196 protein-coding genes, 1 other RNA gene, 3 pseudogenes and 1 other annotated feature (1 of these 201 cut by a window edge) are annotated in these 195,243 nt (G+C 41.6%); of the genes and pseudogenes, 67 read left to right on the top strand and 133 right to left on the bottom strand.

From position 1 onward, the window contains the following. The 11 genes from BMZ78_RS05660 to BMZ78_RS05615 form a co-directional block, all read right to left on the bottom strand. On the bottom strand, positions 1-1,028 hold a 1,028-nt coding region (locus BMZ78_RS05660; RefSeq protein ID WP_093228683.1), incomplete at its 3' end, for a 4-hydroxyphenylacetate 3-hydroxylase family protein. Positions 1,029-1,194: 166 nt separating this feature from the next. Further along, entirely contained in the window at positions 1,195-1,368 is a 174-nt protein-coding gene (locus BMZ78_RS18710; protein ID WP_175482314.1) for a hypothetical protein, read from the bottom strand. An 11-nt stretch (positions 1,369-1,379) separates the two neighbouring features. Next, complete coding sequence (gene queG / locus BMZ78_RS05655; RefSeq protein ID WP_093228681.1) at positions 1,380-2,498, bottom strand: tRNA epoxyqueuosine(34) reductase QueG; 1,119 nt, start codon at positions 2,496-2,498, stop codon at positions 1,380-1,382. A 14-nt stretch (positions 2,499-2,512) separates the two neighbouring features. Beyond that, positions 2,513-3,577 carry an alcohol dehydrogenase gene (locus tag BMZ78_RS05650; RefSeq protein ID WP_093228678.1) on the bottom strand — a complete coding sequence of 355 codons (1,065 nt, stop codon included), beginning with the start codon at positions 3,575-3,577 and terminating at the stop codon, positions 2,513-2,515. Next, a complete protein-coding gene (locus tag BMZ78_RS05645; RefSeq protein WP_217644993.1) occupies positions 3,577-4,122 on the bottom strand; it encodes a luciferase domain-containing protein in 546 nt (181 codons plus the stop codon). The genes BMZ78_RS05650 and BMZ78_RS05645 overlap by 1 nt, the downstream gene beginning before the upstream one ends. Next, on the bottom strand, positions 4,106-5,110 hold the full coding sequence (locus BMZ78_RS05640) for a 2Fe-2S iron-sulfur cluster binding domain-containing protein (protein ID WP_093228713.1): 1,005 nt from the start codon (positions 5,108-5,110) through the stop codon (positions 4,106-4,108). Before BMZ78_RS05640 ends, BMZ78_RS05645 begins: the two co-directional genes overlap by 17 nt. A 2-nt stretch (positions 5,111-5,112) precedes the next feature. Beyond that, a complete protein-coding gene (locus tag BMZ78_RS05635; protein ID WP_093228676.1) occupies positions 5,113-6,123 on the bottom strand; it encodes an aromatic/alkene monooxygenase hydroxylase subunit beta in 1,011 nt (336 codons plus the stop codon). A gap of 3 nt (positions 6,124-6,126) precedes the next feature. Further along, the gene (locus BMZ78_RS05630; RefSeq protein ID WP_093228674.1) at positions 6,127-6,426 is read right to left on the bottom strand and encodes an MmoB/DmpM family protein; all 300 of its coding nucleotides are present in this window, start codon (positions 6,424-6,426) and stop codon (positions 6,127-6,129) included. Between the two features lie 19 nt (positions 6,427-6,445). Next, positions 6,446-6,814, bottom strand: coding sequence for a monooxygenase system ferredoxin subunit (locus BMZ78_RS05625; protein WP_093228671.1), 369 nt, complete (start codon positions 6,812-6,814; stop codon positions 6,446-6,448). After that, the gene (locus tag BMZ78_RS05620) at positions 6,807-7,055 is read right to left on the bottom strand and encodes a toluene-4-monooxygenase system B family protein (protein ID WP_093228669.1); all 249 of its coding nucleotides are present in this window, start codon (positions 7,053-7,055) and stop codon (positions 6,807-6,809) included. Before BMZ78_RS05620 ends, BMZ78_RS05625 begins: the two co-directional genes overlap by 8 nt. Positions 7,056-7,131: 76 nt before the next feature. Beyond that, on the bottom strand, positions 7,132-8,637 hold the full coding sequence (locus tag BMZ78_RS05615) for an aromatic/alkene/methane monooxygenase hydroxylase/oxygenase subunit alpha (RefSeq protein WP_093228667.1): 1,506 nt from the start codon (positions 8,635-8,637) through the stop codon (positions 7,132-7,134). 1,148 nt (positions 8,638-9,785) lie between these two features. Between BMZ78_RS05615 and BMZ78_RS05610 the strand changes: the two genes are divergently transcribed. The 5 genes from BMZ78_RS05610 (at position 9,786) to BMZ78_RS05590 (ending at position 13,383) form a co-directional block, all read left to right on the top strand. Next, entirely contained in the window at positions 9,786-10,454 is a 669-nt protein-coding gene (locus tag BMZ78_RS05610) for a type 1 glutamine amidotransferase domain-containing protein (RefSeq protein ID WP_093228664.1), read from the top strand. A 100-nt stretch (positions 10,455-10,554) separates the two neighbouring features. Further along, positions 10,555-11,121 carry a thioredoxin family protein gene (locus BMZ78_RS05605; protein WP_093228663.1) on the top strand — a complete coding sequence of 189 codons (567 nt, stop codon included), beginning with the start codon at positions 10,555-10,557 and terminating at the stop codon, positions 11,119-11,121. Between the two features lie 315 nt (positions 11,122-11,436). Further along, positions 11,437-11,907, top strand: a complete 471-nt coding sequence (locus BMZ78_RS05600) for a DinB family protein (RefSeq protein ID WP_093228661.1) — start codon at positions 11,437-11,439, stop codon at positions 11,905-11,907. A gap of 111 nt (positions 11,908-12,018) precedes the next feature. Next, positions 12,019-12,837 carry an alpha/beta fold hydrolase gene (locus BMZ78_RS05595; protein WP_281244539.1) on the top strand — a complete coding sequence of 273 codons (819 nt, stop codon included), beginning with the start codon at positions 12,019-12,021 and terminating at the stop codon, positions 12,835-12,837. A gap of 96 nt (positions 12,838-12,933) precedes the next feature. Beyond that, entirely contained in the window at positions 12,934-13,383 is a 450-nt protein-coding gene (locus BMZ78_RS05590; RefSeq protein WP_281244538.1) for a GlcG/HbpS family heme-binding protein, read from the top strand. A 227-nt stretch (positions 13,384-13,610) separates the two neighbouring features. On the opposite strand, the gene BMZ78_RS05585 is transcribed toward BMZ78_RS05590, so the two are convergent. Continuing rightward, complete coding sequence (locus BMZ78_RS05585) at positions 13,611-14,552, bottom strand: helix-turn-helix transcriptional regulator (protein ID WP_093228659.1); 942 nt, start codon at positions 14,550-14,552, stop codon at positions 13,611-13,613. 141 nt (positions 14,553-14,693) lie between these two features. Here BMZ78_RS05585 and modA point away from each other — a divergent pair, with 141 nt between their 5' ends. From modA to BMZ78_RS05570, 3 genes are read left to right on the top strand one after another with little or no spacing between them, the layout of a single operon-like run. Then, positions 14,694-15,476, top strand: coding sequence for a molybdate ABC transporter substrate-binding protein (modA, locus tag BMZ78_RS05580; RefSeq protein ID WP_093228658.1), 783 nt, complete (start codon positions 14,694-14,696; stop codon positions 15,474-15,476). 31 nt (positions 15,477-15,507) lie between these two features. Next, positions 15,508-16,200, top strand: a complete 693-nt coding sequence (gene modB / locus BMZ78_RS05575) for a molybdate ABC transporter permease subunit (RefSeq protein ID WP_093228655.1) — start codon at positions 15,508-15,510, stop codon at positions 16,198-16,200. 16 nt (positions 16,201-16,216) lie between these two features. Then, a complete protein-coding gene (locus tag BMZ78_RS05570; protein WP_093228654.1) occupies positions 16,217-16,945 on the top strand; it encodes an ABC transporter ATP-binding protein in 729 nt (242 codons plus the stop codon). Here BMZ78_RS05570 and BMZ78_RS05565 read toward each other — a convergent pair. Further along, positions 16,869-17,363 carry a Rossmann-fold NAD(P)-binding domain-containing protein gene (locus BMZ78_RS05565; protein ID WP_139203270.1) on the bottom strand — a complete coding sequence of 165 codons (495 nt, stop codon included), beginning with the start codon at positions 17,361-17,363 and terminating at the stop codon, positions 16,869-16,871. The genes BMZ78_RS05570 and BMZ78_RS05565 overlap by 77 nt on opposite strands. Positions 17,364-17,565: 202 nt before the next feature. On the opposite strand from BMZ78_RS05565, the gene BMZ78_RS05560 reads away from it, so the two are divergent. The 3 genes from BMZ78_RS05560 (at position 17,566) to BMZ78_RS05550 (ending at position 19,638) form a co-directional block, all read left to right on the top strand. Next, a complete protein-coding gene (locus tag BMZ78_RS05560; RefSeq protein WP_093228651.1) occupies positions 17,566-17,865 on the top strand; it encodes a hypothetical protein in 300 nt (99 codons plus the stop codon). A gap of 134 nt (positions 17,866-17,999) precedes the next feature. Next, complete coding sequence (locus BMZ78_RS05555; RefSeq protein ID WP_093228649.1) at positions 18,000-18,698, top strand: GntR family transcriptional regulator; 699 nt, start codon at positions 18,000-18,002, stop codon at positions 18,696-18,698. A gap of 178 nt (positions 18,699-18,876) precedes the next feature. Further along, complete coding sequence (locus tag BMZ78_RS05550; protein ID WP_175482312.1) at positions 18,877-19,638, top strand: sporulation protein; 762 nt, start codon at positions 18,877-18,879, stop codon at positions 19,636-19,638. Positions 19,639-19,677: 39 nt separating this feature from the next. Here the strand turns inward: BMZ78_RS05550 and BMZ78_RS05545 are convergent, their stop codons facing one another. Beyond that, positions 19,678-19,959: a hypothetical protein gene (locus BMZ78_RS05545; protein ID WP_093228646.1), complete on the bottom strand. Its 282-nt coding sequence runs from the start codon at positions 19,957-19,959 to the stop codon at positions 19,678-19,680. Between the two features lie 336 nt (positions 19,960-20,295). Between BMZ78_RS05545 and BMZ78_RS05540 the strand changes: the two genes are divergently transcribed. Next, complete coding sequence (locus BMZ78_RS05540) at positions 20,296-21,228, top strand: undecaprenyl-diphosphate phosphatase (protein WP_093228645.1); 933 nt, start codon at positions 20,296-20,298, stop codon at positions 21,226-21,228. A 404-nt stretch (positions 21,229-21,632) separates the two neighbouring features. Here BMZ78_RS05540 and BMZ78_RS05535 read toward each other — a convergent pair whose 3' ends face one another. The 18 genes from BMZ78_RS05535 to BMZ78_RS05450 form a co-directional block, all read right to left on the bottom strand. Beyond that, the gene (locus BMZ78_RS05535; RefSeq protein ID WP_093228643.1) at positions 21,633-21,890 is read right to left on the bottom strand and encodes a hypothetical protein; all 258 of its coding nucleotides are present in this window, start codon (positions 21,888-21,890) and stop codon (positions 21,633-21,635) included. Positions 21,891-22,040: 150 nt separating this feature from the next. Next, a complete protein-coding gene (locus tag BMZ78_RS05530; protein WP_093228641.1) occupies positions 22,041-23,834 on the bottom strand; it encodes a peptidoglycan D,D-transpeptidase FtsI family protein in 1,794 nt (597 codons plus the stop codon). A gap of 330 nt (positions 23,835-24,164) precedes the next feature. Further along, positions 24,165-25,208, bottom strand: a complete 1,044-nt coding sequence (mltG, locus tag BMZ78_RS05525; protein WP_093228640.1) for an endolytic transglycosylase MltG — start codon at positions 25,206-25,208, stop codon at positions 24,165-24,167. 443 nt (positions 25,209-25,651) lie between these two features. Beyond that, on the bottom strand, positions 25,652-26,716 hold the full coding sequence (mltG, locus tag BMZ78_RS05520; protein ID WP_093228638.1) for an endolytic transglycosylase MltG: 1,065 nt from the start codon (positions 26,714-26,716) through the stop codon (positions 25,652-25,654). Positions 26,717-26,992: 276 nt separating this feature from the next. Beyond that, a complete protein-coding gene (locus BMZ78_RS05515) occupies positions 26,993-27,286 on the bottom strand; it encodes a DUF1292 domain-containing protein (protein ID WP_175482311.1) in 294 nt (97 codons plus the stop codon). A gap of 13 nt (positions 27,287-27,299) precedes the next feature. Beyond that, complete coding sequence (locus tag BMZ78_RS05510; RefSeq protein ID WP_175482310.1) at positions 27,300-27,602, bottom strand: DUF1292 domain-containing protein; 303 nt, start codon at positions 27,600-27,602, stop codon at positions 27,300-27,302. Beyond that, positions 27,595-28,011, bottom strand: coding sequence for a Holliday junction resolvase RuvX (ruvX, locus tag BMZ78_RS05505; RefSeq protein WP_093228708.1), 417 nt, complete (start codon positions 28,009-28,011; stop codon positions 27,595-27,597). Before ruvX ends, BMZ78_RS05510 begins: the two co-directional genes overlap by 8 nt. A 23-nt stretch (positions 28,012-28,034) precedes the next feature. Further along, entirely contained in the window at positions 28,035-28,292 is a 258-nt protein-coding gene (locus tag BMZ78_RS05500; RefSeq protein ID WP_093228631.1) for an IreB family regulatory phosphoprotein, read from the bottom strand. Positions 28,293-28,549: 257 nt separating this feature from the next. After that, positions 28,550-31,177, bottom strand: a complete 2,628-nt coding sequence (gene alaS / locus BMZ78_RS05495) for an alanine--tRNA ligase (protein WP_093228630.1) — start codon at positions 31,175-31,177, stop codon at positions 28,550-28,552. 394 nt (positions 31,178-31,571) lie between these two features. Beyond that, entirely contained in the window at positions 31,572-32,645 is a 1,074-nt protein-coding gene (locus BMZ78_RS05490; RefSeq protein WP_093228629.1) for an AI-2E family transporter, read from the bottom strand. 114 nt (positions 32,646-32,759) lie between these two features. Continuing rightward, positions 32,760-32,963: a hypothetical protein gene (locus BMZ78_RS05485; protein WP_093228627.1), complete on the bottom strand. Its 204-nt coding sequence runs from the start codon at positions 32,961-32,963 to the stop codon at positions 32,760-32,762. Between the two features lie 12 nt (positions 32,964-32,975). Further along, a complete protein-coding gene (locus BMZ78_RS05480; RefSeq protein ID WP_093228626.1) occupies positions 32,976-33,176 on the bottom strand; it encodes a hypothetical protein in 201 nt (66 codons plus the stop codon). A gap of 14 nt (positions 33,177-33,190) precedes the next feature. After that, positions 33,191-33,694 (bottom strand): PRC-barrel domain-containing protein, encoded by a 504-nt coding sequence (locus BMZ78_RS05475; protein ID WP_093228624.1) that lies wholly within the window; start codon positions 33,692-33,694, stop codon positions 33,191-33,193. A gap of 97 nt (positions 33,695-33,791) precedes the next feature. Further along, complete coding sequence (gene recD2, locus BMZ78_RS05470) at positions 33,792-36,047, bottom strand: SF1B family DNA helicase RecD2 (RefSeq protein WP_093228623.1); 2,256 nt, start codon at positions 36,045-36,047, stop codon at positions 33,792-33,794. Between the two features lie 169 nt (positions 36,048-36,216). Then, positions 36,217-36,702, bottom strand: a complete 486-nt coding sequence (locus BMZ78_RS05465; protein ID WP_093228621.1) for a hypothetical protein — start codon at positions 36,700-36,702, stop codon at positions 36,217-36,219. 36 nt (positions 36,703-36,738) lie between these two features. Beyond that, positions 36,739-37,881, bottom strand: a complete 1,143-nt coding sequence (locus BMZ78_RS05460; protein ID WP_093228620.1) for a cysteine desulfurase family protein — start codon at positions 37,879-37,881, stop codon at positions 36,739-36,741. 24 nt (positions 37,882-37,905) lie between these two features. Continuing rightward, positions 37,906-38,325 (bottom strand): cysteine metabolism transcriptional regulator CymR, encoded by a 420-nt coding sequence (cymR, locus tag BMZ78_RS05455; protein ID WP_093228619.1) that lies wholly within the window; start codon positions 38,323-38,325, stop codon positions 37,906-37,908. Continuing rightward, positions 38,267-38,986 carry a YczE/YyaS/YitT family protein gene (locus BMZ78_RS05450; RefSeq protein ID WP_093228617.1) on the bottom strand — a complete coding sequence of 240 codons (720 nt, stop codon included), beginning with the start codon at positions 38,984-38,986 and terminating at the stop codon, positions 38,267-38,269. Before BMZ78_RS05450 ends, cymR begins: the two co-directional genes overlap by 59 nt. 169 nt (positions 38,987-39,155) lie before the next feature. Here BMZ78_RS05450 and BMZ78_RS05445 point away from each other — a divergent pair, with 169 nt between their 5' ends. Then, positions 39,156-40,484 carry an AAA family ATPase gene (locus tag BMZ78_RS05445; RefSeq protein ID WP_093228615.1) on the top strand — a complete coding sequence of 443 codons (1,329 nt, stop codon included), beginning with the start codon at positions 39,156-39,158 and terminating at the stop codon, positions 40,482-40,484. Positions 40,485-40,556: 72 nt separating this feature from the next. On the opposite strand, the gene lepB is transcribed toward BMZ78_RS05445, so the two are convergent. The 5 genes from lepB to hisS form a co-directional block, all read right to left on the bottom strand. After that, complete coding sequence (gene lepB / locus BMZ78_RS05440; protein ID WP_093228613.1) at positions 40,557-41,105, bottom strand: signal peptidase I; 549 nt, start codon at positions 41,103-41,105, stop codon at positions 40,557-40,559. A gap of 207 nt (positions 41,106-41,312) precedes the next feature. After that, complete coding sequence (locus BMZ78_RS05435; protein WP_175482309.1) at positions 41,313-41,876, bottom strand: 5' nucleotidase, NT5C type; 564 nt, start codon at positions 41,874-41,876, stop codon at positions 41,313-41,315. A gap of 174 nt (positions 41,877-42,050) precedes the next feature. Beyond that, positions 42,051-42,236: non-coding RNA, 6S RNA (gene ssrS / locus BMZ78_RS05430), on the bottom strand. Between the two features lie 67 nt (positions 42,237-42,303). Next, entirely contained in the window at positions 42,304-44,073 is a 1,770-nt protein-coding gene (gene aspS / locus BMZ78_RS05425; protein WP_093228608.1) for an aspartate--tRNA ligase, read from the bottom strand. Positions 44,074-44,102: 29 nt separating this feature from the next. Then, complete coding sequence (hisS, locus tag BMZ78_RS05420; protein ID WP_093228706.1) at positions 44,103-45,371, bottom strand: histidine--tRNA ligase; 1,269 nt, start codon at positions 45,369-45,371, stop codon at positions 44,103-44,105. Positions 45,372-45,439: 68 nt separating this feature from the next. After that, positions 45,440-45,683: a binding site (T-box leader), on the bottom strand. 256 nt (positions 45,684-45,939) lie between these two features. Between hisS and BMZ78_RS05415 the strand changes: the two genes are divergently transcribed. From BMZ78_RS05415 to BMZ78_RS19555, 4 genes and pseudogenes are all read left to right on the top strand, one after another. Beyond that, positions 45,940-46,320 (top strand): DUF423 domain-containing protein, encoded by a 381-nt coding sequence (locus BMZ78_RS05415; RefSeq protein WP_093228605.1) that lies wholly within the window; start codon positions 45,940-45,942, stop codon positions 46,318-46,320. A gap of 491 nt (positions 46,321-46,811) precedes the next feature. Continuing rightward, on the top strand, positions 46,812-48,404 hold the full coding sequence (locus tag BMZ78_RS05410; RefSeq protein WP_093228603.1) for a PhoX family protein: 1,593 nt from the start codon (positions 46,812-46,814) through the stop codon (positions 48,402-48,404). A 71-nt stretch (positions 48,405-48,475) separates the two neighbouring features. Then, a pseudogene (locus BMZ78_RS18990) lies at positions 48,476-48,958 on the top strand (thermonuclease family protein); the annotation flags it as partial. A gap of 14 nt (positions 48,959-48,972) precedes the next feature. Beyond that, positions 48,973-49,209, top strand: a complete 237-nt coding sequence (locus BMZ78_RS19555) for an excalibur calcium-binding domain-containing protein (RefSeq protein WP_093228705.1) — start codon at positions 48,973-48,975, stop codon at positions 49,207-49,209. Positions 49,210-49,234: 25 nt separating this feature from the next. Here the strand turns inward: BMZ78_RS19555 and BMZ78_RS18705 are convergent, their stop codons facing one another. The 8 genes from BMZ78_RS18705 to BMZ78_RS05370 all read right to left on the bottom strand — a co-directional run bounded on the left by BMZ78_RS18705 (position 49,235) and on the right by BMZ78_RS05370 (position 62,548). Next, the gene (locus tag BMZ78_RS18705; protein ID WP_175482308.1) at positions 49,235-49,393 is read right to left on the bottom strand and encodes a hypothetical protein; all 159 of its coding nucleotides are present in this window, start codon (positions 49,391-49,393) and stop codon (positions 49,235-49,237) included. 127 nt (positions 49,394-49,520) lie between these two features. Next, positions 49,521-51,524: a transketolase gene (tkt, locus tag BMZ78_RS05400; RefSeq protein ID WP_093228601.1), complete on the bottom strand. Its 2,004-nt coding sequence runs from the start codon at positions 51,522-51,524 to the stop codon at positions 49,521-49,523. Between the two features lie 129 nt (positions 51,525-51,653). Beyond that, a complete protein-coding gene (gene dtd / locus BMZ78_RS05395; protein WP_093228598.1) occupies positions 51,654-52,094 on the bottom strand; it encodes a D-aminoacyl-tRNA deacylase in 441 nt (146 codons plus the stop codon). A 14-nt stretch (positions 52,095-52,108) separates the two neighbouring features. Further along, the gene (locus BMZ78_RS05390; RefSeq protein ID WP_093228596.1) at positions 52,109-54,259 is read right to left on the bottom strand and encodes a RelA/SpoT family protein; all 2,151 of its coding nucleotides are present in this window, start codon (positions 54,257-54,259) and stop codon (positions 52,109-52,111) included. Positions 54,260-54,392: 133 nt separating this feature from the next. After that, positions 54,393-55,205 carry an alpha/beta fold hydrolase gene (locus BMZ78_RS05385; protein WP_175482307.1) on the bottom strand — a complete coding sequence of 271 codons (813 nt, stop codon included), beginning with the start codon at positions 55,203-55,205 and terminating at the stop codon, positions 54,393-54,395. Between the two features lie 83 nt (positions 55,206-55,288). Continuing rightward, positions 55,289-55,690 (bottom strand): hypothetical protein, encoded by a 402-nt coding sequence (locus BMZ78_RS05380; protein ID WP_093228593.1) that lies wholly within the window; start codon positions 55,688-55,690, stop codon positions 55,289-55,291. Between the two features lie 178 nt (positions 55,691-55,868). Next, positions 55,869-59,396, bottom strand: coding sequence for a UvrD-helicase domain-containing protein (locus BMZ78_RS05375; RefSeq protein WP_093228592.1), 3,528 nt, complete (start codon positions 59,394-59,396; stop codon positions 55,869-55,871). Then, the gene (locus BMZ78_RS05370) at positions 59,393-62,548 is read right to left on the bottom strand and encodes a PD-(D/E)XK nuclease family protein (protein WP_093228590.1); all 3,156 of its coding nucleotides are present in this window, start codon (positions 62,546-62,548) and stop codon (positions 59,393-59,395) included. Before BMZ78_RS05370 ends, BMZ78_RS05375 begins: the two co-directional genes overlap by 4 nt. A 90-nt stretch (positions 62,549-62,638) precedes the next feature. Between BMZ78_RS05370 and BMZ78_RS18700 the strand changes: the two genes are divergently transcribed. After that, the gene (locus tag BMZ78_RS18700) at positions 62,639-62,794 is read left to right on the top strand and encodes a hypothetical protein (protein ID WP_175482306.1); all 156 of its coding nucleotides are present in this window, start codon (positions 62,639-62,641) and stop codon (positions 62,792-62,794) included. Between the two features lie 461 nt (positions 62,795-63,255). Further along, a complete protein-coding gene (locus BMZ78_RS05365) occupies positions 63,256-63,630 on the top strand; it encodes a group I truncated hemoglobin (protein ID WP_093228589.1) in 375 nt (124 codons plus the stop codon). A 35-nt stretch (positions 63,631-63,665) separates the two neighbouring features. Here the strand turns inward: BMZ78_RS05365 and BMZ78_RS05360 are convergent, their stop codons facing one another. From BMZ78_RS05360 to BMZ78_RS05340, 5 genes are all read right to left on the bottom strand, one after another. Next, positions 63,666-66,353 carry an AAA family ATPase gene (locus BMZ78_RS05360; RefSeq protein ID WP_093228587.1) on the bottom strand — a complete coding sequence of 896 codons (2,688 nt, stop codon included), beginning with the start codon at positions 66,351-66,353 and terminating at the stop codon, positions 63,666-63,668. Then, positions 66,350-67,492, bottom strand: a complete 1,143-nt coding sequence (locus BMZ78_RS05355; RefSeq protein ID WP_093228586.1) for a metallophosphoesterase family protein — start codon at positions 67,490-67,492, stop codon at positions 66,350-66,352. The genes BMZ78_RS05360 and BMZ78_RS05355 overlap by 4 nt, the downstream gene beginning before the upstream one ends. 171 nt (positions 67,493-67,663) lie before the next feature. Further along, a complete protein-coding gene (gene fabF / locus BMZ78_RS05350) occupies positions 67,664-68,905 on the bottom strand; it encodes a beta-ketoacyl-ACP synthase II (protein WP_093228584.1) in 1,242 nt (413 codons plus the stop codon). A 161-nt stretch (positions 68,906-69,066) separates the two neighbouring features. Beyond that, positions 69,067-69,549 carry a transcription elongation factor GreA gene (gene greA / locus BMZ78_RS05345; RefSeq protein ID WP_093228582.1) on the bottom strand — a complete coding sequence of 161 codons (483 nt, stop codon included), beginning with the start codon at positions 69,547-69,549 and terminating at the stop codon, positions 69,067-69,069. A gap of 323 nt (positions 69,550-69,872) precedes the next feature. Beyond that, positions 69,873-70,847 carry a 2-hydroxyacid dehydrogenase gene (locus BMZ78_RS05340; protein ID WP_093228581.1) on the bottom strand — a complete coding sequence of 325 codons (975 nt, stop codon included), beginning with the start codon at positions 70,845-70,847 and terminating at the stop codon, positions 69,873-69,875. A 530-nt stretch (positions 70,848-71,377) separates the two neighbouring features. Here BMZ78_RS05340 and BMZ78_RS05330 point away from each other — a divergent pair. Together BMZ78_RS05330 and BMZ78_RS05325 are read left to right on the top strand one after the other, a co-directional pair. Then, positions 71,378-72,229, top strand: a complete 852-nt coding sequence (locus BMZ78_RS05330; protein WP_341849622.1) for a sulfurtransferase — start codon at positions 71,378-71,380, stop codon at positions 72,227-72,229. Continuing rightward, entirely contained in the window at positions 72,230-73,837 is a 1,608-nt protein-coding gene (locus BMZ78_RS05325) for an amidase family protein (RefSeq protein WP_093228576.1), read from the top strand. A gap of 350 nt (positions 73,838-74,187) precedes the next feature. Here the strand turns inward: BMZ78_RS05325 and BMZ78_RS05320 are convergent, their stop codons facing one another. Then, positions 74,188-75,051: a LysR family transcriptional regulator gene (locus tag BMZ78_RS05320; RefSeq protein WP_093228575.1), complete on the bottom strand. Its 864-nt coding sequence runs from the start codon at positions 75,049-75,051 to the stop codon at positions 74,188-74,190. 167 nt (positions 75,052-75,218) lie between these two features. Here BMZ78_RS05320 and BMZ78_RS05315 point away from each other — a divergent pair, with 167 nt between their 5' ends. Continuing rightward, positions 75,219-76,388, top strand: coding sequence for a 2-methylaconitate cis-trans isomerase PrpF family protein (locus BMZ78_RS05315; protein WP_093228573.1), 1,170 nt, complete (start codon positions 75,219-75,221; stop codon positions 76,386-76,388). Between the two features lie 157 nt (positions 76,389-76,545). Beyond that, positions 76,546-77,859, top strand: a complete 1,314-nt coding sequence (locus BMZ78_RS05310; protein ID WP_093228571.1) for a CitMHS family transporter — start codon at positions 76,546-76,548, stop codon at positions 77,857-77,859. An 833-nt stretch (positions 77,860-78,692) separates the two neighbouring features. Here the strand turns inward: BMZ78_RS05310 and BMZ78_RS05305 are convergent. Continuing rightward, positions 78,693-80,063, bottom strand: a complete 1,371-nt coding sequence (locus BMZ78_RS05305; RefSeq protein WP_093228569.1) for an aldehyde dehydrogenase — start codon at positions 80,061-80,063, stop codon at positions 78,693-78,695. A gap of 506 nt (positions 80,064-80,569) precedes the next feature. Continuing rightward, positions 80,570-81,487, bottom strand: a complete 918-nt coding sequence (locus BMZ78_RS05300) for an AraC family transcriptional regulator (protein ID WP_093228568.1) — start codon at positions 81,485-81,487, stop codon at positions 80,570-80,572. Positions 81,488-81,703: 216 nt separating this feature from the next. On the opposite strand from BMZ78_RS05300, the gene BMZ78_RS05295 reads away from it, so the two are divergent. From BMZ78_RS05295 to BMZ78_RS05285, 3 genes are all read left to right on the top strand, one after another. Next, complete coding sequence (locus BMZ78_RS05295) at positions 81,704-82,870, top strand: MFS transporter (RefSeq protein ID WP_093228566.1); 1,167 nt, start codon at positions 81,704-81,706, stop codon at positions 82,868-82,870. 86 nt (positions 82,871-82,956) lie between these two features. Then, positions 82,957-84,015, top strand: coding sequence for an NAD(P)-dependent alcohol dehydrogenase (locus BMZ78_RS05290; RefSeq protein ID WP_093228565.1), 1,059 nt, complete (start codon positions 82,957-82,959; stop codon positions 84,013-84,015). Between the two features lie 121 nt (positions 84,016-84,136). After that, the gene (locus BMZ78_RS05285) at positions 84,137-84,988 is read left to right on the top strand and encodes an aldo/keto reductase (RefSeq protein ID WP_093228564.1); all 852 of its coding nucleotides are present in this window, start codon (positions 84,137-84,139) and stop codon (positions 84,986-84,988) included. Positions 84,989-85,634: 646 nt separating this feature from the next. On the opposite strand, the gene BMZ78_RS05280 is transcribed toward BMZ78_RS05285, so the two are convergent. The 3 genes from BMZ78_RS05280 to asd form a co-directional block, all read right to left on the bottom strand. Further along, positions 85,635-86,864 (bottom strand): MFS transporter, encoded by a 1,230-nt coding sequence (locus BMZ78_RS05280; protein ID WP_093228562.1) that lies wholly within the window; start codon positions 86,862-86,864, stop codon positions 85,635-85,637. 184 nt (positions 86,865-87,048) lie between these two features. Next, a complete protein-coding gene (locus tag BMZ78_RS05275) occupies positions 87,049-87,639 on the bottom strand; it encodes a rhomboid family intramembrane serine protease (RefSeq protein WP_093228561.1) in 591 nt (196 codons plus the stop codon). Positions 87,640-87,642: 3 nt separating this feature from the next. Beyond that, positions 87,643-88,500, bottom strand: coding sequence for an archaetidylserine decarboxylase (gene asd, locus BMZ78_RS05270; protein WP_093228559.1), 858 nt, complete (start codon positions 88,498-88,500; stop codon positions 87,643-87,645). Positions 88,501-88,578: 78 nt separating this feature from the next. On the opposite strand from asd, the gene BMZ78_RS05265 reads away from it, so the two are divergent. After that, positions 88,579-88,866, top strand: a complete 288-nt coding sequence (locus tag BMZ78_RS05265) for a gamma-type small acid-soluble spore protein (protein WP_093228558.1) — start codon at positions 88,579-88,581, stop codon at positions 88,864-88,866. Positions 88,867-88,911: 45 nt separating this feature from the next. Here the strand turns inward: BMZ78_RS05265 and BMZ78_RS05260 are convergent, their stop codons facing one another. Continuing rightward, positions 88,912-89,529, bottom strand: coding sequence for a DUF502 domain-containing protein (locus BMZ78_RS05260; protein WP_093228556.1), 618 nt, complete (start codon positions 89,527-89,529; stop codon positions 88,912-88,914). A gap of 224 nt (positions 89,530-89,753) precedes the next feature. On the opposite strand from BMZ78_RS05260, the gene BMZ78_RS05255 reads away from it, so the two are divergent. Continuing rightward, entirely contained in the window at positions 89,754-91,031 is a 1,278-nt protein-coding gene (locus BMZ78_RS05255) for a S8 family peptidase (protein WP_093228555.1), read from the top strand. Here the strand turns inward: BMZ78_RS05255 and BMZ78_RS05250 are convergent. From BMZ78_RS05250 to BMZ78_RS05235, 4 genes are all read right to left on the bottom strand, one after another. Continuing rightward, the gene (locus BMZ78_RS05250; protein WP_175482305.1) at positions 91,023-92,117 is read right to left on the bottom strand and encodes a S8 family peptidase; all 1,095 of its coding nucleotides are present in this window, start codon (positions 92,115-92,117) and stop codon (positions 91,023-91,025) included. The two genes, BMZ78_RS05255 and BMZ78_RS05250, sit on opposite strands and share 9 nt — an antisense overlap. Positions 92,118-92,492: 375 nt before the next feature. Further along, positions 92,493-93,020 (bottom strand): hypothetical protein, encoded by a 528-nt coding sequence (locus BMZ78_RS05245; RefSeq protein ID WP_093228552.1) that lies wholly within the window; start codon positions 93,018-93,020, stop codon positions 92,493-92,495. 140 nt (positions 93,021-93,160) lie between these two features. After that, on the bottom strand, positions 93,161-94,720 hold the full coding sequence (locus BMZ78_RS05240; protein ID WP_093228550.1) for an acetate--CoA ligase: 1,560 nt from the start codon (positions 94,718-94,720) through the stop codon (positions 93,161-93,163). Positions 94,721-95,093: 373 nt separating this feature from the next. Beyond that, on the bottom strand, positions 95,094-95,315 hold the full coding sequence (locus BMZ78_RS05235) for an alpha/beta-type small acid-soluble spore protein (RefSeq protein ID WP_093228549.1): 222 nt from the start codon (positions 95,313-95,315) through the stop codon (positions 95,094-95,096). 158 nt (positions 95,316-95,473) lie between these two features. Between BMZ78_RS05235 and BMZ78_RS05230 the strand changes: the two genes are divergently transcribed. From BMZ78_RS05230 to cotJC, 3 genes and pseudogenes are all read left to right on the top strand, one after another. Further along, positions 95,474-95,731 (top strand): spore coat associated protein CotJA, encoded by a 258-nt coding sequence (locus BMZ78_RS05230; RefSeq protein ID WP_245739743.1) that lies wholly within the window; start codon positions 95,474-95,476, stop codon positions 95,729-95,731. Beyond that, positions 95,724-95,987 carry a spore coat protein CotJB gene (locus tag BMZ78_RS05225; RefSeq protein ID WP_093228547.1) on the top strand — a complete coding sequence of 88 codons (264 nt, stop codon included), beginning with the start codon at positions 95,724-95,726 and terminating at the stop codon, positions 95,985-95,987. The genes BMZ78_RS05230 and BMZ78_RS05225 overlap by 8 nt, the downstream gene beginning before the upstream one ends. Before the next feature lie 19 nt (positions 95,988-96,006). Continuing rightward, positions 96,007-96,243, top strand: a pseudogene (gene cotJC, locus BMZ78_RS05220) (spore coat protein CotJC); the annotation flags it as partial. Positions 96,244-96,504: 261 nt separating this feature from the next. Here the strand turns inward: cotJC and BMZ78_RS05215 are convergent. The 4 genes from BMZ78_RS05215 to BMZ78_RS05200 all read right to left on the bottom strand — a co-directional run bounded on the left by BMZ78_RS05215 (position 96,505) and on the right by BMZ78_RS05200 (position 102,516). Continuing rightward, positions 96,505-98,640 carry a DEAD/DEAH box helicase gene (locus tag BMZ78_RS05215; RefSeq protein ID WP_093228546.1) on the bottom strand — a complete coding sequence of 712 codons (2,136 nt, stop codon included), beginning with the start codon at positions 98,638-98,640 and terminating at the stop codon, positions 96,505-96,507. 3 nt (positions 98,641-98,643) lie between these two features. Beyond that, a complete protein-coding gene (locus tag BMZ78_RS05210) occupies positions 98,644-99,969 on the bottom strand; it encodes an ATP-binding protein (RefSeq protein ID WP_093228544.1) in 1,326 nt (441 codons plus the stop codon). 18 nt (positions 99,970-99,987) lie between these two features. Beyond that, a complete protein-coding gene (locus tag BMZ78_RS05205; RefSeq protein ID WP_139203266.1) occupies positions 99,988-101,844 on the bottom strand; it encodes a TerB N-terminal domain-containing protein in 1,857 nt (618 codons plus the stop codon). Positions 101,845-102,306: 462 nt separating this feature from the next. Continuing rightward, positions 102,307-102,516 (bottom strand): hypothetical protein, encoded by a 210-nt coding sequence (locus BMZ78_RS05200; RefSeq protein ID WP_093228541.1) that lies wholly within the window; start codon positions 102,514-102,516, stop codon positions 102,307-102,309. A gap of 22 nt (positions 102,517-102,538) precedes the next feature. Here BMZ78_RS05200 and BMZ78_RS05195 point away from each other — a divergent pair, with 22 nt between their 5' ends. Continuing rightward, positions 102,539-104,149 (top strand): recombinase family protein, encoded by a 1,611-nt coding sequence (locus BMZ78_RS05195; RefSeq protein ID WP_425263914.1) that lies wholly within the window; start codon positions 102,539-102,541, stop codon positions 104,147-104,149. Between the two features lie 30 nt (positions 104,150-104,179). Beyond that, positions 104,180-104,533: pseudogene (locus BMZ78_RS05190) on the top strand (manganese catalase family protein); the annotation flags it as partial. Positions 104,534-105,099: 566 nt separating this feature from the next. Here the strand turns inward: BMZ78_RS05190 and BMZ78_RS05185 are convergent. Genes BMZ78_RS05185 through BMZ78_RS05175 form a run of 3 tightly spaced genes read right to left on the bottom strand, consistent with a single transcriptional unit; the run spans position 105,100 to position 108,603 of the window. Continuing rightward, on the bottom strand, positions 105,100-106,521 hold the full coding sequence (locus BMZ78_RS05185) for a DUF4309 domain-containing protein (protein ID WP_093228538.1): 1,422 nt from the start codon (positions 106,519-106,521) through the stop codon (positions 105,100-105,102). 36 nt (positions 106,522-106,557) lie between these two features. Continuing rightward, on the bottom strand, positions 106,558-107,130 hold the full coding sequence (locus BMZ78_RS05180) for a DUF4309 domain-containing protein (protein ID WP_175482304.1): 573 nt from the start codon (positions 107,128-107,130) through the stop codon (positions 106,558-106,560). A 42-nt stretch (positions 107,131-107,172) separates the two neighbouring features. Next, positions 107,173-108,603: a DUF4309 domain-containing protein gene (locus BMZ78_RS05175; protein WP_093228534.1), complete on the bottom strand. Its 1,431-nt coding sequence runs from the start codon at positions 108,601-108,603 to the stop codon at positions 107,173-107,175. Positions 108,604-108,822: 219 nt separating this feature from the next. Here BMZ78_RS05175 and BMZ78_RS05170 point away from each other — a divergent pair, with 219 nt between their 5' ends. The 3 genes from BMZ78_RS05170 to BMZ78_RS05160 are packed head-to-tail and all read left to right on the top strand — an operon-like array spanning position 108,823 to position 110,448. Next, the gene (locus tag BMZ78_RS05170; RefSeq protein WP_093228532.1) at positions 108,823-109,254 is read left to right on the top strand and encodes a TetR family transcriptional regulator C-terminal domain-containing protein; all 432 of its coding nucleotides are present in this window, start codon (positions 108,823-108,825) and stop codon (positions 109,252-109,254) included. Positions 109,255-109,260: 6 nt separating this feature from the next. Further along, positions 109,261-110,019 (top strand): MFS transporter, encoded by a 759-nt coding sequence (locus BMZ78_RS05165; RefSeq protein WP_139203264.1) that lies wholly within the window; start codon positions 109,261-109,263, stop codon positions 110,017-110,019. Positions 110,020-110,025: 6 nt separating this feature from the next. Continuing rightward, positions 110,026-110,448, top strand: coding sequence for an MFS transporter (locus tag BMZ78_RS05160; protein ID WP_093228528.1), 423 nt, complete (start codon positions 110,026-110,028; stop codon positions 110,446-110,448). 170 nt (positions 110,449-110,618) lie between these two features. Here BMZ78_RS05160 and BMZ78_RS18695 read toward each other — a convergent pair whose 3' ends face one another. Next, on the bottom strand, positions 110,619-110,780 hold the full coding sequence (locus tag BMZ78_RS18695; RefSeq protein WP_175482301.1) for a hypothetical protein: 162 nt from the start codon (positions 110,778-110,780) through the stop codon (positions 110,619-110,621). 301 nt (positions 110,781-111,081) lie between these two features. On the opposite strand from BMZ78_RS18695, the gene BMZ78_RS18690 reads away from it, so the two are divergent. Next, positions 111,082-111,237, top strand: coding sequence for a hypothetical protein (locus tag BMZ78_RS18690; RefSeq protein WP_175482300.1), 156 nt, complete (start codon positions 111,082-111,084; stop codon positions 111,235-111,237). Between the two features lie 7 nt (positions 111,238-111,244). Continuing rightward, positions 111,245-111,475 carry a hypothetical protein gene (locus BMZ78_RS05150; protein WP_139203263.1) on the top strand — a complete coding sequence of 77 codons (231 nt, stop codon included), beginning with the start codon at positions 111,245-111,247 and terminating at the stop codon, positions 111,473-111,475. A 58-nt stretch (positions 111,476-111,533) separates the two neighbouring features. Here the strand turns inward: BMZ78_RS05150 and BMZ78_RS05145 are convergent, their stop codons facing one another. Further along, positions 111,534-111,983: a hypothetical protein gene (locus tag BMZ78_RS05145; protein WP_093228522.1), complete on the bottom strand. Its 450-nt coding sequence runs from the start codon at positions 111,981-111,983 to the stop codon at positions 111,534-111,536. Between the two features lie 457 nt (positions 111,984-112,440). On the opposite strand from BMZ78_RS05145, the gene BMZ78_RS05140 reads away from it, so the two are divergent. After that, positions 112,441-113,274 (top strand): hypothetical protein, encoded by an 834-nt coding sequence (locus BMZ78_RS05140; RefSeq protein WP_093228520.1) that lies wholly within the window; start codon positions 112,441-112,443, stop codon positions 113,272-113,274. Positions 113,275-113,309: 35 nt separating this feature from the next. Here the strand turns inward: BMZ78_RS05140 and BMZ78_RS05135 are convergent, their stop codons facing one another. From BMZ78_RS05135 to BMZ78_RS05105, 6 genes are all read right to left on the bottom strand, one after another. Continuing rightward, positions 113,310-113,582: a hypothetical protein gene (locus BMZ78_RS05135; protein ID WP_093228518.1), complete on the bottom strand. Its 273-nt coding sequence runs from the start codon at positions 113,580-113,582 to the stop codon at positions 113,310-113,312. A 19-nt stretch (positions 113,583-113,601) separates the two neighbouring features. Then, positions 113,602-114,402 (bottom strand): septum site-determining protein MinD, encoded by an 801-nt coding sequence (minD, locus tag BMZ78_RS05130; RefSeq protein ID WP_093228516.1) that lies wholly within the window; start codon positions 114,400-114,402, stop codon positions 113,602-113,604. 209 nt (positions 114,403-114,611) lie between these two features. Next, on the bottom strand, positions 114,612-115,082 hold the full coding sequence (locus BMZ78_RS05125) for a hypothetical protein (RefSeq protein WP_093228514.1): 471 nt from the start codon (positions 115,080-115,082) through the stop codon (positions 114,612-114,614). Between the two features lie 182 nt (positions 115,083-115,264). After that, a complete protein-coding gene (locus BMZ78_RS05120; RefSeq protein WP_093228512.1) occupies positions 115,265-116,485 on the bottom strand; it encodes an MFS transporter in 1,221 nt (406 codons plus the stop codon). 167 nt (positions 116,486-116,652) lie between these two features. Then, positions 116,653-116,952, bottom strand: a complete 300-nt coding sequence (locus tag BMZ78_RS05115; RefSeq protein ID WP_245739742.1) for a YlbG family protein — start codon at positions 116,950-116,952, stop codon at positions 116,653-116,655. 621 nt (positions 116,953-117,573) lie between these two features. Further along, entirely contained in the window at positions 117,574-117,984 is a 411-nt protein-coding gene (locus tag BMZ78_RS05105; protein WP_245739741.1) for a YlbF/YmcA family competence regulator, read from the bottom strand. Between the two features lie 84 nt (positions 117,985-118,068). On the opposite strand from BMZ78_RS05105, the gene BMZ78_RS05100 reads away from it, so the two are divergent. Both BMZ78_RS05100 and BMZ78_RS05090 read left to right on the top strand, forming a co-directional pair. After that, the gene (locus tag BMZ78_RS05100) at positions 118,069-118,590 is read left to right on the top strand and encodes a protease complex subunit PrcB family protein (RefSeq protein WP_175482299.1); all 522 of its coding nucleotides are present in this window, start codon (positions 118,069-118,071) and stop codon (positions 118,588-118,590) included. A gap of 585 nt (positions 118,591-119,175) precedes the next feature. Beyond that, positions 119,176-120,483, top strand: a complete 1,308-nt coding sequence (locus BMZ78_RS05090; RefSeq protein ID WP_093228695.1) for a hemolysin family protein — start codon at positions 119,176-119,178, stop codon at positions 120,481-120,483. A gap of 57 nt (positions 120,484-120,540) precedes the next feature. Here BMZ78_RS05090 and BMZ78_RS05085 read toward each other — a convergent pair whose 3' ends face one another. From BMZ78_RS05085 to BMZ78_RS05070, 4 genes are all read right to left on the bottom strand, one after another. Continuing rightward, complete coding sequence (locus BMZ78_RS05085) at positions 120,541-121,641, bottom strand: S8 family peptidase (protein ID WP_093228506.1); 1,101 nt, start codon at positions 121,639-121,641, stop codon at positions 120,541-120,543. Positions 121,642-121,719: 78 nt separating this feature from the next. Further along, a complete protein-coding gene (locus BMZ78_RS05080; protein WP_093228504.1) occupies positions 121,720-121,905 on the bottom strand; it encodes a type II toxin-antitoxin system antitoxin in 186 nt (61 codons plus the stop codon). Then, positions 121,902-122,747, bottom strand: coding sequence for an SPFH domain-containing protein (locus BMZ78_RS05075; RefSeq protein WP_217644994.1), 846 nt, complete (start codon positions 122,745-122,747; stop codon positions 121,902-121,904). The genes BMZ78_RS05080 and BMZ78_RS05075 overlap by 4 nt, the downstream gene beginning before the upstream one ends. Before the next feature lie 341 nt (positions 122,748-123,088). Then, a complete protein-coding gene (locus BMZ78_RS05070) occupies positions 123,089-123,409 on the bottom strand; it encodes a cupin domain-containing protein (RefSeq protein ID WP_093228502.1) in 321 nt (106 codons plus the stop codon). Between the two features lie 117 nt (positions 123,410-123,526). On the opposite strand from BMZ78_RS05070, the gene BMZ78_RS05065 reads away from it, so the two are divergent. Then, positions 123,527-124,393, top strand: coding sequence for a fructosamine kinase family protein (locus BMZ78_RS05065; protein WP_093228500.1), 867 nt, complete (start codon positions 123,527-123,529; stop codon positions 124,391-124,393). A gap of 42 nt (positions 124,394-124,435) precedes the next feature. Here BMZ78_RS05065 and BMZ78_RS05060 read toward each other — a convergent pair whose 3' ends face one another. Together BMZ78_RS05060 and BMZ78_RS05055 are read right to left on the bottom strand one after the other, a co-directional pair. Further along, a complete protein-coding gene (locus BMZ78_RS05060; RefSeq protein ID WP_093228499.1) occupies positions 124,436-124,882 on the bottom strand; it encodes a CBS domain-containing protein in 447 nt (148 codons plus the stop codon). 89 nt (positions 124,883-124,971) lie between these two features. Next, the gene (locus tag BMZ78_RS05055; RefSeq protein ID WP_093228498.1) at positions 124,972-126,144 is read right to left on the bottom strand and encodes a M20 metallopeptidase family protein; all 1,173 of its coding nucleotides are present in this window, start codon (positions 126,142-126,144) and stop codon (positions 124,972-124,974) included. Between the two features lie 130 nt (positions 126,145-126,274). Between BMZ78_RS05055 and BMZ78_RS05050 the strand changes: the two genes are divergently transcribed. Beyond that, positions 126,275-126,619 carry a YugN family protein gene (locus BMZ78_RS05050; RefSeq protein ID WP_093228496.1) on the top strand — a complete coding sequence of 115 codons (345 nt, stop codon included), beginning with the start codon at positions 126,275-126,277 and terminating at the stop codon, positions 126,617-126,619. 47 nt (positions 126,620-126,666) lie between these two features. Here BMZ78_RS05050 and BMZ78_RS05045 read toward each other — a convergent pair whose 3' ends face one another. The 3 genes from BMZ78_RS05045 to BMZ78_RS05035 form a co-directional block, all read right to left on the bottom strand. Beyond that, entirely contained in the window at positions 126,667-127,056 is a 390-nt protein-coding gene (locus BMZ78_RS05045) for an Asp23/Gls24 family envelope stress response protein (RefSeq protein WP_093228495.1), read from the bottom strand. Positions 127,057-127,350: 294 nt separating this feature from the next. After that, complete coding sequence (locus BMZ78_RS05040) at positions 127,351-127,617, bottom strand: hypothetical protein (RefSeq protein WP_093228493.1); 267 nt, start codon at positions 127,615-127,617, stop codon at positions 127,351-127,353. Between the two features lie 108 nt (positions 127,618-127,725). After that, complete coding sequence (locus BMZ78_RS05035; protein WP_093228492.1) at positions 127,726-128,559, bottom strand: NYN domain-containing protein; 834 nt, start codon at positions 128,557-128,559, stop codon at positions 127,726-127,728. Positions 128,560-128,794: 235 nt separating this feature from the next. Between BMZ78_RS05035 and cax the strand changes: the two genes are divergently transcribed. Beyond that, on the top strand, positions 128,795-129,865 hold the full coding sequence (cax, locus tag BMZ78_RS05030; RefSeq protein ID WP_093228490.1) for a calcium/proton exchanger: 1,071 nt from the start codon (positions 128,795-128,797) through the stop codon (positions 129,863-129,865). A gap of 161 nt (positions 129,866-130,026) precedes the next feature. Here the strand turns inward: cax and BMZ78_RS05025 are convergent, their stop codons facing one another. Continuing rightward, the gene (locus BMZ78_RS05025) at positions 130,027-130,725 is read right to left on the bottom strand and encodes a transglycosylase domain-containing protein (protein WP_093228489.1); all 699 of its coding nucleotides are present in this window, start codon (positions 130,723-130,725) and stop codon (positions 130,027-130,029) included. Between the two features lie 283 nt (positions 130,726-131,008). Next, complete coding sequence (locus tag BMZ78_RS05020; RefSeq protein WP_093228487.1) at positions 131,009-132,106, bottom strand: citrate synthase/methylcitrate synthase; 1,098 nt, start codon at positions 132,104-132,106, stop codon at positions 131,009-131,011. 126 nt (positions 132,107-132,232) lie between these two features. On the opposite strand from BMZ78_RS05020, the gene BMZ78_RS05015 reads away from it, so the two are divergent. The 3 genes from BMZ78_RS05015 to BMZ78_RS05005 all read left to right on the top strand — a co-directional run bounded on the left by BMZ78_RS05015 (position 132,233) and on the right by BMZ78_RS05005 (position 134,029). Continuing rightward, on the top strand, positions 132,233-133,135 hold the full coding sequence (locus tag BMZ78_RS05015) for a LysR family transcriptional regulator (protein WP_093228486.1): 903 nt from the start codon (positions 132,233-132,235) through the stop codon (positions 133,133-133,135). A 190-nt stretch (positions 133,136-133,325) separates the two neighbouring features. Continuing rightward, a complete protein-coding gene (locus BMZ78_RS05010; protein WP_093228484.1) occupies positions 133,326-133,547 on the top strand; it encodes a GNAT family protein in 222 nt (73 codons plus the stop codon). A 245-nt stretch (positions 133,548-133,792) separates the two neighbouring features. Continuing rightward, positions 133,793-134,029 carry a hypothetical protein gene (locus tag BMZ78_RS05005; RefSeq protein WP_093228483.1) on the top strand — a complete coding sequence of 79 codons (237 nt, stop codon included), beginning with the start codon at positions 133,793-133,795 and terminating at the stop codon, positions 134,027-134,029. A 328-nt stretch (positions 134,030-134,357) separates the two neighbouring features. On the opposite strand, the gene BMZ78_RS05000 is transcribed toward BMZ78_RS05005, so the two are convergent. After that, positions 134,358-134,666, bottom strand: a complete 309-nt coding sequence (locus BMZ78_RS05000) for an Fpa/YlaN family protein (protein WP_093228481.1) — start codon at positions 134,664-134,666, stop codon at positions 134,358-134,360. 300 nt (positions 134,667-134,966) lie between these two features. Here BMZ78_RS05000 and BMZ78_RS04995 point away from each other — a divergent pair, with 300 nt between their 5' ends. Continuing rightward, positions 134,967-135,341, top strand: coding sequence for a hypothetical protein (locus BMZ78_RS04995; protein WP_093228480.1), 375 nt, complete (start codon positions 134,967-134,969; stop codon positions 135,339-135,341). 103 nt (positions 135,342-135,444) lie between these two features. Here the strand turns inward: BMZ78_RS04995 and BMZ78_RS04990 are convergent, their stop codons facing one another. Further along, on the bottom strand, positions 135,445-136,824 hold the full coding sequence (locus BMZ78_RS04990) for a helix-turn-helix domain-containing protein (protein ID WP_093228478.1): 1,380 nt from the start codon (positions 136,822-136,824) through the stop codon (positions 135,445-135,447). 264 nt (positions 136,825-137,088) lie between these two features. On the opposite strand from BMZ78_RS04990, the gene BMZ78_RS04985 reads away from it, so the two are divergent. Further along, a complete protein-coding gene (locus BMZ78_RS04985; protein WP_093228477.1) occupies positions 137,089-137,361 on the top strand; it encodes a hypothetical protein in 273 nt (90 codons plus the stop codon). 210 nt (positions 137,362-137,571) lie between these two features. On the opposite strand, the gene BMZ78_RS04980 is transcribed toward BMZ78_RS04985, so the two are convergent. The 3 genes from BMZ78_RS04980 to BMZ78_RS04970 are packed head-to-tail and all read right to left on the bottom strand — an operon-like array spanning position 137,572 to position 140,255. Further along, the gene (locus tag BMZ78_RS04980; protein ID WP_093228475.1) at positions 137,572-138,054 is read right to left on the bottom strand and encodes a PaaI family thioesterase; all 483 of its coding nucleotides are present in this window, start codon (positions 138,052-138,054) and stop codon (positions 137,572-137,574) included. A 13-nt stretch (positions 138,055-138,067) separates the two neighbouring features. Further along, positions 138,068-139,123 carry a M42 family metallopeptidase gene (locus tag BMZ78_RS04975; protein ID WP_093228474.1) on the bottom strand — a complete coding sequence of 352 codons (1,056 nt, stop codon included), beginning with the start codon at positions 139,121-139,123 and terminating at the stop codon, positions 138,068-138,070. Between the two features lie 13 nt (positions 139,124-139,136). Further along, the gene (locus BMZ78_RS04970; protein WP_093228472.1) at positions 139,137-140,255 is read right to left on the bottom strand and encodes an aminopeptidase; all 1,119 of its coding nucleotides are present in this window, start codon (positions 140,253-140,255) and stop codon (positions 139,137-139,139) included. 215 nt (positions 140,256-140,470) lie between these two features. Here BMZ78_RS04970 and BMZ78_RS04965 point away from each other — a divergent pair, with 215 nt between their 5' ends. Continuing rightward, positions 140,471-140,854, top strand: coding sequence for a VOC family protein (locus BMZ78_RS04965; protein WP_093228471.1), 384 nt, complete (start codon positions 140,471-140,473; stop codon positions 140,852-140,854). Positions 140,855-140,929: 75 nt separating this feature from the next. On the opposite strand, the gene tyrS is transcribed toward BMZ78_RS04965, so the two are convergent. Next, positions 140,930-142,198: a tyrosine--tRNA ligase gene (gene tyrS, locus BMZ78_RS04960; RefSeq protein ID WP_093228469.1), complete on the bottom strand. Its 1,269-nt coding sequence runs from the start codon at positions 142,196-142,198 to the stop codon at positions 140,930-140,932. A 144-nt stretch (positions 142,199-142,342) separates the two neighbouring features. Further along, positions 142,343-143,239 carry a Mur ligase domain-containing protein gene (locus BMZ78_RS04955; protein WP_093228468.1) on the bottom strand — a complete coding sequence of 299 codons (897 nt, stop codon included), beginning with the start codon at positions 143,237-143,239 and terminating at the stop codon, positions 142,343-142,345. A 144-nt stretch (positions 143,240-143,383) separates the two neighbouring features. Between BMZ78_RS04955 and argS the strand changes: the two genes are divergently transcribed. Further along, a complete protein-coding gene (gene argS, locus BMZ78_RS19335; RefSeq protein ID WP_139203271.1) occupies positions 143,384-143,515 on the top strand; it encodes an arginine--tRNA ligase domain-containing protein in 132 nt (43 codons plus the stop codon). A gap of 94 nt (positions 143,516-143,609) precedes the next feature. Here the strand turns inward: argS and BMZ78_RS04950 are convergent, their stop codons facing one another. From BMZ78_RS04950 to BMZ78_RS04940, 3 genes are all read right to left on the bottom strand, one after another. Beyond that, positions 143,610-143,843 carry a hypothetical protein gene (locus tag BMZ78_RS04950; RefSeq protein ID WP_093228467.1) on the bottom strand — a complete coding sequence of 78 codons (234 nt, stop codon included), beginning with the start codon at positions 143,841-143,843 and terminating at the stop codon, positions 143,610-143,612. A 249-nt stretch (positions 143,844-144,092) separates the two neighbouring features. Then, positions 144,093-144,533 carry an NUDIX hydrolase gene (locus BMZ78_RS04945; protein WP_093228465.1) on the bottom strand — a complete coding sequence of 147 codons (441 nt, stop codon included), beginning with the start codon at positions 144,531-144,533 and terminating at the stop codon, positions 144,093-144,095. A gap of 12 nt (positions 144,534-144,545) precedes the next feature. Continuing rightward, a complete protein-coding gene (locus BMZ78_RS04940; protein ID WP_093228464.1) occupies positions 144,546-145,037 on the bottom strand; it encodes a PaaI family thioesterase in 492 nt (163 codons plus the stop codon). A gap of 248 nt (positions 145,038-145,285) precedes the next feature. Between BMZ78_RS04940 and BMZ78_RS04935 the strand changes: the two genes are divergently transcribed. Beyond that, positions 145,286-146,218: a diacylglycerol/lipid kinase family protein gene (locus tag BMZ78_RS04935; protein ID WP_093228462.1), complete on the top strand. Its 933-nt coding sequence runs from the start codon at positions 145,286-145,288 to the stop codon at positions 146,216-146,218. Positions 146,219-146,405: 187 nt separating this feature from the next. On the opposite strand, the gene BMZ78_RS04930 is transcribed toward BMZ78_RS04935, so the two are convergent. The 3 genes from BMZ78_RS04930 to BMZ78_RS04920 form a co-directional block, all read right to left on the bottom strand. Next, the gene (locus BMZ78_RS04930) at positions 146,406-147,080 is read right to left on the bottom strand and encodes a phosphatase PAP2 family protein (RefSeq protein WP_093228461.1); all 675 of its coding nucleotides are present in this window, start codon (positions 147,078-147,080) and stop codon (positions 146,406-146,408) included. A gap of 7 nt (positions 147,081-147,087) precedes the next feature. Continuing rightward, positions 147,088-147,696 (bottom strand): histidine phosphatase family protein, encoded by a 609-nt coding sequence (locus BMZ78_RS04925; protein ID WP_093228459.1) that lies wholly within the window; start codon positions 147,694-147,696, stop codon positions 147,088-147,090. A 77-nt stretch (positions 147,697-147,773) separates the two neighbouring features. Beyond that, positions 147,774-149,663, bottom strand: coding sequence for a sigma-54-dependent Fis family transcriptional regulator (locus BMZ78_RS04920; RefSeq protein ID WP_093228458.1), 1,890 nt, complete (start codon positions 149,661-149,663; stop codon positions 147,774-147,776). 325 nt (positions 149,664-149,988) lie between these two features. Between BMZ78_RS04920 and exaC the strand changes: the two genes are divergently transcribed. The 7 genes from exaC (at position 149,989) to BMZ78_RS04885 (ending at position 161,023) form a co-directional block, all read left to right on the top strand. After that, a complete protein-coding gene (gene exaC / locus BMZ78_RS04915) occupies positions 149,989-151,521 on the top strand; it encodes an acetaldehyde dehydrogenase ExaC (RefSeq protein WP_093228456.1) in 1,533 nt (510 codons plus the stop codon). Between the two features lie 21 nt (positions 151,522-151,542). Then, complete coding sequence (locus BMZ78_RS04910; protein ID WP_245739739.1) at positions 151,543-151,932, top strand: DUF779 domain-containing protein; 390 nt, start codon at positions 151,543-151,545, stop codon at positions 151,930-151,932. Positions 151,933-152,143: 211 nt separating this feature from the next. Next, complete coding sequence (trmB, locus tag BMZ78_RS04905; protein WP_093228455.1) at positions 152,144-152,827, top strand: tRNA (guanosine(46)-N7)-methyltransferase TrmB; 684 nt, start codon at positions 152,144-152,146, stop codon at positions 152,825-152,827. Positions 152,828-153,038: 211 nt separating this feature from the next. Then, the gene (rpsD, locus tag BMZ78_RS04900; protein ID WP_093228454.1) at positions 153,039-153,638 is read left to right on the top strand and encodes a 30S ribosomal protein S4; all 600 of its coding nucleotides are present in this window, start codon (positions 153,039-153,041) and stop codon (positions 153,636-153,638) included. A gap of 230 nt (positions 153,639-153,868) precedes the next feature. Then, positions 153,869-156,118: a transglycosylase domain-containing protein gene (locus tag BMZ78_RS04895; RefSeq protein WP_245739745.1), complete on the top strand. Its 2,250-nt coding sequence runs from the start codon at positions 153,869-153,871 to the stop codon at positions 156,116-156,118. 117 nt (positions 156,119-156,235) lie between these two features. Further along, the gene (locus tag BMZ78_RS04890) at positions 156,236-158,629 is read left to right on the top strand and encodes a transglycosylase domain-containing protein (RefSeq protein ID WP_093228450.1); all 2,394 of its coding nucleotides are present in this window, start codon (positions 156,236-156,238) and stop codon (positions 158,627-158,629) included. 207 nt (positions 158,630-158,836) lie between these two features. Then, a complete protein-coding gene (locus tag BMZ78_RS04885) occupies positions 158,837-161,023 on the top strand; it encodes a transglycosylase domain-containing protein (RefSeq protein WP_093228449.1) in 2,187 nt (728 codons plus the stop codon). Between the two features lie 60 nt (positions 161,024-161,083). On the opposite strand, the gene acsA is transcribed toward BMZ78_RS04885, so the two are convergent. The 9 genes from acsA to ytxJ form a co-directional block, all read right to left on the bottom strand. Further along, the gene (gene acsA / locus BMZ78_RS04880; protein WP_093228447.1) at positions 161,084-162,802 is read right to left on the bottom strand and encodes an acetate--CoA ligase; all 1,719 of its coding nucleotides are present in this window, start codon (positions 162,800-162,802) and stop codon (positions 161,084-161,086) included. A gap of 159 nt (positions 162,803-162,961) precedes the next feature. Beyond that, a complete protein-coding gene (locus tag BMZ78_RS04875; RefSeq protein WP_093228446.1) occupies positions 162,962-163,117 on the bottom strand; it encodes a DUF1540 domain-containing protein in 156 nt (51 codons plus the stop codon). Positions 163,118-163,198: 81 nt separating this feature from the next. Further along, entirely contained in the window at positions 163,199-163,903 is a 705-nt protein-coding gene (locus BMZ78_RS04870) for a 5'-methylthioadenosine/adenosylhomocysteine nucleosidase (protein WP_245739738.1), read from the bottom strand. 19 nt (positions 163,904-163,922) lie between these two features. Next, on the bottom strand, positions 163,923-164,963 hold the full coding sequence (ccpA, locus tag BMZ78_RS04865; protein ID WP_093228443.1) for a catabolite control protein A: 1,041 nt from the start codon (positions 164,961-164,963) through the stop codon (positions 163,923-163,925). A gap of 144 nt (positions 164,964-165,107) precedes the next feature. After that, a complete protein-coding gene (locus BMZ78_RS04860) occupies positions 165,108-166,697 on the bottom strand; it encodes a hypothetical protein (protein WP_093228442.1) in 1,590 nt (529 codons plus the stop codon). Positions 166,698-166,992: 295 nt separating this feature from the next. Beyond that, the gene (locus tag BMZ78_RS04855; RefSeq protein ID WP_093228440.1) at positions 166,993-168,075 is read right to left on the bottom strand and encodes a bifunctional 3-deoxy-7-phosphoheptulonate synthase/chorismate mutase; all 1,083 of its coding nucleotides are present in this window, start codon (positions 168,073-168,075) and stop codon (positions 166,993-166,995) included. 72 nt (positions 168,076-168,147) lie between these two features. Then, positions 168,148-168,801 carry an anti-sigma factor family protein gene (locus BMZ78_RS04850; RefSeq protein WP_093228439.1) on the bottom strand — a complete coding sequence of 218 codons (654 nt, stop codon included), beginning with the start codon at positions 168,799-168,801 and terminating at the stop codon, positions 168,148-168,150. A gap of 32 nt (positions 168,802-168,833) precedes the next feature. Beyond that, the gene (locus BMZ78_RS04845) at positions 168,834-169,379 is read right to left on the bottom strand and encodes an RNA polymerase sigma factor (protein ID WP_093228437.1); all 546 of its coding nucleotides are present in this window, start codon (positions 169,377-169,379) and stop codon (positions 168,834-168,836) included. 220 nt (positions 169,380-169,599) lie between these two features. Then, the gene (gene ytxJ / locus BMZ78_RS04840) at positions 169,600-169,956 is read right to left on the bottom strand and encodes a bacillithiol system redox-active protein YtxJ (protein ID WP_245739737.1); all 357 of its coding nucleotides are present in this window, start codon (positions 169,954-169,956) and stop codon (positions 169,600-169,602) included. 106 nt (positions 169,957-170,062) lie between these two features. On the opposite strand from ytxJ, the gene BMZ78_RS04835 reads away from it, so the two are divergent. Together BMZ78_RS04835 and BMZ78_RS04830 are read left to right on the top strand one after the other, a co-directional pair. Next, complete coding sequence (locus BMZ78_RS04835; protein ID WP_093228435.1) at positions 170,063-171,121, top strand: hypothetical protein; 1,059 nt, start codon at positions 170,063-170,065, stop codon at positions 171,119-171,121. 327 nt (positions 171,122-171,448) lie between these two features. Further along, on the top strand, positions 171,449-172,507 hold the full coding sequence (locus BMZ78_RS04830; RefSeq protein WP_425263916.1) for an isocitrate/isopropylmalate family dehydrogenase: 1,059 nt from the start codon (positions 171,449-171,451) through the stop codon (positions 172,505-172,507). Between the two features lie 185 nt (positions 172,508-172,692). Here BMZ78_RS04830 and BMZ78_RS04825 read toward each other — a convergent pair whose 3' ends face one another. The 7 genes from BMZ78_RS04825 to BMZ78_RS04795 all read right to left on the bottom strand — a co-directional run bounded on the left by BMZ78_RS04825 (position 172,693) and on the right by BMZ78_RS04795 (position 178,006). Further along, entirely contained in the window at positions 172,693-173,391 is a 699-nt protein-coding gene (locus BMZ78_RS04825) for a hypothetical protein (protein ID WP_093228432.1), read from the bottom strand. 47 nt (positions 173,392-173,438) lie between these two features. Beyond that, entirely contained in the window at positions 173,439-174,887 is a 1,449-nt protein-coding gene (locus BMZ78_RS04820; protein WP_093228431.1) for a sensor histidine kinase, read from the bottom strand. Further along, the gene (locus BMZ78_RS04815) at positions 174,859-175,539 is read right to left on the bottom strand and encodes a response regulator transcription factor (RefSeq protein WP_093228429.1); all 681 of its coding nucleotides are present in this window, start codon (positions 175,537-175,539) and stop codon (positions 174,859-174,861) included. Before BMZ78_RS04815 ends, BMZ78_RS04820 begins: the two co-directional genes overlap by 29 nt. Before the next feature lie 141 nt (positions 175,540-175,680). Beyond that, positions 175,681-177,111 (bottom strand): FMN-binding glutamate synthase family protein, encoded by a 1,431-nt coding sequence (locus BMZ78_RS04810; RefSeq protein ID WP_093228428.1) that lies wholly within the window; start codon positions 177,109-177,111, stop codon positions 175,681-175,683. Between the two features lie 28 nt (positions 177,112-177,139). After that, complete coding sequence (locus BMZ78_RS04805; protein ID WP_093228426.1) at positions 177,140-177,421, bottom strand: spore coat protein; 282 nt, start codon at positions 177,419-177,421, stop codon at positions 177,140-177,142. Between the two features lie 14 nt (positions 177,422-177,435). After that, positions 177,436-177,651, bottom strand: coding sequence for a hypothetical protein (locus BMZ78_RS04800; protein ID WP_093228424.1), 216 nt, complete (start codon positions 177,649-177,651; stop codon positions 177,436-177,438). 76 nt (positions 177,652-177,727) lie between these two features. Further along, positions 177,728-178,006 (bottom strand): hypothetical protein, encoded by a 279-nt coding sequence (locus tag BMZ78_RS04795; protein WP_093228423.1) that lies wholly within the window; start codon positions 178,004-178,006, stop codon positions 177,728-177,730. Between the two features lie 377 nt (positions 178,007-178,383). Between BMZ78_RS04795 and BMZ78_RS18985 the strand changes: the two genes are divergently transcribed. Further along, complete coding sequence (locus BMZ78_RS18985; protein WP_217644990.1) at positions 178,384-178,512, top strand: sporulation protein YjcZ; 129 nt, start codon at positions 178,384-178,386, stop codon at positions 178,510-178,512. Between the two features lie 28 nt (positions 178,513-178,540). Beyond that, positions 178,541-178,663 carry a sporulation protein YjcZ gene (locus BMZ78_RS18980; RefSeq protein WP_217644989.1) on the top strand — a complete coding sequence of 41 codons (123 nt, stop codon included), beginning with the start codon at positions 178,541-178,543 and terminating at the stop codon, positions 178,661-178,663. Positions 178,664-179,028: 365 nt separating this feature from the next. Here BMZ78_RS18980 and BMZ78_RS04790 read toward each other — a convergent pair whose 3' ends face one another. The 8 genes from BMZ78_RS04790 to BMZ78_RS04755 form a co-directional block, all read right to left on the bottom strand. Continuing rightward, positions 179,029-179,424: a hypothetical protein gene (locus BMZ78_RS04790; protein WP_093228421.1), complete on the bottom strand. Its 396-nt coding sequence runs from the start codon at positions 179,422-179,424 to the stop codon at positions 179,029-179,031. Between the two features lie 39 nt (positions 179,425-179,463). Continuing rightward, on the bottom strand, positions 179,464-180,030 hold the full coding sequence (locus tag BMZ78_RS19330) for a hypothetical protein (RefSeq protein ID WP_093228420.1): 567 nt from the start codon (positions 180,028-180,030) through the stop codon (positions 179,464-179,466). A 221-nt stretch (positions 180,031-180,251) separates the two neighbouring features. After that, complete coding sequence (locus BMZ78_RS04780) at positions 180,252-180,623, bottom strand: DUF309 domain-containing protein (protein ID WP_093228419.1); 372 nt, start codon at positions 180,621-180,623, stop codon at positions 180,252-180,254. A 218-nt stretch (positions 180,624-180,841) separates the two neighbouring features. Then, a complete protein-coding gene (locus tag BMZ78_RS04775; RefSeq protein WP_093228417.1) occupies positions 180,842-181,564 on the bottom strand; it encodes a tetratricopeptide repeat protein in 723 nt (240 codons plus the stop codon). Positions 181,565-181,782: 218 nt separating this feature from the next. After that, positions 181,783-183,387, bottom strand: coding sequence for a peptide ABC transporter substrate-binding protein (locus BMZ78_RS04770; protein WP_093228416.1), 1,605 nt, complete (start codon positions 183,385-183,387; stop codon positions 181,783-181,785). Positions 183,388-183,539: 152 nt separating this feature from the next. Further along, a complete protein-coding gene (locus BMZ78_RS04765) occupies positions 183,540-183,728 on the bottom strand; it encodes a hypothetical protein (RefSeq protein WP_093228414.1) in 189 nt (62 codons plus the stop codon). Positions 183,729-183,807: 79 nt separating this feature from the next. Further along, positions 183,808-184,230 carry a CoA-binding protein gene (locus BMZ78_RS04760; protein WP_093228412.1) on the bottom strand — a complete coding sequence of 141 codons (423 nt, stop codon included), beginning with the start codon at positions 184,228-184,230 and terminating at the stop codon, positions 183,808-183,810. Beyond that, positions 184,230-184,934, bottom strand: a complete 705-nt coding sequence (locus BMZ78_RS04755; protein WP_093228411.1) for a hypothetical protein — start codon at positions 184,932-184,934, stop codon at positions 184,230-184,232. Before BMZ78_RS04755 ends, BMZ78_RS04760 begins: the two co-directional genes overlap by 1 nt. Positions 184,935-185,120: 186 nt before the next feature. On the opposite strand from BMZ78_RS04755, the gene BMZ78_RS04750 reads away from it, so the two are divergent. Beyond that, positions 185,121-185,522 carry a DUF3054 domain-containing protein gene (locus BMZ78_RS04750; protein ID WP_175482297.1) on the top strand — a complete coding sequence of 134 codons (402 nt, stop codon included), beginning with the start codon at positions 185,121-185,123 and terminating at the stop codon, positions 185,520-185,522. On the opposite strand, the gene cbiB is transcribed toward BMZ78_RS04750, so the two are convergent. The 6 genes from cbiB to cobD form a co-directional block, all read right to left on the bottom strand. Then, positions 185,488-186,471 carry an adenosylcobinamide-phosphate synthase CbiB gene (cbiB, locus tag BMZ78_RS04745; protein ID WP_093228408.1) on the bottom strand — a complete coding sequence of 328 codons (984 nt, stop codon included), beginning with the start codon at positions 186,469-186,471 and terminating at the stop codon, positions 185,488-185,490. The genes BMZ78_RS04750 and cbiB overlap by 35 nt on opposite strands. 30 nt (positions 186,472-186,501) lie before the next feature. Further along, entirely contained in the window at positions 186,502-188,292 is a 1,791-nt protein-coding gene (locus tag BMZ78_RS04740) for a S9 family peptidase (protein WP_093228406.1), read from the bottom strand. A 78-nt stretch (positions 188,293-188,370) separates the two neighbouring features. Then, a complete protein-coding gene (locus tag BMZ78_RS04735) occupies positions 188,371-188,979 on the bottom strand; it encodes a histidine phosphatase family protein (protein WP_093228405.1) in 609 nt (202 codons plus the stop codon). Continuing rightward, positions 188,951-189,718 carry an adenosylcobinamide-GDP ribazoletransferase gene (gene cobS, locus BMZ78_RS04730; RefSeq protein ID WP_175482296.1) on the bottom strand — a complete coding sequence of 256 codons (768 nt, stop codon included), beginning with the start codon at positions 189,716-189,718 and terminating at the stop codon, positions 188,951-188,953. The genes BMZ78_RS04735 and cobS overlap by 29 nt, the downstream gene beginning before the upstream one ends. After that, entirely contained in the window at positions 189,715-190,260 is a 546-nt protein-coding gene (cobU, locus tag BMZ78_RS04725; protein ID WP_175482295.1) for a bifunctional adenosylcobinamide kinase/adenosylcobinamide-phosphate guanylyltransferase, read from the bottom strand. The genes cobS and cobU overlap by 4 nt, the downstream gene beginning before the upstream one ends. A gap of 10 nt (positions 190,261-190,270) precedes the next feature. After that, positions 190,271-191,389 carry a threonine-phosphate decarboxylase CobD gene (gene cobD, locus BMZ78_RS04720; protein ID WP_175482294.1) on the bottom strand — a complete coding sequence of 373 codons (1,119 nt, stop codon included), beginning with the start codon at positions 191,387-191,389 and terminating at the stop codon, positions 190,271-190,273. Positions 191,390-191,567: 178 nt separating this feature from the next. Here cobD and BMZ78_RS04715 point away from each other — a divergent pair, with 178 nt between their 5' ends. From BMZ78_RS04715 to BMZ78_RS04705, 3 genes are read left to right on the top strand one after another with little or no spacing between them, the layout of a single operon-like run. Then, positions 191,568-191,939 (top strand): PadR family transcriptional regulator, encoded by a 372-nt coding sequence (locus BMZ78_RS04715; RefSeq protein WP_093228400.1) that lies wholly within the window; start codon positions 191,568-191,570, stop codon positions 191,937-191,939. Then, positions 191,908-192,192, top strand: coding sequence for an HAAS signaling domain-containing protein (locus BMZ78_RS04710; protein ID WP_093228399.1), 285 nt, complete (start codon positions 191,908-191,910; stop codon positions 192,190-192,192). Before BMZ78_RS04715 ends, BMZ78_RS04710 begins: the two co-directional genes overlap by 32 nt. 47 nt (positions 192,193-192,239) lie before the next feature. Next, the gene (locus tag BMZ78_RS04705) at positions 192,240-192,485 is read left to right on the top strand and encodes a hypothetical protein (protein WP_139203262.1); all 246 of its coding nucleotides are present in this window, start codon (positions 192,240-192,242) and stop codon (positions 192,483-192,485) included. Positions 192,486-192,691: 206 nt separating this feature from the next. Here the strand turns inward: BMZ78_RS04705 and csx2 are convergent, their stop codons facing one another. From csx2 to BMZ78_RS04690, 3 genes are all read right to left on the bottom strand, one after another. After that, a complete protein-coding gene (gene csx2, locus BMZ78_RS04700; RefSeq protein WP_175482293.1) occupies positions 192,692-194,026 on the bottom strand; it encodes a TIGR02221 family CRISPR-associated protein in 1,335 nt (444 codons plus the stop codon). Between the two features lie 41 nt (positions 194,027-194,067). Beyond that, positions 194,068-194,457: a CRISPR-associated protein Csx20 gene (gene csx20 / locus BMZ78_RS04695; RefSeq protein WP_093228394.1), complete on the bottom strand. Its 390-nt coding sequence runs from the start codon at positions 194,455-194,457 to the stop codon at positions 194,068-194,070. A gap of 243 nt (positions 194,458-194,700) precedes the next feature. Further along, on the bottom strand, positions 194,701-195,243 hold the 3' portion of the coding sequence (locus BMZ78_RS04690; protein ID WP_093228393.1) for a lysoplasmalogenase. 90 nt of this gene lie beyond the right edge of the window; only the last 543 of its 633 coding nucleotides appear in the window; its start codon lies off the right edge, out of view; it ends in the stop codon at positions 194,701-194,703.

Raw genomic sequence — 195,243 nt, 5'->3', positions numbered from 1 at the left:
CAGGCGATCACTTCACCGACATTGGCCTGTACCCCGCGGAACTGGTCGGTACCTGACGCCCGGATGGCTTTCAGCAACAGACCGATGATAAAGTCAAGCTTCACCGCCAGGCGGGTCATGCCGTGGAAGGTAAACCGGTTCAGGAAACCGCTGATCGGGAAGAAACCGTTGGCCTTGTCCAGATCGCGATAGATCAGGACGTTTTCCCAGGGAATCAGCGCTTTATCGAAGACCAGGACCGTATCATTTTCGTCAAAGCGGCTGCTCAAGGGATAATCAAAGGGGCTGCCCATCACCGATGCGTTGTACTCATAGGACGGCCGGCAGATCAGCTTCACTCCCGGCGTATCCATCGGTGCAATAAAGACCAGGGCAAACTCCTCTTTCTGCACCGGGGAAGGACCGTAATGGGCGACGAAGTTGTAGTGGCAGCAGGCCGACCCGGTGGCTACCATCTTGGCTCCGCTCACGATGATTCCGGCATCGGTCTCCTTTTCCACATGAACGAAGACGTCGGATACTTCGTGCACCGGCCTGTTCCGGTCCACTGGCGGATTGACGATGGCGTGGTTGAAAAACCAGACCTTCTCCTGAGCTTCCTTGTACCAGCGGCGGGCATTTTCATCAAATGGAGCGTAGTACTCCGGATTGCCCCCCAGGGTCCCCAGAAAGGAGGCCTTGTAATCTGGCGAGCGCCCCATCTGTCCGTAAGTGAGGCGGGCCCAGGTAGCGATGGCATCACGGGCCTCCAGCAGCTCCTGGGCACTTTTGCTGGCACGGAAAAATTTGTGGGTGTAGCTGCCGGAACCGGTATCCGTCTCCGTCGTCAGCAAATCCCTGTATTTGGGATCGTGCAGTGAGTCATACAGGCGAGCGATGGAGCGGGCCGAATTGCGAAAAGCCGGATGGTCGACGGGATTCTTCACTTTCTCCCCGTACAGCCAGAGCTCGCGGCCGTCCTTAATACTCTCCAAAAATTCCTCTCCCGTGAGCGGTCTGTTTACACTCTTTTCCTTTTTTGCTGACATGTTTTTCCCTCCCTGAATAAAGTGAATTGGCGTTGAGATCTGCTTCCTTCTTAGAAGCACTCACCTCCTTTTGGTGTACAATAATACCAATTTTGTGTCTGGAACAGTTGCAGGGTGAAGTAGATCCGTACTGCCAATTGCAACTTAAAGCTACCGCTATCCTCTCTCAGATGACGCCGGATAGCTCCTCGATCTTGGCGAGATGATTTCGGAGCCCGGCGATAGATTGAAAAGGAACACTGTAGCCTTTTCTAACATGTCCAAGGTGCACACCGCCAAAAGCGCTCACTACAGATACAGGGAGGAGCAATATATTGGCCGGATGTACGTATATCGTCATTGGCACCTTTCCTACCCTAATTCCAGGGCCCGCCGAGCTTCATCGCGAACCAAAAGCTCGGGGTCTGATAGCAACCGTTCTGCATCCTTCCTCCCACCCAGGCGAACACAGGCCCACGCGGCAGTCGCCCGGACCAGTGGACTCGGATCCTCACACCCCAGCCGGACAAGGGGCAGATAACCGGAATCCCGGGTGTTGGCCAGCACAACCAGAGCGTTGCGGGCCATACGGGGACGGCCAACGCGTTCAAACGCGCTTTGGGCATACTTTTGGGCAAAAGCGTGATTTGACAGGACAAGAAAATCGGTTAAATCCGGATGAGCAAGGTCTGGATCCGGCTCATACCCTTCCCAAAAACGACTGGCTTCCGGCGACCACGGGCATACGGACTGACACTCATCACAACCAAACAACCAATCGCCCAAGCTCTCTCGAAACTTGAAAGGGATGAGATCCAAGTGCTGGGTCGTCCAATAGGAAATGCATCGATTGGCATCCAGGGTGCCATCGCCGATCAGGGCACCTGTAGGGCAACTCTCGACACAAAGTTTGCAGCGGCCGCACCGGAACGGATGCTCCGATGCATCCGCTAACTCAAAGCTTGTTAGCAGGACAGCCAACGTCATATACGAACCCAAATGCTGATTAATGAGCATCCCGTTCCGGCCGATCCAGCCCAGACCCGCCAACACACCGTAACTCCTGAATGATAACGGCCCCTGCTCCACATAATCACGGCAGCGCCCTCCCAAGCGGTGACAGATTTCCTTCAACTCGTCCAGATGCGGCTGCACCCGCCGCTGAATGTAATCCTGTTCCCGCACCCAGAAAATGCGGCCCACGCGGCCGATACGAACACCACCGGGGGGTGGTCCCGGATCCGGAAACCCGTGAGGAGCCGCCAGGACAAGGGCGCTGCGGGCCCAAGCCAGACGCGAACTCGGATTAAGGCGCACCTCGATGTTTCTCGCCAGTTGGCCCATGCCAGCCTGCCGCATGTCCTCAACCCAGTTGCGGTACCGACTCACGACGAATGAGGGCAAATCTGTCGGTGCCCACGCCACCACAAATCCCCGCTCCTCTGCGGCTTGTTGTAAAGCAACAGCAGCTGGCTCTGTAGGACCAAACACGTGAAACCCCCCCTTTACGGTCGGATCAACACCTTCAATGCATCGTCCAATTTGTCAGCAAACACCTGATACGCCTGACTCACCTGTTCGAGTGAAAAGCGATGGGTAAACAACGGCCGCGGGTCAATGACGCCTTCCAGCAACAAACGATGCGCCTCATACATGTACGGCTGCACGTTGGCAAAACCATTCATGTGCATGGTTATGTCACGGAGAAAGACGTCAGAAAGATTCAAGTTGAACTGGTCCGTGGTGAATACACCGATGGCTGCGACCGTGCCCCCCGGCCGAACCAGGTCAAGGGAAAGCTGCAAACTGTCCGGTGTGCCCACAATCTCAATGACCTTGTCGACACCCCGCCCTTCCGTAACCTGACGGACACGCTCGAGCGCCTCGGGATCACTCGGATCAAGAACTTCAACCCCAAACCGTTCCTTCACATACTCTCTCCGATAGGATACCGGATCAAGGGCAAACACTCGACCCGGGCCGCGGTGAAGGGCCAACTCCAGCGACATGATTCCCGTGGGACCCAAACCGACAATAGCCAACGATTCTCCCAACTGAACATCAGCCAAGTTGTTAGCAATAAGAGCCGAAGGCAAATTGCACGAAAGCGTGAGTACCTGCTCGTCATCCAGTGTCCCGTCCACCTTCATAGCGTGGGCATCAGCGTATGGGATCACGAGATATTCGGCCTGTGTGCCATTCAGGTCACCAAATGCCGTGCCAAAGCCGTAAACCGCTTTATTCGTGATGGTACAATGGGCTGTTTGGCCAACCCGACACATGAAACACTCACCGCAGGATGCCGAATAGGCCATGGTCACCCGGTCGCCTGGCTTAAAGTTGCCCACTGCCTTGCCTACCTCAACCACTTCTCCGGACAGCTCATGGCCAAGACCCGACTTTCCTCTTTCCATGATGGCATCCAGCGTCCCGCGGTATATATGCAGGTCGGACCCGCAAATGGACGTTGCGCGCACCTTCACGAGCATCTCATGCCCAGCCTGAATGCGCGGGCTCTCCACGTCATCAATCCGCACATCACGCGGACCATAATATACAGCAGCCTTCACTATTGGGTTCCTCCTTTCTCGTCCAGCTCCACAAGCCAGCCTCTCGCATAACAGTAACCCGCCTGCACAATGCGCCACACCACCTCAAGTTCTCTCTCATCGCGCGGCGCGTAGACGATCATATTTTGTGGGGGCAAAACCCCCGCCATATAACGCACCAACGGGTGAATACATGCCCATCCCTTTCTTAGAACCTGCTCGCCCCACTCAGGCATAAGTGACAAATGGACGCTACCATCCGTACGGATCAACGCAAATTCCTGGCCGCGGATAAACGCTTCCGGTTGCCCTTCCGAAAGCGCTTCCTCCAACACCAGCGCCGTGGCCGGAACCGAGAGCTCCGTTGGTTGCAGCACAACGCCGGGCAAACGAGTCGCCATGCGCAGGAGCTCTTCCCGCAGGTTCGTCGGGGAAACGTCTTCCTGTTGCAGGCACGGATACCGCACGTCGATGTGTGGAGCCGGTCCCGTGCGCTGCAGAAGGTTTTCAAGCATGGGCGGCAGGTCTTTTGAGATCCGCATCCGTTTTTTATCCAAAGCTGTCATAATGCACCTGGGTGATCGACACCCCTCGCCCCTCCTCCTCCAGCAACTTCAGCACCGACTGTACCATCACAGGCGGTCCAGCCATATAAAACTCGTATTCATCCCACGGTTCAGCGAGACGTCCCAGCAAGGCATCCGTAACAAACCCCACCTCGCCGGACCACCCGGCACCGCCTTCATTGACAACGGGAATCACCTGCGCCTGCGGAAACGAACCCGTTAGCTGCTGCAACTCCTCCAGGCACACCAGATCTTCGGGCGTCCGTGCGCCATAAAAGATCGTCAGGCTCTTTCCCGTCCGGCCGCCGTTAGACGCCCACTCCCGTGTCATGGCGAGGATGGGTGCGATCCCCGTTCCACCGGCGATAAACACCAGCGGTCGCGATGTCTCACGGAGATAGGCAGTTCCGTAGGGCAACTCCAATGTCAGCTCCGTACCGGGAGACAGAGAAAACAATTTTTGGCTGCCTGATCCGTTGGGATACCGGCGAGCAATAAAGTCCACCTCCCGGGTTCCCGGCAGATTGGCCATGGAGTAAGCTCGTCGCAGTCCATCGCCAAGATTGAGGATGGCGTACTGCCCCGGCCGATAATCAGCAGGCCGGTCAAGTTGAAGGCGAAAACGCGCAACCTCAGGAGCAAGTTCTTCCACTTCTGCGATCACAGCCCGATAATCGGCCGTAGCCAGATTTTCCGGCGGTTCCTCCAGAAGCGTGCATCCCTTTAGCACCACGTCACTTTCCGGCACGCTCTGACACAAAATGATGCGCCGGCGTCGCTGGTCCCGTTCCGACAGAGCCGGGGCTTCTGGCAACATGCACTTCACATTGCCTTCCACCAGCGTGGCTTTGCACATGCCGCAACTTCCCCATCCGCACTCAAACGGAAGCCAGATGCCCGCTCTTCGGGCAGCGCCAAGGATGGTTTCGCCTTCTTCCACCGTAAAGCTGCGCCCTGAAGGTTCAATGGTAACAACATGCACTCCCATCGTCACTCGAGGCCAACCTCCACCAAGAAAGCCTTATGGGTGTCGCAGACTGCCTCGACCACCTTCCCTGATTGCATCGGCTGCGGCGCCTTTGCAAACAGGGGTGCCAGACCTTCTACAGCCCGGTAAGCAAGGGGCGTCCACTTTTCAACCCAATCCTTCAGCAGCGTCCGATGCTCAGGCTGCCGTTCGACCGCATATTTGACCAGGGCTGTCGTCCAGCGCTGACTGCGCTGGCTATCCAGGCCAAAGTCATCGTGCATCAGCGCCAGCAGAGTATCCCCATTCGAGCGGGCCAGCTCAGCAATTTGGCGAATGAACAAGGCATCGTATACAGGTTTTACAACCAGATTGAGTGCAGCAAAGGACTCGCCCCAGTCATAGGCGATCAACAACTTCTCCAGCAGCTCCCGCAATGGCTGCCAGTGGGAATCGTCTTCCCAGATCGCCCGTGTCCGCTGGGAGTCAGCCAGATGCTCACCATGGTCTAGCGACAAGACCTTGGCCAAGTACGCGGAACGCTGTACGCGCCGCATCTCATCAGACCCTTGGAAATAAGCTGCGTTGGTGATATAGGAAGCCGGCGCCATCTGGGCCATGTACAGGGCAACCATCTGCAAAATATGGCCCGAAAAACGGCTCGGGATGTACAGCTGCTCCAGCAAATCCACCCATGGCTTGGAGAGTTTGGCGTAGTGATCTTGCCGTTCGAATTCGTCGATCAGGTTATCCAAATAAACTTCCCGTTCTTTTTGCAGCTGGATATAATCCCGATACGTCACGCTGTCCGGATCACGGAATTGTTCCCAATCGTCCACCTGAAACGGAGACCCTTCCCGGTACTTTTTGTACCATTGGTTGAGCGGGGTATTCGGATCCAGCTCAAAAGGAGCAGGGTCACGACGAAAATGGTAATGCAGCTTGTGGCTAATCACCTCATACTCACTCGGGATCCGACGTCCTTCCCACAAACTCCACGCCTTCGCACGGCGTCGTTGGGGTACTTGAGCCATAGCTTAATCCTCCCTCTCCAAGAAGAAAATAATCTCGTCGTCACCGACATAACGCATACGACCTGCAAACGAAACCAGCTCGGGCTCAATCTGAGACAGAGTGATGGAACGTCCCAACACTTCCTCGAGAGTACGACGGGTAATCCGACACCGCCAAGGTGTATGGATACGGACATACCCACCCCGGTCATCAATGATGACTTCTGTACCCGGGTTATCCTCCTCAATCACGGCGATGAGCGCATCAGCCATATCCGGATCCCGAACGATGGGACCCACCAGTTTTACCTCTTCCTTGTCCATGCCAGCAGCCCTCCTTGTATTACTTTGCCGTGCAGCGGTTGTAGCGCCGACCTTCTCCATCAAGGAAGCCGACGTACACCTGCTCGCCTTCAACCTTTACTTCATAGCGATAGAGACGGCAGTTCTTCGGATTGACTCCGTTTCCCGTGGCGGCTTCAAACTGCCAGCGGTGAGCAGTGCACGTAAGCGTCCCGTCTTTCAACTCTCCATCGGCCAGCGAAATCTCCTGGTGCGGGCACATCCCCTGATACGCTACGATCTGCCCGCCGGGCAGGTGGATCAACAGGACCTCTTCACCCTCTACTTCGACGTCCAGCATTTCACCTTCCCACAGATCATCCAGAGTTAAAACGGGAAACCAACGGATTTTCTCCTTGACTTCACTCATCGTAGAACACCTCGACAAAATCCATCAGTCCAATCCCAACTTCTCCGACAGTCACATGGTCCGGTTGCACCTGCCCCTTATACATCACCTTCAGCGGAGCCTCTCGCGGTGCCACCCGCACGCCCACGGTGTGAGCAGCCACCTTTTCCGCCACTTGCGCCATGGTATCCGTGTCATCGATCGGGACCACCAACACTACAAAGTCTTCACGGTGAGCAGCCGTGATCGGCAACATTGCCATAATCATCCTCTCCTTTCCCACAATCTCCGTACCGGGCACCCATCCGGGCGCCCCGACGGAGTCTTTGACGATTTCATCAGACAGCAGTCGCTTTGCCACCCTCAGCTTTCTTAAAAGCCCAGGCGTAATTTTCGGCATCCTCGCCCCAGACGTCCGGCGTCAGACCCATGTATGCGTAAGCGCCCTCAACGGTCGGCGGCTGGATGTGCCCGGCAAGGAACCGATCGACAATGTTCAGATGACCAGCGTAGCGCTCAGGGTTGATTTCGAAGACCCACTTGCAGGGCTCCGAGCAGAATTGATAGCGCCGGCCATTGTACTCGGAAACATACGGTGCGATGTGCCGTTGTTTCGGTTCAGAAGGAGTACAAACGGGAATATGGCACATGTTGCATACCATGGGAAGGGTTTGCGGCAATGTTTTCTCGATACGGCCCTGCCGGATATTTTCCGTAATCACATCCCAGTACCGACCAAAATTGTCGTTCCAGCCCGGGTACTTGGCTTCCAGCCACTCCCGCTCTTCCGGCGAGACACCTGCATCAGGATTCCACCAGACCGTGTGCCGCCAGAACCAGACGCCCAAGTGGTCCGCATGATGGAGCCAATTGAGCTCATCCAGGAAGATGTCCCAGTACCAAGGTTTTTCCAGGCCGAAGTCCCGGAACTGATCGATAAACTGCTTGATGATCCATTCCTCCATAAACTCCTTAAACGACATGGAGCGATGCTCCAATGGTGTGTAGTAGTCCATGGAGAACCCAGTCAACAGGGCAAAGAGTTTCCACGAACGCCAGAACATGACGTCAATGAGCCGTTGGGCTTCTTCTTTTTTGCCTTGGCTCAGCAAAATCCGGAGAGTGGGTTCCCCTTGTTGGGCATGGCGCGATTCGTCCGTCTGAATGCTGGAGATAAGCGAGCCGAACTCCACATCGCCCACGTGCATGGCGTCTGCAGCCATCCCGAGGAACTGGAGGTTTGTGAAACCGGTTTCAAAAGTAAACGTAAGCTGGATGGCGGTACCCACGGCATCGTTGGCGGTAAACATGTCGTCAAACAGGCTTCGGGCGGCGATGGCCCCCCATTCATTGGTGTGGAACGCTTTATGTCCCCAGTCGAACTGCGGATGCTTACGCAACAAGCCGTAGGGGAAGTAAAGCTGAAGCTGTCCGTGCCGCGTTTCATCCAAGGTACCAAAGGTGGCCATGTTCCGCCAAGAAGCTGCCCGGCCAAAACGGGCCATCCGCGCCTCGGCAATGGAAGCCAGATACTCACCATACGCAATGGCGCCGTAGTGGGCAGTGATGGCCGACTTCCACCCAGGGTCCACCTGGTCAAAGAGCTTGGAACGAGCAATGGCTGACTTGACAGAGTAAGTTGATGCGTCTTTGTCAGACTGGTTATACACGTATTCCCGATAAGTCACCTTATACGGCTCGTCCCATTCCCACCACGCTTCCGCCGGCACTCCGTAGGATTTCGACTGTTCCTCAGGGAAAGCTTCCTCTTCGGAAACGTAACGGAGTTTCCAGTTCATGTCTCGCGTGAGATCGTAATACGCACTCCGATCTAGCTTTGGCATGAGATTCTCCTCCTTCATAATAAGTATGAATGTCTTGGATCTTATACGTGAATACACGATCAGAGAACTACATGTATCACCCCCTATTAGACATAAGCACGGGATGGTCCAGTTCAAGGCGTGAATCTCCGATAGCCGGGGAGAGATACATCTGTTCGTTGTCAGACCCCAACTTGTCCACAGTGCCAACACCGGTCCGCCGACACCAAGATCCAGGGGGGCTCCATGGAAACGGTGCACTCCCATCTGTCTTCAACCAATAAAACGTTTTAATCAGATATGTTTTTGTATTTCGATTTTATAAAAAAATTCTTATGTATGGAATGTAACATCTTTTCTAAAAAAAATGTACCGCAAAAAAATATACAATATTTCATTCAATACTCTTCTTTTTTGCGGTATTCATGAAAAATACTGGATACTCGCACAAACCATGACAGTTATATCAACGCATCCACCTCTTGCAAGAAGGGTTAAGACGGATTGCCACCAAAAGGCGTATCAAACACTCTCTGGAAAACGCAAATAAAAACATCTCCAAAACTCGGGTGTTTCCAGGACATTCCTGTCCCCTCTGAAGAATTCATGGTATCCAGGCTCGCCAAATGTCCTTTTATTTGCTCTTCACGGTCACGAAAGCTGTCCCACCATACCGCATACTTTTTGTTTCAAAATCTTCAACCTGTATAGATAGAAATGAACATCAAACTTCACATGTAATTTGATCCCTGCTTTATCATCTTGACAGGAAGACCAGGACAGTCCGTTTTAAACCAACCGTAATCGTGCTGGAATCAATCGTTCTGGCAGGTCCTTTTTTCCGTTTGACAGTGACTATAGTTCTTGTAGAATGTAGAATCTTTAAAATAATGTTACTATTTTTCGCAGGACACACCTCGCTATGGTTTTTGTTGGCGCTTTAACTTTTTTATTCAGGATTTGAGAGATATTTATGTTAATTTTCGCTAATCAGCAGCTGTGATATTCCTTAATATTATTAAAAAATATTTCATTTCTGAATAATAATTGTTGGAAAATAAATTTAATTATTGTTGACAAATAAATTTAATTATCATATTGTTATTGTTAGACCGCAAGTTTTCTTAATATTAAAAAGTATCAATTAAACGTCCGAGGAGGTTTTAATGATGGCAAAAGTACTTATGGTAATCTCCAATGGTGTTCAGGTGAAGAACTATCGGACAGGGTATTGGTCTGAGGAATTCCGTGTTCCGTTGAAGGCTTTGGAAGATGCTGGCCATGAGGTAACAATTGCTTCTCCAAAGGGCGGTGATGGAGTGGTTGATGAACTTAGTCTAAGTGAACAGTGGGATCCAAACGGTGAATCCAGAGCCTTTGAAAAGCTTGGCCGTAACAAGGGGACGCTTAGACTTGGGGATCTGTCTGGCAAGGATTATGATGCTGTCGTCTTTGTTGGTGGACACGGTCCAATGTTCGACGTAGCCTATGACCCGGCAGCACATCGAATTATTAATGAAATCTATGACAAAGGTGGCATTATAGCAGCTGAGTGTCATGCTCCCGCCGTTCTTGCTCAAACAGTTCGCCCGAATGGTGAACCCATTCTTGCCGGAAAGAAAGTAACCGGTTTTCCGGATGAGTGGGAACCTGCTGATGTAGTTCCACATCTTCCTTATAGCCTTGAACAGGAGCTCCGCAAGGTGGGGGAATACATCTCCGCACTAGATCAGCCGAAGTTTGCTGTGTGGGCGGATAAACAGATTATCACCAGCCGGGATCCGGCATCATCTGAGTTGATGGCAGAAGAACTCGTCAAAGCTTTGGGCAAACTGTAAGCGTTTCAAAAACATGATTCTGGTCCTGGTTTGCGGGGTATGCTGCAGCCTGATAGAAGAGCAATCGTTGGTTTTCACCGAGACATAAGGAGGTCTCTCCATGCAGCTGAACGATTGGTTTCACAAAGGAATGACTTATGAACAGTATGTGGACAGCATGAGCGTCAACCGGGAAAGGATGCTAAGTATCTATAAAAAAGTCCGGCTTTCCGATGAAGAGAAAACCTTCTTTGCCAAAGCACAGGACCAAAACTGGCGGGTGATCGTTCTCACGGCAGATTGGTGCGGAGACGCCATGCTGTGTGTACCGATCCTGAAACGCATTGCCGAAGTGGCCCATTTCGATTTGCGCATGCTGATCCGCGATGAAAACCTGGAACTGATGGATCAGTATTTGACCAATGGCAAATCGCGCTCCATACCGATCTTTATCTTCATCGATCCACAAGGAGAGCAAAAAGCGGTCTGGGGTCCCCGTTCCCCCGAAGTGCAACAGATCATTGATGAGATGCGTAGCAGGTTGCCTGACAAAGAAGATCCGCAATTTGAAGAAAAGCAGCTTCAGATGTATCGTGAATTTCAAGAAAAGATTTCCTCTGACCCTTCCATCTGGCAGACCGTGATTGACAGCATTCGTGAACGCCTGGCACAACCATTCGCAAACTGAAAAATGAAAATGCAAAATGGCAAAGAATGAAGTGGGTTTTACCGGCTTGGGAATGTGTATCCACTTCCTGGCAAGCCGATCTCAAAAAAGTCCAGATGAGTTCCTGCTTTGGACAACACGATAGCAAAATTGCACACACAAAAACATCGAATCTACACATTTCAAGCGCATGATCAAAGGGATCATGCTGTCTCTTTAAAGGAAACGTGAGCGAACAATCTACAATACTACAGATCCACAAACGTAATAAATAAAATATTTTATATATTTATAAAATATCAAAAAGAATGTTTATTGTTGAAGGAGGTTTTATTGATGTCAAATGTACTTACTCCAACTCAACAAGTGTTAAAACGTTGGCGGATGCACCGCAATGCACTTATCCAATTGGCAGCGAAATTGCCCGAGTCCGGGGCTTCATGGCGCCCTTGGTCAGGTGGAATGAGCACATTGGAACTGCTACATCACATTGCATGGACTCCTGATTTTTTCTTTGCTGCGATTGAGGGACGGGATGATCTAAATATCCCACCTGTTCCCGCAACGATTGAAGAGGCCCGCCAACTCCTAGACGAGTTGACGAAGGAGCATGAGGCCAAAATTTCCGCGTATACTGACAGTGATTTGCAGAAAGAGGTTACGATAAAAGCATTTAATATTACAGAGCCAGTCGTTGAAGTTTTGCACCGACTAATCGGACATGAAGCACACCATAAGGGGCAGCTCATTACTTACGCCCGTATGCTGGAAATTGAACCACCATTCTATGTTGACCTCAGCGTTTAAAAATGTGGAAGGGGCCAGTGATATCACTGGCTCTTTCCCAAGTATTTGTATCATTTTTGCGTGAATCTTGACTCTATGTCAAGTCCAGTTACAAACGTTAGGGTGATCAGATTGGTAGAACAAGGAAAATACATGGAAGCCGGGGGCATCAATACTCACTTTCATGAGGACGGAGAAGGGGATCCGCTTCTGTTGATTCACGGGTCGGGTCCGGGAGTGTCTGCATGGGCAAACTGGCGCCTGGTTTTTCCCATTTTATCGAAACATTTTCATTTGTTCGCCCCCGATGTTGTCGGCTTTGGATATACCGAACGACCGGAAGGAATCCGCTACTCGGTTGACATTTGGGTAGATCATATGATTGCGTTTATCGAAGCATTGGAACTGCAAAATCTATCGATTATCGGCAACTCAATGGGTGGTGCTTTAGCGCTGCATATTGCACATCGCAGGCCTGACTTAGTAGGCAAACTTGTTTTGATGGGCAGCGTGGGCGTAAGCTTCCCGATAACGGAAGAATTGGATGCGGTATGGGGTTATACGCCAAGCTTTGATAACATGAAACGCTTAATCCGCACCTTCTCCCATGATCAATCAATGGCTGATAACGATGACTTGGTCGAACTGCGTTATCAGGCAAGTATCCAGGAAGGATTCCAAGAATCATTTTCTACGATGTTTCCCTCTCCACGCCAACGTCATGTTGATGCTCTTGCATTAAAGGAAGAAGAGTTAAAGGGTATCGATAAACCCACCTTGTTAATCCACGGTCGAGAGGATCGCGTGATCCCGTTGGAGCAAACCAGTTGGAAGCTGGCACACTTGCTCCCGAATGCTGAATTACATGTGTTTTCACAATGCGGCCACTGGACACAGATTGAAAAGACAAAACCGTTTTGTGACCTGGTGCTTCAGTTTTTAAATCGATAAATTGTTTGACAGCATTGAATGAACGAAAAGATGGAAAGATCCATGTCCGAACATTCCGAAATGTGCAAGAGCGCAATTGAAAGGGGGTTTGCGCAAGTGTTTTATGAGAAGCCAGTTGTTTCGCAGGAAACTGTATTGAAAATGCTGGAAGCGGCATTGCAAAAAGCGTCGGAATTAGAAATAAACGTGAATGTGGCCATTATGGATGACGGTGGGAATCTCAAGGCATTTGTTCGTATGGACGATGCCCCATTGTTGAGTTCGGAAATTGCCCAAAATAAAGCTTACACAGCAGTGGCTTTCGGAATCCCTACTGCCGATTGGTATCCCATGATCCAAAAGCAACCCTCTCTTTTACACGGGATCGTCCATACAGACCGTCTTGTTATTTTTGGCGGAGGGCTGCCGATGTATATCGGAAAACATTTGGTAGGAGGAATTGGTGTATCCGGTGGGACTGCTGAACAGGATGTTATCATTGCGGAAGCTGCACTCACCGTCTTTGAAGAAGACGTAAAACAACATAAGTCGAACGAAAGAAGATAGGATGTCTGTTCGTACTGGGCATTCGCTTTCAGCCAATTTGTATGCTTCTGGATAACTCCTAATGAAAAAATTTATGTTCAAAACAAATCTTTTTATGTTAATCTGCTGATCATGGAAGTCCGGTTAGTGATGTTATGTCAAATTCAAGGGAATTTCATCTAAATAAAAAACATCCCCATCCGTGTTTCCCATTCCGATTGGGGATGTTTTTTATTGTATAAATTCGATTATTTGCTTTCGAAAAGAACTGTTCCAGTCAGTGATGTATTATATCCACCAATCGCTTGCAGTTCATCTTTAAACGTATCCGATTGCAACACTTGTAACAAAGTATCCACGTGCTCTGGTGGCTTGGCATCTTTTAAGATGACCAAATCATATCTTTCTTTCATCAGTGGGATAAAATCAACACCCACGATCAGAGCTGCTTTTTCAATCCCAACTCCAACATCAGCTTCTCCTTTGGCTACAGAACCCGCTACAGCGAGATGACTGCTTTCCTCCTGGCCATATCCGTTGATCATCTGTGGTAAAATCCCGTGTAAACGTAACTGCTCATCCACAAATACTCTTGCTCCGGACCCTTTCTCCCGATTCACCATCCGAACATGAGGCTGAAGCAGATCAGGCCACTCATGAATTCCCTTGGGATTTCCCTTGGCAACATAAAACCCGATCCACCGAGACAACAGGTTAACAACGATAAAGCGATAGCCCACCAAAATCCGTCGAATGTAAGGAAGATTGTACTCCCCTGTCTCTCCATCAAACAGATGCGTACTTACTACATCACATTCCCCGCGATACATGGCAATCAGTCCATTTAAACTGCCAACATAAGAACGAAGCGGACGCAGCGATTGATTTTGTTTTTCGAGATGTCTGGTCAGTATATCCAAACTCACATCCTGTCCACTAATCACGAGTGTCTGCACTGAGGCAGAAACAGGCACTTGATTACCAGAAGGCGGCAAAATAGACGAATGGATCAGTCTGGCTCCCTTCGCTCTTTCTTTATAAGCCTCTAAGTCAGCGGCATCAATCCTCATTTGTCTCCCAACACGATAAGCAGGTAATTCCCCTTTTTTAATCAAGTCATACACCGTCAGTTTGGATACTTTTAATATTTGGGCAATCTCTTCTGTGGTATAAGAAATCGGTTTTGACATGTTGCCCACCAACCATTCTTACATATTTTTGCATTTTAATACTAGTCAAAGGTTTTATATAAATCAATGATATTTTTTAGTATAATTAGATATAAATAATTATAACTAGTTATATCTAATTATATTGATGGAGGTATTCCTATGCTCAAAAAAGTAAGCTTGATAGGAATGTCTTGCTTGATTCTATTGTTATTGTTTGGATGTTCTGCTTCCTCTTCATCTTCTGAAAACGCTTCACAGGTTGAATTAAGAATTACAGCTGCTGCCAGTCTAACAGATGCTTTAAACGAATTGAAAGCATCTTTTGAAAAGGAACATCCAAACATCAAACTGTCTTTTCAGTTTGGCAGTTCTGGAAAGTTAGCCAGACAAATCGAACAAGGGGCACCTAGCGATCTGTTTTTATCTGCTAGCAAAAAAGATATGGATGATCTCCAAAGTAAAAAACTTGTTGTTGAACACTCGCGAGTCGATTTCGCCCAAAATGAGCTCGTCCTGATTACTCCCAAAGATAAATCCTTTTCAATCTCTTCCTTTGAACAAATTCGTCCTGATCAGATTCAACATTTTGCCATCGGCGAACCTGAAAGTGTTCCGGCAGGTCGTTATACCAAAGAAGCTCTACAAAAATTGAAATTATGGGATAAATTGGAAAAGAAATTCGTGATGGGTTCGGATGTACGTCAAGTCTTGGCTTTTGTAGAGTCTGGCAATGCTGAAATGGGAATTGTATATGCGAGTGATGCTCAAACCGCCAAAAATGTAAAAGTATTGGCCACTGCCAAACCAGAGTGGCATAAACCCATCGTTTACCCAGGCGCAATCATTGCCCATTCTGCCCATCAAAAAGAAGCACAAACCTTTCTCTCTTATTTAAATAGTGAAGCAGGAAAACAAGTGTTGAAAAAATATGGCTTCAAATAAATGAACCATCAAGAAGGGGACGAAAAAAGGCATGGAACAATTGGACTATTCCCCCTTATTTCTTTCACTCAAAGTAGCAGGCATCTCCACGATCTTTGTTTTCTTCACAGGTGTTCTCTTTGCACGCCTACTTGCACGCAAAGTATTTCTGGGAAGAAGTATTCTGGAGTCCCTTTTTACTTTGCCACTTGTGTTACCACCAACGGTGATTGGTTTTGGTTTATTGATTCTTTTTGGGAAAAATGGATTTTTGGGAAAATGTTTGCTTGAATGGTTTGATATACAGGTCGTATTTTCCTGGATTGGTGCTGTGATTGCTTCGATTGTCGTTTCTTTCCCCTTAATGTATCAAAGTGCCTTGGCTGCTTTCGAAAGTATCGATCATCGATTGGAAGATGTGGCACGCACGATGGGGGCTTCTGAATGGAGAGTCTTTTGGACGATCACACTCCCCCTGGGATGGCCGGGACTTCTGGCCGGGATCGTTCTTTCATTCGCTCGGGCATTGGGAGAATTTGGAGCTACTTTAATGATTGCCGGAAATATTCCAGGTAAAACAGAAACTCTCCCCATTGCCATTTATTTTGCTGTTGAATCAGGCCACATGGAAAAGGCTTCATTCTGGGTCATGATTATCGTGGCTCTCGGTTTTAGCATGATTATGTGGTTAAACTGGTGGAACAAAAAAAGCTTTCGTTATCAGGTACCGAAGAATCATCAATAGAAAAGGAAAGATCAGCATGCTGACTGTACAGATTCAAAAGCAACTGGCTCATTTTCAGCTGGACATTTCTTTTCAATTGAAGCAACAAATTCTCGTTCTCTTTGGTCCATCAGGCTCAGGAAAAACCACCATTTTAAACTGTATTGCCGGACTGGTCACTCCAGATTCAGGATCCATTGTATTGAATGATCGTGTCTTTTTTGCACAGGGGCAAAAACCGCTCCCACCTCAAAAACGAAATGTGGGCTACCTTTTTCAAGACTATGCGCTTTTCCCACATATGACCGTTGAAAAAAATATTCGCTATGGTCTAAAAATCAAGAACCAAAAAGATGCGGACACATTCTTGCGACCTTTATTACAAATCCTGGGCATTGAACATTTGCGATCCAAATATCCCCATCAAATCTCTGGTGGAGAAAAACAGCGAGTCGCGCTGGCACGCGCTCTCGCTACTGAACCTTCGATCTTATTGCTTGATGAGCCATTATCTGCGCTTGATCAAAAGACCCGGATCCAATGTCAGGATGAGCTTTTGCGGCTACATCAGATGTGGCGAATTCCATTTATCATCGTAACCCATGATTTAAATGAAGCCAAAAAACTGGGCGACATCATTATTTATCTAGAGCAGGGAAAAATCATCAAAAAAGAAGAAAAAGAACGGATTAACGAGGTCGCTTCGACCAGGGAGAGACAACTCCTACTATCGACCGTGTCTGCTGACTCTCAATGGCCTGGATAACTCCATGACTAATTTCTTGATTGGTTAACCAACGGGCATGATCATTTCTCAGCACAAAACCCAGAATCACTTCCTGATATTTGATATTCGGATATTGCTGAAATCGGATAAGACGGTCTGATTCTGGTTGAGATGGATCTAATACACTGCTTCCCAACACATGAATGTAACGACACGGTTTCTCCTTATTCCCTGCGAGTTCCGCGACAAGATAAGGTGCTTCTGGAGCAGTTCGATGAATCCATACCACCGCCAAATCAATCGAGCCATATTGACTGACTGATTTGGAAAGCACTTTTTTTAATCGCACTGTATCATGATAATCGATGGCAATCGGATAAATAGACCCGCCAAGATCTCTGGCGCCTCTAACCAGAGATTGTAGACGCTCTGGCCTTTTTCCGATTACACTGACCATCCATCCCTGCTCCGCCAGATACAAAAACCTTTCTCAACATCCCTGTTCCGCCTACAACTAACGCATGTGGTCGCATAAGTTTCCTTCCTATCATGATGTTGTTTGTGTTATTTCTTTTCCCTAATCCATACATGTATGATCATTCCTGCATCAGACCAATACTAAAATCAGTAACTGCCTAATACAAGCGGGAGGAAATCACATGCGTTTATCCTTGGAAGAAATGAATATCTTGTCTGAGCGCTTAGAAAAAGAAGAAGCTCGACTTCATCAGTTATTTCAGAATCCAACTTATCAAGGTGAAGCACGAGCAGGCCTTCAGATCATCAGCGAGTTACAAAAGAAGTTTCGTGATTTGCAAGCAGAGTTAACCCCTGAGGAAAAACAGATGCTCAGCCGATTGTTAAAGGAAGAAGTTAGCCATATTCATGGCCATAGTATGGGAATTTATGAATCGATTCTGTCCAAAGTCAATGGAACCCCTTCACTTGGTGATGGATAAAAGTTCATATATCGGGATCTTCACTGCTGGCACCTTTATGGTCAGCAGTTTTTTTTCGAAATAATGGGTTCGATCACATCGCAATATATTGCATTTGTTATAATGGAAAAGAAGTTAGATAGGAGGAATAGCTTATGCCCATTCCAAATGACTTGCCGAAATTACATCGAATTTCCGCCAAGAACCAGGTTTTAACTCTATTGCAAAATTGGATTACGGATGGTACTTTGCAACCGGGCGAAAAAATTGTAGATACAGAATTAGCCAAAATTATTGGTGTTAGTCGTACTCCCATTCGCGAAGCTTTGCAAATTCTGGAAACACAAGGCTTTGTCGAAATGAAGCCTGGAAAAGAAACCAGAGTGACTCCACTAAAACCAGAAGATGCATATAACATTTATTTACCTTTGACTTCTCTCGAAGTACTGGCAGCAGAGTTGGCCACTCATCTGATTACCGATGAGAAAATTGAAAAACTCGAATCATTAAATGAAGAGTTCAGCCAAATTATCCACTCGAATGATGCGCGTTCCATTTTAGAAATTGATCGGGCATTTCACCAGTTGATTATCGATACAGCCAATAACCCTTATATCAGCTCTTTTACTCATACGTTGCACTTGCATGTGAAACGCTATGAAATGTTGTATTTTGAGCACTCGAAAGAGTTACTTTCCCATTCGATCAAAGATCATGAAGAAATCATCCAGGCTTTTAAGGAGAAAAACCCACAAAGAGCCAAAACATACATGGAGAAAAATTGGGCTCGGGCATTACAAGGAGTAACCAATAATTTACAAAAATTGTCATTTTCGTTAAAAAAGAACAACTAGATATTCAGGAATGGCAATCCACGGCATTTATTTTGGAACTAATCCGGGCCATCTTTAAAGCTTCTATTCCTCCTTTTCATAGATTTAACAAAAAATGAATCAAAATTTTTTCTTCATGTTTTTCTGTCTATGATATGATAAATTTGCGGTTATAAGCTATAGCAAGGAGGAATACGGAGTGTTTGAAACACTGTTAGCTTCGCTTGGTGTAGGTTCTGCAAAAATTGATCTCATTTTGGACAAACCTTATGTAACTGCAGGCGAAAAGGTAACGGGAAAGATCATCGTTAAAGGCGGAAGCACAGAGCAAACCATTGAAGGCTTATCTGTCAATTTTAAAATGGAATCTCATCAAGCAGCAAATTTGAACAAAATTACAGAAAAAATTGCTGCTATTTCGATCAGCGAAGAACCATTTACCGTTCAGCCTGATGAAATCAAAACATTCCCATTTCATTTTACTTGCCCAAATCATATCCCTTTCTCATCGATTAGTACCAAATACTTTTTTGACAGTGACTTGGAAATCTTACGTGGCATCGATTCACATGACCGCGATTATATAAAAGTATTGCCAACCGGCATGACTAAACTTTTCTTGGACGGGCTTGATCTTCTGGGATTCAAGCCAAAGTGGGAAGCCTTGACACCAGAACAAGGGCGCTGGGGTCAAATTATTCACTTCCAGCCTACGACTCATTTTGCTGGCAAATTTAATCAAGTAGCTTTTTACCTCCAGCCAGGCACCTCAGACCAAGAACTCGAATTTTACTATGATTTTATTATGAAAGTAACAGAAGATCATGGAGCGTTATTTGAATTGTTCCACCTCAATGAGAAAGAGGGAAAATATACCTTTACTGCCGATGAAATCAGCTCTCCAGAACAAGCCAAAATAAAAATCGAAGCACTGATCAAAAGCAGTTTACTCCATACATAATCAACAAAAACAGGGCAGAATCTTTCTGCCCATTTTTTATTAGAATTCACCTAAATCCTCAATCTCCCCTACATCGAGCAATTGCTTTTGTAAAAAAGATCTTAAGTCAAAATCCCAGTGCTGACTAATAAATTGCACCGCTTTATCCAATTCACGAATAATTTCCCGCCCTCCTCGAAAATAAATAATCCATCCAGGATTCTTTCCAACAAAAATCCGTTCCACTTCCAAAGGTTCTGTCGGATCTTTCGTCGAAAAAACGATGATCTGTCCTACACGCATCTGCATCAACTTTTGAATAATATCTTGCTCTTTCCCCATATAAAATGCTCCTTTGTTTAATACATGCCGTACAACTTATTTCCTTCTTATTGTATGTGTTTGTTCAATAAAACTCAACTTTTCCATATTTGGCTATAACAAAATAGCCTAAAATTTTTTGAGGCTGTAACAAACCAAGATGGATTTCAATAGAATCCGCGAAAGATAAAAAAGATCATTCTGAATTCCTATGGAACATTTATAATGGACACAAAAATTTTCCTGACGTCAATGTTCATAAAAATACTACTTTCGTTTTAAAGATCAAATGATACAATTAGTTCGTATAAAGGGGAAGCGGAAAAATATATGTAACGAATGGAGTGAGACTGATCCATGCAACTATGGGAAATTTTTGTGGCAGTTGTTTTAGGGATTGTTGAAGGTTTAACTGAATTTGCTCCTGTCTCCTCCACAGGGCATATGATTTTGGTTAAGAACATCTTTCTTAACTATCATGAACCAAAAGGAGAAGTCTTCCTTGTTGTGATCCAACTTGGATCGATGCTGGCGGTAACCGTTGTCTACTGGAGGCGTCTCCTGAGCCTGATTGGTATTGAAGTGGGTGAAAAAAATAGAGAGGAGCAAAGTCAAATTCAAGCTCACATGCACGCCCAGGCTGTCCCTAATCAAGATCTGATATTCCAACAGTCCCATACCACATTAAGTAGAAGAGAAAAACACAAAAAAAACAAGCTCTCGATCATCCACATTTTAATCGGAATGGCTCCAGCTGTGATTGTTGGATTACTTTTCTATGATGAAATCAAGAAATTCATGGGTACAACCAAATTTGTCATTTTAGCCATTGTCGCTGGTGGCATTCTGATGATTCTGGCTGAAAAATTCAAACCCGCTCCAAAAGCAAACTCATTAGATGAAGTAACTTACAAGCAAGCATTCATGGTAGGGCTTTTCCAGTGTTTGGCACTATGGTCAGGCTTCTCACGCTCAGGCTCCATGATTTCCGGAGGATTGATCGCTGGAATCAGTCACCGCACCGCAGCTGATTTTGCTTTCATTTTAGGTCTGCCAATGATGGTTGCAGCCAGTGGCAAAGACCTCTTGGAAAGCTGGCACATCCTTCATGCCAGTGACCTGCCTTTCTTTATTACTGGTTTTGTGACCGCTTTTATAGTCTCCATTATCTCGATCAAATTTTTCTTGGCGCTATTAAAGCGAATCAACTTGACTCCATTTGCTATCTATCGTTTCATCTTGGCAGGTGTTATTCTTCTGATCGCTTGGGCTTTTAATATTCCACTATAATTCACAACAAGAAAGGCTATTGACTTTTTGCATTAGTCAATAGCCTTTCTTGTGACTTCCCTGCTCGGGATCATCGACATCGTTTTTTTCAAAATTTTTACATATCATGAACCCCAAGATCATTGAGTCAATGTCAGATCATCCTGAACAAGAACTCGACACGAAAAACATAGACAAATGTCCATGTCGTCATGTTGTAACTCGATCAATACCGCATCCAGATAAAGATCATGCAAAATACCATTCATCAACAGACAACTGATCGTTCCTCTTACATGGACATTTTTGCCAATTGCATGAATGTTTTTTAATCTCTTTTTTGAAACTTAATCACTGGATCTGCGTTTTTCTATATAGATCTAGTCTTTTGAGCTGATTCAGCCTCCTCGATCAGGAGGCTCAGTTTAGCGAGAAAAAGGATACTGATTTGGCATGGATGTTGGTGGAATTTGGTTCTGTTTCAATTCTTGCTGCAAGTTCTCCAGCTCAAATTCAGCTTCCATACCAAATTCCTCAAAAATACGTTTACAGAGTTGGAGTTCGTATTCAACATCCACCATGTCATCTCGATTCTCGGACTTCATTAGTAGATTTGAATAATGAACCAATGCATCTTCAATCAAGTCCAGTTCAACCTTCGATAAATTCACCGTAATCTTCATCTTGTTTACTCCTTTAACTCTTACTTTCTTATTAATATCATAATCGCTGATTCAAAACAACTCAACCTTATTCAATTTGGTTTTTTACATCCATTTTCAAAAACCTTTTATTGAAAAATTTACATATAATGTTAATGAACAGCAAGTTTTTTATTTGTTTCTGTCGTTATTATTTTGTGATTCCAGTAGAAATATTTCATCCATCACCTTTTGAAAAATCTTTTTTGCCCTGGCATCATCTGAACTCTTGACTGAACGAATCATAACAGCAACGGAATACTTTGGATGGGAAAATGGTCCAAATCCGACCATCCATTTATGATACAGATTATTCTCGACTCCTACCTGTGCCGTACCCGTTTTACCAGCCACAGGCCATTTTGTCTTCATTAGTGCAGTAGCTGTTCCATCTTTGACAACCATGCGCATCATTTTCTGCATTTCCCTAATGGTACTGGCTTTGAGAAGCTGGCTATATGGCAAGTATTTGTTGGGAAATGAAACAAGCACTTGCCCATTTTGATCTCTCAGTTCAGTGACAATCCGTGGGCTTAGCGTTTTTCCCCGATGAAAAAGAGCCGTAATCAGATTTGCTGCTTGCAGAGGAGTTATTTTTACATCTCTTTGGCCAATTCCTGCCTGTACTACTGCACCTGCATCTTTTTTTAATTCCTCACTGGCAAATATGACCCCTGTTTGTTCTTGCGGTAACTGCCGAAATGATCCCTCTTTAAACAATTTTCCCGACCAGATAATCTCTTGCCCCAATCCAAGTCGGCGGGCATAAGCCTCTATTTTTTCTCCTCCCAATTTTTCTGCCACCTGTCCAAAAACGATATTACATGATTTTGCATACGCTTCAGCAAAAGTAATTTTGCCATGTCCCTGCTCTCGCTCATCCTTCAATTTATATTTCTCCAAATGCCCCTGGCAATGGAATACCGTATCAGGTCGAACGATTTCTTCTTCTAATGCTGCAATCGCTATGACTGTTTTGAAAATCGATCCAGGGGTCGCTTCCATGATGGCTCTGTTATCCCAAGGATTTTTATCCTGAACATTATTTTTCCCAGATGGACGACTACTCATTGCCAATACTTTTCCCGTTTGGATCTCTTGCACAACCACAGCTCCCTCGTCCACTTGCTCCTCAGCCAAAATCTGATCAATTTTAGCCTGGAGTTCTTTATCAAGTGTTGTCACAACGACATAAGGAGGATCTGTGCTCTTTTTTTCTTTTAATCGAACTTGCGCACCAATGAGTGCTTTTCCCCTTCCATCCGTTGTATAACGAAGCACTCTTTCTGCTTCACTATGCAAAAATGGTTCAAATGCTGCTTCCAAACCAGTAATGCCAATCCGGGACTCTAAAGTATATTTTCCACTTTGCATCTCTTCTTGATAACGTTTGGATGTTATTTGAGGGCTCTGACCAATACGTCCAATCACCTGCTGTGCAACCTTGTTTTCTGCCATCCGTTGGTCGGACTCAATAACAAAAATTCCTGGTATTCGTAACTCTTCAATCGCTGCTTTTTGAATTGAATTCAGTACCAACTCCTTTCGGTCAGGAGTAGTCAAAATAGTCGGTTTTGTCAAGCGGGTTAGTTCCCTCTGCAACAGCATAGGCGGATATTGAATGAATTTGGCCAGTTTCGTAAATTGATCCTCTTTTAACTTCATTTGTTGCTCAGACTGAGGAAAAACCAATAGGTGTAAATTCACTTCACCAACAAAATGTTGTCCCTTTCGATCCACGATGGCTCCACGGCCGCTGTCAATCAATATTTCTTTTTGATGAATTTCGTTAGCCTTTTGGATTAAATCCAGCTCCGTGGAGGAAAAAGCTCGGGTCGAAACCACTTGAATCATAAAAAGTCGTACAATAATTACGCTTAACCCAATAATAAGACTGGCTGTGATCCATTGTCCACGTCTACACATCCCCTATCACCCCACTTTAACTTCCAGCATAGACAGGAAGGTGCAGGGTTATACTAGAAATTGAGTCAAAAGTTTTTTCCGTTTCATCAATAATCAAACATTGTCAGTTGTAAGGTGGTTCAGCTTGTTGAAAGAGGTTCCTTTATGTGCCTGGTTTGCAAAATATAAAACAAAGGGATGGATTCCTTAAAGAGTGACTGTGACGGTACAGAAGTCGTCACAGAGAAAGGAACCCATCCCGAAGCACTGGAGAAACATATCCATATTTTCAAGGTAGCCTCAACCTATCAACCTTTGTCAGTTTTTATGTATGTAGTCAAACAATTCGTGTTACGAACTGCTTGCTCTTTTCTTTTGGTTTTGATTGCTCATCTGAATATAACGTCGGTGCTCAGCAAACGTAGATGAAAAGAAATGAAAACCACTGCCATCGCCTTTCACAACATAATAATAATATTGATGAACTTCCGGATTAACGGCTGCTTCCAAAGCTCTTTCACCAGGGCTAGCGATCGGCCCAGGAGGCAATCCTGTCTGAATATACGTATCATAATACCTGGCCAGCCCCTTTCTGAACTGACTCTCCATCTTTTGAGCAAAATTGCGACTGGCATCCAATTGTAATTTTTTGAAGTTGGGGTCATTCGGTTTATTCAGCCGATTGTAAATAACACCTGAGATCTTCTTGAATTCCTCTTTTCTTTTTGCTTCTCTTTCAACCAATGATGCAATGGTTACAACCTGCTCCAGAGTCAAAGGTTGACCATGTATACTTTTGCCTTTGATGCTTCCTTCATACTTTTTAATCTTCATATCAAATTGTTTTAACATCTCATCGACGATTTTCTCGGGTTTCTCTTTGGGATGGAAGAAATAAGTCGTAGGAAATAAATAACCTTCTAACCGAAAGTAACGCCTGGAGTCGTCCGAAATTTGTTTTTCAAATGCATATTTCGGCTGACGATTTTCCAAAGCCTTTAAAAACCCTTCACTATCTAAGCCTTTTTCTTTTAATTTGTTGGCAATATCCATGACATTACTTCCTTCGGCTATCGTAACCTTCACTCCTTCATCTTTTCCTTCAACCAGCTTTTTCAACACGTCATCCAAGGTTTCATTTGGCTTGATGCTATAGTCCCCAGCCTTTATGGAAATACCTTTTAACTTGATATAGTAGGCAAAAAACCAATCTTTGTTAATAATTTTATTTTGAACAAGAATTTCTCCCACTTTTTTCACTGAACTCTTTTCAGGAATGGTAATATAGATTTCTTCACTTCTATTTGGTGAATCAAGGGAATAGTCTATATAAAGATAGCCGATCGCAATCCAGGCTATCACCAGGATGATCGTATACGGAATTCGCCAGTTCATAGATGCCTCCTTTGCTTTTTTATCTCCTTCATATAACAAGGTTTTCTTTGTTAGAAAAATATAAACAGACAAATTTATATTAGCATACCTCACCTTTGCATTTAAAAGACAATTTTATATACATTTTAACCAATAATGCATTTTTCAAAATGAACACCATCAATCAATGGATAAAAAAACCTAACACTATTTTTTAGATGTAAGCTAAGCTTGTTGACAAGGTTTTCAACAGCACCTCAACACCTGCAGAAGGATGAAAAATATAAAGCGAAGGGATGGGTTCCTTAGGGAATGACTGTGAATATACAGAAGTCATCACGGAGGAAGGTACCCATCCCAAATCACAGGAGACACATATCCATATTTTGAGAATAACCTCAGCTTAAACACTATCCTTCCAGTGTTAAGCTGAGGCTTGTTGCCAAAGTTTCCGTTTCAAATCGTTAACTATTACTGAGTTGTTTTGCATTTTTTTTGCTTATCTCAATATATTTATTATGCTCTGCTAACGTTTTCGAAAAGTAATGCATATTGCTCCCATCATATCGAGCCGTATAATAATAGTAATCATTTTTCTCCGGATTAATCGCAGCCTCAACGGCATGCTCTCCCGGATTACCAATGGGGCCAGGTGGCAATCCTTTATTCAAATACGTATTATATGGGCTAAGTAACCGCTTGTTCATATCTGTGACCCTTGTGTATTTTCCGCCTTCCATCATGTTCGCAAATACACTGCATGCATCAAAGCCTATTTTCGGGAATAATTGCGGAGCATTTAGACGATTGTAAACAACTCCTGCAATTCTCTTAAACTCACTTTCTACTCTTCCTTCATTTTGAATAATGGATGCAATGATCAATACATCATCAATTGTCATCGACTTATTCTTAATTAAACTCTTTCCTTTCATCTGACTTTCATATTTTTTTATCATCTTGTCGGATTGTGCCAAAATCTCATCCAAAATAACATTCGGGTCTTCACCTTTCTTAAAATAATAAGTACTAGGAAAGAGATAACCCTCTAAACGATAATAGCGTTGTGGATTATTTGGTATCTGCTTTTCAAAGTCATACTTGGGTTGCCGATTCTTTAACGCCTTTAAAAATCCGTTTCCATCAAATCCTTTTCTTGTCAATTCGCTTGAAATCTCTAAGACATTGGCTCCTTCCTTGATTGTAACTTTAATCCCTTCCTGTTTACCTTCAGCGAATTTTCTTAACATATCATCAAGATTTTCATTTGGCTCTATTTTATAGATCCCTGCCTGTAGCTTGGTCTTCCCTGTCAACCTTACATATAAGCGAAAAAACCAATCCTGATTGATTAGTTTGTGTTTTTTCAATAGCTGAGCAATTTCTTGTACCGAAGATTTCGGCTCAATTTTCAGATAGATCGTGTCACTTCTTCGAGGAGAATCCAAAGAATAATCTACATACAGATATCCAAGTGCTACCCATGCAATCACTAATAAGATTGAATAGATTACGCGCCAATTTTTCATTAAATACTCCTTTCCCTGCAACTGCTAAACCTTTTTCTATGTTAACACAACTTCTTTAAAAAAATAATGTACTTCGATCTTTGTTAATAAAATAGTGACAAATAAAACTAATGGATAGAAAATTTTATCATTTTACCTTTATATGTATATATATAAATGTAAAATATTTCTTTCGATATGCACAAAAAAAACGAGGAATTCTCTTCGATTTACATAAAAAATCGATAAAGAGCTTCCTCGTTATATTCCATGATCCTGAAAGAAGTCCTTCTTTTTCTAACTCATACTTCCCTCATTCCGATCGTAGAGTAAATTATCGACTGCCTCTGCTACATTTTCCCATTCCGTCTCATCTTCAATTTCAACCGGTTGTTGCTGATCAATCCGAAATAGATAAGCATCATCGGGATGATCCTCTCTCTTTTGCAAGACCGCATAATGCTGACCATCCACTTCTACTTCATGTAAAATTTGGTATTCATTCTGCCCATGCAAAAAAGGATTTCCCTGTCCAATTTGATCACGCAAGATATAAACTTCTCTGGCTTGACTCTCAGCTCGTGGTTTCATTTCCATCACCGAATTAAACGAGATCTTCTTCCACAAGGGTATTCAATGTTTCCTCAACGAGATCCCATTCCTCATCGCTCTCGATTTCTTCTAAAGTGATCTCATCCCCATCTTCATAGTAACGGTAAGCGAAAACATCTTGTTCTCCTTCTTCATTTTCAGCATCCTCGTGAGTTAGAAGCACATACTTTTTGCCTGTTTCCTCAAGATCAAAGTAACCCAATACCTGAAACTTTTCTTTCTCTCCATCCTCTGTGTCCAAAACGATGTATTCTACCAATTCTTTGTCTTGTTTTTGTCCATTGATTTCAGACATGCATACGACCTCCCTGAGCATCAAGATATCCCTGTAAAATCCAAGACGCCGCCATTTGATCAATGACTTTTTTTCGCTTTTTCCGACTGACATCCGCTTCAATCAGGGTACGTTCGACAGCGGCAGTTGATAGACGTTCATCCCACAAATGAACGGGTAAATGGTAACGATTTTGCAAAACCTCAGCCATTTGTTTACAAGCTTCACCACGTGGCCCAATACTTCCATCCATATTCCGCGGAAGCCCGATCACAATGGCTTTAATTTGGTATTGATGAACTAATTCATCCAGTTGGTCAAGCCAACTGGATGAATCATCCCGATGAATGACTGCTATTCCTTGTGCTGTCCAGCCTAATTCATCACTTACGGCAACACCTACCCGTCTTTCGCCCAAATCCAGGCCCATCACTCTTTTACTGGTGGTCAAGCTCAATCTTCTGAGTTCCTTTCTAGATAGAATTTCACTAATTCCTCAATTAATTCATCTCGCTCCAGTTTTCGAATCAGTGTTCTCGCATTATTATGACGTGGAATATAGGCTGGATCTCCCGAAATCAAATATCCGACAATCTGGTTAATCGGGTTGTACCCCTTTTCTTTCAACGCTCCATACACATGAATCAATACTTCACGCGGGCTTGACTCCTTCTCACCATGAAAATTGAACTGCATGGTTTTATCATCCATGGATTACTCATCTCCTCTCCTCATGGACGACAATTTTATGGTGAAATCGAAAAAAACAAATGACATGGGATAAGGTTGTTTGCTTTGTACGGGAATCCAAAAAGAAAATATAACTGGATGGATAAATGCAAGATTTGGTGATAAATTGGCTCAATGACCCCTCCATCAAGAATATGATTACTGCTAAACCAGCACTTGAGAAAGGGACCATTGAGCACGTTTGAAATAATTAACCTCTTGTTTTTGAGATCCCTACACTATTTCGCTTGTTTTTGAACCCATTCTTCTACTAATTGCAACGCTTGTGGCAAGCGGTCTGGCTGTTTTCCACCCGCTTGAGCCAAATCAGGGCGTCCACCGCCTCCGCCTCCACATTGTGTGGCAACTTCTTTAATTAATTTACCCGCATGGAATCCTTCTGCAACATATTTTGGCGAAACAGCTGCAACTAAATGCACTTTTTCTTCTGCTACTGCCCCGAGTACGATAATTCCTTCTTTTATTTTTTGTCGCAGATCATCCAATACCTTTCGTAAGCTATTCATATCACTTGCTTCTACTTGAGCAACCAATACAGGTACCCCAGCTACTTCTTTGACTTGATTTTGTAATTGAGAGGCAGCGGCCTGACTCATTTTTGCCTTGAGCGATTCATTTTCCCGCGCCAACTCCTTACATCTATTTTGCAACTGTTCAATCCGGTCTAATAAATCATGTGGCGAAGATTTGAGTAAATGAGCTACCTGGTTTAGGATTCCAACCTGTTCCTCCAAATATTCAAAAGCACGTTTTCCTGTTACTGCTTCAATTCGTCGGGTTCCCGAACCAATTCCTGATTCACTTACAATCTTGAAAAGCCCGATTTCGCCAGTATTTCTTACATGGGTGCCACCACAAAGCTCCAGACTATAATCTCCCACACGAACAACGCGTACCACTGAACCGTACTTTTCTCCAAACAAGGCCATGGCTCCCATTGCTTTGGCTTCTTCTAACGGTTTGATCATGGTCTCTACCTGGATATTTTTCCAGATCTGTTCATTGACCCGTCTTTCTACTTCAGATATTTCTTCTTGGCTCATGGCATGGATATGCGTAAAGTCAAAACGCAAACGATCAGGTGCAACCAGCGAACCAGCCTGATTTACATGTAATCCCAATACTTCTTTTAAAGCCTTGTGCAATAAATGTGTCGCTGTATGATTTTTTACAATTTGTGAACGCAAGTGCGAATCAATTGTAGCTGTTACTTTCTCTCCTTGACGAATAACTCCTTTTTCAACTACAACATGATGTACATGTTCTCCACGTGGGCCTTTTTGTACATCCTCTACGCGCAATTCTGCCTCACTTGTACGAATCCATCCTTTATCTGCTACCTGTCCACCACTCTCAGCATAAAATGGTGTCTCTTTTAAGATGACCAATCCTTTTTTACCTGCTCCCAATAAATCAACCAATTGATCTTCATAAATAATGGCACTGATTTCCGTCACGCTTTCCCATTCATGATAACCAATAAACTTCGACTCTACTTCCAGATCAGCCAAAGCTCCGCCTTGCACCTTCATGCTATCCACTTCTTGTCTGGCTGCCCGAGCACGTTCGCGCTGCAACTCCATTTCCTTTTCAAATCCGGCATGATCTACCTTAAAACCACGTTCACCTGCCACATCTTCGGTTAAATCGATGGGGAAACCATAGGTATCATACAATTTAAATGCTTCCTCACCGGTAATGGTATTCCGACCTGCTTTCTTGGCCTCGTCCATCATTTCTTCCAAAATTCGCAAGCCATCAGCCAATGTTTCCAGGAAACGCTCTTCTTCTCCACGAATCACTTTTTCAATAAAGTCCTTTTTCTCTGCAGGTTCTGGATAGTGATCCACCATAATTTCAGCTACTACGCCTGTCAATTCATAAAGGAATGGCTCATTCATTCCCAATTTTTGTCCATAGCGAACGGCTCTCCGTAACAACCGGCGCAACACATACCCACGGCCATCATTGGAAGGAAGAACTCCATCTCCGATGGCAAAAACCAATGTACGAATATGATCGGCAATTACTTTTAGAGCAATATCCGTTTCACGATCTTCACCATACTTAACTCCTATTCGAGCACATGTTGCCTGAATAATGGGTTGGAACAAGTCCGTGTCATAGTTAGTGGGAACATCTTGCATCACCGAAGCCATCCGTTCCAATCCCATACCTGTATCTATATTTTTATTTGGCAGTGGGGTATAGGTGCCATCTGGATTATGGTTAAACTGGGAAAACACCAGATTCCAAATTTCAAGGAAACGTTCATTTTCTCCACCTGGATAACATTCTGGATCATCCAGGCTTCCAAATGCTTCTCCCCGATCAAAGAAAATCTCACTATTGGGTCCACTTGGCCCTTCGCCGATATCCCAAAAGTTATCTTCCAGCTTGACAATACGTTCCTCAGGAAGCCCGATTTTTTCACGCCAAATTTGGTAGGCTTCATCATCTTTGGGATGGATGGTTACATGCAGACGGTTTGGATCTAACCCCAGCCATTTCGGGCTCGTTAAAAATTCCCATGCCCAAGTGATGGCATCTTCTTTAAAATAGTCACCGATTGAGAAGTTTCCCAGCATTTCGAAGAAAGTATGATGTCTGGCTGTGTAACCAACATTTTCAATGTCATTGGTACGAATCGCTTTTTGGGCATTCACAATCCGTGGATTTTCTGGAGTCAATCGTCCATCAAAATACTTTTTTAATGTGGCAACTCCACTATTAATCCATAAAAGACTGGGATCATCGACAGGAACAAGTGAAGCACTTGGTTCGATTTTATGTCCTTTTTCCGCAAAAAACTCGAGGTATTTTCGACGAATCTCAGCTGCTTTCATATATATCCTCCTTTAATGATCGAATACAATGAATTCAAGTAGAAACTCCCCCAAATAAAAAAACCTTCATCACCCCTTTAAATACAGGGACGAGAAGGCTTTCCCGCGGTACCACCCTTATTATCATACGAATCGCATCGTATGATCACTTCATTTCGATAACGACGAAAAATCGCCGGCAGGGATTAGCTGCACTCCGGAACTGGCCGCATCACATTCTTACCGAGAAAACCTTCCAGCCTAAGGGTTTTCCTCTCTGACGGCGATCTGTGACACTCAGGTTCCATCACCATGTTTTCGATATACGATTTCGACTTTGACCATATTTATATGTACAATATTATACACTTTTTTTGGAAAAAACCATAGGCCAACACGAAAATTTTTAAGACTGCTAAATCCGGTGTTGAATATAGTAAGACACAATGTGCTCAAATATCACTTTCCCCACTGCAAAAATCGGAACAGCCAATATTAACCCAACAGCTCCACCCATTTCTCCTCCTACCAGTAAAGCCAGAATAATAAATAAAGGATGCATATGCAAGGTACGTCCTACAATCTGTGGAGATAATATATTTCCCTCCAAGACTTGTACAATTAAATTGACCACAATCACACCCATAACCATCTCTTTTTCCTCTGAAATCGCTACTAAAACAGCAGGAATGGCACCAATGAACGGACCCAGATAAGGGATAATGTTAAACACACTGACTACCAAGGCCAATATTAAAGCATAAGGCAGTCCAATGATCAAATAACCAATATACGCAAGCAAACCGACAGCCAGGCAAACAATGAATTGCCCTCGCACATAACTTCCCAATGCCTGATCCATATCTTTTAGTAGCCGGACGATCTGCCGCCGCTTATCTCTAGGTAAAATCGCAATCAATGATCGCTCTAAATCCCGTGCATCTTTCATCATATAAAAAGCAAGAAAAGGGATAATCAAAGCCAGGAAAAATTGATTGATGGTATTCCCCACTCCACTCATCATATTGCCAATACCATCACTGATACTCTGTTCAATCCGCTTTAACGCTCTTTCCACTCCCATTTGAATACTTTGTGGCAACATGTCTTTACCATGATGGTTGTATTCATCTACCAGGCTCTCAATTCGCCTGTTCCATTCAGGTAAATGTTCAGCTAATTCATTGAGCTGCTTTTCAATCATCGGAAATAAATTCATGACCAATATAACAAAAGAAGAAACAAATAAGGTATAAATAATTAGCACAGCGAGCGAACGCGGAACCATTCGCTGACTGAGTACATTGACAATCGGATTTAGAAGATAAGAAATGATCATCGCAATTAAAAAAGGACCAATTACTGCCTTTATAAAGTATCCAATTGCTTTAAATAGTGATCCCATATGCGATAACAAAAAAAGAATCGCCAAAAAGATGAGAATCAGTAAAGAAATCGTTAACAAACGCGATTCTGTCCATTTCTTCATGGGGTCACCTCCAAGTAAAACACCGCTTCTTACTGCTTATCCATAAGATACGGAAAATCCCAGTTTTTTATGACCACAAAAAACCTCCGGAGATATTCTCCAGAGGTTCTTGCATTATACCAAGCGCAGGCGTCGCATGATCTTTTTTCTCCAAAGATTCGTCAATGCTCTTCCAAAAACAATATCCAATTTCATGCGTTTGATCCATGACCAACTGCGTCTGAACAAGGGTTTCATTCTACGCGTCTTTATGAAGGGGAAAACAAGTGCAACTACACTCAACAAAATAAGGATAACAGATGAAATTCTGCGATTCATGCTTCCCCTCCTTTAAGCTAAATATTCTTGAGATGAATCATCCAAAAACAAATCATTTAGCGAAGTGAGGCTGCCATCTTCTTCGACCTGAAAAACTGAACAGATTCGATCATTTTCCGTTGTCATTTCAATAAAACAATGCCAACAATAATGCTGATTGGTTCCTACTCTTCCCAAGTCGTGAGAATGGCAGTTGGGACAGCGAAGCAACATCGTTCTTCCACCCTTTATTTCTTATCTTTTAACTGAATCTGGTCAACTGGGGCAATTAACACATCTTCACCCCAGACAAGTGGTGAGTTGGACTTTAACATTTTTCGTCCATCTTTCAGATCATTCATCCAGCCATCAGAAAGCTCGTACCCTACCAGCGTTCCCACTTCTTCCATAAAATAGACATTTTCTAACCGCCCAATTTCACATCCATTGGACAAAATAACGGGTAAACCTCTTAATTTCTTTTGCCCGGATAACACCCCTGTCCAACTTTTGGTGGAAGAATCCAATGGTTGCAAGGCATCTTCGCTGTGAACCAAAACGGCATCTTTCCCGATCGAATAAACTTCTTTGATGGGTAACCACCGTCTTTTTCTTAACCAACCGCCATTCTCAATCAATAATCCGCACAGTTTTTGTGTCTCATCAAAGAGAAGATCCGTCACTGTCCCCATTTTTTTCCCTGTTTTTAGATGAATCACAGAAAGACCCATCACTTCTTGAGAGTTAAGCAAAAGGAATCAGCCTCCTTTCGCTACTCTTAGTATGGATTGCGTTCAAGGAGGCATACAGGGAACTGTTTTCCATTCTGTTTACAGCAATTGATTTCTTTCACCACTCTTCTTCAATCAGGCTCTTTAACCGACTATTGCGATCCTCACCGCGTTGTCGCTTGATTCCTTGAGTAAATGCCTCTTTTTCACCACACAATATGAGGTATGACTTGCTTCGCGTAATCCCAGTGTAGATTAGATTCCGTTCTAACATCCGCCGATACGCTTGGAGAATGGGAAAGATCACAATCGGGAATTCGGATCCCTGGGCTTTATGAACAGAACACGCATAAGCCAAAGTGATTTGATTTAGCTGAGTTCGCTTATAGGGCACCTCCAATTGTTGATCATATAAGACCCATAATACAGGCTGATCGGGCCCAGCTTGCTCATCAATGGCAGAGATGATCCCCATATCCCCGTTATATACAGGGTGTTCTGGATGATTCACCAATTGTAATACTTTATCCCCAAGCCGAAACAGGGAATCTCCCCATTTGATCTCCTTTTTCTGTGGATCCGGTGGATTGATGGCTTGCTGTATTTCCTGATTAATCCGGTCTACACCGACAGGTCCCTTATAAATAGGAGCTAACACTTGTACATCAAACAAAGTATAACCGCGTCGAATCGCACTCATGTATGTTTGCAATATCACATGGAGTGCCTGATCTCGCCGACAGGGAAAAAAACGTCGATCCGGATATTTTTCCAATAAATCATCAGGAGCTTCCCCATTTTTTACTGCATGAGCCAGACGAATAATGGAAGAACCCTCTGCCTGGCGAAAAATCTCAGTAAGCTCTACTCGTGGAATTTCTTTGACTTGTAACAAATGATACAATACTTTCCCTGGACCGACTGATGGAAGCTGATCCTGATCTCCCACCAAAATGACTTGCATCCCTTTCGGAATGGCACGAAATAATTGATTGGCCAGCCAAATATCCAGCATGGAGACCTCGTCCACAATCAATAATGAGCCGCTGATCGGATTCATCGCATCATGTTCAAAAAAATCACCTTTCCAGCCCAGTAAACGGTGAATCGTCATGGCTGGTAACCCAGTCGCCTCAGACATTCGTTTCGCCGCCCGTCCGGTTGGTGCCACCAATCGAATGGGAAACGGCCGATCTGTCCCTTCATAGTCTTGTGGATCGATCGAGCACTCGAACAGGCGAGCATACATTTGACAAATTCCTTTGATAACAGTGGTTTTTCCTGTCCCTGGTCCACCTGTCAATATCATGAGAGGAGATGAAAGAGCCGTGATCATGGCTTCACGCTGTCGATCCGCATAACTTACATTCCATTCCTCTTCGATTTCACCAATTACCCGATACAGTTCTGCCATAGGGAAAGTATGTTCTAATTCTTGGGACAACAAATCCTTCACACGATGAGCCATTCCGACTTCTGCATAAAACAGGGAGGGTAAATAATAACGATCTTCTTCAGCATAAATCCGCTCATCCTGAACCAGCTGGCCAAGAGTCTCTTGCTGAATCTTATCAGAAAAAATCCCTTCCCCTAACAGTTCATCCACTCTTGCCATCAATTGATCTTTTGTTAAAAATACATGCCCTTCTGACTGTGAAGCTTCTTTTAGCACATACAAAATAGCTGCACGCAATCGCTCGGGTGCATCTTCTGCCATCCCTTGTTGCTGCGCCAGTTCATCAGCACGCCGAAAGCCAATACCCTCCACATCATCAATGAGCCGATACGGATTCTCTTTAATCATCGAAATGGTATGATGTTTATACAATTGTACAATTTTTAAAGCCATGGCAGGCCCCAATCCTAACTGATAAAGAAAAACCATCGCTTGTTCCAAAGCATGATGCTCATTTAAACTATCCGCTATTTCTTGTGCACGATTCTTTGAAATCCCTTTGATTTCTGTTAATACATCCGGATTGGCTGCGATTTTGTCCAATGCCTCCATACCTAAATGATCCACAATTCGCTTGGCGATCTTTTTTCCGATGCCAGGAAATAAATCACTGGACAAATATTTTACAATCGCTTCCTCGGTTTGCGGCATCTCCTTTTTGATGCGCTGTATATGAAACTGTAAACCAAACCGGGGATGTTTCCGCAATTCACCGTAACAGGTATATATTTCTTCTTCCAAATGAGGACGCAAGAGATGACCTACCACGATCATTTCTTCATCATCCAGAGATAAAGATGTTTCATGGACTTTCAGTAAATAGACACCATAGCCATTTTCTTCATTGTAGAAAATTTCCTGAATAAAAGAACCCTTGATATAACTTTCAGAAAATAGTTCCAGTTGTTCTTGGGTCATTTACTTACACATCCTCTTAAAAAATGACCTCAAAGAAGAGGTCATTTCCAGGTTGTTGACAATGTACTTTTTATTTCAAATTCATGCTTTTTCATCAGCTGGGGCTCTCCCAGCCCCTGAAGTACATCTGTCAACAGTCTCAAAATGACCTCACGAAAGAGGTCGTTTGCTATCTATTTATTTCCTCTTTTGCTCGCATTTTTTTCATTTCAACTGCACATTCTGTTGAACAAAATCCCTGTAGTGCCTGACCCGAATGCTCAATCGCTTCTGGGTCATATTCATATTCACAATACAAGCATTTTTTGGTTTGACGTACTTGTGCCAGTCCTTCTTCCAATTGTTTCATCTTCTCTGGATCCAATTGAAGAAAGTCAGCAATAAATTGCTTGATTTCCTCAAGGCTGTGAAAATACTCAGGGTCTTTTGTCGCATATTCATTCGGATTCCACCAGACCCAGCGTCCGTCTGATAAATGACAGATATAATAATCATCCACAACCAGTTCAGATACCTCTTCCAACTGTTCATAAGTACGAAATCCTATTTCTACTGCCAAGTTGTCCAATAGCGCTTCATCTATCTCTTCGAGCATCGACTTCCAGTTAATGCTATCTACCTCTTTTTCCCAGTCTTCCATTTTATTGAGATTCAATGTATCTCTTCCTTTCTCTTTATAAACTTGCTCTCCCTAGGAAGTCGTCAGTCTACGGATGATTTTCGCTGTTTTCTCGGCTGCCTGTTCCATTTCCAACTCGGTATTCCCTTTGCCAAAGCTAAAACGAACAGCCGAACGGGTTCTTTCCTCAGGTAACCGCATGGCCTTTAACACATGCGATACGGTTAATGTACCTGAAGTACATGCAGAACTGCTAGAACAAGCAATTCCTTCCAAATCAAAATTAATGAGCAGTGTTTCTGTTTCCATCCCCGGAAAGCTGATATTGCAAATATGCGGCAACGTTAGATCCGGGTGACCATTTACTACAAACGATACACCTTGAGCTGTCAGTTCATCCAAAAAGCGCTTTCGCAGATGCCACATATGCTCACGATGCTGTGTTCGTTCTGCTTTGGCAATTTCTGCTGCTTTTCCAAAACCAACGATCCCAGGGACGTTTTCTGTACCAGGTCTGCGCCGCTTTTCTTGGGCTCCTCCAAAGACTCTTGGTAACAGGTGAACGTTTTTGGAAAAATATAATGCTCCTACACCTTTGGGGCCATTAATTTTATGTGCTGACACTGTCATTAAATCGACAGGTAACTGCTCTACATTGATCTCTTCCATACCAAAAGCCTGTACAGCATCGGTATGAAACAGCACACCTTTTGATCGAGCGATTTCTCCGATCTCCTGAATCGGTTGAATCGTGCCCACTTCATTATTTCCATACATAATCGAAATGAGCGAAGTTTGCGGAGTAATCGCCTGTTGCAAGTCAGCCAAACGAATCATTCCTTGTGAGTCTACAGGTAAATAGGTAACTTGAAACCCTTCTCTTTCCAGATATTTACATGCATCCAAAACTGCATGATGCTCAATCTGCGATGTAATCACATGGTTTTTACCTTGTTCCTTATACCAGGCAGCTACTCCGATAATCGCCAGATTATCCGCTTCTGTACCCCCGCTGGTAAACACAATTCGACTCGGATCCGCTTGCAAGGCATCTGCTACTTGCATTCGTGCACGATCTATCGCCTGACGAACTTCTCGACCAAATCGATGAATACTCGAAGGATTTCCAAAGAAGTCCGTCAAGTACGGGAGCATGACTTCCCGAACTCTGGGATCAAGCGGTGTGGTTGCTGCATGATCGAGATAAATAGCCATATTATTCACCCTGCTTGGTTCATCTTAGATATAAAACATGTAGTGTTCATTTTGCCCATCATTATCAAAGTGAATCAAAGAGGCCAATGTCGTTGTATCCAGCTCTCTGGCAATCGCATCACGGATTCGTTTCCAGAGATCCCTTTGTCCTGGATGATCATCAGCTCCAGCCTCCACGAGGCTGATCGGTCCTTCCAAAACGCGAATAATATCTCCTGCTGTTATTTCTTCTGGAGGTTTGGCCAGTTTATATCCACCATATGCACCTCGTACACTGCGAACCAATCCCGCGTTTCTAAGAGGAGCGATCAGTTGTTCCAGGTAATGTTCAGATAATCCATGACGGTCAGCCACACTTTTTAACGGAATCGGTCCTTTTCCATAGTTAACAGCCAAATCCATCATGATGGTCAGACCGTAACGCCCTTTTGTAGATATTTTCAAAATAAACACCTCGTTTCAGACAAAATTGCAACCATCCTTTACACCATCCTATCGCAAGCTGCATAAGTGGTCCAAGAAAAAAGCAAAAAAAGAGTGTACCAACAGAGACAGGCCCACCCAAAAACCATCCCACAATCGCAACCATAACTTCCATTATAGTACGAACCAGTCGAATCGACCAACCCAGTCGACGTGATAACTCCAAAGTCAAGCCATCTCGCGGTCCAGCTCCTATTTCAGGTACAATATACAACCCTGCACCCAAGGTGGAAATAAAAATTCCAATAAGTAATAATAAGCTTTTACCCCACCAGCTATGCATATGCGGTATAACATTTAAATAGAGAATGAAATCAACAAAAAAACCGACACAAATCATATTGAGTAAAGTACCCATTTGCGGTAATCTACGAGTCATAAGTGAAGTAATCCCGACAATACAAAAGCCAACGGCGATCACCCAAAAACCAATGGACAATGAAGTCTTATAAGAGAGTCCAATGTGTAATACATCCCAGGGTGAGACACCAAGTTCTGCCTGAATCGTACAAACGATTCCCAAAGCCATTAACCACAGCCCTAAAAAGAAAAAGGAATAACGACAAAATCTTTCATAAAAATATAGAAAATATTTTCCACCTTGTTTATGTTTGACATTCATAAAGTGAAACCTCTTTATATTTTTTAACATCTTTTAACAATGAAAGGGGCATTCGGTTAAACGATTGTTAATAATTATTTCGAGCTTAAAATAAATGATTTTAAACTGTCACTTATTCTGCCATAAGCCATTAAAAACTGCAAGAAACGAAAAAAGGGGGAAAAATCCGATGGATTTGTTTTCATATGCCAGCGAACAAGAAAAAAATAAAAGAGCACCGCTTGCTGCACGCATGCGCCCACGAACACTGGACGAAGTCGTTGGACAATCCCATATTATCGGACCTGGAAAGTTGCTACGTCGAGCTATTGAAGCAGATCAACTTACTTCCCTTATTTTTTATGGGCCTCCTGGAACGGGAAAAACGACGTTAGCCCAGGTCATTGCCAATACCACTCAAGCTCATTTTGCCCAATTAAATGCCGTAACTGCAGGAGTGGCAGAACTTCGCCAAATTATCCAAAAAGCAAAAGATCGAATGCAAATGTATGGTGAACGCACTGTGCTATTCATTGATGAGATCCATCGCTTTAATCGCGCACAACAAGATGCCCTGTTACCCGATGTAGAAGATGGAACCATTATTTTAATTGGTGCGACTACAGAAAATCCTTCATTTGAGGTGAATGCTGCCCTACTCTCTCGCTCTTTACTTTTTACATTAAAACCGTTGAATGAAGAAGAAATGAAAACCATTTTACTACGTGCACTTACAGACACAGAACGTGGTTTGGGAGAATATAAGGTGAAAGTGGAGGAAGACGCTTTAAAGCACTGGATTCAAATCGCTAGTGGTGATATTCGTCAGGCTTTGAACGCTCTAGAATTGGCGGTTCTTACTACTCCACCCAATCAGGAGGGAATCCGTTACATCACAGTCGAAGTGGCTGAAGAATCCATCCAGAAAAAACGAATTCGTTATGATAAAAGCGGAGATAACCATTATGATACCATTTCCGCTTTTATCAAAAGTATGCGCGGCTCTGATCCTGATGCTGCCCTTTATTATTTGGCCAAGATGCTAAAAGCGGGCGAAGATCCCCGCTTTATTGCCAGACGTATCTTTATCCACGCTGCCGAGGATGTAGGAATGGCCGATCCTCGCGCTTTGCTCATTGCTTCTGCAGCTGCTCATGCTGTAGAAATGGTAGGGATGCCTGAAGCACAGATTCCTTTGGCTGAAGCTGCTATCTATATTGCCACCGCTCCCAAAAGCAATGCCGTTTATCGTGGTATCAAAGAGGCAATGGAAGCCGTCAACAATGAACAGCATGGTGAAGTGCCCATTCATCTCAAGGATTCTCATTTTTCTGGTGCCAAACAACAAGGAAGAGGAAAGGGATATCTTTATCCACACGACTACCCACGTGGATTTGTGAAACAACAATATTTACCCAACGAACACCTTGGTAAAACCTTTTATCATCCCACATCCATCGGATATGAAGGCAAATTGCAAGAGTTTATCCGCTGGGTTAAACAGGAAGAAAAAAATTAACCGACTCATTCCCAATAACCAAAAATCCGCCTTGATCTCCGTGATACACGGCAGATTTCTGGCGGATTTCATTTAAAATATCATTTTCCCCAAGACATGATCAATGGGAACTGGACCGATTTCACGACTGTCCCGACTATTGTTTCGATTGTCTCCCATGACAAAAATATGGCCTTCAGGCACCACTATTTTTTCATCAGAAGTATAGTTCATTTCTTCTTTAATATAAGGTTCGTCTAAAGGCTGACCATTTCGATACACTTTATTATTTTTAAATTCCAACACATCACCAGGTTTTCCGATCACACGTTTGACCCAAATGATATGGTCTTCACCTTCTGAAAACAGGTGAAAGAAAAAGTTATCACGCAGGTCATCCTTAAATGTCCGTGGTCGGTCTACTCGGCTATCAATAATCACAATATCTCCATACTCCGGTTCATACTTAAAGGTATGTGGTAATTTGGAAATGTAAATACGATGGTTGGGTTTCAATGTAGGCTCCATCGAGCTACCCACTACTTCAGTTGGTTGAAAAACAAAAATACTGATCAACAAAGCCACAATCACACCTGTGGCAATCGACACTAGCCAACTGAAGGTATTTTTCACCCAATTCATTCATCAACCATCCTCACTATCATCGGCTTTCCTATATATTTTTTGATTTGACTAACTTAACAGATTAACACTAACATACCATGTCCATGAAACTGGGTCAAATATCCCATACATGTTTTGCTTACCCCGTATATCCTATGAATACACAAAATAAAGCATCCCGATTATAAGCCCCAAAAAACCGGAATGGTCTCCCTTGCGGTTTTTTCAGCTTTTTTCATTAATGATATCATAGACTTCTCGCCAATCTTTAATTCTTCTCAGTGGATGCGGATAATCCCGATTATAAACAGCATCCACAATAACAGTAGGGACATGTTGCTCAACCAACTTATCCAAGTGAAATGGAGCATCTTCAAAAAAGAGGTCAATGCCGATCCGTTTTGCTACTTTTGCCTTGTTTTGTGCATCCATGATCAAGTGCGAATCACGATAGGGAAAGTGATGCTTTTTCAACCATTCTCTTGTCACTTTAGCAATATTTTTCAAGCCCGGCCGAGCTGTAATAAAATAAATTTCATGTCCACGTTTTTCAAGCTCGTTCAATACCTCAGCAGCATGGGGTAATGGTACTCCCAATGAATAAATTTCTTCCTCCAGTTTTCGCCACAAACGTCTTCCTTCCTGTTTGGTCAGTCCATATGCTTGATCCAAATAAAAATCCGTTACATCTTCTACACGTACCGATTGATTTAATTCTTTATTATACACTTCTACAGCTGCCCGGTGTGTATCTTTAATGGTACCATCAATATCTACGCCAATTTTCATTGTCCCCGCCCCTAACTCATGTACTTTCGGATATGGACAAATCTCCATTATTTGGGTTAAAAGTTCCTTCTTCGTCTTTATCTCGGACAAATATTATGCAACCAAAACATTTAATTTTTCACAGATACTATCTTTATTTTTCCCCAAATCCCAAAAATTTATGTAAAAAAAAACAAGAGTCCCGTTATGCCGTGACTCCCAAAGTTTTGAACCTGCTCTCTCGCAGGTGGGTGCTCTGCACTTGCCTTCACGGTTCCGCCTCAACATGGAGCGGCTGCCAATCCAGCAAGTGACTCCAAGCTCCCTTATTAAAGGTGTTGGCTCAAAACATTCAGGTTAACACGTACATCGCAGGACTCGTTTGTTGATCTTATATTACCACAAATTTTAACCACAGACAAGATCAGGTTAAATTTAACGGGACTTTTTATTCATTTTTTACCGACAATCCTAATTCATCGAGTTGTTTACGATCCACTGGAGAAGGAGCCTCTGTCATCAAGCAGCTAGCGCTATTCGTTTTGGGGAAAGCAATGCACTCACGCAGGTTTTGCCGCCCTGCCAGCAACATGACAATCCGGTCAAAGCCCAGGGCAATGCCACCATGTGGTGGTGCTCCGTATTCAAATGCTTCAAGCAAGAAACCGAATTTTTCTTTTGCTTCTTCCTGGCTGATCCCCAAGGTCTTGAACATCAATTCCTGGATCTCTCGCCTAAAAATCCGTGAGCTTCCTCCACCAATTTCATACCCATTCAGCACCATATCATAGGCATGCGCTCTTACTTGATCCGGATTGGTTTCAAGAAGTGGAATATCCTCTTCGACTGGCGCTGTGAATGGATGATGTTTGGCGTAATAGCGACCATCTTCGGCATCATATTCCAATAGCGGGAATTCTGTGATCCAAGCAAAACGATACACATTTGGATCAATGAGACCGAGATGATTTCCAAGACGCAGTCGCAACTCTCCCAATACATCAGCCACAACTTCCGGACGGTCTGCCACAAAGAACAGTAAATCCCCCGTTTCTGCTTTCGCTTCCCGGCGAATGGCCTCAATCTCTGACTCAGACAGGAATTTGGCTACAGAGCCTTTAACCCCTTCTTCTTTGAAGGCTAACCATGCCAAACCTTTGGCTCCCAGCGATTCAGCAACTTTTCCCCAATTGTCAATCTCCTTGCGACTCCAGTTCGCACAGCCTTTCACATTGATTGCCTTTACTTGCCCACCACCGGCAATCACACTGGCAAATACTTTAAAGGAAGTATCTCTTAATATTTGCGAAAGATTGATCAGTTCCATTCCAAACCGAAGATCCGGTTTATCAGAACCGTATTTTTCCATGGCTTCTTGGTAGGTCAGTCGTGGAAACGGGGTTGGTATATCCACTTGAATGACTTCTTTAAACAAGGTTTTCATCAGCTCTTCCATCATACTTAAAAACTGTTCCCGTGGTATAAATGAAGCCTCTATATCCACTTGTGTAAATTCCGGTTGACGATCTGCCCGCAGATCTTCGTCACGGAAACAACGGGCAAACTGAAAATACCGTTCCATTCCCGCTACCATAAACAGCTGTTTAAATAACTGGGGAGATTGAGGCAAAGCATAAAAAGAACCTTTGTTCACGCGGCTAGGGACCAGATAATCCCTTGCTCCCTCTGGCGTACTGCGTGTTAAAATCGGTGTTTCCATTTCAATAAAGCCATGTTGATCCAGGAAACGCCGAATCGACTGCATCGCTTTGTGTCGAATCATCATGGTTTCCTGCATCTTTGGACGGCGTAGATCCAGGTAGCGGTGTTTCAAGCGTACAGCTTCATCTACATCTGTCCGGTCTTCAATGGGAAAAGGAGGCGTTTTCGCCGGATTAAATATATGGATTTGGTCCGCCTGGATTTCAATTTCCCCTGTTGGAATTTTAGGGTTTACATTTTCTGGAGCACGCGCAACCACTTTTCCAGTCACAGCAATTACATATTCTCTCCCGATTTTGGAAGCAATCTCGAGTGCTTCCGGCGAAACATCTGGATCAAACACCACCTGGATGATTCCGGAACGGTCACGCAAGTCGATAAAAAGCAATCCGCCGAGATCCCGGTTTTTTTGCACCCACCCGTTTAATGTGACTGTTTGCCCAACCAATTCTTTGGTACAATCCGTTGCAAAATGTGTACGATAAACACTTTCCATCGATCCTCACCCTTTTTCTGATGAAGGTTTTATGGTTGAATTTTATTCGATAAATAATCCACAATGGCATCCAGGGAAATTTGCTCCTGTTCACCTGTTTCCAGGCATTTCATATTGATATTTCCTTGTTCCAACTCTTCTTCACCCAAGATGGCAACAAAACGTGCTTTTTCACGGTCAGCTGCTTTCATTTGGCCTTTAACTTTGCGGTCCAAATAATCCCGTTCGCAAACAAAACCAGCTTCACGCAGTGTTTTTAGCAATTTAACTGAATAAAGTTTGGCTTTATCTCCTATGGTTACTACATAGCAATCCAACTGATCCTGAACAGGAATGTCCACTTTTTGCTCCTTTAAAGCCAGAATAATCCGATCAATCCCCAACCCAAATCCAACACCAGGCATTTCCGGACCACCGATTTCCTGTACCAGGCCATTATAACGGCCGCCTCCACCCACTGTGCTGGCCTGGGCTCCAGAAAGATCAGCTACAAATTCAAAGGCAGTATGTGTGTAGTAATCCAAACCACGTACCAAACGATCATTTACCACATAAGGTATTTCCAATAAATCAAGATATTCCTTTACTTTTTCAAAGTAGCCAGCACACTCTTCATCCAGGAAATCAAGAATGGATGGAGCTCCAGCTGCAATTTCCTTTGTGCGTGGATCCTTGCTATCTAGAATGCGCATGGGATTGCGATATAGGCGATTTTGCGCATCTTTTGCCAGTTCTTCTTTAAAAGGAGTGAAATATTCAATGAGCTTGTCAAAATACCTGGCACGAATCTCAGGTGTAGCGACTGTATTGATTTCGACTTTTACTCCTTTTAACCCTAAGGATTCAAGAAACTGCATTCCCAGGGCAATCACTTCGGCGTCGATCGCTGGATCCTGACTGCCAAATGTCTCGATTCCAAACTGATGAAACTGCCGATACCGTCCCGCCTGTGGCCGTTCATAGCGGAACATGGGCCCAAAGTAATACAGTTTCGTCGGTAGAGGACCGGCATACATTTTATGCTCGACAAATGCCCGAACCACTCCTGCAGTGCCTTCTGGACGCAAGGTTAACGACCGGTTTCCACGGTCATTGAATGTATACATTTCCTTTTCAACGATGTCCGTCGTATCTCCAACCCCGCGAACAAACAGCTCGGTGTGCTCAAACATCGGGGTGCGTATTTCCTGGTATTGATAGCGGCGACAAATTTCTTGTGCCTGTTTCTCTACCCAATGCCAGATCTTCACCTCTTCTGGCAAGATATCAAATGTACCACGTGGCACACGATAACTCATCACATTCCCTCCTTCATCTTGTTTTTTTTTTGCGTATAAATGAAAATCTCCCGCCACTGACCCTCATTGTCAGGGACGAGAGATTAGTCTGGATCCTAATTCCCGTGGTACCACCCTCATTGGAAATGAAAACATTTCCCACTTGTTGACTCGTTATCGCCGAGATACGTCTATGTCTACTTGCTGCAAAGCTTTCGCCATAGAACCTCCAGGTGTCTTTCCTCGTTTCGTAGCATGGAGAACCTTTCAGCCCAGGGGTATCTCCTCTCTTTCTGCCCGGCGAACGAGTACTTTTCCCTTCATAGGTGGCCCCGTATATAGAACGAATAATAAATGCTGTATTGATTTTAAATTATATGGAAGGGATGAACTCCTGTCAAGCAATTTGATCGTGATTTTTTGAACAAAATAAAACAAAAATAAAAATACCTTGTCCTTTGCATGGGATTTCTACGTTATCCATTTGTGCAACTATTGACAAACCCATTCGATAAACGGTATGTTCACAATGACTCTATAATCGCTCGCAGTCAACTCCAAAAGATGATCGTTAGAAAGGAGTACTTCCATGAAATCATTCATCCTGTTGGGAAGCATCAATATGGCATTGGTTGTCGCATTGGGGGCATTTGGAGCTCATGGTTTAGAAGGCAAAATCTCCGAGCGCATGTTGCAAAACTGGCAAACAGCAACCCATTATCACATGGCTCATGCCTTGGGTCTGCTCCTGGTTGGACTTCTTGCTGCCAAGCTCGAAGCAAACACTTCATTGCTCCAAATCGGCGGTTGGCTTTTATTTGCCGGAATTGTTCTATTCTCAGGCAGCTTATATGTCATGGCTTTAACGAATATAACGAAACTTGGGATAATCACTCCTTTTGGTGGTGTAGCCTTTATCGTTGGCTGGATTCTTGTTGCGGTCGCTACTTTCAAATATATCACTTCTTAACCGATCCCCTGTATAAACAGAAGTGGGTTCCTTTTCTATTTCATTCCTGCTCTTTTCATCATTCAAAAGTCGATCGTCCAGAAAAGGAACCCTTTTGTTTGTTAGCGTTCACACTAGGTCCAGCTTGGTATAAAGCTATCCTGAAAATGTGGATATGTTTCTCCCTCTCTTCGGGATGTGTCCCTTCCTCCGTGACGACTTCTGTACCATCACAGTCACTCCGTAAGGAACCCATCCTTCCGCTTTATAAAAACAGAACATCTTTTTCATCCCTCTTATGGTACTGCTCGGCTACATGGTCTGTTGAAATACATATAACGGAAACTTTATCAATGACTCAAAAATCGCCTCCATCTACCACCATGGTTGTAAACCCCACACCACTGATATTGTAGCGGCTATGAGCAAATCTTTAAAAGCCATTAAAATCTCTTTAATAGTTTTATTGTAAATTCAAAATATGATCATGTTTGTCATAAGGAGTCGATCAAATGGATCAAAAAATTTCCCGCAGACAGTTTATGACCTATCTCGGTGTAGGAACAACTGCGCTTGTTGGAGCCACTACAGGAATCAGCTCCGTAGCTGATGCGGCAGGCAAATTGCCTGAAAAAGTAGAAACACTGATTCAAAAAAGTGGTCCCACCCCTCCATTCCACCCCATCCAACCGACAGATAAAGATGACCTTGTGCTGCCTCGCGGATTTACATATGATGTGATTGCGGCATGGGGAGATGATATCGGTAATGGCGAAAAGTTTGGATATAATTGCGACTTAACGGTATACTTCCCGATCAACCGCTCTTCCAGCCACGGTTTACTGTGGGTGAACCACGAATATATCGGTTCAGGTTCTATCTTCCTCTATGATGCATCCACACCAGAAGCAAAGAAGTTTGAAATTGAACAATATAACTTGGGTGGAAGCATCCTCGAAATCAAAATGGAAAAAGGCAAATGGCAATTGGTGAAAAACAGTCGTTATGCCCGTCGAATTACTGCGAATACGATGATGGATCTTACAGGCCCAGCCCGTGGAGATGCCGCTGTCGGTAGTGTGACAGAAGTCAAAGGAACATTTGCCAACTGCAGTGGTGGCCGAACTTTATGGGATACGGTATTAACGTGTGAAGAAAACTTTGAAGAAGACGCCAAACGTTGGGGTCGAAATACAACCCATTACGGTTGGGTTGTTGAAGTGGATCCATTTAATCCTCAATCCAAACCGAAAAAGCATACAGCCCTTGGACGTTTCAGTCATGAAAATGCAGCGATGACGCTTTCCAAAAATAAACGTTTGGTTATATATATGGGTGACGATTCCAATGACCAATATTTCTATAAATATGTGAGTGACGAAGCATATCGCCCAGAACTCGGACATCAAAACTCGAAATTACTTGAAAAAGGAACCCTTTATGTAGCGAACCTGGAAAAAGGGGAATGGCTCCCTCTTGATATCAATAAATCACCGCAATTAAAAGAAAAGTATAAAACACAGGGAGAAGTATTGGTCAACTGCCGTGATGCAGCCAAGTTATTGGGTGCAACTCCGATGGATCGCCCAGAAGATGTGGAAGTAAATCCGGTGGATGGACATGCTTATCTAGCCTTGACCAACAATACCAAACATGGCAATTTCTATGGACAAATCCTTCGCTTCAAAGAAAAAAACAATGATCCCGCATCGGAACGTTTTGAGTTTGAAGTATTTGCCGTTGGTGGCCCCCAAAGCGGATTCGCCTGCCCAGACAATTTGCTCTTTGATCGCAAAGGCAACCTATGGGTATGTTGTGACATATCTTCTAACAAATTAAACCAAGACAATGTGTACAAATCATTCAAGAACAATGGCATTTTCTTCATTCCTACCTATGGTAAACATGAAGGGGAGGCATTCCAATTCGCCTCTGGACCACGCGAATGCGAAATGACTGGACCCTGGTTTACTCCTGATGAGAAAACCTTATTCATCGCTGTACAACATCCAGGTGAAGAAACCACGGATCCCAAAAATCCAACCAGCCGCTGGCCACATGGAGATATTCCACGCCCTGCTGTTGTTGCCATTCGTGGTTTTTAATCCATCTCGCATCCCTTAGAATAAGGCTAAGGGATGTTTTTTTTCGGCAAAAAGAAGATGGAGTTGATTCCATGAACAATCACTTGGGGAAATTCAAGTATATCCTGGCTATTTTCGCCCTCTCGATTCTAACTATTGACACTTATCAATCAAATCATCATCCCATCTCCCAAAAACAGCCAACCAAATGGAAAGCAACCGTCATGCACATCATTGACGGAGATACTTTGGAAATCGAACTTCATGGTAAAAGAAAACGGGTTCGTCTCCTGTTAGTGGATACCCCTGAATTAAATAAACAAAATGAGAAAAAGTCACAACCATTTGCAGAAAAAGCAAAAGCATTTTTACAAGCACAACTGGCAGGTCAAACCCTTTTCTTTGAACAAGATGAAAAAGAAAAAGATGATTATGACCGATTGCTTCTTTATGCTTTCAAAGGTGATCAGCTCATACAGGAACTGTTATTGATGAATGGCTATGCCCGTATTGCTCCATTTCCACCTAATTTGAAATACTATGAGCGATTAAAAGCCGTTGAAGAAAAGGCCAAACGCCAAAAAGTGGTATTTGGTCTCTCCATGGATATGTCACAGCCAATGGTTTTGATCACTCAGTTCAGACCCATGCAGATCCTGAAAGAAAACAATCACTCAAAACGAGTGAAGATAAGGACTGTACTGATTTTAGAACACAGAAAGAAGCCCAAGCTTATTTTGAAGCTAAAGGAGGCAGTTCATCCCATAACGCAGACCAATTAGACGGTTCTGATCAAGATGGGATCGTTTGCGAATCGCTTCCTTAAAATAAAATTGAAACAAACCTCATACTTAAAAACGCTGTTTTTGTACCCATTGCTCCACGGGAACAATTTGATTTCCATTTTCTTTTTCCACTAGATCCAGCAAAATATCCACTTCTTTTAAATGAGCGCTCGCTTGCAATGCCATTTGTTGTTTGACTTCCATTTCTTTAGGTAAGCGACGCATTTTTATTCTCCTTTTTCCTTTGTTCAAATGCTAGCTTGCCCACTTATTGAAAATAAAAACTCTGGCTTAGGAATAGCCAGAGTTTTAAGCATATATCATCTTGTTCGCAAAAAATGGTTTTCCATGTTTACTTTCCTAGCACTTCTTCCATTTTGGCTACAACATGATCTACATGGAAACCAAATTGTTTCATGACAAAACCGCCAGGTGCAGATGCGCCAAAATGATCAATACCAATCACTGCTCCTTTTTCGCCGACATAGCGCTCCCAACCAGTTGGATGAGCCGCTTCTACGGCAACACGAGCAGTCAGGTGAGAAGGCAGAACCGATTCACGATATGCTTCGTCTTGTTGATCAAATAATTCACGGCAAGGCATGCTGACAACTCGAACTGCAATCCCTTTCTCTTGCAATTTTTGTTGGGCTTCAATGGCCAAGCTCACTTCTGACCCTGTTGCAATGAGAATGCCTTGCGGTTCACCCTGTGCTTCAGAAATGACATAAGCACCTTTGGCAATGGTTTCTTTCTTGATTCCAACAGTTCCTGGCAAGATCGGTAAAGCTTGACGGGTGAGTGAAAGAATCACTGGTGATTCGTTTTGACTGACAGCATAAGCCCAAGCTGCTACAGTTTCATTGGCATCAGCTGGACGAATCAGCTTTACGTTTGGAATGAGACGCAGTGATGGAACCTGTTCAATCGGTTGATGGGTAGGTCCGTCTTCTCCCACTGCAATGCTATCATGAGTAAATACATAGATAACAGGTAACTTGGACAAGGCTGCAACCCGAATGGATGGCCGGAGATAATCGGAGAACACCATAAATGTTCCACCATATGCCCGTACACCACCATGCAACAACATCCCATTCAGTGCAGCACCCATACCGTGTTCGCGTACTCCAAACCAGATATTGCGTCCTGCATAGTCTTCGGCATGGAATGGGCCTTCTTCTTTAATCAGGGTATTGTTGGAAGAAGCCAGATCCGCTGAGCCCCCAAGAAAGTAAGGAATTCTTTTCGCCAAAGCCTGAATAGCGGCCCCTGATGCTACACGTGTGGCTACAGCTTTATCCCCCACTTGATATTGAGGCAGATCCTGGTCCCAACCTTCTGGCAGTTCACCACGAATCGCTTGTTCCAATTCCTTGGCGAGCGCTGGATATTCAGCTTGATAGCGTTTGAACATATCGTTCCAAGCTGCTTCTTTTTGAGCCAGCTTTGCTTGCAACTCTTGGAAATGCTCTTTCACTTCCTGTGGCACAAAGAATTCTTCATCTGATTCCCATTGATATGCTTTTCGTACTTCAGCTACTTCTTCTGCTCCCAATGGTTTTCCGTGTACTTCCGATGTTCCAGCGCGATTTGGACTACCATAACCAATAACTGTACGCACTTCAATTAACGTAGGACGGCTTTCATCTTTTTGCGCCTCAAGAATAGCCGCTTCAATCGCTTGAATGTCATTACCATCTTCGACACGCAGTACTTGCCAGCCATATGCTTCAAAACGTTTTTGCACATCTTCAGTAAAAGAATGGGCCAACTCACCATCAAGCGAAATATCATTGGAGTCATAAAGAGCAATCAGCTTGCCTAATCGCAAATGCCCAGCAAGTGAACATGCTTCAGCTGCTACCCCTTCCATGAGATCGCCATCGCTACACAACACATATGTATAATGATCGACGACAGGATATCCTTCACGATTGTACTTAGCTGCCAAGAAGCGTTCTGCCATGGCAAAGCCGACACCATTCGAAATCCCTTGGCCCAGTGGTCCAGTCGTTGCTTCCACGCCAGGCGTGTGTTTTACCTCTGGATGCCCTGGTGTCAAACTTCCCCATTGACGGAATCGTTTCAACTCGTCGATGGACAAACCATAACCGAACAGGTGCAACAAACTGTACAACAAGGCAGATCCATGTCCTGCAGACAAAATGAAGCGATCACGGTTAAACCAGGCCGGATTTGCCGGATTGTGATTCATCACTTTAGCCCATAATGTATAAGCCATTGGCGCAGCACCCATGGGCATTCCTGGATGGCCTGAATTTGCTTTTTCGATCATGTCGATGGAAAGCATCCGAATCGTATGAACCGATAATTGATCAATCGATTGTACCATACCTATTCTCCCCTATCATTAGCAAAAATCATTCCATATCATATCCTTATCCTAGGTCATTATAGCATATCCCTATTCAACCAGTGCATAGAATAGGGATCAGAGGTCTATAAGAAGTTGATCTTCTATTTATTTGCTTTCCAGCATCAGGGTGACAGGGCCATCATTAATCAAATGAACTTCCATCATGGCTCCAAAAACCCCCGTCTCCACCTGAACTCCATAAGAACGCAACTTCTCATTAAAACGTTCATAAAGAATGTTTGCTTGATCGGGACGTAAGGCTGCCATAAAGTTCGGCCTACGTCCCTTCCGACAGTCACCATATAATGTAAATTGGGAGACTGATAAAATAGCCCCACCCACATCCAACAGGGAACGATTCATCTTTCCTTCTTCATCCTCAAAGATCCGGAGATGAACAATTTTATCAGCAAGGTAGTCCAAATCTTTTTCATCGTCTCCTTCTGTAAAACCTACCAATAATAACAGTCCTTGCCTGATCTCTCCTGTGATTTCCTTCTCTACTGTCACTTTTGCCTCTTTCACCCGTTGCAAAAGAACTCTCATCTCGTTCTCCACCCCTATTGCATCAATCGCTTGACACTATATACATCACGAATCGCCTTGACTTTTTCTACCACGGTTTTGAGATGATTTGCATTGCGGATCATCACCCGAATCATGATATTGGCAAATTCTTTCCGATGTACCTTTGCACTTACTTGCGAGTAAGAAGCTTTGGTATCGGCTAACACTTGCAAAACATCATTTAGCAAACCGAGGCGATCAAATGCACTGACTTCAATATCCACATGATAAAGTTGAGAGGATTCTTGCTCGCCTACCCATTCGACTTCAATCCGTCGCTCTTCATCGACTTGCTGTAAATTGGGGCAATCTGTACGATGAACCGATATCCCCCTACCCTGGGTCACAAAACCACAAATATCTTCACCCGGAACAGGGTTGCAACATCGTGATAAACGAATCAGCAGGTTGTCCACTCCCTTGACTCGTACTCCTACATTTGAACGCGGATATTTTTTGGGTAATGTTTTGACTTTGGGAAGTACGACAGGTTCTTCATTCTTCAATCCATCTGTCAAACGATGAACCACTTGTGATGCAGAAATCCCACCATACCCTACTGCAGCGTACATATCATCTTCATCCTGGAAATTGAATTTCTTCGTTACTTCAGCAATACGTTCAGGAACCAGGACTTCTTCGACATTATACTCATGCTTCTTCAAGAGAGCCTCAATCATTTCTTTCCCTTTAGTAACACTCTCTTCTCGCTGCTGTTTCTTAAACCAACTGCGAATCTTGTTTTTCGCATGGGATGATTTCACGATTTTCAGCCAGTCCTGACTCGGTCCATAGCTATGTTTGGAAGTCAGGATCTCCACAATGTCGCCTGTGTTTAACTTATAATCAAGTGGAACGATTTTTCCATTTACTTTGGCTCCAATACATTTGTTTCCAATCTCTGTATGAATGCGGTAAGCAAAATCCAAAGGAACTGAACCTGTTGGAAGTTCAATCACATCTCCTTTGGGTGTAAACACAAAGACAGAGTCGGAAAACCAGTCCATTTTGAGGTTTTCGATGAATTCTTGCGCATCTTTGGCTTCTTTCTGTAATTCCATCATTTCCCGGAACCATTTCAGCTTATTTTCATAATCGCTGTTTTGAACCGAGGTTCCTTCTTTATAAGCCCAATGAGCCGCAATCCCATACTCAGCAGTACGGTGCATGTCCATGGTTCGAATCTGTACCTCGATCGGATCACCTTTAGGACCAATCACCGTTGTGTGAAGTGATTGATACATATTGGCTTTGGGCATGGCAATATAGTCCTTAAACCGTCCAGGAATCGGCTTCCAGATGGTATGAATGATTCCCAAAACAGCGTAACAGTCACGAACAGTATCCACGATGACTCTGACCGCCATCAGGTCATAAATTTCATTAAACTCTTTGTGTTTATTCACCATTTTGCGATAAATGCTATAAATGTGTTTGGGTCTCCCAGAAATGTCCAATACCTTGATTTCCATTTCTTTAAAACGCTTTTCCAAAATGGCAATAATCTCATTTAAATACTCTTCTCGTTCCGCACGTTTTTTCTTCATCAAATTAACAATGCGGTAATATTGCTGCGGATTCAGGTAACGCAAGGAAATATCTTCCAATTCCCACTTGATTTTGGAAATCCCCAAGCGATGGGCAAGGGGAGCAAAAATTTCCAATGTTTCATTCGCCTTAATTCGCTGTTTGTGCTCTGGCATATACTTGAGTGTGCGCATATTATGCAAGCGGTCAGCCAATTTAATCAAAATCACGCGAATATCCTGAGCCATGGCAACAAACATTTTCCGATAGTTTTCTGCCTGATGCTCAGCACTGGATTTAAATTTGATCCGTTTGCGCAATTTGGTCACACCATCAACCAAAAGAGCTACCGTTTCTCCAAATTCTTCTTTAATTTGTTCCAATGGGACTCCCGTATCTTCTACAACATCATGCAAAAGAGCAGCTACTAATGTAGCTGCATCCATTTGTAAATCAGCCAAAATTTCCGCAACGGCCACCGGGTGGGTAATAAACGGCTCTCCTGACTTTCGCACCTGTCCCCGGTGGGCTTCTTCAGCAAAACGATATGCTCGCTCAATCAGTTCTACATCCTGTTCACTCAAGTAAGATGCCGCTCGTTCAAGCAGTTGCTCCATCGACCACTCATCACCCGTACTTTAATAAATTTCCTATCATTATCATATAACATAACCAAAAAGTAAAGAGGGTGAAAGTTTCCTGTCATACCCACCCCATTGATTCCAAATCTACTACTAAAAAGCCAACCACTCAATTCTGCAAAGATTGTAGCCCTTTTCTGACTTCTTCTACCAATCGTTCAGGTTGTTCAATTGGCAAGAAATGCGCTGCATCTGGAATCAGAAGCAGTTTGGCTCCCTTTATTTGTTTCTCAAGCAATTGACCAATCTGTAAACAATCTTCAATATCATCCTGACCTACTAAAATCCATGTTGGACAGCTTATTTGCTGGAGTTGATCGATCGCCTTAAAGTTCAACACTTCTTTCCCTTTCCATTCTCGCATCCTTAACCATGACTGTTGAAATAATTGTCTGACTTTATTCCGGACGTGTGGATACACTTCTCCGATTTGTCGATGTGGGCCTGCTACCCAAAAGTGCATCATGTGCTCAGTTGCTTGATCCCATTGTTCATGGTTCAAGTAGTATTTCATCTTTTCTTCCGACTTAATCACTTCATCAGACCATGAATAACCACTTAAACCAGGAGAAATCAAGAACAAAGAACGGATGCGCGAAGGTGCCTGTAAAGCCACATCAATCGCAATTCTTCCACCAACCGAAAAGCCTACCATATGTACTTGTTCGATTTCTAAATCATCCAACAACTGAAGGCAATCTTCTACATATGAAAAATTATGGAGAGGAGCCGACGATTTCCCCATTCCTCGCAAATCGAAGCGAATGGTTTGATAATCTTGAATGAAATGATTCCAACATTCATCCCACAAAGTATGATCCAATGGAAAACCATGAATGAATAAAACAGGCTCTCCTTGTCCTTGTATTTCATAATATAACGCAGCATCTGGCAATTGAGCAAACCCCGCAATCCTGTTCATAAATCCTCCTTGCCAACTAAAAAGATACAAAAAAGTTCCAAACCGGTTATCGGGTTCGGAACTCCATAAGATTGCATCTTCCCTCATCGATAGGGATCTTGTTTACGACGATCCCCCATTTTTTCTGACAACTTACGGATCTCATCTTTCCAACTAAAAAGTGTTCCTGTTTGTCGACGAATATAAATATATATAACCGATAAAATAATGGCCGCAACCCAGACCATTATATAATTCAGTTTCTTCTCAGCAAGGTAAATAAGTAGTGGAGTGATCACAACGGCACCATAAGCTACTCCTTCAAAAGCAAATAAAAACAGTTTCCACAGTTTTCTTAGATATTCCTGGAACTGGAATACCCTGGCACTAAATAATTCACGGAAGAGAAGAAACAACAATCCAGCCATCCAAATTGCTAAAGATACAATGAAAAGGCGAAAAAAACCAAGGATAAACGCTGATAAACCTTCTTTAATGGCTTCCACTCCATTCTCTCCCCATTCAAAAAATATGCAACCCCATTATCCTCTGAAATAAAACAGGTTTCAAGAGGAATAACTAAAATTTCACAAAATAAACATCTTATTCTAGAAATGATCCTGACAATGATCTCGTTTCATTCATGACTTAAAACCAAAGTACCCATAAAAAACAGGCCAAACCTTACTTATTTACGACCCCAGATGATTCTACAAATTCACTGCATAAAAACTGATACATACAGTGCTTGCATCCTGTGCCTGGTTGTGCATACCAATCATGGACATTTGTCGAACGTAACAAACCAGCCGTTGCCTCCAACCGATTCTCTGCTTGCTTCAGCCATGCGTCAGTCACAGAAAAGGTATAAAATACATCAGGCTCAAGAAAATACAAGGTTGCCTGCTGTGGAACCCAGCCATACCGTTTCTGTAAGGCCAGTACATATAACTGCAGTTGTGGCTCGTATTCATAAGCGGCTTGTTTTACATGTTCTTTGGAAATCAGATCCGTTTTATAATCATACAAATACCAGATTCCCTGATCATTTTGGCAAAGCAGGTCGATTTGCCCACTAACCTGGATTCCCGCCATTTCTTCTGTGAAATCCCACTCACACCAGATGGTTTGCCAATGATTTTTCTGTTGATAAATGGTGCTTTGTAAAAATCGCTCCAGATATGGGCGGATTTCTTTTTCTACCACCTGTTGTTCATCGGGAGCAATCTGAAACTGACTCCAGGCTCGATGCAGCAACGAAGATAAATCACTCATTTGGCTGGAGGGTTCCATTAACCATTCCAACAATTGATGAACCATTGTCCCTTTTAAAGTAGCTGGTAACCGCTTGGTCTCCAGCATTTGTGATTTTTCCTGGTCTTCGATGGTTAATTCTGGAAGTCCAATCGCATGCTGATAATAATATTTTCGTGGACATTGGATCAACTGTTTCCACTTCGTCACACTGATTGCTATCTGATCATGCTCTCTAAATCCAATCGGTCGAAACAAATCCTCATCATAGCTGGAGTTAGCTGTTAACTTTCCTTCCATATATGTCTCAATCAAAGGAGACCGGGCTTGATGATCTTTCTGATCAGGACAATCGGAAAATGAATGGTGCACCCGAATAGGCAAACGCCCTTCTGAATAGTTCCAACAACCTTGTTCGACATTCACTTGGTGATACCCCAAAATTCCATCTAACCATTTGCTCCACTGATCTGTTTTTTCGATTGATTCTTTGAGTTGATCTGCCTTGCCACAAAAGATTAATCGTTCTTCGGCCCGAGTCACCGCTACATAAAACAATCGAACCGCTTCTTCCCACTCCAATCTTTTTTCTTTTTCTTTCATCCATTGCCAACGTTTTGTTACTACCTTCTCGCCTTCTTCATCTCTCAACTGGGTGACAAGCCCTTCCTCTCGATCTACATAGATGATGGTGTCATTGGGTTTACCTTGATCAGAAAGACCAGGGAGGTATACGACTGGAAACTCCAATCCTTTAGCCTGGTGGATGGTCATGATCTTCACACTTTGACTGTCTTCTGATTCAATCAAAGCTTCTGTTTCCTCTTGTTCACTTTGCATCCACTCTTCCATCCAATCCAAATACGCTGAAACCGAAATGGCTGGCAATCCTTTTAAATCGCGTGCCTGTTGAACCAATTTTTGAAGGTTGGCTACTGCTTGCTTCCCAAAAGGAGTTGCCCACAATACTTCCCGATAGTGACTTTCATCCAATAGCCGTTCCAGCAAATCCGATACCTTCATCCTCCCCAACCAATGATCCGCTTGCTTTAGCAGATTGGCCAAATGCTCCAACTTTCTTCGTTCTTCTTCCAGAAGATCCACCTGCTTAATCCAGTCCTGGATCTCTCCTTTCCATTCTTGTTCCATTGCGATTCGAAGGATCGTTTCATCCGATACACCACAAAACGGTGAACGGAGTACACCCACCCAGGCTAACCGATTTCCAGGTTGGACAAGGATTTTTAAGAAATGTATGACATCCAGCACTTCCTGGCGATCATAAAATCCACGCCCTTTTACCACATGAAATGGAATCTGATAACTTGCCAAAGCCTGTTCATATGTTTTTACATGGGTCATTTTCCGTAACAGGATCGCTATTTTATTTTCCTTGATTCCATTCTGGCGAAGTTGCAAAATATGCTGAGCGATCATCCTCGCTTCCAGTTCCCGTTCACTCCATCCCTCCGGAACTTCATCTGGCACCGCAATCCATTCCACTACCACTTCTGCTTGGCTTTGTTCCTCTCTCGCCCGTACTTCTTCATAGTGATTCGGACTCGTTTCATCCTGATTCATCAGTTTGACAAACACATGGTTAAAAAAAGCGATTAACTCCGGATCCGAACGAAAATTCGTGTCCAAAACCACCTCTTTTCCCTGATTCTTTTTAATTTCCTCTTTGGTCTTAGAAAACAGTGAAACATCTGCTCCACGAAAACGATAAATGGATTGCTTCGGATCACCCACAACAAACAATTTGCCTGGAGGAATATTTCCGTGCTCATCTTTTACCAACAAATCCAGCAATTTTTTCTGAACATGATTCGTGTCTTGATATTCATCGACAAGCACATGACGAATTTTTTGTTGCAACTGATACCGGAGTTCTGGATGTCTTTCCAACAATACACAAGCTTTCCACTGCAAATCATCAAAATCCAGTGCATTTCTCTCCTCTTTTTTCTGCTGATAACGATGGTTCACTTGCCTGATCCATTCACATAGCGCCAAGGAAAGTTGTTGCTCCTCTTCGATATAACGTGATTCACGAAGCAATTCCTCGATCTCTTGACAAACCTCCAGCATCTCTTCTCGAAGTTGCCTGTTTTTTCCCCAGTTCCCCTTTAAACATTCCCGTAAAACAGCGATCAATCGAGCCTTTTCTTCCAAACTCTCACTTGGTTTCCACTCTGGATACCAAAGCGGCCAAGTCTCTGTAAAATTGAGCATCGTCTTGGTGGGCTTTGCTTCCATAATCTTTTCCGCCCGCTTTACCAGTTCAACTTCCCACACAGGAAAATCCGTCTGCCAACGTTTCTCCAAATCTGCTTTATACTGATCCAACCGTTTTTTTGTTACTTCATACACATCATCCGTCGTCCATCCAAGAGAATGCATCTGTCCGAGTACATAGATCAAAGCATGTTCGATCGCCTCTAAACGTTGCCCTACCATCCACGATACAGCCGCCTGATTTTGTGAATACCTCTTCCAAAAAACAGGATAAGATTCATGAATCGCTTCTTTCAGCAACAAACGAGCTTCCCATTCATCCAGTACAGAAAATAGCGGATCCACACCTGCTTCCAGTGGATGGTCCTGGATCAATTGCTGACAAAAAGAGTGAAAGGTAGAAATTCGTACACAATCCCATTCCATTAACAATTGCCGCCATCTTTTTTCTTCACCCGATTGGCTTTGGAGCGCATGCTCCAGATGGAGCTTGATTTCTTGTCGAATTCGCTCTTTCATTTCAGTTGCTGCTTTTTCTGTAAAAGTAATTGCGACGATTTGCTCTAAAATATTGGGCTGGTCACGGTGATAAGCTAACAGATTCACATAACGTTGTGATAATACACGTGTCTTACCTGAACCGGCACCTGCTGTCACAACACAATTGCTGGTAAGGAAATCCACAGCCGCTTCTTTTTGTTTTGGTGTCAAACTACTCAATTCACTTCACCTGCTCGATGTTGTTGATAAGCACGAATCCGGCAAACCGTTCGCTTTGGACAATAATCAGGACAGGACCAAGTCGGTTTGACCAAGCAGTCTCCTCGCTCGATTTGCCCGATTTTCTCATCAATCATCTCACCTATTTTTATTAAGATATCTTGCCATTCTGCTTCTTCAAACGCCTTGGCCTGTGGTGACAGTCTTGCTTTTTTCTTTCCATTCTTTTTCCATAGCCCACTATTCCGCTGGTTCTTTGCTCCTCGTTTTCCACGGGTATAATAGGCAACTCCTAAAACTTTTTCCGGGTCAAAACCAAATCCCTGTTGAAGGCCCCACAGCGAAAGAATCAAATGTAAATCTTGTCCTGAACGGATTGCTTCAATACTCGGTGGAGTTCCTAACTTATAATGATAGATGATATAATCTCCGTCCTTGTCTTGATCCACCCGGTCGATTTTTCCACGCAATTTCAGGATACGGCCTGTTGTCAACTTTAATGAAACAGGGGTAGTTAAAGAAGCGGGATCCACCTGCCCCTGTTTTAATTGTTCACGATCAATGGGATATCCAAAAGATAAAGCCAGATGTCGTGGCTCCAGATCATAAGAGCTTTCTTTGCGTAAAACGTTTTCCGACCGCAGAAAACGGTGTAACTCCATGCGAATTTTGCCAAGTCCCCATTCGATATAAAAAGAATCCCATTTGTCAAATAGAAAGGAAGAAAGGCTTTCTTGAAGCATCTGCTCCAACTTTTCATCCGATCCATTTCCCATTGGTCCTATTCGGATTAAGAGAGCCCGTACGAGTTGCTCTATTTGACGTGAGTTGATGCCCACTGGCTCTTTTTCCAGGACATCCACTTTCCATAAGTAATCAGCCATAAAACGAAATGGACAACTCATCAAATGTTGGATCTCATATACATGCCACACGCGTGTGTTGATCCATTCAGCCATTTTTTGCAGTAAACTTTGATCCAATATTTTGCCGTGAAATGGAGTAGACTCCATCGAATATCGTAAACGTTCCACTTTGATCCGATCCCATAACCACTGCCATTTACCCGGCTCTCGCTGTTTCCACTCATCCAGGATCCTGATCGCTTTTTGGATATCCGTTTTTTTCAGATCACTGCCTTCATGTTCTGTAGCTAAACAACTGACTGCAAATCCTTTTCTCTTTTTATCCGAAAAACTTGTTAAGAAGGAAGAAGAACCATGATAATCAGAGAGCTCTTGCTTAAGTTTGATCACCGATTTTTCATCAAATACAGCTAAACATTCTTCCAGATAAGGGGAAGGCAATTGCTTTTTTCCCTTCTCATCCATGTGGGGATAAGAAAAAAACAATAGTTCTGTAGCCGAAATCATACTCATAAAAAAGGAATATAACTGACGTTGACGTAATTCTTGTGACCGTGAAAGATAGACTCCTTCCTGGCGCAACTCCCACCGAACATGGTCAGGTAATAACCAATTATCTCGAAAAGGTCGTGGCCATTCTCCTTCTACACATCCCAATAGGAATGCAACTCGAAACGAATGACCTTGTACCAAATTGGCCTCAAATAATTGAATCCCTCCTTTTTGAGCGGGCCTTTTTTGAATCATCCACTGAGAAGCAGCTTGTTCAAGGAGTGCAACCCATTGCCTTCGAGTGACGGAGCGAAAAGCAAAATCTCCCCGAATCAATGTTTCAGCATTTTCGATCAACTGTTCGAGTCCATGCCATGCTTGCATTTCCTCTGCTAATTCCCGGAGACGATCAGGACATTTTGCCATTTCGCGCCAAAGTTCAACCGGTTTCAACTGGATTACCCATTTTGATAACCACTTGATCCACTCTGACCATGTAGCCTGCTCAGGAATGGTCTTCATCCACGCCAGACATTCCAACACTGCTTGAGCCGTTTCCTCGCCTTCACTTTGTTCACCATAACGGATCAACCGTTGCTCCCACTCATCCAGATCAATCGGCAATGGATCTAAATGAGGAATCATTTGCCTAAATGGCAGGTATGGGCTCTCTAACAGAACAGACCACCATTCATTCCGTCCCATCTGTACATAAAACACAGCGAGTAGGGTTTGAAATAACAGGTGATCAACCAATTTTTGCTCCCAAGGTCTCCCTACCGGGATACCAGCCTGTTCCAAATAGGAATAAAGCAAATCCTGGTATTTCTCCAGATTGGATGAGATAATCGCAACTTCTGCACAGGGAATTTGATACTGACATAAAACCTTTTTTAGCTGACTCACAACTTGTTCCACTTCTGCTTCAATTCCTGGTGCACTCAGAACATGAACAGCATGATCCGCTGATCGTTTTAATGGCACTTCTGTAAAGACGTGCTGAGCCAAATGGAGTAGAGGAGCAGATTTGGGCTGTGAATTTTTTTGATCCAAATAATCAAACCGCTGCTGAAAACCGCGTTGCAACAATCGTTCGATCATCTCATTGGTCTCCTGAAATAAATGGGAACGGTGCATATCCCAAATCAAGTGCAATTCAACTTCAATCCCACAAGTAATCAACTGGATCAGTAACTGTTCCTGCAAAGGATATAAATGGTAAAATTGTTCCAACACAATCTGATCTGGTAGCTTAAGGTATTGTTGCTGTTTGGGGTCACTTAACTGCTTCATCAATTGTATGTACATTTCCGCCTGATCACATAACTGATACTGTTCCAGACGGTTCTGATACTCTTTGTAAAGCAACGCCAACTCTTTATATTTTTCATCTTTCTCTTTCCACAAGGTTTGAAGGCGTTGGGGTAAAATATTAGCCCGTTTCATTTCATTAATCCAATGAACGATTAGATCAATCCAGTTGTCATTTACATGGTGCTTTAAAAAATAAGGGATTCGCTCCTGTTCACTCCATTCCCAAAGGATTTGCCGAACCAGCCAATGTTGCTCCATTGGCGATAAGATCTTTAGTTCATGGATGACCAATTTTTTTGCCAACTGATCAAATGTCATCCATTCAACTCCATGACCATGATGTTTTTGGCGTAAAAAACGAGCCTGCTCATGGCTTGGCACGATATAATACACGGTTTTGTCCGGTTTTTTAATAGAAGAATTCCACGCCATCCCCAATGTTGCCTGGGATACAGGATGCAAATAGATCCAACCAGCCATCCGTTACACCTCTCTTTTTCTTGGAAAAAAGAAACAGGTATCATTTCGTTTATTGGTGACAATTTATAACTAGCTCTTGGAGGTGAGATCATGGAACGCAATAACAAGAAACCATTCAAAAAACAGAATGACGCCGAATTTGCCAGAGAATTCGACGGTGATGACGCTACCCTCAGTGTCATTCAGGCAATTCAGGAAGCTTATACTCAATCAGGAGCCGAAGTAAAAGAAGAACAGGAAAGATAAAAGATCTCCTTTTTCCATCTCACTCCCGCTCCATCATTACGAAAAAAAGCCTTCAACTGGAAAAGAGTCAACACCCCGATAAAGAGAATAGCCCATTTCCACTTTTCGTGAAGTTGACGCTTTTTAATCTCCTTTATGATGGATGATCTGACATTCCATTTTCGCACAAGGTTTTTATCATTCTGATGAGTCCCATTTGTAATGGGACTCAGTTTGTTTACAAAAGTCTTCGTTATATCCGTTTTTCCTTATTAAAAAGGAAAACCTGGTTTACCAACAGACCCAGGACTTTTTTACAATAATCTAAAGAATTTGTTACGCAAATTTGCAGAATCCAAAAAAACATTGAACTCACCATAGAAATATTATACAATTTTGTAATATAATTTACATCCATTACTCGCATTTATACACAATTCGATTAATTATACGATTATTTTTTTACTCTTCGGAGGAATTATATGTATCAAGCTACATTAAAATCGTTATATGAAAAGTTAGGCGGAAGAGCCGCTGTAGAAGCAGTGATCAGTGATTTTTTGAATGAACTCCTATCTGATGACCGTGTTAGCTATCATTTTGTTGGTGTAGATATTGAGCGACTACAAAAAAATAAGTTCAAATTTTTTGCGGAATTGTTTGGTGGCCCGATCAAATACACAGGTGGTGAAACTCTGCGGAACGCTCATAAAGGATTGAATATATCTTCAGAAGAGTATGATGTCTTTCTTGCTCATCTTCGCAGTGTCCTTCGAAAACATGGTATTCCGCTTCAAGACATTGCTAAAATGGATGCGCTGATCCGTTCCTTTAAACCTCATATTATTAACAAGTAGCCCAGCAACCTCCATTCGGTTTGCTGGGTTTTTTGTTAATTCAAAGAAATGAAATGGTATTCTATTTTCTCTTCATCCATTAACTTTCGTTCTCTCGATTGACATGTACATAAAATGACCTGATGATGTTTAGCGATTCGCCCTAAAATCTGGAGAGCCCTACGTAACCGTTCCTGATCAAAATGAACAAAGCAATCATCCAAAACAAGGGGTAATCGTGTTCCAGTTTCTATGGAATAAAACTCGATCATCGCAAGCCGCATAGCCAGATAGATTTGATCCATCGTCCCTGTACTTAATTGATTGACGGATCGAAATTCTCCTGTTTCGGGAATGACTGTTTTTATTTCTATTTTGTCCTGTTGATGTAACAATAGATTTTCATACCTTCCATCTGTCATATAACTCAACCATTTCGCAGCATAGGGCAATAATCGTGGAGCAAGATATTCCTGTCCATCTTCAACGGATTCATTTAAAGCTTGTAAAGCCACTTCAAATGCTTTCCTTTCTCGTATTCGTTCATCCATCTGTTTTTTAAGCATTTCCCATTCGGCTTTCTTCATTGGGAGTTCTTTGGTTTTTTGTTTGAGAATCTGGATTTGTCCTTCTACATTCGCTTTTTCCGTTTCCTTTTTTTGACGCAAGGAAACGATTTGTTTTCTTTCATTATGCAAGGCCACTAACTGACTCTCCAAATCCTTGATATTGGATTCAATCCCCTCTTGTTGCAAATGAAGCCGTTGCTGTCGAATTTGCTCATATTCTTCTTCCCATCGGGACAGATCAGGAGCTAGAAGATGTAATTGTTCTTCCAACTCATCCATTTGTAAATCCAATTGACGAACTTGTTCACTTTGCTCATACCAATGCTCGATGATCTGCAAATCTTCAACCTGATAATGGTTGTGATAGTAAGTTAAAGTTCGTTCAATTTCCTGCCAATCCCTTTCTTCTTTTTCATATTGCTTTTGTAAAAGAGAATAAGTCGATTTAAAATCATAAAGACGATTGCCGACTTCCTCTCTTTGCTGTTTCAATTGTATAATCAGGTCTTCCCATTGCTGTGTTGAAAAAGGTGGAACGATTTCAACATAACGACTAAGCCAGCTTCTCACTTCCTGTCTAATCTTTTCCATTTCCTCCTCTTTTTCCTGTAACGATTTATGGGATCGGATCCTTTCTTTTAATTCATCACGTTTACGCATCAAGTCCAGTACATGTTCACCTTGCCAAGCATATAGCAATCGCTTTTGCTCTGCTTGATTTTCTTTCAATTTCTTTTGTAGAGAATGAATATACTTCTTTTCCGCATCCTCTTTGATTTTCTCACGCCACATCGGATAAAAACAAAAGAGTGTCATGAATCCGGGTATGATCCATACCCAAGGAAAGAGAATATAAAGAACAATAGTGGCTACCCCACTTCCAGCTGTTAGCCACCACCATAAACGGAGCCCTTTTTTCGGTTGTACTGCCTGATCCAATTTTTCACGAATACCTGCTTCTTCTTCCTGTAATCGCCTGATTAAAGACAAATCTTTTTCGATCCATTCCAGTTCTGCTTCTTCTTCTTTTTTCACACCTTTTGTTAATAACTCTTCCCACTGGTGATACCGATGAAGATTGGAGAGCATCCGTTCAGGTTCACTTACTTCCATTTCCAATAATCTCTCGTACTGATTTTCCACTTTTTTCTGTTCCTGTTTTACCTGCTCCATGTTTTTCTTCAATTCCAATAAAGACAGCTCTTTTTCCTTTCTGTCTTTTAAAGTTTGTCGAATCTCATTGATTTCTTCTGGTCCGATCCATTGAGGTGGCTGAATTTCTTCTCTTTTTTGCTGCAGATGCTTCTTTTTCTCCATCAATCGTTTAACATGAGACATTTTTTCTTTTAAGGCATTTTCCTGAATCATAAACTTTTCGATTTCCATTTGCGTCTTTTGTCTGTTTATATTCGCCAACAATTCTTCAATCTTTGCTTCTGTTTCTTTTTCTTTTTGTATAAGCGTTTGATATTCTTCAGATAACTCAACCCATTTCGCTTCATTTTCCTTTTGTTGTTGATACGCCTCTTCTAACTTTCGACATTCCTTCTCCAGCTCCTGAAGCTCTTTCCATTTCATTGTTGAATGACGTGATTCTTTTTTGCTTTTTGCTTCCAGCTCCTGTTTGACAGATCGAATATCCCATTCTTCACCATCTCTGATTATGGAACGCAATTTATCAAATAACTTTTGTTCAGCCAGCTCTTTTCTATGATTGTCCGGGATCAGTGAATAAGTTGTAAAAAAAACGATATGCCTGAATTGATCACTAGACAGCCCGAGTTGCCTCTCCAAAATAAGCCGATCCTTTTTCCTGTCCATGGGGAAACGATTTGTCCAGTCTTCATTTCGTGTTAAATGGATTAATTGCTCCACATCTTTATCAATAAGCAAGTTTCTATATAATCGATATTTTTCTGCTCCTATCGTATAATCAATTTCGCCACCATAACGATGTACGGCCTGCCATGGGATATATTGGTTATACCAATCAGCAGCCCTTTTTGTTTTTAGACCCTCTTTTTTCTCTCCATATAATAATGCCAAAATTCCTTGCAAGAGTGTACTTTTCCCTGCTTCATTATTCGCTTCAATTAAATTCAAACCATCTGTAAACGAGAATGATTGATCCATCCACTTGCCAAAACCGTGAAACTTCACTCGTTCAATTTTCATCTCTCCACCTTCTTTCTGAGGAGAAGTTCCACTGTTTCAAACATCGCCCGGCGTAAAAACGGCTGAAAATCAGGATCAGCCTGTTCGATTTGAACTTCCATCCGCCTGATGAAGGTTCCGATGATCCCCATTTGCTTTCGATAATACGATAGATCAAGCTCAGGTTTTGTTTCATCTTCAAAGTAGACCTCAATAAAACCATTCTGTTTTATATGATGGGAGAGCCACAAGTATAAATCCTTCTCTCTCCTTATTTCTTCACTCATTTGCCCCGTTAGCAAACATGTCAGATAACTGCTTGATGGATCCAGTCCCGCTAAATAAGCCAAAAGCAGTTGATGTACATCCTCTTTGCTTCTACATTCGCTAATATCAACAGAAATCAGTTCATAACGACTGGTTTGAACAGGAATTTCTTCAATCTGAATCCCCTGATCATCCAATTTCCCCCACGTAACAGTGCGAACACCCAGCTCTTTCCAGCTAAGTGATTCTGGTGAACCTGCATAGCGAATCAATGTCTTTCGTTCATTGTCTATGGTGTCGGTTGATGCTTTATGGATATGCCCTAGCGCTATATAATCCAGAGGCAGTTTGGCTATTTCTTCTTTATATATGGGAAAGTATGGAGATTCCTCTCTTCCAGTCGTAAATGTACCATGTACAATCATTAAATTTCGCACCGATTCTCTCTTGATTGCTGGCAAATGAGGGTTCGGCTCTGCAAAATCGTAAAATCCCTTTCCATAAATCACCAGATCCGACTCACTCCACACATGCTCTTCCCAATCTCCCTTAAAAATATGGACGTGATCCGGCCAACGAATTAAATGATAATAAGAGTCTGTACGATAAGGATCATGATTGCCAGGGGTGATCCATACTTGTGTGGAAGGAATCCTTTCCAATTGGTTAAGTACAAACTCCAAAGTAGAATGTGTTACATAGCCATGCTCTAAAAAATCTCCCGCAATAAATAAAAAAGATGCTTGCTTTTCTTTCACCAGGGAAATGATTTTCTGAAAGGTTGTGCGATAATCCTGCTGTCGTTTCCACATTTGTTCCTTTGATCCCTTCCATCCTTGAACAGGCATATCCAGATGCAAATCGGCTGTGTGAATCCATGTAACTGGCTGCATACACTTCCCCCCTTGGCTACTTTGTACCAATTAAGTTCCATTCCCAATTACATATTCCTGCCAAAGGCTCAGCATAAACAAACAGATAAAAAGAAACGGCTTTTCGTTTTTCATCGACATGATGAACTGCGAAAAGCCTCTGGAAAAAGAACTACTGGATAGCGTTTCTCCTTACTCTTCCCATTTTTTCACGATCAGGCTTGCATTGTGTCCACCAAAACCGAATGAATTGCTCATGATGATCCGTGTCGACTGTCGACGTGGATGATTGGGGACAAAATCCAATGTACATCCTTCGTCCGCTTCTTCCCAATTAATCGTTGGCGGAATCCATCCTTCCTGTAAAGCAAGAACGGAGGCAATCATTTCCACTGCACCTGCCGCCCCCAATAAATGGCCCGTCATCGATTTAATCGAGCTGATCGGGATCTGGTCCACCCGTTGACCAAACACTCGTTTTACTGCCATTACTTCAATTCGATCATTAAGTGGAGTGCCTGTCCCATGTGCATTAATATAATCGATATCAGCTGCAGTCAGCTGTGCATCCTGAAGGGCCAGTTTCATCGCCTGAACAGCACCGCCCCCATCTGGAAGTGGTGAAGTGATATGATAAGCATCTGTTGAGGCACCATAACCAATCAATTCAGCTAAAATGGGAACTCCTCGTTTCCTGGCATGTTCCAATTCCTCCAAAACGATCACACCTGCCCCTTCTCCAGCAACAAAACCATCCCGTGATCGATCAAATGGCCGGCTGGCTCGTCTCGGATCCTCATTTTGTCGAGATAAAGCCCGAATCCTGGAAAAAGCAGCTAAACCAAGCGGAGTAATCGGTGCTTCTGTTCCTCCTGCCAGCATAATATCTGCTGTTCCATACTGAATCATCCGCATCGCTTCACCGATACAACTACTTCCAGTTGCACAAGCAGTCACGACAGCTGCTGAAGGCCCTCGTGCACCTGTTGCAATCGCGATTTCCCCTGAAGCCATATTCGCCAGCATCGCCGAAGCCAAATAAGGGCTGAGACGTCTTGGATCCTCTTGCAAGACTCGTCCATGCTCCCGCTGAATCAGATTCAATCCTCCACTCCCTGTTCCAACCATCACTCCCATCCGTTCACCCAACTCATGGGTTACTGATAAGCTCGCATGCCTTATCGCTTGGCGTGCTGCAGCCATTCCAAACTGAGCAAAAAGATCCATTCGTTTGACTTCTTTTTTATCCATATGATCTTCCGGTCGGAAGTCTTTGATCTCTGCAGCAATTCGTGTTGGGTAGTGAGTAGGGTCAAAACGGGTAATGGGACCTGCACCGCTTTTGCCACTCATTAACCCTTGCCAAAAACTTTTGGAATCCTGGCCGATGGGGGTTACCAAGCCTAAACCTGTAATGACAACACGTCTACGCACATGCTCCCCTTCCTTCTACATCATGCTTCTGGTTAGTATGAGAAGAAAGGGATGCATTTATGCCAAATAGTGGATAAATAACATAGGATCTCCATGGCATTCCCTGATTGGTTGTATTTTTACTAAAAATCCCCCTTGTCCATAAGACAAAGGGGATGTAATCAGTCAATATTTACAATTTTAAATTGAATGGTCCCAGAAGGAGCAGGAACATCAACAATTTCTCCTACTTTGCGTCCAATCAGTTCTGCACCGATCGGGGATTCATTCGAGATTTTTCCTGAAAGCGGATCTGATTCTGCACTGCCGACGATGGTATATGTTTCTACATCGCCATCCGGGAGTTCCTGAATCGTTACCTTTGAACCGATACTGACTGTTTCTTTGTCCAGTGATTCACTGCTGATGATTTTGGCATTACGAATCATATTTTCCAATGCAATAATTCGCGATTCGATAAAAGCCTGCTCTTCCTTTGCCGCGTCGTATTCAGAGTTTTCGCTCAGGTCTCCTTGCGCAATTGCTTCTTTCAGACGTTGTGCTACTTCATGACGTTTTTGTGTTTTAAAGAGCTCCAACTCCTGTTTTAACTTTTCCAATCCCTCTTCGGTCAATAATACTTCTTTTTTATTATGTTGAGACATAATAACTCCTCCCTTAATTCAAACAAACCATTCGTTTCATTTCTCTATAAACATAAAATCAACTGCTCGTCGCAAGTATTTCTCTGTCCCATGCATATGTTTCATACGCTTTTATGTTTACAAAAACTTTTTCACATAAGACGACCCCAGAACTGCAAATTTGTACCTGTTTTTTTCCCTTTCTGTATAAAAAAGAAACCCATTCTTGGCACTTTCGTCCTTCATAAAGAGGGAGGCTAACATAAACGCGACTGCAGAATATATTAGCACAATCCTTTCATTGTTCCAAGATCTCTAAAAAAATTTTTTGAAGCAACTAAAAACTAACACCAAATTTCTGGATTCACCAGATATGGAGGCTTTTCTCCTCTAAAATAAGCAGTTAAATTTTCAATTACTTTTCTCCCCATCGCCAAACGGGTTTCCCGAGTTGCACTTCCTAAATGCGGGATCAATACCACTTGCTCCATCTGCCTTAATTCGTCGGGAACATACGGCTCCTGTTCAAATACATCCAGACCGGCTCCGGCAATTTTACCAGACTGCAAGGCATGAATCAATGCCTGTTCATCTACCACTGCCCCCCGAGCCGTATTGATCAAAAAGGCTGTCCGTTTCATCTTTGATAACTGCTCATGCCCAATCAAATGATGCGTCTCAGGAGAATATGGTGTATGTAAGCTGACAAAATCTGCTTGTGCCAATAGCTCATCCAGATCACAATACTGTGCCCTTAATTCCTTTTCCTGTTCCTCTTTCAGACGTGTCCGTGAATAATATAAAATGCGCATGTTAAAACCGATGGCCCGTCTTGCAACTGCCTGACCAATTCGCCCCATCCCAACGATGCCCAATGTTTTTCCTGAGACATCCCAGCCTAGCATAAAATGGGGAGCCCAACCATGCCACTGCCCGTTTCGAATCAGCCGGTCACCCTCAACTGCCCGGCGAGCAACGGATAACATTAAAGCCCAAGTCAAATCGGCGGTTGCATCTGTTAGAACATCCGGTGTGTTCGTCACAAGTATGCCACGCCGATTGGCAGCGCTTACATCAATGTTGTCAAAACCAACACCATAATTGCTAATAATCCGCAGATCCGGGCACGCCTCCATGAGTTCTGGATCGATCTTTTCAGCCACTGTACATATGAGTGCTTCCTTTCCTTGTAGAGAACGTAGCAAGTCTTCTCGTTTGGGAGTTTCATCACCACCGACCACTTCGAGCTCAAAGTGCTGTCCGAGCTCATACATACACTCTTCCTGTAATCGGCGTGTCAACACGATCTGCTTTTTCACTCCGATCCCCCTAACTGGTATATCTCTACCCATTACTACAAATATAATGCCATTATATTAAGTTATTCTATTATTTTCAATTGTTCCCCTTCTCCAAAGTAAAGGATGAGTCAAAGTTAAGCACCAATATTTTGTAATTATATAACCGCCATTCGCTTCTGTCAAATATGGGCATTCATCACTAACATTTTTGCATAGCCCGTTATATACCAAAATTCTCCATTCCATTCATTGTTGATAAACCCGGTTTCTTTTCCGGTTAGAATCGAAAAGTTGACATATAAACGGATACTTTGTCTACAATCTGGATATATGTCCAGTTTAAAAACACCTGATCCATCTACAGAAATGATTCCATCCTCCATACCTTCCACGGATGATCATAAGAATCCGCCAGACAGAATATTGAGCAACGGAAGCATTTGAAGTTCCCGATTACTTGTTCTAAAATAAGGATCATATAAGATTCAAAATCTTGCATTGTTTTTGGGTGAACTCCTTCCTAACTGCTCACTCATCATGTAAAGGATGTGACCAGATTGACTGATATCATTTCACCGGAGTGGTTACTTCATCACCTGGATGATCCGGATGTGATCATCATTGACTGTCGATTTACACTTGGACAGCCCGAAGCCGGTTTTAAAGCCTATCAACAACAACACCTTCCAGGCGCCTTTCACCTGGATCTGGAAAAAGACTTATCTGGCCCTATCACAGACCATGGCGGCAGACATCCGCTGCCGAATCCACAAAAAATAGCAAAAACGTTTGAAAATATGGGAATTGATGAGCAAAAACATGTCATTGCTTATGATGACCAGCAAGGAGCAATGGCCGCTCGCTTATGGTGGTTGCTTCAGTATTTGGGCCATTCAAAAGTGAGTATCCTGGATGGTGGCTGGAGTAAATGGATCGAGCTTGGTTACCCAACAACCACCATTCAACCTGAAGCAAAACCCACTACATTTACTCCACATCTGCATCAAGAGTTGCTGGCCGAGATGGAGGAAATCAGACAAAAACTTCATCACCCTGATACCATTCTTGTTGATTCCCGTGATGAAAGAAGATATCGCGGTGAGTATGAACCCATGGACCCGATCGCTGGACATATTCCTGGGGCACGTAACTATTTCTGGCAAGAAGTGCTTCAAAAACAAGGGGAGTGGAAAAAAACATCCGAACTGGAAAAGCATTTTCAAGCTCTTCCCAAGGATAAGGAAATTATCGTTTATTGTGGCTCAGGAGTTACGGCCACTCCAAACTTTCTAGCCCTAAAACAGGCTGGATATAAACGGGTCAAGTTATATGCAGGTAGCTGGAGCGATTGGATTTCCTATCCCGATAACCCGATTGCCAAAGGGGAGGAAAATGGTTGAGTGCGAAAAATATCACGCTTTTATCCACTCTTGCTTATCCTTACACTTTCATTGACAGGATGCAGTGGCCTTATTGAATCCATCTTTGGACTTCCGCACTTTGCTCAACCCGAACAATTAGACTATGTCATTGATCGACAACTGCGTGAAGTGGATCTGGACTCACTCTCACAAAAAAGCAAACTGCTTCACGATGCCAGTATGGATCAAATTCACCAATACCTGAAGGAAAAAAAAGTATCTTGTGTTGAGATTACTGCTTACTATCTACATCGCATCAAGCAGTTAAACCCATCCATGCGTGCAGTCATTTCTGTAAATCCCGCAGCCATCGATGAAGCCAAACAATATGATGAACAAACGATCAACCTGCAAAAAAAACCGTTATGGGGGATTCCCGTCTTAGTCAAAGACAATATTGAATCCAAAGATGCCATGCCCACAACAGCCGGTACCATCGCCCTAAAAGAATATTATCCTGATGAAGATGCTGATGTCGTCGCCAAATTACGTTCATCGGGGGCGATCATCCTTGCAAAAGCAAACTTATCCGAGCTCGCTGGTTTATCTTTTATTGCTCCAGCCGAACCTGCTGGATACTCGCCAGTCGGTGGACAAACAATGAATCCTTACGGGCCAGGAAAATGGAATGTTTCAGGGTCCAGTTCAGGGTCGGCAGCTGGTGTTGCTCTGGACTTTGCACCTGTCGCAATCGGAACAGAAACATATGGCTCCATCATTGGAACAGCCAGTGCCAATTCCGTTGTCGGAGTAAAACCTACACTGGGATTGCTCAGTAAGTCTGGGATCATTCCGCTCTCCCATACATACGATACAGCCGGTCCACTGACTAAAACCGTCAAGGACGCCGCCTTGCTTCTAAGTGTGATGGCAGGCTATCGCCCCAATGATTCACATACCTACGACAAAAACTACTTCAGTGAACTGAACAAAACCAATTTAAAAGGAATAAAAATAGCTGCTTCCAGTGAATTTGTCCGCCTTGCTCCAGGCAGACAAATTCTTGCCAAATTCAAACAGGCAGGTGCGAAAGTAGATATAATGGACTATCAGATTCCAGCAGATCATCTTAAGGAAATATTTAAAGAGATTGTGGCTCATGAATTTCATCAAGACATGAATGAATATCTACAAAAAAATCATCCCGTATGGGGTCTACGATCTTTATCAGATCTTATTGACTATAATCAAGAAAACCCTGACAAACGCATTCCTTATGGCCAATCTCATCTCCTGCGCGCGCAGCGAACAAAACTGACTCCCAAGGAACATCAGCAAAAAATTGCTTATCTCAGAAAAATCACTGAAAAACAGGTAGTTATTCCCTTTTTTGAACAGAAGAAGTATGATGTAATTTTAACGATCAACTCCAAAGCGAGTCCAACTCACTTCGGTACCCTTCCCAATGACATTTCAGCATATGCTTCATTGCCAAGCGTATGCCTTCCAGCAGGATACATCCATGATAACCAGCCTATTTCCATCACGTTGGTTGGACCGAAACATTCAGAAAAGAAGTTACTTCAAATTGCTCATGTCTTTGAACAAATAGGTCCGAAAAGAAAACCGCCACAAATAAAAAGCTAGCCTAAACAAGGGGTATGGAAAGAATTAGTTCTTTTTTGAGCCACTCGCAAAAAGGCCTAGTGACAGAGTTGCTGCTCTAGTCCGTCAAATGTATTCCATTAAAACAGATGGCTTAGTGGTGTTCCAAGGAAAATCGCGTGTGTAATCATTTATTCGTAAAAAGATCCAGTTTTTATGATAAAAGGCATTACGGCATGTAATGCCTTTGCTATGGGCAGTTAAAAAAGTGCCCCTTTTAGGGCACTGTACAGTTGACTTCTAAGAAACGTAAGCAATGATGATTTCGGCAAATTGGGGGTTAATTTGTTGTCTTTCTTTGTTCAAAAGCCTCAATTAATAACAAATATTCTTCACATCAATTTCATATTTTTAGTAAAATTTACAAATTCATTAATTAAAGGTATTTTTAAGGATTCTTTGCGATAAATTACCCATGAATTTCTCATTATCGGCTCTCCATGTCTATTTTTCAATTGAATACGATACAAGTCTTCATTGTTACATAAGACAATGGAAGGAATTATCGCATATCCAAGTTCACTTAATACCATCTCTTTACAAGTTTCCATGTTATCAACTTCCATTGTAATAGACGGTGGTTTAGAGAAATTCTCCTTCCACCAATTATCAAACACATTTTCTAAAGACAAATCTGTTTTGTATATGATTCTTGGTAAATTTGGCAGTTCATCTAGCGAAATCTCTCTTTTTGATACAATCCAAATATTTTCTGTAATAATTAAATACTTTTCTTCCGGCCAGTTATAATCTCCTCTAATAAATCCAACATGTACATCCCGATTGTATACTGAGTTTACTAATTCCGAACTCTTACTTGAAGTTACCTTGAATTCTACATCAGGATATTTAATATGAAAATTTTTAAGAATATTAGGAAGTTTATAACGTGCAATACTACTAGCAGTACCTATCTTTAGAGTACCTGAGATTTTATTTTCCATGCTTAATAAAAACTCTTTTGTTTGTTGCAATTGACGCAACATATCTTTTGCGTATTTTACCAGATACTCGCCTTGCGGTGTAAATTCTACACCTCTTCTTCCCCTGTGTAAAATTGTAATTCCAAACTCCTTCTCCAATTGTTGTATTCGATAACTTAAAGCTGGTTGCGATACAAATAAGATTTCAGCTGTTTTCGTTATATTTTGTTGGTCATAAAGCGTTTGTAATAAAACCCAATCTTTTTCTTCCATAATATCCTCCTCAACAAATGAATCTTTCATACTATTTTATAAACAATTATCATTAGGAATCAATTTTTTTATCGATTTAAATAAAATAAATGTATTTTTTTTATCGCAAAAAACATGCTAACCTTTACTTATCACGCGATATCAGAAACAAAATGGAGGAAGTCCAAATGTATGATTATGGTCAAAACCATAAAATTCCAACTGTTATTATGAGAGGTGGAACTAGTAAAGGATTGATATTAAGAATGGTGGACCTCCCTTCAAATCAAATTTTGCGGGATGAAGTGATTTTAAGAATCTATGGTAGTCCTGACCCCAATCAGGTTGATGGACTCGGAGGTGGAACATCTTTATCTAGCAAACTTGCAATTGTAGGTCCTCCATCACATCCTAGGGCACATATTGATTATACATTCGGCCAAGTCAGCCTTGAAAAAAAAGTCATCGATTATAACGTTACTTGCGGTAATTTCGTGACTGCTGTAGCTCTTTATGCAGCAGAAGAAGGTTATGTTTCTTTGAAGGATCCTGTAACATACGTCAATATATACAACACAAATACGAAAAAAATAATTGTTGCGGAAATACCAGTTAAAAACGGACAAATACAATATAATGGTGATTTTGTAATTGATGGGGTTCCAGGTTCGTCATCTAGAATTATGATTAATTTTTTAGATTCTGGAGGAACTTTTACAGGAAAAACATTACCGACAAGTAACCCAATAGATACTGTGCAATTAAAGGATGGACGTAAATTTGAAGTAAGCATTGTTGATTGTGCCAACGTAGTAGTTATGGTGAAGGCGCAAGATTTTGGACTTCAAGGCATAGAACTTAATCATGAGATTAACGAAAATAGAGAGCTTTTACAGGTATTAGATGAAATCCGAATAGAATCTGGTATCATGATTGGGCTCATCAAGGAAGAAGATAGAAATAACATTAATCAAAATACTCATGCACTTCCGAAGATTACCATAGTTTCTGCACCAAGTGAGTATATGACAATTGACCATAAGTTTATAAAAATGGAAGAAATTGATATTGTTGCGCGTTATCTTTCAATGGGGTCACTCCATAGGGCTTATGCTGTTAGTGGAGCAATTGCTCTTTGTGCTGCAGCAAAAATTCCAGGAACTATCCCAAATCAGCTCGTTTCTTCAGTGGGATCTGGGATTAGGATCGGACACCCTTCAGGAGTTTTATATGTTGAAACAACAGTTGAGAGGGAAGGAGACAATTGGATTGTCCCAAGAGCTGCTATCGGAAGGACAGCAAGAAGGTTGATGGAAGGTTACGCTTATATTCCAGTATCTGTTTTACAAAAAAGTTAAGAAATACACACGAAAATGTGTGTGTTCTTAACTTTTGATCGTTTGCCAAAAGGTATAAATTTACTATATTTTGAAAACGCTTCTTTTAAGAATAAATATCGAAAAACTTTTATCGCATTTTGAAACCGTATACACAAAAGAAGGGGGACCAATTGTTATGTTATTTATTTTAGGTATTACAATGATTATAGTCTTCACGTTTTTAATTATGTCAAAACGTATGTCACCAATCGTAGCATTAACACTTGTACCAATTATATTTGCAGTAATCGGTGGTTTTGGTCAAGATTTAGGATCAATGATGTTAGAAGGAATTAAGCTGGTGGCATCTTCCGCTGCTTTATTGCTATTTGCCATTCTATTTTTTGGTATTTTGATAGATGCAGGTTTATTTGATCCACTTATTAAAAAAATATTGAAAATCGTAAAAGGAGACCCTGTAAAAATCGCCATAGGAACGTCAGTTCTCTCGTTGATTGTAGCCCTGGATGGCGATGGAACTACTACTTATATGATTACTGTTTCAGCTATGCTACCCCTTTATAAAAGAATTGGTATGAATCCACTAGTATTAGCAGCCATTTCTATGCTGTCATTAAGTATTATGAGTGGCATGACCCCATGGGGAGGACCGGCTACACGGGCAATTACTGTTTTGGGACTTGATGGAACGGAATTCTTTGTCCCCTTTCTTCCAACTATGGTTGGGGGTGTTTTATGGGTAATTTTCACAGCTTTTATTCTAGGAAAAAAAGAACGTAAAAGGATAGGAATTGTTGATATACAATATTCATCGATCAATACGTTAGTAAATGCGGAATTAGCTCCAGCACAAGAACAAATGGATATAAAACGTCCAAAACTATTGTGGATAAATCTCTTCTTAGTTGTATCCATTATGATCATTCTCGTAATGGAATGGTTGCCATCCCCAGTTTTATTTTTGATCGGTTTCGTTATTGCCTTGATCATTAACTATCCAAAGGTGGAAGAGCAAAAGGAACGTATATTGGCACATGCAGGAAATGCTTTAACAGTAGTTGTATTGGTTTTTGCAGCTGGCGTCTTCTCTGGAATTTTATCTGGTACCAAAATGGTTGATACAATTGCTAATACTTTAGTTGCAATTATTCCGGAATCTTTAGGTCCGTTTTTCCCCACAATTGTAGCTATTACGAGTATGCCGTTTACGTTTGTATTATCGAACGATGCGTATTATTTCGGGGTCCTTCCTATCCTTGCTAAGGCGGCAGCTGCTTATGGAATTGATCCTGTAGAAATTGCTCGAGCTTCTATATTAGGACAACCTGTACATTTAATGAGTCCGCTTGTGGTTTCAACCATTTTATTAGTAGGTATGGTTGATAGAGATATTGGAGAACATCAGAGATTCACTTGCAAATGGGCTATTTTTACATCATTGGTTATCACAAGTTTAGCGCTAATGACAGGTGCTATTTCACTTATGTAATATTCTTAGATTTACTAAGCGAGGATTTTTCAGGTTTTTCAAGGGACTGAAAGAAAAAGAAATGGTTCACCCCAACTTGGAGAAGTTTTCAAGTGACGATAAACAAGAAAACTAGGAGTGAAGTCGTTTATAAAGGAAATCTTTTTTCTTTTGAACAATGGCTAGGAATTAAATCCAAAAGATCGTTTACCTGTGTTTTTTACTTCCTTCGATTTACGCCCTTTTGTACAAAGAGTTGAAAAAATCATGAAGAGTATCGGCGAAGTCGATCTGCGCTCGATTTCGCAGAACTTGTCGAGATGGCTTTTGAATCATTTATAGCCGATTCGAGCCACTTCCTGCGCTTGCTGCGCAAGGAGTATTTCTTAAAGGAAGCAACCCACTTTAAAGCTGACATCACCGAAAAATTAACGGACTTACTTTCCGTGGATAAGGACCCATTCTTAAAAACGATCCAAGAATACAATGATGCCGTTCCAGGAAGGTGACTATAATCCTAACGTAAAAGAAGGTAAAGGAACGAAAGGAATTACTCCGCCAAAATCGAATTGGGCACTGCGTATTGATCAAGGCCCCTTCTAAAGCAGATAAAGTCAGGGCGTATTCATCAATTTAATTGAATACGCCCTGACTTCTCCTTTAGTTTCTCAAAAAAGAAGTAATTCTTGCCATACCCAAACAAGAGTTAGCTTTGACAAAATTTCCATGATATGTCGGTTTTCCTTTTCCGTTTCACTACCGATGCTTCAAAACGAGCAAAAGTCGTTCAACTGGAAAAGGAAAACCAGGCTTGTCAACAATCCCAGCTTTTCGGATCAAGGGCCATCTTTCCACTACTTCATGATATAGCGAAGCCACTTCAGCCCATTTTTCACTGTTGGATAACGGAAAGGAATATCAAAACGGGTTGTCTGTTTTAAAATACTTTTCTCATAACTGAAGCATTGATAGCTGGATTTTCCACGATATCTTCCCATTCCACTTGTACCCACTCCACCAAAAGGCAGATACGGAGAAGCCATATGGATAATGGTATCATTCATGCAACCACCGCCAAATGGCAAGCTTTCAATGATCTTTCTTTGCTTGTCTTCAGATTCAGAAAAATAATACAAAGCCAATGGTTTTGGAAGCATCCGTACTCGCTCAATGGCTTCATTTAGCTGTGTGAAAGTTAGTACTGGCAAAATCGGACCAAAAATTTCTTCTTTCATCACAGGATCATCCCAGCTAACACGATCCAAAATCGTAGGTGAAATCAACAACTTTTCTTTATCCACTTTTCCACCTAAAACAATATCTCCATTTGTCAAGAAACGCGTCAGGCGCTCGAAATGTTTTTCATTTACAATTCGTCCATAATTTGGATTTTCGATCGGTTCTTCTCCATAAAAATCGCGGATTGTTTCTTTCATCCGTTTTAACAAATCATTTTTTATCCGTTCATGAACCAGTAAATAATCAGGCGCTACACAGGTTTGCCCAGCATTTAGCAATTTTCCCCATATGATTCGTTTGGCTGCCAACTCCAAATTTGCATCTTCATCTATAATGCATGGACTCTTGCCACCCAGTTCCAGTACCAATGGAGTTAAACGTTTAGCTGCTGCTTCCATCACGATTTTGCCAACAGCTTCACTTCCCGTAAAAAAAATGAAATCTACGGGTGCGTTTAATAGAGTTGTACTTGTATCAACGCCACCTTCTACTACCGCAACATGCTCCTGATTAAATATTCCCTCAATCATTTGTGCAACCAATCTTGACACATGTGGTGCAATTTCTGATGGCTTTAAAATGGCACAATTCCCTGCAGCAAGAGCACCAATTAACGGTAATATCACCAACATGAATGGATAATTCCATGGCCCTATAATGAGTGAAACACCATAAGGTTCTCGATAAATATAATTCCTGGCTCCCTTTTGGGTTAAAGCTGTCCTTACTTTTTGCGGCTTTGACCATGACCGCAGATTTTTCAACATGTAATTGCACTCTTCAAATACAGTCGCAATTTCTGTCATATAAGCTTCTTTTTCTGACTTATTTAGGTCTTTTTTCAATGCATTGAGTATATCGGGTTCATACCTTTTTACTGCATCTTTCAGCTTTTGAATACATTCCAAGCGAAACTCCAATTCCTTTGGCTTCCCCGTATAAAAAAACGCTTTTTGTTGTTCTACCAATTTAGTGATTTGCTCCATGCAGCCGCCCTCCTAAAACCGCACAACATTTCTTCCCTATTTTAGCATAATTCAAAGAAAATTCCTCAATATGAAATAGTTTTATATCAATTATGTAAATCCTGGAATACCACAACGGATGACGCGGAATCGCGTCGCGGTTCGATAGTTAATATTTCATCTCTTGCAAGTATGGTGCATCCAAAGACTTACCCAAACCCTGCATATACTGCATCTAAATTTCAGTACGAAGACTAACAAAAGTAGCAGCTGATTGGAGATGAAAAAACAATCGGTTCTAATTTAATTATTATAGATTCCTCTCTAACAATAACCCACTTGTTCTGCCATGACATGAGGCGGATAAGGCATTCCATTCTTGATAAAAATTGAAAGCAAGCATTTCAACAGGTACTGAGTCGTCGAACTCACCGCTAAACAAAGCTATTCGTCATTTGTTGATCAATAAACTAAACGGGTAACTATCATTGTAATACGCGGTTTTAACCCCCCATTGAGCAGTGGATTCATGCGTTTATCCTTTGGTCATATTTCGACTTTAGGCGCTTTATGTCTTCTCTAGGCGGAAAACCAAACATGCGGGAATATTCACGGCTGAATTGCGATGGACTTTCATAGCCTACCCGGAATGCGACATCAGCGGCATCTGTTGACTCGGATAATAACAGGCGCCGGGCTTCCTGCAGTCTCAGTTGTTTTTGGAACTGAATAGGACTCATAGCGGTTACCTCTTTAAAGTGCCTGTGAAGCGAAGAAATACTCATATTCGCTATTTCCGCAAGCTCCTCAATCCGAAAAGACTTATCATAGTTTTTCATGATATATTGGATAACTTCTCTGATTCGATAGGTACCGCTTCCTTCTATTGCAATTTGTGCCAGCGCAACCCCATGCTGCCCTTGCAGAACCCGATAGATAATTTCCTTCGTAAATAGAGGAGCAAGTACCGGGATATCCTTAGGATTCTCTAACAAACGAGCTAATCGGATTACAGCATCCAACAAAGATAACTCCATCCGGCTGACAAACATAGCCCGCTTGGCATTTTTTTTCGGACCAGCCCCAATTTCAGAATCGCTTAAAACCTCTAGGACTTGACTCGGCGTAAATTCAAGTTTGAGAGCCAAATATGGAACGTCGGAAGAGGCTTCGATGACTTGGCCGGTAACCGGCAAGTCAATGGATGCAACAAGGTAATCGGCAGGACCGTACCTAAAGCGCTCCCGTGCCAGCAATACCTCCTTCTCACCCTGAACGACAATGCATAAGGAGGGATCGTGAACTCCATAAGTTGGTCCGGTCACATTCGATTGACGAGTGAAAGATAAAGACGGAATAGCAGTCGCGTGAACACCGTCTCGGCCTGTATGACGCTCAATGAGTTTGGCGAGTTCAAGCTGCTGATTATAGATTTGTTCAGACATAAGATCCTCCTTGTTCCTTCATCCTTGATCAGCTCCATTATAATCCACATTCGTCTATTGCTTAAGTGATTGTGAGAGGATTAGGCAATCATTTGAGACGAATAGGATAACGGTCGCTTTTTCATTTGTTGCATAATAAGGATGCGAAGCTTTTTCAAAACTTTATTGTGATCGTAAAATTATCAATTATATAGATAAAGGAGTAGATAGAATGACATGAAAAACACCTGGAAAATTTACATGCTGACCCTTATCAGCTTCTTTGTTGGCACTTCACAATTCAGCATTGTGGGCATGCTGGATAAGATCGCCGCTTCCGTCGGCGTATCGGTAGCGACAGCGGGACAGCTTATTACCGTTTTCGCACTCGGTAACGCGATCGGCACGCCCATTGTCATGGTGGCGACGGCGAAGATGAATCAGCGCAAGCAATTGCTGCTGGCTCTCGTCATCATTTCACTCGGCATCGTTTCGACACTCGCCCTTCCAGGTTTCGGCTTCCTGATGGCCTCTCGCGTCGTACTCGGGGTCGGAACGGGCGTCTTTGTCGTCACCGCCTATGCCATAGCTGCGAAGTTGGCTCCTCCCGGACGTCAGGGCGGAGCGATGTCCAACGTCGCAATGGGCTTTAGCTCCTCTCTTGTATTCGGTGTCCCCATCGGTCGCGTTGTCGCAGCGGCATATGATTGGAAGACGATCTTTTGGGTCATCGGCCTCTTCAGTCTGCTGGCAATCTTCGCTGTCGCACGGACGATTCCGGCCATGGAAGGTGAAGCGTCCGTCCCTCTGGGCAAGAGACTTGCCCTCTTGAAGAATCCGCGGATCGCGGTCACCCTTTGCGTGACGTTCTTCGTGTTTATTGGTTTTTCGATTGTCGATACGTATATCACCCCCTATCTGGCCACCGTCATGCCGAGGATGGAACGAGAAATAAGTGTCATCCTCTTCGCCATGGGCATCGCGAGCTTGATTGGCTCCAGGCTTGGCGGCTTCTTGGCGGACCGGATCGGCACCGTCCGCACGCTCGTCTGCTCCATGGCTGTTCAAGCCCTTGCCTTGGTGTTCCTGTCGGTCGGCTCCGGATGGGTAATCGTCACCATCCTGTTGCTCATAATCTGGGAGCTCGCTTGCTGGACGTTCGGGCCGACCCAAAACTTTAACCTGATCTCGCTTGCTCCAGAAGCCTCTGGTATCGTGCTCAGTCTGAACAGTTCCTTCGTGCAGCTCGGCTTTGCCGCGGGTGCCGGCATCGGGGGAATCGCCGTGGGAGGCTTGTCGATCATGGCGATCACTTGGATCAGTGCCGTCTCGGTTGCGCTCGCGGCCGTCGTCGCGGCTGTCTCCTTCGGCCATGTTCGTTCTTTCTCAAGCGCACAGCGATGAACACAACAGATTATTGGATGTGAGGAATTCGATTAATGTGCATCCGAATTATTCAAAGTTAACGAGAAAGGATTGTGTTGTCTATTATGTGTAATAATCATAAAAGCATATTGACCCGTGCTCTAAGTGTCCCAAGTGCAAAATCGCCATTTGAACAAACAACTATTGAGCGGAGAGATTTACGACCAAACGACATCTTAATAGATATTAAGTTTTGTGGTATTTGCCACTCCGACATTCACAATGCACACAATGATTTTGGTAACGGAATCTTCCCAATGGTTCCTGGTCACGAAATCGTCGGAGTCGTGGAAGCAGTAGGAACAGAAGTTACAAAATTTGCTTTTGGTGATCGCGTTGGCGTTGGTTGCTTTGTTGACTCCTGCGGAGAATGCGAATATTGCCTCCGTGGTGATGAGCAATTTTGTACGAAAGGCGTCGTCGTGGTATACAATTCGTTAGACTACGATGGCAATCTGACATACGGTGGATTCAGTAAAAAAATAGTTGTAAAGGAAGATTTTGTCGTACGCATTCCAGACGGTCTGGATATGGATGTGGCAAGTCCGCTATTGTGTGCAGGCATCACCACGTACTCTGCTTTGAAACACTGGAACGCCGGTCCAGGTAAGAAGGTTGCCATAGTGGGGATGGGAGGGCTTGGTCACCTAGCGATCCAATTTGCGCATGCCATGGGTGCTGAAGTAACTGTCTTGAGTCGGTCTATGAATAAGAAAAGTGAAGCCCTAGGTTTTGGCGCAGATCATTACTTTGCAACCAGTGATCCCGCTACATTCACTGCGTTGGCTGGTCGTTTTGACCTCATCTTAAACACAGTGTCAGCAAATCTTGACGTTGATGCGTATTTATCGATGCTTCGTGTAGATGGAACGCTTGTAAATGTCGGCTTACCAAACGAGCCAGATAAATACAATGTGTTTTCCTTAGTCATGAGTCGTCGTAGCATTGCAGGTTCACTCGTTGGTGGTATTCGGGAAACACAAGAGATGCTCGATTTCGCCGCTCAACACGGCATTGCCCCTAAAATTGAGGTGATCCGTGCTGACCAAGTAGACGAAGCATTTGAGCGTGTTCTCCGTAGTGATGTTCGTTATCGATTCGTTATTGACATGTCTACCTTGTAACTTGTAAAGATACTTTTAATCATCATGAATGGTCTCTGATAAAAGATGGGTTGCCAATTCGCACAAATGATACAAAAGAGTGACTCGACAGAAAATATTTAAAAAGACAGGAGGATTTCATATGCAAAAAGTAATTTTGAACAATGGTGTTGAGATGCCTATACTCGGCTTTGGTACTTATCAGATTGTAGATCCAAATGAGTGTGAACAATGCGTTTATGACGCCATTATGGCAGGCTATCGTCTGATTGATACCGCTGCCGCTTATCAAAATGAAGAAGCGGTTGGCAGAGCAATCAAACGGAGTGGCGTGCCGAGAGAGGAATTGTTTATTACGACAAAACTCTGGATTCAGGATGCCGGTTATGAGAGCACAAAGAAAGCATTTGCAAAGTCACTGGAAAGATTGCAATTGGATTATTTGGATTTGTATTTAATTCATCAGCCATTTGGTGATGTATATGGCTCCTGGCATGCGATGGAGGAATTGTATCGTGAGGGAAAGATCAGGGCAATTGGAGTTAGTAACTTCCAGATGGATCGTCTGATAGATTTGATCATTCATAATGAAGTAATTCCTGCCGTAAACCAGATTGAAACGCATCCTTTCTGCCAGCAAATAGAGAGTGCCAAATTTATGAAAGATCACAATGTTCAGATCGAGTCCTGGGCGCCTTTTGCTGAAGGAAAAAATAACATCTTCCAGAATGAAGTTTTAGTGTCAATTGCTGAAAAGCATAAGAAATCCGTAGCTCAGGTGATTTTACGCTGGTTGACACAAAGAGGAGTTGTTGCGATTCCAAAGTCTGTTCATAAAGAAAGGATCATCGAAAACTTCAATATCTTTGACTTTGAATTAAGTCAAGAGGATATGGAGAGGATTGCTGCGTTAGATACGAAAAAAAGCTTGTTCTTTTCGCATAACGATCCTGAAATCGTGAAATGGCTCAGTAATCGTAAACTTGATATTTAATGTTCTGATCCAACACAACGAAATGAAGTACGGAGACCGGATCACAAGTGAAAGTGACAACCACAAAAAAGAAAGGAAATTAAATCATGCAAAAGCGTAAATTAGGAAAAAGTGGCCTGGAAGTTTCTGCTATCGGACTTGTGACTTGAAAGATGATTTGGAAGGGTGGCTTTAGGAAGATTGGCATCAAGTTGATTGGGCCCCTGTAGAATGTGTCATAGAAGAAGATGATCGGGAAGAATAAAGAAAGCCGGGTCAAACCGGCTTTTTTATGTATCGAGCGGCAGAGGGAGGGTTGATCAAACGAAAGAGGATTATTCTGTCGATAACCTGCACCTATTTTGCTTCGACTGCAAAAAAAGAAAGGTGCCTGTATAAGGTCGAGACAATTGAATCATCTCTATTCGAATCCGTACAAGAAATACTGGGGATAGAAAAAAAGCTGGACGATTAAATGGACTAAGGATCACTTATTAGAGCACGGTGTGTTTTGGATGTTTCGCAATGGGGACCGAATCTATCGGTTACCAAGTATTGGGAAATTTACGATACAAAAAGAACCCGTTATTAGCCACATACCCAATACCCGAATCCCCAACTTTACATATGTGGGTATTATCACCGACTTTCAGCCTGTAAAAGCGACTCAAACAGAGCCGCTTTCAGCTTTTAGCAAGGGAACGTGACGAATCGTGATCCCTGCCAACACATGAACAAAACCTAATCCCAATAAAAACCAACGTAGATCAAGCAAATTGGTTGTCAAATTAACAATGAAAATAAATGCCAACAGGCCGATTAACCGTCCGGCATTCAACATCAGTTCTCTTAAAACAACATACTCTACACGCATTTTGACCGCTTCTTCATTTTGTCCAATCAAATCAAAAACCAGAGAAGTAAGCGGAGCATAATAAATCGGATAAAACAAAGAGGCACCAATCCCATATATAAACATGGTCCAGCTATTGAGTTTCCACACAAACGGAACCAGAACCAAACCCATCATAAACGCTCCAAATAAAATGGCTTGATTACGCCATTCTGGTTTGAGCCATTTGCCTATAAAATAAAAAGAAATAAAAGAGACAAGATAAGAAATGGTAAAATAGGTTCCCAATGTCAATTCATTTCTCGTTGTCATATAAACCAACAAACCGATGAAAAAAACAAAAACCCCTTCTCTTAGGCCATGAGCAACCATCGCACAATTCACCCAAAACCAAGGGTTTTTACGATGAAACGCCTGAGCCAAGATGGGAGGTAAACAAAATTTTCCCTTTGCTTCTCTTTTTTTCAAGAAAAAACTAACCACAACTGCCGCTAAAAAGATGGCAAGCGATAAACCAAAAATAATACGATAACCAGTAAATTGATTGACACGAGTAATGATCCAGCCAGATACAAAAGGAGCAATCATCCCGGCCAATGAACCGAGCAATCCGTTTAACCCATTATATTGATCACGATTGTGACGCTCTGTGATCTCAAAATACAAGACATTACTGCCTAGCCAGAAAAAACCCAAACCCATTCCCAGAAATGTTCCCAACCAGGGCGCATACAACGACGCTTTCGTTCCCAAAAGGAGAACGGTTAAGTAAAAAACGGCTTGTATTCCTACTCCCAAACGAATCGTAATGACCCGATCAACTTTTTTGGCCATCCAACCTGCCAATATAAAAGCAATGGCCATTGACAAATATTGCGAAAAGTTAAACCAGCCAATCGTGATTAAATCCTGACGAATCTTCCACAAATATACATGAACAAACATATTGGATAATGAAGTGGCAGCTGCGTACAATCCACTCATCACTAGCAATAACCATGATTCACGATCCAATTGATATGCATCTGATTTAAACATCTTCATGATTTTGTCTCACCAATCTTAGCATAACCAACCGTTCTCTTTTTAAGTAGTAAAAGCGCGGAATTGTTTTCATCCTGAACCATTCGAAATCTTGGCAAATAAAAAACCGCCCAACGGCGGCTTAAAACTGCTTAGAGTGGTTAGTTACGGGAATGGTCGACAGACAAAAATCTCCAAATCGTAGTTATTCACTTTCTACATTACGAAAATGAAGAATGACCGCTCCAAATACAAATCCACAAGCGAGCGAAAAAAGATAGGGAATGATCAAAGACCAATTTAACACCAAATTAATCACGGTTAACGCAATAAACCCCATTCCCATCTGATAATTCAAAGATCGACGCACAAACAAATACAAATAAACACCCAAAAAACCGAAAATCGCTCCACCTGCTCCAGAATAAACACCTGTAATATCAAATAAATAAATGCCTATGTAAAAAGCAATACCTGAACCAAGATATAAAACTAAAAATGGTAAACGTCCCAGTAACCATTCCAATTGGGGACCAAAAATATATAAAAAGAAACAGATGAAAAAATACTGCAGAAATTGCGGATGAATAAAGATAGAAGTAAACAGCCTCCACCAATCACCTTCTGCGAGACGCCAACCTTCAACCGCTCCATAGCGAATCCAGGTTTCAGGATTTTCCGCCTGACCCGTAAGTAATAACATCACAAAAACAACAGTATGAACCAGGATCATACTGGTTACAACAGGGAATATTTGTGGAAAGCGATGGAGCGGAATATGGGTATGACCAAACAAATCCTACTCCTCCTTTCTTTTCTGAATGCGCGCCAATGCCTGTCCCATATATACTCGTGTACCAGGTTCTGGACTAATTTCCCACTCGATGGAATCAGGTTCAAATAACAATATCACAGTGGATCCAAATTCAAAACGCCCTAATTCTTCTCCTTTTAGCAGTGAATGTGGTGTTTCATAAACCTTATGTTCAAATGTCTTTTTCTTTCTTGGATTGGTTACCACTTGCTCATCAAATGTGACCTTAATACTTCCCACATTCGTTGCCCCTACCTTGATTAAGGCAATATCTCCCCAATCTGTTTTAATATATGAAATCAAACGCTCATTAATGGCAAACAATCCTGGAATCAGTTTAACCCCCCATTCATTCACAGGATATAAATGACCAGGTATGTATGTTAACTCTTTAATTTTTCCTTCCACAGGCATATGAATCCGATGATAATCTTTAGGACTTAAATAAATCGTGACAAACTTTCCACCGGTAAATTTTTTGGTATAGGATTCATTTTCACCAAGTAATTGATGTAAAGAGTAAGTAATCCCTTTTGCTTGAAGCAAGGTTCCTTGTTCAATCGTTCCTATTTGAGAAATTTTCCCGTCTACAGGACTTACTACCAGATGCGGATCCTGATCAATCGGCCGGGCCTCAGGATGATACTCCCGAACAAAAAAATCGAGCAAATTTTCAAATTGATCAATAGGTTTTTTCACAGGTGTCATATCAATTTGAAAATGCTTGATATAAAGCGGAATCAAACGGCGACTAAAAGGTTTTCTTGCCAGGCTTCCAACCAACTGTGATAGCAGCTTTTTGGGAAGTCCACGCCAAAACAAACGAAAAATGGTCTCTCTCATGACAACCTCCAACAGGAAAAAAATAACTGAAATGTTTTAGTAGCTCTGGGGCAATCTAGTATCAGGAGGTGATACTCAATGGATAAATTCAAAAACCAAGCAAAACAGGCTGCTGGTACAAACGCTCAACAGGTTCGCCAACAAAACCAACGTTCAGCACAAAGCGCTGGTGGATATCAAAGCTATGAAACCGAATTTGCAGCTGCACCTGGTAGCCAACAAGCAGCTCGCGGCGCTCAAGCTACTCCTCAAGCAAATGCAGCGAACCAAAACTTCGCAACCGAATTTGCTTCTGAAACAAACGCTCAACGCGTTCGTGCCCAAAATCAGCAATCGATGGCTAACAAGAACAAAAACCAGCAATAACGTCAGTATCACTTCCATCCCTTAAGGGATCGGATAGGCTCCCATTTAAGGTTCAATCCCTTCTATGGGAGCCTTATTCATTTTTCCTGATACCCCCGCAGACAATATAATTTTTAACGCTTCGTCTACAGATAAATCCACTTCTTCCACTCGTTCACGTTCAACCCAATGCAAGTCTCCCGACACTTGCATACTATGTGGAAAATAAACTCCCACATATTCTTTCCCGTCTTTGACAGTAAAAATAGGTTCTTTGACAGTCAAAAAGCCTAAACGTTTTGTGGGTCCGACACTAACCAAAACAACTTGATCAAATGACTTTTTTTCACCAATAAAGGAGTGAATCATTTCCTTCAGGGTATTATATAATCCTTTGATTAAAGGTACTTTGTTTATCAAGGTTTCAATAAGCGCTATCAGTCTTTTGGTAATCCAAAGTCTCCCAATCACTCCAATACAAAAAATCAGGAGAAGAACGACAATGACTCCAATTCCTGGGAAATCCCATCCAATTTGCGCCTTGATTATCCATTTTAAACCCAGTTCATTGAGCCACCGATATACATAATGAACCAAATAAACAGTAACGGCAATGGGCAAGACAATCAACAATCCATTTAAAAAATAAATCGTGATTCTGCGTAAGATCCCTCGTTTTTTCATCCTGTACCCCAACACATCCTATCCTGATCGTTCATGTTTCTAAAGTGGTCAAATCACAACTTCTCCACTTCCCTACAGTTTACCATAAATTTTTCTATCAAACAGTCAGTCCTTTTGGATATGGATAAAAACACTTTTATCTTGTACAGGCAGATATGTGTTTCCTCCTCTTTCTACCAAACATACTTTATATTAGAAAAAGTTTGATGGAAGGAGAAAGAGATATGGTAGATGTGAATTGGATCAACGAAAATCAAGCTCTCCTTGATCAAAGACTGCGATTCCATCTAACAGAACGACTCACCGGTTTGAAATATCTTCCTCAGACCTGGATTCAAAAACGTTTAAAGATCTTAAATGTTCCCGTCTTAGTCCAATGGGATGAAAATTATGTGCAGCCATTTACTTCCCTTCACAACCCCTTAACGAAAGTAGGGTATCCTGTCAAAAATTATATTAAAAATATTCATGCTTTCTCCTTACCTTTGTCGATTCTTTCACTCCAACAACTACTAACCATGAAAGGCATTAAAAAAATTTATTTGGATTGCAAAGTCAAAATTTGCCTGGATATAGCCACTCCAACTACTCAAGCTCACTTGATCTGGCCCCAAGATAATCAGGGCGAAGGAGCAACAATTGCCATTATTGATACAGGAATCGCTCCGCACCCTGACATTCAATCGCGCATTATCGCTTTCCACGATTTCGTGAATCAAAAACATGAGCCTTATGATGATAATGGTCATGGCACCCATTGTGCTGGATGTGCTGCTGGCGATGGTAGCATGTCTGATGGAAAATACAAAGGAACAGCTCCAAAAGCTTTACTTGTGGGTGTAAAAGTGTTAGGTAAATTTGGCGAGGGATATTTATCTGATGTCATTGCTGGAATCGATTGGTGTATTGAACATCGCCAAAAATATAATATTCGCGTCATTTCTTTATCTTTAGGTACAGAAAGCGCTGATTCCTATCAAGATGATCCTGTTTGTCAAATTGTGCAAAAAGCTTGGCAAAATGGCATTGTTGTTACTGCAGCTGCTGGCAATAACGGACCAAATGAAAAAACGATTTCAAGTCCTGGCATTGATCCCACGATTATTACGGTTGGAGCAGTCGATACAAACCGAACACTCTCCCGTGAAGATGACTACGTCGCCTCATTCTCGAGTCGTGGCCCTACAGTAGATGGTTATATGAAACCAGATATAGTTGCCCCTGGAAGCAATATTATTTCTCTACGAAGCAAAGGATCCTATCTGGATATCACGATGATTGATAATCAAGTGGGTTCACATTATTTTTCTCTATCTGGCACTTCTATGGCAACTCCCATGGTTGCTGGCATTGTCTCCACCTTATTAACCAAAAATCCAGAACTTTCCCCCGACAAAGTAAAACAGATTTTATTAAATCACGCATATGCTTTAAAAGATTCAAATAACGCCCAAGGAAAAGGATTAGTTGACGCTTTTCGCTCCTATCAATCATTACTTTAATAAACGTACAGCTTGGTAAGCATTCACGATTCCAATTTCCCCATCTATTTTTTTCGAAGATTTTGTTAATAAATAGCGAATCTGCTCTGGGTTCAATTGATGTCTCATAAAAAGCAATAATGCAGCAACTCCCACTACATGCGGTACAGCCATAGAAGTTCCACTCATCTCCCGTACTGAATTATTTAACCAACTTGATGGAATTTTTTCGCCTGGAGCAGCCAAATCAATTCCCTTGCCACGATTGCTAAAAACCGAAATCCGATCATTATTTCCAATTGATGTAACCCCGATGGTCTCTGGATATCGAGCTGGATAGTCAATCTGTGTAGCTAAACCTCGATTTCCAGCTGCAGCTACCATCACAATGCCTTTTTGATGAGCTGTTTGAATGGCCAAACGAAATACATCGCTCATCTTATCCATGCCAAAGCTCATATTGATAATTTGCATTTTATTTTCAATACACCAGTTAATGGCTGTAAGTAAATCAGACAAATTGGCATTTCCTTTCCGATTAAAAGCTTTTACAGCATAAATATGAGCTCGAGGTGCTACCCCTATGACTCCAAGTTCTGAGGCCATTCCGGCAATAATACCTGCAACGTGTGTTCCATGACCATTATAATCATGAGGTGGAAAATATGGGGAAATAACATTAATTCCCCCCTTGTAATTGTTCTTCACTGCAGGATGTTCACTATAGATCCCTGTATCAACGACAGCAATACGAACATTTTTGCCTTGTGTGATTTTCCATACGTTTGGAGCTTGAATTCGCTTCACACCCCAAGGAAGTGTTGGCTGAAATGACGTAATACTTCCCAAATATGGTTCGGTAATCTTAATCTGCAGATCTGGTTCCATATATTCCACATCAGGATGAGCTTCCCAATGATTGGAATGATGAGGGATATATTCGCCAACCACCATTCTTAAATGGGCTAAATATTTAACTGGCCGAATGCCCAAGCTCAACATTTCATTCAGACAACGTTTAAAATGGCTACCCTGTTTTAAACAGAAAATACGACGAATGGGTCTTTCTTTCCGATTTCTGGAGAGATATTTATTTATATGAATCATAGGATCTACTCCACTCCCATCATTACTATTCACAGTCATCATTTACCAGCTGCTTCTTCTTCCTTCTCCTTATTAAAAGCCCCAGATGAATACAATGGCTCAATTCCAGGAGATATACGTACTGATCACATCCATTATTCCATCCACTCACTTTTCCTTCATGATTGAGCATCCCAACAACCGATTGAAAAGATCACAAAATCTTTTGCAAAGAGGCACTTCATTTCTTTTTTTATATCTTTACTTGTATGAATGGATTGGCATATTGCACTCGTTATTTACCTAAAAATAAAAAAAAAGGCAGAAGCCTGAATGCTTCTACCTATAGAAATTATTGACTTAAGCCGTTTGTTAACATCTTCAAATGTGCATATTCTATGGTTTCAGATGAGATCTGCGATCATGGGCTGTACAACCTGTCATGTTGAAATCGACATCTCTGCCTACATCTGTCACCTGTTCCCAAAAAGCTGCTACACATTCCAGCGGATTGGAAACAAGGTGTTCATCAGCAAAGAAATAGGTTCTTTCTTTTTTCTCACCTTCATCCCAAAACGATACATAAATCACTCGATATTGTACTTGCCCCTTTTGCTCATCAATTACATCGAAAATCGCTTCATGACTAATCTCCAGGTTTTCAAAAGGTAGTTCGATGTTCTCAGTAAGGGGTTTTTCCATTTGCATATAAGTAACCGCAAAGCGATTATTTGGTTCATCGATCACAACCTGCTGGGCCCGACCAAATACATATAAAGCTTCTTCCTCCAGATGGATCATGCCAAATAATACGGAATCCGAATCTTTGATATACTGTTGAATAATCTTATTTAAATCAGGTGCAAACATTTCTCTGGTTGACTCTGAAAAATTGATATTGCAGCCATGTGAAAATACACGCATCTTCTTAGCTCCTTCATCCGATGGAAATCGAATCAATTATAACCAAGGAGCAGCGATCATTCAAGGGAGAGAGAAGCAGAAGTTCCTTAATCATCGCTTCGGGCTGGCTCTCTATGTTTCTCTTTTACGGTATGGTTGACTCATACCTGCTTGGATTTTCTTTCTTTTTCCAACTGTCTTAATTCTACACGTCGAATTTTTCCACTTGTTGTCTTGGGCAGTGAATCAACAAATTCGATTTCACGCGGATATTTGTATGGGGCTGTAATCGCTTTCACATGTTCCTGTAATTCTTTAATCAAATCCTCTGAAGAAGAAACCTGCTCTTTTAATACAACAAACGCTTTTACAATGGAACCTCTTATAGGATCCGGACTGGCAACAACTGCACTTTCTTTCACACTGGGATGCTTAACCAAAGCATCTTCCACTTCAAATGGTCCAATCGTATAACCTGAACTGATAATAATATCATCTGAGCGTCCTTCGAACCAAAAATATCCATCTTCATCCTGTTTCGCCAAGTCCCCAGTGATGTACCAATCTCCGATATAAGCTGCACGAGTTCGTTCTTCATCCCGATAATATCCCTTAAACAACGCAGGTGAATCACGATGAACAGCAATATGACCTACCTTACCAACTGGTACCGGATTCCCGTCATCATCAATTAAAGCCACTCGATGCAGAGGAACAGGTTTTCCCATCGACCCAGGACGAATTTCCATATCTTTTAATGTTCCAACTAACAATGTATTCTCTGTTTGCCCATATCCATCACGCACTTGTACGCCGAAATATTTTTTAAACGTATCCAACACTTCCCGATTTAACGGCTCACCCGCACTAACTGCACTACGTAAATGAGATAGGTTAAATCGTTCGAGATGATCTGTTTTCGCCATCATACGGTATTCCGTTGGTGTACAACACAATACATTAATCCGTTCATCTTGCAATAGAGTTAAATATTTTTCAGGTTGAAAAGAACCATGGTATACAAAAGCAGTGGCTCCTGCTCCCAATGTGGACATAAAAGGTGACCATACCCATTTCGCCCATCCAGGACCAGCTGTAGCCCAAACGACATCATCCTCACGAATATCCAGCCACTGTTTCGTCGCCACCTTTTGATGAGCAATCGCCCAGCTATGATGATGAATAGCCCCTTTAGGACCTCCTGTTGTTCCCGAAGTATAAGCAATAAAGGCAATATCATCCTCTTTCGTTTGGGGGAGAGAGGTAGAAGCCTTGCCTTGCACTTCTTCTAATTTAATCCAATCTCCTTTCTTCTCTCCTTGGACAAATCGATGGGTTACACACTCAAGACCTTGTGCAGCCCGCTCCACTCTTTCAACCAAGCTTTCATAAGCAATAACACCTTTAATCTCTGCATGCTTTAAACGATATTGAATATCACCGGCCTGAAGCATCTCAGAACCAGGTACAATCACTAACCCTGCTTTTAAACAGGCTAAATAAGCGATATATGCTTCGGGGATACGAGGTAATAAGATCATCATGCGATCTCCCAGTTGAAATCCTCTCTCAATCAACCCTTTTGCTAATTGATCTGATTTTTCCTTTAATTCTTTGTACGTGACTGTTCTTCTTTCCCCTTTGTCATTGAGCCAACGGATCGCTACCTTATTTGTTTGCGCATGTCGATCTACATCTTGCGCCATATTGTAAAATTTCATACTATCCCCTCCCCATTTCTGTCAAAGTGATGGAATCTGCCACAACATTTGATAGGTTGTGTTTTGCTTTACCATTCATGCGAACTCGACAGAAACCCAAATTACAATGGCAGGATACATTTTTAGTACATCTTCCATTTATATTACATTCCATATCAAATCTACATTTACCTTCCAGAAAATAATATATTGATTATAAAAAAATGAATACTATCATACTTTAGTTGCATGAATTCAGACTTCAGGTGAACTCAACTAATCCAAATGAAAAAGTACCTGGATATGTATGCTGGTAAATATCTTGTTCTTTTCGCTGTAAACAGCATAAAAGTAAGCAGTAGCCTTTTGGCTACTGCTTACAGTAGATCAATCATTAAAACTGACTGAAGTTACCGCCTAATTGTTGCTCAGCTATAGCAACCAGACGTTTGGTGATTTCTCCTCCAACCGAACCATTTGCACGAGAAGTAGTGTCGGGACCAAGCGTTACACCGAATTCTTGTGCGATCTCATATTTCAGTTGGTCGAGAGCTTGCTCGGCACCAGGTACAAGCAATTGGTTTGTGTTACGTTCACGGTTTTGTTGTTGTGGCATCTGCATTCACCTCCTTGCCGCTTGTTGATATTATCATGTGTCTTTTTGTTTTGATCATGTATGTGAAATTCTGGTTATAACTCCTTAAATTATCAACATAAGACATACATTTCTCCGCATACACATAAAACGATCCAAATCCCTATGGGAAGGAGTAGATGCATTTGGCCAACCAGCTCTCAAGTATGCGTCCGAACCCCTATGTTGATCAGGAACGCATTTGGTATCCCTATATTAGTCCTTATGATCCATGTCCACCCATCTGCGCCAAAACTTATGTTGTCCCTCCTAATCAATTTCTAGGATTCCAGCCACCCAATCTACCGCAATATCCACCATCCCAAGCCCTGTACCATGGTACCTTATGGCCCATTTTATTTAGTCCCTACAAAGGGAAAGGTGAAAAATATGAGTAAGGATCAACGTGTAGCGCAGGCTGAAATGCTCCGTAATCTGCAGGAGATCGATTTTGTCTTGATTGAACTCAATCTATATTTGGACACACATCCAAATGATCCCCAAGCTCTAGAACAATACAATTATTATGCTAGAAAACGAAATAAACTACGTTATCAGTATGAAACAAAATACGGTCCACTTACTCATTTTGGACACAGTTTTAATCAGTATCCGTGTGGTTGGAGTGAAGGGCCCTGGCCTTGGGAAATATAAGAAAGGAGTGATAACAGAAGTGTGGATTTATGAGAAGAAACTTCAATATCCTGTCCGTGTAAGCAAATGTAATCCCAGATTAGCCAAGTTTCTTATCGAACAATACGGTGGGGCTGACGGAGAACTTGCTGCCGCCTTACGTTACTTAAACCAGCGTTACACCCTGCCTGACAAAGTAAAGGGATTACTTACAGATATTGGTACAGAAGAATTCGCCCATTTAGAAATGATTGCCACTATGGTTTATAAATTAACATGTGTATTATGGATACATTATCTTATGAGTCGAATAATCAATTTATCACCAAAAATTAAAGCCACCTTCTGATAAGATGGCTTCAATTTTGGTGATATTTTCATGATACAGATAACCGATCATTAAATGTGACATACTGTTCAAATATAAGAATTTGCCGATCTCACTCAGTCCTACTCTATAATGGCGAGAGGAATGCTACACCCTCAAGAAAGGACAGTCCTTCCTCCATAGTATGCCTCTAGACATTAAAGAAATCCCCTATTCATTCCTGATCAGCACAAATTCCTTCGTGTTCAGAAATTCAAGCGCTCCCTGGATCTCCATTTCATTCTCCCAATGCATTTCCCATTTCAATTCTTCCGGCAAGTAGGGAGTGAACTTGGAAGTAAACCATTCGCCTTCCATTACGAAAGGTAGTAAACCGGTTTCTTTCCATTTAGAGGCTTTGATTTCTTCCAGCACTTCCATAATGGGGCGGGTTTTGGAAACCGAGACTCTGCCAAATCCATCCAGCCTTGAAGTGTTTAGTCCGCAAGCTCGAAACATCCAGGCAATCGTTTGATTGATTCTTGTTCCGGAAAACAACTCTATCACAAAGGTTTCCCTCGATTCCCAGATGATCCTTTGATCCGGAGAAACGGAGTGAAAGTTATAGGGGTGTCGAAGCTCATCCAAAACTTGGGCTGCCGTTTCATTGATATAGGAAAAATCATTGTTTGCACAGAGAATTTCATGAGCTTTCTCTGCAATCCTAGGGTGAAGCTTCTGAGGTCCGCCTGAAAACTTGGGTGGTTTGCCGTCTGTAGCAGGTTTTACATATACTTTGTTTCGCCTCTCGTCCACTTCGAAGACCTTCCACAGCTTTCCGGCAAGAATCACGTTGTTCCCAGGCTCAACAATATAAGTACGATCCAGGGTACCAATCTTTCGGACGTCATATAGCACTTCCCATTCTTCAGGGGTTTGGAACACGGAGTAAAATTCCTTGCTCCGCATGATCCTCTCCCCTTCCAATCCAACAATCAGCTCTCCGCTTCCCTTTATTTTTTCAAGATGCTCCTTTTCCAACATATGACGGATCAGCAAATCCACCCTGTCTGAATTCAGTTCTCGGAAAGCCGCATTTTCCATGATAGTTCGGATCAGTGCATCATATGTCATCCCATTATTTTCATGACTCATGGAAAGGATCTGGTGAAATAGCACATCATAAGGAACCCGGTATCCCTCGGCCGGCTCAACCCAATTCTCCAAATGGAGATCCATGACCGCAAGAGCCTGCAACAAGGAATCTTTGTATGTGGTGTACAGTTGAAGGTACTGATCAGCTCCCCGTTTCCTTCCCGAGCGTCCCAACCGCTGTTTCAGAGAAGAAACGGTATACGTGCTATCCAGCTGGACTACCAAATCAATTTTGCCGATATCGATCCCCAATTCGAGCGAACTGGTAGCCACCACCGTCTTGGGTGTGGTTGAAGTTGCCATTTCCTTTTCCACATGTTCACGCTCTGCCTTGTTGATCGAGGAATGATGTGCATAGTATTGCTCCTGGATCCCGTCTTTTAGCGCCAATCGGTTGAGCATGACCGTGGCCTCTTCCACTTCTGTCCGGCTGTTACAAAACACGATCGCATGGTGTTCTTTGGTCAAATCCCGCATGTCTTCATATAGCTCAATTGGATTTTTCCAACCGTTTTTTGGAAAATGCATGAGGCTATAAAACAGCTCCTTGTCACTGCCATCCTGTTTCAGCACTTCCACATTTTCCGGATGTTCGGGATTCACCCATTTCCGTATGAAGTCAAAGTTGTCAATGGTTGCGGAAAGTCCGACGATTCTTGGCCTTGATTCCGAGTAACTTAGAATGCGGGAAATCAGTGACTGAAGTTGAACGCCACGCGCTGTTCCCATAAACGAATGAATCTCGTCGATCACGATAAACCGGAGCCGCTTCATCAGTGTTTTCAGCATTTCGGTGCGATTGAGAAACAGACTTTCGATCGACTCCGGTGTGATTTGAAGAATTCCGCCCGGAGCTTTCAGAAACTTCTTTTTTTTGCTCTGTCCGACATCGCCATGCCATCGGTGAATGGCAATCCCGCAATGTTCCAGCAACTTCTCCATGCGTTCAAACTGGTTGTTGATGAGTGCTTTCAATGGAGAGATATACAATACGCTGAGCGATTCCTTTCCATCCTGTTCAATCAGGGTTAGGATGGGCAAAAAAGCCGCCTCGGTTTTTCCCGAAGCGGTCCCTGAGGAAATGATGACATCCCGGTCCGTCTGAATGATGACGGGAATCGCTTTCTCCTGAATGGGGGTAAAGCTCTCCCACTTCATATCCCAAATTTTTTTCTGAAGATTTTTCGAGAGCAGGTAAAACGAGCTACTCACACTTTAACCTCCCATTCTTTGAAAACGTGAAAACTTGTCGGCTGTTTCCCTTTGTTTTTGTTCACTCGTCTGTACCGGCGCGCCAAAAGCTTCTTCACGGTTAAATACAGGATTCTGATAAAGAATGTTCAAGACGGCGATAAAATCCCGCACGATTTCGCGAGCAGTCAAATTTTCATCCGCTCCTGGGCGGGAATAGGCTTTCCGAATGAACCCTTCAATCTCTTTGTCGGTAACATTGGACTGGTAACCGTAATGAACGGCATGAATCGCTTTGATCTTGTCAAGGAGCACAAACAGTTCATCCGCTTTCAGCGGAGACAATTTGATCACAGGTTGAGAGAGATCCCGGAACGCAGATGTCTCAAAACGGTTTGTCACCAAACGGCTCTTGAGCGCCGGATAGCTGAAGAGCCCCCTGCGTTCATCCTCCAGAAATTCAGGCGTGCCCCCGATGGTAATGTAAAGGCCGCCCAAACTGCCTTGCAAGGTGTCGTTGAAAATTTTGAGAATGACCTCAAAGTTTTTCTCACGGGACTGCTTGTGATCGATCTTATATAGGTTGATGGCCTCATCCAGATTGACAACCAATCCGGAATACCCGATCTGCCGCACGAAATGAGCCATGACTTTGATGTATTCGTAGTAGTTGTTGTCATCGATGCTGCTCCTGACCCCCAGATCTTGGCGTGCTTCTGTTTTCGTCTGATATTCCCCTCGGAGCCAGCGGAGCGCGGAGCGCTGGAGATAGCTGTCATCCTGAATGAAACCTTCAAAATACCGGATAATAACCTGCGCAAAATCAAAGCCACCCGTCAACTCGTCCATCTTGGTGACAGTCTCATAAATCTCGTTTTTTATGTCTTTAACAAAAGCAGGGTCATCGTAAGAAACAGACTGGTAGCCCTTGGATTGTGCAACTTTGGCTTGCACTTCACTGATCCATTTTTCAAGGATAGTGGGCAATGCGTTACCATCCTGCACCGTGGCAATCGATAGGTTTTTCATCAGTTCATTATAGGTTGATACAGCCTTCCGCTCGGAACCGTACAACCGGCGATCCGGAGCGAAATCCGCCTGTGCCACGACAAACTTTTGCCGGTAAGCGATCTGTTTGATCAATGCCTGAATGAAGGTCTTGCCGCTTCCGTACGGTCCAATGAAAAGCTTGATAATGGAAGCGCCTTCCTTCACGCTTTCCAGATCAGCGAGAATTTGTCTGGATTCTTCCTTGCGTCCGACAATGATGTATTCGAGACCTCGGTTCGGAACAACCCCTCCGTATAATGCGTTCAGGATGGCCGTGGAATCCTTCTTGCGGATATTCATTACATTTACCTCCCGTCATCAGGTATGGATGATTTCTGAAAATTCCTCGTTTATTACCAGATAATCCCCGTCTTGCTCCACCAGGACGTCCCCCAATGTCTCCATCGCCTTTTCATTCAGGTCGTTCAGGAAAACACCTAACATGAAACTGCGGCTTTTAAGGAACTGAGCTGCTTCCACAACAGAAAGCCGGCCATCCCTGAAAAGCCTGATCCATTCTTTTTCCGTTTCACTCAGGCGATTCCACAAAGACTCGATGTCACCATGAACATCTGGTTCACCAAATGGTGACCATTCTTCTTCCGTTATCTGTCCGGTTTGTTGATCAGCACCAGAAGTTAGAGTATCCGTTGTCACTTCGACCGGCGATTGCAGAGTCTCTTCCGTGTCGTCCCGATATTGTTCAAAAATATCAATCAGTTCATCGCTTTCATCCTTTAGCTGTTTCACTCGCATGAAATCGATGACCACTTCGGGTTGCTTATTCTCCTCAGCTACTTCCACCGGTTGTTCAGGGATGGGATGCGTACTCATGGAGTCCTTGCTTTTTACCTTTACAAATCGGCCTCTATCTTTGACTCTCGGTTCCATCCATCTGAATTCCACCCACTCCTTGGCTTGTTCCACGAATCCTTCCGGAAACACGGAATGATCAACTTTCACTTTTCTTTTTTCTCCCAACCGCTCTCTGATAAGGTTCTCAGCCAGTCGAAGCAATTGGTTCAATTGATAGATCATCAGCTCAGAAGGAATTCTCTCTTTGACTTTAATCAAACGTTCACGATTTTCGGGTTCCCGATCAAGTACTGCGGAAGTGTACAGATACCTTCTGTCTTTCCGCGTTCGCGCAGGCATCCATTTTTCTATCAAGTCCAAATTCTGTCGTGCGTACAATTCATTCAGGAATACCAGGAGTTCCTTGAAAGTATTGTAAATTTTGTTTTTATGTTTCTTGAAAAACTCCGATTTTCTTTTGTTTAACAACGAATTCAGCTTTGTAATCGAAACCCTCGACAGGTCGTTCTGATGTTCTTTCAAATATTGATAGAGCGGGTCATCGTCCGATTGTTGCATCCACTCTGTTGCCAGTTCATGTTCATCCAATTCCAACAGAAGATCAGGAATCCAATGATCCAAGTAACTACATACTCTTGGTTCCTTTTCCTTATAAGCGTCCCGCAAGCGCGCCAGCATGCTGACGTTAAAAGCGGCATTTTCATTGAAGCTGAAATTGATCAGTTCATAGGTAAAAAGAATGATATAACTCAAACCTGTTTCCAGATAGTTTTGTTGAAGAGCTTGTGCTCTCCAATAGAAATACCATTCCTTTTGCTTCTGGTTCAGATCCCTATAAGTTGTCCAGTAAGCAAACAATGACTCATGAACCGCATGGGTTCTGGTTTCATTCCTGTACCGCCAGGAATCCCCGATCAGTTGGGTATTTGATCTCTCCAACCTTCTGAGAGATTTCAATATGGATTCAGGTGTCCTCAAATGGCGGTATTTCGGCAAAATCACAGACTCTTCGTCATACCAGAGGTTGTTGCTAACCCGCGGTTGAATCGGATTCTTCACCTTTTCTGTTTCTTGGTTTGTTGTCACAGAAACGGTTATTGAAACCTGTTCGCGGTTTGGATTCCGTTCTTCACCCTGCTGAACCGAGGCTATATCCGTTTCAAACCGGCGATTGGCCCGATCCACCCATTGGGAAATAAATAGAAGATCGATGAAGGTTAAAATGAAAGGGATGTAAGTCCAAAAAAACAGGAGGTACAAGAAGCCTCGAATGGTATGATTGAGATAAAAGTGGTGCCCCCCGGCCCAACCCAAAAACAGGGCAAGTAAATAGGCCGTTTTCTTTGTTTTTCTTCTCAAGCCGGGCAAAACCTCCTTGATTCTGAATAATATGTATCATATCTATTACTAAATTATATCTTCTCCTAAAAAGGATTTGAATCATCAACTTAATCGACATCAATCTAAAAAATAGATCTTTCTAAAATTACTAAGGTGATTACTTATATTGATAAAGTTTTTATTTATCTTCGTAAGTCATGCTGATCTAGAATCCAAAGTACAGGGAGAGGGTGAAACACTGGCTAAACAAAAAAAGCCTTGTTGCATCTTGCCAAGCAATAAAGACTAAAAAATTTTAAAAATAAGACAATAATCCAAATAATAATTTATCGAAATCTCCGAATAGCAGTCCTTCTCTGCTCATCTACTTAGCACGGCGAGACAGTGATAGGTAAAATATTGATGACTTATTTGTCATAGGTGAAAAAAGACTTCATATAAAAAAGCCGTGATCCACTGCTCGAATCATCAGCTTTTTCTTTATTTATTATTCTCAGTATCTTTCTTAACCTCTACATGTAAACCCGATGACCCCTCAGACAATTCCAAAAGCATCATAATAACCCGGGCAATTTCCTTTAATCGCTTCTCTTTCTCCTCCTCTGAAATCTTTGGAGCCACAATGTGAATAGTGGTTCCCCCGATATGATAAGTTTTATCATAAGATATTTCCCCTCTCTCGCCCTGCATGGAATCACCTCGTTTAGATGATATGCAGGAAAACTTAACGGACAATCATATTATTTTAGATGAGGAGGGATCAATTTTGAAAAGAGTAGCCATGTATTTACGTAAAAGCCGTGCTGATCTAGAGGCTGAAGCACGTGGTGAAGCTGAGACATTGGCAAAGCACAAAAAAACGTTGCTTGAGGTAGCCAAACAACAAAATCTAAATATCGTAAAGATATATCAAGAAATCATCTCCGGTGAAAGTATTATCCACCGTCCAGAAATGATAAAGCTACTGGAGGAAGTCGAGCAAGGCCTTTATGACGCTGTTCTCGTAATGGACATGGACCGTCTTGGCCGTGGTAACATGCAAGATCAAGGGTATATCCTGGACACATTTAAACGTTCCAAAACCAAGATTATCACTCCCAGAAAGGTCTACGACCTGGAAAATGAATTCGATGAAGAATACAGCGAATTTGAAGCATTTATGGCACGTAAAGAGTTTAAGATAATCAAGCGCCGATTACAAAGCGGACGTCTCCGATCAGTAAAAGACGGGAACTATGTCGGGGCTCGTCCACCTTACGGATATCAAAAGACTAAAAAAGAAGATGGAAGTATTACTCTTGTCCCAGATCCGGAACAGGCTCCTGTAGTAAAAATGATCTTTGAGTGGTATACCTCAGAAGATCCAAATGAACGAATGGGAACGACTAACATTGCAAAAAAGTTAAATGAACTTGGTATCCCTTCATATTATGGTGGAGATTGGTCGAATAACGTAGTACTTCAAATCCTGCGCAATCCCGTTTATATCGGGAAAATCGCCTGGGGAAAAGTAAAGAGAATTAAATCCTCAGACCCAAACAAAGGTGTAGATGCACGAATGCGACCAGAAGGAGAGCAGACGATTGTAGATGGTAAACATGAGTCTATTATTTCCGAAGAAATTTTCCAGAAAGCTCAGGAAATTAGACAGAAAAAAAGGCATCCACGCTGGAAACCAAATACTACACTTCAAAATCCTTTGGCTGGCTTGGTCATTTGCGGAATTTGTGACGCTACAATGGTACTAAAGCGATCAAATCGAAAAAATAAATTACCACATTTAATATGCGACAATAAGGGAAAAGGCGGAAACTGTAACAAAAGTAGTCGCTTAGAACACATTGAAAAACGTATCCTTGAATCGTTAGAAGATTGGTTAAAGCAATATAAGTTGCGTTTTGATCCCAATGATCTGGTATCACAAAGTTCAAAAATAGAGGTTTATCAAATGACCATAAAAAGCATCCAGGAAGAAATCAGAAGCCTCCAAAAACAAAAACAACGATTACATGATTTACTCGAACGAGGAATATATGATGAAGAAACATTTCTCGATCGATCCCAAAACATCGCAAAGCGTTTGGCAAATGCCAGAGAAAGTCTTGAAAAAGCCATCCATGACCTAAATTATGAGCAAGAAAAAATGAATGCTCGAATGAGAATTATTCCCCAAGTGGAACATGTTTTAGAAGTATACCATCAATTGGACACAGCCGAACAAAAAAACATTCTCCTGAAAACGGTTATTGATAAGTGCATCTACATAAAAGAAAAACATCAAAAGAACGACGAATTTACTTTGACTATTCATACAAAAGTATAAGAGTTTTATTTTACATTTTGTATACATAATACAATATTGTATAAATTAACCAAAGATGCTACTCCGGAGCAATTAAAAGAGGCTGGTCTCGGCGATCATTACGCCAATCACGAGCGCGCCTTATTCTACCATGATGCCGCTGGCAATCCCTTCACAGTGACCTATATTCAGGCCAAAAATGATCCCATTGCTGACCTGTATGAAGATATTGCTGCAGAGGAAAAGGCACGTGCTACATACCAGTGGCTGATTGATCTATCGGATGACCCAGACATTAACGACTCCCTGAAATTCCTTAGAGAAAGAGAAGTTGTTCACGCTCAACGTTTTCGGGAAGCAGTAGAGTTATTAAAAGAGTATCAAGGACAAAAGAAGTATTTTTAATCTTGAATTTTGCTTTTTCTAGCCGCACTTTGCAAGGAAATACCCCATCCCTCTGACGAGGAATGGGGTATTTTTCTTCACTCACACTTTCATCATCATTAACAACTTCCCATTTCATGAATCTACACAAATACGTATACTTATCATTGTTCAATATTTGACACTCCACACGGCTGAAGCCGTGGGATTCTTGGGTCGTTAGCGTCCGCAGTCCGTTTCCGTTTTGGTGGGCGCCCAAGTTCAGGGGTGTGTCATCACCCCGTCCCATGTAGTTCTACGGCACCAAGCCGCATGTACCCACATGGGCGGCATACCTGTTACCAGTATGCTAGTTCCTTTCATTCACTCTCATGGTTTTACCTGGTAGGAGACTTTTCGCTACCAGAATCTCATACCATGACGTCCACAGGAACATTCGACCTACTACCAGTAGGATGAGCACCGCTCATATGTTTGATTATATAGAAAATTCCTTCTCTTGGCAATCCCATGAAGGGATTACCGAGCAACGCCGTCTTTCATCCCACAATTCAAACCATGGGCTTTCAGACGGCATTTCTGTAAATTCACTTGAAAGTCATACAGCCCTCCTGTGAAACAGCGATTGTTACAATTCTTCCCTTTTTTACCCAAAATTCGATTTCATAAGGTGATAATTTATATAAAAATCGGTCCGCTCCATTCAAACTTCTTCCGTTGATATCACGGAAAGTATGATCAATATACTGATTTCCAAATACCTTTTTCACATGCTCCATCGTCATTCCTTGATAACGTTTTGGCAAGTCAATAAAACTCCGAAGATCATGTGATGGATTACGCTTACCTAACTTATACTCTGTACAACTGGTCTTGCGATCATCATTGATAATCAGCAAGTCAAGCTCGTTCTTCATCCAAAAGTTCAAATTCGCATCTGAAGCAGGTGGTCCCAAAATCTTTTCAATCATGGATACAGGAGTATCGATTTTAAATGGAACCCCATAAACCTTTCCTTGTGAAGTCAACTTTTTGAGCTCCCTCGCCATCATCAAGCCATGATCCAATATTTCGGGTTCAGGCAAGGAAAAGTACTCATTCATCGGGTACACTTTCTCTTCCCCTGATACAACCTGCTTACCCGATGAATTTTGGATTAATCCCTCTGTCACCATAAACTCCGAAATTTGTTCAATAACGAATATTCTACCTCCTTTAGGCAAATCGGTCCATTCGAATTGCTCCCACGTTTGACCTTGATCAACGGCCGTGAAATGATTCGCTTTTGACGTATCAGCCTGACAGATGGCATTTCCGAATCGGTCTTCAATCCGGATACGCATCTGAATCACTGGCTTCTCATTCAGATAATAGCTAAATCCAAGTGTATCTTTATAACGATTCTCTCGATTGGATGTAGGACGAACAAATATACTGAGTTTAGCTGAAGAACGATCTTGTACATAGTCTGCCAATCTCACAATAAACTGATCCTTTACCATTACATCTTTATTCAAATGAAGTGGCTCTTTTGGAATCAAAATGGACAAGCCGCCTAAAGAGAAAAAAACGACCAGAATGATGATGCCGACGAATAACCCGATTACCCACTTCCTTTGCCCAATCCATTTCATTCCTGGCCAGTCACCAGTTCCTCTCTTTCGATCATTCTCCTGGTTAGCCTGGATCTCTTTTATTTCCGGGCTCTGTTGTTTACTTTCCCTTTCCTGAATATTGTCCAATGGTTTATTCTCTTCAGACTGGTTCAGTGTTTGTTCCTTTTTCATTGAATCTGGCTTTTCCTCTTGATTTATCATGATCTTCATCAGGTCTTGTTTAGTTTGTTCACGTTTCTCACTAATTGTCTGTCTTTTCTCCTGTAACGCTGAAGTGCTTACCTGGTCATGCGGCTGACTTTTCAATGGATGTTTCTGTTCTGCTATTGCCTTTTCAAATTCTTCTTTACTTGCTTGCTGAGGTATTCCTGGTCGCTGATCATTGTTTTTCATATCTCTCTCAACCTTTTGTATTGAACTTATAAAATTTTACAACCCTTTTCCAAATGATTCACATTCCTTACTACTAACTCTTAGTGCAAGTAGACCGGACTGATCTTCAAGTCCTCCTGTTGTAAAAGTGACATAATAGTTATTCAATTGATAGTAATGCTCAACATACATATTCCCTTCTGTATAAGTTGGCTCTCCAAGCACTTGCTTTATATCTGCCATTAACACCTTTTTATAGCGCTTTGGAATCATAATGTAATCATCACCATAACGGTGCTCGTATGTAATCGAGCAAATCCGGTTCTTTGAGTCGTATCGAAAAAGCACATTTTTTGCTTTATATAAATTTCCTTCACTCGGACCCAATTTTTCAATCACCTTTTGCTTAGGTGTACCAATTGATATAGGTGGAATGCCATACACGTGCCCTTTTTCGGCCAATTTTTTAATCTCTTGTGCGAGTTCGATCGGAGATTGTGGGTCTTTGACAGGTAATTGCTTCTTTTTCACTACAGGTTCACTAGTACCTACCAAATGAATGGCACCTAGTCCAATTACAATCAACAATAAAATAACCGAAATAATCATCCATTTATTTATAGAATTCACCATATTTTCCTCCATGATTTCACAACTTTTAGTACAAAAAACTTATTGATTAAGACTTGGATCAAAATAATAACCAGATTGACAGGTGGTAACAACCTTAAAACTGATCACTTTCTCTTCACCCGTCTTTTTATCAACAGAGGTAACAAACTCTACTCGATGTGCATAGTAATCATAGATATAGGTTGATATATTACTATTGCTTTCGATTTTTTGAGGAGTACCAAAAATTTGTCTCACTTTACTAAATGAGATAGATTGATATCGTTTAGGAATTTCTCTGTAAGACAGCTGACAAACCTTATTCTCATGATCAAACTGTAGGACTTTATCTTGATAATAAAGTGTTCGTGAACCAGATGCGCCCGTTTCCTCAGAATTCTGCCACTCCTTAACAACAAAGTTATATGGTGTCCCAATCGAAAAAGGAATGCCATACATTTTTCCATGTCGCGATAACTCTCTGATTTCATATACGAGTTGAGTTTCCAAATCTTTTCCCGGCTTAATTCCTTCGTACTTAGGAAAACAATGTTCCTTCCCTACTTGCATCGCAATCACCTTTCCATTTTGCACTGCAAACTCTACTGCATATGAAGGCAGACGATAAAAATAAAACTGACCTCCTTTACCATCATCACCAATCCGATAAACAAACTGATCACCAAACTCTTTTTTGATTTCTTGCCATGATAGAGAGAGCTGTTTTTTACCCCCTACTTTCTTATTGCTGATCTTGCAAACCTTCCCGATCATTTTGGGATCACTAAAAACCTCAACATAGGGATTTTTATTTGGCCATTGACTTCCAGCCTCTTGATTCGAATTCTTCGGCATTCCCCAGCTTTTAGATATTTCTTCCCATGTCGCATCAGCTTTAAAAGGTACACCATATATTTTTCCTTGCATAGCTAACTCTTTTATTTCTCGTGCTTCAGATGCTGAAACATTTTGTGATCCTGTTTTCATTCCAAATTTCGTAGGCAGTAGCCATCCCAATCCAAATACAATCAGTAAGCCAGCTAAGATGCTACCAACAAACCATGGGTGTTTATAAAATCTTTTTTCTGTCAGTGATACTGATTTTGCCTGTTCTTTCCCTGGCTCCAATGCCTCAATCTCCAAATCTTTGGGCTCACTTTCAATCTTCTCTTCAAATGAAGAAACAGACTGCTGCTTTTCTTGATTTCCATCATTCTCTTTACTTTGTTCGAGAACTTTTGCAGTCTTTCGTTCCTCTTCAAACTGCTTAAGCTTAGCATCATACTCATTCCGTTTCTTTTCATCCATAAGTGTTTCTTTGATTTCCTCAAGCAGTTCAATCATCCGCTCCGCTTCTTGCCGTCGTGAAAGCGTTGGGGCATTTAGGCGATGGTTCCAAAGTCGAAGCTGTTTTAATAGTGCCTTTTGGATTTCTTCTACATCAGCATTTTCCGGAACACCTAATATTTGGTAATAATTATCCACTTCCATAGCTCCTCATTCTATATTTCACTCTTTTTTAGTTTTAAACAAAAAACTAAACCTATGAAATATTAGGATAAAAATGATCAGGATCTTTCAAAACCAAACGCTTGTCTAACAAAATATCCTTCTGCTAAATCTTTTTCAATTTGAATCTATTAACCTCTTTACATATCGCCGACACTTCTTCATTTTGCCACCAATCGGTCATAAAAGAATAAGGAGGAGTTGTTTTTATTCATATTAGAAAATGAAATTTCTACCTGGAACACTCGTTGCCAAGAACGAATCACACAGGCTAAGTCTGCAAAGGAAAAACTTTTTATCTTAGCAGATCTATTTTCGCAAAGTTATCAAAGTTCATTAATAAAAGTAGCTGAAGAATTTTATGCAAATACTACGAACCACGATGAAGTGATGGATCGCCTTTATCCACTCATGCATTCATCATTTCCCATATACAGATCCATTTTAGAAGAAGGAATGAAAAAGAACGAATTTAAAGAAGCAGACATTGATGAATTAACCTTTATCTTGAACGGTTTGTTAATGGGATTAGGTACCAACTATCCCTATATCGATATTACTAATGTTGCAAGCCTCTATAAAAAAGCCATTCAAATTTTTCTTACTGGAATATCCAATGAACAAAGCAAATAGAGGGAGGTGGTCCATTTGCAAGCACACATCATTTCAGTCGTCATTGGACGAAGTATCCTTGAAAATTTTGCTATATGGGTTCGCAACATGGCTGTTCTCTTCTATGCAATGGAACAAACCCAAAACGATCCGAAAATTGTCTCACTAGTAAACCTGGTAGAATATCTCCCCATTTTTCTTTTCGCATTCATCGGGGGAGCTTTTGCGGATCGCTTGAATCCAAAAAACACGATCATTATTTGTGATATTTTAAGTATTCTATCCATAGTAGGGATATTATTCGTTATTCAATACGGGTGGATTTATATTCTAATCGCCACCTTTGTTTCAGTGATCCTAAGTCAATTTTCTCAACCTTCCTCTAACGTTATTATTAAAGGTCACCTCTCTCCCAAAAATATGAACATGGTGATTGGTTTGAATCAAAGCATCCCTTCTATTTTCTTAGTCATAGGTCCTGTCATTGGAACCAGCCTCTTTCTGTATTTAGGAATCGAAGCCTGCTTGATTCTCTTCGGGATTTGCTTTTTCATTTCTTTATTACTCGCTTTTCTTCTGCCTGAGATAGAAAAAGAATCAGCCAACGAAAAACAACATGTTTGGCTAGATATGAAAGAAGGCCTTTTTTACTTAAAAAATAACAGCAACATCAATGTGATACCATTCGTATATTTCTTCTTAGCGTTAGGTATTGGCTTAGTTCAACCATTAGATGTATTTTTAATTATGGATCGATTACAATTACAAAAGGAATCGATTGAATAGTTCCTTATGGTCGCAGGGATTGGATCTTTAATCGGTGGCGGGATTGCAACTCTATTGATCTCTAAGTTTAATGTCAGAGTTCTAGTTAGTAGTGCCCTTTTCTTCTTTGCAATCTGTGTATTTGGCGAAGCACTTTCTATTTGGATTCCTGTCACAGCAACCCTGCGTTTCCTAACAGGAGTATGTGCAACATTCTTAGGCTCTATCATTATCATGCTAGTAATGAATCAAACCGATCAAAATAGGATTGGAAAAGTTAGTGGGTTCCTCACCCAAACATTTGTTGGTGGTACATTGATAGGAATTCTGGTTTCTGGTCCTTTCCTCGCTCGAAGTTCCATTCTTGTGGTCTATGGTGTATCTGCGCTTACTATTTTGATTGCAGCCATCTTTAGCATAAAAATCAAGCAAGCACCAAGTAATTCATAATTTTGCAAATATTTTTTCGGTTATTTTCCTCGGTTATCCATTTGCACATGCAATATGTATTCTTTTGCCTATCCACTCCTTTAATGTACACGGATATACGAAAAGCGCACCCATCCGGATGCGCTCTTCTTTATATGTTCAGTGGCATTATATGCTATTTTACCATCTACCTAACTGATTTTTGCTTTTAACTCACGATGCTTTTTTCTCAATTGTTTCATTTCTTCATGCAGATCATATTGCTGCAAAAATTCATGGCGTTCCTTGGCGAGCAAATATTCCTGTTCCAAATAGAGTAAACGTTCTTCCAGTGCTTTCAATTGTTCCAACATTCACCAAGCACCTCTATTCTGTTCAAGTTATTCATTATGACAACCAGGCTGTCAACAAATAATTACCCTATTTCTACATATTTAAAACACCCATCTTAAAAAAATCAAAAAAATGTCACATCTATATGAATTCCCTAAGAAAAAAGGCAAATAATGAAAAAAAACGACAATAAATGAAGCCCATAAGATGACAATCCTCATTGATCATCGTCGAAAATTTGATAAAATGGAGTCCCAAACAGATAATGATGGACTATGGACTCATATCGGTTTTAACTTTCGGATGAAAGGAGTTTTTCCCGTGTCGATCAATACTCACTATATGCCATCCTTTCTAGAAGAATTCCGGTCCATGAAACTAGAGATGATGATTAGAGACTTAAGAAAGCTAAGTCCAGACGAATTATTGCGTGTAAAACAGGAAATTGAACTACTCCTGAACTCCAAAACGGAGTAGGATAACGATGATGACTCAACCAGTGGAAAAGCTCTTAATCCAAACATATAGATATATCAATGAATCACGTCATTTAATTGAACAGGCAATTGACCAATTAGGTCAACAACATTGCCAATCCATCCAACATTTGCCTGAAGATATTCAATATTTGGTTCAAGTCGCCCTGGAACTCACTCCTGATCAGCGTAAATCATTACGTATGTTTTTAGAAGCGATGAAGCAACATAAAGTATAAAATATAGACAAATCCCCCAACGCTTTAACATGGAAATATAAGCGTGGGGGATTTTTTTTTAAAAAATGGTTGGATTTTGTTGAATTTCGGGTATATTCTTTTTCTGAAATAGTTTTCTTGCAAGCACAGAAGCACGAAATAACCGATACATTTTTGCTGCATCTACAGCACTGAGCAATTCGGTCCCTGCCGTGATACGTCCGTCTGATTGTAAACGGATATAATCAAAATGCTTAAATAAGAACAATATTTCCACACATTCCTTTTGATCGCCCAGATATTCTTTAAACAAATGAGTTAATTGATGCACATCAATCCAACCCATTTCTTTATTTTTTCTCAGGTCTGGATCAAGTATTGGATAAACCAAGAGTCCCCACAATATCACAAGGGCAGCCCGTGTATCCAAGTCCCAATGATGATGTGGTATATCATCTGTTCTAGATGGATGTAAAGTAGATCGAGAAACCAATAGTGAACTGATTTCTTTCACCGACATCTGACTCAAGATACAGGTCTCCTTTCTTCCAGTAACATCTTTTTATTATGGGTATAGTCAAAATTCCACAATCTTATACGTATGATTTAACAAATTACTATTTAATTTTAAGATCCAAATATTTTTTTCTTTACTTTATTCCCATTAATATACACAATTTGTTAAATGTATAGTAATAATCAAATTTTTTAAACATAGGTGTAGAAATGATTATGCATTTTCTGTTATATTAATAAGTAACTTATAAAGTCAAATACAGTGGAGAATAAAAAATTTTGATTATATAGGCAAGGGTCGGAATAAACAGGGAATATTGTTATTAAATATAAAAATAAGAGAGGTGAAAAACTGCTACTTATAGAAAAATAATCTAATATTCCAAGTTAATATCTTAATAAAATTTTGATATCCACTAAAGGAATAGTATCACAACGAAATTTTTTTAATATAAGTAGCAGAAACAGAAATGGTTATGATCGATCCAAAAAAAGGTAAGTATACAGAAGAAGAAAATGAACAGATCATCGAAGCGATCAATAAAGGATTACAAGAAGGAAAACGAGAGAGGGAGATTTTAAAAGAATTATCAGAAAAACTCAATCGTGGATATGCCGGGATCATGTCGCATGTGCGCAAACTGAGATCAGAATATCCTGACCGTTTTGTAAGTTTAGATGATTCCAGTTCGACTCATCGCCTAAATAGTTGGGAACCCCATGAAGAAGAACTTGTTATTGATACTGTTAATGCTTATACCGAAGAAGGCAAATCTCTCTCTGCTGCTATAGCCGAATTAGAGAAGAAACTGAATCGGACACAAGGAGCCATTTATCAAAGAATCTATACGCTTAGACGAAAACACCCAGAAAAGTTCAAGTATTTGCCGCCGCAAAGACCCCGAAGGCGAAGGAAATTACCTGATTGGCAAATCAATTTGCCCGTAATCCATAATTTGGAGGAAACATCACATTATCCAAATTCATCATCGGAAGAGTTATCAACAGCCGTGCAAAATCAGCTCGCTACGGCAACCAATCATATACAAACACCTCCTGCTCCATATCCGACCTGGTCACCAAGCAGTCCAACAACCAATGAAGAAGAAATTGTATTTAAAGCATTTGAGGAGCGCTACTGCAAACCTAATCAAGAAACTAAACAGAAACTGATGCAATTAATGAGACAGTACGGATGTACCCGTGTATCTGTGGCCTTGTTAACCCTTGCCGATGATAAAGAATTCTCCACTTTAATTGTTGACTTTTTAGCTAAACGCTTACAAAATGATAAAATCATATAGAAAAAAGCACGAACCGTTCAGGTCCGTGCTTTTTTCTATATCTGTTCTTTCACTTGTTCTTTGAGTCGAACTGGAATAGAAGCGTTAATGATGGTGGTCCGTTCCCTGGATTGTGGTATTACCTCTATATGCCCCACGACATCATACCCGAAATCATCACACAATTCAATCAAACGCCCCCGGAATTCCTTGAGCTTTCTTTCATCAATTTCCGAACGCTGATAGCTTAGCACAAGTGCCAAACGATCATCCGCTTTTGTTGCGGTCGGTTCCTCCTTGTCCTTACCGAACATATTCAAAAAGGCCACATGTTTCACCCCTTAAGCGTTAGGCAATGTGAAACAAACGTTTAATTCGATTAATTAAGGTTGATTCTTCCAACTCTAAAAATGGTACTTCTTCCCCGGCTATTCTCCTGGCAATATTGGAAAATGCTTTACCAGCAAGTGACTTGCTATCCAAGATAACGGGCTCACCTGTGTTTGAAGAACGAATAATCCGACGATCTTCTGGTACAATACCTAACAGATTAATAGCCAAATGATTTTGGACACGCTCTACACTTAACATGTCACCATCTCTAACCATTCCTGGTTGAACACGGTTAACAACAAGATCAATATGTGTTAAACTCGCTGATTCCAATAAACCAATGACTCGATCTGAATCACGTACAGATGGAATTTCTGGATTCACAACCAATATAGCCCGATCTGCTGCTGCAATTGCATTCCGAAATCCACCTTCAATTCCAGCAGGAGAATCGATTAAAATGTAATGAAATTCCTTCCTCAATTCATCCACTACATGTTTCACTTGTGCTGGATTTACTTCCTCTTTATATCTCGTTTGTGCCGCTGGTAACAAAGCCAGATCTGGATACTCTTTATGACGAACAAGAGCTTGACGAAGTTTTGCTACACCTTCGATTACATCGACTAAATCATACACAATGCGGTTTTCCAATCCTAACATGAGATCCAATTTTCTTAAGCCAATATCTGTATCAACTAGACATACTTTATGCCCCAACTGAGCGAGCCCCAGCCCTACGGAGGCGACAGTGGTTGATTTGCCAACACCGCCTTTTCCGCTCGTCACAACGATAGCAACCGATCTGTGGCTCATGTGTCATACCCCTTTCCTTTTCATTTGTATGTAAACAGCCAATTAAAGAGGATCATTCAAACCCATTTTTCCGTATTTTTCGCCCCTATAAAACCATTGCACAGATTCATCGACATATCTCGCAGTTATTTGTATCAATATTGTAACAAAAACAGAAAGACAAAAAAAGAAATATTTTAACAAAATGACAATATTACCCAAAAACTTTTCTAATAAAAACGAACTTGACAGTTAGAACACACATGATCGTCTTCCTTTACTTGGTGAGCGCAAAACGGACAAAGATAAAGGATCGCCACAGGAACAGACATTTTGGGATTCATTTGAGGTGAACCTGTATTTGCAAATAAATCGGAAGATGGCAGCTTTTGAGCCAGACTGCTCCCTGTATTTTGATGCTTCAGCTGATCGATTTTCTCTTCGAGTTGAACGATTTGCTTCTTGAGATCCTGAATCATTTCCAGTGTTTGATGAACTTCCCCTGTCACTTCGACTTGCTGTTTCTTTTCCCATTCATCATAAACCAATTGCCCCAATTTATTATACATTTCTTGAATACTTTCTTTTTTTCCTTTTAACTTTCCATTTAATCGAGTAAGTTCTATCATTCGTTGCGATTGATTTCCAACTTGTTCCATTCCCTTTTCAAACGCCTGTTTTAAATCTTGAAAAAGATTCATTCAGTTTCTCTCCCCTATCTAAAATCACTTCATCAACTATATTTTAGGAAGTCTTTTTTCTTTTCACAAGCAAATCGGCTACTTTCCTCATTCTTTTATCTCATGTCAAAGAATTGGATCTGATATGTTACCAGATCAACGAAAAAAAGGCAATCTTCTATCAACTGAGCCTTTCTCCTTCCTTATCCAGCTCGTAACGCTGAATCGCTGCCATGTTGGATCGCCTTGATACGCAATCCGATCTTCAAAAGAATAGCTGCAACAAATAAGGTGACAGCAATCAAAAGGAAAACCCCTCGAATCCCAATCAATCCCGAGAAAAATCCCCCACAAATCGGTCCCAACATATTTCCTAAACAAGTAGCACTGGTGTTGTAACCATAGACGGTACTAATTTTACCTGGAGGTGCATATTTGCGAATCAATGAGTTAAGTGAAGCAGCTAATCCTCCAACAAATAGCCCCAGCAAGAAACGGATGATCAATAACTTCCAAACGGAGCCGACAATCATATGCGGAATAAAAAAGACAGCTGTTCCGATCATGGCAAAAAACAAAACACGTTCAGAACCATGTCGATCTCCCAGTCTTCCCAAGATTGGAGAGGAAATCATATTAGCCACTCCAGTTACCGAAGCCACCAAGCCGGAAAAAAATGCAATATATCCTCCAGGTGCTCCAAGTTCAGAGACAAACAATGACATGAGAGGTTGGGCTCCCATTAAAGCAAACTGCATTAAAAAGCCAACCCCAAATAAAAGGGGCAATTGTTTTTGGCGAAAAATCCTGGTAGCATCTGCCAGCATGTTGCTTTTTTGTTTCTCTTTTTGCAGGCAAAATTCTTCCTTGACAAAGAACAAAACAACAAAGGTAGCAATCGCAATTCCTATACCCGTTATAAAGAAAATCATCCGATACCCAATAGCCTCAGCTAAAATTCCACCAAAAAACGGGCCGATAATGGTTCCTGCTACCGCCCCTGACTGTAACATCCCTAATGCATATCCCACTTTTTCTTTTGGAGAATTGGTAGACATAAGCGAAATCGATGCAGGGACAAATCCCGAAATAATACCGTTTAGCAACCGTAAAAACAACAACTGAGTGGGGGACGTAGCAAGCCCCGTAAGAAAAATGACAATCGCCATTCCAAATCCGGAACGCAAGACCATGATTTTTCTTCCAAACCGATCAGCCAGGTTCCCCCAAATAGGCGCAAAAATAAAAGCGGAAAAAAAGTTGGCACCAAAAATGATACCTGCCCAGAGTTGCACTTCATCTTGATTTTTCATTCCCATTTCTTGCAAATACAATGGCAGAAAGGGCATAATCATCGACATGGAAGCTAGCACAAGAAATTGACAAATCATCAAGATATACAAGTTTCGTCGCCAATACTTCACCTTTCTCATCTCCCAAGTTTCTATCTACATATATTTAGTGATGCGAAATATCAAGATAAAAAGAAAAGCCACATGTGCTTGTGGCAAAAAATTCTAGCTGTAAAGCTTATGAACTCCAAAAAGAACTGCCACAGATAAGTGGCAGGAAAAAAATCAATGGATCTGATTTATATCTCTGGGCATATCCTGTTACTAAAGTTCCAAGATAAACTTCGTCGTTGCGAAGGTTCTACACGGTAAACAAAAGGCATTTGCTCTATACGCGAAATCAGTTGATCTGCATTTTTTCCATCAACATAGAGATATACGTAATGAAGTCGTTTAGAAATATAGTGAACATTACCCAAGCGCTCTAATGAACGAGCTGCTTTCAAATCCTTTACCCATACTGCTAAACCTATTCTTTCCGCAAACTTCATGATCATCTTACCGGCTACTTGAAAGTATTTACTTTCTTCCCCTTTCATCGTACTTCATTTGGTCCAGCACTCCAGAGGCGTAACTTCCGACAAAACTTGCCGTACAAGAAATGTAGCCTTTCCTTTCATTCAAATTTGTTCAACCTGACCAAAGATAAAGTCGAACAACCAAAGCCTTTTCATGATCTGTGCGTCAAGATTGGGTGGAACCTAGGCTTGCAGCACTAAGGAAAAGTATATTTCATATTATTTTTATGGTAACATGCAATAGAAAGAAGATCAACTTTCAAGCTTCGAGAAATCTAACTGAATTTTATCACAATGAAGCAGTCTGTTCATTAAGGTGATCATATGTTAAACTTTGAAATAGTTTTTATCACCCAACTGCAAAAAATGAATACAAAGCCGTTTCTACAGCTCACAAACCGCCAATTTGCGGGGATGAATTTTTTATACGTCATCCTGAACCCCAATACTTCCCAAACCAAATTTGAAAACTTTCTATTGACCGAAGCGAAACGATTGATTTCAGGAACGGATTGGTCATTTGAATATCAATATGTGCGCACATCCAATCAAAGATTGGTATATCGGTTTCGTTTTCGTGCTCCAGAGGAAAAAAGTTTTTGTTGCGGCAATCAATGTCCTCATTGCATTCTAAAAAGATGATCATTTACGATGACATGATTTTTTTCGGATCGATCGGGGCTGATTGCTTGGTACTTTAATGGTCTCCGAAATCGAATGGGCAATCGTGGCTGAAACCTCATATAATAACTGATCCAGCTTTTCCTCAGCTTCCAGATAAGCAGAAATCAAAGGATGTTGACGTAATTTCTTTTGAAAGCGCTCTGCTTTCTCTTTGGCCTCATGGTAGTTCGGGTGAAAAATCCCAAAACGTTGGGCTTCTTCGTATAAACTCTTCACCCTTTGAAATTCTTTAATCAACCGTTGGGCTTCTTCATTTTCTTGTAGCTTTTTCTTTAGTTGGAGGTAATTTTTCACCTCTTCTGACTCATTTATCTGATCTGCTAAATGATAAGCATCCATTAATATCTCACTCATGTCTAGTGGCTCCACTCTACATCCCCCTTCTCTTTTATTGTATCACAAAAAAAACTCCACTTAACCATTCCTGAAAGTGGATAAAAAGGAAAGATGTTTATGTTCAAAATGATGCGGTTTCAGCTCTTGTCTGTAAGTTGTCTCATCTTACTTCTAGGTTGTACACCTGAACCAGCTGATCAAATGAAAACATCCCATCCAACCAATGAAAAAAAGAACGGATCAGAATCAGGAGAAAACAACAATATGGGATCCAATGAGCTCACCTATCATCAAATCAAAGCGGAAGAAGCTCCACCTGAAATTCAAAAACAGCTCGACTCCCTTGTAAAAAAAGGTGGCCATATTAGCCATTTTACATCTGATCACATTTACATCGCGATCTCCTTAGGCCCTCGCAAGTCCAGCGGATATAGAATTAAAATAAATAAAATAGAAAAAAAGAACCGCCAGGCAACCATCCATGCAACAGAAACAACTCCCAAACCCGATGAATTTGTCACGCAAGTTATTACTTATCCCTTTATCATTCTGTCCATCCCTAGAGATGCTATCGAGAAAGTAAATGTTCATCTTTCGCAAAATAACTATTCCCAACCTAATGAGAAAAAAGTAAAATGAAAGTAAGTGAGTCCATATTTTTAAAAGCTTGTCCCTTTGGTGGGGCAAGCTTTTTTTATAAAAAAACACCCTCCTGATATTTTAAGGAGGGAATTAGCAAGGAAGGGAGGAAGCAAAACAGCTTCCCGTAGTATGTATGCAAACGTCTGACAAATTATCCCCTCTATTTCTGTTTAACCCCCTTCATGATATGTCTTGATCCACGGTGACTGAGGCGACTCAGGTGAATCCCACATCCGCTCAAATGCCGGAGAGCCCTGATAACTTTTCCAATCAGGGGGCATCCTATACATAGGAAAATGATAAGGACTCATGGATCCATAGGGTGGTATATAACCAAACATTTGCCAAGGAGCATAAGGAAACGGACACGGTTGATTCACAGAGTAGGGAGCTTGAGACATCCAAGTGAAAAACATCGGGTCTACCCAATATCCAGGAATCATACCTGAACATTCGGAACAAGGGTTCATTTTCTTAACCTCCCGCATAGTATGTTTATCAATATAAATATATGGAGAGAGCAGGGAAAGTATGCTACGCCAGTATTCTCCATCCGCTTCCTAGGAGGTCGTTTCTTTGCAATTGAATGAGTTTCGTATTTTATTCGATATCGTTCTTATTATTTTTCTTGTTTTTCTCAATGGTTTTTTTGTGGCTTCTGAGTTCGCCATTGTCAAAGTGAGATCCACTCGAATCGCTCAATTAACAGAGCAGGGAAATGTTCGGGCTCAAACAGCACAAAAACTCATTCTCAATTTGGATGCTTACCTTTCAGCAACCCAATTGGGCATAACACTGGCCTCCTTGGGACTTGGTTATGTCGGAGAGCCAGCTTTGGCCAAAATTCTAGAACCAGTGCTTCATTTTTTTCATCTTCCATCAACGTTGGTACACGTGCTTTCATTTAGTTTTGCTTTTGCCTTTATTACTTTTTTACATATCGTCCTGGGAGAAATGGCTCCTAAATCGATCGCCATCCGCCAGGCAGAAACGACCACGCTGTGGATCGCCCGACCACTTCATTTCTTCTTTGTTTTATTTAAACCTGCTATTTGGATCTTAAACCGTTCAGCCAATTTCATCCTGAAAATGTTTGGCGTAAAATTAGAACCTGACCATCAGCAAGCTCATACCGAAGAGGAAATACGGATGCTTGTGGAGCAGAGTCACCGCAGTGGCATTATTGATCAGACAGAGCTTTCACTGTTAGATAATATCTTTGATTTTACTGATCGCGTAGGCAGAGAAGTAATGGTGCCACGAATCAAGATGGTTTGCTTATATGCCCATGAGCCGTTTGCCAAAAACTTGGAAGTGATCAATGAGACACACTACACCCGTTTTCCTCTGTGTGGACGAGACAAAGATGATATCCTGGGTATTGTACATATTCGCGATATCTATGAAAAACTTGCCATGGGAAAGGTCCCTGATCTGCAAGAAATTGTCCGTCCTGCTGTTTTAGTTCCTGAAACCATGGAAATTAAAGATATTTTGCGTACGTTACAAAAACACCGAACAGAAATGGCAATCGTCGTTGACGAATATGGCGGAACATCCGGACTGGTCACTATGGAGGACATTATTGAGGAAATCGTTGGTGAAATTCAGGATGAGTTTGATGATGAACGCCCCTTTTTCCAACAAAAAGGAAACGAAACATCGATTGATGCGCGTTTATTGATTGAAGAAGTCAATGACTTTTTCCAATTAGACATAGAAGATGAAAACAACGATACAATCGGCGGATGGATCTTCTCACAACTGCAAGCAGTACCGAAAGTGGGAGCAGAAGTATCTTATAAAAACTATCTGTTCATTGTTCAGGAAATGGATCAACGTAGCATTACAAGAATACTTGTCAAACCCATTGAACAAAAACAACCCTAACTTTTCTGCAAAAGGAAAACCAGGGTTGTTTTTGTTGTTATGATCATCATGGTTATTCTAATTTACCTGAATCAAACCATAACCTGTTAAAGGATCTTTACCTTTGGGTGGAAGGTCAATGGCTTTTCGTGCCATTAATCTTTTTAATTCAGCCACCGATTTATGCGGATAGGCTGCACGATAGATGGCCATCACTCCAGATACATGTGCAGTTGCCATTGAAGTACCATTTAAAACAGCATATTGCTTTTTATGATACGTACTTAAAATATCGACTCCAGGAGCAGCAATATCCACCATCTGACCTGTTGCGGAAAATGGAGCCCGTTTATTCAACTTGTTTAACGCTGCAACAGCAATGGTATCAGGAATACGTGCTGGAATTTCAACGGTATCCCCCTGTCCAGAGGATAATCCCGAATTTCCAGCAGCAGCAACAATGATAATTCCCCGATCGGTCGCTTCTTTTACAACTTTTTCTAATATCGGAATAATATTTCTCCCACCACTGATACTGATATTTAATACATGCATCCGATTGGCAATACCCCATTCAATTCCCCTAATTAAATTTGTTAATGAACCCGTTCCCGACGAATCCAATACTTTAATTGCATACAAAGACACATGAGGGGCTACGCCAATAACTCCTACACGATGATGTAGTGCTCCGATCGTTCCTGCAATGTGTGTACCATGTCCATTGTCATCCTGTGGTGATTTGGAAGGAGAAATGATATTCACACCACCTTTAATGTTTCTGGCCAAGTTGGGATGATTTAAATCAATTCCTGTATCAATGACTCCTACACGAATTCCCTTCCCTGTATTTAATCGTCCTCTCCCCAATACTCTCAACACATTCCACGGCACCACTTTTTTTGACATGCGCCTAAGATTGGCTCCCATCACTGTAGGAGAAAGAATCTTTTTTACACGGTAAAAAGGAAGTGATAAAATATGATCACGAGATATATAGACTAGGTTTGGATCCTTTTTTAATTGAGACAAACATTTTTTATCAGGAATCCGCGCTGTAACGATTGGCATAAACCGGCTGACAAAAGAGATTTTCCCACCCATCGCCTGAATTTGTTCAGGCTTTGGCGAATACTGATACATCAGGGTGTATACCCCTGTTTCATTTTTGTGAATCATTCATATCACCTCTTTATTCCAACATATGAATAAAGAGGTGATAAAGTTTAGACTCTATGAATCCGCAAATAATTGATTTTATGTTTGATCCTCATCGGCTTGTGTTCTGATCTTCTTTCCTCTTCCCGCTTTTCGAACTGCTTCCTTCAACAAATATTCAATTTGTGCATTAACGCTACGAAACTCATCAGCAGCCCATTTTTCAAGTATTTCATAAAGCTCCGGATCTATACGTAAAAGAAAGCGTTTTTTTCCTTTACTCATGTGTATAGAGAACCCGTATTGATCACAGGTGTAGTACCTGAATCTGATACCAGGGCCACTAACAGATTGTTCGCCATCGATGCTTTTCGCTCTTCATCCAAGTCAACAACACCCTGTGCTTCCAAATCTTTCAGTACCGTTGTTACCATTCCCATCGCACCTTCTACGATCTTTTGGCGTGCAGCAATAATGGCTTGGGCTTGTTGACGTCGAAGCATCGCTTGGGCGATTTCCGGAGCATATGCCAAGTGGCTAATCCGCGCCTCAAGAATCTCCACTCCCGCAATTTTCAATCGCTCTTGCAACTCATATTGCATAGCATGTGAAACTTCATCTGGGTTACCTTGAAGAGATTCAATGTCTTTATCGTGACTGTCATAGGGATAACGACTGGCAATGGAGCGAATGGCTGTTTCACTTTGAATATCTACAAACTCCTCTACATCTTCCATGTCCAATACTGCTTTGGCAGAATCAATCACACGCCATACAACCACAGCACCGATCTCAATTGGATTTCCCTCAGCATCATTCACTTTAATCTTTTCACTATTGAAATTGCGCACACGCAAAGAAATTTTCTTTTTGGTTGCTAAAGGGTTTACCCAATAAAACCCGTCCTCCCGTACACTCCCTATATATTTTCCAAAAAAAGTAAGGACATACCCTTGATTCGGTTGCACAACCAAAAAACCGAATCCGACAAAGATAAAAAGAATCACACCAATCACAGCTAAAGGAATATTTGAAACAGCAAACGAATATAAACTTCCAGCCAAAAGAAGCAAATCAATCAACAAAAACAAAAAACCATTTGTTTTCCAAGCATTTTGTTCCTGGATTTGACTCATTTAAAAGTAAACCCCTTTCTTTTTATCAAACCAATATCTTGATGTTATCTATATGATATCATATGAATATAATCATATCAAGTTTCAGAAAAAAATAAAAAAGCATAGGATCGACCCATGCTAAGCTTGTTGACAAAGGATCTATTTTGGATCTGAGTTCCTTTCCTGTTTTTTCTCCCGCTTAAAAATGAGCAAATTACCCTCAACCGGAAAAGAAACCCCTTCGTTTGCCAACTCCCTCAAAACAGGATCAACCTATGCTTGCTTGGTTCATAACGTTCTCAACTGAATGAAACCCATTCAAAAATTTCCATCAATGCTGAAGTACTTCCCTATGTCTGCAATTGGACTCCCTTAGCAGAACTAATCAAAAGGGTACACCCTTTATCTGTTGATACAGATCGATTAAAACCTGGAGGCAAATAATAGTAATCGCCCCGATTTAATTTTTCTTCCCCTACTTGAACCTCGCCTTCAACGACAAAAATCTCTTCGCCTCCAACATGCTCATGAACCGGAAATTGGCTATGAGCATCCATCTGTAACAAAATACTATACTCATCAGCAGATTTTCTCAGATAACTTATCTTTACACCCTGTCCCATCGGGATGCGATCGCTTTCACTATAGCGAATAATATAGGGTTTATTCATAGAAATAGGCCCCCTGCTTTTTTTGCCAACATTGTACTTTACAATCCATTTTGTTTCAAGTAGTTTATGAACAAGAACAAAAGATATTTGCCAGAATAGGCAATGGAGTGAATTTTTATGCGAAATCTGCTCACCCAATCATTAAAACAATTAGGTGACACTTCCAGCATTATTCACCTGCAAACGATTCATGGTGGTTGTATTAATCAGGCTTATTATGTTCAAACGGAAAAAAGAGAGTATTTTATCAAAGCCAATGAAAAAGTTTCTCCAGATTTTTTTAAGAAAGAAGTGACTGGCTTACGTATACTCCAACAATCAAGAACGGTAAATGTCCCTGAGATTTTTGGTGAATTCTACTTTGAACAAGAACAGGCTGCCATGCTTCTGATGGAATGGATCCAGGGAGACAAAAGCGAAAAAACCGAAGTATGGCTAGGACATCAGCTCGCTCTTCTGCACCAAACGACAGAGAAAGCATTTGGTCTGGATGAAGATAATTATCTGGGTTCCCTCCCCCAAATCAATGGATGGGACACCAATTGGGTTTCCTTTTACCGCGACAAAAGACTCAAGGTTCAGTTAGAACTCGGGATTCAGCGCAAGCGAATAACAGGTCAACGACTGAAAAAGCTGGAAAAGCTGATGGCCAACTTATCCCAATGGCTTCCTAAAAACCCCTCCCCCTCCCTGATTCATGGTGATTTGTGGAGTGGAAATTGGCTTGTAGGTCCACATGGTAAACCTTATTTAATTGATCCTGCCGTTTATTATGCTCACCATGAAATCGAGTTGGCGTTTACTGAACTATATGGCGGTTTTTCCGAGCGTCTCTATCAAGCTTATCAAAACATCCAACCTTTGCCTTTAGATTACCAGGATCGTAAACCACTTTATCAGCTGTACTATCTTCTCGTGCATCTCAATCTGTTCGGCGAGGGATATGGTCAGTCTGTCGACCAGATCTTGCATCGTTATGTATAGATGGAAGCTGTTAGCCCACAAGTGCTAACAGCTGTTTCTGTTTCAGTGTTGCAAATCGCTGGATACACGAGGATTATGTGTTTCTGTGATCTCTTGCATCGCTCGACCGGCTTCATCAGCAAACGGCTCACGCACAGCCATGTCTCCAATCGAAACAATTCCAACCAATTGATTATTTTCAACGACAGGCAAGCGCCGAACCTGGGCTTCAGCCATTATGTTTGCTGCTTCATCAATCGACATATCTGGTCGACCATAAACCAGGCGGCTAGACATAATGTCTTTTACAGCACTGGAATTCGGCTTTCTTTCAGCAACTCCCCGAATGACAATGTCTCGATCCGTAATCATTCCTTTTAATTGATTATTCTCGAGTACGGGAATCGATCCTACATTGTTATCACGCATAAGACAGGCAACTTCATATAGATTGTCATCAGGAGACACAAAAATCACATTGGTTGACATGATATCTCTTACTTTGTTCATAACAATACCCCCCTTTACTTCTATTAGCTTTTCCACCAAATAAAAAAGCATGCATATCCATTTGGAAGTTTGAGTTCCCTACAAAAATCTTAAACCGTTCCTTTGTTCAAATAATCCATGGCTAATCGGATAAACAGCTCTATTCCCACTTTCATCGCTTCTTCATCAATGTCAAACAATGGATGATGGTGGGGCGCAACTATCTGTTTCTCTGGATTTCCTGCTCCTACAAAACAAAAAGCTCCTGGAATTCGCTCCAGATAGTAAGCAAAATCTTCTCCTGGCATCATCGGAGGTATATGCCATACTTGTTGTTCACCTACGATTTGACTCGCCACATTTGCTACCCGTTGGGCTTCTTGCTCATCATTGATCACTGCTGGATAGCCGTATGTATACTCAAATCGATATTGTGCTCCATACATCTGGCAGGTTGCTTTTACCACCTCTTCGATCCGTTCAACCAGCATTTTGCGAATCACTGGATCAAATGTCCGAACAGTTCCCAGCATGCAACAGGTATCTGCAATGACATTGAATGCGTTCCCGCCTTGAATCGAACCGACTGTAATAACTCCAGACTTAAGAGGATCCACTTGCCGGCTGACTATGGTCTGTAAGTTGACAACCACATGAGAAGCAATGGCAACAGCATCAATGGCTTCATGAGGAATACCACCATGACCACCACGGCCAATAATTTCAATCATAAATGCATCAGATGCCGCCATTATCTCTCCGCCCCGAACACCGACAACACCTAATGGCAATGGGGTCCATAAGTGAATGCCATAGATCACATCCACTCCATGGAGAACCCCATCTTGGATCATGGCAATTGCACCACCTGGTGGCTTTTCTTCAGCTGGTTGGAAAATAAATAGAATGTCTCCTTTCAGTTTTTCTTTTTGTTCACTCAAAAGCATTGCTGTTCCCATCAGCATAGCCATATGTGCATCATGTCCACATGCATGCATAACACCTGGAACTTTAGAACGATAGCTACAGTTTTTTTCATCCTGAATCGGCAATGCATCCATATCTGCCCGTAAAGCTACAACTGGACCTGCTTCCTTTCCTTTCAGTAAACCAGTCACCCCATATCCACCAATCCCTGTCCGTACTTCCAGACCCAGCTCTCGTAAAAATTGTGCAATCTTTTCGGAGGTATTTTTTTCCTGATAAGATAATTCAGGATATTGATGAAACATTCTTCTCCAATCCACCATCTGCGGAAACAGCTGATCGATACGCTCTTTCATTTTTCTCCTCTCCCTTATTTATCACAAACTATTCGTATCTGTCATTGTCATGTTATTGCTTTATGGCTTCGTTCATACTATCATTTAATAAGGATTCTATGCGGTGTGCTACAAAAAGGAGGCACTTGTTATGATTTTTCATGAAGCAAAAACCAAAGGCATTAAAAAACAGTTTAAAGAACTTGAAACTATTATGAAACAACTGGGGTTTGTTCGTTGGTCCTGGGATTATGAAAAAGCAACTTATGACCTGAAATATACGGCAGATGGAGTAGACTACTATTTACGCCTGCGTGGTACCGTTGTCAATGATAAAGCGCTCGAACATCCTCAAGCAATTCTGGAAATGGGTACCCCTGTCTTTGTTCGCCACTTCTTCCCACATGGCCTCGACGACTCCGTTGAAGTTCCTCCAGCCCTGGAGTCACAAGTCAAAGAAAAATTAGCTGAGCTGGAGAAAGCATTATCCGCATAAAAGAAAAAGGAGGGAGATATCTACTTTGCTAGACATCTCCCTTTTATTTATCTTACGCGCTGTTCTTCCTCCTCTTTTTTGGAAACGGCCATTTTATCCTTCAGGTCGACTCCTTCAACCTTGACATTCACTTCCACCACACGAAGACCTGTCATATTTTCAACGGCTTCTTTTACTTCTTGCTGCAATGTACGGCAAACATCATGAATACGAACACCATACTCAACAATCACCCGTAAATCAATCGCTGCTTCAACTTGCCCAACTTCAACATCTACACCCAAGGTCATATTTTTACCACTTACCCGTTTGGCAAGACCTTCGGTAATACCCCCTGACATGCTAGCAATTCCTTTCACTTTTGTGGCTGCAAGTCCTGCAATAATCGCTACTACATCATCTGCAATCCGAATGGTTCCACCCGTATACTCTGTCATATGATTTTCCTGCTACTTCCGTCTGTTATTGACAGATTGATCCGTAGCAGGAATCCACCTCCTTTAACATGCTCGCTACCCAAAAAACTTTTTGTTCAACAAGCAAATACGCCGTTTGTCGCCGACCATCTCCAACCATATCGATCTATCTCTATCTTTATTGCGTTGTCAGTCCATTCGTGTACTTTATAGAATAACACAAAGCGGATTGCTGTTGGCAAAAATCAAAAGATCTCATTGTAAAATTCTACATTTACCAATTTGTTTCCTTCTCAACGTATTTAAATAAACCATTCACCACCAAGATAAATCCCCTAAAGGATCTTTCTCTTCTTTTTTCACCTTTTCCAGCTTACGCTCAGTATGAATCAACTCTCTAATAATCTCCCGTAACTTTTCTTCATATTTCAACTGTTCTCGTCGCAACAAACGGGCGTCTGCCTCTTCTCCTCTCCGCGTAGCGCGTTGGAATTCATCTTGTTTTTCACAGATCATCCGCTCAAGTCTAGCAATTTCAATCTTTAAGTTTTCAACATCTCTTTCATATTTCCAAACAGACACATAGGACACTCCTCATAAACTTATATATAAAAGAAAGAAAGTGCTTCGTCTGAGGAGTTACCATCATTTCGGCTCGCACTTTCATAATAAAAAGTCTTTTTTCATGAATCAACCAGCATCTAGTGAACATTTATTGATATTGTATCCAGCGATTTTTACCATCATCTGGACTTGAGGATGACCAAGATTCACCTTATAGCCATAGAAGACCTTGTCATCCATCTCAATCTCATAAGGGATTAAGTATTTTCCTTTCACTAAACGGGTAAATAGATGATTGGCCTCCACTTCACTGATATGTAGCTTGCGTAAGAAATCATTTTTGATCCACGTGCTTCCATAGCTCTTACCCGCATTATTTGGATCACGATACCATTCATAAATCTGAACTACCGCATTATGCACCAAGTGATCAAACTGAAGGTTATGCAACTTATCGATTCCAAGAAATTCAAATAAGTTATGGGTTTTATCACAAAACTCATGCAGTTGAGCTGATTTGGACAAACTTTCATCATACAGGCAGAACAATTCGACTCGCTTTCCCTTCGACCATAAACGATCAAGCAGTGGAATCATATCCTGATCAGCGCTCACAATGACAAATGTATTAATCTCGGGTATCTGGTATAAAACTTCCATGGCGTCTAAACATAGTTGAATATCTGCTGCGTTTTTTCTCTCTTCCCCTCTTCTGCCATTTCCATATACTTGATGCACATGAACCCTTTTTCTTTGCAAACTCATCATGGACAGCTCAATTTGCTCAAAATCGGCATATGCCTCCATCATACGGATCGAATCTTTCCCATAATGTTCCTGAAGTCGCAAGAACAAATTATGCTTATCATCTGGATGATCCGGATCCATATGATATTTTTTTAGCCCATAATATACATTTTCCAAGTCTATAAATACTGCAGTATCCTTGACTTGCTCCATGATCTCCCCCCTTTCATTCGGGCCATGTTGGACTATTTCTCTTTTATCTGGTATTTTCCTTCTTTTTTCCAACTAAAATAACCAGTAAGATTAACCACTTACACTTAATATATTTCTTGCTTTTCTTATGCATTATTTTTTGCAGCAATGCAAAATATTAATCAATCATGTTATAATCATCTGGTGATTCTATTAATTATTTTACAAAGATTCAACAACATAAGGGGTGACAAAAGTGAAAAAAAAGTGGTTTTATCCACTACTGATCACCACAACTATCGGTAGCGCACTCGTTCATTTTTTTACAAAGGTGGAGTGGATCCAGTTTACTTTGGCCTGTACTTCCCTATTATTTTGGGCTGCCCTCCTCGGAAAAGCTACAGAAAGTGTAGCTCACTATGCTGGTGAAAGGTTAGGTGGATTGCTGAATGCAACATTTGGCAACGCAGCCGAACTCATCATTTCAATTTTCCTGGTAAAAGCCGGTTTATTTAATTTGGTGAAAGCCAGCATTATTGGTTCCATCATCGGAAATTTGCTGCTGGTTTTGGGATTAAGCGTATTTTTTGGTGGGTTAAAGTACAAAACCCAACAATTCAATCCCATATTGGCCGGTCATAATGCTTCATTGATGATGATCGCCGTCATTGGTTTGTTTATCCCTGCCACCTTTTTACAAGGTGTACCCCATACCAGTGTATTCAATGTAAGTATGATTATCGCTGCAGTCTTAATCATTGGTTATTTCTTATGGTTATATTTTTCCTTGGTCACTCATCGGAAAGAACTTAGTGAACAAGAAACGGAAGCCAATCCAACCGACCATGATGAAGACGAAGGCCCTGCCTGGTCCAAATGGGTTTCCATTTTCATGCTCGCCCTCTCGACCATTTTTGTTGCAATCCAAAGTGAATGGATTGTTGCCACTGTGGAATATGTAGCCCATGTTTTGGGCTGGTCGGAACTTTTTGTTGGAGCTTTCTTGATCGCTATCATCGGAAATGCGGCTGAACATAGTGCTGCTGTCTTTTTGGCAATGAAAAACCGGATTGGCGCAGCCGTTGAAATCGCCATTGGCAGCAGTTTGCAAATTTCTCTTTTTGTTGCACCTGTCTTAGTGTTTATTGGTTTATTATTTGGACAGCATATGAATTTAATCTTTAACCATTATGAAATTGCTGCAGTAGCAGTCGCTACGTTTATTGCTTCTTCGATTTCACGAGATGGTTCAACCAACTGGTATGAAGGTGTTTTACTATTGATGGTCTATATCATCCTCGGTGCTGCCTTCTTTGTTGTTAGATAGCCCATATGCATATGAATCGAGTAGATTTTTGTCGACTCGATTTTTTATACTTGCCAGACCAGAACCAATGGATCAGAAAGACAAAACCACGACAATCAAACCATAGCTCATGCAATAAACGAAATCCCTTCTGTTCATAACAGAAGGGATTATTGATTTTATCATGATGCATGGATTGACAATCGATTTTGCTTATTCGGATATAAGGAACTATACTTTCCCAAGATATGAATCTTCTCTTTCACAGCTGCTTCTTGTTCCGCTTTGGTAATGACACCAAGTTGGAGCATCCGTTTTAGCACGATTTCCTGTCGTCTTTTCGCCTTTGAAAAATCTTTGACTGGAGAGTACCTTTCAGGTGCTTTCGGCAAAGCAGCTAACATTGCTGCTTCTGCCAAGCTGACAATCTCTTTATTCGGGTTATCCATACGTGTTGTTTTACCAAAATAGAAACTCGCAGCTGTTTCAATCCCATATATTCCATGACCAAAATATATATTATTTAAATACATTTCAAGTATTTCTGGCTTGGAAAACTTCCACTCCAGGTAAAATGCGATCCATATTTCCTTTATTTTTCGGCTAAATGTCTTATTATTCGTTAAGAACAAATTACGTGCCAGCTGCATGGTAATCGTACTGCCGCCTTGGATTTTTCCTCCTTTTACCAGATCGATCCATAAAGCTCTTCCCAAAGAAATAAAGTCAATCCCGATATGCCGGTGAAACCGATGATCTTCAATGGAAACAAATGCTTGTCCTAAATAGTCAGGCATTTCATCGATAGATACATGATTAGGTGTTGCTTGTGCAGCAGCAAGTTTTTCTTTATCAATCTGAAGGCTTCTTGGAAACCCCATGGCATTCCCACCAATAAATTGAACAAGTAGAGCCACTTAAAGAATAAAAAATAGCCATGATCTTTTCTTAGCTTTGTTTCTCTATACAAAATAGGCTCTCTTAAAATAATACCATATTTTAATAACATTCGGACATACTCCCTACACTTCGTTCGCATTATTTTCATACTTTTATCCATCTATTGTTGGAATTCGGGGTGAAATGGACAAAAAAATCCTCTGCTGATCAAAACAGAGGATGACATGCATTTACTTATACCAACTTAGCTTCTTGTCAATAGCCTCATTTTGTTATCTTGGCACATTTAGGTCCCACATATCTTGAATCTGGACGAATGATCCGATTATGACTGGCTTGCTCAAGGATATGAGCAATCCAACCAGCTGTACGACTAACTACAAACGTAGGTGTATACAACTCCGCTGGCAATTGGATCGCCTTAAGGACGGCAGCTGTATAGAACTCTACATTGGTATAAATGGAACGATGCGGCTTATATTCCTTTAACAACTGCAAAGCGATTTGTTCTACCTGAACAGCAAAGTCGAACCACGGCTCATTGGCCGCATATTCCTGAACAACCGTACGGAGTGCTTCAGCTCGTGGATCTGTTGTTTTGTAAACACGGTGTCCGAAACCCATCAGCTTTTCGCCACGCTCCAACTTTTCACGCATCCACGATTCAGCACGCTCAATACTACCGATTTCCCCCAGCATATCGTCTACTTCTGATGGAGCGCCACCATGAATTCTTCCTTTCAGTGCCCCAATAGCTGCAACTACTGCAGATAAAATATCAGATTCGGTAGACGTTACCACACGCGAAGTAAAGGTAGACGCATTAAAACCATGTTCAGCTGTTAAGATCAGATAAGCCTCTAAACCCTTCACATGTGCCTCGCTTGCTTCATCGCCACGAAGCATATACAAATAGTTTGCGGCAAAAGATAGATCGTCGCGTGGCGGAACGATGGGTTTATGATGAAGATAACGATATCTGGCAGCAATGATGATCGGAACTTGAACCAATACCCGAATTGCCTGCTCCCATGTAGGTGGCCAATCAGGATTTTCCATCGTAACCAATACAGAGCGCAAGGTACTTAGCATGTCAATCCGCTCTGGAATCGTTTGTATTAAACGAATCATCTCATCCGATAGTGTTTGCGACTGGCGGCACTTTACTAACCACTGCTTCTCTTCTTCCCCATCTGGAAAATGCCCTTTCCATAACAGATGGACAACCTTTTCAAACGTACTTGTGGTGGCTAATTGCTTGGCATCATATCCTCTATAAATCAAGTGACCCTGTTGTCCATCGATATGAGAAATTGCTGTTTCTGCTACAACAACACCCTCTAAACCTGGATTTACTTGCATTATTTTCTCCCCTTCTCAAAATGCTTTCCTATTTTTATCATAATATGATCCATTCCGAAAAATCCAATTTATTCTATTAATCAGTGTGATAAAATATTTTTATCAAAAAGCTAGAGGGTGAAATTTATGAACGAACAACAATTGCTTACTTTTATTGAAGTAGCCAGGCGCAAACATTTTCGCCAAGCAGCTGACGCATTACAACTTACTCAACCCGCTGTCAGTGCACAAATCCGTAGTCTTGAAGAAGAACTTGGTACCACTTTGTTTTATCGGCCCAATGTAAAACTTACTTCCAGTGGTAGCTTATTTCTTCCTTATGCTCTGCAAATCGTGGATTTGATTCGTGAAGCTAAAGAATCTATATCAGAAAATGAAAAAAAACCGATCAATCGCCCAATGGTTATTGGAACCACTTCCTGTTTAGCGATGACGGTTCTGCTACGTTTGACACATTATTTTCAATCGTTTCGTCAAACGCTTCCTTTACGAGTATTAACCTTGTCAGCAGATGAGATCATTACTGCCCTTAATGAAGGACAAGTTGATTTGGGAATCGCTTATAAACTGGATTCACTTCCCAGTCATATTCAAACAAAAACCCTCTTTTATGATTCATTTGCTTTGATTGCTTCATACGACCACCCGCTGGCTAAAAAGAATACCTATATCACCGTCTCTGACTTGGAACATATTCCTATCATCTCATTTGCCCCTTCGACCATGGAACGACGGATGATGGATCAGATTTTTAAACAGTATGGTATCCAGTTAAATATCATGATTGAATTAACCAGTGTAGATGAAATTAAAAGCCTTGTCGCCGCCAATTATGGAGCAGCCCTTATTCCAACTATTTCGGTAGATAGCAAAAGTTCATCTTATCGACGGATCCATATGACAAAATTTGATCATTCTTTTCCCGTTCAACTCTACTATCCAGAAAAACGTTACCAATCACGGACACTGAGAAAACTCATCGAGGATATCAGTGGTATTTACACGGTAGAGGATGGACTCGGAGATTAAAATGGCTCATTGTACTCGAATGTTCATAACAAGCATTATGTAAATCTTGTTTTTTTATGTTTTTCTATATTTACATTTTCAGACTATGCAATCTATTATCCGATCTACTTACGCTTCATATCGCAAAAAATTCAAAACTAATGTATAATTTATATGATAAGAATTGCTTATGAGAATTGGAGAATAAATCATGGGATTAATCACGATTTGGGGCGATGAGAGTAGCCAAAACGCTCACAAATACATGGTTTTGGGGACAATTTGGGAGAATCCTTCTTTTGCTGCTGACCTTGAGAGAGTCGAATCCAGAGATGGATCACAAATTCAACTTCAGATAGCTGATGTATTTGCAGGTGCAATCGCCTATTTGACACTCCACACGGCTGAAGCCGTGGGATTCTTGGGTCGTTAGCGTCCGCAGTCCGTTTCCGTTTTGGACAACGCCCAAGTTCAGGGGTGTGTCATCACCCCGTCCCATGCAGTTCTACGGCACTGGACCGCATGTACCCACATGGGCGGCATACCTGTTACCAGTATGCTAGTTCCTTTCATTCACTCTCATGGTTTTACCTGGTAGGAGACTTTCGCTACCAGAACCTGATACCATGACGTCACAAGAAAATTCGACCTACTACCAGTAGGATGAGCACCGCTCATATGTTTGATTATATAGAAAATTGTTACTCTAAGCAATCCTATGATTCAAACCGTGGGCTTTCAAGCGGCATTTTTGTAAAAAATGGGCATTATGCTAAGGCAAAGAAAAATAATAGCAAAAATGCGAAGGTAGATGTAGTAGACCACATACAAAAAACGATAGGAATTTCATTAGACTCTTGTCATTCTCCCAAAGAAAGCGATGGTTTCAACATTTGGTGCTTTAAAAGAAAATAAATCAGCGCCCTATTCCCTATCCCAAACGGGATTTCCACACGGCCGAAGAGGCCATGGTTTCGGGTGATAGTGGCGCCGATGTAGTAACATCTTATGCAATATTGCTAACTTGATTATACCTTATTTATTTTCTTATGTCATTACTTCAGAGGAAATTTTGGGATTCACAACAACTGGTTTCATGTCGCTCGCCCTAACATTTGTTCATACAAAATACACGAACAAACACCAAATTTTTGAGATAACTACACAACAAAAATTTTGCTATACCTAGCCCTAAGGGGAGAGACATTAAATAAAAAAGACTCCGGGAATTGGAGTCTTTTGCTTACTCACCGACCGATGAGGGAAGAATGGTTGAATAAAGGTGAGCTAATTTCCGTTCAAGTTCTAGGATAATCTGTTGACCTTGCTCACGCGTAATCATACCTAGACGAACAGCAAAGTCAATTTCTCTGGAAAGGCCAAACATTTGGGTGTCTAGTACTTCTTCATATAACGGACATTTCGGCAAAGTCAAATTTTCTAACTGAACTGCAATCAACTGCTCGATTTTTTCCGCATCTTCCCTAAGCAGTCGTAAAGCCTTTTGACTTAAATCGGTCTGCGTCGGTATGGACAAAATGCATCCCCCCATCGACCGTTCCACACAGAATCCTGAAAACGGCCTTAATCCCACATGCTATCATTAGTTTATCATGATCATCTATGGTTTGCAAAACGATACAATCCACATAAACACAAGCAAAAATAATATAATCAGTCCTTTCTCTATCCATCTAGCTCATTTAAGTTCCCGATTCAAAAGGATCAAACGATTTGATATTTCATTTTCCTGGCATTCCTGTTTTTCATTGTCCACTTCGATCCGTTATAATCATGTGTATGCTACATACAGCGAGTTGAATCACAAATCTATCAAAAACAAGGTGATCTTATGCACTCAGTCATTCTTATTACAGGAAAAGTTAAATTTCGTATTAATCTGGATCCTACAATCTGGATCGTTGACGATCGACATTTTCCTTTAAGCGAACGTCTCCCTGGCGTCGAAGGACTCGCCATGGAACTGGGTCCTTTTCTTAATAATGCAGAGCCTGATTTATCAGCGACTCATATGATCTGTCATCGCTCTCAAGGTGAAAATGTAGTCCTGACCATGGAAGAAGCTCGCTCCGCTTATCTATGCTTCGCTAAAAACAATCAGCCGATTCGCGAAGGTGGACCCGCTCTTCTCTATCTGGCTGATGGAAGTAATAAAGATGAGCCTATTGACTATCTCACTGAACTGGAAGTGATCGTGCAATCATAGTAGAAGCGACTCCAATTGAGGAGTCGCATATTTTTATGCCAAAAATGAATAAATCTTAATATAATGAAATTTTAGTATAAACCTATTATTCCGAAATTATTTTCTATCCCCCTGGTGGGTCTGAGTGCAGCTTGAGTGACTCGATTTGATTTTCCATTTTCATCCCTATTTCCCTCCTTTCCTGTAATTGTATATGCATTTGGAAAAAAGATTCAATATATTTCTGGTAATTTTCCGGATCATCTTTTTGACAGCAGCACGCTAACTTTAACAAAATATTCATTGCCTGTGCTTTCAAGAAATGTTGTTCCGCCAAAAGAAGTGCAGATTCATAAGAACGTCGTGCTTTTTTATATTGATTTTGGCGCAAATAGCTATCCCCCAATGCTTCCAGAGCTTCACACAAACGAAAAACATCGTTGGTTTGTTTACCCAGTCGGACAGCTTCTTCCAATGTAGAAATAGCCCATTTCATCTTTCCCGTAATCGAATACAGTTTCCCTAGCTGCGTATATGTAGAGATCAATAAATACTCCTTCTTGATTCTATCTTTCAATCTTAGAGCAGACCGTAAACACTGTTCTGCTTTTTTCCATTGCTCCAAATAAATATAACTGCTACCCAACACAGTCCATAAATCAAACAACCTCTCATGATTTCCTTCTATCCGAGCAAGCTCCATTCCAGCCAAAGCATATGTCGTTGCTTCTTCATATCTTTCAGTCTTATTCAACAGCTCCGCTTGTAATTCGTACATATTGAGCAATACCTCAGTACTTTTTATTTTCTCCATCTCTTTCCACATGGCATTTAGTGTTCGCAACGCCTCTTCCACACGATTCTGATTTTTCAAGTAAATAACCTTATTCACCATCAAATGATACTGATAATATTCCCTCTCTCTATTAGGGACAAATACACTTAACCCTTCCTTTACATATTGGATCGCTTGTTCCAAATCATTTTGATAGTAAGCGATACGGCTGAGTTCATTATAACAGGCAGCTTGAATATTGCTAGAGATCATCTCTGGATGATTCCCCACTACTTGAATCCCTTTTGAAAAATAGACACTCGCTTGATTCCACACTTTTTTTCTTAAATAGTATTTTCCTCTCAGGTAGTATAACCACGCAAGTAAAGGATGATCATTCTCCAGACTTAACCGTTGCAATCCTTTCCAAGCATGTTCAAAATTACAGGCATCAATATCATGTTCAATCATCACAAGCTCAAACCGAATCTCTTCTTCACTGAGCTCTTCTTGTTTGGGTAAGGATAAATGATCTAAATCCAAACCCAATTTGGAGCAGATATGTTCCAGTTTACTTTTGCTAACTGTATAAGCCCCTCGCTCGATATTGCTAATCGTGGCAGTTGAAATCAAATCATCAGCCAGATCTTCCTGTCGGAATCCTTTCCCTTTTCGCACACGCTTGATTAATTCACCTAGCTCCAATGAAACAAAAATGGATTCTTTCATACAGCACCTCGATCAATTTTTTTGGAAACAATTAGACAATTCTGCCTCTATATTGGCTATTTTACTGAAAATCCGTCGTTTGGAATGGCTTTTTCATTAAATTCCATTGAGAGATAGATCTATTGATTAAATATTTTAATGAGGTTATCGTTGTGCATAATTATTTTTAATATTGGTAAAAATGCGCTCCCTTTTGTATAATCTACTTATCCATTCACTCCCCTCTCATTTTTAGACAAGTAAATGGAAAGGAGCATGTCTCACATGATTATTTGGGATACTACTCACCCTTACGGTAAAAACAATAAATTGCTGGATACTTTCTCCTGTTTTCAAGTAGAGTTAGAGACAGCCAACGGTGAGGTTTTACATTTTACTTTTGAAACGGGCAAAATTCTCGAATTTAATCAAGTTACCGTAATCGGTGGTCATCTTTCTGGCATCACCAGCTATTCAATGGTTCAGCAACAAAAGGATGAAGAAAGAGGCACCTGCAAATTACAGATGCCAATATATAGTCCTACTCCTTTTAGATGACCATTTCCTGCAAACAGAAGGGATTCACAGGAAGTACTGGATCACAACAGAAATGAGCGACCTTCACTCGTTGACTCAACGGTGATATGGAGTTTTAGTCACCAACCAATAGACCAAATTGACTTTATGTCTGATATAGCTCTTTAAAGAGCATGATCAGGATAATTTTACATCATTTCTAATTATCCGACAAGCAGCGAAGATGAACATTCACTTGCCCATGCGTATGATATAAAACGTACCTGTAGCAAAAGCGATTTTTTGCCCTCGATCATTTGTGATCTCACACTGGGAAACAACCAGTGTGCTTCCTTTGTGTATGAGTCTGGCGCGTGAAATCAGCTCTTTACCCACTCCGGGTTTTAAATAATTGATCTTCAGTTCAGAAGTCACCGCATCATATCCTTCAGGTAAACGTTTATTGACAAGAGAACCCATGGTCGAATCTGCCAATGATGCTGTAATACCTCCATGAACAATACCTGCACGATTCATCATAAATGAGGTAATGGGGACACGAAACTCATACGTATCCTCATCGACAAATCGACCCGCTAACCCCATGAAACCAGACAAATAAGCACTTTGACGCTCACGCCTTTGTTGAATTGCTTGTAAAGTAAGTCTTACCAGTTCTTTTTCCTCATCTGATCCCTGTTCAAGTACTTGTTGTAACTTATGAATTAGATCCATGATGTTCACATCCTCAAGTTACACTTAAGCAATCTGACAAAAGATAGTGATATAGCAAACGATACGTATGCATAAGTGAATCCCGATGTGTCCGTTCATATGCATGCGAAGCGTCAATGCCTGGGCCAACCAAACCATGCATGACATCGTGTCCCGCACGCACTGCCGCACTGGCATCAGATCCGTAGTATGGATAAATATCCACTCGATAAGCGATGTCATGCTCCTCAGCCAAGGCAATGAGATGCTTTCTCAAACCATAGTGATACGGACCGCTGCTATCTTTGGCACAAATGGATACGGTATATTCATCCGAGCTTTGCCCATCTCCAATGGCTCCCATATCTACCGCTACATACTCGCGAACTTGTGCCGGAATGTTGGAATTACCGCCAAAACCCACTTCTTCATAATTACTGAATAAAAAATGTGTGGTATGAGGAAGAAGGATCCGTTCCTGCTTCAACTGATGAATCAGCTCAATTAATATGGCGGCACTCGCTTTATCATCCAGATGGCGTGATTTAATAAATCCTGAATCTGTCACGACCACTTGCGGATCAAAGGAAACAAAATCTCCAACACAAATGCCTAATTCTTCTACCTCTTCTTTTGTAAAAACACGTTCGTCCAATCGGACTTCCATATTTTCCACATCACGTTTTTGTTCCCTTGCATCTTTATATACATGAACCGATGTATGTGTCGCCAGAATCGTTCCGGTATAAACCTTTCCTTCTCTTGTTTCGATATAACAATAGGCACCGTCTACAGAAGTCCAATGAAAACCGCCGATATTTGTGAGCTTTAAACGGCCATTGGACTTGATTTCTTTTACCATTGCTCCCAATGTATCAACATGTGCAGTAAGCAACCGATGTACTTCATCATTGGCTCCAGGAAGTGTCACCAGCAGTCCGCCTTTATTGTTTTTAAATGCAGACACTCCCAACTCTCTCATCCGTTGTTCAATATAATCAATTGCGCGCTCAGTTCTTCCTGTCGGACTCGGGATATTAAGCAGTTTGACCAATGTTTCGACCACCGCATTTTCCGGATACGCTTTCATTTCTATCTTCCTTTTACTTCTTCAGATTTTCTGGGTTCAGTGGTAACAGATCTTCTACCACAAATTGTCCATCTTTACGAATAAGCTCACCATCAAAATAAATCTCGCCTCCTCCGTATTCCGGACGCTGGATACATACCAGATCCCAGTGAATGGCTGAACGGTTTCCATTATCTGCTTCCTCATACGCTTGGCCAGGTGTAAAGTGAAAGCTTCCAGTAATCTTTTCGTCAAACAGGATATCCTTCATCGGATGCAAGATATAAGGATTGAGTCCCAAACTGAATTCGCCAATGTAACGTGCCCCATTATCCGTATCCAAAATTTTGTTCAGCTTTTCCGTTTCATTGGCTGTTGCTTTTACAATTCGACCATTATCAAGTTCCAGCCGTATATTCTCAAATGTCGTCCCATGATAAATGGTAGGAGCATTGAAAGTAATGACTCCATTCACTGATTCCAAGACGGGAGCGGTAAAAATCTCACCATCCGGAATATTATGTTGACCGGAGCATTTAATGACAGGAATTCCTTTGATTGAAAAAGTCAAATCGGTTCCTGGTCCGACTATACGCACTTGGTCGGTCTGTTCCATCCGTTTTTTCAGTGGCTCCATCACTTCATCCATGTATTGATAATCCAATGTACAAACATCAAAGTAAAAATCCTCAAACGCTTCCGTACTCATATTGGCCAATTGAGCCATGGATTCATTCGGATAACGTAAGACAACCCATTTCGTTTTTTTCACTCTTAGCTCGCTATGTACCTGGTGATAATAAATGCGGGAATACAAACCCATCTGTTCATCTGGCACATCCGACAGTTCACTGATGTTATTGGATCCCCGAACAGCAATATAACCATTCATTTTCCCCATCTGATAAACACCCAGATCTGTCCAGCGTTTGAGATGCTCTTCTGAAGTTCCCAGTAGCAAGGAGCGCTGAATTTTTTGGTCATTGAGCTGAACAAATGGAAATCCTCCAGCCTGATATACTTCCTTGACCAATTCCCGAGCCAAATCCCGATCATCTCCATAGATGTCGATCAGTACATTCTCTCCTGGTTTTACTTGACAAGAATGATGAACCAGAATCTTGGCCAGTTTCGTTACACGTTGATCACGCATATAAATCCCCTTCTATTCATGTTTTTTAACCTTTACGAACCATTTTAACACGATGTGCTTTTCTCAAAAAAGAGAATCGAATATAAAAAGTTTCGTATCTCGTATTTTTTCTCTACTTTTTATTTTATACAATAAGATTGTAATCTATTTCTAATCAGTCCATTTCATACAAACCAATCCACTGTGGTACTGAACAGAAAGGAGATCATCTTTACATGGCTATCAAAAAAATCGAACATGTTGGGGTTATGGTAAAAGACATAGAGGCTTCGATCCGCTTTTATCAGGAAGTATTAGGTATGAAATTGCTCTATCGCATGCCCAATGAAAATCTTCAACTCGCATTCCTGGGATTCCAAGATTCAAACGAAACCGAACTTGAACTTATTCAAGGATACAATGATCAATTGCCAGCAGAAGGAAAGGTACATCATCTCGCCTTTACCGTCGATAACATTGAAAAGGAGATTGAGCGGTTAAAGCAACACGACATTCAATGGATTGACGAAGAAGTAACCATATTGCCGAATGGTTCAAAATACATTTTCTTCTATGGTCCTGATGGAGAATGGATTGAGCTGTTTGAATCAACGAGATAAAGTCATGTTATACCCAAAAAAAGCTGCCCATTTTGGTGAAAATGGGCAGCTTTTGAATTTGCAGGAGTTAAGTCCTTATGCCTGAGCAAGCTCACATAAATAGTAATTTTTCTTTCCTCTGCGAATAACCAGGTATTTACCAGCTAAATGATCCAATTCATCTACTTTTATCGTTAAATCAGTCACTTTCACATCATTCACAGTAACGGCACCATTTGTGATAAATTCACGTGCTTCCCGTTTGGACTTTGCTGCTCCTGTTTGAACAAGAACATCTACCAATGGCAATTGATGATCCGTAATGGTAGCGGACGGAACATCCTGGAATGCCTCGGCAATTTCCTGTGCCGTCAGTTTTCTGATCTCGCCATGGAACAACGCCTGAGTAATATTAACCGCACGTTTCAGTGCCTCTTCTCCATGAACAAGGCGGGTAACTTCTTCTGCAAGTGTCCGTTGTGCCACTCGTTTTTCAGGACGTGTAGCCACTTCTTGCTCCAATTCCTTAATCTCTTCCAGAGACAGGAATGTAAATACTTTCAATAATTTAATCACATCATGGTCATCTACATTAAGCAGGAACTGATAGAAAGCATAAGGTGATGTTTTTTCCGGATCCAGCCAAACAGCGCCAGAAGCACTCTTGCCAAACTTCGTACCATCACTCTTTGTGATGAGTGGTAAAGTCAACCCGTGCACTGTTACTTTTTCCTCATGCATACGACGAATCAATTCAGTACCTGCCGTGATATTTCCCCACTGATCACTGCCACCTACTTGTAATTCACATTGATACTTTTCATGTAATTGATAGAAATCATATGCCTGTAAAATCATGTAGCTGAATTCGGTGAAAGAAATGCCTCTTTCCAGACGGGAGCTTACTGATTCTTTCGCCAACATGGAGTTAATAGTGAAATTCTTTCCAATGTCCCGCAAAAAGGTAATCACATCCAAGGAATGAATCCAGTCATAGTTGTTTACCATTTTTGCTGGATTGCTGGAAGATTCAAAGTCAAGGAAACGGGACAATTGTTTCTTTAACTTTTCTGTCCATTCAGTGACGATTTCGCGAGAGTTAAGGGTGCGCTCTGATGTTCGACCACTGGGATCTCCGATCAGACCCGTTGCTCCTCCTACCAAAGCAATCGGATGATGACCTGCCAACTGAAACCGTCTCAAAGTCAATACCGTAACCAAATGCCCAATATGTAAGCTATCTGCAGTCGGATCAAATCCACAATAGAGTGTAATAGGTCCCTTACTAAGTCTATCTTGTAATGCATCCAAATCAGTGCTTTGATAAATAAGTCCTCTTGCTTGCAAGTCTTTCAAAATGTCCATAGAAAACTCTCCCGACATTCCTTATTATTTGATTATTTGACTTTATTCGCTGATTGTATCATATCCATACTCAATGAGCAAAAGCTGTTCAAAAAATCGTACCATCTAACACTTTTCCGGGAAAAAGAATTCGCTCTTCCCGCATTATACATGAATCGTTGAAAATGAACGGATGGACCCCTTCAATTTTACCAAATCCAATCCTTCTAGCAAGGCAATCCCGATCATTGCCAATACGTGAAGAACCGCCTGCTTGTCACACCATCCCAATTCAAACCGATCAAGAAACTGTTTATCCAAATAAACATCAAAAAACAGCCGCCCCTCTGCTTCCACGACATTTTTTGCAATCAAATCATTGTTTAATCCAAATCCATAAAATAAAACAGGACCAGCTGTTAACAGTACATGTGTATTTGTATCATCCCCACAGGCTACAACCCGCTTTTTTACTTGTTTCACCATCTGTAAATAAGTTTGTTTTATCGCTTGTTTATTCTCAAACAATGAGTTCTGACTTCCATCCATACTGGTTATAACAAGGTAATCAGGCTGATACGCTTCGATATACTTTGGTTCTTCACATCCTTCAAAAATAAAATAGGTACAGTTTTTGCTACCTTTCGCCAAACTTTCGCTTAATAAATAAGAAATAGGTACAAATGATTCCAACACCTGTAACATGAGCCGAGCCAATGTTTTCTTTCCTTGCAGGCCAGCAATTGAAATACTGGTATACAATGGAATCCATTGACTCATAAACTCATGATAATTATACCACTTGACCTCTTTGTTCAATGGGGATAATAACTCTTTCGCTCTTTGCTCATAAGCTTCCAATACAATGATGCTATCTCCATGTTTTATCTCATCAAGGCGAAACGTTTCAACCTTGATTCCTTTTCCCTCAAGCAATTTGCGCATGGACATGGATAAAAGATAGTCCCAACCAACGACCTGATATTCCATATCATTAAGAATTTGAGCCAAAGCCACCATATGTTCATCCTCTAGCCCAAGAAAATAATATGTTTGTTTCATGCTTTTCGTCCCTCCACTGATATCCGACCACTAAAACAGAATATTTAAAATAACAAGAAATCTCGACTTATTATACTCATATTTATAACGTCACGTTTCTTGCCTTCGTATCTCCTTTTTTCTTAAAAGGAAAAAACAGAATCCATTAATTTCCAGAAATCTGGAGATGGAAAAAGCCCAGAAGGCTACAAACCCATTCGTACTAACCATCTGGGTGATTGGGGAACACAGTTTGGCAAGTCGATTGTTGCTAATGGGGAAGCAAAGAAGATGTAGAAGAAATCAGATTTCCGAACAACTTCAACCAGTATTCGTTTTCATTTCTTCAAAGATGAGGAGAACAAAAAAATATAGCGAAAGGATTCCTCACTCAAAAGTGAAAAATTTCTCGCCATTGTCGATTCACATTTAAATATATTGAGCTTTCTTCTTCTTGATCACCCTCAATTAATCTTTTTTCACAACGTCTACATATTTCCGGCATGGCATCACCGAGCGGCCATACAATTAACGCACGACAACGAGGACAAATCTCAGCATGTTTTTGAAAAATGGTTTCAAATGAGGAAAGACGCTTTCTTAATTTTCTATTTCTCCACCTCATCTTTCAACCTCCCTTCTATCAAAACCAGATTTGCTATCAATTTATTCCAAAGCAAATCATTTTGTCCGCTTTCTTTTTTTAATACGATCATATCAGGAAAATTCCTTCTTTTTTAGCAAAAACATATCCTGTCAACATTTTTCTTAAACTCTTGCTGAAACGAAAAGATATTTTTAAGTTTCCTTTTCCCGTTCATCCTCCTTTATTTTTGATAAAAGACGAGCAACGAGAAAAGGAAACTCTGCTTTATCATAGGTGTTTTTCTTCATTCGTACGAAATTCCTTATAGATCCGATAAGCACGACCAATTTCGTCTTTCATCCATTCAGGTATTTCTGTTTCATGTAATTGCTCAAGCGGAATCCACTGATAATATTCATGTTCTGGACTCAGTATCAGTTGTCCTTCTGGTTGATCACAAGCAAACTTGATAATCACCAAATGCTTCTCTTCTTGAATTTCATCATACACATAAGCTGGGGCAATCACTTTTACCGTTAGTCCAATTTCTTCTGCCAACTCACGAGCCAATCCATCCAACAAAAGCTCATCCGGTTCCAAACTTCCACCTGGAAAGTCCCATCCATGCGAATTTTTAGCGATTCTCTCTTCTTCTGACTTACGTAAAACCAAAACATGATTCTCATGAAAAATAATCGCTTTGGCTACCAGTTTATAAGGTTTGTTCATATGCGATTTCACCTACTGTATTCGAAAAAAAGTGGATGAAGCTGTAGCAATCTTTCTCTTACGTTCATCTTCTACTTTGCTTTCTAAAACAATGATTGTTTTCCCTTTTTTTACCACATTTGTATAAGCAGTTAAACATCCTTTTATTCCTGGAGAAAGAAAGCGGACGGATAAATCTGCAGTAACCACTTTCGCTTCTTCGCCCAATTCTTGAAAAATGGACGAAGCCATCGCTGTATCAATAAAGGTTGCTGTAATACCACCATGTAAAATATTATAGCGATTCATTAACTCTTCCTTAATCAACATCCGATGAACATATGCTCCTTTTTCTTTATCAAATCCCAGCCGCTGAAAATCCATTAACGCCTCGATATAAGCAAGCCGTCCGTCACGTGTACGTTTCAATGCCTCAACCAATTTATGAATGGTTTTTATTTCATAAGGTCTTAAGTCTTCCAATTCTCTAAATAAGTGCTCTGGTGTCATCAGTTCCGCCGTCATATTGCATCAATCCTTACTTGATCCTTATGATAATGGTAGACATACTCTTCCAAACATCATCCGAATTTCCTAAACCGTCCCGAAAAAATAAATCTCTTATGAATCAAACAAAATACAAGTACCTTTTTTATATTAGCGAAGGGTAAACAGGGATGCAACTTCTCCACATCACACTCAAAGTCATCTTGTTTTTATGTAGATGGCACGTTATTCTGTAAAAGATGAAAAATTAGGAGGAACCAAATTGAATGAATCGTGTCGCGATCATTGCTAACCCTGCAGCTGGAAACAAAAAATTATTGGGAAAACTGGAAATGATCCAAAAGAAATTGGAGCAAAAGTCCCCAGACGTTGGCGTTTATTTAGTGTCAAAACCAGGTGATGGCACGGAAATTGTACGCTCCATTGCAAATCATGTGGATATGATTGTATCTGTAGGCGGAGATGGAACCGTTCATGAACTGATCAACGCTCTATGCCCATTACCTCAAAGACCCATCTTCGCCATCCTGCCTGGTGGAACCTGTAATGACTTTTCTCGAACTCTGGGTATTTCCCAAGAGCCAGAAGAAGCCATTGAACAACTGATGGAAGGAAAAATAGCTCCTGTAGACGTTGGCAAACATAATGACCGATATTTTCTCAACTTTTGGGGAGTCGGATTAATTACTCAGGTATCTGAACAGATTGACCCTGATATCAAAAGGGACTGGGGACGTTTAGCTTACTACCTAAGTGCTGTACAGTCGTTCTCACAACCACCTTCTTTTTTTCTTGAAGTCACATCAGAAAGCCATTACTTTCGCGGCTATGCCACCATGATGATTGTCGGCAACGGCTCCTATGTAGGAGGTATGGAAACATACTTCCCACGAAATAATGTACAAGACGGATTACTCGATGTCCTGATTATTCGTAAAGCCTCATTAGAAGCGTTGCGATCGATCCTCTATTCCCATCTCATTGATGAACGTCCCAACAGTGAAGATCTCTTTTACTTTCAGGCCAAGTCTTTGCAAATCAATACACATCCAGTTCAAAAAGTAGATTGCGATGGAGAAAAGAAAACATTTACTCCAGCCACGTTAACGATCTTACCAAAACATTTACAAATGGTGGTTGGCCACGATTTTATACAACGAACCCGTCACTTCTTCTCCATTGAACACTTTGACTTATAATGACGTGGCGATATCAACTGTTAACTGAATTCGAAGCTGTTGACCAAAGGATTGGAAATTGAAATGAGCCATATCGATTGATTTCGATATGGCTCTGCTTGTTGACAAAGTTGTCGTTATTTGCCGGTTTTGTCAATAGACCTGCATGTTTCCGAGCAACATCATCAGAGGATGAAAAAGCTGATTTTCATTTCGCTGTTTTTTTCTTGGGCCAATCCGATAGTTCGCTCCATAAAATCACGAGAGCTAAACAGAAAAAACCAAGCGAAAAACCAGCCAGAACATCTGTCAAATAATGAGCTTCCAGATAGATTCGGCTGAATCCAACCAATACAATCACGGAACCCAAAAAAAAGCTAATCCCCATTTTCCAGTAATGAGGCAAACGCATTTTCAAGCAGAGATAAATTAAAAAGCCATAAAAAGCCATTGATCCGACTGAGTGACCACTAGGAAAACTGTAACCTGTAGCATCGATCAAGGGATCTTCCATTGGACGTTGGCGTTGAAACAAATGTTTGAAAACAGTGGTAAATATCGAACAGGTACCAACAACCATAATCAGCGCCAAAGCCTCTTTCCAGCGTTTGTACTTGTAAAGAAGTACCATCACTGTTATTGTGGTCAACATGGTCAAAAACCCAGTTGAACCAAGCTCTGTAATCACGGTAAAAAAAGAGGTCAGACTTGGCGAATGATAATGTTCAACCATTTGGCGAACCATTTGATCGATATTTTCCAATTCGCTCTCGAGCAGATCCTCTGACAGTTCAGCGAACAGATTCAAGGATCCAAATGCCATCATGATTAAACCAAATAACGCTAGATAGTACCAATAATTTGAAAGGAATTTTAATCTCATAATAAGATTATCTTCCTTTCTTTAACAGGTGAGGCATTTGATTGACAAATACTATTTGCCATCCATCTTCCTCATCAAAGTGAAGGCGTGTCACACTCGTATTCTCAATTCGTACATCCTTTCTGTCATGTTGGCCTTGCGTCACTTCCCCTAATACCGCGTGAATACAACCACCATGACTTACGACACAGATATGCTCTCCTCTATGTTTCTGAACCAAACGCTCCAATTCAAACATCACACGCCTGGCCATTTGTTTCGTTTCTTCGATTCCATATACTCCACCATGAATCATAACTTCTTCCCAATCCGGATAACGATTTTGCACCTCATCCAATGTCAGGCCAGCCCAATCGCCCATATGGCGTTCACGTAAATAAACGGATGTTTTGACTGGCAATGAGTGAACTTGCGCAATTGCCTGAGCTGTATTGAAAGCTCGACACAAATCACTCGAATAAATGGCAGAAATCCTTTCTTGAACCAAGTATTTCGCTAAACCCTCCGCCTGTTTTCGTCCTTCCTCACTCAATGGAATATCTGTGTGACCTTGGAATCTTTTTTCTCTATTCCAAATCGTTTCACCGTGACGTATCAAATCAACGGTTGTCACCATACTCCTCCCCCCTTTACAACTACTTTATTTAATATAACGAATAACCATGCCCTAAAAAATGAAAAGAGGAGTACAATTTATCGCTGTTGCAGGCGTTTATGCAAATGTTTCAACTTGGGGTATTGTGACAGTTTCCGATACAGGGTAGTACGACCAATTCCCAACTGTCTCGCTGCTGCAGTGAGATTACCTCCTGTGGCTTGAAGTGTTCGAGCAATCACTTCTTCCTCCATTTCATGCAATGAAACAGAAACGGGCGATTTTAACTGATTGGAAAAGGAAAGATCCTCCACGCTAATCGTCGTAGATTCTCGCCCCATATAAGCATGAAAAGCTGCTTGGCGAATCACTTGTCTCATTTCTCTAATGTTTCCTGGCCACTTATATTGCAATAATGCATGATAGGCATCCAATTCCAAAGTCATGCCAATTTTTAATTCTTCAGAAATTTGAGCCATAAATTCCTCTATTAAATAAGCCAGATCTGTCCTTTCTCTCAACGGAGGCAATGCCAACTCAATCTCTCTTAATCGATAATACAAATCTTCACGAAACCGGCCTTCTTCTACTTCTCTGACCAGATCCTTATTAGTAGCAGCAATAATCCGGACATTCACTGGAATCGGACGATGAGATCCAATACGCGTAATTACTTTTTCCTCCAACACCTTCAATAAAGCCACTTGTGCCATGGGAGACATCTCGCCAATCTCATCCAAAAACAATGTACCGCCATCCGCTGCTTCAAACTTCCCTTGATGGCCATTGCTTCTTGCGCCAGTAAATGCTCCTCTTTCATAGCCAAACAGTTCTGATTCGATCAACTGTGAAGGAATTGCTCCACAATTCAACGTTAAAAAAGGACCTGTTCGTCCACTGGCCCGATGAATTTCTTTCGCCAACACCCCTTTTCCTGTTCCTGTTTCACCGCAAATAAGGATATTTGCATTGGTTTTAGCAACTCGAAGAGCAAAACGATAAAGTTTTTGTACTCTAGGACATTGCACAACAGCTTTACCTATTTTCACTCCTCGGGTTATAAAGGATGTGGAGTTATCAGGCTGCTTTACATCGGACGAATGGAGTTTACGAAACACTTTTGGGCGTTGATCTAAAATGGGTTGAATGATCCATCGGTGCGGGTGGTTGGCGGACGGAGGGTTTACGACATCCATCTGTTTCAGTGAAAGGTTCTTGGCGGAAAGAAGATTTGTCATCTGTTTTTCGCCAATCCAATGAGAAAGAGGTCGACCAACACATTCAGCCATTGGCATCTGTAAGATCTGGGCAGCTTCTTCGTTGATACGTCTGATCAATCCTTCTTCATCAACTGAAATCAATGGCTTTTTATAACTTTTCATCGTCGTATCCGATTCACATAAATGCAAGACTAGCTCCCGTTCTGTACTCTGCAAGAGAAGGCGGGATTGGCAAGCTTGGGCAGCTGCTACAATCAATGGCAATAAATGATCATAATGGGTACGTACATCTCCGCCAATTCCCAAAATTCCCAATAACTCACCAGTTGCTGAAAAAAGGGGTGTTGCACTGCAACCTAACACATGGTATTCCAGACAATAATGTTGTTTCCCCAAAACAGTTACGGGTCGCTTTTCAGTTAAAGCCAGTCCGATCGCTGTTGTTCCTTTGGTATCTTCATTCCAGTTGGTTCCAACATCAAATATTCCTTTCCTGAATTGATTTGCAATCGTTGGGCAACCCCACGTTGCTACCAGATAGCCATCTTGATCAGTTAAAGCAATAATAATGTCAGTCTGTTTCAACTGCTGATACAAATGATCCAAAATATCTCGGGAAGCATCCAACAGTTCTTTCATGACAGCCTGCCGATCCAGCAATTCTCTTGGCGAGAGTGATCGGTGATGGGCTTCCTGTGGATTGATTCCATATTTTCTACTGCGGTTCCAAGAAGAAATAACGGATGGAGGAATAGTCGTCATATTCATACCGAAATAAAACGATCCTCCCTTTCTCGTATTTATAGTTAAAACTATTCTGATTACATTATGGTCAAAATTAACTATTTTGATTATATCGTAAGTGATATAACCATTCAATAATTGTAAACAATGTATGCTTTAAACATAAACAATGCGTTTTATCCATTTTGAAACGCATGTGTTTGTTCCATTTTGAAACACAGAAACAATCATGAAACACTTTCATTTCGACAACTATCTTATTTCATTACGTTATAAATTTGGCATCATTTTTGCACATATATTGAGGTGAAAGCATCGCTCCCACATTATTCCACTGGAGGTCGAGCAAATGAGTAAAAAGGCAACTCCATTTTTAGCGCCAAATACGGAAGGAAGTATTCTTCACTACAAACCGAAATATGAGAATTTTATTGGTGGTGAATGGGTACCGCCTGTAGGTGGAGAATATTTTGATGTGATCTCCCCCGTGAATGGCCAAGTTTTCACCAAAGTACCCCGGTCGCAAAAAGAGGATATTGAGTTGGCTTTGGATCATGCTCATGCTGCAAAAGAAAAGTGGGGTAAGCTTTCACCCGCGGAACGGAGCAACATCTTAATAAAAATTGCTGAGCGAATTGAGGAAAATCGCGAGCTACTTGCCTTGTCCGAAACATGGGACAATGGAAAACCCATTCGTGAGACACTGAATGCGGATATACCACTCGCTGCTGACCACTTTCGCTATTTTGCAGGTGTAATCCGCGCAGAAGAAGGGGCTTTCTCCGAACTGGATGCATCAACGGTTGCGATCCATATCAAAGAACCGATTGGCGTCGTTGGACAAATTATTCCATGGAACTTTCCACTATTGATGGCCGCATGGAAATTGGCTCCAGCATTGGCTGCAGGTAACTGTGTCGTCCTCAAGCCAGCCGAACAGACTCCTGTAACCGTCCTTTTGTTTGCCGAGCTGATCACTGACCTGCTTCCACCTGGTGTCCTCAATATTGTGAACGGTTTTGGAATTGAAGCAGGACAACCACTCGCTACTTCGCCACGCATAGGCAAACTCGCCTTTACAGGTGAGACCACGACAGGTCGCCTGATTATGCAATATGCTTCGGAAAATATTGTACCTGTTACCCTTGAATTGGGTGGTAAATCACCAAACATCTTTACCGAAAGTGTCATGAGAGAAAACGATGAATTCCTGGAGAAAGCTGTGGAAGGATTTACGATGTTCGCCTTAAACCAGGGAGAAGTTTGTACATGTCCATCACGAGCATTGATCCAGGAATCCATCTATGATGAATTTATCGCCCGGGCTTTAGAACGAGTGAAAAAGATCAAAGTAGGCGACCCTCTTGATCCAGCAACCATGATGGGAGCCCAGGCATCAAGTGATCAGTACGAAAAAATTCTTAGCTACATTGCTCTAGGTAAGGAAGAAGGAGCCCAATGCCTCACTGGTGGTAAACCATTAAAAATCGAAAAATATCCGAATGGATATTACATCGAGCCAACCGTCTTCTTTGGTAATAACAAAATGCGCATTTTCCAAGAGGAAATCTTTGGACCGGTTGTCTCTGTCACTACCTTCAAAGATGAAAAAGAATTATTGGAAATCGCAAATGATACCTTATATGGTCTCGGTGCTGGAGTTTGGACACGCGATATGCATCAGGCCTATCAAATTGCCCGTGGAATCCAAGCTGGTAGGGTATGGGTTAACTGCTACCACCTCTACCCAGCTCATGCTGCCTTTGGCGGATACAAGCAATCTGGAATTGGCCGTGAAACTCACAAAATGATGTTGGACCATTATCGTCAAACGAAAAACCTGTTAATTTCTTATGATAAAAACCCAACGGGCCTGTTTTAACTCTTAAGGAGAAGATCAGAGGTGCAACAGGTTAAACGAGTATTGGTAACAGAAGAAGCCCGTCAGGTGATTGAACAGCTAATGGAAAAACATGGGGAGTTGATGTTTCATCAAAGTGGTGGATGCTGTGATGGTTCAGCCCCCATGTGTTTCAAAAAAGGACAATTTCGTGTAGGTTCAAATGATGTTCTCTTGGGCAGGATTGCCGGTTGTCCCTTTTACATGTCCCGTTCTCAATTTGAGTACTGGCAACACACTCAGCTCATAATCGATGTCACTCCTGGCCGTGGAGCATCTTTTTCACTTGAAATTCCATTAGGTGTCCGCTTCGTGACCCGCTCACGCGTCTTTACTGATGAAGAGCGTCAGCGACTTGAACCCATTTCTTTTCCGAATCATACCCATGAATAGTACATTTCCCCCGCATGAGCCCAGCATGTGGGGGATTTTTTTCGCATATACACGGAAACGAACCCCATTCCCCACAGCTCGCAAGAATATTTCCATCACTTTGTGCTGTCTGCGATTGAAACCGTGGTCTTTCAGCCAGCAAGTCCTGTAATGTATAATAACTCCTTGATAGCAGAACAAAGAAAACTAAGCAAATGAGGTTGGATCATCTATGCGTCTAAGAAGAAATCCAAAAGCCATACCATTTTTAATGGAAAATCCGCTTGTGGTCAAAGACCCAGAGCAATGGCGTGGTAAATGGCAAACACTATTTCCAAACCCCCAACCCCTTTTCGTTGAATTGGGTACGGGAAAAGGGCAATTTCTGGCCAAAGCAGCTTCTTTACATCCAGATAAAAATTGGATTGGTGTAGAACGGGTCGAAGAAGTGCTCTTAAAAGCAGTACAAAAAGGCGAAGCTACTGAATGTACAAATATCCGTTATTTGTGGATCGATGTAAAAAAACTCCCCGAAATTTTTGCACCGGGAGAAGTTAGTCGTTTCTTTTTGCACTTTAGTGATCCATGGCCCAAAAAGCGGCACACCAAACGAAGATTGACCTATCGGGTGTTTTTAAATATGTATAAAGACATCCTTGCTCCAGATGGAGATTTAATCCTAAAAACCGATAGTGAAGGCTTATACACTTTCTCCTTGGAGGAATTTACGGAAATGGGTTGGGAAATCGTGGAGCAAACGACTGATTTACATCATAGCCCTTACAATGAGCACAATATCACCACGGAATATGAAGATAAGTTTGTCAGCCAAGGGATGCCTATTTACTATGTACGGGTAAAACCGCCTCGACCATCATCGAATCCATCATTGACTTTCCACTCCAATCAAGTATAATATTGCTTTGTATGACTCAAAACCTCCTTGGGGGATTGAGGATAGCTAGCAAAGGATAGGTGGTGAAGGGATTCACCCTCACTGGTTCCCCTATGAATCATTGTTCATAGGTATCCTGTCTTTCGTCGCTATCCGGAAGACAAGCGGATAGGCAAGTGAACCAGAAACCCTGTCATTTGCTAAATACGCAAATGATGAAAGGAGAACGATTATGGCACGTTATACTGGACCACGTTGGAAACTGAGCCGTCGTCTGGGTATTTCTCTTTCCGGTACAGGCAAGGAATTAAGCAAACGTCCATACCCACCTGGACAGCACGGTCATACTCGTAAAAAACTCAGCGAATACGGTCTACAGTTACAAGAAAAACAAAAACTGCGTTTCATGTACGGTTTGGGCGAAAGACAATTCCGCAACCTGTTTGTACAAGCGGGTAAAATGAAAGGGGTTCACGGTGAAAACTTCTTGAAATTGCTTGAATCCCGTCTGGACAATCTCGTATATCGTCTTGGTTTTGCTCGTACCCGTGCCCAAGCTCGCCAATTGGTTGTACACGGTCATGTTACCGTAAACGGTAAAAAAGTAGACCGCCCTTCTTATCAAGTACAAGTAGGCGATGTTATCGGATTGCGTGAAAAAAGCCGGAACCTGCAAGTGGTAAAAGAAGCTTTGGAAGATCGTACTTACCTGCCTGAGTTCCTGAGCTTTGATGAAAGCAAGATGGAAGGTACTCTAACCCGTCTTCCTGAGCGTTCTGAAATGCCAACGGAAATCAACGAAACCCTGATCGTTGAGTTCTATTCTCGTTAATCGATGCAATCAAAAGCTGTTGGTCAAAAGCCAACAGCTTTTTTGTGTATTATGGATGAGGAAACACATGTTATTTCCCTATTTTTCCCTTTATATAAAAAATACAGAATAAATACCTTGTTTTAGGAAAAATTCTGGGATAATATAACCCTAGAATGTGGGGTGATGGACAGATGGACAAAAGTAATAACAGAATATTTAAACGAATAAGGAATATGATTATATTGTCAGTGGCTATTTTTCTAGTAACCACGATCGGGGCAGTGGGGATCGGGATTGGAGTCGTTTCAGCGATGGTTCAAGATCAAACGATCCAAACCAAAAGTGATTTTGAAAAAAGCCTAAAAGGGTTATTCCAAACCAGTTATGCTTACTTTTCCAACAAAGATGCATCTGGAAAACCGGTAAAAATCGGCGAACTTCGATATGATAACAACAACCGCAAGCTGATCAAGTCTTTGGATGAAGTCAGCCCCTATCTGATTCATGCTTTTATCTCCATCGAAGATCGGGACTTTTATGAACATCATGGCATTGTCCTCCGCTCCATCGTACGTGCAGCTTATCAGCAAGTAGTTGGCAGCGAAGTTACCACGGGTGGGAGTACGATTACGCAGCAACTGGTGAAAAACATCATCCTGAACGACCGTTCCAAAGTTTTTTCACGCAAAGCAAAAGAAATCATTCTTGCTCTGAGGATGGAACAAATGTATTCCAAAGATGAAATCCTGGTCTATTACCTAAACAGCGTTTTCTTCGGAAAAGGGGCACACGGCCGTAAAATGCATGGAGTAGAAGCGGCAGCACGGGGTTTGTTTAACACCGATGCCAAACACCTCCATTTAGCTCAAGCTGCGTACTTGGCTGGTATGGTTCAACGCCCCAATGCCCTAAACCCTCTCGATGACGATCCCAAAAACCTGGAACGCGGTCTTAAACGCATGAAACTGGTCCTTGACAAAATGCGAGAGTATGAGAAGATATCCCAACGTGAATATGAAGAAGCCTTGCGATTTGATATCAAGAAATCTTTGGCGAGGTCTGAGCATTTCAATGACGGTTATGAACGGTATCCTTTTATTATGTTTGCGATTGAAGATGAAGCGGCCGAAACATTGATGGAAATGGATCGTCTCAATATTCAAGAGCTTAAAAAGCAAGGAAAATACAAAGCACTACTGGAAGAGTACAAAAAGAAAGCAGTCACGGGTGGTTACCATTTTTACACCACGATCGATGAAAAACTGTACAATGCCATCAACCGGATGGCTACGCAAGGACTAACCTTCTATCCCCGAACATACAAAGGAAAAAAGACCAAGGAACAATTGGGCGCAACCCTTATCCATAACAAAACAGGAGCTGTACTCGCTTTTGTTTCCAGCAGTGAAAAATTTAATGTCAATCAGCAAGATCATGCCCTTCATGTTTCAAGACAACCTGGTTCCACCATAAAGCCTTTGCTTGTTTTTGCTCCAGCAATGGAAGAAGGAATCGTTTCTCCCAGTTCCAAAATAATCGATGAGAAAATGAGAAAACGGGATGGATCCGGCTACTACAAAAATGCAAGCGGTTCCTATCAAGGGCCTGTCACTGTAACAGAAGCACTCAAATGGTCTTATAACATTCCTGCTATTAAAACCTTTAACGCTTTAGGTCATCAAAAAGGATTTCATTATTTAACCAAAATGGGACTCCCTCCTGATCCAAACGATGGAGAATCTGCAGCGATCGGTGGAATGACCCAAGGGTTTACAGTCGAAAAAATGAGTGCAGCTTTCTCCACTTTTGCCAATCAGGGACTCTACAACAAACCCTTTCTCATTTCCAAAGTAACCGATTCGGACGGGAAAGTGATTTGGGAGCACAAGCCCAGGCCAGTGAGAGTTTTTTCTCCACAAACCGCCTACAAAACCACCATGATGCTCAAACAGGTATTAAACGGAACGGCAACTTATATCCAGGCACGCCTGCCATCTGGTTATGAGTTAGCTGGCAAAACCGGCACGACCAATGAGGACCGTGATTTATGGTTTATCGGATATACGCCAGATATTACACTGGGGGTTTGGGGTGGATACGACTATAACTTTAGCATGGCCCACAACGAAAAATTTGTAAAAAAAGCGTGGGTTAATATGTTTCAGGCAGCGGTTAAGGCAAGCCCTGATCTCATCCCAAAAGGGACTCATTTTAAACACCCAGGTTACTTGGGGCCGGAAATTTGTGGATTTGAATGTGATGAAGTCGCTGAGTATTACCGAAAACTCGAAGAACAACGCAAAAAAGAGGAAGAAGAAAAAAAATCCAAACTCCCGGAAATTCCGATCATCCCACCCATTTTGGAACCTCCGCCCACAGAAGAACCAGATCAACCATCTACCGAACCTGCTCCACCATCTCCGGGTCCCCATCCACCTAGTCCCCCACCGCAACGACCACCCCTTGAAAGCTATTTGCGTTTCCCCCGCTCTAGCTAACTTTGTTTAGCTAGAGTTTTTTCATGCCAATTTCATACAATTGTCACAACAATATCATAACAAGATTGATTTATGACTGTGTTATAATCTCTGTAGTATATAGGGGGTTAGAGAAACATGCAGAAAGAAGAAAGAAACATAGATGTTAAAAATAAATGGAAAAAACGAATGATTGCAGGCCTGAAAGTTGCTTCCATCACAGGCATTGTTCTTGCTGTAGGAGCATTTGGTGTCGGTGCCGGACTTATTTCCGCTATTGCCAAAAATGAAAATGTTCGAACCAAAGTCGAATTTGACCGGCTATTGAGCAAGTCCAATGGAAACAGTTATGCATACTTTGCAAAAACGGATGGAAAAGAAGAGTTAATCGGAACGATGATTGATGGAAACAATCAGCAAACATCCATCAAAAGCTTAAACGATGTCCATCCTCTGCTAGTCAAAGCTTTTATCGCCATTGAGGACCATGACTTTTATGATCATCACGGAATTTCTTACCGTGGTACTGCTCGTGCTCTCTGGCAACAGCTAATTGGAGCAGAAGTCACAACGGGTGGAAGTACCATCACCCAACAACTGGTTAAAAACGAAATTTTGGCAAACTCAGATCGTACCAAAGAGCGAAAAATTCGCGAATGGGTCAATGCCATTCGCTTGGAAAAATACTACAGCAAAGATGAAATCTTTGTTAAATACTTAAATAGTGTAGAGTTTGGACCCGGTGCCAATGGTCGAAACATGATCGGTGTGGCAGCTGCCGCTCGTTTCCTCTTCAATAAAAGCGTGAAAGATTTGCATTTGGCACAGGCTGCTTATATCGCCGGCATGGTAAAAGGTCAAAATAACTATAACCCCTTTTCTGAGAACAAAGATCGGGAAGAGAACATTAAACGCGGGATCCAACGCATGCAACTCGTGTTGGAGAATATGTTGGATTTAGGTTTTATTACCAAAGCCCAATATGATGAAGCATTGAAATTTGACATTCGTCATTCTTTTGCCAAACCCAGTGACTTTAAATCAGATAATGCTTACAATAAATATCCGATGATCACGGAAGCTGTTGAAAAGGAAGCCATTCAAATCTTTAAAGAATTATATAAAGATGATCCAAACTTTAAAGATGTCCCGATCAATAAATATCGCAGTCTGGTACGAATGGGTGGTTTTAAAATATACACCACCATTGACAAAAAGATTTACGAAGAAATGAATAGATCAGTTCAAAGTTTGTCCCTGGACACAAGATATTACAATGACAAATCCTGGCGCGAACGTGTTGGTGGAGTACTGATTGATAACAAAACAGGAGCCATTCTCTCCTTTGTCAGCAGCAACCAGGCGGAACAGGACTATGGAAAAGACAAAGAAGATCCTGATACCAACAACTATGCTTTAGAATTTCTCAATCAGCCAGGTTCAACGATGAAACCATTACTCGCCTACGGTCCATCCATGAATGAAGGGATGATTTCACCCGATTCGATCATTGTTGATGAACCCATCAAAAAAGAGTCTGGTAACGTCAACTATCAAAATGCAGACCGCAAATATCATGGATCTGTAACTGCAACGAAAGCTCTGAAATGGTCTTATAATACACCTGCCATCAAGCTGATTCGTAAGTTGGGAATCCAAAAAGGTTTCTCTTATTTAAACAAAATGGATATTAATCCATCCAAAGAGGATGGAGAAACCTTGGCTCTCGGTGGAGCGACTGACGGATTTACCGTATCGCAAATGACCGGTGGTTATGCAACGATCGCCAACAACGGACAATTTAATCAACCGCATCTGATTGATCGGATTGTGGCTAGCGATGGAACGGTTGTCTATGACTTTAAACAGAAACACAAACCACAACAGGTATTCAAACCAGAAGTAGCTTATGCTCTGACAAAAATGCTCCGGGAAGTGGTGACAGGTGGAACTGCCCAGCTCATCAATAGCTACGCTGGTGGCTACAATGTAGCCGGTAAAACAGGAACAACGACCAGTAACGTAGACTCCTGGTTTATCGGTTTTACTCCGGAAGTTTCGCTCGGTGTTTGGTCAGGATATCAAATTAACATTCCAACAACAGAAAATGCTTCTAAATATGCATGGGGAGCCTTGTTCCAAGCAATTGTCAAGGCAAGACCGGATTTAATGAAACCAGGAGCTAACTTCAAAGATCCGGGTGGAAAAGTACCGTATCAGTGTTTCGAATGTCATCGTGGCGTACCATCTTTTGATGATATTGAGAATGAGAAAGCCAAAAAAAAGAAAAACACCCAAAAAAAAGAGGAAAAGCCAAGAAGAGAAAGACCAGATAGACCTGATCAAACGGGTGGTTCAGGCCAAACGGGTGGTTCAGGCCAAACAGGTGGTTCAGGCCAGACTGGTGGTTCAGGCCAAACGGGTGGTTCAGGCCAAACAGGTGGTTCAGGCCAAACAGGTGGTTCAGGCCAAACAGGTGGTTCAGGCCAGACTGGTGGTTCAGGCCAAACGGGTGGTACATCAGTCCCATAATACAATACAGCTTCACAATAGTGAACCTCCTCGAACAAACAAGAGATCACGTTTAAAAACATTCCTTTTCTCTTTCATCCATGTGAATCCAAAACTCTAGCTGCATGAATCAGCTAGAGTTTTTTCTTCCGTATCTATCCAAGTAAATGACAAATCCTACTAACCAAGAACTATGATATAATTTGGATGTAAAAGGGGGTTTGATATATGGAAAAAGAAAATGAAAATGAAAAAGAAAAAAAGAAAGAGAAAAAAACAAGCATCACTCGCAACATTTTCCGCTGGTTTTTTCGAACTGTCTTTGTTCTGTTTGTATTGATATTAATTACTGCTGTGGGCGTTGTTGGAGTAGGTCTTGGCTATATTTCTGCCTATGCCAAAGACGAAAAACTGCGTACCCGAGCAGATTATGATAAATATTTAACCAATTGGTCCGAGACCAGTTACGCTTATTTCCGTCCCAATAAAGATGGAACACCCGAATTAATCGGTCGTTTTCATAACGATCAGGATCGACAATTGATCAAAGATTTAAGAGAAGTAAGCCCATATCTCATCGACGCATTTATCGCCACAGAAGATCGTGAGTTTTATCGGCATCCTGGCGTTGCCCCCCGCTCCGTTGCACGGGCTTTCTATGAGCAAGTTCAAAAAGCGATGGGACATGAGACACAAACCACTGGTGGTAGTACGATTACCCAACAATTGGTTCGAACCGAGATTTTAGGAGAACGGAACAAAACAGGGGAACGCAAAATCCGGGAAATGGTTAACGCTATACGTTTGGAAAAGTTCTATTCGAAAGACGAGATATTTATCAAGTATTTAAACAGTGCATACTTTGGCCAAGGTGCGAATCGCAAACACTTGTATGGTGTGGTAGCAGCAGCACGAGGTATTTTTAACAAGGACATCAAAGACCTGGCGCTGGCTCAAGCTGCTTATATTGCTGGAATGGTACAGCGTCCAATCGCATATACACCTTTCCCCAGCCAGGCAAGCCAAAAAGAGGAAAATCTGAAACGCGGCATTGAGCGCATGAAAATCGTCTTACATAATATGCTTGTGACCAAGAAAATTACTCAACAACAATATGAACAGGCCCTACGCTTTGATATCAAAGGTTCGCTAGCCAAACCAGAGGATCTCAAAAATGAAGATGCCTTTACAACCTATCCTTTTCTCATCACTGCCATTGAAGATGAGGCAACCACTATTCTACAGGAACTTTATAAAGATGATCCCGACTTGAAAGGAAAAAAACGGGATTATTTCCGTCGCAAGGTAAAATCCGGCGGATATAAGATCTATACAACGGTAGATAAAAATTTATATGATGCGATGAATAAAGCAGCAGATACACTTTATATGCCTTCTACCTGGTACAAGGGCAAGGAAATTCGCGAGCAAATTGGCGCGACCTTGATCGATAATAAAACAGGTGATATTCTCTCCTTCGTTTCAGGAGTAAAAATGAACGAAGAAAATGAAGAACATGCATTTATCGCTCGCAATCAAACAGGTTCTACAATGAAACCCATTCTTGCCTATGGACCAGCCATGAATGAAGGCATTCTTTCACCTGATTCCGTCATTATTGATGAACCAGTCAGAAAAGAATGGTCCTCCGAATATTATCAGAACGCAGACCAGAAGTTTCATGGTCGTGTTACCACTGCCAAAGCTTTGCAATGGTCATACAATATTCCTGCCATCAAGGTATTCAGGAAGTTAGGCAAAGAACAAGCCTTTAAATATTTACGAATGATGGGAATGGAACCTCATAAATTGGATGGAGAATCCCTCGCACTCGGCGGAGCAACGGAAGGATTTACGGTTACCGAAATGACAGGTGCTTACGCCATGATTGCAAACAACGGTCAATTTAACAAGCCACATCTCATTGATCGAATTGAAGATTCTTCTGGAAAAGTCATTTATGACTTCCATCAAAAATACCAACCGAAGCAGGTATTCAAGCCTGAAGTCGCTTATGCGATGACCCAAATGCTACGTACAGTTGTGACCAGTGGAACCGCTTCTGGCTGGATTGGTGGATCTACGGGTGGTTACAACGTAGCTGGTAAAACCGGAACCACCAATGACAATACAGACTTATGGTTTATCGGCTATACACCAGAAATATCACTGGGAGTTTGGGCTGGATATGAATTTAACTTACCAGGAAGTACAACTTTGGCTAACCAGGCATGGGTTCGACTCTTCCATGCTGCAACCCAGACGGCTCCCGAACTGATTCAGCGTGGAACCAGTTTTTCAAATCCTGGTGGATCTGTTCCTTATAAATGTTTTGAATGCCATCGATCTGCTCCGCCCAGCTCAGATGAAAAGCCGGCGCAAGGGGCTCCAAACGAAAATGAAGTTTTGGATTAACTACAAAACCCCCTGATGATCAAAGTGCACAGCAAATCATCAGGGGGTTCTTTTTTCTTTTTAATCTTCCATTGTCGACAAGTCGCCTGTTGGCAATCCCAATTCCCAAGCTTTTAATACGCGGCGCATAATTTTTCCGCTTCGTGTTTTTGGCAATTTATCTTTAAATTCGATTTCACGTGGTGCCGCATGTGCCGCCAAACCCTTTTTGACAAATTGGCGAATCTCTTCTTTTAACTCCTCAGATGGCTCATATCCTGCCCGTAATGAAACAAATGCCTTGATAATTTCTCCACGAATCGGATCCGGTTTGCCAATCACACCAGCTTCCGCAACAGCTGGATGCTCCACGAGCTTACTTTCCACTTCAAACGGTCCAACTCGCTCACCAGAGGTATTAATCACATCATCAATTCGGCCTTGGAACCAGAAATATCCATCCTCATCCCGATATGCAGAGTCACCTGATACGTACCAACCCGGAATGCGGAAATATTCCTGGTATTTTTCGGGATTTTTCCAGATCGCCCGCATCATCGAAGGCCAAGGTGTCTTGACTGCCAGGTTCCCCATTTGATATGGTGGCAGCTCATTTCCCTCATCATCGATAATGGCAGCATAAATGCCTGGGAACGGTTTTCCCATGGAACCCGGTTTGATTTCCATCTGAGGATAGTTAGCAATCAGGATCCCGCCTGTTTCTGTCATCCACCAAGTGTCATGAATGCGCTTACCATAAACTTTTAATCCCCAACGCACCACTTCCGGATTGAGTGGTTCTCCTACACTTAATATATGACGGACAGAGGACAAATCATATTTTTTCACTACCTCTTCCCCGGCTGCCATCAGCATCCGAAAAGCAGTAGGTGCACTATACCAAACGGTCACCCGATTTTTTTCAATCGTTTGATACCAATCATCTGGACTAAAACGACCGCCACGAATGACATTTGTTACGCCATTTAACCATGGAGCAAAAATTCCATAAGAAGTACCTGTTACCCACCCTGGATCTGCTGTACACCAATAAACGTCGTCTTCTTGCAAATCGAGAACCCACTTTCCTGTCTGATAGTGTTGAATCATCGCATTGTGTACATGCAAAACCCCTTTTGGTTTACCTGTAGAACCCGAAGTATAATGAATCAGCATGGGATCTTCTCGATCCATCCATTCAATATCTAATGTAACTTCTGACTTTTCCATCTCTTCTTCAAAGTGAAAATATCCTTCTTTTTCTTCATCGGAGCCACCGACTAAAATTATATATTTTAAATGCGGCAGTTGATCTACAGGAACTCTCTTTAACAATTCTTTATTGGTTACCAAAGCAATCGCTTCACTGTTTTCCAATCGATCACGAACAGCATCTTCCATAAAGGCTTCAAACAAAGGACCAGCAATCGCCCCAATTTTTATAATTCCAAGAAAACTAAAATAAAATTCAGGTGTACGTGGCAAGAAAATAAACACACGATCTCCTTTTTTGACTCCCATCCTTTTGAGAGCGCTTCCAAATTGATTCGATTTTTCCATCATCTCGCGATAAGTATAACGTTCCTCACGGTTCGCATCGCTATATAAAAGAGCTATACGCTCTCCTTTTCCTTCCTCCACATGACGATCAATTGCTTCATATGCTGCGTTTACTTTGCCTGTTTTCGACCAGGTAAATACACTTTCAACTTGCTTCCAATCAAAGGTACGTACTGCTTCTTCATAGTTGGTCAAATTATTGCCCTGAGTTAGAACAGGGATACGCTCCTGGTGTTCCATATCGTCACGCTCCTTTTTTTATTTCCTTCTTTTATATTATTATATCATACCTTATTTATTTGACAATTTATTATACATATAAAAAAATACCAAACAAAAAGGCCGATATTCATCATGGAGACAAATATCGACCCTTTTTGTTAAGAATTTATTAAGATTTTATTGTTTTGGTTTAAACGTTTTACAATCTGTTTCCTTGGATTCTCTCGCTTTGTTTCCAAGCTGGGCTACAACATAAATTTCATCGGCTTTGCAAAGATTTCCTTCGCCCCAGTACGTACAGTTGTTGACTTCACATAATACATCTCTTGCCATGAGTGATCCCCCCCTTATCTGTTTTTAATATGAGTTGGAGGGAAAAAGTTTATGCTCATAGCCCGGAAAATCGTTTCATCACTATTTTCCACTTAAACGATTCAACATATGACGAACGATCAAACAGGAACGTTCAGCTGCCATTTTTTCAAACTCATAGAAATTAACATGCGCAGAGTGATCCGCTCGATCAGACATCGAACGAATCACGACATAGGGGATCCCAGCCAAAAATGCAACATGTGCCACAGCGGCTCCTTCCATCTCCACACATGCACCATTCATCTGTTCATATAACGCTTTTCCTGTTTCTACACTGGAAATAAATTGATCTCCAGATAATATTTTTCCTGTGAGAACCTTGATTCCATCCATCTTCTTTCCAGCTTCAACAGCTAATTCCACTAACTGGCGATCTGCTGGAAAGATCGAAGTTTCTTGAAAAGGAATAGTCCCTTTTGGAAAACCAACGGAACTCGCATCGATATCATGATATTGGCATTCTGTCGAAATCACAATATCTCCTACATCCAAGTCCGGATGTAGTGCTCCAGCCACTCCCGTAAAAATGATCTGATTCACTTGAAAACGGTCAATCAAGGTTTGGGTGCAAACGGCTGCATTTACTTTGCCTACCCCTGACTTACACACCACAACAGGTGTATTCCACAAATAACCATGATGGAAATTGATACCATAAACCGTTTCAGTCTGGGTACTCTCCATTTCACTTAGATAATGAGCAATTTCAGAGTCCATTGCCCCGATCAAGCCTATTTTTTTCACTCTTCTCCTCACCCTTTGACTAAAATGCACCCTCATGCCATTCTTTGATCCGGGTCGAGTCACGCAGTTCCAGATCAAATTGCAAGATTACCTGGTCTGTTTCAACTTCCTCATTATTCATGTATTTTGTCAATAAACGCATGGCAACAGCCCCAATATCATACAGCGGTACACTGACTGTGCTTAGAAGCGGACGAACTTGAGAAGCAATCGGGATATTATTGCAGCCCATCACCGAAACATCATCTGGCACTGACCGGCCAAAATCCTGGATCGCATGAATGGCTCCCACAGCCATCTCGTCTGTGGCCGCAAATACAGCGGAAATCGAAGGATCCTTTTCCAACAGTTTCTTCATCGCTTCATATCCCGACTGATAACGTCCATTGCCTATTTCAATGAGTGTTTCATCAAATGGTAATTGATGCTGTTCCAATGCTTTCTTATAACCAAGGTAACGTGGATATCCCTGAATGGAGTTGGTCAGCTGGATACCAATAAAGCCAATTCGTTTGTGTCCTTCAGAAATCAAGACAGAAGTGGCTGTTTTTGCCGCTTCGATATTGTCCACATTCACATAAGGAATCTCATTTTTTTCGTCATGTGTAGCCGCCAGGACTACCGGCACTGGTGTTGCGTTAAAAATGGAACGATGCTCTTCTGTAATTGCGCTACCCAAAAAAAGCAATCCATCTACCTGTTTTTCCAGTAGTGTTTCAATCAATTGCAATTCCCTTAATGGTTTCAAATCTGAGTTACAAAGAATAATATTGTAATGATACATTGTTGCAATATCTTCAATTCCTCGTGTCAATTCGGCATTAAAGGGATTTGAAATATCCGGAATCACAACCCCTACTGTCGTCGTCTTTTTACTGGCCAATCCCCTGGCTACTGCATTCGGACGATAGCCGAGCTGTTGAATGACATCGAGCACTTTTTTACGCGTCGCTGGTTTTACATTTGGATTTCCATTGACGACACGAGATACCGTCGCCATGGAAACACCAGCCTCCCGAGCCACATCATAAATCGTTATGTTTCCTTTTTTGTTCTCCATTTTCTTCAATCACTTCCAACTAGAATGATCCGTTATAGATAATTTTAGCATAGTCTAAAACAGATATGTGTATTTAACTATAACACTTCTATTATTTATAAAAAAAGAGCCAACCCAATGGGTCAGATCTTTTCTATTATGATCCTATCTCATTTGATTCATTAATTGTAACACAAAAGGTAGTGGATCTCCTAATGCAACCCGGTATTCATTGGCATTGGAACGATTAATCCAAACCACCGGATTTCGTTTGGCAAATTTCTTATACATTGTCTCTGTTTCCACCAGTTGCGGTGTCAATGATGGAAGATCAGGCTTTTTCGCTTTTTCCTGGTCAATGATGTGCTGGGCGCTTTCCTTGGATGTAAAAAGGTCAACAACGGGGCTTCCATTTTCACGCGCTAAAATAACCAGTTCTTTTTGACTCGTAATTACCCAAATCTTCCTTAGTTTGGCAAGTACCTTGCAGACTTCCCAGCTGCTTACGCCACCACCATCCGAAATCAATCGTTTCAGTTGATTTAATCCTTCGCGAATATCCTGATCCAGATCGGCATTCTCATCATTCTCCGTATTTGGTTTCGTATTTGGACTACTTCCTTCCGATACCGTTTGAAAAAGCGTGGAATTTTGTGGATTGGCCGGCTTAGGCAATATCGTATCTCTTTCTGTCGACAAATCATTGATCGGCCAGTCCGAAATATCAATCGTCACTTGTTTAGGTCCTACATAGATTTCTGTTCCTGGTGGGGTCATGATATTTCTCAATCGATAAGGATTTGTAGCCCATCGCCGATCATTGGAAGCCGATTGCTGATTTGGCAAACTTTGATCCGAAACTTTTTCTTTTTTTACCTCAGGTGAAGTTGTTGCTAATTCATCGATCGGCGCAAAAGGCTGGGAGATCTGTGGCAGTGGTTTCGAAATTTGTGGTACGGTTTTTTCTTTCTGTTCTACCGGTTCCTCTTGTACAGGTGGAGTGACATGGCGGTTCGGATCAGAAGAAGATGACGGGTTTGGAGCAACAAAATCATGAACCACCGAATGAAATTCTTGATAGCCTGCTTGCGGACCTCGCAAAATCCTGTCCATATCCTGTGAAGTCAGCAGAGTCGCTTCAGGTAACCCAAAATGCAAATAAGGTGGTGTATGAATTTGGAACCGTTGACACCACTCGATGACAGCACTCCAAGGATGCTGAATAACCGCAGCTTGATGTAACCCGGATTGATTGCACATCTCCTTTGCATCTTGTTCACTGGCGTAAATGGCAACAGCCCAGCTCCCCTGATTTGCATCGACACAAAGCAAATGCTGCCCTTGTGTAGGAATCCATGGACCTGGAAGCTGAGATAATTTCATGACCAAGTACTCTTTGATCAGATCTTTTAAATATTGCTTCATGACAAAATAGCGAGACGGTAAACCAGGATTAAAGACAATTCCATCTACTTGAAGGCGGAGAGATTTTATCAAAAAACCTATCGTCGATTCTTCCACCATCTTTACGTATTCTGGTTGTTCCACCTTGACTTGCCTTGCAGCATCTACATCTGTAAATGCGACCACAAACTTGCTTTTTGCGTGGTTACCTTTTGCAAAAAATGGAATCTCTTCATTCACTTTTTGGTACAAGACCACAACTTTTTGAACATGGTTTACCATAAACTGATGAAATTGTTCAGGCAAAACATTATGTGAATTAGCGTACTCAAACCATTCTCTTATATTCAATGATATTTCCTCCTTGCTCTTTAACAAGAAGATGGTGATTCCATCATATCAAATTTTACTAAAAAAAGACGAGGAAGAAAGAGATGTTTTAACAATTTCATCACGCTTCTTCCTGATCCAGAATCAAAACGAAACAAAAAAGATCCCTTCATTCCTCTCTGTCAAAACCATTTAACCTGCAATGCTTTTTCATCCAGAGAGAACGAAGGGGAATTACATATCGCTTTGGAATTGTTTTTTTCTCCCAACATGACTTTTGTCTCGTCAGGATTGACTCCATTAGGATTTGATCATACTATTTCTCTTCACGGAATAACTGGGAAGCACGTAACTCTTCCATAAATTGTACAAAAGAAGGAATATCGATTTGCTGTCTGGCATCGGACAAGGCGACAGCTGGATTTGGATGTACTTCCAGCATGACTCCATCTGCTCCAGCAGCAAGTGCGGCTTTGGCACATGGAAGTAAAATATCCCGGCGTCCAGTAGCATGAGTTACATCCACAAAGACAGGTAAATGTGATTCATTTTTTAAGATTGGAACAGCAGAAATATCCAGAGTATTTCGGGTCCATTTTTCATACGTACGGATTCCCCGTTCACATAACATGACTTGGGTATTTCCGCGCGATAAGATGTATTCAGCTGCAAACATAAATTCTTCCATCGTTGCGGATAAACCACGTTTTAACAGTACAGGCGTGTTAACAGAACCAGCCGCTTTTAACAGTTCAAAATTTTGCATGTTACGTGCACCAATTTGTATCACATCCACATAGCGAACGGCCATCTCGATATCACTGGGATTCACAATTTCGCTGATGACTTTGAGTCCAAATTCGTCTGCAACTTCACGTAAAATTTTCAGTCCTTCTTCCCCTAACCCTTGGAAATCATATGGGGAGGTTCGTGGCTTGAACGCACCACCTCGAAGCAGCTTGACTCCTTGTTCTTTCAAAGCTTTGGCTACTTCATAAACTTGCTCGTAGGATTCAACTGAACATGGACCAGCAATAATCGAACTGGAGCCAGCACCGATTGCAACTTCTCCCAGCTGAATCACCGTATTTTCAGATTGACGCTTCCGGCTAACCAATAGCGCTTTTTTATGATCATCTACCTGTAACTGTAATGAGGCTTTAAATATCTGTTTAAATAAGTAGCGAATCGTTTGATCATCGAATGGACCCTGATTTTGCTGAACCAGACGATCCAACATCTCTTTTTCACGGACAGGGTCAAACTTTTTGACTCCACTCTTCTTCTTCACTTCTCCCAGCTCTTTTACCAACGCTGCCCTTTTATTCAATAATTCTAATAATTGAAGGTTAATGTCATCTAACCGTTGGCGTAACTCATCAAGCAAATGCTCACTCATTTGTACTACCTCATCTCTAATAAGAAAGTTTTGGATATTATAACTAAAATCTTTTTTCCTGTCACTACCTTTTTATTCCAAAGGATCATAAATAGGTTGGATTTCTGGTTTTTTCCCAGCTTTAATCCTAAATGAAGCAGGAAATTTGACATTTTTTTGTCCAATTTCTGCTGTATTCATATGAATGCCCATCAATAACAACACAGCTTCTAATGATTGACGGTCTGGAACCTTAATGATCACAAGCTGATTCGTTTGCCAAAGACCTGATTTCTTTCTTTGGGTCCAAGTAAATAAACACGGTTTTCTCTCAAAGTCTTGGATGTAATGGACTTTTTGTACACAATCCTTCGTATTATACCTGACAGAAACCATTGGTTCTCGGAGATGGATTCGTTTGTCCGCCACATATTGGGAACTCTTTTCCTGTAACATCCGAAATTTCCATGTTGGATATCCAGACCGTAGAGATACGGATATACACAAAACAAGCGTAAAGCAAATCATAGCCCATTTTACCGGAAAAAAGACACGCCTTTGTCGACGCCTCTCTTCATCTCCAATGGTCTCCAACTCCCTAATCAAACCAGCCATGTCAAAAAAGTCAGCACGACATTTCGGGCAGCCAGTAAGATGGTCTTTTAATTTTATGGAATCTGCTTCGTTGATTTCTTCATCGAAGTATAACTGAATGAGGTGTTCCATTTCTTTACACAACGACATCATTCAGTCAACTGCCTTTCACCTAAATTTCACGATCACTTCCTGGATAAGCGATCTTTTAATAACTTACGGGCGCGAAACAATTGTGTTTTCACCGTACCTTCAGGGATATTCAATTCCTTGCTGATTTCAGCATAAGAAAGTCCATGATAGTGACGCAAAATAATCACACGCCGATATATATCAGGTAATGCATCAATTTCCTGCTTTACTTTTTCCAATAACAATTTTTGTTCTACCTGTTCTTCCACTGAAGACATATGTAGGGATGGAGGAGGATCGGATTGAATAAAGGCATCATCCAAGGTAACCAGATTTAAGCTCTTTTTTCTTTTCTGATCACGGAAGCGATTGGTCATCATTGTCCTAAGCCAAGCTTTGAGCGATTTTTCATACACATACTTATCCGATTTTCGATGAGCTTGCCATAATGTTTCCTGTGTCAGATCTTTGGCATCCTCTGCATTACCAGTAAGACGTAAAGCCAAATGGAAGAGGTATCGTTGATGTTGTTGTAAACGTTCTAAAAACTCATCACCAACACTTTTCCATAAAAATTTGCCTGTATCTTTGGATACCATAATTGACTGCTACGGAAAACAACAGATACAAACGTTGTTTTCTTCCTTGTTCATCGTGCCCAGTTTCGCCAAAACAGCTACTCCTGTTTGGTAAAGCACTCCGAAGGCGTAAATTCCGACATGTTCTGCCGTACAGATCAGCTGACTCAAACAGCTGACTTACGTAGCAACCTCCCTTTCCTGGATTTTTCCAGCTCTACCAATAAAGCTGAAAATTCGGCTAAGGTCTTATCTGATTATAAGCTGAAAGCAAAGCATATTTGGTGATGTGAAAGTGGGATGCGTGCCAATATACCTGCTCATCCTTTATCAAAAAAGCCTGGGGTGATTCATGCTTAATCCCAAAGCGATCAGCAATTTCATTGGAAACAGGGCGATTTTCAATGACATGAACAACACGAATGGTTAATTCATCCAAGTCAATCCATTCACTAAACTCTTTCAGTTCACGATATGCTTGCGCACTAACCGGGCAAGCTGTGCTATGCTTAAAAATAAGGACAGGCTGTTCCTTTGAATGAACCATTAACTGCTCCAATGCTTCCAAATCCGTAATTAAAGCAAAAGTTTCCATCATCGTCTCCTTTGGTTCCATTGATGATTATTTATATCAAGTCTATTTTAACATAAAGGAGGAGTGTGGCATAATTTTCCCCTTACGCATAGGGGAAAACATCATCCAAATGAAGTACTTAAAAACAATAAGTCTCCTTGTTGTCCTTTTCTTCCTGCCCTCATGCAATCAGATCTATTTTGACACCAAATATACAAAAGCAATGGAAAAACTCCTGCAAGAACCAGAAAAACCATTATGTTTACCAGGAGAAACATTTGATAAAAAAGAGGAAATTTGTTATCAGCAGATCAACTGTAATGGTGATCAGTGTATCAAACAGGGAGATCAAATTCTGGAGAAATTGGAAAACGAATTTGGCAGCTTTTTGGAAGAAACAAGTGAAATACGTAAAGAAGAAACGTTTAAAGAGATCGCATCATTTGATGTAATCAATGGAAAATTGGAGAACCCCCGTATCAAGCAGGTAAATGTACCATCCGATTTACCCAAACTAAAAAAAATATGGCACATGTTTTCAGATATTATCCCTCTGGATGAAAGGAAAATGGTTCATCAGTTTCATGTCTTTACAGATGGTTTAAATGGGGAACTGGCTGAAGTTCACCAAGATGAACAGGATCGTCGCAAATGGGCTTTACATCTTGATTTCGTTGATTCAGACCATCCCAAACTTTTAATTTCTACGCTGATCCACGAATTTGGACATCTTCTTACATTAAATGAAAAACAACTGCCATTGAACAAAAAGTTACCAAAAGATCAACAACAGATTCAACAACTAAAAGAAGAATGCAGTCCACACTATTTCGATGAACAACAAGGATGCAGTCATCCACAATCCTATATCAACGCCTTCTATCAACGTTTTTGGGTAAATATGATGGACGAGTGGAAGAAATACCAGGTACAGGAAAGTCCTGAACATTTATTGTCATTTTATGAAAAACATAAAGATCAGTTTGTCACCGATTATGCTACCTATCATATCGAAGAAGATCTGGCTGAATCGTGGACATACTTTATCTTTACCAAACATAAACAGCCGACATCGATTAAAGAAGAGAAAATCGCTTTTTTCTACAATTATCCAGAGCTGGTTCGTTTACGGGCTATCATCCTCTCACGAATTTATTCCAAAATGCTGCATCTGAAAAACAGTACATAAAACGAATAACAAAGCTATTCAAACATTTTCTTTTTAATTAAATATGAAAGATATTTCCATATCATGCTAAAAAGGGGTGGAAAGTGATTTATAAACAAAAGATATCCATATCAAAATCGGATTCCTTCCATCCAGATGGATTCATTGTACAAAAAATAACGGAGTACGAACGGGTTTCAGACCTTATTGGAAACTTTCGACAATCTCATTTTCTATATGTCTAAATCTTCTACCGCTAGTTAACCATTTATTACTAAAGTATAATAGGTATGGATCTTGTGTATATCTGGTGAGGTGAGTACATTGAACACAAAATCAATCGTCGTTATGAAAGGTGATCAAACGGGGCAAGAACTGCTGGAAGAAGCTTTACGTGTTCTCGATCCCAGTGTGATCGGCGTAGACCTCGACTTTCAGTTCTTTGATCTGAGCCTGGAAAACCGCCGGGCAACCAAAAACCAGGTGGTATATGATGCAGCAAAAGCCATGAAACGCACCGGCTTTGGATTAAAAGCTGCTACCATCACTCCAGAAGAAGCTGGGGATGTAGGTAGCCCCAATGCTATTTTACGTCGAGAAATCGATGGAAAAGTAATTATCCGTACGGGTCGTCGCATTCCAGGTGTTCGCCCGGTAGCAGGCGCCTTTTCTCCGATCTCGGTCATTCGAATGGCTGTTGGGGATGCTTATGGTGCCAAAGAATGGCGTGAAGGCGAAGGGTTAAGCGAGATTGCTTATCGTACCGAAACCATTGATCGCAAAACCTGCCGAGCAGTGGCTGAGTTCGCTTTTCGTCATGCCAAGAGAACGAATGCCAAAGTGTTTGGCGGTCCCAAATATACGGTGAGCCCGGTTTACGAGGGAATGCTAAAAGAAGAAATGGATGAAGCGAGCAAACGCCATCCAGAAGTTCGGTATGAGCCACAGCTCATCGATGCCACCTACGCACTGTTACTCAACAGCTCGGGTGAGCCACTGGTGATTCCCGCTCTCAACCGCGATGGGGACTGCTTGAGCGATATGGTATTGCAACTATTCGGCTCTATCGCCGGTTCCGAATCCATCTTAATGAGCTTTGATGATGACTTTAATCCGAAAGTCATTATGGCTGAAGCACCACATGGAACAGCCCCATCCTTATTTGGTAAAAATATCGCAAACCCAATGGCCATGATTCTGGCTGGTGCCTCTCTCCTTACTTATATGGATGATAAAAAAGCAATAGCCGCATCGCGCGCTATTTACGAATCAACCATTGAAGCGGTTCGAGAAGGAATTCGTACAGCTGATCTCGGAGGTAGCGCAACCACCACTGAATTTACCGATGAAGTCATCCGCAAAGTGCAAACGAAACTGGAAGTTTGGACAACTTTACAAGGATTTTGATGATATCGCCACCCCATTGTTTGGGTGGCGAACATTCATCTAAATAAGAGATTGTTTTTCTATTCTAATTAAATCGCCCCTATACTACATCCTTCAGTACTTCGAGCTTTTGCCGGCGAAATCATTAAAAAAACAGAGATACCCCTCTCTTCGTCAGAAGGATATCTCCGTCTCATCCTTTATTTTCATTGATTTTTATTTTCTTTCCCTTTTTTCTTTAGCTGTTCTTTTAGCTTTTTAGCTTCTGCTTTTAATTGTTCCGGTTTCACATTAAGTGCAGCAGCTACTTCTTTCCAAGTTTTCTTTTCTTGTTTGAGTTTCACAACTTCTTCCAGTGATTTTCCACTGACTTTGGCAATCATGGCTGCTTTGACAATTCCATGGGCATGAATCTTGTTGTTACTCCAAATCAGTACAACCTCATCTTTTTTTACTCCCAAGTATGAAGCAATCAAATCAAAGACTTTTTTGGGCTGCTTGTGAAAGAGTTGTTTTCCTTTCCTAATATCAGGAAATAACTTGTGAATCTCTTGCTTGATCTGCTTCCGATCAATCTTGTATTTCTCAGCCACTTTCTTCCATGTTTTCTCTGTCTTCTTTGCCTCCACTACTTTTCCAATGGGCTGTTTGCTTAACTTTGAGATAACAGCGGCAACGACCAGATGACGCTCCTTTTTCATTAGCACGGTTACTTCCTCTTTGGAAATCCCCAAGTAATCCGCGATTTTTTTCGCCACCTCTTCTTTTCTTTGCTCTTTTTTCTCCTGTTTGCTGACATGCTGTTTTGCCGTAGTTACTTGGTTATTCGCCCAACTGATTGGGCTTACTGTGAAAAGAACCCCACCCACTAATGTAACTGCCAGGAAACCTAGCACTTTTTTCATCAATCCATCCTCCTTTTTCTTCTTGCTACAACCAGATTAACGTAAATCTATGACAAAACTTGGACAGAAATATGATTAGCCGGTGAAAGAGGGAATCGCAGATAAAAAGTAGAACCGGCTCCAGGCTGACTCTCTACCTCAATCTGACCACCGTGTGCTTCAACCAGTTGCTTCACAATCGCCAGTCCCAATCCTGTTTCCCCACCATAGCGTGCTCGTGAAGGATCTACTTTAAAAAACCGCTCCCAAATGTGTTTGAGCGCTTCTTGATCCAATCCCACTCCTGTATCACGGACCCAGATCAATGTCTGATCTTTTTCCTGTTTCGCCCCCATTCGGACTTCTCCTTGATCGGTAAATTGAATTCCATTCTTCACCAGATTCACAAGTACTTGTAGCAGTCGATCATAATCACCATATATCACTAACTCATCTTCTTCCGGGAGTTCCATATTCAAGGCAATCCCTTTTTCCTCCGCCATCCAATCCAGTTGATCGATCACCAATTCAAAAAGGTCACGTATATAGTGTGTTTCTTTTTTTAATTCGATCTTTCCAGAACGGATTTTCTCAAGGTCCATCAATTCATAAATGAGCCGAATGAGCCTTTCTATTTCTTTCTTCATGCTTTGGTAAACACGCATTCTATCTGATTGGGGAATATAATCTTTTTGCAGGGCCTCAATCCATCCACGAATCGAAGTAAGAGGTGTACGTAGCTCATGTGACAAATCCATTATAAATTGCCTGCGATTTTGCTCGAAGCGATTTAATTCTTCATGGGTTTGAGACAAGTGTTCAGCCATCTGGTTAAAATCCAACGCCAATGCAGTAATCTCGTCTGCTCCTTCCTCTTTCACCTTGATTCTTGTCTGGAAGTTTCCTTGATGAATTTCTTTTGTAAGTGCCCGTAAACGCTGAATCCTCTGAACCAGATGAGTGGAAAACCAGCGACTGATCACAGAAGACACCACAAGGGCAATACCTGCAACGATCCAGATCACGACTTGCGTTCGCCGAAGTGCTTGTAACATCCCTTGAACAGGGGAAAAAAGGATTATGGCTCCCTTACTTTCTCCAGATCCTCTTGGAACCATGATCCAAGTTATGGTTCGTTTCCCCCAATCACTTTGTCCTTCCACTACTTTTCCATGCTTGTTTTGTTGAAACACATCTTTTAACATCGGTAAAAAAGCAAGCTCTTTTTTCCCGGCAAAAATCGGCTGATTGTTTTGATCAACAATCATGAGATAAATATGATTATATCTCAACAATTGATCCAATCTTTCGATAAATTTCGAATCGACCGGCTTTAAATCATTGGTTTGTTGAGCTAAAGGAACACCGATTTTCCTTAATTCCCTGACTTCATTCATGTAAAAGACTTTTTCAAGAATAACGGTTAACAAGGTAGATAAAATCAAGAGTGCAATGGAAATAACCGTGATATGTCCCCATAATACTTTTTTAAACAGGCTCACTTTCTTCTGGTACAAAACGATACCCCACTCCCCATACCGTTTGAATCCATTTTTGACTGGATTTTTTGTTTATTTTTTTACGCAAGCGCTTGATATGAGCATCCACAGTCCTTTCATCCCCGTAATAATCAAATCCCCAAATTCTTTCCAATAGCTCTTCACGCGAAAATACGCGTTTAGGATGCCGAATAAACAAACAGAGAAGATCGAATTCTTTCGGAGTCAAACGTCCAACCTTTTCCCCATCCAATATAATTTCTCTCGCATCTTCATCCACAAAAATGCGTGAATATTCCTCCTTCTTCTCTCTATTACTTCGCCTCAACAACGCTTTGATTCGGGCTATTAAAGTGAGCGGACGAAACGGTTTTGTTACATAATCATCTGCACCTGTATTTAAACCCATAATTTGATCCTCATCTTCTGTCCGTGCTGTTAACATTAAAATCGGTACATCCGATTTCGCACGAACTTGCTGGCATACTTGTATTCCATCTATTTTGGGAAGCATCCAATCCAAAATCAGCAAATCAAACGAACGCTTTTCCCATTCCCTTAGTGCAGCAAGCCCATCATGTACAAAATGTACATCAAATCCTTCTTTCACTAAAAACACCTGAAGCATTTCACAAACACTTTGATCATCCTCTGCCACTAAAATTCGCATCCGGATCCCCCGATATGTTATTTTTTTCTAGGATAATCTAATATTCATATTTAAATCAAGCAAACCAAATTCAACAAAAAAACTTAGCTATCCAAAGAATAGCTAAGCAGTTTGTTGGCAAAGTTTCCATTATGATTCCATTTAATGGAGAGGAGTTGTCGGCTGTTCTTTCCATGTTTCTGTTTGCACAGGAAGAAATCTCTCTTTCCATGGATCTTTCTCTTCTGTATAAGCCAGATGTTGCTCTTCCCGTGGAAGTCCAGCATAATCCACACCGAGCACACGAGCCAGCTCCCGGTCCATGCAGACCAAATCACTACGATCAATTTGATTCAAATCTGTTTTTCCTAACGCATATGCCACCATTTTCATTTCTTCCACACATGACTTTAAAAATTTGGCCAAATGTTCTGCTGCTTCTTCTATATCGATATCTTCTTTGAACTTTCCATGATACAATACAGCTTGTACTGGCGGCTCAAAAGGAGAGGCTATATTCAATTGCGTTTGTAACATGGCTACTAAAGCGATGGATCCAATATACACCGCATCTGCTCCCAGTGCCATCGCTTTTAGAAAGTGCCCGGGTGTCACCAAGCCTCCAGCAGCAATAACAGAAACATCTTTTTTTACCCCCCGGCGCTCCAAATGACGAATCGTACGTGCCAATCCATACAGAGTAGGTAGACCGACATCATCTTGTAAAACAGTCGGCCCCCCATGCGTACCCGCTTCTGCGCCATCGACCACAATGTAGTCGATCCCTCCTTGCAAGGCCCAATCAATCTCATGTTCCAGATAATGAGTTGCGCATGTTTTTAACCCAACAGGCACACCATAGGTTTCACGTAACCGACGTACCAATGGTGGGAACTCCTCGGGGCGATTTACTCCCTTTAACCGGGTATGAATGGGGGCATCTTCTCCCTCGGCCAGCTTAAACCGCTTGCGAAAAGACTCATCAATCTGCCAGGAAGAGGTTCCCATCGGTGCTGCAGCCTGCGCCCCCTGCCCTAGCTGAATTTCAATCGCATCCAACTGCGATAAAGATTCGGGATCGTTCATCCAGCCTCCGCGGTTATACTGACCGATAAAAAATTTCGCTTCTCTTCTTTCTTCTGCAACTAAGGGTGCTTCTCCAGAGTTGGTGGCTGTACCCGCCATACTGGCTCCTCGAGCTAAAGCCATTTTTGCCTTCAAACCAAGTGCCCCACCATAAGACATTCCTGAAATTAAAATCGGAATTTCAAGCGAAAGAGGTTTTTTCGCCTTGGGACCAATAGTTACGCCCGTTTGAATCTCAACACCATCTTGCGTGGGCATACGATAGAGATGAACAGGATTAAACATTAATTGTTCCCAACGTGACAAAACGACGGGGCTTCCTAATGGACGTTCCAATGGCTTTCCTGTTTCAGCACGCATCCCTGCTTCAACAATGGCTTTGGCAGATAATTTTTGTACGATCGTAATATAGGAGTATAAATTTTCCGTATAGGGATCTTGCATAACACGACTGACGACTGAATCGACTACTGCATTAATCACCCGGTAAATCAATTTGGAAAGCATATCATCATCCTCCCTTGGTTACATGAAATCATTTGCTTTCCAGCTCCGGGTGTTTTTCTTTATATTGCTCCCAGTAGATAATGGCGCTTTCAATTGCATTTCGTGCCTCTACTTTGGTATGAACCCAACCCCGTTGCAACATCTCGTTATAAATTCGGCTATATAATTGGTTGGTTTCTATTTGCGACTGTTGAAGATAATCCCTCAGTCCTTCATTGACTGTAGACAAATACGTATGCTGATACGTTTCGGCGATCTGTTTTTCGAGTAACAACATGTCTTGGACCATTTCATGTACATGTAATCCCATACTTTCCCTCCAGATCAATGTTTTCTTGTTTCTTTTCCGTCATGCTTTCGCAATTGGTTGATCAACTGCTTAATTCTCTGTTGATGCTGATTCATTGCCTCTTGAAAAAGTGGAATCCATTCTTTTTCTTTACATTGTTCACTGTAGAGCTTGTATTTTTTTACCGCTAATGCTTCCATACTCAATAGCTCTTCAACATGAGTGAGCTCCATTTGAGTTAATTGTTCCACAATCATACCTCCTTTTTTATTTAGTATGGAATTGGATTCTTATTTTTACACATAAAAAAAGGCCTGAATCAGGCCATTACTTTTTACGAATATTTTTTTTACCCTGCAAAATGTCCATCCCCAACTGTGGATTTTTTTGGATGGAATCTGCAAAGGAGCGCAATTCATTTTTATCTACATCTGCTTGGGTTACGTGCATGAGATATTCAAGCACAGCATTCATGCCACCTTTTTGGTGTGCAATTTTGGCTCCTGCCATAATTTTCTGTAATTGCTGCTCTGTCAATACCTGATGTCCCATGACACTATTAATCATTTGAGTCAAATCTTTTATTGATGGACCTTGTCTCGGCATCCATTTTCCTCCTTTTTTAAACTCAGTAACACCTTATGTTCAAAACGATCTCCCCGATAGGGACAGCAGCCTAATTATTCCTCCCATTTTTGTTTGGTTCAAACGTCTATCACATTCGATAAAATCACATGAACAATCTAACAAGTAATAATGGTATTTGGTTTCAAATGCTCTATCCGTTTATGCCATGGCTCTATGTTTCAAGCACTGCTTTTATTTTTGTTAGTGATTCCTACTATTTTTTTTGGCTTGTAGGGATATTCATCCAATTTTCAGCAGCTGGGAAATTCGCCTGTACAGATAAGACCAACCAAGCATAAAGTAAATTAGCTTCAAGATAAGAAGCTATACACCATTTACTATAAGGAGGAATTAACATGAGTGGTAAATTCGGAGGATTCGGCGGTTTCGGCTTACATCGTTTATTAATCTTCTTGCTGGTGATCGCTACCATCTTTGTCTTCTTCGGTGGTTTTGGATTTGGTGGATTTGGTGGCTGCTGCTAACAATAGTCACTAAAAAGGAGGGATTAACATGAGCGGTAAATTCGGAGGATTCGGTGGTTTTGGTTTACATCGTTTATTAATCTTCTTGCTGGTGATCGCTACCATCTTTGTCTTCTTCGGTGGTTTTGGATTTGGTGGTGGCTGTTGCTAACAGCTAGCATTAAATGAACGAAGAGGTGAAAAATGAGCTCTGGATTTGGATTCGGCTTCGGTCTACAACAACTACTCATCTTCTTACTCGTCATTGCAACCATCTTCGTCTTTGCTGGTGTAGGCTTTGGCTTCTGCTAAGCATCTCCTCACTCTTCTATCATCTTTGAAGGAGGGATCATACACATGAGTGGAGGCTTTGGCGGCTTTGGATTTGGTTTACACCGTTTGTTAATTTTCTTACTTGTTATTGCTACCATTTTCGTCTTCTTCGGTGGATTTGGATTCTGCTAAATACAAATGGAGCGTCTTTAAAGAAGGCGCTCCTTATTTTTATATAAAAAAATACCATCCACAAGGATGGAATCAATCAGCACGATGAATACGCAATTTTCCTTGATCCTTATTAACCAGATGAAGTAATAACTGATACTCCTCCAGTAAAACTGATTCAAAAAAACGCATATCTCTCTTTAATTTTTCATTTTCTTTCATAATCTTTTCAAGCTGCTCCTCTAAACGTTGCATGCGATGACGCAGGGTGGAATCATTTGGCTTCGCTTGACTGATCAATACAGTTCGCTCTTCTTGATTGAAAGAAGCACAAAGGCGCTCCCAATGCTTCATGCAGTCTGTTCGACTTCTTTGTAACTGTTTGCCAATCCAATCAAGAAGAAGCATGGAATCCCACTGATACATCCTTCCTTGGTTCATCCAGTAGATCAGAAATTGCTCCTCCAGCGAGGTCCATTGACTAGCCAAATGGGCCACCTCTTTCTTTTTTTCATGATCTTAATTAATTTATGCTGAAGAGTCAGAAGAGGTGTCATCAGCCAATTCATACTCTCTACTTTGGATCTCATGCGTTTTTTCGGATGAGACTTCCTCTTGCTCCAATCGCTTCAGTAAATACATCAGCTGTTTGTAACGCTCTTTTACCTGTTGCTGAAATTGTTGATAAGAATTTTGCTCTGCCTTTATCCGTTTATTTTCCTCCAATAATGAATGAATTTTTTCTTTCTTCCTTTGTAATTCTTTTGTCAATTGAACAACACTCTCTTGTAAATAGCACCAATTTTGCTCACATTGCTTCAAAATCTGGACCACCCCGGCAAATGAATCCAATTGAGGCCTTTTTCTTTTTTCTAACTGATTAAATACACGCTGTTTTTTGGCATCAACATACATATTTAAGTATTTTTGCCTTAAAACAGCATTCCAGCGAAAGCCGCAAGCTCCCGCTGTACGTCCCAATTTTTTCCCTACTTCCGCAAACGCATCCAATTGAGTGCCGCCTGTACTAATAGAACGAAGAACAGACTCCTTAAGTAATTCATCCTCCTGCTCTGTCCAGCGCCGTCCTTTCATGTGTGATCCCTCCTTTAAACCATGTCGGCTCTTATATAAATATTTAGTCTTCTCTGTAGTTATTTATGTATTTTTTATAGGAAAAACAACTCCAATCTATAAAAAAAATCCACTCCTTGGAAATGAGTGGATCCAAAATGATTTCAAAAAAGTAACACATTTGAAATCGTTTCCCGTATATGTACTTAAAAGGTTTGATTGATCATTCCATGAAACAGAATTTAAAATCTGGGCAAAGGACAAGGAGCAATCTGCAGTTTTTCCATCTCATCCATGTCTAACTTCTCGACACTGTCAGGAAGCGTATCCAAACAAAAAGTTAACCAATCAAGTACTTGATCTACATAAACTCCATCCTTTTGCGGAGCGTATGATTGTAAGTATCTGATTGCAGAAGTTGCTAACTTTCTAGCCCCACGAACTTTTCCCCTCTTTAACTGATGCATAATGGCTGCTACCTGAATCAAGCCATGATAAAAATCATTATGTCGCTGTGTTTGCCAAAGCTCTTCCAATACTTCATGGGCTTCCCAGTATTCTTCACGATGGTAATGACGAAAAAATTCCAAATAGAGCGGATGATAATCTGACATAAACTTTCCCTTCTTCCTAAAATCACCATGGAATGAAAGAAAAAAGACCAGGTTCTATCCTGGTCACAATGAAAGAGGGTCAAGATTAAGGAGTTAAAAGAAGCGTGGTAGCGTAAGCAAGAAGGTCAACCTTACTTACAAAGTTTATTTTATCATGTCCCCCGAAAATTGTCGATATTCTGTAGAGTACGGTTTCAACTTTTTATTGAATGAAAAGCTTACCAACCCCAGCGTTTCCAAATCATCCAGCGGTTTAAAATGGATTGTTTTTTATTATTTTCTTTCGCTTTCATCGCTTGTTTAAACAAGACGCGAAGCGATTTATTTTTTCGATTCCCTTGCATAGCCAACTTAAAATGCCTGGCCGCTTCATCGTATTCTTCCAAAGCCATCAGCAATTGAGCAGAACGTTGATAAAAAGCAGGTTGTCCATCCGCATAACGTTTAGCGATATTCAGGTGCAATAATGCCTGTGCTCTCCGATCTTTTCGTACATAAATTTCCGCAAGCAGGATGTGGGCCATTGCGTCTTTGGGATTTAATTCCAATCCTCTTAAAAGAAGTGATTGTGCTAAAGAAATCGATCCTTGTTCCATCAGGAAACGCCCAAACTCTCTATAAGCTACACTCATATATGCATGCTGATCCAAAAGGTTCAAATAGACAGACCGTGCTTCCTCATGTTTCCCTTGCAGTTCCAACAATTGTGCCAAAAATAACTGAGCCTCTCCACTATATGGGTCCAATTCCAGCGCAGATTCTATGGCTTTTTGTGCACGTTCCCAATGACTTTTACTCGCTTCAAGCCTGGCCAACTCCAAAAAATAATTGACTTGAGGTTCCTTGGCAATCCGCCTTTCAATCTTGGCTCGATGAATTCGATAGGTTCCCAACGATGTTCTTCTATTTTGTGATAACAAATCTAACACCGGTACAGTCATTCTTGTTTTCCCCCTCGCCCATGCTGTCTAAATCCCGTTCATATAATCTTAATTTTATTGTAACCTATTTGTAATAGTTTGTCACCCTCTTCACAATAACCAGATTAAAAATAAAATGATGTTCTTTTTGAATGAATAAACCATTATTTTACAAAAAATAAGGACTGGAACCTATATTTTTCCAATCCCTTTCAATTGCTCACTTTTTAACTCCATTTTCATTTGTCCCTTTCATCACTGATATATGCCCACTTCAATGATAAGTCAGCCACAAATGGATGGCGATACAAATCTTTGACATATTTTTTCTGTAAAAAAGAACTTCCCTCATAGTATAATGGAACGACAGCTACCAATTTTTCGACCAATAGCCGTTCAGCTTGCAATGCAACCTTTTGTTTTTGCTGAAGGTCGGTTAGCTCATGTTCTTTATCGATTAAAGTATCATAATCTTTATTTTTAAAATGGAAAGTATTAAAATCTGACTTTGAATCAAAAATATCGAGAAAGCTCATCGGGTCATTATGACTCGCTTTCCATTCTCTGATCTCCAAATCTGCCTCATATTTCTTGTATGCATCAAAAGTGGGCGCTTTCATCAGTTTTACTTCCAATCCCAGGTTCTCACGTAGTTGCCGTTTAATATCCACAGCAATATCTTCATAGACGGTAATCAAATGAAGTTCCGGTAGTTTAGACAACTTTAGCTCCTCTAATCCTTTCTTCAAATATTTCTGTGCTTGCTTCTTATCATATTTGAGATACGGAGAATTGCCATTATGGAATGGCTTCCCTCCAACATTGATGGTAGGAGGAACCAATCCATTGGCTGGCTTGGCACCATTTTTTAAGATCGTGTTTGTTAAAACATTTCGATCAATCGCTAAAGCAATTGCTTTACGTATATTTTTATTTACCAAAAATTTGTTTTTATAATTGAAATTGAGAAATACTGTCACCCCATCTTCCACTTGGATAAATTCAGGAGAATTGCGATAAGCAGCTGTATAATCTTGTAAAGCAATGGCATGAAGCTTATCGGCATAAAACAGCTCGATTTCCTTCTTGGGATTATTTAAGATCAGGAACTCGACACGCTCCAGAGTGACATGGTTGCGATCCCAATAATATGGATTTTTTTTCAAAACAACTTTCGAAGGATCCCACTGCTGTACAACAAATGGACCATTATACAAAACCGTTTCATGTTTTAGGCCAAACTGGTAACCATACTTTTTCACCATATCTTCTCTAACCGGGAAAAATGCCGGAGAGGCCAATCGTTGAATGAAATAAGGATCCGGTTTTTCCAGTTTAACTTCAAAGGTATAATCATCTACAGCTCTTACTCCAACTTCTTCCTTTTTTGCCTTTCCGGTATGATAGCGACGGGCATTTTCAATCGGATAAAAAAGACTGGCTGAATCTCCTTTTATGTTAGGATGGACGGCTCTTTTCCACGCAAATTCAAAATCATGGGCTGTGACAGGGCGATTATCACTCCATTTGGCATCTTTGCGTAATTTAAAGGAATATAACTTTTTATCTTCACTGACGGTATATTCTTCCGCCACCGCAGGTTCTACCTGATTATCTTTTCTAATGCGAAAAAGCCCTTCATTTACATTATTCAAAATAATCACGCTGCCTTGCCCCATATCGACTGGATCAAGCTGAGAAACAGTACCAAACAAACCGATCAAAAGTACTTGATTCTTGCTTAGACCATTGCCAGCTCCTATATCTAAAGAACTGAAAGAACTGGAACATCCTGCAAGCAAAAAAATCAGCGTACAGATCCAAACGACTTTCCGCTTCTCCAAAAAATCCTCCCCTTTTCATTATGAATATTGCAGATTCCATTGGTCATTATAATGAATTTTTGAACAAAATAGCATAAAACAATTTTAACATTTATTTAAATTTAGTGAGTTAAATAAACAAAAACACCCAACCAAAACAGTTGGGTGTTCCTTTAATGATAACGCGGGTTTACTTGATGGAAGACAATCGCCTTTGCAATAATGTCATTTAATTCTTCTTGATCCAGCTCTGAAAAATCCCTTTCCACCAATACATAAGAATTTAACTCTGCTTCAGTTAACAAGTCATATAACTCAGGGGATACCGCCAGTATCAAATTTGATAGCTTAACGGTTCGCATTGAAAACCACCCCAACCCTATTTTCTTGTTTTAAGAAGCATAATGTGATGTTGTGAGAAAAGGGGCTGGTCAACCATGATTATAACAAAGGTTTTAAAAGAGCATGCTCCACCTTGATACAACGATCCATCACTACAAGCAATCCATGCTCCTTGGCATAAGCTGCCGCTTCCTCATTAACCACTCCTTGCTGAAGCCACAATGCTTTCGCCCCAACTTCTACAGCTTCTACTGCAATGGGATAAACAAATTCACTGCGTCGAAATACATTGACAATATCGATGGGTTCCTCAATCTCTTTCAAGCTGGCATAAGGCTTCTCACCCAATACGGGAGATGTTAATTTTGGATTGACAGGAAAAATCCGATAGCCGGCTTGTTGCATTGCTTGAGCAATCATATAGCTGGTACGCTCTGGTTTATCAGACATTCCAACCACTGCAATATTTTTAGCCTTTTTTAACAACTGTGCACGTTCCTCATCGGATGGATTGGCAAACATTACTTCTCCCCTTTTCCTACATGGTCTTCGTCTTGTTTAACATTTCTGAACAGGTGCAGAAACCACCTGCCAAATTCCATCAACGAAAATTGTTGATGGACTTGCTTATAATACAATCGTTTCACCAGTTCAATAATCCAATGAGGGATGCGTTTCCCTCTAATCAAAGGATAAAAAAGTTCATAGGCCTGTAGAAGGTGTTCCCAGCGTCCATCATTGCCTTCGCGAATATATTCAGATACATCGATCAATTTGGCTCTTCCATTTTGCATAATGATATTCTTCAAATGAATATCTCGTGGATTGAGCCCTACCTTTCTAACATAAGCACGAGCTTGTTCCACATCGATGATCACCTGTTCTGGAATCACAATCCCTTGTTCCAGGCATTCATACAGTGTCGGGCCTTGTTCATAACTTAAAACCAAGAACCTGCTTCCCTTAGAATAACATACACAAAAATAAGGTGAATCGCCAAGTTGTTGGTAGACCTTATATTCGTTTTCTAATTTGTCTAATCGTTCCCTCGCGTATACTTTGAAAGCAAATCGCGGATATGCTAAGTGTCGAACCACTACCGCATCCGTTCCTTTTCCCACTAATTGCAACTCTTCTGGAATCTGGTGGACGGTAACAACTCGATTATCTGGATAAACCTGAAATTCGACCTGTTCAATCAGCGATTCAATGAATTGATGATCCATCAAGGCCCTCCCATTTCGTAAGCACCCCACGCATTACGATTTGATCTATTTTCCCAATGCCTGCATGAACTCATTGATATAATGATCTTCCTAAAATCATGGACAAACTGGACATTTACTTTTCGATCACGGAAAATAGGCATAGATTTACATCCACTATCAGCATATCATACGGGAGGAAGAAAGATGAATTGGACAAACAGAACCCAGTGGGTTCTGATCATCACTGAGGGGATGTTCTTTATTGCCTTTTCAGCCATTGGACGTTATTTTCACGGTCTTATACTGGATGTAAGCAGCATTTTATATACCGCTTTTCCCTTTATCTTGTGCTGGTTTATCTTTGCATCACTATTTCGTCTTTATTCTTATCCATATCAGAACAGCGCGTTCCAAACGATTTGGAGAACAGGTTTCTCGGTTCTGTCCGCTATCACCCTGGGTACTTGGCTCCGCGCTGTTTTATCTGATCATCCATTTGATTGGTTGTTTTATCAAGTGACATTAGCCTTTTTCTTTATTGTTTTTCTCATCTGGCGTCTCTTATTCCACTTTATCTATAATCGAAAGCAAATAAAATCAGACTGATGAGTCCTGCATACAAAAAAGTGGTTAGATATAAAACGCGAATAGCCTGAAGTAAGTGAGCAGGCTCTCTTTTTGCTAAGGGTTCTCCTAATAAAGCCCGTTGTGAAACTCTCCCTTGGTATGTATTTACCCCACCCAGTTGAATGTGTAACCCTCCGGCCATCGCCGCTTCGGGATACCCACTATTGGGACTCGGGTGGCGATGGGCATCTCGTCGAACAACTTGCCAAGCTTTACGGGGATCCAAATGCAAAATCCACATAGCCAGAAACATAGGGATAAGTGTAATACGTGCTGGAACCCAGTTAGCCAGATCATCCAGACGTGCTGAAGCCCAGCCAAGGTGTAAGTACTTTTCATTTTTATAACCAACCATGGAATCCAAGGTATTAACTGCTCGATAAGCCAAGGCAAGCGGTGCTCCACCGATAGCAGCATAAAACAGGGGAGCTGTTACTCCATCCACAATATTCTCGGCTACTGTCTCCACACCTCCCCGAACGATCTCGGACTCGTCCAATTGATCCGTATCTCTTCCAACCACCATGGACAAAGCATGACGAGCTTTTGGCAAATCGTTGGCGACCAGTGCCTGGTAAATCTCCCGTCCTGCATCTGCAAGTCCCTTGGTCGCAATTGTAGTAGCCACCAGAAACAATTCCAGTCCCCAGCCTAGCCATTCATTCCAAGCAGAAACCCATTTGACAAGGAAAAACGCAACACCATATACTCCACCAACAATCACGATGGGAAATAACAAACCAAGCGATCGGATTCGATAAACCGCTATTTCATGATTCCACTGGTATCGATGGATGATATGCTGCAATAATCGATCCAGCCTGGAAATAGCTTTCCCCATCCCGACAACTGGATGGGGAAGCCAATCAGGATCACCGATCATACGATCCAATAAATAAGCACAAATCATCATAACACCTTTCATCATGGCGAATTCTCCTTCAACAAATCCCTTCTCTCAGGAAATAAACTGGTCAAAAAATTGCAAGATGCTACGGTATACCTGTATTTCATTCTCTTTTTTGGAGAATCCATGCCCTTCATCTTCCAATACGAGGTATTCCACTTTCACTCCACGTTCCCTTAATTTGGCTACAATCTGATCTGATTCATTTTTGACCACACGTGGATCATTGGCTCCTTGAATGATAAGGATCGGTTTGGTCATTTGTTTTACATAAGTAATTGGCGAATCTTCAATCAGCTTTTCGCGATCCTCGACCGGATCTCCCACCCATCTTTTCATAATCGGTTTCCAGTCTTCTGGTACAGACTCAATAAAACTAAACAGATTACTAACTCCAAAAATGTCCACAACAGCTTTAAAATAGTCCGCATGACGGCCAGCAAGGAGCAAAGCCATATATCCTCCGTAACTGCCACCCATCAATAACAACTTGTCACGATCCGCATAGCCATTTTGAATCAGCCACTCTACACCCGTAATATTGTCCAGACGTGGTCCATGTCCCCAATCTCTTTCTACCATCTTGCAAAACGAATGACCATAGCCTGTCGAGCCACGGAAGTTAGGAGCAAAAATACTGTAACCACGGTGGAGCAAAAATTGAAACAAAGCTCGAAATTGCTTGCGTTCAGCATGCTGTGGTCCACCATGCGGCCATAAAATGACATGCTTGTTACTGATTTCCGGATGAGCTCGGAAAAATAAAGCTTCGATTTCCAGACCATCATAAGATGGATAAGTCAATACTTCAGGCTCTACCAACGCTTCTTCTGCAATTCCGGGTACACGGTAATTCGTAAGCGCCTCCCAATGATATTGATCTTTCTTTTTTCGATAGATATTGGCAGGCCGAGTCGATGAATGACCTGCGATATAAACCGTTCCTGTCGAAGTATAAATGATCTGCTGAATGATGCTGACAGGGGTGGGAATTTTCGTCAATGCTTGCGTTTTTAGATCATAATGATAAAGAAAGTCCTGGACTCCCTTGCAGGTTTTCAAATAGATCCCGTCACAACCTGGTTGATAATAGATACCTCTAATTTCTTCTTTCTTCATTGTTAAAAGTGGGGTTAACTTTTTTTCTTTGATATGGAATTGAGCCAGATATGAAAAATCTTCCCCATAGTTAGTCGCTAACAACAAGTGATCATCCGAATAAAATACCACATCATGAACCACATGCTCTGTATCTTCTTCTGAAGTCAGACAAATGGTTTCCTCGCCTGTTTTCACATATGCCAAAATCGATGTATTGGCAAAGGCCTTGAGAAAAGCCAACTTTGTTTCATCTTCGCTTACACATAAACGCACCAATGGAGCATCTTTTCCTTCAACCAACAGCTCCTCTTTTTCATCTTTTAGATGATAGCGATAAATATTGAGATATCTGGCGTTCTCATGATTTGCCAGATAATAGATTCGCTCGCCATCTGCACTTACATGTTCCAGATAAAACTTATGCTCTGTGTTTACACGAATGGGTTTTAGTTGCCCGCCCTGCCGTGGAAGAGCATAAATCTGCCAGTTTTCATTTCCGTCCTGATCAAAAGCAGCCAATAAGAACCGTCCCTGCGGATCCATGTGAATGCCGCCGCAGTTTTGCCCCTGGAAAGTGATCGGATAAGGAAAAAGATGAGGCAAGTCCATAGCCCACAAATCATATTTTCCATTCAGATTTGTACTGAATACCAACTGCTTTTCATCTCGGCTTACAGCAAACTGCTGGATGTGGAAAGTCCGAAAAAACAGCTCTACATCTGGTTTCGGAAAAGATATCATTTTTATCTCCCTCTTCTCCATTTCTGGTCTTCATGCCTTTCTTTTATCAAGGGATGGAGACTTCCTTTTCCCCATGTACTACCGAACCCCATCGAGCTCAATTTTTTCAATCAACTTCCAACCTTTATCTTCTTTCTCCAGAATCCATCCACCCGCATTCGGCGTTTTGGCTTTCCAAAGCCCTTTCCAACGACACTCAACCAACTTGGCCCAGGCCCAACGCAAAGGCCCACCATGAGTAAAAATCGCAATACAATCCTGTGGATGATGTTTGGTCTCGATTTGCTTCAAACATCGGGAAAGGCGCTTGTCCATCTCCACAAGGGTTTCTCCTTGAGGAGGTGCATGCCGAAAAGGGTCTTCATACCATTTTTGAAAATGCGCTTCGTTCTTTTCACAGATTTCCAAGTAAGTTAACCCTTCCCACTCGCCAAAAAAACATTCGCGCAACAATGGGGTAGCTTCGTAGAAGATATCAGGAAAATAGGCAAGCAGTTTTTGGGCTGATTGCTGAGCACGTAATAAATCACTGGTATAAATCGCCCGAACAGGCTCTTTGGCCAATCGCTTTGCCAAAGCTTCCGCCTGTTTATGTCCGATCTCATTCAACGGAATATCGGTATGTCCAATATACTTTCGCGCACGATTTCCATCTGTTTCACCATGGCGTACCCAGATAATGCGCATATGGATGCACCTCCCATGCCAGCAAAATCAATAAAACAAGAACCTCGCTTCCTTCAATAAGGGCACCATAAATATCCCCGGTCAAACCACCCAAACGCTCTGAAACCCGCCAGGCAAAAACAGAAGCAAACAGAAAGGTCAATACCAGTGCCACTAAACCCATCCATCCTTCCAGGATGATTGAAAGCACTACGGTCATGGCAAGTGCAAACATAAAACGATTTCGTTTTAGATCTTTTTTCATCTCTAGTCCTATTCCCTGTTCATAAACATAGGGAAACATAAAAATCGCCCAAACGGCCACTCCACGGCTAATGACGGCCGCAACTGGCAAAACCAGACCTGTTTTCCATTCGAGTGGAAGTGAAGCAATACTACTCACTTTCAAAAAAATTGTCAAAATGGCAGCAAGTACACCCATCGCTCCAACCCGGCTATCGTGCATGATTTCCAGTACTCGTTCCCGACTCCGATAAGAGCCAAGTCCATCAGCTGTATCCATCAATCCATCCAAATGAAGACCACCTGTCAAATAAACCCAAATCGCCACATCCAAAACAGCTCGTACCCAAACCGGAAAAAGAAACGAAAAAATCCAGTCACAAAGAGCAAGTATTCCACCAACCAGTAAACCCACGACAGGAAGCCACATCGCACATTTGGCAAAATCATCCGATGGATGGCGAACAGGAAGAGGAATACGGGTAAAGAAAGTGATCGCATGCAATAAAGAGCTCATCCCTTTACCCTCCATGGCACACCTGAAATGACAAGCCATACTTCTTCTGCCTCTTGTGCAAGCCGTTGATTGACTTCTCCCAAAGCATCCTGAAACAATCGGCTGACTGGGTGCATCGCAACACCGCCCAATCCTGCCTCGCTTGTCACCAGAACGGCTTCCCGTCCTTCCAGGCTTTGTAGCAGCTCTTCCGCTTTTTGCGCAACCTTTTTTAAAAAATGGTTTCTCATTTCATTGGTCATCTCTTCATCCAATTTTTCAGCAAAAAGCAAATTCGCTACCCAAGCAGAAATGCACTCAACCAACAACAAGGCTGACGGTGATGCTTCATGAATGGCTTCAGCCAGTTGAATCGGTTCCTCAATCAATTTCCAATTCGCTGGACGCTCAGCCCGGTGTTTGGCAACTCTTTCTTCCATCTCAGCATCCAAAACCCGACTCGTTGCCAGATAAATGACCTCATCCTGGAGTGATGCACATAACTGTTCCGCAAAGCGACTCTTGCCCGAACGTACGCCTCCTGTCACCAGTCGAATACTCATCTCTGATCCCTCATTTACATAAAACTTCTTGTAACGCTTGAACCAGCACTTGATTCTGCTCACGCTTTTTGATCGCGATCCGAAAATAACGCTCATCCAGACCCGGATACATCGAACAATCTCGAATGAGAATCCCTTTTTTCCCCAATTCCTCCTGTAGCCAAATCGAGGTATAGCCCGGTGCAGTCAAGCGAAGCAAAAAATAATTAGCCTCACCCGAAAACACTTCCAGTTCATGGAAATCTTTAAATAATTCCATCAGCTCAAGCCTTGTCTCCTGTAACCACTGATGTACTTCGTTTGCATAAGGAGCATGTACTTCAGGTAAAAGGGCTACAGCTCCTGCTTCCTGTGCCAATGCATTGACACTCCATGGTACCTGTTGTTCTTTGATTCTCCGGAGCACATCTGGATGACCTATCATATATCCAAGGCGAAGACCCGGCAACGCATAAAATTTCGTCATCGACCGCAATATGAATGTGGTGGGATAACGATCGATTTCTCGGATCAATGAATGCTCTTCTCCCTTAATCACAAAGTCTAAAAACGCTTCATCGATGACCAGCCAAGTTTTTTTCATTGCCGCCATTCTCGCCCACTCTCTCAGTAATGAAACGGGTATCAAATGCCCCGTTGGGTTATTGGGCACTCCAATGAATACCAAATCCGAACTTGCAATGAGTTGGGCTACTTCTTCCGGATCAGGAATAAATCCTTTTTCCCAATCACTAACGATTGATTGAACAGAAACATTTCGCTTCCTGGCACTGGAGGAATACTCTGAAAAGGCAGGTTCCAAGACACCTACTCTCTTTGGAGCCAACCCATGAATCACCAAATCAATTAACTCTGCTCCCCCATTACCTACCATCACCCAATCGATATCAATCTGATGATGTTCACCAATTCTTTGCCGCAACTTCCTTGAATCCGGATCCGGATAATGGGTTAACGAGTGAAATCCCGGCTCATTCAATAAAGATTGCAAATGTTTGATAACGGCACATGGAGGGCCATATGGGTAAATATTTGCACTGAAATCGAGCCATTGCCTTTTATCATAACCATATAACTCAACTGCTGTCTCCAGATCGCCTCCATGGCCAAAACGCTCCAACTTTGTCATAGCCATTTCCTTCCGTTTGGTGATTTTATGTATTCTTATTCTAAATGAAAAATAGAGAATAAAGAAGGAAAGACAAAACGTCCGATAAAAAACAAGTCAGTTCAGATTAGCTCCACCCAGTACCTTGTTTTACATAATACCTTCTGTTATAATATTCCATAGAAAGAGGGTGAAACCCTTGGATTTATCCGAATGGATTACACAGGTTCGCCGTGGGATTTTAGAATACTGCATCTTATCCTTGGTTGCACAAAAGCCACGCTATGGTTACGAAATTGCATCCATTCTCCAACAGTGGGAGCCTCTTGCAATTACAGAAGGAACACTATACCCCCTGTTACGCCGGTTATCCAAAGAAAAATACATCACTTCAACATGGCAAGAATCCTCATCAGGCCCCCCACGAAAATATTATTATTTAACAGAGTCTGGCAAGGATTTGCTAGAACAAATGAACCGTGAATGGAATCGATTGATTCATGGTGTAACGGAAATCCGACAGCTGAAGGGGGAGCAAAATGATGGGGCCAAATGCGAGGACATATCTTGATACATTGGCTGGTCATCTGAAAAATTTGCCAATCGCTGAGAAAGAAGATATTTTGAAAGAAATTGAAAGCCATATTTTGTCTGGTTTAGAACATGGTCAATCTGAAGATGAAATTTTAAAAAGGCTTGGAGATCCAAAAACCTTGGCAACCGGTTACACGGGTGAGTATTTTCTCAAGCAAAAGACAACAAGCCCAAGATTGTTTTTCCATAAACTCCTTTTTTCGCCTCTCTCAGTTTTTTCAGTCCGGTGATCATCACCTTTTTAGGTGGAGTCTGCTTTGCTTTTGGTGTGGCTGCTGTGGCATCAGGTATTGCTTCCATTTCAGTCATATTGGGAATCGACAACATTGCTGGTATTCAAATGGGTGTTCACCTTGGCCCTTCTTACAGTATTGCCGGCTGGAAATCTGTCCCCATTTTGCTTATTGTCGCCATCATCTTGGGTGGCATTTCCAAATTCTTCTGGAGTCTCTTACGCAAATACTTTGCCTCGATCTCATCACAATACCGGCGCTTGGTTCCCAAAAGCAATATTCATATCTAAAAAACAAATAAAAAAAGCCCATTCTCCAGCTTGTTGACAAAGTATCCGTTATATGCCGGTTTTCCTTTTCCGTTTCACTCCCGCTCAATAAATACGAGCAATAAGTTGTTCAACTGGAAAAGGAAAACCGGGTTTGTCAACAGCCTCATTCTCTCTGATGAAAGAGAGATGGACTTTTTTGTATATTATTTTATATAATTTTCTATTTAAAAGGCCTCAGGCTTATTTTCTTGCCAATAACGACGGAGCTCTTTGATCAGATTCGCATATTTTCCAGGCTGTTTATTATGAAAGGCTATTTTCCTCGCAAAATATTCGGGCTTTTTCAGATCCTTCCTCCACCCTGCATGATTCAAATCATTCCGATCCAGCTTAAGTTCTCCATAAAGCTGAATAAATCCCCTATAGTTATCAATTAAATACTCTTTTAAAGAATGATCATCTTTCTCCATGGATGAGTCTTTCTTTTCTTTTAGCCATTGAATGGCATCATTCACCTGTTGACCCACTTTCGATCTTACATTTTCATAATCCTTTACTTCTTCAAAACGGTATCCCTCCGCCAGACAGATCGCTGTTAAAACAAGCTCATCTAGCATCGTATAGGCTTGCTGAATCAATCCGCGTTCAATACACCATGTAACAGCAGATATTCCTGATTCAATCGGGTCTTGATGATCCAGACCTTGAATCTGACTCTCCATCGTATCAAGCAGTATTTGAATGGGTTGAAAAGGATGGGGTAGATGGTCCTGAACTTGTTGCAATTTTTTTCTCGCCTGTTTCGCTTTTCCTGGGATGATCGGTCCTCGATTGGTTTCCAAAGAGAGCGATAGCTCCTTTAATGCTTTTGCAACCTTTACTGCTGACTCCATTGTAGCCAATTGATCCGGAGAGGCACCTTGTTTCAGCTGCCGGTTCTTTGCTGTATATAACCATTGATATAACGGCTCAGCCCGTCCTGTATGGAGATAGGCGTAGACATTGGTGATCCAGTCCTGGACATCCACAAACGAAGATAAATCGTTAACGGGAGCAATCGGCACTTCACCCGGACGTTTGGCTTCGATATTTCCATAATAGATACCACGTATGTGAATATTCCGTATCACACGGGCAAAATGAAGCACGAGTAGCGCTAACATGGGTTGATAGCGAAAGGAATGCGTGATATCAAAATAAACTTCATCTTCTTCATCCAAATGATCCAAAATCTGCCGAAATACTTCCCAGATGCTTCCCTGATCCTGACTGCCAGGAATGTCCACTGTTTGAACGAGAATCCGCTTTTCTTTTTCGAGATTTTCCAGTTCACCTGCCAGTCCCAAATAACACCACTTGTTTTCTTTCTCCCAGTTACTTTCTCGTGCTTGTGTCGTAAGGAAGATCACTGCTTCAATGGGTTCTTGCCCGCTTAATATTTCCAATAATGCCTTCTGAACAAACCGGGATGTATAGCTTTTGTCCCCAAGCTGATAAGTACATAATTCGTACTTACTGGATCCTAAAAAAGTTAAAAATTTGGCAGCGATAAGAACCACTCCTCTAATGATAGAAAAATGGTTTTCATTTTACTCTTTTTCTACCATTCCCCTTTGGGGTAAACACGAAACGCAACATGTTTGAATATATGTTCATTTTTTACTTTTCCATCTTCCATGACCATACTCTGATACTCCCGTTTCGTTGTGGCATAGACAGGTACTCGTCCATGTTGAAAGCTCCATGAAACGATCAAAAAGGTAGCTCCTGGTTCTCCTTGAGCCCATATTAAATCTTGAAAATCTGTATTTTGTTCTAACCAAAGCAAAAGTGGCTGAAAGGATGGAATGGGAAAATCTCCCTGAGCCGGAACTTGCGACCAGAGTACCTGCAAATGTTCAGGAAGATGGATCATTTTCTCTACTTTCCATACTTCTTTTGCTTCCTGTTTCTGCTCCTGATTGGGGGAATGGGAAAGTAACACCACCATCTTTCGCAACCTTCTCACTTCTTTCTTTCATACTTCAACATTTTCCATCCCTATCCAAGTTCGACAGATGGATGGATCTTCCTTTTCAAATAACCAGGCTTACTGCGGGAAAAATCTCTTCTCATTTTCATCCACTCCTATTCAACCACACATGTATTGTCCTCTCCCCATGCGTAAACGTAGAGGATTCTTGGGTAATCTCTTCTACCTAAGTCACCAGACAGCATAATTTGTTTGCTTTTTCTATCCCAGCCCTGCGCTTAAAGCAATCAAATACTGAGCCAGATAATAGGTAATCATCACTCCATACGTTCCCCAATTCAGCTTTCGAACAAAACGGTCCCATCCAAGAATGGCATCGGATAGATAAAAAGATAAAGATCCAACTACCAATAGCCATTGCCCACTTAACAATGCTTTCCACACCATCCATGAAATGATGGTCATGTATAAGGCAACAGCCATCAATAGCCTGGTTCCCCCCTGCCTGCGGACACCAGACTGAACAAAGAGAAAATAGATCAAAGAAATCAGGAACAGAAATAAAGCCACTATGAATGATCGCAACGAAAAAGAATGATTGCCAGGGAAAGCAAAAATATAAACTACGTGCGCACAAAAAAAGGAGATCAATCCAGGAACAAAACGATCGCTTGGCAACATTAAAAAAATATCACCGATCATTGAAAAGACTAGGCCTAATAAAATAAGCCAACCATATGAATCACCTCGTTCCAAAGACACTCCCACAATACCCATGATCATTAGCATGGTTCCAGGTTTTAA

Source organism: Thermoflavimicrobium dichotomicum, assembly GCF_900114055.1.
In the GTDB taxonomy this organism is placed as follows: Bacteria; Bacillota; Bacilli; order Thermoactinomycetales; family Thermoactinomycetaceae; genus Thermoflavimicrobium; species Thermoflavimicrobium dichotomicum.
Note: the sequence above shows the minus strand (reverse complement) of the source record. Positions and strands in the feature narration are given on the sequence as shown.

Coding starts and splice junctions, on each gene's coding strand:
- ccpA (WP_093228443.1), bottom strand. CDS start 164,963: ATGGAGAACAAAAAAGGAAACATAACGATTTATGATGTGGCTCGGGAG.
- BMZ78_RS05070 (WP_093228502.1), bottom strand. CDS start 123,409: ATGAATAAACCCTATATTATTCGCTATAGTGAAAGCGATCGCATCCCG.
- BMZ78_RS05390 (WP_093228596.1), bottom strand. CDS start 54,259: ATGGAGCAACTGCTTGAACGAGCGGCATCTTACTTGAGTGAACAGGAT.
- BMZ78_RS05545 (WP_093228646.1), bottom strand. CDS start 19,959: ATGGGGAAAGAGCAAGATATTATTCAAAAGTTGATGCAGATGCGTGTA.
- BMZ78_RS18710 (WP_175482314.1), bottom strand. CDS start 1,368: ATGACGATATACGTACATCCGGCCAATATATTGCTCCTCCCTGTATCT.
- BMZ78_RS05365 (WP_093228589.1), top strand. CDS start 63,256: ATGTATCAAGCTACATTAAAATCGTTATATGAAAAGTTAGGCGGAAGA.
- BMZ78_RS05540 (WP_093228645.1), top strand. CDS start 20,296: ATGCAACTATGGGAAATTTTTGTGGCAGTTGTTTTAGGGATTGTTGAA.
- cobD (WP_175482294.1), bottom strand. CDS start 191,389: ATGACAAAGTTGGAGCGTTTTGGCCATGGAGGCGATCTGGAGACAGCA.
- BMZ78_RS04950 (WP_093228467.1), bottom strand. CDS start 143,843: ATGAGGTGGAGAAATAGAAAATTAAGAAAGCGTCTTTCCTCATTTGAA.
- BMZ78_RS04940 (WP_093228464.1), bottom strand. CDS start 145,037: ATGACGGCGGAACTGATGACACCAGAGCACTTATTTAGAGAATTGGAA.
- BMZ78_RS05230 (WP_245739743.1), top strand. CDS start 95,474: ATGCATTTGGCCAACCAGCTCTCAAGTATGCGTCCGAACCCCTATGTT.
- tkt (WP_093228601.1), bottom strand. CDS start 51,524: ATGGTACAATCGATTGATCAATTATCGGTTCATACGATTCGGATGCTT.
- recD2 (WP_093228623.1), bottom strand. CDS start 36,047: ATGACCCAAGAACAACTGGAACTATTTTCTGAAAGTTATATCAAGGGT.
- BMZ78_RS05615 (WP_093228667.1), bottom strand. CDS start 8,637: ATGCCAAAGCTAGATCGGAGTGCGTATTACGATCTCACGCGAGACATG.
- BMZ78_RS18980 (WP_217644989.1), top strand. CDS start 178,541: ATGAGCGGTAAATTCGGAGGATTCGGTGGTTTTGGTTTACATCGTTTA.
- BMZ78_RS18700 (WP_175482306.1), top strand. CDS start 62,639: ATGGAACGCAATAACAAGAAACCATTCAAAAAACAGAATGACGCCGAA.
- BMZ78_RS05210 (WP_093228544.1), bottom strand. CDS start 99,969: ATGAATATCCGCAAGAAGGATTCCACGGCCATCCTGAACGCATTATAC.
- BMZ78_RS05100 (WP_175482299.1), top strand. CDS start 118,069: ATGTTCAAAATGATGCGGTTTCAGCTCTTGTCTGTAAGTTGTCTCATC.
- BMZ78_RS05415 (WP_093228605.1), top strand. CDS start 45,940: ATGAAATCATTCATCCTGTTGGGAAGCATCAATATGGCATTGGTTGTC.
- BMZ78_RS04930 (WP_093228461.1), bottom strand. CDS start 147,080: ATGAGATTAAAATTCCTTTCAAATTATTGGTACTATCTAGCGTTATTT.
- BMZ78_RS05235 (WP_093228549.1), bottom strand. CDS start 95,315: ATGCCACAACAACAAAACCGTGAACGTAACACAAACCAATTGCTTGTA.
- BMZ78_RS05565 (WP_139203270.1), bottom strand. CDS start 17,363: ATGGTCAGTGTAATCGGAAAAAGGCCAGAGCGTCTACAATCTCTGGTT.
- BMZ78_RS04925 (WP_093228459.1), bottom strand. CDS start 147,696: ATGGTGACAACCGTTGATTTGATACGTCACGGTGAAACGATTTGGAAT.
- BMZ78_RS05385 (WP_175482307.1), bottom strand. CDS start 55,205: ATGAACAGGATTGCGGGGTTTGCTCAATTGCCAGATGCTGCGTTATAT.
- BMZ78_RS05050 (WP_093228496.1), top strand. CDS start 126,275: ATGATTTTTCATGAAGCAAAAACCAAAGGCATTAAAAAACAGTTTAAA.
- BMZ78_RS05450 (WP_093228617.1), bottom strand. CDS start 38,986: ATGAATGTCAAACATAAACAAGGTGGAAAATATTTTCTATATTTTTAT.
- BMZ78_RS05175 (WP_093228534.1), bottom strand. CDS start 108,603: ATGGAAGTGGATAATTATTACCAAATATTAGGTGTTCCGGAAAATGCT.
- BMZ78_RS18705 (WP_175482308.1), bottom strand. CDS start 49,393: ATGCGTCGCTTACCTAAAGAAATGGAAGTCAAACAACAAATGGCATTG.
- cbiB (WP_093228408.1), bottom strand. CDS start 186,471: ATGATGAAAGGTGTTATGATGATTTGTGCTTATTTATTGGATCGTATG.
- BMZ78_RS05445 (WP_093228615.1), top strand. CDS start 39,156: ATGGATTTGTTTTCATATGCCAGCGAACAAGAAAAAAATAAAAGAGCA.
- BMZ78_RS05240 (WP_093228550.1), bottom strand. CDS start 94,720: ATGAAATTTTACAATATGGCGCAAGATGTAGATCGACATGCGCAAACA.
- acsA (WP_093228447.1), bottom strand. CDS start 162,802: ATGGAACACCAGGAGCGTATCCCTGTTCTAACTCAGGGCAATAATTTG.
- BMZ78_RS05485 (WP_093228627.1), bottom strand. CDS start 32,963: ATGAATCGCAGAATTTCATCTGTTATCCTTATTTTGTTGAGTGTAGTT.
- BMZ78_RS05060 (WP_093228499.1), bottom strand. CDS start 124,882: ATGAACAAAGTAAGAGATATCATGTCAACCAATGTGATTTTTGTGTCT.
- BMZ78_RS04755 (WP_093228411.1), bottom strand. CDS start 184,934: ATGGATCATCAATTCATTGAATCGCTGATTGAACAGGTCGAATTTCAG.
- BMZ78_RS05570 (WP_093228654.1), top strand. CDS start 16,217: ATGCTGACTGTACAGATTCAAAAGCAACTGGCTCATTTTCAGCTGGAC.
- BMZ78_RS05125 (WP_093228514.1), bottom strand. CDS start 115,082: ATGAATCTTTTTCAAGATTTAAAACAGGCGTTTGAAAAGGGAATGGAA.
- BMZ78_RS05530 (WP_093228641.1), bottom strand. CDS start 23,834: ATGTGTAGACGTGGACAATGGATCACAGCCAGTCTTATTATTGGGTTA.
- ytxJ (WP_245739737.1), bottom strand. CDS start 169,956: ATGATGGAAACTTTTGCTTTAATTACGGATTTGGAAGCATTGGAGCAG.
- BMZ78_RS04945 (WP_093228465.1), bottom strand. CDS start 144,533: ATGAACAAACCTTATAAACTGGTAGCCAAAGCGATTATTTTTCATGAG.
- BMZ78_RS05535 (WP_093228643.1), bottom strand. CDS start 21,890: ATGAAGATTACGGTGAATTTATCGAAGGTTGAACTGGACTTGATTGAA.
- trmB (WP_093228455.1), top strand. CDS start 152,144: ATGCGTCTAAGAAGAAATCCAAAAGCCATACCATTTTTAATGGAAAAT.
- BMZ78_RS04810 (WP_093228428.1), bottom strand. CDS start 177,111: ATGCTTTCCAAATTGATTTACCGGGTGATTAATGCAGTAGTCGATTCA.
- BMZ78_RS05515 (WP_175482311.1), bottom strand. CDS start 27,286: ATGAAACCACGAGCTGAGAGTCAAGCCAGAGAAGTTTATATCTTGCGT.
- BMZ78_RS05305 (WP_093228569.1), bottom strand. CDS start 80,063: ATGGAGCAAATCACTAAATTGGTAGAACAACAAAAAGCGTTTTTTTAT.
- BMZ78_RS05265 (WP_093228558.1), top strand. CDS start 88,579: ATGGATAAATTCAAAAACCAAGCAAAACAGGCTGCTGGTACAAACGCT.
- BMZ78_RS05355 (WP_093228586.1), bottom strand. CDS start 67,492: ATGCAGCCAGTTACATGGATTCACACAGCCGATTTGCATCTGGATATG.
- BMZ78_RS04795 (WP_093228423.1), bottom strand. CDS start 178,006: ATGCCGAGACAAGGTCCATCAATAAAAGATTTGACTCAAATGATTAAT.
- BMZ78_RS04805 (WP_093228426.1), bottom strand. CDS start 177,421: ATGGGATTACATGTACATGAAATGGTCCAAGACATGTTGTTACTCGAA.
- dtd (WP_093228598.1), bottom strand. CDS start 52,094: ATGAGAGTTCTTTTGCAACGGGTGAAAGAGGCAAAAGTGACAGTAGAG.
- BMZ78_RS04975 (WP_093228474.1), bottom strand. CDS start 139,123: ATGAAAGCGTATCCGGAAAATGCGGTGGTCGAAACATTGGTCAAACTG.
- greA (WP_093228582.1), bottom strand. CDS start 69,549: ATGTCTCAACATAATAAAAAAGAAGTATTATTGACCGAAGAGGGATTG.
- BMZ78_RS04740 (WP_093228406.1), bottom strand. CDS start 188,292: ATGATATCTTTTCCGAAACCAGATGTAGAGCTGTTTTTTCGGACTTTC.
- BMZ78_RS05140 (WP_093228520.1), top strand. CDS start 112,441: ATGGTTATGATCGATCCAAAAAAAGGTAAGTATACAGAAGAAGAAAAT.
- BMZ78_RS05045 (WP_093228495.1), bottom strand. CDS start 127,056: ATGACAGAGTATACGGGTGGAACCATTCGGATTGCAGATGATGTAGTA.
- BMZ78_RS05625 (WP_093228671.1), bottom strand. CDS start 6,814: ATGAGTGAAGTCAAGGAGAAAATCCGTTGGTTTCCCGTTTTAACTCTG.
- BMZ78_RS05150 (WP_139203263.1), top strand. CDS start 111,245: ATGATGACTCAACCAGTGGAAAAGCTCTTAATCCAAACATATAGATAT.
- BMZ78_RS05000 (WP_093228481.1), bottom strand. CDS start 134,666: ATGGGGGGATGCATTTTGTCCATACCGACGCAGACCGATTTAAGTCAA.
- BMZ78_RS04980 (WP_093228475.1), bottom strand. CDS start 138,054: ATGGATCTAATTCATAAGTTACAACAAGTACTTGAACAGGGATCAGAT.
- asd (WP_093228559.1), bottom strand. CDS start 88,500: ATGAGAGAGACCATTTTTCGTTTGTTTTGGCGTGGACTTCCCAAAAAG.
- BMZ78_RS04995 (WP_093228480.1), top strand. CDS start 134,967: ATGCACTCAGTCATTCTTATTACAGGAAAAGTTAAATTTCGTATTAAT.
- BMZ78_RS04780 (WP_093228419.1), bottom strand. CDS start 180,623: ATGTCAGATTATCATCCGCTCTATTTGGAATTTTTTCGTCATTACCAT.
- BMZ78_RS05410 (WP_093228603.1), top strand. CDS start 46,812: ATGGATCAAAAAATTTCCCGCAGACAGTTTATGACCTATCTCGGTGTA.
- csx20 (WP_093228394.1), bottom strand. CDS start 194,457: ATGGTGGTGTTACTTTCCCATTCCCCCAATCAGGAGCAGAAACAGGAA.
- BMZ78_RS04850 (WP_093228439.1), bottom strand. CDS start 168,801: ATGATGTCGTTGTGTAAAGAAATGGAACACCTCATTCAGTTATACTTC.
- BMZ78_RS04710 (WP_093228399.1), top strand. CDS start 191,908: ATGATGGGGCCAAATGCGAGGACATATCTTGATACATTGGCTGGTCAT.
- BMZ78_RS05460 (WP_093228620.1), bottom strand. CDS start 37,881: ATGGCTATTTATCTCGATCATGCAGCAACCACACCGCTTGATCCCAGA.
- BMZ78_RS05555 (WP_093228649.1), top strand. CDS start 18,000: ATGCCCATTCCAAATGACTTGCCGAAATTACATCGAATTTCCGCCAAG.
- BMZ78_RS05315 (WP_093228573.1), top strand. CDS start 75,219: ATGTATGATTATGGTCAAAACCATAAAATTCCAACTGTTATTATGAGA.
- BMZ78_RS05185 (WP_093228538.1), bottom strand. CDS start 106,521: ATGAAAAACAATGATCAGCGACCAGGAATACCTCAGCAAGCAAGTAAA.
- BMZ78_RS05435 (WP_175482309.1), bottom strand. CDS start 41,876: ATGAAAATTGGCGTAGATATTGATGGTACCATTAAAGATACACACCGG.
- BMZ78_RS05320 (WP_093228575.1), bottom strand. CDS start 75,051: ATGGAAGAAAAAGATTGGGTTTTATTACAAACGCTTTATGACCAACAA.
- BMZ78_RS04835 (WP_093228435.1), top strand. CDS start 170,063: ATGAAGTACTTAAAAACAATAAGTCTCCTTGTTGTCCTTTTCTTCCTG.
- alaS (WP_093228630.1), bottom strand. CDS start 31,177: ATGAAAGCAGCTGAGATTCGTCGAAAATACCTCGAGTTTTTTGCGGAA.
- BMZ78_RS05065 (WP_093228500.1), top strand. CDS start 123,527: ATGCGAAATCTGCTCACCCAATCATTAAAACAATTAGGTGACACTTCC.
- BMZ78_RS05010 (WP_093228484.1), top strand. CDS start 133,326: ATGGGATTAATCACGATTTGGGGCGATGAGAGTAGCCAAAACGCTCAC.
- modB (WP_093228655.1), top strand. CDS start 15,508: ATGGAACAATTGGACTATTCCCCCTTATTTCTTTCACTCAAAGTAGCA.
- BMZ78_RS05200 (WP_093228541.1), bottom strand. CDS start 102,516: ATGCAGGGCGAGAGAGGGGAAATATCTTATGATAAAACTTATCATATC.
- BMZ78_RS05645 (WP_217644993.1), bottom strand. CDS start 4,122: ATGACAGCTTTGGATAAAAAACGGATGCGGATCTCAAAAGACCTGCCG.
- BMZ78_RS05245 (WP_093228552.1), bottom strand. CDS start 93,020: ATGCGTGTATTTTCACATGGCTGCAATATCAATTTTTCAGAGTCAACC.
- hisS (WP_093228706.1), bottom strand. CDS start 45,371: ATGAGTTATCGTGTGCCACGTGGTACATTTGATATCTTGCCAGAAGAG.
- BMZ78_RS18695 (WP_175482301.1), bottom strand. CDS start 110,780: ATGTTGGAACAATTGAAAGCACTGGAAGAACGTTTACTCTATTTGGAA.
- BMZ78_RS05035 (WP_093228492.1), bottom strand. CDS start 128,559: ATGGAGCAAGTCAAGGATACTGCAGTATTTATAGACTTGGAAAATGTA.
- BMZ78_RS05500 (WP_093228631.1), bottom strand. CDS start 28,292: ATGGATGATAAAACCATGCAGTTCAATTTTCATGGTGAGAAGGAGTCA.
- BMZ78_RS05360 (WP_093228587.1), bottom strand. CDS start 66,353: ATGAAAATTGAACGAGTGAAGTTTCACGGTTTTGGCAAGTGGATGGAT.
- BMZ78_RS05295 (WP_093228566.1), top strand. CDS start 81,704: ATGAAAAACACCTGGAAAATTTACATGCTGACCCTTATCAGCTTCTTT.
- cobU (WP_175482295.1), bottom strand. CDS start 190,260: ATGAGTATTCGACTGGTGACAGGAGGCGTACGTTCGGGCAAGAGTCGC.
- BMZ78_RS05600 (WP_093228661.1), top strand. CDS start 11,437: ATGTCAAATGTACTTACTCCAACTCAACAAGTGTTAAAACGTTGGCGG.
- BMZ78_RS05640 (WP_093228713.1), bottom strand. CDS start 5,110: ATGGGAGTGCATGTTGTTACCATTGAACCTTCAGGGCGCAGCTTTACG.
- BMZ78_RS05015 (WP_093228486.1), top strand. CDS start 132,233: ATGAACGAACAACAATTGCTTACTTTTATTGAAGTAGCCAGGCGCAAA.
- BMZ78_RS05585 (WP_093228659.1), bottom strand. CDS start 14,552: ATGTCAAAACCGATTTCTTATACCACAGAAGAGATTGCCCAAATATTA.
- BMZ78_RS04935 (WP_093228462.1), top strand. CDS start 145,286: ATGAATCGTGTCGCGATCATTGCTAACCCTGCAGCTGGAAACAAAAAA.
- BMZ78_RS05610 (WP_093228664.1), top strand. CDS start 9,786: ATGGCAAAAGTACTTATGGTAATCTCCAATGGTGTTCAGGTGAAGAAC.
- BMZ78_RS05290 (WP_093228565.1), top strand. CDS start 82,957: ATGTGTAATAATCATAAAAGCATATTGACCCGTGCTCTAAGTGTCCCA.
- BMZ78_RS04970 (WP_093228472.1), bottom strand. CDS start 140,255: ATGCGTGATCAACGTGTAACGAAACTGGCCAAGATTCTGGTTCATCAT.
- BMZ78_RS05115 (WP_245739742.1), bottom strand. CDS start 116,952: ATGAAAGGGGAAGAAAGTAAATACTTTCAAGTAGCCGGTAAGATGATC.
- BMZ78_RS05630 (WP_093228674.1), bottom strand. CDS start 6,426: ATGGACAAGGAAGAGGTAAAACTGGTGGGTCCCATCGTTCGGGATCCG.
- BMZ78_RS05225 (WP_093228547.1), top strand. CDS start 95,724: ATGAGTAAGGATCAACGTGTAGCGCAGGCTGAAATGCTCCGTAATCTG.
- BMZ78_RS04875 (WP_093228446.1), bottom strand. CDS start 163,117: ATGGCAAGAGATGTATTATGTGAAGTCAACAACTGTACGTACTGGGGC.
- BMZ78_RS05620 (WP_093228669.1), bottom strand. CDS start 7,055: ATGGCAATGTTGCCGATCACGGCTGCTCACCGTGAAGACTTTGTAGTG.
- BMZ78_RS04815 (WP_093228429.1), bottom strand. CDS start 175,539: ATGCGAATTTTAGTGGCAGAGGATGATCAAAGTGTTTGTGAAATGCTT.
- BMZ78_RS04920 (WP_093228458.1), bottom strand. CDS start 149,663: ATGAATATGACGACTATTCCTCCATCCGTTATTTCTTCTTGGAACCGC.
- BMZ78_RS05370 (WP_093228590.1), bottom strand. CDS start 62,548: ATGGCTGGTTGGATCTATTTGCATCCTGTATCCCAGGCAACATTGGGG.
- mltG (WP_093228640.1), bottom strand. CDS start 25,208: ATGAACTGGCGAATTCCGTATACGATCATCCTGGTGATAGCCTGGATT.
- BMZ78_RS04825 (WP_093228432.1), bottom strand. CDS start 173,391: ATGAAAAAAGTGCTAGGTTTCCTGGCAGTTACATTAGTGGGTGGGGTT.
- BMZ78_RS05255 (WP_093228555.1), top strand. CDS start 89,754: ATGGTAGATGTGAATTGGATCAACGAAAATCAAGCTCTCCTTGATCAA.
- BMZ78_RS18985 (WP_217644990.1), top strand. CDS start 178,384: ATGAGTGGTAAATTCGGAGGATTCGGCGGTTTCGGCTTACATCGTTTA.
- aspS (WP_093228608.1), bottom strand. CDS start 44,073: ATGGAAAGTGTTTATCGTACACATTTTGCAACGGATTGTACCAAAGAA.
- modA (WP_093228658.1), top strand. CDS start 14,694: ATGCTCAAAAAAGTAAGCTTGATAGGAATGTCTTGCTTGATTCTATTG.
- cobS (WP_175482296.1), bottom strand. CDS start 189,718: ATGAGCTCTTTATTGCATGCGATCACTTTCTTTACCCGTATTCCTCTT.
- BMZ78_RS05250 (WP_175482305.1), bottom strand. CDS start 92,117: ATGATTCATATAAATAAATATCTCTCCAGAAATCGGAAAGAAAGACCC.
- BMZ78_RS04765 (WP_093228414.1), bottom strand. CDS start 183,728: ATGCGAACCGTTAAGCTATCAAATTTGATACTGGCGGTATCCCCTGAG.
- mltG (WP_093228638.1), bottom strand. CDS start 26,716: ATGAAAAATTGGCGCGTAATCTATTCAATCTTATTAGTGATTGCATGG.
- BMZ78_RS19330 (WP_093228420.1), bottom strand. CDS start 180,030: ATGAAAGGACGGCGCTGGACAGAGCAGGAGGATGAATTACTTAAGGAG.
- BMZ78_RS05605 (WP_093228663.1), top strand. CDS start 10,555: ATGCAGCTGAACGATTGGTTTCACAAAGGAATGACTTATGAACAGTAT.
- rpsD (WP_093228454.1), top strand. CDS start 153,039: ATGGCACGTTATACTGGACCACGTTGGAAACTGAGCCGTCGTCTGGGT.
- BMZ78_RS04735 (WP_093228405.1), bottom strand. CDS start 188,979: ATGCGCATTATCTGGGTACGCCATGGTGAAACAGATGGAAATCGTGCG.
- BMZ78_RS04855 (WP_093228440.1), bottom strand. CDS start 168,075: ATGAGTGAGCATTTGCTTGATGAGTTACGCCAACGGTTAGATGACATT.
- BMZ78_RS04750 (WP_175482297.1), top strand. CDS start 185,121: ATGAATTGGACAAACAGAACCCAGTGGGTTCTGATCATCACTGAGGGG.
- BMZ78_RS05085 (WP_093228506.1), bottom strand. CDS start 121,641: ATGATTCACAAAAATGAAACAGGGGTATACACCCTGATGTATCAGTAT.
- exaC (WP_093228456.1), top strand. CDS start 149,989: ATGAGTAAAAAGGCAACTCCATTTTTAGCGCCAAATACGGAAGGAAGT.
- BMZ78_RS05005 (WP_093228483.1), top strand. CDS start 133,793: ATGTTTGATTATATAGAAAATTGTTACTCTAAGCAATCCTATGATTCA.
- BMZ78_RS05280 (WP_093228562.1), bottom strand. CDS start 86,864: ATGAAGATGTTTAAATCAGATGCATATCAATTGGATCGTGAATCATGG.
- BMZ78_RS04885 (WP_093228449.1), top strand. CDS start 158,837: ATGGAAAAAGAAAATGAAAATGAAAAAGAAAAAAAGAAAGAGAAAAAA.
- BMZ78_RS04985 (WP_093228477.1), top strand. CDS start 137,089: ATGATTATTTGGGATACTACTCACCCTTACGGTAAAAACAATAAATTG.
- BMZ78_RS05510 (WP_175482310.1), bottom strand. CDS start 27,602: ATGTCTGAAATCAATGGACAAAAACAAGACAAAGAATTGGTAGAATAC.
- BMZ78_RS05285 (WP_093228564.1), top strand. CDS start 84,137: ATGCAAAAAGTAATTTTGAACAATGGTGTTGAGATGCCTATACTCGGC.
- BMZ78_RS04845 (WP_093228437.1), bottom strand. CDS start 169,379: ATGGTATCCAAAGATACAGGCAAATTTTTATGGAAAAGTGTTGGTGAT.
- BMZ78_RS05310 (WP_093228571.1), top strand. CDS start 76,546: ATGTTATTTATTTTAGGTATTACAATGATTATAGTCTTCACGTTTTTA.
- minD (WP_093228516.1), bottom strand. CDS start 114,402: ATGAGCCACAGATCGGTTGCTATCGTTGTGACGAGCGGAAAAGGCGGT.
- BMZ78_RS05635 (WP_093228676.1), bottom strand. CDS start 6,123: ATGGCTCAAGTACCCCAACGACGCCGTGCGAAGGCGTGGAGTTTGTGG.
- tyrS (WP_093228469.1), bottom strand. CDS start 142,198: ATGGACATTTTGAAAGACTTGCAAGCAAGAGGACTTATTTATCAAAGC.
- BMZ78_RS05480 (WP_093228626.1), bottom strand. CDS start 33,176: ATGTTGCTTCGCTGTCCCAACTGCCATTCTCACGACTTGGGAAGAGTA.
- BMZ78_RS04955 (WP_093228468.1), bottom strand. CDS start 143,239: ATGAAACAAACATATTATTTTCTTGGGCTAGAGGATGAACATATGGTG.
- BMZ78_RS05300 (WP_093228568.1), bottom strand. CDS start 81,487: ATGTCTGAACAAATCTATAATCAGCAGCTTGAACTCGCCAAACTCATT.
- BMZ78_RS05195 (WP_425263914.1), top strand. CDS start 102,539: ATGCAGGAAAACTTAACGGACAATCATATTATTTTAGATGAGGAGGGA.
- BMZ78_RS05260 (WP_093228556.1), bottom strand. CDS start 89,529: ATGAAAAAACGAGGGATCTTACGCAGAATCACGATTTATTTTTTAAAT.
- BMZ78_RS04830 (WP_425263916.1), top strand. CDS start 171,449: ATGAAAGGTGATCAAACGGGGCAAGAACTGCTGGAAGAAGCTTTACGT.
- BMZ78_RS04760 (WP_093228412.1), bottom strand. CDS start 184,230: ATGTTTGCCAATCCATCCGATGAGGAACGTGCACAGTTGTTAAAAAAG.
- BMZ78_RS04890 (WP_093228450.1), top strand. CDS start 156,236: ATGCAGAAAGAAGAAAGAAACATAGATGTTAAAAATAAATGGAAAAAA.
- lepB (WP_093228613.1), bottom strand. CDS start 41,105: ATGAATTGGGTGAAAAATACCTTCAGTTGGCTAGTGTCGATTGCCACA.
- BMZ78_RS05080 (WP_093228504.1), bottom strand. CDS start 121,905: ATGAGTAAAGGAAAAAAACGCTTTCTTTTACGTATAGATCCGGAGCTT.
- BMZ78_RS05025 (WP_093228489.1), bottom strand. CDS start 130,725: ATGGGGTTTCCAAGAAGCCTTCAGATTGATAAAGAAAAACTTGCTGCT.
- BMZ78_RS05160 (WP_093228528.1), top strand. CDS start 110,026: ATGGTCGCAGGGATTGGATCTTTAATCGGTGGCGGGATTGCAACTCTA.
- ruvX (WP_093228708.1), bottom strand. CDS start 28,011: ATGGGCCTGGATTTGGGCGAAAGACGGGTAGGTGTTGCCGTAAGTGAT.
- BMZ78_RS05055 (WP_093228498.1), bottom strand. CDS start 126,144: ATGAAAGAGCGTATCGATCAGCTGTTTCCGCAGATGGTGGATTGGAGA.
- BMZ78_RS04990 (WP_093228478.1), bottom strand. CDS start 136,824: ATGAAAGAATCCATTTTTGTTTCATTGGAGCTAGGTGAATTAATCAAG.
- BMZ78_RS04965 (WP_093228471.1), top strand. CDS start 140,471: ATGGCTATCAAAAAAATCGAACATGTTGGGGTTATGGTAAAAGACATA.
- BMZ78_RS05020 (WP_093228487.1), bottom strand. CDS start 132,106: ATGCAAGTAAATCCAGGTTTAGAGGGTGTTGTTGTAGCAGAAACAGCA.
- BMZ78_RS05560 (WP_093228651.1), top strand. CDS start 17,566: ATGCGTTTATCCTTGGAAGAAATGAATATCTTGTCTGAGCGCTTAGAA.
- BMZ78_RS05490 (WP_093228629.1), bottom strand. CDS start 32,645: ATGAAGAAATGGACAGAATCGCGTTTGTTAACGATTTCTTTACTGATT.
- BMZ78_RS04775 (WP_093228417.1), bottom strand. CDS start 181,564: ATGACTGTACCGGTGTTAGATTTGTTATCACAAAATAGAAGAACATCG.